Source organism: Pseudomonas sp. HOU2 (assembly GCF_040729435.1).
GTDB lineage: Bacteria > Pseudomonadota > Gammaproteobacteria > Pseudomonadales > Pseudomonadaceae > Aquipseudomonas.
Genome location: NZ_CP160398.1, coordinates 3,845,763 through 4,076,448 on the forward strand (window position 1 = coordinate 3,845,763; position 230,686 = coordinate 4,076,448).

Sequence of the window (230,686 nt, forward strand, 5' to 3'; positions counted from 1 at the left end):
GTTGAATCGAGCCAGCGTACCGGCGCCTCCCTGACCGCGATCACCGGGCAGGTCGAACGCATCAGTGACATGAACCATCAGGTTGCGACCGCGACGGAAGAACAGTCGGCGGTGACTGAAGAGATCAACCGCAACGTGCAGGGGATTTCCGATCTGGCCCGGGCCACGGCGGGGGAGGTTCGCGCCTGTCGTGAGGATTGTCAGATGTTGCAGCGGTTGGCGGATGATCTGGCAAGGCAGATGGGTGGGTTCAAGCTGAGCTAAAGGATCAAGATCAAAAGATCGCAGCCTTCGGCAGCTCCTACATGGGAATGCGTTCCCTGTAGGAGCTGCCGAAGGCTGCGATCTTTTGCTTTTAGAACCACCCATCCCGCATCGCCAGGCACGTATCATCCCGCGCCTCCAGCAACGCCAATTCATGATGACAACCCGGCACTTCCCACGTCAGGAAGTACCGCGCTGCCTGCAACTTGCCCTTATAGAAGTCAGCATCCACCGCATTGCCTTTGGCCAAGCCTTCCTCAGCCCGAATCGCCTGCTCCAGCCAGCGCCAGCCAATCACCGTGTGCCCGAACACTTTCAGGTACAGCGCCGAATTCGCCAGGCTGCTGTTGACCTTGCCCTGCGCCAGATCGGTCAGCAAACCAATGGTCACCGTTTGCAGGCGCGCCACCAGTTGCTCCAGTGGCTCACGCAATGCCGTTAACGATTCGTACGCGGTCGCGCGCTCGGCGGTGTTGGCGATCAGACGGATCAATTGCTTGAGACCCGCGCCGCCGTTCTGCGCCAGTTTGCGCCCAAGCAAGTCCAGCGACTGGATACCGTGGGTGCCTTCGTGGATCGGGTTCAAACGGTTGTCGCGGTAATACTGCTCCACCGGATACTCACGGGTGTAACCGTGACCGCCGAGAATCTGGATCGCCAGTTCGTTGGCCTTCAGGCAGAACTCCGACGGCCAGGATTTGACGATCGGCGTCAGCAAGTCCAGCAGCTCATGGGCCTGTTTGCGCTCGGCTTCGGTTTCCAGCGTGGTGGTGTCATCGAACAGCCGCGCCGCGTACAAACCGAGATCGAAGGCACCCTCGACGTAGGACTTTTGCGTCAGCAGCATGCGTCTGACATCGGCGTGCTGAATGATCGCTACCGGCGCCGTGCTCGGATCCTTGCTGTCCGGCACTCGGCCTTGCGGGCGTTCGCGGGCATATTCCAGCGAGTACAGGTAGCCGGCGTAACCGAGCATCACCGCGCCCATGCCGACGCCGATCCGCGCCTCATTCATCATCTGGAACATATAGCTCAAGCCATGGTGCGGCTTGCCCACCAGATAGCCGACACACTCGCCGTTATCGCCGAAGTTCAGTGCCGTGGAGGTGGTGCCGCGCCAGCCCATCTTGTGGAACAAACCGGCCAGCAGCACATCGTTGCGCTGGCCGAGGCTGCCGTCAGCGTTGACCAGAAACTTCGGCACGATGAACAGCGAAATTCCCTTCACCCCCGGCGGAGCGTCCGGCAGCTTGGCCAGAACCATGTGCACGATGTTTTCCGACAGCGGGTGATCGCCGCCGGAAATGAAGATCTTGTTGCCCTTGAGGCGATAAGTGCCGTCGGGCGCCGGCTCGGCGCGGGTACGGATATCCGACAGCGAGGAGCCGGCGTGGGGTTCGGTGAGGGCCATGGTGCCGAAGAAGCGGCCGTCGATCATCGGTTGCAGGAAGCGCTGTTTCTGCTCGGCGCTGCCAAAACTTTCGATCAGGTTGGCCGCGCCCATGGTCAGGAACGGGTAGGACGTGGTCGCCGCGTTCGCCGCTTGAAAGTGCGCGAAGCACGCTTGCGACAGCAACGTCGGCAGTTGCATGCCGCCGGCTTCGAAGCTGCGCGCGGCATTGAGGAAGCCGGCCTCGAGGAATGCGTCCACCGCCGGTTTCACTTCCGGGATCAGAACCGCCTGACTATTTTCGTAGCGCGGCTCGTTCTCGTCGCCCTTGCGGTTGTGCGGCGCGAAGTATTTCTCGGCAATGCTGCGCGCAGTGCCAATGGCCGCGTCGAAAGTCTCGCGGTTGTGTTCGGCAAAGCGCTCACGCCGGGTCAGGCCCTCGGCATCGAGGACTTCGTACAGCTCGAAAGCCAGATTACGGGAACTGAGCAACGTCTCGGACATGGCGGCCTACCTGAAATTTGGGGTTGGGCCGAGTCTAGGCTGCCTGATAAAGGCTGAATACGATGATTGATGACGGTGATGTTGGGGCCCATCAAGAACTTTGCAAACACCAAAACCACTGTGGGAGCTGGCTTGCCAGCGATGGCGGCAGATCAGTTAGCATTAATGCTGGCTGACACATCGCTATCGCTGGCAAGCCAGCTCCCACAGGGTCTGGCGTACCGGGCAGCCATTGCGGCTGCCCGGGTATCGGTATTAACCGATAGTCATCAGGCTGGCATTACCACCCGCCGCCGCCGTGTTGACGCTCAACGCCCGCTCGATCACCAGACGCTCCAGCGCAATGTTGGTCTCGCCCTGGGACAGGCCCTGAACCCCGACAATCGCACCGGCACGCTTGGCAATCTGCTGGCACACGCCACGCAACTGGTCGGAATGGCCGTGATGCAGCACCGCATCAAACACCACTTCATCCTTGTGCCAGTCGGCAACCCGTTTGATCCGCGCCTGAACGTCCTTCGGCAGGCGTGCGAACAATGCCTTGCTGATGTCGGACTCCGGCCATACCGCCGAACCACCGACCGCCAATACCGCCGCCAGTTGGGTCAGCAGATCGCCTTCTACTTCCGCCAGGCACAGCACGTGTTCACGCGGCAGGATCGCGTAGCTGTTCTTCTCGCCGGTCGGGCCGGCCAGCACACGGGTGATGCCGCTTTGCGACTGGGCGGCGTACTGCACGCACAGGGCGCTCAGTTCGGCGTACTGGTTGCTCTCGGCCCAGGCCTTGAAAGCGTTCAGCGGTTTGCTCATGGCCTCACGCAGACGCACGTCCGGGGCGACGAGCGCATCACCGCGAGCGAAGGATTGTTCGATGGCGTCAGTAGGACGCGTCGACAGCAAACGGTACAGGTACAGCGGACCACCGGCCTTCGGACCAGTACCCGACAGGCCTTCGCCGCCGAATGGCTGCACGCCGACCACGGCACCGACGATGTTGCGGTTGACGTAGACGTTACCGGCGTTGACGTTGTCGATCACCTTGGCGATGGTCTCGTCGATACGGGTGTGCACGCCGAGGGTCAGGCCATAACCGGACGCATTGATCTGGCCGATCAACTGGTCGATGTCCTTGCGCTTGTAGCGCACCACGTGCAACACCGGGCCGAAGATCTCGCGTTGCAGCTCGTCGAAGCTTTCCAGCTCGATCAGGGTCGGCATGACGAAGGTGCCGCGTTTGACTTCTTCGCTGTCAGCGATAGCCACCTGATAGACGCTGCGACCTTTATCGCGCATGCCCTGGATGTGCTTGTCGATGCCGGCCTTGGCTTCGGCGTCGATCACCGGGCCAATGTCCACGGACAGGCGCTCAGGGTTGCCGAGGCGGCTTTCAGCCATCGCGCCTTTGAGCATTTCGATGACACGGTCTGCGGAATCTTCCTGCAGGCACAGTACGCGCAGGGCCGAGCAACGCTGACCGGCGCTGTCGAAGGCCGAGGACACCACGTCGATTACCACTTGTTCGGTCAGCGCCGAAGAATCGACGATCATCGCGTTCTGCCCGCCGGTTTCGGCGATCAGCGGAATCGGACGGCCCTGGCTGTCGAGACGGCCAGCGATGTTGCGTTGCAGCAGGCGCGCGACTTCGGTGGAACCGGTGAACATCACGCCTTTGACGCGCTCATCACCGACCAGACCGGCACCGACGGTTTCACCGCGACCCGGCAGCAGTTGCAGCACGCCTTCGGGAATCCCGGCTTCCAGCAGCAAGCGCACGGCTTGCGCGGCGACTAGCGGAGTCTGCTCAGCCGGTTTGGCCAGTACCGGGTTACCGGCGGCCAGTGCGGCAGCGACCTGACCACTGAAGATGGCCAGCGGGAAGTTCCACGGGCTGATGCACACCACCGGGCCCAGTGGGCGGTGGGCGTCATTGCTGAAATCATTGCGCGCCTGCACCGCGTAGTAACGCAGGAAATCGACCGCTTCACGCACTTCGGCGATGGCGTTGGCGAAGGTCTTGCCGGCTTCACGGGCCAGCAGGCCCATCAGCGGCTGGATCTCGCCTTCCATCAGGTCGGCGGCACGCTCCAGAATCGCCGCGCGCTCGGCTGGCGGGGTGGCCTGCCAGATTGGCGCAGCATTGAGTGCGCACTGGATCGCGTTGTCGACGTCTTCGACGGTAGCTTCCTGCACATGGCCGACCACGTCGCGGTGATCCGCCGGGTTCAGCACTGGCGCCGGGGCTTCGTTGCTGGAATCGCAACCGAGCATCGGCGCGGCTTTCCAGTTGTTGTGCGCAGTGGCGAGCAGGGCGCAGGACAGCGAGGCCAGACGATGTTCGTTGGCCATGTCGATACCGGCGGAGTTGGCGCGCTCGGCGCCGTACAGGTCACGCGGCAGCGGAATGCGTGGGTGCGGCAGGCCGAAACCACCTTCTACGGTCGCCATCTGCTCGATCTGCGCCACCGGATCGGCCACCAGCTCCTGAATCGAAATCGACTGGTCGGCGATGCGGTTGACGAACGAGGTGTTCGCGCCGTTTTCCAGCAGACGACGTACCAGGTACGCCAGCAGGGTTTCGTGGGTGCCGACCGGTGCGTACACGCGGCACGGACGGTTCAGCTTGCCTTCGGAAACTTTACCTACAACCTGCTCGTAGAGCGGTTCGCCCATGCCGTGCAGGCACTGGAATTCGTACTGGCCCGGGTAATAGTTCTGACCGGCAATGTGATAAATCGCCGACAGGGTGTGGGCGTTGTGCGTGGCGAATTGCGGGTAGATGACTTCCGGCACCGACAGCAGTTTGCGCGCGCAGGCGATGTAGGAAACGTCGGTGTACACCTTGCGGGTGTAGACCGGATAGCCCTCCAGGCCTTCGACCTGGGCGCGTTTGATTTCGCTGTCCCAGTATGCACCTTTCACCAGACGGATCATCAGGCGATGACGGCTGCGGCGGGCCAGATCGATCACGTAGTCGATCACGTACGGGCAGCGCTTCTGGTAAGCCTGAATCACGAAGCCGATGCCGTTCCAGCCGGTCAGTTGCGGTTCGAAGCACAGGCGCTCGAGCAGGTCCAGCGACAGCTCCAGACGGTCGGCTTCTTCGGCGTCGATGTTCAGGCCGATGTCGTATTGCTTGGCCAGCAGGGTCAGCGACAGCAGACGCGGGTACAGCTCGTCCATCACGCGCTCGTACTGCGCACGGCTGTAACGCGGGTGCAGGGCCGAGAGCTTGATGGAAATGCCCGGGCCTTCATAAATCCCACGGCCGTGGGAGGCTTTGCCGATCGAGTGGATGGCTTGTTCGTACGACGCCAGGTACTTCTGCGCGTCGTGTTCGGTGAGTGCCGCTTCACCGAGCATGTCGTAGGAATAGCGGAAGCCCTTGGCTTCGAACTTGCTCGCGTTGGCCAGTGCTTCGGCGATGGTTTCGCCGGTGACGAACTGCTCGCCCATCAGACGCATGGCCATGTCGACGCCCTTGCGGATCATCGGCTCGCCGCTCTTGCCGATGATTCGGCTCAGCGACGAAGTCAGGCCGGCTTCGTTGTGGGTCGACACCAGTTTGCCTGTCAGCAGCAGACCCCAAGTGGCGGCGTTGACGAACAGCGACGGGCTGTTGCCCAGGTGTGGCTGCCAGTTGCCGGTGCTGATCTTGTCGCGGATCAGTGCATCGCGAGTGCCTTTGTCCGGGATACGCAGCAGTGCTTCGGCCAGGCACATCAGTGCCACGCCTTCCTGGGACGACAGCGAAAATTCCTGCAGGAGACCCTGAACAATGCCTGCACGACCGCCGGCACTTTTCTGGTTACGCAGTTTTTCCGCGATGGTCGCAGCGAGTTTGTTGGTGGCGTCGGCCATCGGTGACGGCAGGCGCGCCTGCTCGATCAGCATTGGCACCACTTCCGGCTCAGGGCGACGGTAGGCAGCGGTGATCGAGGCGCGCAGTACCGATTGCGGCAGGATGCTTTCAGCGAATTCAAGGAAGCACTGGTGGGCGTGATCGGTATGGACTTCACCGGCATCGTCGGTGTCTTTGGCGGTCAAGCCGTTCAGCTCGGTCAGGGTTGCACCACCCTCGAGTTTTTCCAGGTAATTGAAAATTGCCTGCTTGATCAGCCAGTGCGGTGTGCGATCAATCGAGGTCGCGGCAGCCTTCAGGCGCTCGCGGGTCGGGTCATCGAGTTTGACCCCAAGGGTGGTGGTAGCCATATTTTTATCCTCATGGTTGCCACAGTTGCGTGGCATCAGCTGGCGGCAAGATTAGCCGTGCGCCGGAAGAGGTGCAACCGGGTGCAACCCTTTTTTTGTCGGAAAAATAAACGCTTCGTCAGGAATTATTTTCTGGTACTGAAGTGCCGCTCCTGCTTGGTGCTTTTACTTCTAGCAGAGCAACGCAACTGCGCTAAAAGGGAGCAAAAACGGCGTATTTATCGGTATATCCGACTAGGTGCAACTTAATCGCCAGAAACTGGTTGCACCTTTTTTACTTTGTTGCATAGCATTCGCGCCCAAGGTGCAACCGGGAATAACCGGTGCATCGGCTGGTGGCTTTCCTGGGGAAACATCAGTCCTAAATGCGCGGGATCCCGTTTCGTCTGCCAAACGTCGTCGTTTGTGGACGATCAATCACCGCTGCAACATAAAAACAAAGCCAGGGCGTAACTTAATGAGCGTAAGCAATCCAACACTGATCACGTTCGTGATCTACATCGCAGCAATGGTGCTGATCGGCTTCATGGCCTATCGCTCCACCAACAACCTTTCCGACTACATTCTTGGCGGCCGCAGCCTCGGCAGCGTCGTCACGGCTCTGTCTGCCGGTGCTTCCGACATGAGTGGCTGGTTGTTGATGGGCCTGCCGGGTGCCATCTACATGTCCGGTCTGTCCGAAAGCTGGATCGCCATCGGCCTGATCGTCGGCGCCTACCTGAACTGGCTGTTCGTCGCCGGCCGTCTGCGCGTGCAGACCGAGCACAACGGTGATGCGCTGACCCTGCCGGACTATTTCTCCAGCCGTTTCGAAGACAAGAGCGGCCTGCTGCGCATCATCTCGGCGGTGGTGATTCTGGTGTTCTTCACCATTTACTGCGCTTCCGGCATCGTGGCCGGCGCCCGTCTGTTCGAAAGCACCTTCGGCATGTCCTACGAGACGGCGCTGTGGGCCGGTGCTGCGGCGACGATTGCCTACACCTTCGTCGGCGGTTTCCTCGCGGTGAGCTGGACTGACACCGTACAAGCCACGCTGATGATCTTCGCCCTGCTGCTGACGCCGATCATCGTGCTACTGGCCACCGGTGGCGTCGATACCACGTTCCTGGCCATCGAAGCTCAGGACCCGAGCAACTTCGACATGCTCAAGGGCACCACCTTCATCGGCATCATCTCGCTGATGGGCTGGGGTCTGGGTTACTTCGGTCAACCGCACATCCTTGCGCGCTTCATGGCTGCTGACTCGGTGAAGTCGATTGCCAACGCCCGTCGCATCTCCATGACCTGGATGATCCTGTGCCTGGGCGGCACCGTCGCCGTGGGCTTCTTCGGTATCGCCTACTTCTCGGCGCACCCGGAAGTGGCCGGTCCGGTGACCGAGAACCACGAGCGGGTATTCATCGAGCTGGCGAAAATCCTCTTCAACCCATGGGTGGCCGGTGTCCTGCTGTCGGCGATTCTCGCCGCTGTGATGAGCACCCTGAGCTGCCAGTTGCTGGTGTGCTCGAGCGCCCTGACCGAAGACTTCTACAAAACCTTCCTGCGCAAATCCGCTTCCCAGGTGGAACTGGTGTGGGTCGGTCGCGCGATGGTATTGCTGGTGGCGCTGATCGCTATCGCCATGGCCGCCAACCCGGAAAACCGCGTACTGGGCCTGGTGTCCTACGCCTGGGCCGGTTTCGGTGCCGCGTTCGGCCCAGTGGTGCTGATCTCGGTGATCTGGAAAGACATGACCCGCAACGGCGCACTGGCCGGCATCCTGGTCGGCGCGATCACCGTGGTGGTGTGGAAGCATTTCGAGGTGATGGGTCTGTACGAAATCATCCCGGGCTTCATCTTCGCCAGCCTGGCGATCTACATCGTCAGCAAAATGGGCGAGCCAACCAAAGGCATGGTGCAGCGCTTCGAAGCGGCGGAAAAAGATTTCCACCTGAACAAGTGATGCACTGAGCTGCGGCTCACAGAAAAACGGCCCGTTTCCTACAAGGAGGCGGGCCGTTTTTTATGTCTGTGATTTCTCAAGAACATGGAGAACCCTGTGGGAGCTGGCTTGCCAGCGATGGCGGTGTGTCAGTGAGCGAATAAGTTGAATGTGCCGGCCTCATCGCTGGCAAGCCAGCTCCCACAGGTTCAGCAATGAGTTTCAGAGATGTGTCTGTAGTCGAAAACGTCGATTTCTGAAGGGGCTTTCGACAGCAAAAGTAGGGCAAATCTGATTTTTCTGTCACCCACCCAACATCCCTTGCCCCTCATGCAGAATCGCCCGCCCTCAATCTGCAGAGACACACCGGATGTTCGCGCCTGCCAATCAACCGCGTTTCACGTTGACCCTCGAAGGCGCCCAAACTGACCTCAAGGTCCTTGAGTTCACGGGCAAGGAAGCCATCAGCCAACCCTTTCGTTTCGAGCTGGAACTGGTCAGTGAACGGCCCGATCTGGATCTCGAAAGCCTGTTGCACCGTCAGGCGTTTCTGAGTTTTGATGCCGATGGTTCCGGCGTCCATGGTCAGATTTATCGGGTCGGGCAGGGCGATTCCGGGAAACGTCTGACGCGCTATCACCTGAGTCTGGTGCCGCGTCTGACCTACCTCGGGCATCGCATCAATCAGCGGATTTTTCAGCATCAGACGGTTCCGCAGATCGTTGCAAGGATCCTCAAGGACCACGCGATCCTGCGTGATGCCTTCGAGTTTCGCCTCGGCAGTGATTACCCGGTGCGTGAATATTGCGTGCAGTACGCCGAGAGTGATCTGGCGTTCATTCAGCGCCTGTGTGCCGAGGTCGGCATTCATTACCACTTTCAGCACAGTCCCGCCGGGCATGTGCTGGTGTTCGGCGACGATCAGACGGTGTTCCCGCGCCTGGCCGAACCGACGCTGTACTTGCCGGGCAGCGGCATGGCGTCTGCGGCGCCGGCCATCCAGCGCTTCAATGTCCGGGTGGAAACCCGCACCAGCGTGGTCACCCGGTGTGACTACAACTTTGAAAAGCCGCGCCTGCAACTGCAAAACCGCAGCGAAAGCGAGCAACGTCCGGTGCTCGAGGATTATCACTTTCCCGGCCAGTTCAACGACCGGGAGACCGGCAAGCACCTGGCGCAGCGCGCGCTTGAGCGACATGTTGCCGACTACCGTCAGGCTGAGGGCATCAGCGACGTATCCGCACTGGTTTGCGGACATTTCCTGCAACTGACCGAGCATCCGCGCAAGGACTGGAATGACCTGTGGCTGCTCACCGCCATCGAACACCGTGGGCGACAGCCGCAAGTGCTGGAGGAATCGGTCACCAGTGATGGTGAAGGCTTCCAGGGTTACCGTAATACCTTTCTCGCCACGCCGTGGGACATATTCTTCCGCCCGGCCCTCGGCCCGGAAAAACCACGGATGCTCGGCTATCAACCTGCCGTCGTCACCGGGCCGCAAGACACGGAAATCCACTGCGACGAATATGGCCGGGTCAAGGTGCAACTGGCCTGGGACCGTGACGGCGAACTCAACGAGCATTCCAGCTGCTGGCTGCGTGTCGCCACCGGTTGGGCGCATGACCATTACGGCAGTGTGTTGATCCCGCGGGTCGGCATGGAGGTGCTGGTCGGTTTCATCGACGCCGATGCCGACAAACCGCTGGTGATGGGCTGCCTGCCCAATGCATCGACCCCGGTGCCGCTGGACCTGCCGGCGGACAAGACCCGCAGCATCTGGCGCAGCCAGAGCAGCCCCGGTGGCGGCGGTTACAACGAACTGCGCATCGAGGACAAGAAAGGCGCCGAGGAAATCTACCTGCGTGCCCAACGCAACTGGACCCAGCATGTGCTGCACGACCAACAACTGCAGGTCGACAACCAGCGCAGCGTCGTCGTCACGGGCCTGGCGAGACATGAGTTGAAGGCTGACGAACAGCGCATCACCCACGGCCAGCGCCAGACCGAAGTGAAGCAGGACGATCACCTGACGGTTGCAGGTGACCGGCATATTCGGGTGAGCAGTCAGGCGACCAGCGCCAGCGCGCAAATTCACCTCAGTGCCGGCCAGCAAGTGGTGATCGACGGCGGCGCGAGCGCGACCATTCAGGCCGGCGGGCAGTGGATCAACATCGGCCCCGGCGGGATCTTCAGCAGCGTACCGATTCAGCTCGGTGGTGCGCCGATGGCCGCGATGAGCGCGGCACCGAGTGTGCCGGGATTGCCGGCGAAACTTGCAGCGGCACCGGCGGCCATGCTCACCGCAGCACAAATCATGAGCTTCAAAGGTGATGCGCCATTCTGCGAAGAGTGTGAGCGTTGCAAGGACGGTGTCTGTGCGGCCTGAGTGCCTGACGCCTTCAGCGTGGCTGGCGCGTGAGCCGCTGAAACCTGCGGAGCAACTGTTCGCGATTTTCAGTAATGCCAGCGACGCCAGGCCTCCGTTGGTTGCACCGAGCCCGATCTGGGCGGACACGATCTACGCCGAGTGGGACGCGGTGATGCCCTTCGTGGGAATTGTCGCGGCGGGCAGTGAGCTTCTCGATTGGGTGGCCTCTACCGAGTCTCGCGACTGGGGTTGGCTGGCAGTGTCTTCCGCGAGCCTTGAAGTGCTGGTCGAGCACTTTCGCAGCCTGACTCAAGTGCTGATGCCGGACGGCACAGCGGTGTTTTTCCGGTTTTGGGATGGACGGTTTTTGTTGCCGATCCTGCAGTCCGACGAAGTGCAATCTGCGCAGTTGATACCGGTGATCTCGCGCGGCTTGATCAATGGACAGGCCGTGGATATCGGGGGCAGGGCGCAGGTTTCGGGGCGGGTGTTTCCCTGGTGGAAGGTGCCTGAGTCGGTACTGGCTTCAGCAGGGAATGCAGTCCGGATCGGCAATGCGCTGCAGTGGCTGAGCGAGGAGCATCCGGCGCTGAACGAGGCGTTTCCCGAGGCTGTGTTGCGCTGCAAGGTTCGGCAGTTTTTTCAGGTTTCAGCGTCGGAAGAATCGTCGCAATCGGCGTTATTGGCGTATTTGCAGGACGAAGCGGAGTGAAATTTCCGGGCGAAGGCTTCGGAAATTTCCCGCGAGTTGCGGCGGATTTCATGAACTGGTGGGCGGTGGATTGCGGGGATAGTCTTTTCGTTGTCACTGCGAGAGTGGTGGCAGGGTGTAGGAACCCGAACTTCAAATGTGCATCAGTACCGTTGATTGGTTGCGACACTTGACTAGTGTCCACAACGCCTTTCATGGCGGCTGTGTGCGGGACACGTTTCGACGTGGCTGATTTGAAGTTCCTCAGTTCCTACTCCCGCGCATGGCTGCCACCCAAACCCGTAGGAAGGTCGATGGCAGTCTCAATTTAGAACTTCGAGAATGCTCAAATATGACGATGCTTAAACCCGACCCACCCTACGAGAAAATCATCCCCCATCCCGACAACCGCTTCATGGCCCTGACCGGCAATTGCAGCGACATGCCCACCCTGTTCATCGACACCCAAGTCCCCCTCGACATCCTCATGGACGCCGCCAACCACCGCATCCGCGCCGTGATTCAGGTGCTGGAAAACATGTGCATGCGCGGCTCGGTCGAATGCGACTCGATCATCCTCAGCGACTTCGCCATGCTCTGCGCCATTCCGCTGCGTGACGGCTGCGATGTGCTGGATGTCATCGGCAAGCGCCTCGGCAACCTGTCCCTTTAAGCCTGAGAGCGTTTTTGTGGCGAGGGAGCTTGCTCCCGCTCGGCTGCGTAGCAGCCGCAACCCGGTTGTCGCGGTGTCAGATGAAATGGCGGATTGAGGTGCTGGGGCCGCTTCGCAGCCCATCGGGGATGAATCCCATCGCCACAAGGCAAGGGCAAAAGATCGCAGCCTTCGGCAGCTCCTACAGGGTGTACGCCAATCCCGTGTAGGAGCTGCCGAAGGCTGCGATCTTTGCTGCTGAGGCCCGCTCGGCCGCCAACCCCTGACTTGCCGCCCGGTAAAAGGTAAACTTTGCGCCCTTCGCAGGAGCAGCCATGAATTATCGTCACGCCTTCCATGCCGGCAATCACGCCGATGTGTTCAAACACCTGACCTTGACCCGCCTCATCGCCCTGATGTCGCGCAAGGAGCAGCCGTTTGCCTATCTCGACACGCACGCCGGTATCGGTCTGTATGACCTGCAGGGCGATCAGGCCAACCGTACCGGCGAGTACCTGGAGGGCATCGCGCGGTTGTGGGATCAGCCGGATCTGCCGGCGCTGACTGCCGACTACATGAAGGTGCTGCACGAGATGAACCCGGATGGCCAGTTGCGCTACTACCCGGGTTCGCCGGAGTTGGCGCGGCGTCTGACCCGGCCGCAGGACCGGGTGATGCTCAACGAGAAGCACCCGCAAGACGGCGTGCTGCTCAAGGACAACATGGCCGGCGACCGTCGGGTCAAGGTGCATCTGGGCGAGGGCTGGCATGTGGCGCGGGCGATGTTGCCGGTGCAGGAGAAACGCGCGGTGATGCTGATTGATCCGCCGTTCGAGCAGCTTGATGAGATGCAAAAGTGTGCGGCGTCGCTGAAAGAAGCGATTGGCCGCATGCGTCAAACCGTGGCGGCGATCTGGTACCCGGTGAAGGATCAGCGTGCGTTGCGCCGGTTCTATCAGGATCTGGCCGGTACCGGCGCGCCGAAGTTGTTGCGCGTGGAGCTGCTGGTGCATCCGCTGGATACGCCGAACAGCTTGAACGGCTCCGGGATGGCGATTGCCAATCCGCCGTGGGGGCTGGAGGAAGAATTGCGTGAACTGCTGCCGTGGTTGTCGAAGAAGCTTGGGCAGACTCAGGGTGGGTGGCAGATGGATTGGTTGATTGCCGAGAGCTGAGTCGCAGAACTTGTGGCGAGGGAGCTTGCTCCCGCTCGGCTGCGCAGCAGTCGTAAAATCGGAGAGCCGGTTCTTCCTGAAGAACGCGTTCACCAGTTTTGGGGGCGCTTCGCACCCCAGCGGGAGCAAGCTCCCTCGCCACAGTTTTAAGTCAGTTACCCGCCAGACTCGCTGGCATGCACACACCGGTGCCGCCAATCCCGCAATAACCCTCAGGGTTCTTCGCCAGATACTGCTGGTGATACGCCTCAGCGAAGTACACGGTCGGCGCCTGCTCGATCTCGGTGCTGATGTCGCCCAGACCCGCCTTCGACAGTTCAGCCTGATACACCGCCTTGCTCTTGAGCGCCGCGTCCAGTTGCTCTGGCGAGGTGGCGTAGATCACCGAACGGTACTGGGTGCCGATGTCATTGCCCTGGCGCATGCCCTGTGTCGGGTTGTGCAGTTCCCAGAACATCGCCAGCAGCTCTTCATAGCTGACCTTGGCCTTGTCGTACACCACCAAAACCACTTCAGCGTGGCCGGTCAGGCCCGAGCAGACTTCTTCGTAGGTCGGGTTCGGCGTGTAGCCGCCGGCGTAGCCGACCACCGTGCTGACCACGCCTTCGCGCTGCCAGAAGCGGCGTTCAGCGCCCCAGAAGCAACCCAGACCGAAAATGGCGAAGTCGACGTCCTGGAAGAACGGGCCGAGCAATGGGGTTTCTTCGAAGACGAAGTGCTTCTCAGGCAGGGTCATCGCGGTTTCGCGGCCGGGCAGAGCTTGATCTTTGGTCGGTAGCACGTTTTTGTTCACCAGAATTTCCGAGCGCAGAACCATGATCGTTCCTCTCAGTCAGGATGGGATGTAAAAAGTCAGACCGCCAGTGTGCCCAATGATGCCCGTTTAATCACTACCCAAAATGTGCGGGTACTCGCCCCCACTGTAGGAGTGAGCCTGCTCGCGATAGCGGTAGGTCAATCAACTTATTTGTTACTGAAATACCGCTATCGCGAGCAGGCTCACTCCTACAAGGAATCAGCGGTGTTTTAAAGGCAGAGCGGCCCGCGCGGGTAGCGCTTGAGCGCCTGGATCAGCTCGGCGCCGGGGATCGGCCGGTCGAACAGGTAGCCCTGGCCGACGTCGCAGCGGTGGCGACGCAGGAACGCCAGTTGCTCGGCGGTCTCGATGCCTTCGGCCACGACTTTGAGTTTCAGGTTGTGGGCCATGGCGATCACCGCGGAGGTGATTTCCATGTCGTCCTGGTTGTCGGGGATTTCGTGGATGAAGCTTCGATCGATCTTGATGATGTCGATCGGGAATTTCTTCAGGTAGCTGAGCGACGAATAACCGGTACCGAAATCGTCCATGGCCAGGGTCAGGCCCAGGCGCTTGAGCTGGTCGAGCTGCAAGTGGGTGTCTTCGGTGGCTTCCAGCAGCAGTCCTTCGGTCAGCTCCAGTTCGAGCAGATTGGCCGGCAGCGCTTCTTCCTTGAGGATGTTGGCGATGGACGCGACCAGATCCGGGTCGGAGAACTGCTTCGGCGAAAGATTGATCGCCACCTGCAGATTGCCCAGACCGGCGGCGGTCAGCGCCTTGCTCATGCGGCAGGCCTGGCGCGCAATCCACTTGCCGATCGGGATGATCAGGCCGGTTTCTTCGGCGACGCTGATGAACTGGTCCGGGCGGATCATGCCGCGCTCCGGGTGGTTCCAGCGCAGCAGCGCTTCCATGCCCAGCAGGCGCCCGCTGCGCAGGCACAGCTTGGGCTGGTAGAACACGTCCAGCTCGTTCTGGGTCAGGGCGCGGCGCAGGTTGTTCTCGACGAACAGCTTGTAGCTGGCCTCGGCGTTGAGTGCTTCGGTGAAGACTTGCACCTGATGTTTGCCGTTGGCCTTGGCCTTGTGCAGGGCCAGCCCGGCGTTGCGCATCAGAGTCTGCGGATCGCGGCCGTGCAGCGGCGCGCAAGCCAGGCCTACGGAGCCGGTGACGCTGATCAGTTGGTTGTCGACGAACATCGGTTTGTCGAGGGTTGCCAGCAGTTGGTTGGCGATCTGCTGGCCGGTGGCGAGGTCGGTGTCGTCGAGCAGCACCGCAAATTCATTACTGGCGAAGCGCGCGAGGCTGCCGCTCGGGCTCAGACTGTTGCGCAGACGCCGGGCCAGGCTGATCAGCAGTTTGTCGCCGGTCTGGTGACCGAGGCTGTCGTTGATCCGCTTGAAGTTGTCGATGTCCACCAGCAGCAGGCTGATCGGCGTATCGCTGTCGCGGGCGAAGCGTTCGTCCAGATTGCGGATAAACGCCGGGCGGTTGCCGAGGTTGGTCAGGTTATCGGTGTACGCCAGACGTTCGATGCGCTGCTGCGCCAGTTTGGTCTGGGTGATGTCTTCGTAGATGCCGATGTAGTGCGTCAGCTCGCGGTTGTCGCCATACACCTTGGAGATCGACAACTGGCCCCAGTACGGTTCGAGGTTTTTCCGACGGCTCTTGAATTCGCCCTGCCAGCTGTTGCTCTTGGCCAGCGCCGAGGGCGCGTCGAACAGCAGCTCGCTGAGGTTCTCCAGGGCCGGCAGTTCCGACAGACGCTGGCCGTGGACTTCCTCGGTGGAGTACTGGGTGATCGCGGTGAAACTCGGGTTGACGTACTCGACCACGCCGTCGCAATTGACCAGCAGAAAGGCGTTGGCACTTTGCTCCACCGCACGCTGGAACAGGTGCAGGGCGCTGGTGGCGGTGCGCCGGTTGTGGTTGTTGATGACCTGGGCGAACTGGTCGGCTAGCTCACCGGCAAAGGCGATTTCGTCGGACTGCCAGGCGCGGGTGACGCCGGTCTGCTCCAGGCAGAGCACGCCGACCACCTGGCCGTCGACGCGGATACTGGCGTCGAGCATGGCGTTGACGTCGCGCGGGCGCAGGGCTTCGGCCATCTCGCGGGTTCGCGGGTCGCGCATCGCATTATGCGCGTCGATGGCGCGGCTGCCGTGCAGCGCTTCCATGTAGTCGGGGAAGCCGCTGATGTCGATCACCTCGGGCAGGATGTATTCCTGGGTCGCGCGGTGATACGCCGAAATCGGTACCAGCAGATTGCCTTCGAGGTTCCACAGGCTGGCGCAGTCGATTTCATAGATATCGCAGGCGCAGCGGGTGATCAGTTCGGCAGCTTCTTGCAACGAGTTGTGGCTGCTGTAGCGCTGGCGGGCCAGCAGCAGAATCAGATCCTGCTGGGCGCGCACCCGATCGAGGTGCTGCAGTTGTTCCTGCTGGGCGCGCTGGTTCAGTTCGAGGGCGATCTGCAGGCGCGAATTCTGGGTTTCGAGGTCGACGGACGGCAGCGCGGGGGCTTCGTCGAACACGTCATCGACTGCCAGCAGGTAGCCGCGCAACAGGTGCCGATTGTGCTGTTTGTAGGCTTCGCCGAGTTCGAGGATGCTCAGCACGCCGGCGGCGGTGTGCAGGGTGTAGCGCACCAGATAATGCGGGCTGTCGCGCAGTTGTTGCTGGATGGTGTCGTGCAACTGATAGCGCGCTTCAGGTTCCATCAGACTGGCGTAGGGCGAGCCGACCAGCGCACAGAGCTCGACGGCCGGCTGGCCGAACTGGCGTTCGCAGTTGGGGTCAAGAAACAGCATCGCCCAGCTGGCTTCATTCAAGCGCTCGAAACGCAGCATGCCGAGCCGCGAGGGCACAGGCAACTGCGTCACTACCTCGGCCGCCATACGGCTGGCGGCATCGGGTTGGCTCTTCATGAAGGAACTCGCTTGGAAATATGCTGAACGCGCCGGGCTCTCGCCCTCTTTACTGTTGCCTGCGGCAAGGTTGCATCATTGCGGCACCGACTGACAAGAGTGATGAAGGCCAAGTGCTATAAGAATATGTCGGCTGCTCGGGGCATTTCTCCAGTGGGTGATTGAAAAGAGCAAAAGATCGCAGCCTACGGCAGCTCCTACAGGGGATGCATACCGATGTAGGAGCTGCCGCAGGCTGCGATCTTTTAAGATTTCAACGTAATTTCAGGCTGATCGATTGCAGCTGCTTGCCATCCCGATCATGGTAATTGACCAAAATCTGATCAGTCTCAACCACCACATGCGCGAAGTTGTCCTCGCTGACCACCGCACTGGTCAACTCATGTTGATAATCGCCCGCGGCCGTGCGCGCGAGCGGTTGATCGAGGATGAACGTCGACGCCTTGGCATAGGGCAACAGCTTGCTGTTGCACAGCGGCGAGGAAACGATGGTGTGGACTTCGAAATCCGGGTCTTCGCTGTGGGTCAGGCGCGAGGTCAGCGAGCCATGCACATCGCCCGAGACAAACACCACATTCCTGATCCGCTGGGTGCGGATGGTTTCCAGCAGGCGCAGGCGCTGCTCCGGGAAGGCTTTCCACGCATCGTCGCCGTGCAGTTTGCGATCCGGGTAAAACATCACGCTGGTGACCACGAATTTGACCCGTGCTTTGCTGGTGCTCAGCCAGGCGACCAAGGCCTGTTCCTGCTCGCTGTCCAGGATGCGTCGATCATCAGCAGCCAGGTTGCGCCGAGTACGGCTATCAGTGACAAACCATTCAATATCGCCATCGCTGAACTGATACCAGTAATGCGCCAGTTTCGAATGATTAATCTCGCCATCAACGGCTAGTTCATGCGCCGGACTATGACTGGCTTGATATACCTCATACGCCGCCATTGCATTGCGATATAACTCATGATCGGACTTGCTGGCGTTAGCCGGCCAGTTGTCTTCAATTTCGTGATCGTCGAGGATCATGTAAGTCGAAGTGCCGGACATCAGTCGCTGAATATTCGGTTGCGAGAACGCCGCGCGATATTTATCGAGGATGTCCTGGTATTCGCGATCCGGGGCAATCAGGTTGAGGTCGTCGACATAGATCTGGTCTCCGGTCATCAGGGTAGCGCTGATCGGCGGCTCGGCGCCTTCGATCAACTGATTGATCGAGGCGAATATGCGGTCGCCAAATTGGGGCAGGGAAGCAATGCCGGCGGTCATGCGCAGGTAGCGACAGGAGCCGATGATGTAAGCGCGTGGCTGCACGGCGTCGCTGGCACGGGTGCGAAAGCGGTAGATCTCGCGCGGCCATTGCAAAGGCAATTCGGCGATGCTTTCGACGGTATGCACCGGGCTCATGGGACTGAACCAGCCCGTCTGGTATTCGTACTCACAATGACTGTCCAGGTCATTCAAAGAAAAGACGTGGCAGAGATCGCGTAATGCACTCAAACGGGCAAAACGGCCCCTTGACCATTGTGTGCTGCCCGGTTTTCGATAACGCAGGCCGGCAAATACCGTGGCATTGTTTTGCGAGTCGCCGCGCATGAAGATGCGTGCATGATTAGTTGTTACATGGCCAATAATCGGGCCGACAGTTGGTTTTAACATGTTCGAATCCATTCGAATTGATTACTTGAATGACGGTTGGTTTTAAACAAGTTGTTCGTTTAACTTGTGGCGCCAAGGTTAGTTGTCGGTGGATAAAAAATATCGGCACAAAGTGGACTGGACTCGTGGCTTAAGTAGACCGACGTTGTAGGAATAAAAGTGTTGTAACTTTTCTGCGGGCAAAAAAAAGCCCCGTCAAACTGACGGGGTTGAGGTACGAGCGTGTGGCGCTCGAAAACGTGGAACGCAATCGGCCCTCCGTTGCCGGAGGGCCGAACGCTTTACAGCAGGATGGTGCGGATGTCGCCCAGCAGGCTGCCCAGACGCTGGGTGAAGCGTGCAGCAGCAGCGCCGTTGATCACGCGGTGATCGTAGGACAGCGACAGTGGCAGCATCAGTTTCGGCTGGAAGGCTTTGCCGTCCCAGACTGGCTGGATGGTTGCCTTGGAAACACCGAGGATCGCCACTTCCGGCGCGTTGACGATCGGCGTGAAGCCGGTGCCGCCAATGTGGCCGAGGCTGGAAATGGTGAAGCAGGCGCCTTGCATCTCGTCCGAAGAGAGCTTCTTGGTGCGGGCTTTTTCAGCCAGCGAAGCCGCTTCTGCAGCCAGTTGCAGCAGGCTCTTCTGGTCGACGTTCTTGATCACCGGGACCAGCAGGCCATCCGGAGTGTCGACCGCGAAACCGATGTTGACGTACTTCTTGCGAATGATCGCCTTGCCGCTTGGCGCCAGCGAACTGTTGAAGTCCGGCAGTTCCTTGAGCAGGTGCGCGCAGGTCTTGAGCAGCAGTGGCAGGATGGTCAGCTTGACGCCGGCCTTCTCGGCGACGGCCTTCTGCGCAACACGGAAGGCTTCCAGCTCGGTGATGTCCGCCGAGTCGAATTGCGTCACGTGCGGCACGTTCAGCCAGCTGCGGTGCAGGTTGGCAGCGCCGACCTGCATCAGACGGGTCATCGGCACTTCTTCGATTTCACCGAAGCGGCTGAAGTCCACGACCGGGATCGGCGGGATGCCCGCGCCACCGGTTGCGCCGCCAGCAGCCGGCGCTTCCTTGGCCTTCTGCATCATCGCCTTGACGTAAACCTGCACGTCTTCCTTGAGGATGCGACCGTGCGGACCGCTGGCGCCAACAGCGCTCAGCTCGACGCCGAATTCGCGGGCCAGTTGACGCACGGCAGGGCCGGCGTGAACTTTCGCGCCAGGCTTGGCCGGAGCAGCAACTGGAGCGGTAGCAGCAGGTGCAGCGGCAGCCGGAGCAGCAGCGGCCGGTGCCGGAGCGCTTGGTGCAGCAGCAGCGGCTGGAGCCGGGGCAGCAGCGGGGGCCGCGCCTTTGACTTTCAGCTTGAGGATCAGGTCGCCGGTACCGACTTCGTCGTCCAGCTTGATGGAAATGCTTTCCACCACGCCAGCGGCAGGCGATGGAATTTCCATGCTCGCCTTGTCGGATTCCAAGGTGATCAGCGACTGGTCGGCTTCAACGCTGTCACCAGCCTTGACCAGGACTTCGATGATCTTGGCCTTGCCGGCCGAACCGATGTCCGGAACGTGGATGTCCTGAACGCTGTCAGCCACTGGAGCAGCCGGGGCTGCCGCAGGAGCAGGCGCAGCGGCAGCGGCTGGCGCAGCAGCCTGAGCCGGAGCGGCCGCAGCAGGGGCCGCAGCACCCGCCACTTCCAGGTCCAGAATCAGGTCGCCAGTGCCGACTTCGTCGTTGAGCTTGACGCTGATGGCCTTGACCACGCCCGCGGCAGGCGACGGGATTTCCATGCTGGCCTTGTCGGATTCGAGGGTGATCAAAGATTGATCAGCCTCGACGGTGTCGCCGACCTTGACCTGGATCTCGATGATCTGCGCCTTGCCCGAGGAACCGATGTCCGGCACGTGCACTTGCTGCACCGAAGCGGCAGCAGGGGCAGCGGCTGGCGCAGGAGCAGCGGCAGCAGGCGCGGCAGCCGGTTTGGCTTCAGCTTTTGCCGCCGGTGCAGCGGCAGGCGCAGGAGCCGCTTGCGCGGCGCCCTCGACTTCCAGCTCGAGCAGTTCGTCGCCTTCTTTCAGGCGGTCGCCCAGCTTGACTTTCAGGCTCTTGATGACGCCGGCTTTCGGGGCCGGCACTTCCATGCTGGCCTTGTCCGATTCCAGGGTCAGGATGCTCTGGTCGGCTTCGATACGGTCGCCGACCTTCACAAACAGTTCAATTACTTCACCTTCACCGCTGCCGATGTCAGGTACGCGAATGAGTTCGCTCACAAAATGTCTCCTCAGCAGTCCAGTGGGTTGCGTTTTTCCGGGTCGATGCCGAACTTGACGATGGCCTCGGCCACCACTTTAGGTTCGATATCACCACGGTCAGCCAGTGCTTCCAGGGCTGCCAACACCACGAAATGACGGTCGACTTCGAAGAAATGACGCAGTTTCTTGCGGCTGTCGCTGCGGCCGAAACCGTCGGTGCCCAGGACTTTGAATTCCTTGGACGGTACCCACTGACGGATCTGCTCGGCGAACAGCTTCATGTAGTCGGTAGAGGCAATGACCGGCCCCTTACGGCCGCTCAGGCACTCTTCAACATAGCTCTGCTTGGGCTTCTGGCCAGGCTTGAGACGGTTGCTGCGCTCTACGGCCAGGCCGTCGCGACGCAGTTCGTTGAAGCTGGTGACGCTCCATACGTCAGCGCCGATGTTGAACTCTTCACGCAGGATCTTCGCCGCTTCACGCACTTCACGCAGGATGGTGCCGGAGCCCATCAGCTGTACATGGTGCGCTGCATCGCGGGTGTCTTCTTCGAGCAGGTACATGCCTTTCTTGATGCCTTCTTCGGCACCGGCCGGCATGGCTGGCTGCTGGTACGACTCGTTCATCACGGTGATGTAGTAGAAGATGTCCTGTTGTTCTTCGGTCATCTTCTTCATGCCGTCCTGAATGATCACCGCCAGCTCGTAGCCGTAGGTCGGATCGTAGGTGCGGCAGTTCGGGATGGTCGCGGCCAGCAGGTGGCTGTGACCGTCTTCGTGCTGCAGGCCTTCGCCGTTCAGGGTGGTACGGCCGGCGGTGCCGCCGATCAGGAAGCCACGGGTACGGCTGTCGCCAGCGGCCCAGGCCAGGTCACCGATACGCTGGAAGCCGAACATCGAGTAGAAGATGTAGAACGGCAGCATCGGCTGGTTGTGGCTGGAATACGAAGTACCGGCAGCGATGAAGGAGCTCATGGCGCCTGCTTCGTTGATGCCTTCTTCAAGGATCTGACCTTTCTGGTCTTCCTTGTAGAACATCACCTGGTCTTTATCGACTGGCTCGTAGAGCTGGCCGACGGAGGAGTAGATGCCCAGCTGACGGAACATGCCTTCCATACCGAAGGTACGGGCTTCGTCCGGGATGATCGGCACGATGCGCGGGCCGATTTCCTTGTCCTTGACCAGTTGCGCGAGGATCCGCACGAAGGCCATGGTGGTGGAAATTTCACGGTCGCCCGAACCATCGAGGATGGCCTTGAGGGTGTCCAGGTCCGGGGTCGGTACGCTGAAGCTCTGCGCGCGGCGCTGCGGTACGAAACCGCCCAGGGCTGCACGACGCTCGCTCAGGTAGCGGGCTTCGGCGCTGTTTGGCTCTGGCTTGAAGAACGGCAGGTTCTCCAGCTCTTCGTCCTTGACCGGGATGTCGAAACGATCGCGGAACAACTTCAGGCTGTCGACGTCGACTTTCTTGGTGTTGTGCGCCGTGTTTTTCGCTTCGCCGGCACCGGTGCCATAACCCTTGATGGTCTTGGCCAGGATGACGGTTGGTTGTTCTTTGTGGTTGACCGCTTCGTGGTACGCCGCATAGACCTTGTACGGGTCGTGGCCGCCACGGTTGAGTTTCCAGATCTCGTCGTCGGACAGATCGGCAACCATCGCCTTGAGTTCAGGCGTGTTGAAGAAGTGCTCACGAACGAACGCGCCGTCTTTGGCTTTGTAGTTCTGATACTCGCCGTCGATGACTTCGTCCATGCGACGTTGCAGGATGCCGTCGACGTCTTTGGCCAGCAGTGGGTCCCAGAAACGGCCCCAGATGACTTTGGTCACGTTCCACTGTGCACCGCGGAACACGCCTTCGAGTTCCTGGATGATCTTGCCGTTGCCGCGAACCGGGCCGTCGAGGCGCTGCAGGTTGCAGTTGATGACGAAGATCAGGTTGTCCAGCTTCTCGCGGCCGGCCAGGGAGATCGCGCCCAGGGATTCCGGCTCGTCGCACTCGCCGTCGCCCAGGAAGCACCAGACTTTCTGTTTGCCCGGCTGGATGAAACCGCGGTGTTCCAGGTACTTCATGAAACGTGCTTGGTAGATCGCCTGGATCGGACCCAGACCCATGGATACAGTCGGGAACTGCCAGAAGTCAGGCATCAGCCAAGGGTGCGGGTAGGACGACAGGCCCTGACCGTCGACTTCCTGGCGGAAGTTGTTCATCTGGTCTTCGGTGATGCGGCCTTCCATGAACGCGCGGGCGTAAACGCCTGGCGAGGTGTGGCCCTGGAAGTAGATCAGGTCGCCGCCGTGTTCGTCGGTCGGGGCCTGGAAGAAGTAGTTGAAGCCGATGTCATACAGGGTCGCGCTGGAAGCGAAGCTGGAGATGTGACCACCCAGGTCAGAATCTTTCAGGTTCGTACGCATTACCATGGCCATCGCGTTCCAGCGCACCAGCGAGCGAATGCGGCGTTCCATGAACAGGTCGCCAGGCATGCGTGCTTCGTGGGTTACCGGGATGGTGTTGCGGTAAGGCGTGGTGATGGCGTAAGGGAGCTGCGAACCGCTGCGGGTCGCCAGTTCACCCATACGGGTCATCAGATAGTGAGCACGGTCTTCGCCTTCTTTGTCGAGAACCGATTCCAGGGCGTCCAGCCATTCCTGGGTTTCGACGGGATCGAGGTCTTGCATGGCTTGCTCCAGGGCGGAAAGGCTTCCAGAATCGGTTGCCTGAGTTTGCGACTGGCCTTGTGGGCAGACGATTTAAAATTCTTGGATTGCCGACAGGTTGTTCCGGCGGCGTGTAGTTTTACTACAAATCTTTGAGCATTTCAGCCTTTCGCCTGTATAGACGAGTAGTAAAACTACAGAGGAAAGGCTTGTGGCCTCCGACTGCGTTGTGAGAATAATCGTTAAGGTTGGTCGATTACCATCCGAAAAAGGTGAAAGTTTGATGCTGGATGCCAAAGAAGAAGAAATTTCAGCTATTTCTAACTTTTGTTCGACAGTCCTTCGCGTAGCGGGTTTTCATCAAACACTACAAGCGGCCATTTACACGCCGATCAAGGATAGACCATGACCCTGCCCGTGCTTGCCGAACTCCCCGCCATTCTCTTGCCGTTGGTCACTCGATCCGAGCAGTCGTTCCGTACGGCCGTCGCCGCGCTGGAAGACGATCTCGGCTTCTCCAACTGGACGCCGGAACGCTGGGCGCAATTCGCCCGCGTCAGTGCCGCCAGCGATTTCGTCATTGAACAGAGCGTTCGTGACCCTTTGATGTTGCTGTCTCTGGTGCAGTCCGGTGAGCTCGACCGGCCGTTCGCACCGGGTGAATTGTGCGCGCAGATTGCCGCCGCCGTGAACACCGCGCAAAGCGAAGACGAACTCAGTCGCGTCCTGCGCCGCCAGCGCGCCCGCCATCAAGTGCGGATCATCTGGCGTGACCTCAACCGTCAGGCCGATCTGGTGCAGACCTGCCGCGACCTTTCCGACATGGCCGACGCCACCATCGACCAGGCCTACCAATGGCTGTACAGCCGCCATTGCCAGCAATTCGGCACGCCGACCGGCCGGCGCAGCGGTTTGCCGCAGCAGATGGTCATTCTCGGCATGGGCAAGCTCGGCGCGGTCGAGCTGAACCTGTCTTCGGACATCGACCTGATCTTCGCCTACCCCGAGGGCGGCGAAACCGTCGGCGTGAAACGCGCGCTGGATAATCAGGAATTCTTCATTCGTCTCGGTCAGCGCCTGATCAAGGCCCTCGACCCGATGACCGTCGACGGCTTCGTGTTCCGCGTCGACATGCGCCTGCGCCCGTACGGTTCGTCCGGCGCGCTGGTGCTGAGCTTCAATGCACTGGAGCAGTATTACCAGGATCAGGGCCGCGACTGGGAACGCTACGCGATGATCAAGGCGCGGGTGGTGGCCGGCGATCAAGCGGCCGGCGCGCAGTTGCTCGACATGCTGCGCCCGTTCGTTTACCGGCGTTATCTGGACTTCTCGGCGATCGAAGCGCTGCGCACCATGAAGCAACTGATCCAGCAGGAAGTACGGCGCAAGGGCATGGCCGACAACATCAAACTCGGCTCCGGCGGTATCCGCGAGGTCGAGTTCATCGCCCAGGCCTTCCAGTTGATCCACGGCGGGCGCGACCTCAGCCTGCAACAGCGTCCTCTATTAAAGGTGCTGAGCACGCTGGAAGGCCAGGGCTACCTGCCACCGGCGGTGATCAGCGAGCTGCGCGAAGGTTACGAATTCCTGCGTTACACCGAGCACGCGATCCAGGCGATTGCCGATCGCCAGACCCAGATGTTGCCGGACAGCGCTCAGGATCAGGCACGGATCGCGTTCATGCTCGGTTTCGCCGATTGGGACGCCTTCCACGAAAAACTGATGTTCTGGCGCGGCCGGGTGGCCTGGCACTTCGCGCAGGTAATTGCCGATCCCGATGAAGAAGAGGGCGCCGGCTGTGAAGTGGTGGTGGGCGGTGAGTGGTTGCCGCTGTGGGAAGAGGAGCAGGACGAAGAGGCTGCTTGCCGACAGCTCGAAGAGGGTGGCTTTGCCGATGCGACCAAGGCCCTGAAAGCACTGGCGAGTTTGCGTGGCAGCCCGCAGTTGCGCGCGATGCAGCGGCTGGGTCGCGAGCGTCTCGATGCGTTTATTCCGCGCCTGCTGGCGCAGGCGGTTGAGCATGACAACCCGGATCTGGTGCTGGAGCGGGTGCTGCCGCTGGTCGAAGCCGTGGCCCGACGTTCGGCTTATTTAGTGTTGCTGACGGAAAACCCCGGCGCCCTGCGGCGCTTGCTGACGCTGTGTGCGGCCAGTCCGTGGATTGCCGAACAGATCACCCGTTTCCCGCTGCTGCTCGACGAGTTGCTCAATGAAGGCCGGCTGTTCAAGCCACCCTTGGCGCCGGAGCTGGCCGCCGAGCTGCGCGAGCGCCTTACGCGAATTCCCGAAGACGACCTCGAACAACAGATGGAAGCGCTGCGGCATTTCAAACTGGCGCACCGCTTGCGCGTTGCCGCCTCGGAAATCGCCGGCAGCCTGCCGTTGATGAAAGTCAGCGATTACCTGACCTGGCTCGCCGAAGCGATTCTCGAGCAAGTGCTGGCGCTGGCCTGGCGTCAGACGGTGGCCAAGTACGGCACGCCGCTGCGCACTGACGGCAGCTTGTGCGATCCCGGCTTCATCATTGTCGGTTATGGCAAAGTCGGCGGGCTGGAACTGGGGCATGGTTCGGACCTCGACCTGGTGTTCATCCATGACGGCGATCCGCAGGCGGAAACCGACGGGCCGAAGCCGATCGATGGCGCGCAGTTCTTCACCCGGTTGGGGCAGCGGATCATTCACTTGCTGACGGCGCAGACCAACTCCGGCCAGTTGTACGAAGTGGACATGCGCCTGCGGCCGTCTGGTGCGTCAGGGTTGTTGGTCAGCTCGCTCGGTGCTTTCGAGCGCTATCAGGAAAATGAAGCCTGGACGTGGGAGCATCAGGCCCTGGTGCGGGCGCGAGTGCTGGTCGGCAGTCAGGATGTCGGCCAGGCGTTCGAAAAAGTCCGCGCGCAGGTTTTGGGCAAGGCGCGGGATCTGGCGAAGCTGCAGCAGGAAGTCAGCGAGATGCGCGCCAAGATGCGCGATAACCTCGGCAGCAAGAGCACGGCGGCCGGTACCGCGGCAAATGCCTTCGAGGCCACGGCGCCGTTCGACCTCAAGCAGGACGCCGGAGGTATCGTCGATATTGAATTTATGGTGCAATACGCGGCCCTGGCGTGGTCGCACAGCCACCCGCCATTGCTGCGCTGGACCGATAACATCCGCATTCTGGAAGAGCTGGAACACGAAGGGCTGATGCCTGCCGAAGACGCCAGCCTGTTGCGCGAGGCCTATAAAGCCTACCGCTCCGCCGCTCACCGGCAGGCCTTGCAGAAGGACGCCGGGGTGATTGCAGGCGACCAGTTTGTCGAGGAGCGCCGGCAGGTATTGCGGATCTGGAAAGAGTTGGGGCTAAGCTGATTCATCGAGCATGGAGGCTAGCCCTTGTGGCGAGGGAGCTTGCTCCCGCTCGGCTGCGAAGCAGTCGTCAGTCAGGCGGCGCGGTGTGTCAGGTATAAAGTGATGTGACGTTTGGGGGCTGCTACGCAGCCCAGCGGGAGCAAGCTCCCTCGCCACAGAGGTTTATGCTGAATGTACGAATTGATCTGACGAGTCCTTACCGGCTCGTCCAAATGACCCTCCAGCCAGTGCTGGTGGGTGCTGGATTCTCGAGGCGGGGAGGCATTGGCCTCCCCGGTTCGTTTATGGAAACCACATGAATATTCTGATCGTTGGGCCCAGTTGGGTCGGTGACATGGTGATGGCGCAGACACTGTTTCAGTGTCTCAAACAGCGCCACCCGCAATGCGAAATCGACGTGCTGGCCCCCGAGTGGAGCCGGCCGATCCTTGAGCGCATGCCCGAAGTGCGCAAGGCCTTGAGCTTTCCGCTCGGCCATGGCGCGCTGGAGCTGGCGACACGTCGGCGAATCGGCAAGTCCCTGGCCGGCCAGTACGATCAGGCGATCCTGCTGCCGAACTCACTGAAGTCGGCGCTGGTGCCGTTTTTCGCCGGCATCAAGCAGCGCACCGGCTGGCGTGGCGAATTCCGCTACGGTCTGCTCAATGACGTGCGCACGCTGGATAAGGAACGTTATCCGCTGATGATCGAGCGCTTCATGGCGCTGGCTTACGAGCCGAACGCCGAGCTGCCGCAACCTTATCCGCGCCCGAGCCTGCAAATCGATCCGGTGACCCGCGAAGCGGCGCTGGCCAAGTTCGGCCTGACCCTCGACCGCCCGGTGTTGGCCCTGTGCCCCGGCGCCGAGTTCGGCGAATCCAAACGCTGGCCGTCCGAGCATTACGCCAAGGTCGCTGAAGCGCGGATTCGCGAAGGCTGGCAGGTGTGGCTGTTCGGCTCGAAGAACGATCACGCGGTGGGCGAAGACATTCGTGCACGGCTGATTCCCGGCCTGCGTGAAGAATCGGTCAACCTCAGCGGCGGTACCTCGCTGGCCGAGGCCATCGACCTGCTGTCCTGTGCCGATTCGGTGGTGTCTAACGACTCCGGCCTGATGCACGTCGCGGCGGCGCTGAACCGTCCGCTGGTGGCGGTCTACGGCTCGACGTCGCCGGGCTTCACCCCGCCGCTGGCCGAGCATGTGGAAATCGTTCGGCTGGGTCTGGATTGCAGCCCGTGCTTCGACCGTACCTGCCGGTTCGGCCATTACAACTGCCTGCGCCAGCTGATGCCGGACGCGGTCAACGATGCCTTGCAGAAACTGCAGGGCACTGTGGTCGAGGTTCATTAAGTTGCGGGTATTGCTGATCAAGACTTCATCGCTGGGCGACGTGATTCACGCGTTGCCGGCGCTGACCGACGCGGCCCGGGCCATTCCCGGAATCAAGTTCGACTGGGTGGTGGAAGAAGGCTTCGCCGAGATTCCGACCTGGCACCCGGCCGTCGGCAAGGTGATTCCGGTGGCGATCCGCCGCTGGCGCAAGAACCTCTGGCAGACGATCAAGAGCGGCGAGTGGAAGCGCTTCAAGCAGTCCGTTCGGGCGAACAAATATGACCTGGTGATCGACGCCCAGGGCCTGCTGAAAAGCGCCTGGCTGACACGCTACGTCAAAGCCCCGGTGGCCGGCCTCGACAAAGGCTCGGCGCGTGAGCCGATCGCCGCGCGGTTCTACGACCGCAAACTGGCGGTGGCCCGTGGGCAGCATGCGGTGGAGCGAGTGCGTCAGTTGTTCGCCATCGCCCTTGGTTATGACCTGCCCAAAGGGCTGGGCGACTACGGCCTCAACGTCGAGCGTCTGGTGGAATTGCCGCGCAAGAGTGCGTTCGTGGTGTTCCTGCACGGCACCACGTGGGACACCAAGCACTGGCCGGAAGCCTACTGGCGCGAGCTGACCGAGCGGGTCGGCTATCTGGGCGTCGGGGTCAAACTGCCGTGGGGCAACCCGCTGGAGAAGGCGCGCGCCGAGCGTATCGCTGCTGGCTTCAAGCACGCCGAAGTGCTGCCGAAGCTGAATCTGGCCGGGGTCGGCAAAGTGTTGGCCGGTGCCCAGGCTTGCGTCGCGGTGGACACCGGTCTCGGTCATCTGGCCGCCGCGCTGGATGTGCCGACGATTTCCCTGTTCGGCCCGACCAATCCGGGCCTGACCGGCGCCTACGGCAAGGTGCAGATTCACATGGCCAGTGATTTCCCCTGCGCCCCGTGCCTGCAAAAGAAATGTACGTATCAACCGACCGCGCAGGATGCCCGTCAGTTTGACCTGAAACGCGAGCAGCCTCTGTGCTTCACGCGTGTAAACCCCGAGCGTGTCGCCAGCCGTCTGAGCACGTTGTTAATGGCTGAGGAGCTGCGCTGATGCAATTGGCTTTTGTCCTGTACAAATACTTCCCGTTCGGCGGCTTGCAGCGCGACTTCATGCGTATCGCCCTCGAATGCCAGAAGCGCGGCCATCAGATTCGCGTCTACACCCTGATCTGGGAAGGCGACGTGCCGCCCGGTTTCGAAGTGCTGGTGGCGCCGGTCAAGGCGTTCTTCAACCATCGGCGCAACGAAAAACTCAGCGCGTGGATGGAAGCGGATCTGGCTAAGCGCCCGGTGGATCGCCTGATCGGCTTCAACAAGATGCCGGGGCTGGACGTCTATTACGCTGCCGACGGCTGCTTTGAAGACAAGGCGCAGAACCTGCGCCATTCGCTGTACCGCCGCTGGGGCCGCTACCGGCACTTCGCCGAATACGAGCGCGCGGTGTTCGCCAAGGACGCGAAAACCGAAGTGCTGATGATTTCCGAAGTGCAGCAGCCGCTGTTCATCAAGCACTACGGCACGCCGCTTGAGCGTTTCCACCTGCTGCCGCCGGGCATTGCTCAGGATCGTCGGCGGCCGGCGGATGCCGACCAGATTCGCGCCGGTTTCCGCGCCGAATTCAACCTCAAGGACGACGAACTGCTGCTGGTGCAGATCGGCTCCGGGTTCAAGACCAAGGGCGTCGATCGCAGCCTCAAGGCGCTGGCCGCACTGCCCGCCGAGCTGAAGAAACGCACCCGGCTGTTTGTAATCGGCCAGGATGACCCCAAATTGTTCCAGATGCAGAGTGCCACTTTGGGCCTGGGCGACAACGTGACGTTCCTCAAGGGCCGCAGCGATATCCCGCGTTTCCTGCTCGGCGCCGATCTGCTGATCCACCCGGCGTACAACGAAAACACCGGCACCGTGCTGCTCGAAGCGCTGGTCGCCGGGTTGCCGGTGCTGGTCAGCGCGGTCTGCGGTTATGCCCATTACATTGCCGAGGCGGACGCCGGGCGTGTGCTGGACGAACCGTTCGATCAGGCGCAACTGACGCAATACCTGACTGACATGTTGAATGACGACGCTGCACGCGCGGCCTGGAGCCGCAATGGTCTGGCCTTCGCCGAGACGGCCGACCTCTACAGCATGCCGCAGCACGCGGCCGATGTGATTCTGGCGGAGCACGCTTAAATGAAGTTGATGCTGGCTGAACCGTTCAAAAGCCTTTGGGCCGGGCGCGACCCGTTCGCCGAAGTCGAAGGCTTGCAGGGCGAGGTCTATCGCGAGCTGGAAGCTCGACGCACGCTGCGCACGGAAGTCGACGGCAACGGATTTTTCGTCAAGATCCACCGTGGCATCGGCTGGGGCGAGATCTTCAAGAACCTGCTGACTGCCAAGCTGCCGGTGCTCGGCGCAGGACAGGAGTGGAAGGCAATCCAGCGTCTGCAGGAAGTCGGCGTGCCGACCATGACCGCCGTGGCTTACGGCGAGAAGGGCAGCAACCCGGCGGATCAGCATTCGTTCATCGTCACCGAAGAGCTGGCGCCGACCATCAGCCTCGAAGATTTCAGCATCGATTGGGTCAAGAACCCGCCGCAGCCGAAACTCAAGCACGCGCTGATCGCTGAAGTCGCGCGCATGACCGGCATGATGCACCGCGCCGGGGTCAACCACCGCGACTGCTACATCTGCCACTTCCTGCTGCACACCGACAAGCCGATCACCCCGGGCGATTTCAAACTCTCGGTGATCGACCTGCACCGCGCCCAGACCCGTCCTCGGATCACTCAACGCTGGCGCAACAAGGACCTGGCCGCGCTGTATTTCTCGGCGCTGGACATCGGTCTGACCCGACGCGACAAGCTGCGTTTCCTCAAGGGCTACTTCCAGCAGCCGCTACGGCAGATCCTCGCCGAAGAAGCGCCGTTGCTGAGCTGGCTCGAAGGCAAGGCCAACAAGCTTTATGCGCGCAAACAGCGTTACGGGGATGCGCTCTGATGGCGGGTTGGACGCTTGAACCGCAATACAGCGAACTGGCCGAAGATTTCGGCAGCCTCGAAGCGGTGTTTGCCCTGCAGGGCGAACGTCTGACCCGTGATCCGCTGTCCGAAGTCATCCGCGTGCAGCGCCACGGCGTGAATTACTACGTCAAACGCTACGTCGGCGCCGGGAAAGGCTTGCGTCGTTACCTGGGCAAGCCCCGGGTGAAGATGGAGTGGCAGAACCTCAAACGCTTCGCCAAATGGGGCATTCCCACCGCCGAAGTGGTGGCCTGGGGTCTGGAGCGACGTGGCGCGGCCTATGCCCGTGGCGCCATGATCACCCGCGAGCTGCCGCGCACCGAAGACCTGTCGGCGCTGGCCGAACGCAACGATCCGAAACTCAAGGATCGCCTGTGGGTCGATGGCATCAGCCGGCAACTGGCCGGCTACACCCGAACCATGCACGATCACCGCTTTACCCATAACGATCTGAAGTGGCGCAACCTGCTGATCGACGATCAGGCGCAGCTGTTTCTGATCGACTGCCCGAACGGCGATTTCTGGCGCGGCTTCTGGCTCAAATACCGGATCACCAAGGATCTGGCCTGTCTCGACAAGGTGGCCAAATATCACCTGTCGAATACCCAGCGCCTGCGCTTCTACCTGCAATACCGCGGACGTGATCGGCTGAATGCCGCCGACAAGCAACGGATTCGCCACGTAGTGAGATTTTTCGAGGGACGCGAATGACTGATTTTCTGGCCGCTGAAGACCGGGCGCTGCTTGAGCGCCATGGCCTCGGCACTTTCGATGCGCTCTGGGCCAAACAGCTCGAAGCCGTGGACGAACCGAACACCGATGGCGGTGGCTGGAGCAGCGTGTTTCGCCTGGAGCTGGAAGGGCAGGCCTACTACCTCAAGCGCCAGAGCAACTACCTGACCCGCACCCTGCATGCGCCGTTTGGCGAGCCGAGTTTCGCCCGTGAGTTTCGTAACATCAGCCGCTACAACAAGCTGGGGATTCCGGCGCTACAGGCGGCTTTCTTCGGTGAGCGCAAGGTCAAGGGCGATGTGCAGGCGATCCTGCTGACCCGTGCCCTCGACGGCTGGGATGATCTCGACTCGCTGCTGCAGCGCTGGTCCGAGCTGACCGCCGCGCAGCACTCGGCCATTCTCAAGGCTTGTGGACAGCTGGCGCGCCAGCTGCACGGCGTGCGTCAGGTACACGGCTGCTTTTATCCGAAACACATCTTTTTGCAGGCTGATGGCGACGCGTATAAGGCGCAGTTGATCGACCTGGAAAAGACCCGGCCCCTGCTGTTCGGCATGCGCGACCGGGTCAAGGATCTGGAGCCGCTGCTGCGGCGCGCGCCGGAATGGAGCGAGGCGCAATTGCGTGAGTTGCTCGCGGCCTATCTCGATCAGCCAGTCGATAGTTCGCTGGTCGACAGCTGGGTGACGCGCCTGACTGCACGGCGCAGTCGCAAGGAGACCCGTTGATGCGCTTGTCGGAGCTGAAAAACGCCGGACGTACGCCGAGTCTGCCGCTGACGATCAGCCTGGCCGACGCGGCCGGTCCTGCGGATTTGCAGTTGTTGAGCTTGCTGCGGGTGCTGCCGGGGCAGCGCTATGTCGGTGCCGGGGTCTGGCGCGGGCGGCCGGTGCTGGCCAAATTGCTGGTGGGCAGCAAGGCGGCGCGGCATTTTCAGCGCGAACTGGCGGGCGTCAAGTTGCTCGCCGAACAAGGTCTGACCACGCCGCTGTTGTTGGCTGATGGCCTGAAGGATGGCGAGGGCGGCTGGCTGCTGTTCGAGTTCCTCGAAGGTGCTGAAAGCCTCGGTGATGCCTGGCAGAAAGTCGAATCACTGCCGGTGCTGGCGGACGAGCAATCGGCGGTGCTCGCCGAGGCGCTGGGTGCGATCGGTCAACTGCATGGCAAAGGCCTGTGGCAGGAAGATCTGCACCTGGACAACCTGCTGCGCCAGGGCGGTCAGCTGTACCTGATCGATGGCGCCGGGATCTGCGCCGAGACCGCTGGCCAGCCGTTGTCACGGCAGAAAGTGCTGGAAAACCTCGGGGTGTTTTTCGCCCAGTTGCCCAAGTCACTGGAGCCGTTCACCGAAGAATTGCTGGTGTATTACCTGCTGAGCAACAGCGAGCACGCGTTGCCGCTGGAAGCGTTGCAGAAGCAGATCGCCAAGGTCCGCGCCTGGCGCCTGAAGGATTACCTGATCAAGGTGGGCCGCGAGTGCACGTTGTTCAGTGTGCAGCGCGGTGCGTTTGGCTTGCGGGCGATCCGTCGCGAGGAAGAAGCGGCGATGCTCCCGGTACTGGATCAGGCCGATGCGCTGCTCGATCAGGGCCATCTGTACAAGACCGGCGGCGCGGCGAGCGTCGGCAAAGTCGAAGTGGCCGGGCGCACACTGGTGATCAAGCGCTACAACATCAAAGGCTTTGCGCACTGGCTCAAGCGCTTCTGGCGCCCGAGCCGCGCCTGGCATTCGTGGCGTGAAGGCAATCGCCTGGCGTTCCTCGGCATCGCCACGCCGAAACCGCTGGCGGTGCTGGAAAAACGCTTCCTGTGGCTGCGCAGTCGTGCCTATCTGGTGACCGAGTTCCTGCCGGGGCCGGACATCATTGAGCGCTTCGCGCCGTACGTGGAAAGCGGTGCGGCGCCGGAATCCGAGTTGCAGGCGCTGGATCAACTGTTCGCACGATTGATTGCCGAGCGCATCAGCCATGGCGACTTCAAGGGGCATAACCTGTTCTGGCAGGAAGATCGCTGGGCGTTGATCGACCTGGATTCGATGTGTCAGCACGGCTCTGTCGGAAGTTTCGCACCGGCCTATGCGCGGGATCGGGCGCGGTTCATGCGCAACTGGCCCGAGAGCAGCGCGCTGTATCAGGTGATCGATCAGCGGTTGCCCAAGGACGTCTCCAGCGCGGCCTGAGCCGCCTTCGCCAGCAGGCTGGCTCCCACATGGAAATGCATTCCCTTGTAGGAGTGAGCCTGCTCGCGATAGGGCGTTCAAGCCCCAAGAAACTCCCGTTGAGCAATAGCGGACAAACTCCACTGACTTGTCCTACAGCTTCTCCAGAAGCCATGAACTGTGCCCGCTCCAGCCCCGGTGCTAGCTTGCCCTGACCACTTTGGAGGGCAAGACTTGACCATCAAAAACGCCGTAACACTCAGCACCTGCGCCTGGCTTTTATCCGGCTGCGGCACCGCCGCTTCGGTAATGCAAATGGACGCCGATGTCGCCCGCGACATGCGCAAACAGAAAACCTACTGCCAATCGATTCCACGGATCTACAGCGGGTTGGCGTTCGATTTCTGCGTACTGAATGCCCCACCTGACCCTACCGGCGTGCTGCTGCCGTTCGTGCTGCTGGACCTGCCGTTGTCCGGGGTGCTGGATACGGTGATGTTGCCGTATACGATTTACCGCCAAGCCAGTCACGGCAATCTCGGTATCTATTGGCGCGCGGGCGGTTATTGAGGGTGAAAGCTAGGTTTCACCGGGCCGATTCACCTGGGGCAATTCGCACAGGGTCATTCCCGCCACGTTTACGCTATAATCCCGCCCTTTAGCTGTCTCTCGCCCGGTGCGAGGGCACATCAATTTTCGAGGCGCATCGCGCCTGAATGCAGACTAAAGAGGCTAGACCCTGTGGCATTGACGATTCTTGGCCTGTCCGGCGCCCTTAGCCATGACCCTTCAGCCGCCTTGTACATCGACGGCAAGCTGGTGGCGGCGGCTGAAGAAGAGCGCTTCGTCCGCGATAAGCATGCAAAGAACCGCATGCCCTACGAATCGGCGAAGTTCTGCCTGGAACAGGCCGGTATCAAGCCGTCCGACGTTGACGTGGTGGCGATTCCGTTCGCCCCGATCAGCCTGTTCGGCAAGGCCCGCTGGCACTATGCCAAGCGTTACTGGTACGCACCGGATCGCGCCCTCGATGCGATCCTGATGGGCAACCGTCGCTACAAGCGCTATCGCAACAAGATCGTCTGGTGCCTGGAGCAACTGGGTTTTGATCCGAAGAAGATCAAGATCGAGCCGGTCGAGCACCACCTCGCTCACGCCTCCAGCGCCTACCACTGCTCGGGTTTCAAAGAGAAAACCGCGATCCTCGGCATCGACGGCAAGGGCGAGTACGCCACGACTTTCTTCGGTTATGGCGAAAACGGCAAGATCCACAAGATCAAGGAATTCTTCGATCCGGACTCCCTCGGCGGCCTGTACGGCGCGATTACCGAGTTCCTCGGTTTCGAGATGCTCGACGGTGAGTTCAAGGTCATGGGCATGGCGCCGTACGGCGACGCCAGCAAATACGATTTCTCGCGTCTGGCCTCGTTCGAGAACGGCGAGCTGGTGATCAACACTGACTACGCCAACGTGATCGGCCTGCGTCGCTACAAAGAGAAGGGCAAAGGCTTCTACTTCTCGCCAAAGCTGATCGAGTGGCTGGGTCCGAAGCGCGAAGGCGACATCGCCGACGAACCGTACATCCACTACGCCGCGAGCATGCAAGCGCTGTTCGAGAAACTGGCGCTGCAGATGATCGATTACTACCTGGGCGACGTGCTCAAGGAAACCGGCAAGCTGGCCTTCGCCGGTGGCTGCGCGTTGAACGTCAAGCTGAACCAGAAAATCATCGCCCGCGATGACATCAAGGAACTGTTCGTCCAGCCTGCGTCCGGCGATGCCGGCACCGCGGTCGGCGCAGCAGCCTATGTGTCCCACGCCCGTGGCGTGCCGGTCGAGAAGATGGAACACGTCTACCTCGGCCCGTCGTACAGCAACGAAGACGTGATCGCCGCGTGCGCCCGTCACGAGAACAAGCCGACCTGGCGCAAGCTCGACAACATGCCGGAGCAGATCGCCAAAATCATGGTCGATGGCAACCCGGTGGCCTGGTTCCAGGGCCGCATGGAGTTCGGTCCGCGTGCACTGGGCGGTCGTTCGATCATCGGTTGCCCGAGCGTGGCCGGTGTGGCTGACCGCATCAACCACCAGATCAAGTTCCGCGAGCGCTGGAGGCCTTTCTGCCCGTCGATGCTCGACACCGTTGCACCGCAGATGATCAAGATCGATCACCCGGCGCCGTTCATGACCTTCACCTTCGAAGTGGCGGAAGAGTGGAAGACCCGCGTGCCGGAAGTCGTTCACGAAGACGGTACATCCCGCGCCCAGGTCCTGAAGCGCGAATACAACCCGCGCTACTACGACATGATGAAGGCGCTGGAAAACCTCACCGGCAACGGCGTGTCGCTGAACACCTCGCTGAACCGTCGTGGTGAACCGATGATCTGCTCGCCGACCGACGCCCTGAACATGTTCTTCGGCTCCGATCTGCAGTACCTGATCATGGAAGACATTCTGGTGGTCAAAGAGGGCGCAAACGCTTATGACTCGCTCGGCTGAACGCCATGTGCTGCAGTTCTGTCACGGCTATGACGGGCCGTTCCTCGACTGCGCACGGCAGTACGCCAGCCTGTTCGCGGGCACCGGTTATCGGGTGACCACGGTCTTTCTGACCGGGGCCGCCGACAGCGAGGTGGCCGCAGCGTGTGCTTCCGATGAAGTGTTGTTCATGGAATACAGCTCCAAGGCCATTCGTGGCCTGAAGCTGGGCGCCATCGGCGATCTGCGCAAGATCGCCGCTTCACGCAATTTCAGTTTCTGCATCGCCCATCGATTCAAGCCGATCTACATCGCCTTGCTCGGCACGTCACTGCCGGTGATTGGCGTGCACCACGCGTTTGACGATTACAAACGCGGCACGCGCAAGCTGTTCGCGCACATTTTCCGCAAGCGTCTGAGTCTGCTCGGCGTCTCCGATGCCGTGCGCGACGACATGCGGCGCTGTCTGCCGAAATGGCCGTCGACCCGCATCCAGACCTTGTACAACCGCATCGATGTGCCGGCCTTGCAGGCCAGTCAGGTGTCGGCCCGCGAAGCCCGCGAGACCCTCGGTCTGGCGGCGGATGCGTTCATAGTCGGCAACGTCGGACGGCTGCACCCGGACAAGGATCAGGCCACCTTGCTGCACGGTTTCGCCGCGGCGTTGCCGGGTTTGCCGGGCAGCAGCCAACTGGTGATTCTCGGCAAGGGCCGTCTGGAGCAGGACCTCAAGGAGCTGGCCCGGGAACTGGGTATCGGTGACCGGGTGCTGTTTCTCGGTCAGGTACCGGACGCGCGCAACTACTTCCGCGCCTTCGATGTGTTTGCCCTGAGCTCTGATCACGAACCGTTCGGCATGGTATTGCTGGAGGCCATGGCCGCCGGCGTGCCGTTGCTCGCCACGGCCTGTGGCGGGGCCAAGGAAGTGGTCGAAGGCGTGGGCATTCTGTTCCCGCTGGGCGATGCCGAACACCTTGCACAAGGCCTGCAACATTTGGCCGGTATGGATGATCAGCAACGCCGGCAGTGCGCCGAGCTGATGCTCGATCGCCTGCGTGAGCGTTTCTCCGACCGTGCGGTGCGCGACACCTTCTGGCGTCTGCCGCAAGTTACCGAACTGGCACCGAGGGGCTGATGCTCAACCGATTTCAAGGCTGGCGCGAACGTGGCTGGTCGCCCGTTGACGCCTCCACCTATGCCACCGCCTGGCAGCGTTTTGGCGGCAGCGTCGCGACGCATCCGATGGTGGTCGAACGTCTGGCGGATCTGGCCGGCATCCCGGTGCGTTATCTGGCATGGGAACAGGACGGCGAAGTCAAAGCGGCGATCCCGACCTGGGGCCGCGATCTGGCATTGTCCAAAGACGTGCTCAAGCGCAATGGCAAGAAAGGCCTGTTCGACCTCGGCAATGCCGAGCTGATCCTGCCGGCCGCCGCCGATGCCCAGGCCCCGCTGCGTCATCGCGCACGCTATCTGTCGGCGCTCAACGAAAACCGCTTCAGCGGCCTCAAGTTGCAGACCGAACAACTGGCCATGGCCCGCACCCCCGAAGAGCTGTCGAAGAAGTTTCGCTATAACCAGCGCCGCGAATTGCGCCTGCTGGAAGAGGCGGGTGGCGTGGTGCGTGCAGTCGGCGAGTTCTCCAGCGCCGAACTGGCGGCGATCTACTGTGATCTGTTCCAGCGCCGCTGGGGCTTCCCGGCCACCGGCGCGGCGCGCATGGCCGAAGTCATCGAGCTGCTGCGCGAACTGCTGATCGGCTCGGTGATCTTCCTCAACGACGCGCCGATCGCCATCCAGTTGGTGTACCGCGTCGAAGCGCCGGAGTGGATCAGCGTCGAGTACATCAACGGCGGCGTCGATCCCGAAACCCGCGAATTCAGCCCCGGTAGCGTGTTGAGCTTTCTCAATACGCAAAGCGCCTGGGAGCATGCGCGGGCGCTGAACAAGCCGCTGCGGTTTTCCTTCGGTCGCGCCGACCGTGAATACAAGGATCGCTGGTGCAATCCTGTGCCGGTGTTCACCGTATGAGTCAGCCCATGAGCCGCAAACAGCAACTGCTCAAGCGTCATCGTCGCAATAAACGCATCACCTTGCTGATCGCCCTGATCGTGTTGATCGCGCTTGGGGTGCTGGTGGCGTGGTGGTTACCGCTGGTGCTCGCGCTGGTCGGCTGGGTCGCCCACGAGGCGTGGTTTGCCGATCATTTGTTCTATTCGCCGAAAGACGATTACCAGTACAGTTTTCCACCGTTTACACCGCAGCCGAAGGTGCATTTGAGCGGCGAGCAATTGCGTCTGGATGACGGCGTGATGCTGGTCGACGAAGCGACGTTGATCCTCGCGGTAAAAGTCAAAAGCACTTGGCTGGGACGCTTTTTCGATCCGCGCGTCGAACTGCTCGGCGGGGCGCATCCGGATGCGCAAACCTTCGAGCGCGGGGTCAGTGGCCTGCGTTACCTGAACCTCAGCGGTCAGGCGCAAGCTCTGTCGCAAGGCCAGTTGCGCTTGCGCGGACGCTTCTGCCGAGTCTCCGGCGAGCCGCTGCTGTGGGCACTCGAGCAACCGGACTACCGCCGTCAGCGGGTGCTGGTGATTGCACCGCACGCCGACGATGCCGAACTGGCGGCGTATGGCTTGTACAGTCAGGCCGATGACGCCTGGATCGTCACCCTGACTGCGGGTGAGATTGAAGCCGAACACTATCAGCAGATGGGCATGAACAAGGTCGAGGCGGCGCGGCTCAAAGGCCGTCTGCGTGCCTGGGACAGCCTCGCCGTGCCGCGTTGGGCCGGTGTGCCGCAGGAACACTGCGTGCAACTCGGTTACTTCTGCCTGCAACTGGCGGCGATGCAGGCCGCGCCGAATCAGGCGGTGGGCTCGCGCGAAGCCGACCTGAACGACACGCGCCTGTTTCGTCAGTTGAATCCGTTCACTCTGCCGGGCGATGCCGATGGTGCGCCGACCTGGAACAACCTGCTGGCCGACCTGCGTGAGGTGCTGTTGCGCGCCCGTCCTGACGTGATCGTGCTGCCGCATCCGACCCTCGATCCGCACCCTGACCATATCTGCGCCCAGCAAGCGGTTTTGCAGGCGCTCCAGGGTCTCGACTGGCAGCCGACGCTGCTCGGTTATGCCAACCATTTGCATGACAACGACCGCTGGCCGATGGGTAACACCGGGCAGGGCATTGCCTTGCCACCGGCCTTCGATGCGGCGGTGCCGATGCAGCCGTTGTGCCTGCCGCTGTCCATCGAGTTGCAACGGGACAAGGCCATGGCGCTGGGCATGATGCATGACCTGCAGCCGCCGGCTCCGTTCAAGCGTCGACTGCGTCGGGTTATTCAGCGTGTGCTCGCCGGGCGGGCCGCGTCGGTGTACGGCGAAAACGAATTTTTTCGAAAAGCGGTCAGGCGCCAGGAGTTGTTCTGGCTACTGAAGCACGGTGAGACAGGCGTCCAGCGGGGAGAGTCATGAGTCAACGGTCCAAGGTGTTGCAGCTGCAACCCGACTACAACGTCAAAGCCCATGACTTTGCCGACCTCGCCGAGCAGATCGTCAAGGCGCTGCCGAGCGATCGCTATGAGATCACCGCGGCTTTCCTGCGCGGCAAACCGGGGCCGGGCGAGCCGGTAAGCCGGGCCGACCATTCGGTGTACTTCGAGTTTTCCGACAAGTCGCTCAAGGGTATGCGCCTGCGGGCGATGTGGCAGCTGTACAAGTTCTGCCGCCGGGAAAAGTTCGACGTGGTGATCTGCAACCGCTTCAAACCGGTGAACATGATGCTGGCGCTCAACCGCTGGTTGAAGGTGCCGCTGTGCATTGGCATCTCCCACGGTTTCGGTGAGTACGATCGCTTCTACCGCCGTCGTCAGACCCAGCGTCTGATCGATCGGCACTGGCGCTTCGTCGGTGTGTCGCCAGCGGTCAAACAATACTTGCTCGATTGCAATTGCGGCTTCACCGACCAGAACACCTATGCCATTACCAATGCCATCGATATCGAGCAGGCGGAAGGCTTGCAGCACAGTCGTGAGAAAGCGCGTGAGCTGCTGGGCATCGATCCGCATGTGCGCTTGATTGGTGCGCTGGGGCGATTGGTGTCGGTCAAGGGCCACACCTACCTGTTGCAGGCTTTCGCCCAACTCAAGGACAAGTACCCGAATACGCAGTTGGCGATCATTGGCGCCGGGCGTTTACAGGCGCCGCTGGCAGCCGAGATCGAGCAACTGGGTTTGAGCGGCCGTGCGCACCTGCTGGGTTTCAAGGAAAACGCGCTGCAGTACGTGCGTGCGTTCGACATCTGGACCATGCCATCGCTGGCCGAAGGCCTGGGCCTGGCCTTGCTCGAAGGCATGAGCGGACACCTGCCGGTGATCGCTTCGAACGTGCCGGCGATGTTGCCGCTGATCGAAGGTGCCGGTGGTTTGGCGATCACGCCCAAGGACGTGCCGAGTCTGGTCGCCGCGCTGGATAACTATCTCGCGCTGTCGGACGACGAACTCAAGGCCAAGGGCGAGCAGGCGTATCGCTATCTGCAGGAACAGCACGACATCGAGGTGTTCCGTCAGGAATACCTGGACCTGATCGACTCTGGCCTGGAGCAGGCCCGCAAGGAGCAGCCGTGAGCGAAGAGAAAGCCGTGAGCGAAGCCAACGCCCTCGTCACCGTCATCATCGCCTCGTACAACCACGGCCCGTACATTGAGGAAAGCATCCTCAGCGTCCTCAACCAGAGCTACAAGAACATCGAGTTGCTGGTGGTCGATGACGGTTCGAAGGACGACAGCGTCGAGCGCATCAACGCGCTGCAGGCGCAGTACGGCTTCGATTTCCGTGTGCAGCAGAATCAGGGCCTGACCAATACCCTCAACGGCGCTATCGCCCGTTCGAAGGGCAGCCTGATTGTGCCGTTCGGCTCCGACGACATCATGTATCCCGAACGTATTGCCACCCAGGTGGCGTATATGGACGGCAAGCCTGAAGTCGGGATCTGTGCCGGCAATATCGAGCTGATGCACGCCGACGGCAGTCTTTACCCGGAGAAACGTCAGCGCCGCGACGTGCCGTTCCGTCGTCTGGATTTCGACGACATGTTCCTCGAGCGCAAGCCGTATCCGCCGGCGCCGACGCTGATGATTCGTCGCGAGGCGCTGGAGAAGGTGGGAGGGTTCGATCCGACGATTCGTCTTGAAGACCTGTACATCGAGCTCAAGGTGACCCGTGCTGGCTACTTCATCGACGGTTTGAACATGGTGATGGCGCGCTACCGCAAGCACGCCACCAACTCGTACAAGAATCACCGCTTCATGATCGAGAACATCCTGCGCACCTATGCGCTGTTCAGCGATCATCCGCTGTACGACGAAGTGCGCTTCAAGGCGCTGAACTCAATGTTCCTCAAGACCGCCAACCGCAATCGCAAGCTGGCAAGGGAGCTGCTGGCGCAGATCCCGTTCAAGGCCTGGAACAAGAAGACCTGGCGCGGACTGGGGCGTTTGCTCTTTTCCCCACTGGAAAAGGACTGAGCCGACAGTCGCTCGCGCTCAGCGAGCGACCTTCTCCGGCAGGCGCTTTTCGCCCTTCTGACGCTGGCGCAGCCAATGCACAACCTTCTTGCCGGCAGCCATGCCCGGCTGCTCGATATAGAGAAACGTCGCGCTGCTGATCAGAATCAGCAAGCACGTGCAGACGGCCACCAAGGGCAGGTACACCGCCGTTTCCCGCGCATCGATATCCAGCAGCAGCGGCAGCCGTTGCACCATCAGCCACAGCACGAAACCGTGCAGTAGGTAGGTGCTGTAGCTGATCTCGCCGAGCCAGCGAATACTGCGTGGTTTCAGCGCGCCGAACAGATTATTGCCGGACGCCACGATCACGAAAAACAGTCCCAGCAGAAACAGCGGTGCAGTCTTGAATGCCCGACTGAACGCGGTGAATGCAATCACTAGCGCGAGCACGGCGATGATGCTCGCCAGACGCGACTGGCTCCACGCCACGAGCGCCGGTCGGCGAATCCAGTAGGCGGCAGCGATGCCACCGAGGAAACTCGCCAGAAAGTGTTTTTTCAGTGAATGCTCCCAGCCGATGACCTGGTACAGCGCGTAGATGCCGATCAGGCACAGCACCACCTGCAACCAGCTGCCGCGGTAGATGAACACCAGTCCGGCGAGTGGCAGCGCCAGATAGAAAAACACCTCATAGGCCAGCGTCCACGTGACGTTGGATATCAGCATGCCGGAGTGACGGTACTGGTTGATGTCCGGCCGGTCGAACGTCAGCCAGGCGAGAACCTGCTTGAACAGTTCCAGACCGGGTTCTTTCAGTTGCCAGTCCTGCAAGTGGAAGACCGACACGAACACCAGCACCATCAACGGCAGGTACAGCGGATACAGGCGGAAAACCCGTGATACGCCGAACGCCAGCCAGTCGTGGTTGCGGCCTTGCGCGAGCAAGCGGCTCCAGAACAGAAATCCGGTGATCATGAAGAACAGCGCCACGCTGCCCTGACCGAGCATCGAATAGAAATTGCTCGGGGGGAAATCGATCACACCGGTGCGCAGGAAAATCCAGGTGATGATCGAGTGGTGCACGAATACGCCAAACGCCAGATAGCCGCGCAGGCCGTCGATGCTGGCATAGCGGCTTTCACCGGAATGCTGCAGATACCGGGCTATTTTCGGTACCGCGCGCAACAGCAGGGCCGAAGTCACGATGGCCAGCAGATAGGCGGCCAGTGCAAATAGAGGATTGGTTTCGTTCATCATTGAACCCGGGCCGGGGCGTTGCCGGCCAGCACTTGCCTGTGCAGATTTTCAACCGCGGATTTGGACGCCGTCACGGCGTATCCCTGAAGCAACGCATCGAGGTGATCCTCGAACAGCCAGCGTTTGTCGACAGTGTAACGTTGCATATGACGCAAATTGCGTTGGCGCAGGGAAAGACTGAGCGGGGTAGGGTAGATACGCAGGTCGGCGAGATCGATCAAACCGAACTCGCCGTCTTCCAGTACCAGTACGTTACCCAGGTGCAGCGAGCGGAAATAAACGCCTTTCTCGTGCAGTTGCGCCATGAATTTGCCGAAACGCTCCACCAGCGCCTGGCGCACTGCCGGGGCAGTAATGCTTTGCAGCACCTGACGCAGCGTGTGCCCCGGTAGCGGTGCGTAATGCACGGCGCTGCTGCCATCGTCGAGACGGTAAAGATTCAATATTTGCGGGGTCGGAATGCCCATCTGGCGCAGCTGTTCGCTGTTGACCGCGAAACGTTCGGAGTAGGGATTGAAGCTGCCGGAGGTGTACCAGCGGCGACGGCGGAACAGCTTGAGGAAGCTGCCGTCGGTCAGGCGCAAGACTTTCGGGCCGAGGCCGTCTTCTTCAATGATCTGGGCCGCGCTGCTCATGTGCTCCAGGTCAGCGGTCGCCAGCTTTTGCACCGGCTGGGTCAACAGGCGCCGCGCGCGTTGATTGATGCTCAACGCTGCGATCAGTGCCAGCGGGATCCACAACAGGAACCAGTGCTCCTTGGGCCGCGAGATGATTCCGCCGCCTTCGGTCAGCCCGGCCCCGATACCGAATACCAGCCAGGTCGAGGCAATGATCAGCAGTGGCTGCACACGCTGACGCCAACTGCTCAGCAGGCCCCACAGCAGGAAGAACAACCAGGGCAGCAAGCCGATGATGCCGACGTAATACAGCACGCCCAGGATAAAGCTGTGCGGTTCCTGAAAGCTGACGCCATTACCGGGGTCCACGGCAAGGGTGGCGCTGTAGCCATGACCGATCCATGGATGATCGGCAATCATGTGCAGTACCTTCTGCCAGATTTCCAGGCGATAGGAGTCGCCACGTTCGGTGATCATCTGCGAAAACAGGGCAATGACTGTTACGCCGCTCAGGGACAGCGCGATCAGTAACCCCACCGAGCGCCGGTTCCAGCAAATGAAGCACAGCCATATCGCAGCCATGGTCAGTGCCACCAGCGGTGTCCGGGAACCGGTGCCGATCACGGCCATGAACATGATTGCCATCGCCGGCACGCTGAGCCACATCATCTGGCGACGCTTGCAGGTCATGGTCACGCTCAGCCAGTAGGCACTGAAGAACCCGAACAGGTGCGAGCTGAGCAGCGGATTGTCGAAGGCGCCGCCGCCGATCAGGCGCATCCCCGGCTCATAAACCCGGGCGAACATGAACAGGAAAACGCCGGTAGCAATCAGAGCGACCAATGCGGCGCCGAACAGCAAAGGTTGCAGGATGTCGCTGCGGTAGCGCACCAGCAGGTAGCAGCCGGCAAACAGCAGCAAGGTATGCAGTGGTGGCTTGAACATTCCACCGAGCGGCTCACCGCCCGGCCCCCAGGCGAGGCTGAGCAACGCCCAGGCGGCGAACAGCAGGGCCGCGATGAAAATCGGCTCGCGCAGCAGCTCCTTGAGTTCGCGTGGGCGCAGGCACAGGGCGATCAGTGTCGGAATGCTGAACAGGCCATAGAACAACTTGTGATGCAGACTTCGACCCGGCAAGAAGAACAGCGCGCACAGGAGCAGGAAATAACCGGTGGGAAGAATCCACAGGCTAATGAAATCGAAAATCCGATTGGACGTACTGCTGAAGCCGCGAAGTTGCATGCTGTGAGATTCATTCCTGAGGTTGATCGACCATTCGAGTGATGGCTATTTGATGCAGAAGAGGTGCATAACAATAACAGCCTTTCGCCGATTGCCAGAACCCTGAAGAAGCTGTGCTAAAGTCAGCGTCCTTTTTATCGACTTTCGCGTGATATGACCGATTCCAGTCCCGCCGCAAGCCCATCGAGCTTGAAAATCTACTTCCGCCTGCTCGGCTATGTCCGGCCGTACATCAGTCTGTTCCTGATCAGCATCGTCGGCTTTCTGATTTTTGCCTCGACTCAGCCAATGCTCGGCTACATCCTCAAGTACTTTGTCGATGGCCTGTCCAACCCTGAAGCGGTGCTGTTTCCCTCCGTGCCGTACCTGCGCGACCTGCAACTGCTGCAGGCCGTACCGTTGCTGATCATTCTGATCGCCGCGTGGCAGGGGCTGGGCTCGTATCTGGGCAACTACTTCCTGGCCAAGGTTTCCCTCGGGCTGGTGCATGACTTGCGCGTGCAGCTGTTCAACAACCTGCTGGTACTGCCTAACCGCTATTTCGACAAGCATAACTCCGGTCATCTGATTTCGCGTATCACCTTCAACGTGACCATGGTCACGGGGGCGGCAACAGATGCGATCAAGGTCGTAATCCGTGAAGGCATGACGGTGATCTTCCTGTTTGCCTCGTTGCTGTTCATGAACTGGAAGCTGACCCTGGTGATGGTGGCGATCCTGCCGCTGATCGCCGTAATGGTGCGCACCGCCAGCAAGAAATTCCGCAAGCAGAGCAAGAAGATCCAGCTGGCGATGGGCGATGTCACGCATGTCGCCTCGGAAACCATCCAGGGTTATCGCGTGGTGCGCAGCTTCGGTGGCGAGGCCTATGAAGAGAAGCGCTTCCTTGATGCCAGCCAGGGCAACACCGACAAGCAACTGCGCATGACCCGTACCGGCGCGATCTACACGCCGATGCTGCAACTGGTGATCTACACCGCCATGGCCGTGCTGATGTTCCTGGTGCTGTACCTGCGCGGTGACGCCTCGGCCGGTGACATGGTCGCCTACATCACCCTGGCGGGCCTGCTGCCCAAGCCGATCCGTCAATTGTCCGAAGTCAGCTCGACCATTCAGAAAGGCGTGGCCGGTGCCGAGAGCATTTTCGAGCAACTGGATGTCGAGCCGGAAGTCGATACCGGCACCGTCGAGCGCGATGCGGTGAGCGGTCGTCTGGATGTGCGCAACCTCAGCTTCACCTACCCGGGCACCGAACGTCAGGTACTTGATGACATCAGCTTCTCGGTCCAGCCGGGGCAGATGGTCGCACTGGTAGGGCGTTCGGGCAGCGGCAAGTCGACGCTGGCCAACCTGATTCCGCGTTTCTATCACCACGACAAGGGCGAAATTCTCATCGACGACGTGGAAGTCGAGCAGTACAAGCTGCTCAACCTGCGTCGTCACATCGCCCAGGTGACCCAACACGTCACGTTGTTCAGCGATACCGTGGCCAACAACATCGCTTATGGCGATCTGGCCGGTGCGCCGCGTGAAGACATTGAAAAAGCCGCGCGTGATGCCTACGCGATGGACTTCATTTCGCAACTGCCGCAAGGCCTGGACACTCAGGTCGGCGAGAACGGCGTATTGCTTTCCGGTGGCCAGCGCCAGCGTCTGGCGATTGCCCGTGCGCTGCTGAAGAATGCGCCGCTGCTGATTCTCGACGAGGCCACCTCGGCACTCGACACCGAATCCGAACGGCACATTCAGGCGGCACTGGATCAGGTGATGAAGGGGCGTACCACGCTGGTGATCGCTCACCGTCTGTCGACCATCGAGAAGGCCGATCTGATTCTGGTCATGGATCAGGGGCGTATCGTCGAGCGCGGCACCCACGACCAGTTGCTGGCGCAAAATGGTTACTACGCGCGCCTCAACGCCATGGGCCTGGATGCCCCGGCCGAAAATATCGCCTGATTCCAGGCCCTGCCCTGTGGGAGCGAGCCTGCTCGCGAAAGCGCTGCAACAGACGACGTCCGTGTCGAATGTTCACCCGCTATCGCGAGCAGGCTCGCTCCCACAGTCGTTTGTATCCAGACCTTTACCCTTCTTGACCAAACCGGAATAAATCCGGGCATCGCGCTTGTTAAGGTTCCTCAACGAACTCTGACTTTCATCGAGGGGGCCATCCCCGTCGCGCGGGTGCTTTCATGCTGCAACGCTATCTCTGGAAACTGCTGCCCAAGCCACAGCGGGCCTTTCTGCTCGGGCGCCTGTCAGTAGTCGATCGGCAGGTGGTGAACAAGTCGATGTCAGCCAACCTGACGTTTCCCCAGCCCTTCCAGCAGCGCTCCTGCCTGTTTATCCATGTCCCGAAATGCGCCGGCAGCAGCGTTTGCACGGCACTGTTCGACGGCTGGCGTCCCGGGCACTTGCCGTTGTACTGGTATGAAGAGCAGTTCCCCGAGCAGTTCGCCAACGCTTTCAAGTTCGCTTTTGTCCGCAACCCGCTGGAACGCGCCTATTCGGCCTACGCCTTTTTGCGTGGCAACGAGTTGAGCGCCCGTGACCATCCGGCGCAACGGCTGGTGCGGCAGTACCGCGATTTCGACGATTTTGTCGCGCGCTGGCTGCATCCGGAAACGATTGCCCGGCAATTGCACTTTGCCGCGCAGACCGACTTTCTGACGGACTCGCTGGGGCATCTGGCGCTGGACTTCATCGGTTATCAGGAGCACCTGACGCGGGATTTTCGTCTGGTTTGCGAACAGTTGGGGCTGACTGGCGAGTTACCTCACGTCAACGGCTCGCGGGAACGGCAATCGATGCCGGCGCGCGAGTTCTGTTCGGTGCGCACCCGGCGTCTGGTGCGTCGGGTTTATCAGCGTGATTACGAGTTGCTCGGTTATGAATGAGTCCCTGTCACTGCCGCTACAGACGCTCGCCATTCGGCCTTACGGTCTGGCGCTTTCGCACCAGGCCCGGGCCGCGCTCAAGGCGCAACGCCCGCGTTGCCTGTGGTTGACCGGGTTTTCCGGCGCCGGCAAGTCAACCCTGGCCAATGCCCTCGAACTGCACCTGCATGCGTCGGGTCTGCACACCTTTCTGCTCGATGGCGACAATGTGCGCAATGGCCTGTGTCGCGACCTGGGCATGAGCGACATCTGCCGCCGGGAAAACATCCGGCGCATGGCCGAGGTCGCACGGTTGATGGTCGACGCCGGGCTGATTGTGATCGTTGCGGCCATTTCGCCGTTCCGCGCCGAACGCGACGCTGCGCGCAGGCTGTTTACCCAGGGTGATTTCATTGAAGTGCACGTCAGTACTTCGCTGGAAGTCTGCGCCCGGCGTGATCCGAAAGGCTTGTATCAGGCCGTAAGGGAAGGTCGGATCAAGCACTTTACCGGCGTGGACAGCCCCTACGAAGCACCATTGGCAGCCGAGTGGCGGATCGACACCGAGGCGCTGCAATTGTCCGAATGCTGTGGACAACTGGCGGCACTGGTGCTCAAAAAATGATCAAAGATACGGACTGTTTCATCCTGTTGCAGGCTGCACTCAAGCCTGCGCCAACCCTGTGTTAATATCGCGCCCCTGTTCATTTTGTATGTGGGTTGCTCCATGAAGTTGTCCATGCCGCGATTCGATCAAGCCCCAGTCTTGGTGGTCGGCGATGTCATGCTCGACCGTTACTGGCATGGTGGAACCTCACGGATTTCCCCTGAGGCACCGGTTCCGGTCGTAAAAGTCGAGCAAATCGAAGACCGCCCGGGCGGTGCTGCCAACGTTGCCTTGAACATTGCCGCGCTGGGTGCGCCGGCGTCGCTGGTCGGTGTGACCGGTGATGACGAAGCCGCCGACAGCCTGAGCAACAGTCTCAAGGGCGCGGGCGTGCGTGCCCTGTTCCAGCGCATTGCGCATCAGCCGACCATCGTCAAGCTGCGGGTCATGAGCCGGCACCAGCAATTGCTGCGTATCGATTTCGAAGAACCGTTTGCCACCGATGCGCTGGCTCTGGCCTCGCAGGTCGATGATCTGCTCGAAGGGATCAAGGTGCTGGTGCTGTCCGACTACGGCAAAGGCGCGCTGAAAAACCATCAGGCGCTGATTCAGGCGGCCCGGGCCAAAGGCATTCCGGTGCTGGCCGATCCCAAGGGCAAGGATTTTTCGATCTACCGTGGCGCCAGTCTGATCACGCCGAACCTCAGCGAATTCGAAGCCATCGTCGGCGGCTGCGCCGATGAGCACGAACTGGTGAGCAAGGGCGCGGCCCTGATGCACGATCTCGAACTCGGCGCGTTGCTGGTCACCCGTGGTGAACACGGCATGACCCTGCTGCGTCCGGAGCATCCGGCGCTGCATTTGCCGGCCCGTGCCCGTGAAGTGTTCGACGTGACCGGTGCCGGCGACACGGTGATTTCCACCCTGGCGGCGGCGATCGCTGCCGGTGAAGAACTGCCGCACGCGGTGGCGCTGGCCAATCTGGCGGCAGGCATCGTGGTCGGCAAGCTCGGTACTGCAGCGATCAGCGCTCCGGAACTGCGCCGTGCGATCCAGCGCGAAGAGGGTTCAGAGCGTGGTGTCCTGGGTCTGGAGCAACTGGTACTGGCGGTCGCCGATGCTCGCGCGCACAACGAGCGCATCGTCTTCACCAACGGCTGCTTCGACATTCTGCATGCCGGGCACGTGACCTACCTTGAGCAGGCACGCGCCCAGGGCGACCGTCTGATCGTGGCGATCAATGATGACGCCTCGGTCAGCCGCCTGAAGGGGCCGGGACGTCCGATCAACAGTGTCGACCGACGCATGGCGGTTCTCGCCGGCCTCGGTGCGGTGGACTGGGTGATCAGTTTCCCGGAAGGCACCCCGGAAAACCTGCTGCGCGAGGTCAAGCCGGACGTACTGGTCAAGGGCGGTGATTACGGTATCGACCAGGTTGTTGGTGCCGATATCGTCAAGGCTTACGGCGGTACGGTGAAGGTGCTGGGTCTGGTGGAAAACAGCTCGACCACTGCGATCGTGGAAAAAATCCGCGGTCAATAAAGCCAAATGATCGCCGCCTGCGGCAGCTCCTACATTGGAATGCATTCCAGTGCAGGAGCTGCCGCAGGCGGCGATCTTTTGCGTTTCAGGAACTGACTTTCTTGCGCGGTACGATCTTCTTCAGCAGTTGCTTCGCCTTGCCGCGCAACCGCGCCAGTCCAGTAGGTTTCTCCGGCGGGTTCAGACCCTGCTGGCGTAACCAGTCCTTCCAGCGAATCCGCTCCTCGCGCACCAGCCAGCCGTCCTGTCTGGCAAAACTTTCGGCCAGATACAGGCCGCGCGTGCCTGCCGGAGACAGCTGACCTTTCTTCAAGGTATACAGCTCGGCCAGCGGTTCGCCGTCCTGCAATGGCATCAGGTATAGATCGGGGCGTTTGCGGTCCAGTCGCGCCACCAGTTGATCACCTTCCAGACGTTCATCGACGTGAAACAGACTCAGGGATTTGGCTTCCTTGGGCACTTCCAGGCGCAAGTCGTAGATCAATTGCAGCGATGCGGTGGGCAGATGCACATAGGCCCGTGGCCGTTCGAGCAATTGCAGATTGGCGCAGCGCACCGGCCGCGCGGAACCGGACTGCGGCGTCAGGCGAAACGGCAGGGCCTCGCGATAATGCAGGGCGGCGGAGTAGGGCGCGGGTAGCCAGGTGTCGTTGAAGCGTCCGCCGAGCCAGCCTTCCGGGGTTTCCAGCAGACACTCTTCGGCAATTTCCTGAATCGCGGTGTGCAGCGGGATGTTCAGTTCTTGAGCAGGTACGTAACCGGAAATCAGCTTGAGCACGACGTCCCCACGATCCTGCCGACGCTGGCGCACCAGCACCCAGTAATCGCGATTCTGCCACTGCAGGGTCAGGCGCACCGAGACCCCAAGGTTGGCCAGCTCCACCGCAAAGCGCTCGGCATCCGCCACACTTACAGGTTTGCGCCGCTGCAGGGTCTGGGCGAAATTCAGCGGCATGCCGACGCTCTGGTAGGTCAGGCCTTCGGGCGTGGCTTCGACGAACAGCGGCAGCGTCTTGAAGTTGCTCGGGTTCTTTCTGATGAGCGTGCGCGGCATGTCGGCTCCTGCTTAAGGCCGCGAGGCGGCGTCAGTGACCACGAAGGACCTGGGCAACGGTCGCAACGTTATGGGCGAGGTGCAGCGGATTGATCGTCCCGACAATAGCACTGGCCACGCCGGGCTGCTGGAACAACAACTCGAAGCTGGCGCGCACCGGATCCACGCCCGGACTCAGGCATACATGGCCGCTGGCCAGGGCTTTTTTCACCAGAATGGCTTTGCCGTGGGCGGCAGCATAGTCAATGACTGCCTTCTCGTTCTGTTCGTTCAGATTGTAGGTGACCATCGCGCAGTCCCCTTGCTCCAGCGCCTTGAGTCCGCCCTCGACCGTTTTGCCGGAGAAACCGAAACCGCGAATCTTGCCCTCGGTCTTCAGCGCCGCGAGGGTTGCATAGACTTCGCTGTCATTGAGAATCGCCAGGTCGTTACCGTCGGAGTGCACCAGCACCAGGTCGATAAAATCGGTTTCAAGACGTTGCAGGCTGCGCTCCACCGACATCCGCGTATGCGCCGCACTGAAGTCATGGCGCGACAGGCCGTCGGTAAACTCTTCACCGACCTTGCTGACGATCACCCAGTCCTGTCGCTGGCCACGCAACAACGGGCCGAGGCGTTCTTCGCTGCGACCGTAGGCCGGGGCGGTGTCGATCAGGTTGATGCCCAGCCCTTTGGCCTGATTAAGCAGCAGGCGTGCCGCGTCATCGTCGGGGATCTGGAAACCGTTGGGGTATTTCACGCCTTGGTCGCGGCCAAGTTTGACCGTGCCCAGGCCCAGCGGTGAAACCATCAGCCCGGTGCTGCCCAGTGGGCGATGCAGTTCGTGCAGGGTCGCTACGCTCATGGCAACAGTTGCTCCCAGGCCGGTACGCCCATCGGTGGTTTGGGCAATGCCGGCAGTGGTTCGGTCGGTTGTGGCTGGATGCCGTCGCGTTCCAGCGAGGCGATGACCCGGTCGGCGAAGTCCGGCGCCAGTGCCAGTTTGGTCGGCCAACCCACCAGCAGGCGACCCTCCTCGGCGAGGAAGGCGTTGTCCGGGCGGGTAAGGCCGGTTTGCAGCGGCTCGGCGCGGTCGACGCGCAAGGTCGCAAATTGCACCTGGCTCAGGTCGATCCATGGCAGCAATTGACCGAGTTCTTTCTGCGCGGTGGCGATCTGCTCGGCTGGCTCGCGGGCCACGCCGTCGCTTTCGGCAATGTCACCGCCCAGATACCAGACCCAGTTGCCGTCGGCGGCCGGGTGAGTGGTGACGGTAATGCGCGGCTTGGTGCCGCCGCCCAGGCAGTGGGCGTACAGCGGCTTCAGGCTGGGGCCTTTGGCGATGATCATGTGCAGGGGCCGACGTTGCATTTGCGGATGAGTCAGGCCCAGGTCTTCCAGCAACCGGGCAGTGCCGGCACCGGCACTGAGAACGATGCGCTGGGCGCGAATCTCGCGGCCGTCGACTTTCAGGCCGACCAGCACACCCGCTTCCAGCAGCGGCTCGATGGTTTGCCCGGCGAGCAGACCGTCACCGGCCAGATCGGCCAGGCGCTGGATCAGGCTCGGCACGTCGACCACCAGTTCGGCGAGGCGGTAGACCTTGCCCTTGAAGCGCTTGTCTTGCAGGGCCGGCGGCAGTTGATCGCCCTTGACCTGATCGACGCGGCCACGCACGGCCTTGCTGGCGAAGAAACTGGTGAGGTTGCCGGCGAGGGTGCCGGGCGACCACAGGTAATGCGCTTCGGACAACAGGCGTACGCCGGACAGGTCCAGTTCGCCGTTGCCGGCCAATGCTTCACGCCAGCGTCGCGGCATGTCGGCAATGGCTTCCGAGGCGCCGGTCAGCGCGCCGTGCAAGGCATACTTGGCGCCGCCATGGATGATGCCCTGGGACTTCACACTCTGCCCGCCGCCGAGGCTGGCGTTTTCCACCAGCACGGTCGAAAAACCCTGGCGGCGCAGACGCGCGTTCAGCCAGAGGCCGGCGACACCAGCGCCGACAATCAGAACGTCGGTGGAAATAACGGATGGCATGCAACGACCTCAGTGTTCAAGACGAGGGCGCAGTATACAGACTCGGGGAAAAAGGGATTTGAGGGTGATCAATGTAGGAGTGAGCCTGCTCGCGATGGCGATTGTGGATTCGACGTTGTGTCGTCTGATCCACCGTTATCGCGAGCGGGCTCACTCTTACAGGAAACCGCGATGTCAGTTAATGCCCTGCGGTCTTGGAGAACAGCTGGATGACCACCACGCCGAGCACGATCAACGCCATCCCGAGCATTGCCGGCACGTCCAGCTTCTGCCCATAAATGAACAGCGCCGCGACACTGACCATCACGATGCCCATGCCCGCCCACACGGCATACGCCACGCCGACCGGCACGGTGCGTACCACCAGAGTCAGCATCCAGAACGCGATACCGTAGCCGATGATGACCAGAATCAGCGGCAGCGGTGTACTCAAGCCTTTGACCGCTTTCATCGAAACCGTGGCGATCACTTCGGCGCAGATGGCGATAGCCAGAAAGGCGTAGGCGTTCATGTGTAGATCCTCATGTAAAACGTTGCTTGCTGAGGCGGCATTCTAGTCGCTCGTCAGATGCGGTAAAGTCATCACCTATCTGTTATGAAGATGGGTTACAGCATGAACACCCAGTGGAATCTGGAACAACTGCGCGCTTTCGTCAGCGTCGCCGAACAGCGTTCGTTTTCTGCTGTGGCGCGCCAGCAACGCAAGGCGCAGTCGGCGATCAGTAGCGCCATTGCCATGCTGGAGGATGATCTGGGCGTCAGCCTGTTCGAGCGTAGCAGTGGTCGCCAGCCCCGGCTCACCGAAGCCGGTGAAGCGCTGCTCGAAGAGGCGCGTGAGGTGTTGCGCCAATGCGAGCGCCTCAATGGTCGGGCAATGGCGATGATGCGTGGTCAGGAAGCGCAGCTTCGAGTTGCTCAGGACGAGGCGATGCCCTATCAGGCACTGGTGGAAAGCTTCGACGCGCTGGCCGAGCAATTTCCCAGCCTCGAAGTGCAGCTGACCAGCGCCGCCCAGGGTGAAGTCGCCCGCAAACTGGTCGAGCGTCGCGCCGATCTCGGCCTGCTGTTCTATCACGATGAAATTCCCGAGGCACTGGAGCGCCGGGTATTGGGACGGGTGGAAATGGTCACCGTCTGCGGGATCAATCATCCACTGGCGACGCAGTCCTACGTCACTTGCCAGCAACTGGCGCAGCATCGGCAGCTGCTGATGTCGACGCAGACCAGTGTCTACCCCGGCAACGAACCGGCCAGCCCGCAAGTCTGGCGCGCTGACAGTTTCTACGTGATGGCCGAATGGCTGGTGCGGGATCTGGGCTGGGCCTGGCTGCCCCGGCATGTGGTGCAGTATTCGGCCTATCAGGGGTTGATGGTCGAACTGGACAGCGAATGGACCCCGCCGGCGCTGGTGGTGGAACTGGTCTGGCGCCGAGATGAGCCTCTGGGGCCGGCGGCGCGCTGGCTGGCGGAACGTTTTGCCGTGCACTTGCGGGCGATTGGCGACAAAAGTCGATAAACTCCGCCGCCATGAATAGAACTCTCTACACCGCGCTGTTTTACCTGGGGCTGCCATTGGTGGCGATTCGGCTGTGGCTGCGCTCGCGCAAGGCCCCGGCATATGCCAAACGGATTGGCGAGCGCTTTTCCTGCGGGATGCCGTCACTGCAGCCCGGCGGGATCTGGGTGCACGCGGTGTCGGTTGGCGAAAGCATTGCTGCTGCGCCGATGATTCGCGCCTTGCTGCAATGTTATCCACAGTTGCCGATCACCGTGACTTGCATGACCCCGACCGGTTCGGAACGGATTCAGGCACTGTTCGCCAATGAGCCGCGCATCCAGCATTGTTATCTGCCCTATGACTTGCCGTGCGCAGCGGCGCGTTTTCTGGATCACGCCAAACCGAAACTCGCCGTGATCATGGAAACCGAACTGTGGCCCAACCACATTCACCAGTGCGCCATGCGCGGTATTCCTGTTGCGCTGGCAAACGGCCGACTGTCCGAGCGTTCCGCCAGAGGTTATGGCCGCTTCAGCAAACTGACTGCGCCGATGCTCGCCGAGATGAGTTTTTTTGCGGTGCAGACCGAGGCTGAAGCTCAGCGCTTCCGTGATCTCGGCGCGCGTCCGCAGACGGTCGAGGTCACCGGCTCAATCAAGTTCGACCTGACCATCGACCCGCAGCTGCTGCAGCGCGCCCATGAACTGCGCGGCCAGTGGCAGGCGCTGGAGCGCCCGGTGTGGATCGCCGCCAGCACTCACGAAGGCGAAGACGAAGTGGTGCTCGACGCCCATCGCCGGCTGCTGGCGAACTACCCGAATGCGCTGCTGATTCTGGTGCCGCGCCATCCCGAGCGCTTCAACTCGGTGTTCGAGTTGTGTCAGCGCGAAGGCTTTGCCACGGTGCGCCGATCCACCGGTGCCAATGTCGAGGCAAACACCTCGGTGCTGCTCGGCGACACCATGGGCGAGTTGCTGTTTCTCTATGCACTGGCCGACAGCGCCTTTGTCGGTGGCAGCCTGGTGCCCAACGGCGGGCACAATCTGCTGGAACCGGCGGCACTGGCCAAACCGGTGATCAGCGGCCCGCACCTGTTCAACTTCCTCGACATCGCCGCGCAAATGCGCGAAGCCGGGGCGTTGGCCGAAGTGGATGATGCCGAAGGGCTGGCGGTGGAAGTGCAGCGCCTGTTCGAATTACCCCGCGATGCGCAACGCATGGCCGAGGCCGGGCTGGCGGTGATGCGGCGTAATCAGGGGGCGTTGCAGCGGTTGCTGGATGGGCTGGGCAAGTTGATTCGCTGATTTGCACTCAACCCCTGTGGCGAGGGAGCTTGCTCCCGTTGGGCAGCGCAGCTGCCCCAAGCCCCGATACATCGAGTTGCCAGGTTTACGACTGCTGCGCAGCCGAGCGGGAGCAAGCTCCCTCGCCACAGGTATCTTGTTTGCTGTTTACGGGCGTGCCTTGAGCTGCGCCTCGGCTGCCTTGGCCAGATCCGGTGGCAGGAAGTCCTTGTCCGGGTTGTAGTCGGCTTTCAGATAGCGCCGCAGATCTTCCAGGTCACCCGGATTCAATGTCCCCGCCGCCTGCTTCAGGCGCAGGTTGTCGAGGATGTAGTCGTAGCGGGTGTTGTTGTAGTTGCGCACCGAGGTGTACAGCTGACGCTGGGCATCGAGCACGTCGACGATGTTGCGCGTCCCCACCTGATAACCGATTTCCGTGGCTTCCACCGCGCTCTGGTTGGAGATGATCGACTGACGTCGTGCCTGCACCTGCTCGACATCGGTGTTCACCGCGCGGTGCAGGTTGCGGGTGTTTTCCACCACTTGCCGGCGCAGGGACTCGCGCTGTTGCTCGCTCTGATCCAGTTGCGCATAGGACTGGCGCACTTGCGAACTGGTCAGCCCGCCGCTGTAGATCGGAATATTCAGTTGCAGCGCCAGGGTACGTTGATCGACGTTGCCACTGTACGGCGTACCGAAGGCGTTCGGGTTGGCAAAGCCGAGGGCGTCGTTGTCACCCTTTTCGTATTTGGCCACGGCATCGAGGGTCGGCAAGTGGCCGGCCTTGCGCTGCTTGAGGGTCTGTTCGGCGGAACTGACCGCAAAGTTGCTCGCCAGCAGATTGAGGTTCTGTTTGCCCGCGGTGTCGACCCAGGCCTTGGCGTCGTTCGGTACCGGCGGCAGGATCGGCAGCGTGTGGACGATGCCCTGAATCGAGTTGTACTGACGGTTGGTCAGGGTGATCAGCGCTTCGAACGCATCGTCGACCTGACGCTGCGCAACGATGCGGTTGGCGCGCGCGGTGTCGTAACTGGCTTGTGATTGCAGGACGTCGGTCTTGTCCGACAGGCCGACATCGAAGCGCTCGTTGGACTGGTCGAGCTGACGCTTGAACGCGGCTTCTTCAGCCTTGGTCGAGGCCAGGTTGTCCTGACTGCGCAGCACGTTGAAGTAGCTTTCGGCCGATTGCAGAATCAGATTCTGCTCGGTGGCCGAGAGTTGCAGCGCGGCTTGTTCGTTGACGTCCTTGGCAGCCTGGTACTGGAACCAGCGGTCAGCGCGGAACAAGGGCTGGGCGAGGGTCGCCTGATAGGAATGCGCGCTGCGATTGGCAATGGCCGAAGGCTGGTCGATCGAGGTGCGCACATCCGCCACTTCGGCGCCGCCAGACAAGTTCGGCAGCAAGCCGGCACGGGCCTGCGGCACCACTTCTTTCTGGGCGCCGTACTGGGCGCGGGCGGCGGCCAGATCGGCGTTGTTGTCGACGGCTTCCTGATAGACGCTGACCAGATCGGTCTTGGTCGACAAGGGCGCTTCTGCTGCCCAGGCCATTGCGTTGGACGCACAAGACACGGCAAGAGCCAGTGAAAGTTTGCGCAGCATGAGGCGATCCCTAGCAAAAATATTACGGAAATAATGTGCGCGCCAAGGCTACGGCGCGGCCCCGGCAGCGTCAAGGCGCGCAGGGCACAGCGAGTGTAGTTGCGCAATCGTGCGGCAACAATCCTGCAAGTCCCGCTAATTGCGCCATTCATCATGGTGTTTGCCGCGGTGTTGGCGTTCTTTGCCGGTTGTGTCTAGACTGGCCGGGTTCTTGTCGGGGTGCCTTGCTATGAGGCTGAGATCGAATAATTTCGGATCCCGTTGAACCTGATCAGGTTAGCGCCTGCGTAGGGAACAAGATTTCTCGTCACCCGGCGAGTCCTCTTGTGCTTCGTCCGGGAAATTGTTCGACAATCGAACGCTCGACGACGATGCACAGCACCAGTCCTGGTGCGTCCGTGCCTTTCAGGTTCTGCTCCGACAATCCACTGCCTGGATGCTGTCTGGAGAGCCCGTGATGACGACAAAAGCAAAAAACGCGATCAACCTGAGTGACTCGGCCAAGGTCGACGAGCAATCGGTCAAGCCGTTCACCCGTTCGCAAAAAGTCTACGTTCAGGGCTCGCGCCCGGACATCCGCGTGCCGATGCGCGAAATCACCCTTGATGTGACCCCGACCGACTTCGGCGGCGAAATCAACGCGCCGGTCACCGTCTACGACACCTCCGGCCCGTACACCGATCCGAACGTGGTGATCGACGTGCGCAAAGGTCTGGGCGACGTGCGTTCGGCGTGGATCGACGACCGTGGCGACACCGAGCGTTTGCCAGGCCTGAGTTCCAACTTCGGTCAGGAGCGCCTCGCCGACCCTGAACTGACCAAACTGCGTTTCGCTCACGTCAACAACCCGCGCCGGGCCAAGGCCGGGGCCAACGTCAGCCAGATGCACTACGCGCGCAAAGGCATCATCACCGCCGAGATGGAATACGTCGCCATCCGCGAAAACATGAAGCTGCAAGAAGCCCGCGCCGCTGGCCTGTTGACTCAGCAACACGCCGGCCACAGCTTCGGCGCGAGCATCCCGAAAGAAATCACCGCTGAATTCGTCCGCGAAGAAATCGCCCGTGGTCGCGCGATCATTCCGGCCAACATCAACCACGTCGAACTGGAACCGATGATCATCGGCCGTAACTTCCTGGTGAAGATCAACGGCAACATCGGCAACAGCGCCCTGGGTTCGTCCATCGAAGAAGAAGTGGCGAAACTGACCTGGGGCATTCGCTGGGGTTCGGACACCGTGATGGACCTGTCCACCGGCAAACACATTCACGAAACCCGCGAGTGGATCATCCGCAACTCGCCGGTGCCGATCGGTACCGTGCCGATCTACCAGGCACTGGAGAAGGTCAACGGCGTCGCTGAAGACCTGACCTGGGAGCTGTTCCGCGACACGCTGATCGAGCAGGCCGAGCAGGGCGTCGACTACTTCACCATCCACGCCGGCGTGCTGTTGCGCTACGTGCCGCTGACCGCCAAGCGCGTGACCGGCATCGTTTCCCGTGGCGGTTCGATCATGGCCAAGTGGTGCCTGGCGCACCACAAAGAGAACTTCCTCTACACCCACTTCGACGAAATCTGCGAAATCATGAAGGCCTACGACGTCAGCTTCTCGCTGGGCGACGGCCTGCGTCCGGGCTCGATTGCCGACGCCAACGACGAAGCGCAATTCGGCGAACTGGAAACCCTCGGCGAGCTGACCAAGATCGCCTGGAAACACGACGTGCAGTGCATGATCGAAGGCCCGGGCCATGTGCCGATGCAGTTGATCAAGGAGAACATGGACAAGCAGCTGGAGTGCTGCGACGAGGCGCCGTTCTACACCCTCGGCCCGCTGACCACCGATATTGCGCCGGGTTACGACCACATCACCTCGGGTATCGGTGCGGCGATGATCGGCTGGTTCGGTTGCGCGATGCTCTGCTACGTGACGCCGAAGGAACACCTCGGCTTGCCGAACAAGGATGACGTGAAGACCGGGATCATCACCTACAAGATTGCCGCCCACGCAGCGGACTTGGCCAAAGGGCATCCGGGCGCGCAGATTCGCGACAACGCCTTGAGCAAGGCGCGTTTCGAATTCCGTTGGGAAGACCAGTTCAACCTCGGTCTCGATCCGGACACCGCGCGTTCGTATCACGACGAAACCCTGCCGAAGGACTCGGCCAAGGTCGCGCATTTCTGTTCGATGTGCGGGCCGAAATTCTGCTCGATGAAGATCACCCAGGAAGTCCGCGAGTATGCGGCCAACCAGCGGATCGACGCGGTCGACGTGGATGTCGCCCAAGGCCTGGCGGAACAGGCCGAGCGGTTCAAGAAGGAAGGCAGTCAGCTGTACAAGAAGGTTTGATCTGACCTGAAAGGCTCTGGGATGACCGGAGCCTCTGTGGCGAGGGAGCTTGCTCCCGCCCGGCTGCGAAGCAGTCGTAAATCCGGCCAACGCGTTCTGATTGAAAGAACGCGTTGGCCGGTTTTGGGTCTGCTGCGCAGACCAGCGGGAGCAAGCTCCCTCGCCACAGGCATGGTGTGCGATCACACACAACAACAAATGTCCCTCTGAGATAACACCCTTGAGCATTCAACCCGGCACTTATTCCCCCGACCTCGCCGTACCCGCCGACAAGCGAGTATTCGGCGGTCGCGATCTGTTTTCCCTGTGGTTCTCCCTCGGTATCGGCCTGATGGTCTTGCAGACCGGTGCCTTGCTCGCGCCCGGTCTGGGCCTCTCCGGTTCGCTGCTGGCGATTTTCCTCGGCACGCTGGTTGGCGTGCTGCTGTTGGCCGCCGTTGGCGTGATCGGCAGCGACACCGGTCTGTCGTCGATGGCCGCGCTGAAACTGAGTCTCGGCAGCAAAGGCGCGAGCCTGCCGGCGCTGCTCAACCTGCTGCAACTGATCGGTTGGGGCTCGTTCGAAATTATCGTCATGCGCGACGCCGCCAGCCTGCTCGGCAGCCGTGCGTTCAGCGAAGGTTCGCTGTGGGCCAACCCGATGCTCTGGACCTTGTGCTTCGGCGCACTGGCGACTTTGCTCGCGGTCAGCGGGCCGCTGACGTTCGTGCGCAAGATCCTGCGTAAATGGGGTATCTGGCTGATCCTCGCCGCGTGCATCTGGCTGACCTGGAATCTGTTCGCCAAGGCTGATCTGGCGGCACTCTGGGCCCGTGCCGGGGACGGTTCGATGCCGTTTGCCGTGGGCTTCGACATTGCCATCGCGATGCCGCTGTCGTGGCTGCCGCTGATCGCCGATTACTCGCGTTTCGGCAAGCGGGCGAAGAACGTCTTCGGCGGCACCGCCATCGGTTTCTTCATCGGCAATTTCTGGTTGATGAGTCTCGGCGTGGCCTACACCCTGGCGTTTGCGCCGAGCGGTGAAGTCAATGCGTTGCTGCTGGCACTGGCCGGGGCCGGTCTGGGCATTCCGCTGTTGCTGATTCTGCTGGATGAGTCGGAAAACGCTTTCGCCGACATTCATTCGGCAGCGGTGTCGAGCGGGATTCTGTTGCGCCTGAAAGTCGAGCATCTGGCCTTGGCCATCGGCGTGATCTGCACCCTGATTGCACTGCTGGCGCCATTGGCGCAGTACCAGAACTTCCTGTTGCTGATCGGCTCGGTGTTTGCGCCGCTGTTCGGCGTGGTGCTGGTGGATCACTTCATCCTGCGCAAGCGCAGCGCTCAGGTGGCGTCAGGCGCATTGCGCTGGCCGGCGCTGTTGGCGTGGCTGGGCGGGATCAGCACCTACCACTTGCTGGCGAATCTGTATCCGGATGTCGGCGCGACCCTGCCGGCACTGGTGCTGGCAGGGCTGTTGCAGCTGGTGCTCGGGCGAGCCTTCAGTTACGGCCCGGAAACAGCTCGGGTTTGAGAATGCCGTTCAGGCGCGGGTAAGGGATCTTCAGTTCGACGTGGCCCAGCGCGTAAGGCGCGATGGTGCTCACGTCGTACTTGAGGATCACGCCACCGTAGGTCAGCGCCACGTTCGGGGTTTTCACGAACGGCCAGCTCTTCACGAAATCCGCTTCCTGATCGAGCTTGGTGCTGATCAGCCAGCTGTTGTGCGCCACTTGCGCCGCTTTCCAGAACGCGTCTTCCTGACCCGGCAGCAACATGTCCGACAGGTTCAGCACTTTATGCTGCTGGCGCGAATAGTTGATGAAACCGCGCCCCGGGGTGCCATGGGCGCCGCCGGTGTCGAGGTAGCTCGACAGCTCGATGATCACCAAGCCGTCATGCTGCTCGCGTACCTTGGCCTGCAGATAGCTGCTGTTGCGCGGGCCGGCGGTACGCAGGAACTGCTCACGATAGGCGGCCAGGGTCGGCGCAACCGGGGCGTTGGTCTCGGTGCGGGTCATTTGCAGCAGGCGTTTTTCGATGATGCCGTCCAGCGCAGGTTCGGCGGCGAAGTGCACGGTATCGATATTCACCAGCGGGCAGTCCGGGTTGGAACAGCCGGGTTTCAGGGTTTCCGACGCGTCGCGGGTGGTGTCCAGCGGCGTGCGGTAGTTGGGCTGGAACAGGTTGGCGCAGGCGCCCAGGGTCAGGGCGATGGCGGCCACGGAGGCAATTTTGAAAAGCGACATGGGCGTCCTTTCTGAAACAGGGGAAGGCGAAAAGTTATCCGCTTCGACTCTCGCCGAAGCAGTCAGTTCGCCACTAAGCTAATTAGAGTGGGTTTCGCCGCCACCGTCCATCCCGCTGACGGTAAAGGGGCTGCATCAATCATGGCGGGCGCGTTAGGATGGCGCGAAGTAGAGGTCGCCAGTCACAACAAGCAACCTCGTATTGGATTTGCAGCAAGAGAGGATGCTCATGACAGATTTTGCCAACGCCACTCCGGCCACCGTCGACGTCGTAAAGCGCGAGCGCTGCTACGAGGGCTTCTACAAGCTCGACCGTTTGCACCTGCGCCATGAACTGTTCGCCGGCGGCATGAGCCGCGAGATCAACCGCGAAGTCTTCGTGCGTCACGATGCCGTGTGCCTGCTGCCTTACGATCCAAAGCGCGATGAAGTGGTGCTGCTCGAGCAGTTTCGCGTCGGTGCCATGGGCAAGACCGACAACCCGTGGCTGGTTGAACTGGTCGCCGGTCTGATCGACAAGGCCGAAGTGCCGGAAGAAGTTGCTCACCGCGAGGCGCAGGAGGAAGCTGGGCTGGATATCAAGGCCCTGTGGCCGATGACCCAATATTTCCCGTCGCCGGGCGGCAGCAACGAATTCGTGCATTTGTTCCTGGGGCACTGCAGCACCGAAGGCGTAGGCGGCCTGCATGGGCTGGAGGAAGAAGCAGAAGACATCCGCGTCACGGTCTGGGCCTTTGAAGATGCCTTGCAGGCCGTCCGTGACGGACGCATTGCCAACGCGGCGAGCATCATCGCCTTGCAATGGCTGGCGCTCAACCGCGCCGAAGTGAGGGGGTTATGGTCGTAAACAAGTTGCGCGATCGCTATCGAGTCGACCTCGCCGGGCTGCAAGCTGCCTGCGAGGCCAACTACGCGCGCCTGATGCGACTGGTGCCGGACATGCGCAACGACCCCGAGGCGCGGCGGATCGCCGTGACCCAGGGTGAGCAGATGCTCGGCGTGCTGGCCCTCGAAGTGCTGCAGACCTGCCCGTACACCACCACGTTGCAGGTGCGTCAGGAACACAGTCTGCCGTGGCTGCCGGTACCGCAACTGGAAGTGCAGGTTTATCACGACGCGCGCATGGCCGAGGTCATCAGTGCCGAGCATGCACGACGCTTTCGCGGCATCTATCCTTACCCGAACGCCGCGATGCATCAGCCGGATGAAAAGGCCCAGCTCAATCTGTTCCTGGGGGAATGGCTGAGCCATTGTCTGGCCCTGGGGCACGAGTACGAAGTCGTACGCTAGTTGTGAACTGCGTCCGGTTCGCCGGTTTCCCCTTTGCGTCATCCCCCAGCATAATTGCGGCACTCAACCGATTCCGTGCTTTTGCCCTGGGAGAACGCCTTGCCGAGCGTATCCGCATTGACCACCGCCGATCCGGCGTTGCTGGTGCAGCTATCCGACAGTCACCTGTTCGCCGAGGCGGACGGCACGCTGCTGGGCATGAACACCCGCGAGAGCCTGCAAAAGGTCATTGAGCTGGTGTTGGGGCAGCAGCCGCAGATCGATCTGATCCTCGCCACCGGTGATATATCCCAGGACGGCACGCTGGAGTCGTACCAGCAGTTTCGCCAGATGAGTGCGCAGATCGATGCGCCGGCGCGCTGGATTCCCGGCAATCACGATGAGCCGCTGATCATGGCTGAGGCCGCGGTGCAAAGCGCACTGCTGGAGTCGGTGGTTGATATCGGCAACTGGCGCGTGACCCTGCTCGACTCGGCGGTGCCGGGTTCTGTGCCGGGTTATCTGCAGGACGATCAACTGCAACTGCTGGCGCGTTCGTTGAGTGAAGCTCCGGAGCGCCATCATCTGGTGTGCTTCCACCATCATCCGGTGTCGATCGGATGCTCGTGGATGGAGCCGATCGGTTTGCGCAACCCCGAAGCTTTTTTCGATGTGCTGGACCGTTTTCCCCAGGCCCGCGCAGTGCTGTGGGGGCATGTGCATCAGGAAATCGACCGCGAACGCAACGGCGTACGGCTGATGGCTTCGCCTTCGACCTGCATTCAGTTCGAGCCGGGCAGTGACGACTTCAAGGTCGGCGAGCAGGCACCGGGCTATCGCTGGTTGCGGCTGCTGCCGGACGGGCGGCTGGAAACCGGTGTCGAGCGCGTGACCGACTTCGAATTCACCGTCGATTACGGCTCCGAAGGCTACTGATTTCGATCAAGAGCCCCTCACCCCCAGCCCTCTCCCGGAGGGAGAGGGAGCTGACCGATGTGTCTGGCGTTATCCATCGACCTGAAAGAATGTGTCGATTATGGATTCGCTGAAGCTCGCTCAAGTCGGTGTAGCACTTGAATATCCCCCATTCAGTCCCCTCTCCCTCCGGGAGAGGGCTAGGGTGAGGGGCTTTCTCCCTGTAAACTCCGCTATCTTTCGCCGACACCCAGGGAGCTCAAATGTCCGGTTCGATCCTCTATATCCACGGTTTCAACAGCGCGCCGGCCTCGAAAAAGGCCTGTCAGCTGGTCGCGGTGATGGAGCGGTTGGGGTTGAGCGAGCAATTGCGTGTCCCGGCGCTGCACCACCATCCGCGTGAAGCCATCGGTCAGTTGCAGCAGGCGATTGCCGAGCTGGGCCGGCCGTTGCTGGTGGGAAGCTCCCTCGGCGGCTACTATGCGACTCACCTGGCTGAGCGCCACGGCTTGAAAGCCCTGCTGGTCAACCCGGCGGTCAGCCCGCACCGGATGTTCGACGGCTACCTGGGCACGCAGAAAAACCTGTATACCGATGAAACCTGGGAATTGACCCACGACCATGTGACGGCCCTGGCCGAGCTGGAAGTGCCGGCGCCCGTGGATGCACAGCGTTATCAGGTGTGGTTGCAGACCGGCGATGAAACACTGGATTATCGCCTCGCCCAGCAGTATTACCGGGCCTGCGCCTTGCGCATTCAGGCCGGCGGCGACCATGGTTACCAGGGTTTTGCCGAACAATTACCGGCGTTGTTGAGTTTTGCCGGCATTGGCGCCGATTTGTATCAGGCAATCGATTTCACCGCACTGTGAAGTCTTGCCCCTTTTCATTGAATCACTGACGACGAGACCCTATGGCCACTCCCAGCGCTAGCTCTTATAACGCCGACGCCATCGAAGTCCTCTCGGGCCTCGACCCGGTGCGCAAACGCCCCGGCATGTACACCGACACCAGTCGGCCGAACCACCTCGCCCAGGAAGTCATCGACAACAGTGTCGACGAAGCCCTGGCCGGCCACGCCAAATCGGTGCAGGTCATTCTGCACGCCGATCACTCGCTGGAAGTCAGCGACGATGGTCGCGGCATGCCGGTCGACATTCACCCGGAAGAGGGCGTGTCGGGTGTCGAGCTGATCCTCACCAAACTGCATGCGGGCGGCAAGTTTTCCAACAAGAACTACCAGTTCTCCGGCGGTCTGCACGGGGTGGGTATTTCCGTGGTCAACGCCTTGTCGACCGAAGTCCGGGTACGCGTGAAGCGTGACGGCAACGAATACCAGATGACCTTCAAGGATGGCTTCAAGGCCACCGAGCTGGAAGTCGTCGGCACCGTCGGCAAGCGCAACACCGGCACCAGCGTGTACTTCGCGCCGGATCCGAAATATTTCGATTCACCGAAATTCTCCATCAGCCGCCTCAAGCACGTGCTCAAGGCCAAGGCTGTGTTGTGCCCGGGCCTGCTGGTCAGCTTCGAAGACAAAGGCACCGGCGAAAAGGTCGAGTGGCATTACGAAGACGGTCTGCGCTCCTATCTGGTAGACGCGGTCAGCGAATTCGAACGCCTGCCGGACGAGCCATTCTGCGGCAGCCTCGCCGGTAATAAAGAAGCGGTCGACTGGGCGCTGCTGTGGTTGCCGGAAGGTGGCGACGCGGTGCAGGAAAGCTACGTCAACCTGATCCCGACGGCGCAGGGCGGTACCCACGTCAACGGTTTGCGTCAGGGCCTGCTCGATGCGATGCGCGAATTCTGCGAATTCCGCAGCCTGCTGCCACGCGGCGTGAAGCTGGCGCCGGAAGACGTCTGGGAGCGCATCGCTTTCGTGCTGTCGATGAAGATGCAGGAGCCGCAATTCTCCGGCCAGACCAAAGAGCGTCTGTCGTCCCGTGAAGCGGCGGCGTTCGTTTCCGGCGTCGTGAAAGATGCATTCAGCCTGTGGCTCAACGCCAACCCGGAAACCGGTCTGGCGCTGGCCGAACTGGCGATCAACAACGCCGGGCGTCGCCTCAAGGCGAGTAAAAAGGTCGAACGCAAGCGCGTCACCCAGGGGCCGGCGCTGCCGGGCAAACTGGCTGACTGCGCCGGGCAGGACCCGATGCGTTCCGAGCTGTTCCTGGTCGAAGGTGATTCCGCCGGTGGTTCCGCCAAGCAAGCGCGGGACAAGGAATTTCAGGCGATCCTGCCGTTGCGCGGCAAGATCCTCAACACCTGGGAAGTCGACGGCAGCGAAGTGCTGGCCAGCCAGGAAGTGCACAACATTGCCGTGGCCATCGGGGTTGATCCGGGTGCGGCAGACATGAGCCAGCTGCGTTACGGCAAAATCTGCATCCTCGCCGACGCCGACTCAGACGGTCTGCACATCGCGACCTTGCTTTGCGCGTTGTTCGTCCAGCATTTCCGCCCGTTGGTGGATGCCGGTCACGTCTACGTGGCGATGCCGCCGCTGTACCGCATCGACCTCGGCAAGGAGATCTACTACGCCCTCGACGAAGCCGAGCGCGACGGGATTCTCGACCGTCTGGTGGCCGAGAAGAAACGCGGCAAACCGCAGGTCACCCGATTCAAAGGTCTGGGTGAAATGAACCCGCCGCAATTGCGTGAAACCACCATGGACCCGAACACGCGGCGTCTGGTGCAACTGACGCTGGGCGACGATTTCGCTGAGACCTCGGAAATGATGGACATGCTGCTGGCGAAGAAACGCGCCGGTGACCGCAAGAGCTGGCTCGAATCCAAGGGCAACCTCGCCGAGGTGACGGCCTGATGCGGTTTGGCTGGGCCTTGGCGGGTGCGTTGCTGCTGAGTGCGATGAGTGTGTCGGCCGAGCCGCTGCAGGAGCTGCGTGTGCTCTCCGAACACCCGGTCGAAGGCATGCGTGGCGGCAACCTGTCGGGACTGGCCCTGTGTGGCAGCGAGTTGTGGACGGTGTCGGACCGCGATGACGATCAGATCTATCGGCTCAATACCGCCGATCGGGTCTGGCAGGCCGAAGCCTTGCACATCGACGTGCCCCCGGTGCCGGAGACCGGTCTGCCGTGGGGATTGCGCTCGCGCAATTGGGCCGCGTCGTTCGTGCGCGGTGGCGACCTGGATTTCGAAGGTATCAGCTGCGACAGCGCCGGCAATCGCTACATTGTCAGCGAGGGCCACGCGGCGGTCTTGCAGGTGCCCGTCAGCGGCCCGGTCAACTGGCTGAAGATTTCGCCGATGATGGTTCGCGAAGCACGTGCCAGTGGCATGCTCCTGCATTTCAACGCGATCTTCGAAGGTCTGGCGATCAATCCGGCGGGCGATCAGATGTGGCTGGCCGGCGAACGGCAAAACCGCGGCTTGCTGCTGATCAAGCGTCAGCAGACAGTGTGGGATTGCGACGGTCGTTGCGTGCTGCTCAGCGAGGGCGGCAAGGAGGTGCAGCCGCCGCAGTTCCCGCATGCCAAAGCGGTCGACCGCGACTTTTCCGACCTTTCGTTGTTCAACGGCAAATTGTTTACCCTTGAACGCAACGCCTTCCAGATTTGTCGGCGCGATGCGCAGACCGCCAAGGTCGAGCGTTGCTGGTCGTACGCCGCTGAACTGTTGCAGGCCAACCGCCGTTACGCGCAGAACTTCGGGCTGGAAGAGGCACTGATCGTTGACGCTGATGGTGCGTGGGTCGGCGTCGACAATAATTTCGGCCCCCGCGCCGACGGTGAGGTTCGCCCGATCGTCTGGCGTTTCGCCGCGCCGGAAGGTGGCTGGAGCGCCAAGCCGTGAATCAGCAACCGCCGGGTAAACGCGCCGGCCGGGTGCTGATGATTCTGGCCTGGTGCGCGGGGCTGTTTCTGGCCACGCGGTTTTTCGGCCAGTGGGAACAGCGTCAGCAGAATCCGAATGTCGTGGTCAGCTCCGAGCAGCATGACGGCGTGATCGAAGTAAAACTGGCCGGCAATGCTCAAGGGCATTTTGTCGCCAGCGGTCAGATCAACGGTGAGCCGGTGGAGTTCATGCTCGACACCGGCGCCACCGATGTGGCGATCCCGGCGGATCTGGCCAAACGCTTGAAACTGGAAGAAGGTTTCGGCGTGACCCTGAGCACGGCCAACGGCCTGACCCAGGGCTACCGGACAAAGATCGACCGCCTGCAACTGGGCGACATCGTGCTGCGGGACGTCCGCGCACTGGTGGCGCCGGGGCTGCATGGCGATCAGGTGCTGCTCGGCATGAGCGCCCTGAACAAACTTGAATTTACCCAGCGCGGTGGCACCATGCTGCTGCGCCAGACAACGAACCGATGAGGCCCGCATGAGCGACTCCCTTGATCTCAGCCTGGACGGTGTAGAACGCCGCTCGCTGGCTGACTTCACCGAAAATGCCTACCTCAACTACTCCATGTACGTGATCATGGACCGTGCCCTGCCGCATATCGGCGACGGCCTGAAACCGGTACAGCGGCGTATCGTCTACGCCATGAGCGAGCTGGGGCTGGACGCCGATTCCAAGCACAAGAAATCGGCGCGTACCGTCGGTGACGTGCTCGGCAAGTTCCACCCGCACGGCGACTCAGCGTGCTACGAAGCGATGGTGCTGATGGCCCAGCCGTTCAGCTATCGCTACACACTGGTCGATGGCCAGGGCAACTGGGGTGCGCCGGACGATCCGAAGTCCTTCGCCGCCATGCGTTACACCGAAGCCCGTCTGTCGCGTTATTCCGAAGTGCTGCTCAGCGAACTGGGCCAGGGCACCGCCGACTGGGGGCCGAACTTCGACGGTACCTTGCAGGAACCTTTGGTTCTGCCGGCGCGTTTGCCGAACATCCTGCTCAACGGCACCACCGGCATCGCTGTCGGTATGGCCACCGACGTGCCACCGCACAACCTGCGCGAAGTCGCCACCGCCTGCGTGCGTCTGCTCGATGAGCCGAAAGCCACGGTCGAGCAGCTCTGCGAGCACATTCAAGGCCCGGATTACCCGACCGAAGCGGAAATCATCACGCCGCGCGCCGATCTGCTGAAAATGTACGAAACCGGCAAGGGCTCGGTGCGCATGCGCGCCGTGTACCACGTCGAGGACGGCGACATCATCGTCACCGCGCTGCCGCACCAGGTCTCCGGGGCCAAGGTGCTGGAGCAGATCGCCGCGCTGATGCAGGCCAAACCGTCGAAAGCGCCGCAGATCGCAGACCTGCGTGACGAGTCCGACCACGAAAACCCGTGCCGCATCGTGATCATTCCGGTCAACAGCCGCGTCGATCACGAAGCGCTGATGCAGCACCTGTTCGCCAGCACCGAGCTGGAGTCGACCTACCGGGTCAACGTCAACATTATCGGTCTGGACGGCAAGCCGCAGCTGAAGAACCTGCGTGCATTGCTGGTCGAATGGCTGGAATTCCGCGTGCTGACCGTGCGCCGCCGTCTGCAATTCCGCCTCGACAAGGTCGAGCGTCGTCTGCACCTGTTGGACGGTTTGTTGATCGCCTACCTCAACCTGGATGAAGTGATCCACATCATCCGTACCGAGGAGCACCCGAAAGCCAAGCTGATCGAGCGTTTCGCCCTCAGCGAGATTCAGGCCGACTACATCCTCGACACCCGTCTGCGGCAGTTGGCGCGTCTGGAAGAGATGAAGCTGCGCGACGAGCAGGACGAACTGCTCAAGGAACAAGCCAAGCTGCAAGCCCTGCTGGGCAGCGAAGCCAAGCTGAAGAAACTGGTGCGCACCGAGCTGCTGAAAGACGCTGAAACCTACGGCGATGACCGTCGTTCGCCGATCGTCGAGCGCGCTGAAGCGAAAGCGCTGACCGAACACGATCTGCTGCCGAACGAGAAAGTTACCGTCGTGCTGTCGGAAAAAGGCTGGATTCGTTCGGCCAAGGGCCATGACATCGATGCCACCGGCCTGTCGTACAAGGCGGGTGACGGCTTCAAGACCTCGGCGGCGGGGCGTTCCAACCAGTCTGCCGTGGTGATTGACTCCACTGGCCGCAGCTATTCGGTTGCCGCCCATACCTTGCCGTCGGCGCGCGGCCAGGGCGAACCGTTGACCGGGCGTCTGACCCCGCCACCGGGCGCGACTTTCGAATGCGTGCTGATGCCGGAAGACGATGCTCTGTACGTGATCGCCTCCGACGCCGGTTACGGTTTCGTGGTCAAAGGCGAAGACCTGCAAGCCAAGAACAAGGCCGGTAAAGCCCTGTTGAGCTTGCCGAACAACGCCAAGGTGATCGCGCCGCGTCCGGTGACTGATCGCGAGAATGACTTGCTTGCCGCCGTGACCAGCGAGGGGCGGATGCTGGTCTTCAATATCAGCGATTTGCCGCAGTTGGCGAAGGGCAAAGGCAACAAGATCATCGGTGTGCCGGGTGACCGTGTCGCCAGCCGTGAAGAGTTTGTCACGGACATTGCGGTTATCCCCGCGGGGGCTACGTTGATCCTGCAAGCAGGCAAACGTCCCTATAAACTGAAAGCTGAAGACCTCGAGCACTACAAAGGTGAGCGCGGACGGCGTGGCAACAAGCTTCCACGTGGCTTCCAGCGGGTCGATGCGCTGCTCGTCGAAAACCTCAATTAGGCGAAAACGCCCATCTAGAGGCGTCGATCTACGATTTAACGCGTAGATCGACGCTTTGGCGCTGGAGTCGGAACGCATATTCACGGATGATATGGCCTTTCCAAGCGCCGGCGTGGCCGAGCGTTCTTCATATTTATTGAGTATTTTCACTGTGGTCAGCCTTGTGGCGGCCACCTGGACGGGATGATGACTGCTCTGCGCCCCCTTATTTTTCTGCTCGCTGGCGTTTTGGGCCTGGCGGGCTGCAGCGTTCACCAGCCGGTGTCGCTGTATCAGCTGGACAGCGGAAGTCCGGCTCAGCCTGCGCAAAGCGCAGGCATGGCGGTTTTGTTGGGTCCGGTAGTCATTGCTGATTACCTGCAACGTGAAACTTTGCTGCAACGTCAACCGGACGGCAGCCTGCAAGCCTCGACCGACGGTCGCTGGGCGGGCAGCCTTTCGTCGGATATCGATCAATTGCTGATGCGTCAGGTAGCCGGCCATCTGGACAGCCAGCGTGTGGTATTGGCACCCGCCACTCTGGGGTTTGCCCCGGATGTGCAGGTATTGCTGACCATCACGCGTCTGGACTCCGGTGAGAAGCAACCGGCGATCCTCGATGCGCAATGGCGTCTGATCGACCGTCGTGGTCAGGTGCGCGACAACCGCATCGTTCATCTGCAGGAGCTGCACGCCGGCACCACGGCTTCGCAGGTGCAGGCGCAGGGGATTCTGCTGCAGCGTCTGGCCGAGCAATTGTCGGTGGCGCTCAAACCGTTGGCCAACCAGCCTCCGGTGGCCGAAGCACCGCGTAAGGCAGCGCCTAAACCGGCAGCGCCGGCGGCGGATGCAGAGAAGCAGCCAAAGATTCCGATGGCTTCGCCGATTCGCACGGATATGGAAGTGTTCCGCTTCTAAGTCTGAATCAGCGTCAAACCAGAGCCCGCCTTGTGCGGGCTTTGTTGTGTCTGGGGTTTGGCAAGATCAAAAGCCCCTCACCCTAGCCCTCTCCCGGAGGGAGAGGGGACTGACCGAGGTGTCTGGCGTCATACGTCGACCTGAAAGGTCTTGGCGATTATGGCTTCGGTAGAGCAGAGGCGACCGAGGCGTCTGGTGTCATCCGTCGACCTGAAAGAGTTTGGCGATTATGGATTCAAAGCAGGACGTGCAGGTCGGTGTAACTCTGGAATATCCCCCAATGAGTCCCCTCTCCCTCTGGGAGAGGGCTAGGGTGAGGGGCTTTTCAATCGCCCACGAAAAAGCCCGCAGACAATCACTCGTCTGCGGGCTTCTGTGCATCTGGCCTAAGGCTTACGCCCGACGCTCATGCATCCGCGCCAGTTGTCGCTCGAGCATCGACGGATAAGGCTCCATCAACCGCTCGACACAGCAAGCCCCCTCGGGGCTGGCGATCGGGCGGATCCGCGCACGCTGGCGAATCAGGTTGTCGTCACCGATCTTGCGCTCGACCAGCAGCAGGTTGCGGCTGTGTTGCGACAGGGCCAGCGCATCCTGGGCCGAATCGGTCAGCAGCAGGTCGATCTGGCTCAGGCCGAACAGCTCGTCGCCCAGGGTCAGGCCCAGTTGCAATTGCAGGGTGATCCCGCTGTCGGCGACTTCGATCTGCAACTGATGGCCCAGCGCCCGCAGCAACTCGCCGCAACAGATGGCGTTGGTCAGGTAGTCGTCACCGCTGTCTTCGGTGTGGAACAGCATCAGCGTGCTGCCGTCATTCAGGGTTTCGATCTCGCCCTGATACAGCGAAGCAGCCTGATCGAGGCAGTCGCGGTAGCGCTCCAGCAACTCTTCCAGACGGGCACGCGGCAGGCGCCGCAGTTGTTCTTGCGAACCCAGCTGGATCGCCAGCACCGCGCTGTGCTGCGGTACGCTTGGTGTGGCCTTGCGCGCGACCGGTTGCGGCGCTGCATCCAGCGACTCGTCGCGCAGATCGGCAAACGCGTCGTCGTCTTCATCGTCTTCGACGGTGCTGACCACGTGGCGCGGCGCAGGTTTTTGCGCAGCCATCGGGCGGGTTTCGTCAAAGCTCGGGTCACGCAGATTGCGCACTTCGAACTCTGGCTCATCCTCTTCCTCGAACTCGGGTTCCGGCTCGGGCTCAGGTTTAGGTGCAGGTTCCGGCGCGAAGTTGGCGTGCAGCTGACGCGCAAGGTCGCCGATCTCGTCCTGCCGGTCGGTGCCCGGGGTGTATTCGTCGATGTTGCGCAGCCACACGCGCAGTTGCAGCAACGGCGTCGACAGGTAGCGCCCCATGCGCAGGCTCAGGGCCAGCGACAGCGCCAACAGAATCGCACTGAGAATGCCCATGCTTTGCAGGCTGATGGTCATCGGCTGCTGGAACTGATCCATGTCCAGGCTGATGCGCAGTTGCCCGGCGGTCACGTCCTGGAAAGTGATCTTGCTCTCATACATGCCCTCGGCTTCGCCCAGCAGGCTGTGCTTGGGGCGCTGACCGGATTCGGCGAGGATACGGTTGTCCACGCTATAGATAGCCGCGTGGGCCACCAGTTTGTTCTTGGTCAGGTTGTTGAGCAGCACGTTGAGGCTGAGGATGTCGTTGGACACCAGCAGTTCAGTGGCGGAGGTGGCGGTCTGCGTGGTCAGGCTTTCGCCCAGCGCATCGGCCTGCTCGTGCATGGCCTGCTTGAACTGCAAGCCCATCACCCCGGCATAGATCACCAGGGCCAGAGCGACCAGGATCACGTTATGGCTGGCAATGCGCAATGCAATCGGTACACGGCGATGACGCAGTGCACGGAAGATCAGCAGGAAGAAGTTATCGGTTTTAACTGGCGTGGGCCGGTTCACTGAGCTCGGCTCTTTTGTCCGTGAAGTTGACGCGCAGTATAGCGACAGGCCCTAGACCGGCAAAGCGCTCGCGGTGCCCGATGGTCACTGAAAGTGGGTAGAATGCGGTTTTTTTCCAGTTGCGGGGGTGCGCGTTGCGCGAAATCGTCCTGATTAACATCACGGGAGTCGACCGTCCGGGTCTGACTGCGGCCATTACCGGCGTTCTGGCACAAGGTGGTGTGAACATTCTCGACATCGGTCAGGCGGTGATCCACGACACCCTGTCGTTCGGCATCCTGGTTGAAATTCCCGACTCCGAGCAGGGCAAAGCCGTGCTCAAGGACATTCTGTTCAAGGGCTACGAGCTAGAGCAGCAGGTGCGCTTCACTCCGGTATCCGAAGAGGATTACCAGCAATGGGTGGGCAATCAGGGCAAGAAACGCCACATCGTCACCCTGTTGACCCGCAAAGTGACCGCCGGCCAATTGCAGGCGGTCAGCTCGATCACTGCCAAATATGGCCTGAACATCGACCATATCGACCGTTTGTCGGGTCGCATGCCGCTGGACACGCCAGCCGACAAGGGCAAGGGCTGCATCGAGTTCTCCGTGCGTGGCGAAGCGGCAGATCCGCAGGCGCTGCGCGCCGAATTCCTCAGCGTCGCGCAGGAGCTGAACGTCGACATCGCCTTCCAGGAAGATTCGCTGTTCCGTCGCAACCGGCGTCTGGCGGTGTTCGACATGGACTCCACGCTGATCGAAGCCGAAGTCATCGACGAACTGGCCAAGGCCGCCGGTGTCGGCGAGCAAGTCTCGGCCATCACCGAGCGCGCGATGGCCGGCGAACTGGATTTTCGCGCCAGCTTCAAGGAGCGTCTGGCGCTGCTCAAGGGCCTGGACGTCAGCGTGCTGGACTCCATCGGCGCTTCGCTGCGCCTGACCGAAGGCGCGGAAACCCTGTTCGCCGAACTCAAGCGTCTGGGCTACAAGACCGCGATCCTGTCCGGCGGCTTCACTTACTTCGCCAAGCAGTTGCAGGCCAAACTCGGCATTGACTACGTGTTCGCCAACGAACTGGAAGTGGTCGACGGAAAGTGCACCGGCGTGGCGATCGAGCCGATTGTCGACGCGCAGCGCAAGGCTGACCTGCTGAAGGAACTGGCACACAAGGAAGGCTTGCGTCTGGAGCAGACCATCGCCGTGGGTGATGGCGCGAACGATCTGCCGATGCTGGCGATTGCCGGTCTGGGCGTGGCGTTCCGCGCCAAGCCGCTGGTCAAGCAGTCGGCGAAGCAGGCGATCTCTACGCTGGGGCTGGATGGTGTGCTGTATTTGCTGGGCTTTCGCGATCGCGACGGGCAGCTCTGAGCCTGAGGCGGCCTCTGTGGCGAGGGAGCTTGCTCCCGCTGGGGCGCGAAGCGGCCCCACTCTTTAATTCAAGAGAATGGGACTGCTGCGCAGTCCAGCGGGAGCAAGCTCCCTCGCCACAGTATCTTTAAGGATTCAAAGCGATTTCCACAACGAATCGAAATTCTCCTCGCTCCCGCCATTCTGCGCGGCCTCCAGCGAGCGATAGGCAAACTGATTGAAACTGTGCGTACTCGCCACCCGTCGATCCAGCCCGGCGCGGTGTTCTTCGCCGTGGGTGTTGATCAGCACCTTGTTGCCCTCCTGAAACGGCAGGCGTGGGGCGAGCAAGGTCGCCGGCAAGTCGATGGCACTGATCTCCGGCAATAGCAGCCCGCGTAAATAGTGGCTGTGATCATCCCGCGAGCGCACCAGTTGCAAACCACAAGGTTCGGCGTGTGGCGCCACCAGTTCTATGCCCATTTGCGGCCCGCTGCCGCGTACCTGGCGAATCCAGCGCACCACCGCGATGCTCCAGCCCTGATTCGAACTGTCCTGAATCCCGACCATTTCTCCGGCCTGTAACTCGGCCGGCACCTCACTTGGCCAGCCCAGGCAATAACCACCGGGGCTGTGGTTGATCACCGGCAACGTGTAGGTCGGGTAGTTCGGCGTGCTGTCGGGATCGCTTTCGTCCTCGCCCAGATGGTCGTACTGGATTTCCTCGTAGGGCAGCAACTCGTCTGCCGCAGACTGCGGTGCGGCGTCGAAGGCCTTGCTCCAGCTGTCCTTTTCACCCTTGACCACCGCGCGGCTGAAGTTGGCCGCGCGGGCGCCGGGATGTTTCAGCAGTTCGCTGAAGCTGCGTTCGCCGCCCAGATAGAAGTGCAGGGCGCTCATGCCGACGCACACGGTCAGGCTGCCCTGGCCGGCAGTGCGCTGAAAACTGCGTTCGGCAGCCTGCCCCCAACTGGCGTGCAGATGCTGCAGGGTGTCGAGGCTCAGTCCTGCCGGGATCGGCAACGGCGTCGACGTCTCCTGCTGCAGTAAATGCGCTTCGATCACGTTCACCAGCGGTTGTGGATCGAAACCGAGCAATGCGCCCTGTTGTTCTTTGCGAAACATGCTGCGGTAGCGCGGGCCGGCGTCCAGTTCGGCGCTGATGGCGAACAGTCCATCCTGCGGACTGCCGGGATGCAATTTGAGCAGGGCACTCCACGGCTCCAGCACTTCGGCCAGCCGGGCGATCTGGTTCTGCCGCAGTTGATTGCAACGGGCGCTGCCCAGCAGCAGGGCGGCGATGTAGGTCTGTTCCAGGCTCAGTTCGCTGCTCAGGCTCGCCAGATCGTCATGTACCCGGCGCTGTTGCAGCTGCAAGGCGCAGGCCACGCGATACAGCTGATGCAGCTCGAACCACAGATGTTCGGGCGCAGGGCTGTAAAGCTGCGTCGCCCGCAGCAGTTGCCCCTTGAGTGCATGCGCGGCCCGCTGCAGTGCCTGGCTGACCAGCGCCGCTCGGTCCTTGTGATACTTGGGGGCAATGCGCAGAACGATCTGCTTGTAACCGATGGCCAACTGACTTTGCAGCGCCTGGCACAGGTTGCTGATCTTGCGCGAACGATCGTCGAGCAGGATCGCCTGATGCAGGAAGTGTCGCTCCAGATGCTGGCAGACGAAGTACACCTCGGGGCGCAGCAACTCCAGCAGTTGCAGGCGATTGTCGCTGGGGGTGAGCAACTGGTTGAGTTCGCCCAGGCCTTGGTACAACTGGCGGGCGGTTTCGCCGATGTTGGCCTTGGGCAGGCCGGCGATCCAGCGTTTGAGGTCGCGCGGGGTGGCTTCGCAGAACGACAGGCGCGTTTGCGTTGGAGTCGGGGCGCTCAGCAGCGGTGGGGAGATGGTCTGGCTCATGCCAAAAACCATAGCAGCAAATGAACCGGTCGGCCTTCAACTGTAGGAGCTGCCGCAGGCTGCGATCTTTTGACTTTGTTTTTAAACAATCAGGATCAAAAGATCGCAGCCTGCGGCAGCTCCTACAGGGGCGCCTTGTATCAGGCGTTTGGCAATGCCAGGGCCTGGCCCATTTGCACTGGCGAACCGGCGACCAGTGTTTCAGCCCATTTCACCTGATCCGGACCAAACAGCACGATCGCGGTCGAACCCAGTTTGAAGCGCCCCAGTTCAGCACCTTTTTCCAGATGGATCGGCGCACGGGCGGCTTCGTCGTAGCGGAAGGTTTTCAGCTCGCGCTTCGGTGGGGTGACCAGACCAGCCCACACGGTTTCAATCGACGCGACGATCATTGCGCCGACCAGCACCACGGCCATTGGCCCGCGCTCGGTGTCGAAAATGCACGCTACGCGCTCGTTGCGGGCGAACAGCTCCGGAACGTTCTCAGCGGTGGTCTGGTTGACCGAGAAGATCCGGCCCGGGATATAGACCATTTCGCGCAGGGTGCCGGCCAGCGGCATGTGCACGCGGTGGTAATCCTTCGGCGACAGGTAAATGGTGGCGAAGTCGCCGCCCATGAACGGCGCGGCATTCGCCGTGTCACCGCCCAGCAGTTCCAGCACGCTGAAGCTGTGGCCCTTGGCCTGGAACACGCGACCGTGTTCGATCGGGCCGAGCTGGCTGACTGCACCGTCGGCCGGGCTGAGAATCGCGCCCGGGGTCTGGTCCAGCGGACGCGCGCCGTCTTTCAGGGCACGGGTGAAGAACGCGTTGAAGTGCTCGTAAGCGGTCAGGTCTTCGACCAGCGCTTGCGACATGTCCACCTGATAACGCTTGGCGAACCACTGGGTGAAGGCATTCTTGAACCAGCGCACGCGGCACTCGGCGACGCAGCCGGCCAGACGCGACAGCAGGTGATGAGGCAGCAGGTACTGGCTGAGGATAAACAGACGCTCTTTCATTAGTTGTCCTTAGAACCTTGAATCTCGACAGGCGTATCAGGGTGGTTGCCCCATTCGCCCCAGGAACCGGCGTAGCCCTTGACCCGCGGATAACCGAGGGACTTGGCCACCAGATAAGTGAAGCCCGACCGGTGATGGGTCTGGCAGTGGGTAATGATTTCTTTGTCCTTGGTGATCCCGAGGTCTTCGAGGATCTGCGGCATGTCCGTGCGAATCCGCAATTGACGCGCCTTGTCCATGCCGGCGGTCCATTCGAAGTTCACCGCGCCGGGAATGTGCCCGCCCTTGGCGGCCAGCACTTTCTCACCGGAATATTCCAGCGGCCCGCGTGCGTCCCAGATCGCCAGATCGGCGGCGCCGAGACGGCTTTGCAGGTATTCGCGAGTGGCGGTCGGTTCCTCGTGCAGGGTCAGCGCCACCGGGCCACCCACCGCTGGAGGAATCTGGATCGACATCGGCGAACCTTCCGCCAGCCACGCCGGCAGACCGCCGTCGAGGTAGTGATAATTGTCGTGACCGATCACGTCGAGCAGCCAGATGAAGCGCCCGGCCCAGCCGCCGCCCTCGTCGTCGTAGACCACGTAGATCGCGTCCGGGCGATGGCCCAGCTCACCGAACAACTCTTCGAGCTTGTCTTTGGGCGGCATCAGCCCCGGCGCCGGCGGCTGACCGAGCTGGGTGCGTTTCGGGTCGACAAAGCGTGCGCCGGGAAGGTGACCTTCGGCATAACGGGCAGCGCTGGTCAGATCCACCAGAATCAGTTCAGGGGAATCGAGGCGCGGGAGCAGGTCGCTCGGCTCGATGACGAGCGGCAAGCCAGAGAAGTCAGACATGTGAGGTCTCCAGAGCACAAAGGGGGGGGATTGTAGCGCAGCCTCATCGGCCACGGCTGCTAAAGCTGTGCAGGGCCTTTTCGATGCACTGCGCGGTTTTGCCGAACGCCTGCACGGTGATGTCGGCGAACGGCCCGCCGCCCTGGTCGGCCACGACGATCATGATCACCCGACCGTTATTGACCAGCGAGCGCAGGAACAGATGCTCGCCCCGGAACAGCGAACGCAGGCCCGGCGGCAACAATGCGGAAAATTGTGCGTTGTTCTCGGGGTTGATCCGCACCTGTGCCTGTTGTGCGAGCAGGCGCTGCAAGACTTTGCTCTGACTGACGACGAAGTTCAGCGCGGCGGCTTCCTTCGGCAGGCCGAAGGTCTGGTGCACGCGCAGATTCGATTGCGTGCGGTCGGCCATCAGAAGCATCACCCGACGCATGCCGCTGGCGATCAGCGCATCACGGGCCGCGACGGTCAGGCTCATGGCATTGGTGAAGCGGCTCGGTTCGGCCAGCAGTTCGGCGCATTGCCGGCGCCATTGAGTCAGGTCCTCGGCATTCGGCGCCGCCGCCGGCAGCATCCCGGCCGGCAAGCGATGGGTGCCCCACGGCCATAATAATGAAACGGCCGGGTGCCACAGATCGGGCATGGCATGCTGGCGCGCACTGTTGGCGGCTTGCTGGTGCAACTGCTGCTGCACTTCGTCCATCGAGATTTGCAGATAAAGGCTGGTCAGGTACTGCCAGCGCTCGCTGTGCGGACTGTCCCAGGCCTGTTGTGCTGACAGTGCCAGGCCGTTGGCCAGCAACACGGTGTTGGCTGGCTGGTTGAGCCAGCGGCGCAGGGTCGGATCGTCGTCGAGGCGATTCTGCTGGCGCAGCGGATGTTCACTGTCGCGGGCGATGCGCAGTACTTTCACCAGTTCGCGCTGTTCGCTGAGCAGCAGCTTATAGCCTTGCTGCACCCAGATCGGCAGGTGCCAGACCTGCACCAGCGCCTCGGCGATCCTCAGCAGGCGTACGCCAAACAGTTGCTTCTCGACCGTGCGCGCCGATTCGCCCTTGTGGATAACCCGCAGCTCCCACTCTTCGAGCAATTCGGGAAACGTCAGCGCCAGCGGCCACAGCGGCGAGAGAAACAGCAGGCTGCCCCAGTGAATGTCCTGCCACAGCCGCGCCAGGCGACTGGCGAAAAAACCGTTGGCCTGTTGCGTCGCGTGCTGGCTGATCATTTGCAGTTGGCGCAGCGCCTTGGGGATCTGCATCTGCGGTTCGACGGGCAGACGCGCGAGCAATTCTTCAGTCCGTGCCAGGCCCAGACGGTTGATCGCGACTTCAAGGTTTTCTGCCGGCGCGGTCATCGTGCCGAGGGTGTGACGATTGGCCTCACGGATGATGCTCAAGGCCAGCGCCGGGCTGTCCTGCATCAGGTCGGCGATGTCGCGCAGCGAGCTGCGGTTGTCACGGATGGCCCGGCACACCTTGTCGTGCGCCTCTTGCGGCACGGGCAGGCGCACGCCATCGAGCAGTTTGACCCAGCCCTCGAGCGTAGTCGGTTTTGCGTGTGGGACGTTCGTTTCATTAGCCATGTCTGGACGAGATCTTCACTGACTGTAGACGCGCCCGGCATGGGCTAAATTGGCTTTTCGCCTGAACTGGCTATAGTCTGGCGCAGTTTTGCCGATAAGTAGAAGAAGAGATTTTTTAACTTCCGAATATGACCTTGAACCCGACTTAAATAAGTACTTTCTACCTATGGCTAAAATTATCGGCATCATCGTCGTATTCGCGAGCGTGCTCGGCGGATACGTGCTCTCCCACGGCAAAATTGCCGCCCTGATCCAGCCCTTCGAGGTGATGATCATCGGTGGTGCGGCCCTCGGTGCATTCCTGCAGGCCAACCCCGGTTACATGACGATGCACGTGCTCAAGAAATCCCTGAGCATGTTCAGTTCGCGCTTCAGCCACACGTTCTATCTGGAAGTGCTCGGCCTGATCTACGAGATCCTTAACAAGAGCCGCCGCGAAGGCATGATGGCCATCGAAGGCGACATCGAAGACGCTGCCGCGAGCCCGATTTTCGCCAAGTATCCGGCGGTACTCAAAGACGAGCGCATGACCGCGTTCATCTGCGATTACCTGCGCATCATGTCCTCCGGCAACATGGCTCCGCATGAGCTGGAAGGCCTGTTCGACATGGAACTCTACAGCCTCAAGGAAGACCTCGAGCACCCGTCCCATGCGGTGAACGGCATCGCCGACGCCATGCCCGGTTTCGGTATCGTCGCGGCGGTACTGGGTATCGTGGTGACCATGGCATCGCTGGGTGAAGGCGATCAGAAATCCATCGGTCTGCACGTGGGTGCGGCACTGGTCGGTACCTTCTTCGGTATTCTCGCGGCCTACGGTTTCTTCGGGCCGCTGGCACATTCCCTGGCCCACGATGCCAAGGAAGAACTGAACGTCTACGAAGCCATCAAGGCCTCGCTGGTGGCTTCGGCTTCCGGCATGCCTCCATCGCTGGCGGTGGAATTCGGGCGCAAGGTGCTGTACCCGGCGCACCGTCCAAGCTTTGCCGAGCTGGAACAAGCCGTTCGCGGTCGCTAAGCCATGGAAAATAATCAGCCGATAATCATCAAGCGCGTCAAGCGCATAGCCGGTGGGCATCACGGCGGGGCGTGGAAAATCGCCTTCGCCGACTTCGCCACGGCGATGATGGCGTTCTTCCTGGTGTTGTGGCTGCTGTCCACTGCAACGCCTGAGCAGAAGATCGCTATCGCCGGTTACTTCAAGGATCCGGTCGGCTTCTCCGAAAGCGGTACGCCGTACATCATCGATCTGGGCGGCACACCGACCCTGGCACCGGAAAATACCCTCAACCCTGAGGTGAAATCCCAGCCGCAACCGGACAAGGTCACGGTCGACACCGAACAGGTCGAAGGCATGGCCGAGCAGGTCGAGAAAGAACGCCTGGAGCTGTTGCTGCAAGAACTGCAGAACAAGGTCGACGAGAACCCGCAGCTGCAGAAGTTCAAGGATCAGATCCTGTTCGAGATCACCCCGAACGGCTTGCGCATCCAGATCATGGACGCCGAAAACCGGCCGATGTTCGACTCCGGTTCCGCACGTCTGAAACCGTACTTCGAAGACATCCTGCTGGCCATGGCCGACACCATCAAAGCGGTGCCGAACAAGATCAGCATCAGCGGCCATACCGACGCCAAGCCGTACACCGGCACCGGCGATTTCGGCAACTGGGAGCTCTCGGCCAACCGTGCCAACGCCGCGCGGCGTGCGCTGGTGGCGGGCAGCTATCCCGATGGGCAAGTGGCGCGGGTGGTGGGTTATGCCTCGTCGGCACTGTTCGACAAGGAAAACCCTTTCAACCCGGTCAACCGCCGCATCGACATCGTGGTCCTGACCAAAAAGGCCCAGGCCGCCATCGAAGGCTCGCAAGGTGCCGATGCGGCCAAGCCTGCCGCCGAAGGTCAGAACGGCGCCGCTCCGGCGACGCCGGTCGATCCGAACGCGCTGCCGGCGGATCAGCAACCGGTGCCGGCCCATGAGTTGCGCGAACGTTTGAACCTGTTCGACGACGCCGCACCGAAACCGGCCGCGCCGGGGGCTGCGGCGCCAGCGCCAACAGCTCCGCCCGCCGCTGCACCGGCCCCCGCGCCGAAGCAGTGACCAACAAAAAAGCCGACGGTGATGTCGGCTTTTTTGTGGCTGTCGATTGGCCTCAGAAACCGCGCCGAATCCGGTTTTTCAGTTGTTCGTGGAAAAGATCGGCGTTGCGCTTATAGGTACCGCTGAAGGATTCGTTACTCGAATCCAGCGCTATCGAGCGCTTGCTCGAGACCTCTTCGCGATAGGCATCGATGAAGAAATTCAGATCACTGGCCGTGCTCAATTTCGGCCACTTGTCCAGATACTCCGGCAGCTTTGCCGGCCCGGTGCGGAACGAGCAGATCCGTCGGTTGCTGATGGTCGCTTCGCCGATTTCGAACGGCACCCACCACGACAACGCGGTTTTCTCCGAAACCACCGCGAGCAGGTGCGTGCATTCGGTGATGTTGCGGGTGATCACCCCGGTGATGTCGTCGGTGGTCTGCGATTCCGGGTCGAGCACATCGAGGTAAGTCTTGATGTTGGCCTGCATCAATTGGGCATTGATCGCCATGGCTTGCGGGCGATCTATATGGCGGTAGCTGATGAATACGGGCATCAGAAGTGTCCTTTGAGGGCGAGTTCACGGTAATAGGCGCCGAGCGCCGTAAGGCGGCAGCCAGTGGAATGAATGGCTGCGTAATACATGTGTTCGGCATCGACCGGTTCGATCAGGCTGTGGCGATTGCACTTTTGCAGCTGGGCGAAGACCTCGCCGTGTTCCGGGTCGAACGTCGCTTCGGTGGGTTCGTAGCTGGGGGCGAGGCGGAACGTCGATTCGGCTTCGGCGAACCATTCCGGCAGTTTGCGCAGGATCTCCTTGGGGATCAGCGGCGAAACTTCGCGCAGGGAGATGAACTGCGAGACGTTGGTCTTGAACACCGGGCGCTGCTCCCAGGCGTCGAGCGCATTGTCGACGAAGGAATACAGGCTGCCCGGAGTGATCTTGCCGAGAATGTTCGCCGCACCGCCGTGCAGGGCCTGCAACAGCAAACCGGTGAACACGCCGTGGTGCGCACCTTCCAGGGCCGGCTCTTCCTTTTTGCAAGCGGTCAGGATGGTCATGCCTTCGCCGACCACGCTGCTTTCGCTGCGCAAGGCGCGCACTTCGCCGGCCGCGCCGCTCTGGCAGCAGTCGAGGATGATCACTTTGTTTTTGATTTTCGTGGCTTTGGCGGCCCAGTTGAGGATGTCGCTGATGCGGATGCCGTCCTTGGCGCTGCGATAGTCCTGCGGCAGGAGCATGCCTTCATCGTTGTCGCTGTCGAAGCCGCCGTGCCCGGCGAAGTACAGCAGCGCGACGTTGCAGTCGCCGGAGAACAGCTCGCGGATCTGGTCTTCGAGCTTGCCTCGGCCGAGGTCCTCCTCAGCCGAGGTCAGCACCAAGTTCTTGAAGTTGGGATCACCGTTGGCGTCGGTCTTCAACACGGACGCCATGGCCATGGCGTCGTTGCAGCAACCGCTCAAGGGCGAAACGTGCGCGTAGTGGTTGATGCCGATAAACAGTCCCTTGCGCATGGTTAAACCGCCGTGTGCTGACGGATCGCACCGATGATGCTGTTGGTGTTCCACGCGCATTCGGCGTGCGCCGCTTCACGTACTACCGTGGAAATACGCTCGGCACCGAACGGTTTGATCGCGATGATCACTTTGCCCATGCGCTTGGCGATCTCGATTTCCTTGTTGATCCACTTGCTGTAAGTCGAATACATCCCGGCCATGATCAGCACCGCCGAGCACGGACGGATCTTGTTTTCGATGGCTTCCTCGAGCTGCTTGTCGGTCTGCGCGCCCATAATCGGGTTGTGCGGCGGCACGGAAAAATTCTTGAAGCTGAAATCTGCCTTGGCGCCGAGCAGGCGCACCAGATTGTCGTGAGCGTGGGAGTAGTTCCACGAATGGCTGATGAACAAATGGTAGGTCTGCATGGGGTTCCTCGAAGGTCGCGAAGGTGCGAAGGAACAACCCAATCTAGGCATCTGGAAGGCACCCGCAAGGTCTGCGCGCGGAAAGAGAAATGCCCTGCAAGCAGGCGCGAGCAGGCCTGTCAGAAAGGTCTGACGTTTAAACGGTCGGGGGATGTGTCAGGCGTGGTCCGACATCCGGCAGCCCTCGGACGAGTGGCTGCCGGTGCAGATGTTTAGTAGCCGTTTTCCGGCAGGCTTGCGATGATCGAGCGGTAGCTGTTCATCCGTTGCTGCTGCACGCGGCCATCTTCCAGGGCCTTGAGCAGTGCGCAACCCGGTTCGCGATCGTGCTTGCAGTCGCGGAAGCGGCAGGTGCCGAGCAGGTCGTTGAACTCGATGAAACCGGCTTCGACGTCGGCGCGGCTGACGTGGCCCAGGCCGAACTCACGGATACCCGGGGAGTCGATCAGCTCACCGCCGCCAGGGAAGTGGAACAGTCGCGCGGTGGTCGTGGTGTGCGTGCCCTGACCGGACAACTCCGACAACGGGCCGACACGGGTTTCGACTTCCGGCAGCAGGCTGTTGACCAACGACGACTTGCCGACGCCGGACTGGCCGACGAATACGCTGATGCGCCCGTCGAGCTGTTTCTGCAACTGCTCCATACCGTTGCCGTGATGCGCCGAGACTTCCAGCACCGGATAACCCAGCGTGCGGTACACCGCCAGCAGCGCGTTGAGCGCCGGGGCGTTCTGCTCGTCGATCAGGTCGAATTTGTTCAGCAGCAGCAACGGGCGGATGCCGGCGTGTTCGGCGGCGACCAGATAGCGGTCGATCAGGTTGGCGTGCGGCTCGGGCAGTGGCGCGAAGACGATGACAATCATGTCGACGTTGGCCGCCACCGGTTTGAGCTGGCCGCGGCTGTCCGGGCGGCACAGTTCGGTGGTGCGCGGCAGTTGCGCGACGATCACCCCGATGCCTTGGTTGCCGGCACGCCAGACCACCTGATCACCGGTCACCAGCGCCGGCAGGTTGGCGCGCAGGTGGCAACGGAATACCTGTCCGGCCAGTTCGCCGTCCACGGCCTCGACCTCGACCTGCACACCGAAGTGGGCGATCACCAGGCCGTGTTGCTCAGGGCCCAGATCGCCGCCCTCGAGGGCTTCGACCGCCGAGGACTCGCGTTTGGCGGCGCGCGCGGCGCGCTCGCCCTGAATCTTTTCGATGCGCCAGTTTTGACGACGATTGAGTTGGCGTTTGGCCATGGGTGTTCCGTCTGAAGAATGCAGCGATTAGGTAAAACGGCCGCGAGTTTAGCACGCCCGGGCACCGGCCTAGGCTAAACTGCGCAGCATTGCCTAGGAGCCCGAATATGCAAAACCCGCAGAACCTGATCTGGATCGACCTGGAAATGACCGGTCTGGATCCGGAAAACGACGTCATCATCGAAATGGCCACCATCGTCACCGACAGTGACCTGAACACCCTGGCCGAAGGCCCGGTGATCGCCATTCACCACAGTGACGAAGTGCTCGCCCGCATGGACGAGTGGAACACCCGCACCCACGGTAACTCGGGCCTGACCCAGCGCGTGCGTGACAGCCGCATCAGCATGGCCGAGGCCGAGGCCGAAACCATCGCTTTCCTGGAAAAATGGGTACCGAAAGGCAAGTCGCCGATCTGCGGCAACAGCATCTGCCAGGATCGCCGCTTCCTTTATACCCACATGAAAGCGCTGGAAAGCTACTTCCACTACCGTAACCTCGACGTGTCGACGCTCAAAGAGCTGGCCGCACGCTGGGCACCGGACGTGCGCGACAGCTTCAAGAAGGGCAGCACCCACCTGGCGCTGGACGACATCCGCGAGTCGATCGCCGAGCTGCAGCACTACCGCAAGCATTTCATCAAGTTCTGATGTTTCACCGGGCCATTTGGTGAAACTGTAGCGGGGAGCGCTTCGCGCTCCATCGGGGATGAATCCCCTCGCCACAGGTTTGAGGGGGGCGCTTACCGCCCTCTTCTGGTGCGGCGCTGAAATGGCTAGACTGCGCGCCTTCCTGCCAGGACCGCCGCCATGTTGCTGATGCTCTATCTGATCGCCATTACCGCTGAAGCCATGACCGGCGCGCTGTCTGCCGGACGGCGGGGCATGGACTGGTTCGGCGTGGTGCTGATCGCCTGCGTTACGGCATTGGGCGGCGGTTCGGTACGCGATGTGCTGCTCGGGCATTACCCGCTGACCTGGGTCAAGCACCCGGAATATCTGGTGCTGACTTCGGCCGCCGCAATGCTCACTGTGTTCACTGCCCGCTGGATGCGCCACCTGCGATCGCTGTTTCTGGTGCTCGATGCGGTCGGCCTGGTGGCCTTCACCCTGATCGGCTGCATGACCGCTCTGGAAATGGGCCACGGCATGCTGGTGGCCTCGGTCAGCGGTGTAATCACCGGAGTGTTCGGCGGCATCCTGCGCGACATCTTCTGCAACGACATCCCACTGATCTTCCGCCGCGAACTGTACGCCAGCGTCTCGTTCGCCGCCGCGTGGTGCTACATGCTCTGCCTGTACCTGAATGTGCCGAGCGAGCAGGCGATTCTGATCACCTTGTTCGGCGGTTTTCTGTTGCGGTTGCTGGCCATCCGTTTCCACTGGGAAATGCCCAAGTTCGTCTACAACGACGAGCATTAATGCATTCCCCTGTAGGAGCTGCCGCAGGCTGCGATCCTTTGATCTAGTCTTTTAAATATCAAAGTCAAAAGATCGTCCGATCGCGGCCCGAGCCTGCGGCAGCTCCTACAATTGACCGTGTTGTTTCAGCGCCCACTCGACGTGTTCGCGGACTAGATCGGACGGGTAATCACGGCGCGCCTTCAAGGCCTCCAGCACCGGAATGCTCGACGGCGCGTTGCCCAGCCCGACCGCCAGATTGCGCAGCCAGCGTTCGTAACCGGCGCGGCGCAGCGGCGAGCCTTCGGTGCTGCTGAGAAATTTGTCCTCGTCCCACAGGAACAGCTCGGCCAGTTCGGCGTTGTCCAGATTGTGCCGTGGCTTGAAATCGCTTTCCCCGGAGGGTCGGGCGAAACGGTTCCACGGGCAGACGATCTGACAGTCGTCGCAGCCGAACACGCGGTTGCCGATCAGCGGGCGCAGGTCTTCGGGAATGGCGTTTTTCAGCTCGATGGTCAGGTACGAGATGCAGCGTCGGGCGTCCAGCACATACGGGCCTACGAAGGCGTTGGTCGGGCAGATATCCAGACATGCCGTGCAGCGCCCGCAATGTTCGCTGCTGTGCGGTTCGTCCACCGGCAGCGGCAGATCGACAAACAGTTCGCTCAGGAAGAAATAACTGCCGGCCTTGCGGTTCAGTACCAGCGTGTTTTTGCCGATCCAGCCCAGCCCGGCCTGCTCGGCGATGGCTTTTTCCAGCACCGGGGCGCTGTCGACGAAGGCACGGAAACCGAACGGGCCGATCTCCGATTGAATCTTGTCGGCCAATTGCTGCACACGTTTACGGATCAATTTGTGGTAATCGCGGCCCAAGGCATAACGCGACACGTAGGCTTTCTCCGGTTGCGCCAGCATTTGCGCCATTTGCGTGTCGCCGGGCAGGTAGTCCATGCGCAGCGAAACCACGCGCAACGTACCCGGGACCAGTTCCTCCGGATGCGAGCGTTTGCTGCCGTGAGCGCCCATGTAATCCATTTCGCCGTGGTAGCCGGCGGCGAGCCAGCGCTCCAGGTGCTGCTCATGCTCGGCCAGGTCCAGACCGCTGATGCCGACTTGCTGGAAGCCCAGCTCGCGGCCCCAATCCTTGATCGATTGGGCGAGGGCGGGCAGATCTGTGGTGATGGCGGACATGAGGCGAGAGAAACCGGAGCTGAGGTGCGTATAATTCTGCCAGACATCGGAGCCCGAAGACGCATGCCGCACACGAAAGATCAATTACCCGACGCGCTGTATGGCGCTGCGCAGGTGCGAGCACTCGATGCGCGGCTGATCGCTGCGGGCACGCCGGGCTCCGAATTGATGCAGCGCGCCGCGCACGCGACCTGGCGCGCCTTGGTGCGGCAGTGGCCATCGGCGAACGAAATGACTGTACTTGCCGGGCATGGCAACAACGCCGGTGATGGTTTTCTGATCGCCGCACTGGCGCACCGGGCCGGTTGGGCGGTGCGGGTGCTGGCCGTCGGTGATCCGCAACGCTTGCAGGGCGACGCGGCGCAGGCTTATGCGCAGGCCATCAGCGATGGCGTCGCCGTGCAGGGCTGGGCCGTGCAAAGCGAGCTGCGCGGGGTGATTGTCGATGCCTTGCTCGGCACCGGGCTGGCCGGCGATGTCCGTGAGCCGTATGCCGCTGCGATCAAGGCGATCAAGGCGATCAATGCCAGTGGCCAGCCGGTGGTGGCGGTGGATATTCCTTCCGGACTGTCTGCCGATACCGGGCATGTCCTCGGCGTTGCGGTTCATGCCGACCTTACCGTGACCTTTATCGGCTTGAAGCTCGGCCTGTTCACCGGGGCGGCAGCGGATCAGGTCGGGGCGTTGGTGTTTAACGATCTGCAAGCCGCCGCCGACATCTACCGTGACATTCCTGTCAGCGCTCTGCGTCTCACGGCGGCTAATCTTCCACGATTGGCCCCGCGTGCGCCCGCTGCACACAAAGGACGCTTCGGGCATTTGCTGTTGATCGGCGGCGATCAGGGGTTTGGCGGGGCGATTCTGCTCAGTAGTGAAAGTGCGCTGCGTAGCGGCGCGGGCATGGTTTCGCTGGCGACCCGGCCTGAACATGTCCCGGCAGCGCTGACGCGGATGCCGGAAGTCATGGTGCTCGGCACGTCGTCGGCCAATCAGTTGATGGGGCTGCTGGAAAAGGCTTCCGTGCTGGTGGTTGGCCCGGGTCTCGGGCAGGCGAGCTGGGGCCGGGCGCTGTTGTCCGCTGCCGCCAATGCGCCGCTGCCGCAGGTATGGGACGCCGACGCGTTGAATCTGCTGGCAAGTGGTTTTGTCAGCCTGCCCAAGGATTGCGTGATCACGCCGCATCCGGGCGAAGCAGCGCGCCTGTTGGGCGTCAGTACCGCTGAGGTGCAGGCAGATCGCCCGGCCGCCGCGCGGGCATTGAGCAAAAAATACTCGGCTGTCGTCGTGCTGAAAGGCGCCGGCAGCCTGATCGCTCATCCTGATGGGCGTCTGGCGCTGTGTCATCAGGGCCATCCGGCCATGGCCACTGCTGGCCTGGGCGATGTGCTCGCGGGATTGGTCGGCGCTTTGCTGGCTCAGGGCATGGACGGCTTCGATGCCGCCTGCCTGGCAGTCTGGCTGCACGCCAATGCCGGCGCGCAACAAGGTAAATTCGGCCGTGGACTGGCGGCCAGTGATCTGATTCCAGTCATTCGTCAGTTGTTGGAGGAGCATGCACCGTGTCTGAAGTAACCCTGTACCTGGCCGATGAACAGGCCATGAGCGACTTTGGCGCACGGATCGCTCGCGTTACCCAAGGCCACGGCCTGATTTTTCTCGAAGGTAACCTGGGCATGGGCAAAACCACCCTGTCGCGGGGCATCATCCGTGGGCTGGGGCATGTCGGCGCGGTAAAAAGTCCGACCTTCACCCTGGTCGAGCCCTACGAGATCGGCGACGTGCGCGCCTTCCACTTCGACCTGTATCGCCTGGTCGATCCGGAGGAGCTGGAGTTCCTCGGCATCCGCGACTATTTCGAAGACGACGCCCTGTGCCTGATCGAGTGGCCCGATAAAGGTGCAGGCTTTTTGCCAAAGCCTGACCTGACCATTACCATTAGCCCGCAAGACAGCGGGCGTTCGCTGAAAATTTTATCCCAGGGCTCGCGTGGCGAGGCCTGGTGTGCCGCTTTGGCATTGGAATCCAATTAAATGATGGGGTTAGGTATGCGCTTTCGCGCGTTGGTGGCTGCCGTTGGACTGATGTTGATGGCAGTGACCGTCAACGCTGTGGCCGAGACAAAGGTCAACAGCGTGCGCCTGTGGCGGGCGCCGGACAACACGCGACTGGTCTTCGACCTGAGCGGCCCGGTGCAGCACAGCGTCTTCACCCTGACCGCACCGGATCGGCTGGTGATCGACATCAACGGCGCCACTCTGGGTGCGCCATTGAAGGTCTCGACCGCCAACACGCCAATCACCGCAATGCGCTCGGCCCAGCGCACGCCGACCGACCTGCGGGTGGTCATCGACCTGAAAAAAGCCGTCACCCCGAAAAGTTTCTCGCTGGCGCCGAACGCGCAATACGGCAACCGTCTGGTAGTCGATCTGTTCGACAACCCGGCCGATGCCGCGCCGCCGCCTGCCCCGACACCGTCAGTCGCCACCGTGCCAGCAGTGCCGGTAACGCCTTCGGAACCGGCGATCAAGTTGCCACCGGCCCCGGCCGGCAAGCGCGACATCATTGTGGTGATCGACGCCGGTCACGGTGGTGAAGACCCGGGTGCGTCCGGCTCGCGCGGCCAGCGTGAGAAAGACGTGGTACTGCAGATCGCCCGCGAGCTGCAGCGTCAGGTCAACGGCATGAAAGGTTTCCGCGCCGAGCTGACCCGTACCGGTGACTACTTCATCCCGTTGCGCGGCCGTACCGAAATCGCCCGCAAAAAGGGCGCCGATCTGTTCGTTTCGATCCATGCCGACGCCGCGCCGTCTGCAGCAGCTTTCGGCGCCTCGGTGTTTGCTCTGTCTGATCGCGGCGCGACATCGGAGACTGCCCGTTGGCTGGCCGACAGCGAAAACCGTTCCGACCTGATCGGTGGTGCCGGCAACGTCAGCCTCGACGACAAGGACCGCATGCTGGCCGGCGTGCTGCTCGACCTGTCGATGACCGCCTCGCTGACCTCCAGCCTCAACGTCGGCCAGAAAGTCCTGACCAACATTGGTCGCGTGACCCCGTTGCACAAACAGCGCGTGGAGCAGGCCGGGTTCATGGTGCTGAAGTCGCCGGACATCCCGTCGATCCTCGTCGAAACCGGATTTATCTCCAACGCCAACGAAGCGAACAAGCTTTCGGCATCGAGCCACCAGCAGGCGCTGGCGCGTTCGATCAGCAGCGGCGTGCGCCAGTTCTTCCAGCAGAACCCGCCACCGGGCACTTATATTGCCTGGCTGCGTGACTCCGGCAAGATTGCCCAGGGGCCGCGCGATCACCGCGTGAGTCCGGGCGAGACGCTGGCGATGATCGCCGTGCGTTATCAGGTGTCCCCCGCGACGCTGCGCAGTGCCAACAACCTCAGCAGCGATGAGCTGAAGATTGGCCAGCACCTGACCATTCCCGGCACCGAACTGGCGTCCAAAGAATGAACCAGGTGTTGAACGCCGCACGCATCGAACTGCTCAGCCCGCGGCTGGCGAACCAGATCGCCGCCGGCGAGGTGGTCGAGCGCCCGGCCTCGGTGATCAAGGAGTTGCTGGAAAACAGTCTCGACTCCGGCGCAAAACGCATCGACGTCGATGTCGAGCAGGGCGGCGTCAAGCTGCTGCGGGTACGTGACGACGGCAGCGGCATTTCCGCCGACGACCTGCCGTTGGCGCTGGCCCGTCACGCCACCAGCAAGATTCGCAATCTCGAAGACCTCGAGCAGGTGATGAGCCTGGGCTTTCGTGGTGAAGCACTGGCGTCGATCAGCTCCGTGGCACGCCTGACCCTGACCTCGCGCACCCGCGACGCCGATCAGGCCTGGCAGGTCGAAACCGAAGGTCGCGACATGGCGCCTCGGGTGCAGCCGGCGGCGCATCCGGTCGGTACGTCGGTGGAAGTGCGCGATCTGTTCTTCAACACCCCGGCGCGGCGCAAGTTTCTCAAGACCGAAAAAACCGAATTCGATCACCTGCAAGAAGTGATCAAGCGTCTGGCGCTGGCGCGTTTCGACGTAGCTTTCCATCTACGCCACAACGGCAAGACCATCCTCAGCCTGCACGAGGCTCACGATGACGCGGCCCGTGCCCGGCGTGTGGCGGCGATCTGCGGTTCGGGCTTCCTTGAACAGGCGCTGCCGATCGAGATCGAACGCAATGGTCTGCACCTGTGGGGCTGGGTCGGGTTGCCGACCTTCAACCGCAGCCAGGCGGACTTGCAGTATTTCTTCGTGAACGGCCGGGCGGTGCGCGACAAGCTGGTGGCCCACGCGGTGCGTCAGGCTTATCGCGATGTGCTGTTCAACGGTCGTCATCCGACCTTTGCGCTGTTTTTCGAGGTCGATCCGGCGGCGGTGGACGTCAACGTGCACCCTACCAAACACGAAGTGCGCTTCCGTGATGGGCGCATGGTGCATGACTTCCTTTACGGCACGTTGCACCGCGCGTTGGGCGATGTGCGTCCGGAAGATCAGCTGGCCGGTTCTGTCACCACTGCCGTCGTGCGTCCAACGGGTATTGAGGCCGGCGAGTTCGGCCCGCAGGGCGAAATGCGTCTGGCGGCCAACGCGCTGCTGGAGCAGCCGCAGGCGCAACCGGCGTTCAATACTTCGTCGGGCGCCAGCGCTGGCGGCGCTTATCAGTATCAGTACACACCGCGTCCGCAATCGGCTGTACCGGCCGCCGAGGCGCAAGCCGCTTACCGCGAGTTCTTCGCACCGTTGCCTGAAGCGAATGCCAATGCGTTGCCGGCCGGTCAGGAAGATATTCCGCCGCTCGGTTACGCGCTGGCGCAGCTCAAGGGCATCTACATTCTGTCCGAGAACGCTCAGGGGCTGGTGCTGGTGGACATGCACGCCGCGCACGAGCGGATCATGTACGAACGCCTGAAAATCGCCATGGCCAGCGAAGGTCTCAGTGGCCAGCCGTTGCTGGTGCCGGAGTCACTGGCGGTCAGTCAGCGTGAAGCCGATTGCGCCGAAGAACATGCCGCATGGTTCCAGCGTCTGGGCTTCGAGCTGCAGCGTCTGGGCCCGGAAACATTGGCAATCCGCCAGATTCCGGCCCTGCTCAAGCAGGCCGAGGCCAATCGGCTGGTGGGTGACGTGCTGTCGGACTTGATGGAATACGGCACCAGCGACCGGATTCAGGCGCACCTGAACGAGCTGCTCGGCACCATGGCCTGCCACGGCGCGATCCGCGCCAACCGGCGCCTGGCCCTGCCGGAAATGAATGGTCTGCTGCGTGACATGGAAAACACCGAGCGCAGCGGTCAATGCAACCATGGCCGACCGACCTGGACCCAATTGGGCCTGGACGATCTGGACAAACTGTTCCTGCGCGGTCGTTGATGAGCCAGCTTCCTCCAGCGATTTTTCTGATGGGCCCGACCGCTGCGGGCAAGACCGACCTGGCCATCGAGCTGACCAAGGTGCTGCCGTGCGAGTTGATCAGCGTCGACTCGGCGCTGGTCTATCGCGGCATGGACATCGGTACCGCCAAGCCATCGAAAGAACTGCTGGCCGAGTTTCCGCACCGGCTGATCGACATTCTCGATCCGGCTGAAGCCTATTCGGCAGCAGATTTCCGTCGTGATGCCCTGCAAGCCATGGCCGAGATCACCGCACGCGGGAAAATTCCGCTGCTGGTGGGCGGCACCATGCTTTATTACAAGGCGTTGGTTGAAGGCCTGGCGGACATGCCGGCGGCGGATCCCGAGGTCCGTGCGCAGATCGAAGAAGAAGCTGCACGCCTTGGCTGGCAAGCCCTGCACGATCAATTGGCGATCATCGACCCGGTGTCGGCAGCACGGATTCACCCGAACGATCCGCAGCGCCTGAGTCGGGCGCTGGAGGTTTATCGGGTCAGCGGTCAGAGCATGACTGCCCTGCGTCAGCAACAATCTGCGCAAAGTACTGAAGCAGCCGCTTCGGGACGGCAACAATTGCCCTATACTGTCGCGAACTTGGCCATTGCTCCGGCAAATCGCCAGGTACTGCACGAGCGCATTAAACAAAGATTCACAAATATGCTGGAACAGGGGTTCATCGACGAGGTCGTAGCCCTGCGTAAAAGAAGTGACCTGCATTCCGGGTTGCCGTCTATACGTGCGGTAGGCTACCGCCAAGTCTGGGACTACCTGGATGGCAAGCTGTCGTTAGCTGAAATGCAGGAACGCGGCATCATTGCCACGCGTCAATTGGCCAAGCGCCAGTTCACCTGGCTGCGCAGCTGGGAAGAACTGCACTGGCTGGACAGTCTTGATTGCGACAATCTGCCACGCGCCTTGAAATACCTTGGGACCATCTCCATATTGAGCTGAGTCCTTGCAATTGCCGTCTATCCTTGGGGGTGTGGCGGCCAAAGCCATCTGAATTACCTATTTTTATTATTGAATCCTTAAAGGAGTGCGGCACATGTCAAAAGGGCATTCGCTACAAGACCCTTACTTGAATACTTTACGTAAAGAGAAAGTTGGGGTTTCCATCTACCTGGTCAACGGTATCAAACTGCAAGGCACGATCGAGTCGTTCGACCAGTTCGTTATCCTGCTGAAAAACACCGTCAGCCAGATGGTTTACAAACACGCTATCTCGACAGTCGTGCCAGTACGTCCAATTCGTCTGCCTAGCGCAACCGAATCCGATGCAGGTGACGCTGAGCCAGGTAACGCCTGATAGGAGTCTCCTTTGTTCTTTGAGCGCCACGGTGGTGGTGAGCGAGTCATCCTCGTTCACTTGGAAGGTCAGGACCCTGAGGCGCGCGAAGATCCGCAGGAGTTTCAGGAATTGGCTAATTCGGCGGGCGCCGAGACCGTTGCGTTTTTTAACGTACCGCGTCATCGGCCAACCGCCAAATTCCTGATTGGCAGCGGCAAGGTCGAGGAATTACGCGACCTGGTCCATGCCGAAAAGGCCGATCTGGTGATTTTCAATCACATTCTCACGCCCAGTCAGGAACGTAACCTCGAACGTGTTTTCGAGTGTCGCGTGATCGACCGTACCGGCCTGATTCTCGATATCTTCGCCCAGCGCGCCCGTACCCATGAAGGCAAGCTCCAGGTAGAACTGGCCCAGCTTGATCACATGAGCACCCGCCTGGTTCGCGGCTGGACTCACCTTGAGCGTCAGGGTGGCGGTATCGGCATGCGTGGCCCGGGTGAAACCCAGCTCGAAACCGACCGGCGTCTGCTGCGGGTTCGTCTGCGTCAGATCAAGGGCCGTCTGGAAAAAGTGCGCAGCCAGCGCGAGCAATCGCGACGCGGCCGTTCCCGTGCGGATATCCCTACCGTGTCTCTGGTGGGCTATACCAACGCCGGCAAATCCACGCTGTTCAATAACGTGACCAAATCCGAGGTGTACGCGGCCGACCAGTTGTTCGCCACCCTGGACCCGACCCTGCGCCGCCTGGAACTGGACGATCTGGGGCCGATCGTGCTGGCTGACACGGTAGGTTTCATTCGGCACTTGCCGCACAAGCTGGTCGAGGCATTTCGGTCTACGCTCGAAGAGTCGAGCAATTCCGACCTGCTGTTGCACGTGATCGATGCGGCCGAACCGGATCGCATGCTGCAGATCGAGCAGGTGATGGTGGTGCTGGGCGAGATCGGAGCCCAGGACTTGCCGATCCTTGAGGTATACAACAAACTCGATTTGCTTGAAGGCGTTGAGCCACAGATCCAGCGCGATGCCGACGGCAAACCGCAGCGGGTCTGGCTGTCGGCGCGTGATGGCACGGGTCTGGAACTGCTCGAACAAGCCATTGCCGAGTTGCTGGGCAGTGATTTGTTTGTGGGCACATTGCGCTTGCCGCAACGGTTCGCTCGACTGCGTGCGCAGTTCTTCGAACTCGGTGCGGTACAGAAAGAAGAGCATGACGAAGAAGGCATCTGCCTGCTGGCCGTTCGTTTGCCCCGGGTCGAGTTGAATCGACTGGTAAGCCGCGAAGGATTGCAGCCGATGGAATTCATCGAGCAACACACTTTGCAATAAAAGCCTGGCAAAGCGGTTGTGCCGTAACGGCAGGCATTCTGTAGCATTGGTCGGCGCGCCGTGGGTGCGTCTTTGCTTTATCAGATGGAGAGCGCTATGGCTTGGAATGAGCCGGGTGGCAACTCGAATAATCAGGATCCTTGGGGTGGCAAGCGCCGCAATAACGGCGACCGCAAGGGGCCACCGGATCTCGACGAGGCCTTCCGAAAGCTGCAGGAAAGCCTGAACGGGTTGTTCGGTGGTGGTAAGAAACGCGGTGGTGATGACGGCGGTGGTTCGGGCAGGAGTGGTGGCGGCTTCGGCGGTCTGCTCGGCATCGGCCTCGTGGTGCTGGCGGCTGTCTGGCTGTACAGCGCGGTCTATGTGGTCGACGAGCAGGAGCAAGCCGTGGTGCTGCGCTTCGGCAAGTACTACGAGACTGTCGGCCCCGGCCTGAACATCTACTTCCCGCCGATCGACAAGAAGTACATGGAAAACGTCACGCGTGAGCGTGCCTACACCAAGCAGGGCCAGATGCTGACCGAAGACGAGAACATCGTCGAAGTGCCGCTGACCGTGCAGTACAAGATCAGCAACCTGCAGGACTTCGTGCTGAACGTCGATCAGCCGGAAATCAGCCTGCAGCATGCGACAGACAGCGCCCTGCGCCACGTGGTGGGTTCGACCGCCATGGACCAGGTGCTGACCGAAGGTCGTGAATTGATGGCCAGCGAAATCAAGGAGCGTCTGCAACGTTTCCTCGATACCTATCGCACCGGTATCACCGTCACCCAGGTCAACGTACAGAGCGCAGCGGCACCGCGTGAAGTGCAGGAAGCCTTCGACGACGTGATCCGCGCCCGTGAAGACGAGCAGCGTTCGCGCAACCAGGCGGAAACCTACGCCAACGGCGTGGTGCCGGAAGCCCGTGGTCAGGCCCAGCGCATCCTCGAGGATGCCAACGGTTACCGCGACGAGACGGTCTCGCGCGCCAAGGGTGAGGCGGATCGCTTTACCAAACTGGTCGCGGAGTATCGCAAGGCCCCTGAAGTCACCCGCCAGCGTCTGTATCTGGACACCATGCAGGAAGTCTTCAGCAACACCAGCAAGGTACTCGTGACCGGTAACAAGAATGGCCAGAGCAACCTGCTTTACCTGCCGTTGGACAAAATGATCCAGAACAGTTCGGGCAGCAATGCACCGGTCACCGGTTCGGCTGCCGCCAGCAACAACACGGACGTCACGCCGCATGTCACTGACCTGCCGCAGACACGTACAAGGGAGACCCGCTGATGAGCAATAAATCGCTGATCGCCCTGATCGTTGGCGTTGTCGTGGTGCTGGTGGGCTGGAACTGCTTCTACATCGTCGCTCAGACCGAGCGTGCGGTGCTGCTGCAGTTCGGTCGGGTGGTTCAGGCTGATGTCCAGCCGGGCCTGCATGTGAAAGTGCCTTACGTTAACCAGGTGCGTAAATTTGACGCACGTCTGATGACGCTGGATGCACCGACACAACGCTTCCTGACCCTGGAAAAGAAAGCCGTGATGGTCGATGCCTACGCCAAGTGGCGGGTGAAAGATGCCGAGCGCTTCTACACCGCGACTTCTGGCCTCAAGCAAATCGCCGACGAGCGTCTGTCCCGTCGTCTGGAATCCGGTCTGCGTGACCAGTTCGGCAAGCGCACCCTGCACGAAGTGGTGTCGGGTGAGCGTGACGCATTGATGGCTGATATCACCGCGTCGCTGAACAAGATGGCGGAAAAAGAGCTGGGTATCGAAGTGGTCGATGTTCGGGTCAAGGCCATCGATCTGCCGAAGGAAGTGAACCGCAGCGTGTTCGAGCGTATGAGCACCGAACGTGAGCGTGAGGCTCGCGAGCACCGCGCCAAGGGTAACGAACTGGCCGAAGGCATCCGTGCCGACGCCGATCGTCAACGCCGCGTGCTGCTGGCTGAAGCCTATCGTGAATCCGAAGAGATTCGCGGTGACGGTGATGCCCAGGCCGCTGCGATCTACTCCAAGGCCTACGGTCAGGATCAGGAGTTCTACGGTTTTTACCGTAGCCTGCGTGCCTACCGTGAAAGCTTCGCGAACAAATCCGACGTCATGGTTCTCGACCCAAGCAGCGACTTCTTCCATTACCTGGAAAAGTCCAAGCCTTGATACGACGTTGACCTGAATTACTCCGCCCGGCGGCTAAAACCTCGGGCGGGGTGATCCTTTGGGAAAACGTGTGTATGATGCGGCAGCCGGGAAATTCCCGGCTTTTTTGCGTCTGCACGTTTGATTGCTGTTTTTTGTTGCAGGCATCGGGTTGAATGGCCCGAGCGTTTTTCGAGGAAAGTGATGGGCGAAGCCGGTAACAGGCCTTTCGCCGCGTCGTTCATGCGCGTGCGTTTTGAACGGATCGGTCATTTTCTGCTTCACTCAAGGCTCGCCCGCAGGCTGGCCGCCCGGATCAAAGGGGAATGGCGTAATGGCAACGGTAGACCGCTGGCTGCTGCCAGATGGCATCGAAGAAGTACTGCCACCGGAAGCGGCGCGCATTGAAGTCGCGCGTCGTCAGGTGTTGGATCTGTTCCAGAGCTGGGGTTACGAGTTTGTCGTGACTCCCCATATCGAGTACCTGGAATCCCTGCTGACCGGTGCGGGCCAGGACCTGGATCTGCGTACCTTCAAGGTCATCGACCCACAGTCGGGTCGGCAGATGGGGTTCCGTGCCGACATCACGCCGCAAGTGGCGCGCATTGATGCGCACACCCTGCGTCGCGAAGGTCCGAGCCGTCTGTGCTACGCCGGCAGCGTGCTGCATGCCCAGCCGCGTGCACTGTCGTCCTCGCGCAGCCCGATCCAGTTGGGTGCCGAGCTGTACGGCGATGCCAGCCCGAGCAGCGACGTGGAAGTCATCAGCCTGATGCTGGCCATGCTGCAACTGGCCGATGTGCCGGATGTGCATATGGACCTTGGCCATGTCGGCATCTACCGTGGTCTGGCGCGTGCCGCCGGTCTGTCCGGTGAAGTCGAGCAGCAGTTGTTCGATGCATTGCAACGCAAGGCCATCGACGAGGTCATTACCCTGACCGAAGGCCTGCCGGCCGATCTGTCCGGCATGCTGCGGGCGCTGGTCGACCTGTGTGGCGGCCGTGAAGTGCTGACCGCCGCTCGTGAGCGTCTGGCCAATGCGCCGGCGCCGGTGCTGGCGGCGCTGGAAGATTTGCTGGAGATCGCCGATCGTCTGGCGGCGCGTTTCCCGGAGCTGCCGCTGTACTTCGACCTTGGCGAGCTGCGCGGCTACCACTACCACACCGGTGTGGTGTTCGCGGTGTTTGTCCCGGGCGTGGGCCAGTCCATCGCTCAGGGCGGTCGTTACGACGACATCGGTGCCGACTTCGGTCGCGCCCGTCCGGCGACCGGCTTCTCTACCGATTTGAAAACCCTGGTGACCCTGGGGCGTGCTGAGATCGAGCTACCGTCTGGCGGTATCTGGATGCCTGACAGTACGGATGCGGCACTCTGGCAGCAGGTTTGCCAGTTGCGCAGTGAGGGTCAGCGTGTCGTTCAGGCGTTGCCTGGACAACCTTTGGCCGCCGCCCGTGATGCGGACTGCGACCGGCAATTGATTCAGCAGAACGGGCTTTGGCAAGTATCGCCACTGGCTTCTTGAGTTTTCCTGCCGGCCATCGCCGGCACCAAGTTTGCGCGAATGAGGACAAGTGTTATGGGTAAGAATGTCGTAGTCCTGGGCACCCAATGGGGTGATGAGGGCAAAGGCAAGATCGTTGATCTGCTGACCGAACATGCTGCCGCCGTAGTGCGCTACCAAGGTGGCCACAACGCTGGCCACACCCTGGTGATCGACGGCGAGAAAACCGTCTTGCACCTGATCCCGTCGGGCGTGCTGCGCGAAGGCGTGCAGTGCCTGATCGGCAACGGCGTGGTGGTTGCACCTGACGCCCTGCTGCGTGAGATCACCAAGCTGGAAGAGAAAGGCGTACCGGTGCGCGAGCGCCTGCGTATCAGCCCGTCCTGCCCGCTGATCCTGTCCTTCCACGTGGCGCTGGACCAGGCTCGTGAAAAAGCCCGCGGCGAGCTGAAGATCGGTACTACCGGTCGCGGCATCGGCCCGGCTTATGAAGACAAGGTTGCACGCCGTGGTCTGCGCGTGGGCGACCTGCTGAACATGCCGCGCTTCGAAGACAAGCTGCGTGAACTGGTGGATTACCACAACTTCATGCTGGTCGGTTACTACAAAGAGCCGGCCATCGAGTTCGAAAAGACCTTGGCCGAGTGCAAGGAATACGCCGAGCTGCTCAAGCCGCTTATGCTCGATGTGACTGCCGAGCTGCACGACCTGCGTCGCGCCGGCAAAGACATCATGTTCGAAGGCGCCCAGGGTTCGTTGCTCGACATCGACCACGGTACCTACCCGTACGTGACCAGCTCCAACACCACCGCAGGTGGCGTGGCGACCGGTTCGGGCGTTGGTCCGATGTTCCTCGACTACATCCTGGGCATCACCAAGGCTTACACCACTCGCGTCGGTTCGGGTCCATTCCCGACTGAGTTGTTCGACGACGTGGGTGCGCACCTGGCCAAGCAAGGTCACGAGTTCGGCGCTACCACCGGCCGTGCCCGTCGTTGCGGCTGGTTCGACGCCGTTATCCTGCGTCGCGCGATCGATGTGAACAGCATCTCGGGCATCTGCCTGACCAAGCTGGACGTCCTCGATGGCCTGGAAACCATCAACATCTGCACCGGCTACAAGGACGCGCAAGGCAATGCCGTGGCGCCGACCGACGCTGACAGCTACGTGGGCCTGCAGCCTGTGTACGAAGAAGTGCCGGGCTGGACCGAATCGACCGTGGGTGCCAAAACCCTGGAAGAGCTGCCAGCTAACGCTCGTGCCTACATCAAACGCGTTGAAGAGTTGATCGGCGCGCCGATCGACATTATTTCGACGGGCCCGGATCGCAACGAAACCATCGTTCTGCGCCATCCGTTCGCTGGATAAGTCGTTGATGTAAAAAACAAAGGCCCCTTAATCGGGGCCTTTGTCGTTTATGCCTGTTGGACGGCATGACCTTTGCTGTAAATCTTCCTACAAGAGTGCCATCAAATTAATGGCGTCAGAAGTAGAGGGATTCACAGTGTCGGCCGTTCTCTCACTGTTACAAAGCCGTTTGTTGCGGCCCGTGTTCGTTACCCTTGGTATCGCCCTTTTGGTGCAAGTGCTGGTGGCAGTCGCCCTGACACGAAGCACGGTCACGGCGCTGGAAGCCGATCTCGGCACTCGTCTGGGCGCTGACAGCCAAAAGCTCTCCGGCGAGCTGGAGCAGGCCGGGCGTGAAGTCACCTCAAGCCTCGATAACCTTTCCTCAAGTACCCGGCAGCGTCTGACCGCCGGCCTGTCTTCCCGCCTGAAGGAAGAGCAGGCGCAATTGCGTACGACACTGGAAAAGGACCTCAAGGACTCGGCCAATGACATGGCCCAGTTGCTCGCTTCGGTGGCGCCGCGCGCCATGTGGGACAGCGACGTACCGACCCTGTCGGAGTTCGCCCGCCGCGCCCAGCGCAATCCCAACGTGTTGTTCGTGGTTTACGACGATGCCACCGGTCAACACCTGACGCGTTACCTCAACCGCGAAAATCCGATCAACAAGGCCTTGCTGGAAAAAGGCCAGGGCGAGCGCGCGCTGGACAAGGTGCTGGACGCGGCGAAAAACGATCCGTCGGTTTACTACCTCGAAGCCTCGATCAATCCCAACGGCGTGGAAATCGGCAAGGTGTTGATGGGCGTCTCGACCGCTTCGGTGGACACCGATCTGGCCGCGCTCGACCAGCGCTTCTCGGCGCTGATCGCCAGCAGTGATCAACTGGTCGGCGACAGCCTCAAGGGTGCTGCTGCTGACAGCGCCAGCGCGATGCGTGCGCGCCTGCAGTCGGCGCAATCCACCGCTGCCGAAATGAAAGCCAACACCACCAGCACCGTGCAGGACGCCGCCGCAACCTTGCGCTGGCGCATCGGCATGGGCCTGGCGCTGGTCGGCTGCGGCGTGCTGTTGTTGCTGGCCGTGGTGCTCGGGCACCGGGTGGTCAATCGCCTGAAGATGCTCAACGCGGCGATGGACGATCTGGCGGCAGGTGAGGGCGATCTGACCAAGCGCGTGCAGATCAACAGTAAGGACGAAATCGGCGACATGGCCTCGGCGGTCAATCGCTTTGTGGATAAGTTGCAGCCGATCGTGCGCGAGGCGGGCGACGTGGCCCAGCGTACCGGCGTGGAAATCGGCGCCATGACCCTGCGCAATGCCGGTGCCGATGCGGCGGCCGGGATGCAACGCGACGAGGTTGCGGAAAGTTTGCGTGCGTTGTCGCAAATGGCTGATGAGGCACAGTCGGAAAGCCATGCCATGCAGGCGGCGTTGAAGCAGGTGGTGGATATTCGCCAGGCTACCGACGAAAACACCCGCACCTCGGCCAAGGTCGGCAGCCTGATCGAGGCGCTGGCCGGGCAGGTCGACACCGGGGCGAAAGTCATCGAGCGACTGGCGCAGCAGAGCGAACAGATTGAAGTGGTGCTGACGGTGATTCACGGCATCGCCGAGCAGACCAACCTGCTGGCCCTGAACGCGGCGATCGAAGCGGCTCGGGCTGGTGAAACCGGGCGCGGATTTGCGGTGGTCGCTGATGAGGTTCGTGCGCTGGCAAGCAAGACGCAAAGCTCGACCGGTGACATTCAGGCGCACATCGTCGCGTTGCAGCAAGGCGCACGTGAGGCGGTAGAAGCGATCGGCCAAGCTGGGCGTCAGGCCAGCGAAGGTCTGCTGGTGTTACGCGACAGCGCGCGGTTGCAGCAGTCGGTGCAGGCTTCGGTCGAGCAGGTGCACGCGGCGATCGGTCTGGCAACGCAGGCGGCGGCGCATCAGGCGCAGGGCGCGCAAGCGGTGCGTGGGCGGGTCGAGACGATTCATGCCCAGGCCGAGAAAGCGGCGCAAGCGGTGGTGGAGACCACGGCCAGTGGCAAGGTGCTGGATGGGCTGGCGGCGCAGTTGAAGGCGAGTCTGGGGCAGTTCAGGGCTTAAATCAAAAGATCGCAGCCTGCGGCAGCTCCTACATAGGGATTTGCATTTCCCTGTAGAAGCTGCCGCAGGCTGCGATCTTTTAGCGGCTCAGGTACATCCGCGTCGTCAGCAGATACACCGGCAGCCCGGAGACCACAATCAACAGCGCCGCATAAGGCGCTGCCGCCGCAAACTCGACATTCGCGGTATGCGCCCACACTTCCGTCGCCAGCGTGTTCAGCCCGGTCGGACTCAGCAACAGCGTCGCCGTCAGTTCCTTCATCGCATCCAGAAACACCAGCGCAAACGCCGCGCCCAGTGCCGGGAAGATGATCGGCAGGGTCACCCGGCAAAACGCTGTGAACGACGAAGCCCCCAGCGTGCGGGCCGCTTCTTCCAGTTGCGGCGCCGCCTTGTTCAGCGCCGTGCGAATCGGTGCCTGCGCCAACGGCAGAAACAGCAGCGCATAAGCGATCAGCAGCAACGCCGAGGTCTGGTACAGCGCCGGCACGTAGTGCAGGGCGAAATACACCAGCGTCAGCGCGATCACCAGGCCCGGCAAGGCGTGGAGCAGATACGGCAAGCGTTCGGCCCAGATCGCCAGTTGACCTTTGTAACGCACCACCAGCAGCCCGACCGGCACCGCCAGCAGCAGGCACAGCGCCGCGCCACCCAGCGACAAGGCCAGCGACGACAGCAGGGCTTCGGTGATCGCCGCGACCGGGAAGGCTGCCGAAGAGCCGACCGCCAGCCAGTACGCGAGCATGCCCAGCGGAATCCCGCTGCCGATAATCGCCAGCAACAGGCAATACAGCTGCCCGACAACCGCCCACGGCCCCAACCGTACTTGCTCGGCCTGACGTGCCGCGCCCTGGCCAGTGCGCACATGCCGACCCTTGCCGCGCACCCGCAGCTCCAGCCACAACAGCATCAGACACAGCGCGAGCAGCACCGCCGAGAGCATCGCCGCGTTGGCGTTGCTGAATTCCAGTTCGAATTGCTGATAGATCGCGGTGGTGAAGGTTTGCAGGCCGATGATCGACAGTGCGCCGAACTCGACCAGCATGTGCAGGGCAATCAGCAGCGAGCCAGCCAGCAGCGACGGCCAGAGCAGCGGCAGGGTGACGCGGAAAAACACCCCCCAGCGATTCTGTCCCAAGGTGCGAGCCGACTCTTCAAGGGACGGATCGAGGTTGCGCAGGGTCGCCGCGACCGGCAGAAAGATCAGCGGATACTTCGACAGGCTCATCACCAGAATCGCCCCGCCGAGGCCTTCGAACTGCGCGCTCAACGACACCCAGGTGAAGCTGCTAACAAACGCCGGCACCGCAAACGGCAGGCACAGAATAACGCCCCACAGGCGTCGTCCCGGCAGATTGCTGCGCTCCAGCAGCCACGCCAGCGACAGGCCGATTACGCCGCAGGTCAGCGTTACACCAACCATCAGCGCCAATGTGTTGCGCAGCAGACCGAAGACATACGGGCGCCACAGCAAGTGCAGCGCCTCCGCCCAGCCGGCCTGCCAGGCTTTCAGGCCGACATAGGCCAGTGGCAACAGGCTCATGACCACCAGCAATAACACCGGCAGCACCAGCCAGATCGACGGGCGCTTGCGTCGTGGTACGTAACCCCCGCGCGCGGCGGGGGCGGATAACGATGCGGCCATCAGTTCAGGCCAACTTCACGTTCCAGCTCCAGCGCTTCTTCGGCGTTGCCCAGATCGGCCGGGGTCACGTTCGGCGCTTGCAGTTCGCTGAACGGCTTGAGCCCGCGATCCGATTCCATGCCTTTGTGCAGTGGATACTCGGCGGTGGTCTGAGTGATCACGCGCTGACCTTCTTCGCTGGCCATGTAGGCAAGGAATTGTTGGGCTTCTTTTGGATGTTTACTGGATTTGAGGACGGCAGCACTGGACACGGTGATCAGTCCGCCGACGTCGCCGCCGGTAAAGTAATGCAGTTTCGAGTCGAGCTTGCCTTTCTCGCGCTGCAGGGCGAACCAGTAGTAGTTGTTCACCAGCACGGTGGCGACTTCGCCGTTTTCCACGGCTTTGAGGGCGACCATGTTGTTGCTGTAGGTCTTGCCGAAAGCGCGCAGGCCGGTCAGCCATTCTTCGGCGGCGTCGCGACCGTGCATTTTGATGATCGCCACGGCCTGTTCCTGGAATGCGCCGCTGGTCGGGACGAAACCGACTTTGCCTTGCCACTTTGGATCGGAGAATTCCATCACCGACTTCGGCAGGTCTTTCTCATCGACCAGTTTCGGGTTGTAGGCAACCACGCGAACCCGCGCGGTGACACCGATCCAGGTGCCGTTGCCGGCGACGTATTGCTTGGGCAGCACGGCCAGCGTGGCGTCGTCGGTCTTGGCCAGCAGGCCTTGCTCGCCGAGGTTGTTCAGCGGCGGAGATTCTTCGGTGTAGATCACGTCGGCGGGGGAGCGGTCGCCTTCTTCGATGACCTGGCTGGCGAGCTGGTTGCTGCTGCCCTTGCGTACGTTGACGTGAATGCCGGTCTTGGCCTCGAAAGCCTTGGCGATAGCGTCGCCGACTTCCTTGTGTTGACCGTTGTAGAGCGTCAGGGAAACCGCCTCGGCTGCCTGGGTGAGGGGAGTGGCGAGTGCCAGGCCGAGCAGGGTGAAGGTCAAGCCGCGGCGCAGGGTATTTCGAAACATCATTCGCAGGGTTCCTCACTGTCGCATTGCAAAAACTTGCAACAATGATAAACGATATTGTTTCTCAAGTGCGCCTTGCGGGGAGGGCGGAGGTTTGCTAGAGCATGATCTGGTGATCATTTGTGGCGAGGGAGCTTGCTCCCGCTCGGCTGCGTAGCAGTCGTTAATCCTGAGAGGGGCATGACTGAAGTCAAAGCGAGGAATGCTGCGCATCCCAGCGGGAGCAAGCTCCCTCGCCACAGAGGCTTGCAGGTTTTTAAAGGCCAGAAACGCAAAAACCCGCTTTCGCGGGTTTTCGGGAAACTCAACGTCGTAACCTTGAGTTTGAATTGGTGCCCAGAAGAAGACTCGAACTTCCACGACCGTAAGGTCACCAGCACCTGAAGCTGGCGTGTCTACCAATTTCACCATCTGGGCATTCATCGCGAGCGTTGCCGCTGTTGATGTGGCGCACTATACGGAGCGCTTTTTGATCTGTAAACCCCTGATTTAATTTTAATTAATCAGTTTTAACAAACCCGTTTCCTAGAATGCAAAAAACCCGCTTTCGCGGGTTTTGTGTGAGTCTTGAAACTGATCTAGTCTCAAACTCGAAATTGGTGCCCAGGAGAAGACTCGAACTTCCACGACCGTAAGGTCACCAGCACCTGAAGCTGGCGTGTCTACCAATTTCACCACCTGGGCATCTCGTCAACGTGTGTACGTCGTCGATGGCGCGCACTATACGGAGCGCCTTTTTAACTGTAAACCCCTGTCAGCAAAAAAAATGAATTTTTTTACCAGCGGTGTTCAAAAAAGCTTTCAGGCGTCGATACAAGGCTCCAGAAGGGCCTTATAGAGTCGGAAATTTCCCGTTTGATGGCGCCTATGCCAAACTAACCCGCATATAGACAAGGTGAAAACTCTCTAATGGCCGATTGGCAGTCCCTCGATCCCGAGGCCGCTCGTGAAGCGGAAAAATATGAAAACCCTATTCCCAGCCGCGAACTGATCCTGGCGCATCTCGCCGATCGGGGTTCGCCTGCTGCCCGCGAGCAACTGGTCGAAGAGTTTGGTCTGACCACAGAAGACCAGATCGAAGCCCTGCGCCGCCGCCTGCGCGCCATGGAGCGCGACGCTCAATTGATCTACACCCGCCGTGGCACCTATGCGCCGGTGGACAAGCTCGACCTGATCCTCGGCCGCATCAGCGGTCACCGCGACGGTTTCGGCTTCCTGGTGCCGGACGACGGTAGCGATGACCTGTTCATGAGCCCGGCGCAGATGCGTCTGGTGTTCGATGGCGACCGTGCGCTGGCCCGTGTTTCCGGTCTCGACCGTCGTGGCCGCCGTGAAGGCGTGATCGTCGAAGTGGTGTCCCGTGCCCACGAAACCATCGTCGGTCGCTACTTCGAAGAGGGCGGTATCGGTTTCGTCGTTGCCGACAACCCGAAGATCCAGCAGGAAGTGCTGGTTACGCCAGGCCGCAACGCCAACGCGCAGATCGGTCAGTTTGTCGAGGTGAAAATCACCCACTGGCCGACGCCGCGCTTCCAGCCGCAAGGCGATGTGGTCGAAGTGGTCGGCAACTACATGGCGCCGGGCATGGAAATCGATGTCGCGCTGCGCACCTACGACATTCCGCACGTCTGGCCTGAAGCTGTTCTGAAAGAAGCCGCCAAGCTCAAGCCGGAAGTCGAAGAGAAAGACAAAGAGAAGCGTGTCGACCTGCGCCATCTGCCGTTCGTCACCATCGACGGCGAAGATGCCCGCGACTTCGACGACGCGGTCTACTGCGAAGCCAAGCCCGGCAAGCTGCGCCTGTTCTCCGGCGGCTGGAAGTTGTACGTGGCGATCGCCGACGTTTCCAGCTACGTGAAGATCGGTTCGGCCCTGGACAATGAAGCCCAGGTGCGCGGCAACTCGGTGTACTTCCCCGAGCGCGTGGTGCCGATGCTGCCTGAGCAGCTGTCCAACGGCCTGTGCTCACTGAACCCGCACGTCGATCGTCTGGCCATGGTTTGCGAGATGACCATCTCCAAGTCTGGCGAAATGACCGACTACTGCTTCTATGAAGCGGTGATCCATTCCCACGCCCGTCTGACCTACAACAAGGTCAGCGCGATGCTGGAAACCCCGAAAGCCACCGAAGCACGCAAGCTTCGCGGCGAATACACCGACGTGGTGCCGCACCTCAAGCAGCTGTATGCGCTGTACAAGGTGTTGCTGGCGGCCCGTCACGTGCGTGGCGCGATCGATTTCGAAACTCAGGAAACCCGGATCATCTTCGGTTCCGAGCGCAAGATTGCCGAAATCCGTCCGACCACCCGCAACGATGCGCACAAGCTGATCGAGGAATGCATGCTGGCCGCCAACGTGGCCACTGCCGAATTCCTCAAGAAGCACGAAATCCCTGCGCTGTACCGCGTCCACGACGGCCCGCCACCGGAGCGTCTGGAAAAGCTGCGCGCGTTCCTCGGCGAACTCGGCCTGTCCCTGCACAAAGGCAAGGACGGCCCGTCGCCGAAGGACTATCAGGCTCTGCTGGCAAGCATCAAGGACCGTCCGGATTTCCATCTGATCCAGACCGTGATGCTGCGCTCCCTGAGCCAGGCGGTGTACAGCGCCCAGAACGAAGGCCACTTCGGCCTGAATTACGAAGCCTATACCCACTTCACGTCGCCGATCCGTCGTTACCCGGACCTGCTCACGCACCGCGCCATCCGCAGCGTGATCCATTCGAAACAGGACACTCCGCACGTTCGTCGTGCCGGGGCGATGACCATTCCGAAAGCGCGCATCTATCCGTACGACGAAGCGGCGCTGGAGCAGCTCGGCGAGCAGTGCTCGATGAGTGAGCGCCGTGCCGACGAAGCCACCCGCGACGTAGTGAACTGGCTCAAGTGCGAGTTCATGAAGGATCGCGTCGGCGAGTCGTTCCCGGGTGTGATCACCGCCGTGACCGGTTTTGGCCTGTTCGTCGAGCTGACCGATATCTACGTCGAAGGCCTGGTGCACGTCACCGCGCTGCCGGGCGACTACTACCACTTCGACCCTGTGCATCACCGCCTGGCGGGCGAGCGCACCGGTCGCAGCTTCCGTCTCGGCGATACCGTTGAAGTGCGCGTGATGCGCGTCGACCTCGACGAGCGCAAGATCGACTTCGAGATGGCTGAAAAAACCATCAGCGCGCCGATCGGTCGCAAGAAACGTGGCGCCGATACCGCAGCACCTGCGAGCAAGGCTGTGGAAGACAAGGCTCCGGCGAAAACCGCCAGCCGTCGTCCGGCCAAAGAGAAAGCTGTCGAGGCCTATCGCCCGAGCGATGCCGTGGCGAAAAACGCCGAGCTGCGCAAAAGCCGTGAATTGAAGAAGGCCTTGTTGGCCGAAGCCAAAAGCGGTGGTAAAGCGGCGTCTGGGGGAAAGACCGGACGGTCGGCGCCTGAGAAGGCCGTCGGCGGCAAGCCAGCCAAACCCAGCAAACACCGTAAAGGCCCGCCAAAAGCGGGTTCGGCTCCAGCCAAGAGTGGCGGGTCGCGTAAACCGAAGGCGAAGTCATGAGTCAGTTGGAAAAAATCTACGGCGTTCACGCGGTAGAAGCGTTGTTGCGTCACCACCCGAAACGCGTCAAGCAGATCTGGCTGGCTGAAAGCCGCAACGATCCGCGCGTGCAGACCCTGATCGAACTGGCCAACGAAAATCGTGTGCAGATCGGTCAGGCCGAGCGCCGCGAAATGGATGCCTGGGTTGAAGGCGTGCACCAGGGCGTGGTGGCGGACGTCAGTCCGAGCCAGGTCTGGGGCGAGGCGATGCTCGACGAGCTGCTCGACCGCACCGAAGGCGCGCCGCTGTTGCTGGTGCTCGACGGCGTGACCGACCCGCACAACCTCGGCGCCTGCCTGCGTTCGGCGGATGCTGCCGGCGCGCTGGCGGTGATCGTGCCCAAGGACAAGTCGGCCACCCTGACGCCGGTGGTGCGTAAAGTGGCTTGCGGCGCGGCGGAAGTGATTCCGCTGGTGGCGGTGACCAACCTGGCGCGCACTCTGGAAAAGCTTCAGCAGCGCGGTCTGTGGGTGGTCGGCACGGCGGGTGAGGCCGAGGTCAGCATTTATGACCAGGACCTGACCGGCCCGACCATCCTGATCATGGGCGCTGAAGGCAAAGGCATGCGTCGCCTGACCCGCGAGCACTGCGACTACCTGGTGAACCTGCCGATGGCCGGTAGCGTCAGCAGCCTCAACGTGTCCGTGGCCACCGGTGTGTGCCTGTTCGAAGCGCAGCGCCAGCGCGGTGCCAAGGCCAAGGCAGCCGCCAAGAAGTAAACCTCGCTGTGTGGCTTGTAGGAGCTGTCGAGTAAAACGAGGCTGCGATCTTTTGATCTTGTTTTTTAAAAAATCAAAGTCAAAAGATCGCAGCCTTCGGCAGCTCCTACAGGTGTCTCCCGGTGATTGTTCAAATAATCACCAATTGCCTTGCGCCTGCGCAGTCCCTTCTCTACAATTGCGCCCCTTGCTGTGACGGCAGGCACGCATGTGCCCCGCGCCAGCAAGTCCATAAGTGTCATTCACTCCTTGTCTGACCGTTTTTGAGCGGCAGGCTACAACCCGTAAGGAGCATTCATGCGTCATTACGAAATCATCTTTCTGGTCCACCCTGACCAGAGCGAGCAAGTCGGCGGCATGGTTGAGCGTTACACCAAGCTGATCGAAGAAGACGGCGGCAAAATCCACCGTCTGGAAGACTGGGGCCGTCGTCAACTGGCCTACGCAATCAACAATGTTCACAAGGCTCACTACGTGATGCTGAACGTTGAGTGCACTGGCAAGGCCCTGGCCGAGCTGGAAGACAACTTCCGCTACAACGATGCAGTGATCCGTAACCTGGTCATCCGTCGCGACGAAGCCGTTACCGGCCAGTCCGAGATGCTCAAGGCTGAAGAAAACCGCAGTGAGCGCCGTGAGCGTCGCGACCGTCCTGAGCACTCCGACGCTGATGGCGTTGAGGGTGATGACAGCGACAACAGCGATAACGCTGACGAGTAATCCACGGACCTTTTAAGGAGCCTATCAAATGGCACGTTTCTTCCGTCGTCGTAAATTCTGCCGCTTCACCGCTGAAGACGTGAAAGAGATCGATTACAAAGATCTCAACACTCTGAAAGCCTACGTATCCGAGACCGGCAAAATCGTTCCAAGCCGCATCACCGGTACCAAAGCTCGTTATCAGCGTCAGCTGGCCACCGCTATCAAGCGCGCCCGCTTCCTGGCCCTGCTGGCCTACACCGACAGCCACGGCCGCTGAGACCGGGCAGTCGACAAGTAGCAAAGGATTGAATGCATGCGCGCCTTAGCTGAGTTCATCATGCGCGGCCGCATGCAGGCCACTCTCGTAGTGGCCGGGTGTGCAACATTGCCGTTGTTGTATTGGTTGGGTGCTGCCGCCGGGAGCCTGGTGCTTCTGCGGCGCGGACTGACGGACGCCCTGGGCGTTCTGTCGCTGGGACTGCTGCCGGCATTGATCTGGTGGCTGTATGCCGATGATCCACGGGCGCTTCTGGTGCTGCTGGGGTCTTCGGGGCTTGCGTTGGTGTTGCGCGCAAGCGAGTCCTGGGTTCGCACGCTGCTGGTCAGCGTAGTGATGGGAGTGGTGTTTTCAGTGGTGCTCGGGGCAGCGTTTGCGGCCCAGATCGAGATGCTCGCGCAGGCCTTGATAAAGGTCATGCCGGCGCTTCTTGGTGAAACCTACAAGCAATTGTCGGTCGATGAGCAAGCGCGTTTCGCGTCCCTGATTGCACCAGTCCTGACCGGACTGATTGCGGCTTTGTTGCAGATCGTCAGCGTGCTGAGCCTGATTGTCGGGCGGCATTGGCAGGCGTTGTTGTACAACCCGGGTGGTTTTGGTCGCGAGTTTCGCGCCATCCGGATCCCGCTGGGACCGGCGATGTTGCTGCTGGCGTTGATGCTTCTGGGCCCGAATCTCGGTGCACAGATGGCCATGTTGACGCCGTTGTGCAGTGTACCGCTGGTGTTCGCCGGACTCGCCCTGATTCACGGGCTGGTCGGGCAGAAGCGACTGGCCGGTTTCTGGCTGGTGGGGTTGTACGTGACACTGCTGCTGTTCATGCAGCTGCTCTATCCGTTGCTCGTGGTTCTGGCCATTGTCGACAGCCTGATTGATTTTCGCGGTCGTCACGTGTCGAAAGGCACCGATAACGCGAACGGTGAAGGTTAAAAGTTAAGAGGATTTCCACATGCAACTGATCCTTCTGGAAAAAATCGCCAACCTGGGCAACCTGGGCGACAAAGTAAACGTTAAGGCCGGTTACGGCCGTAACTACCTGCTGCCTTTCGGCAAAGCTACCGCTGCGACCGCTGCCAACCTGGCTGCGTTCGAAGAGCGTCGTGCCGAGCTGGAAAAAGCTGCCGCAGACCGTAAAGCATCGGCTGAAAGCCGTGCTGCCCAACTGGCCGAGCTGGAAGTGACCATCACTGCCACCGCTGGCGACGAAGGCAAGCTGTTCGGTTCGATCGGTACTCACGACATCGCTGACGCACTGACCGCTTCCGGCGTTGAAGTGCAGAAGAGCGAAGTTCGTCTGCCGAACGGCACCATCCGCAACGTGGGTGAATTCGACGTGGCTGTGCACCTGCACGCCGAAGTTGAAGCCACCGTACGCGTTGTCGTGGTAGCAGCTTAAGCAATACTTGTCGGCTGGCACCCTCGGGTGCTTGCCGGTAACATCGGGCACGATCCTGTTTACAGGTCGTGCCCTTTGTCTTTCTGGTAATCCCGTTTTCAAACCTGACTCCAAGTGGCCATGAACGAAATCACCGCTCCCGAGCAATACGATCTGCAAACCGCCGCGCTGAAAGTGCCGCCGCATTCCATCGAGGCCGAACAGGCCGTACTCGGTGGTCTGATGCTGGACAACAACGCCTGGGAACGCGTGCTCGATCAAGTCTCCGACGGCGATTTCTACCGACATGACCACCGTCTGATCTTCCGTGCGATCGCCAAACTGGCCGATCAGAACATGCCGATCGACGTCGTGACCCTTGCCGAACAATTGGACAAGGAAGGTCAGACGTCCCAGGTCGGCGGCCTCGGTTACCTCGGCGAGCTGGCGAAAAACACGCCGTCCGTCGCCAACATCAAGGCCTATGCGCAGATCGTTCGCCAGCGGGCGACGTTGCGCCAGTTGATCGGTATCAGCACTGAAATTGCCGACAGCGCCTTCAACCCCGAAGGTCGCACCGCCGAGGAAATCCTCGACGAAGCCGAGCGGCAGATCTTCGCGATTGCCGAGGCCCGGCCAAAAACCGGCGGCCCGGTGGGCGTGAATGACCTGCTGACCAAGGCCATCGACCGCATCGACACCCTGTTCAACACTGCCGACGCGATTACCGGTCTTTCCACCGGATATACCGACCTCGATGAGAAGACCAGTGGCTTGCAGCCGTCCGACCTGATCATCGTCGCCGGCCGTCCGTCGATGGGTAAAACCACCTTCGCCATGAACCTGGTGGAAAACGCCGTACTGCGCAGCGACAAGGCGGTGCTGGTGTATTCCCTCGAGATGCCAGGCGAATCGCTGATCATGCGTATGCTTTCGTCCCTGGGCCGTATCGACCAGACCAAAGTGCGTTCCGGTCAGCTTGAAGACGACGACTGGCCGCGCCTGACCTCGGCGGTCAACCTGCTCAACGATCGCAAGCTGTTCATTGACGATACCGCCGGTATCAGCCCGTCGGAAATGCGTGCGCGGACCCGGCGGCTGGTGCGCGAGCACGGCGACATCGGCCTGATCATGATCGACTACCTGCAGTTGATGCAGATTCCGGGTTCCAGCGGTGACAACCGGACCAACGAGATTTCCGAGATCTCGCGATCCCTCAAAGCCCTGGCCAAGGAATTCAACTGCCCGGTGGTGGCGCTGTCGCAGCTCAACCGTTCCCTGGAACAACGTCCCAACAAGCGTCCGGTGAACTCCGACTTGCGGGAATCCGGAGCGATCGAGCAGGACGCCGACGTCATCATGTTCGTGTACCGGGACGAGGTGTATCACCCGGAAACCGAGCACAAGGGCATCGCCGAAATCATCATCGGCAAGCAGCGGAACGGCCCGATCGGCTTTATCCGCCTGGCTTTTATCGGTAAGTACACCCGCTTCGAAAACCTCGCGCCGGGCAGTTACAACTTCGACGACGACGAGTAACGTCGAGCACTTGTGGCGAGGGCGCTTGTTCCCGCCGGGTTGCGCAGCCGCCGCCAGAATTCGACTGCTGCGCAGCCGATCGGGAGCAAGCTCCCTCGCCACAGGTAAAGCACAATTTCCGACCACAGTCGTCGGAATTGGTCAAAATTTGTGCTATATTCCGCGCCCGCGAAATTCAATGAAAGCCAACACCGGTTATCGACATGCAAGCAGCCAAGCCGTTATTTGACTATCCAAAGTACTGGGCCGAATGTTTCGGGCCAGCGCCGTTCCTGCCGATGAGCAGGGAGGAGATGGATCAGCTCGGCTGGGATTCCTGCGACATCATTATCGTCACCGGTGATGCCTACGTCGATCACCCGTCGTTCGGCATGGCGATCATCGGCCGGCTGCTGGAGTCCCAGGGCTTCCGCGTCGGGATCATCGCCCAGCCGAACTGGCAGTCCAAAGACGACTTCATGAAGCTCGGCGAGCCGAACCTGTTCTTCGGCGTCGCGGCCGGCAACATGGACTCGATGATCAACCGCTACACCGCGGACAAGAAAATCCGCTCCGACGACGCCTACACCCCGGGTGGCATGGCGGGCAAACGTCCGGATCGCGCGAGCCTGGTCTACAGCCAGCGCTGCAAGGAAGCTTACAAACATGTGCCGATCGTCCTCGGCGGCATCGAAGCTTCGCTGCGCCGCATCGCCCACTACGACTACTGGCAGGATCGCGTGCGCAACTCGATCCTGATCGACGCCAGCGCCGATATTCTGCTGTACGGCAACGCCGAGCGCGCCATTGTCGAAGTGGCCCAGCGCCTTTCCTACGGGCACAAGATCGAAGACATCACCGACGTGCGCGGCACCGCGTTCATCCGTCGTGACACGCCGCAGGGCTGGTACGAAGTCGATTCCACGCGCATCGACCGTCCGGGCAAGGTCGACAAGATCATCAACCCGTACGTAAACACTCAGGACACCCAGGCCTGCGCCATCGAGCAAGAGAAGGGGCCGGTGGATGATCCCGAGGAAGCCAAGGTCGTACAGATCCTGGCCAGCCCGCGCATGACCCGCGACAAGACCGTGATCCGCTTGCCGTCGATGGAAAAGGTGCGTAACGATCCGGTCCTGTACGCCCACGCCAACCGCGTGCTGCACCTGGAAACCAACCCGGGCAACGCCCGCGCGCTGGTGCAGAAGCATGGCGAGATCGACGTCTGGTTCAATCCGCCGCCGATTCCGATGACCACTGAAGAAATGGACTACGTGTTCGGCATGCCTTACGCACGGGTTCCGCACCCGGCGTACGGCAAGGAAAAGATCCCGGCCTACGACATGATCCGTTTCTCGGTGAACATCATGCGTGGCTGCTTCGGCGGCTGCACCTTCTGCTCGATCACCGAGCACGAAGGCCGGATCATCCAGAACCGTTCCGAAGAATCGATCATTCGCGAAATCGAAGAGATCCGCGACAAGGTCCCGGGCTTCACCGGCGTCATCTCCGACCTCGGCGGCCCGACCGCGAACATGTACCGCATCGCCTGCAAGAGCCCGGAAATCGAGTCCGCGTGCCGCAAGCCGTCCTGCGTGTTCCCCGGCATCTGCCCGAACCTGAACACCGACCACTCGTCGCTGATTCAGCTGTACCGCAGCGCCCGTGCCTTGCCGGGTGTGAAGAAGATTCTGATCGCCTCCGGCCTGCGTTACGACCTCGCGGTCGAGTCGCCGGAGTACGTCAAAGAACTGGTGACCCACCACGTCGGCGGGTACCTGAAGATCGCCCCGGAACATACCGAGGAAGGTCCGCTCAACCAGATGATGAAACCGGGCATTGGCAGCTATGACAAGTTCAAGCGCATGTTCGAGAAGTACACCAAGGAAGCAGGCAAAGAGCAGTACCTGATCCCGTACTTCATCGCCGCGCATCCGGGCACCACCGACGAAGACATGATGAACCTGGCGCTGTGGCTCAAGGGCAACGGCTTCCGTGCCGACCAGGTGCAGGCGTTCTACCCGTCGCCGATGGCCACCGCCACCGCGATGTACCACTCGGGCAAGAACCCGCTGCGCAAGGTCACCTACAAGAGCGACGGCGTGACCATCGTCAAGAGCGAAGAGCAGCGCCGCCTGCACAAGGCGTTCCTGCGTTATCACGATCCGAAAGGCTGGCCGATGCTGCGTGAAGCGTTGATCCGCATGGGTCGTGGTGATCTGATCGGTCCGGGCAAGGATCAGTTGATTCCGCTGCATCAACCGGCCACCGACAGCTACCAGAGCGCCCGTCGCAAGAACTCGACGCCGGCCGGCAGCCACAAGGTCGCGAAAGAGAAGACCACCAAGATTCTCACCCAGCACACCGGCCTGCCACCGCGTGCCAGCGACGGTGGCAATCCTTGGGACAAGCGTGAACAAGCCAAGGCTGCGGCGTTTGCCCGCAACCAGCAGGCGGCCAAGGAGCGCAAGGAAGCAGCCAAGGGCAAGGGGCCGAAACCGGCTCGCAAGCCGGTCGTTCCGCGCTAAACCGCTTTTTGTTTCAACAGAACGCCAACCTTCGGGTTGGCGTTTTGCATTTCAGGTGTCAGGAAATTTGCTGAAGTCACTGCCCTCATCGCTGGCAAGCCAGCTCCCACAGGTTTATCTGTCGCTCACAAAACTGTGGCCACCGAGGAACCTTGTGGGAGCTGGCTTGCCAGCGATGGGGCCAGATCAATCACCTCATCAATCACTGCCCGCCACATTTAGGCGCAACTTCCTCGAACCATTTCCCCGCATCGCCCGATTTTGGTGCTGTACTGCCCTGAGCATTCCGGGAAAGCGCCCAAGCCCCTGCATGGCATAAGTCTTGCGCGCTTTCGAATACGCTTAGGCTCGCAGGAGGCACGCCGTGTCGATTCATGTCGCATTGCATCACGTCACGCATTACCGCTACGACCGCGCTGTCGAACTCGGCCCGCAGATCGTTCGCCTGCGCCCGGCCGCCCATAGCCGTACGCGGATTCTCTCCTATGCGTTGAAAGTCTCGCCCGAGCAGCATTTCATCAACTGGCAGCAAGACCCGCAGGGCAACTACCTCGCGCGTCTGGTATTCCCCGAGAAAACCGACGAGTTGCGCATCGAAGTCGACCTGCTGGCCGAGATGGCGGTGTTCAATCCGTTCGACTTCTTCCTCGAACCCTACGCCGAGAAAATCCCCTTCACCTACGCCGCCGATGAGCGCAAGGAGCTGGCGCCGTACCTCGAAACCCTGCCGCTGACCCCGGCATTCAAAGCCTATCTGGACGGGATCGACCGCACGCCACTGCCCGCCGTGGATTTCCTGGTGATGCTCAACCAGCGCCTCAGCGAAGACATCCGTTACCTGATTCGCATGGAACCGGGCGTGCAGACTCCGGAACATACCCTCGAACATGCGTCCGGCTCCTGTCGCGACTCGGCGTGGCTGCTGGTGCAACTGCTGCGTAACCTCGGGTTGGCCGCGCGGTTTGTCTCTGGCTACCTGATTCAACTGACCGCTGATGTGAAGAGTCTCGACGGCCCATCCGGTACCGAGGTGGATTTCACCGACCTGCATGCCTGGTGCGAGGTGTACTTGCCCGGTGCTGGCTGGATCGGTCTGGATGCCACGTCCGGGCTGTTCGCCGGTGAAGGGCATATCCCGCTGGCCTGCAGTCCCGATCCGTCTTCGGCCGCGCCGATCAGTGGCCAGGTCGAGCCGTGCGAATGCCAGTTCAGCCACGAAATGTCGGTGGAGCGGATCTGGGAAGCGCCACGGGTGACCAAGCCCTACACCGTTGAGCAATGGCTGGCGATTCAGGCGTTGGGCCGGCAGATCGATGCCGACCTGCTGCAAGGTGATGTGCGCCTGACCATGGGCGGCGAGCCGACCTTCGTTTCCATTGACGATCCGGACGGCGCCGAATGGAACACTGCCGCGTTGGGGCCGGACAAGCGCCGACTGTCCGCCGAACTGTTCCAGCGCATGCGCCAGCACTATGCGCCGAAAGGTCTGGTGCATTTCGGTCAGGGCAAGTGGTATCCCGGCGAGCCATTGCCGCGCTGGTCGCTCAACTGCTATTGGCGCCGCGACGGCGTGCCGATCTGGCACAACAACGCGCTGATCGCCGATGAGCAGCAGGACTACGGCGCCGATGGCGAACTGGCCGGGCGTTTTCTGGCGAGCGTCGCTGAACGCCTGAAACTGCCGGCACGCTTCGTGTTTCCGGCCTACGAAGACAATTTCTATTACCTCTGGCGTGAGGGCGCGCTGCCGAGCAACGTCAGCGCCGAAGACTCGCGTCTTGATGAACCGCTGGAGCGTGCGCGTCTGCGCAAGGTCTTCGCTCAGGGCCTGGATAAAGTGATCGGCCAGGTGCTGCCGCTGGCGCGCACCGCCAAGGGTGATCAATGGCAGAGCGGGCGCTGGTATCTGCGCGACGAGCATTGCCGGCTGGTGCCGGGGGATTCGCCGCTGGGCTATCGCCTGCCGCTCGGTTCGCAGCCGTGGGTGAAGGCCGCCGAGTATCCGTTTATTCATCCCAACGATCCGAATCAGGACTTCCCCGAGCTGCCGGACACCACCCAGCTCAACAGCCATGCCGAACCCGCCACTGCCGCCGAACGTGCGCCGACAATCGACGAGTCCGCCGACTGGCTGACTCGCACCGCCTTCTGCGCCGAAGCGCGCGATGGGCGTCTGTATCTGTTCATGCCGCCGCTGGAGCGGGTCGAAGACTATCTGGAGCTGGTGGCGGCCATTGAAGCCACCGCCGAAGAGCTGCATTGCCCGGTGCTGCTGGAAGGTTACGAGCCGCCGAGTGATCCGCGCCTGAGCAATTTCCGCATCACCCCGGATCCGGGCGTGATCGAGGTCAACGTGCAGCCGTCCGCAACTTGGGACGAACTGGTCGAGCGCACCGAGTTTCTCTATGAACAGGCGCGACAGACGCGGCTGACCACCGAGAAATTCATGATCGACGGACGCCACACCGGCACCGGCGGCGGTAATCATTTCGTCCTCGGTGGCGCGACCCCGGCGGACTCACCGTTTCTGCGCCGCCCGGACCTGCTGCGGAGTCTGATCAGCTACTGGCACAACCACCCGTCGCTGTCCTATCTGTTTTCCGGCTTGTTCATCGGCCCGACCTCGCAGGCGCCGCGGGTCGATGAAGCGCGCAACGACGCCCTGTACGAACTGGAAATCGCCTTCGCGCAGATGCCTGAACCGGGCGAAGCGTGCGCACCGTGGCTGGTGGATCGCCTGCTGCGCAATCTGCTGATTGACGTCACCGGCAACACTCACCGCGCCGAGTTCTGCATCGACAAACTGTATTCGCCGGATGGCGCCACCGGGCGTCTCGGCCTGCTGGAGCTGCGCGCCTTCGAAATGCCGCCGCATGCGCGGATGAGCCTGGCTCAGCAGTTGTTGCTGCGCGCGCTGGTCGCACGCTTCTGGCGCGAGCCCTATGCGCCGCCGAAACTGGCGCGCTGGGGCACCGAGCTGCACGATCGCTTCATGCTGCCGCACTTTATCGAGCAGGATTTCGCCGACGTCATCGTCGAACTGAACAGCGCCGGTTATCCATTGCGCGCCGAGTGGTTCGCTGCGCATCTGCAGTTCCGTTTTCCCAAGGTCGGCGATTACGCGGTCAGCGGCATCGAGATGGAGCTGCGCCAGGCGCTGGAACCTTGGCATGTGCTGGGCGAGGAGGGTACGGCGGGTGGCACGGTGCGTTATGTCGATTCGTCGCTGGAGCGTTTGCAGATAAAGCTCAGCGGCTTGCCGCCGCAGCGGTATCTGCTGACCTGCAACGGCATTCCGCTGCCGCTGCAACCGACCGGGCGCATCGGTGAGTTCGTCGCCGGCGTGCGCTTTCGGGCCTGGCAACCGGCCAACTGCCTGCAACCGACCATCCCGGTGCATGCGCCGCTGGTGTTCGACCTGCTCGACACCTGGATGCAGCGTTCGCTGGGCGGTTGCCAGTACCACGTTGCACACCCGGGCGGGCGCAATTACGAGACGCTACCGGTCAATGCCAACGAAGCTGAGAGCCGGCGCATGGCGCGGTTTTTCCGCATCGGACACACGCCGGGGAAACTTCCGATACCGAACCTGACAATCTCCGACGAGCTGCCGATGACGCTCGATTTGCGACGTTTCTAAGTCCTGCACGACATGCGGATTTTTCGTATATCCGCACGTCATGTGCCTGCGTTAGTCTGACCGTTCCCTGCTGTCTGCCGAGCTTTCCATGCCTGACCTGCTAGACCGCTACCCGCTGACGGCGGGCACTTATCACGAACTGCTGAACGACAGCGGGGAAGTGCGCCCGCACTGGCGGCGGCTGTTCGATCAATTGCAGCGCAGCACCCCGGCGCAACTGGTGCAGCGGCAGGCGTTGCTGGCCCGGCAGATTCAGGAAAACGGCGTGACCTACAACGTCTATGCCGATCCCAAGGGCGCTGACCGTCCGTGGGAACTGGACCTGCTGCCGCACGTGATTGCTGCTGATGAGTGGCAGCAAATGTCGGTGGGAATTGCCCAGCGAGCACGCCTGCTCAACGCGGTACTGGCCGATCTGTACGGGCCGCAGCGGCTGATCAGCGAAGGGCTGTTGCCGGCGGAGCTGGTGTTCGGCCACAACAATTTTCTCTGGCCTTGTCAGGGCATCGCGCCACCCGAAGACGCCTTTCTGCATCTGTACGCCGTGGATCTGGCGCGGGCGCCGGACGGGCGCTGGTGGGTCACGGCCGATCGTACCCAGGCTCCGTCGGGGGCGGGTTATGCGCTGGAAAACCGCACCATTGTTTCGCGGGCGTTTCCCGAGCTGTACCGCGATCTTAAAGTGCAGCATCTGGCCGGATTCTTCCGCACCCTGCAGGAAACCCTCGCGCGTCAGGCGCCGTGTGACGATGATGCGCCACTGGTGGTGTTGCTGACGCCGGGGCGCTTCAACGAAAGCTATTTCGAACATTTGTATCTGGCGCGCCAGCTCGGTTATCCACTGGTGGAGGGCGGGGACCTGACGGTGCGCGACGCCACGGTGTACCTGAAAACCCTCAGCGGCCTGCGCCGGGTGCACGCGATCATGCGCCGGCTCGACGATGACTTCTGCGATCCGCTGGAGTTGCGCACCGACTCGGCACTCGGTGTGCCCGGCTTGCTGGAAGCGGTGCGTCAGGGTCGGGTGCTGGTGGCCAATGCCTTGGGCAGCGGCGTGCTGGAGTCGCCGGGATTGCTCGGATTTTTGCCGAAGATCAATCAGTACCTGTTCGGCGAAGAACTGCTGCTGCCGTCCATCGCCACCTGGTGGTGCGGCGAGGCGCCGGTATTGGCGCAAGCGCTGGAAAAGCTTCCGGAGCTGCTGATCAAACCGGCGTTCCCCTCACAAAGCTTCGCCCCGGTGTTCGGCCGCGATCTGAGCGAACAACAGCGTCAGGCGCTCGCCGAGCGGATGCAGGCGCGGCCATACGCCTATGTCGCACAAGAACTGGCGCAGCTGTCCCAGGCGCCAGTCTGGCAGGCTGAAGACGGCCAACTGCAACCGCGAGCGATCGGCATGCGCGTGTACGCGGTGGCCAGTGGTGACGGTTATCGCGTATTGCCCGGTGGACTGACCCGGGTCGCCGCCGAGGCCGATGCGGAAGTGGTGTCGATGCAGCGCGGCGGGGCGAGCAAGGACACCTGGGTGTTGGGCGAGCGTGCGCCGAGTGGCGAGCAATGGAAAACCCAGCGCAATGTCGGCTTGCACGATCTGGTGCGCCGCGATCCGTACCTGCCCTCGCGGGTGGTGGAGAACCTGTTCTGGTTCGGCCGTTACTGCGAGCGTTGCGACGACAGTGCGCGACTGCTGCGGATCATGCTTGCGCGGTATGTCGATGGCGATGACCCGCAAGCCTTGCAGGCCGCCGTGGAGCTGGGCGAGCGGCTGAATTTGCTGCCGGAGGAGGGCGAGTTGCCGGAGCGGCTGCTGGCGGCGCTGCTCGGCGAGGACTGGTCGTTCAGCCTGCGCTCCAACCTGCAGCGCCTGCAGTGGGCGGCCTCGCAGGTGCGCGGCAAGCTTTCGCGGGAGAACTGGCAGGCGTTGGTCGAGTTGCAGCGCGAGGCGCTGGAACTGGACACCGAAGAGCCGGACTTCGGCGAGTTGCTGGATTTCCTCAATCGGCTGGTGATGTCGCTGGCGGCGCTCTCGGGTTTCGCGCTCGACGACATGACTCGCGACGAGGGCTGGCGCTTTCTGATGATCGGCCGGCGCATCGAGCGGTTGCAGTTTCTCAGCAGCAGTCTTGCAGCGTTTCTGCGCGGCGCCGGGGCGTTCGATCAAGCGGGGCTGGAATGGCTGCTGGAGTTGGGCAACAGCAGCATCACCTACCGTTCGCGGTATCTGGCGGTGGCGCAGTTGATTCCGGTGCTCGATCTGTTGCTGCTGGATGAGCAGAACCCGCACGCGGTGCTGTTTCAGTTGAAACTGGTGACCCGCACGCTCAAGCGATTGAATGATGATTTCGGCGTGCCTCGCGAGGCGGGGTTTCCGCAATTGGTCGAGCGTCTGGCGCGGTTTGATCTGGGCTGTCTGGAGAACCCGCTGTTCGGGGAGAACAGCGTGCGTGCTGCGCTCGATGGTCTGGCGGATCTGCTGCAAGAGATTGCCGAGGCCAGCGGGCAGGTCTCGGATCGTCTGGCGCTGCGCCACTTTGCCCATGTCGATGATGTCAGCCAGCGCACGGTGTCCGTCTGATGAGCTCGCATTACCAGATCTTTCACGACACCTGTTACCACTACGACAGCCCGGTGTCGCTGGCACAGCAATTGGCGCACCTGTGGCCCCGTGAATGCACATGGCAGCGCTGCACCGAGCAGCAATTGCTGATCAGCCCGCAGCCGACGACGCGGCGGGATGAGCTGGATGTGTTCGGCAATCCGCTGACTCGTCTGGCCTTCGAGCGCCCGCATGATGAATTGCAGGTCAACGCCAGGCTCACGGTCGAGGTGCTGGCGCGGCCACTGGCGGATTTCAGTCTGTCCCCAGCGTGGGAGCAGACGCGCAATGCGCTGACCTACAGCAGCCAGCCGTTGTCCGCCGAGACGCTTGAGGCTTGTCGCTATCGGTTTCAGTCACCCTATGTGCATTTGAAACGCAGCTTCGTCGAGTTTTCCGAGAGCTGTTTTCCGCCGGGCCGCCCGTTGCTGCTGGGCGTGCAGGCCTTGATGCAGAAGATCTTCAGCGAGTTTACCTTCGATGCCGAGGCGACGCAGGTGGCGACGCCGCTGGTCGAGGTGCTGGAGCGCCGGCGCGGCGTGTGTCAGGACTTCGCGCATTTGATGCTCGCTTGCGTGCGTTCACGGGGGCTGGCGGCGCGCTACATCAGTGGCTATCTGCTGACCCAGCCGCCACCGGGGCAGCCACGCCTGATCGGCGCCGATGCGTCGCATGCCTGGGTGTCAGTGTTTTGTCCGGTGCTGGGCTGGGTGGATTTCGATCCGACCAACAATGTGCAGCCGGCGCTGGAGCACATCACCCTGGCGTGGGGCCGGGATTTTTCCGATGTGTCGCCGTTGCGTGGGGTGATTCTGGGGGGCGGTTCGCATGATCCGGAAGTGCGGGTCACGGTGATGCCATTGGAATAAGGAAATTTCACTGGCGGGAGCCAATGTGGCGAGGGAGCTTGCTCCCGCTCGACTGCGAAGCAGTCGCAAAACAATTTGAGGTCGCTGCGCAACCCAGCGGGAGCAAGCTCCCTCACCACAGATCGCTCCCGCAGGGAGCGAATCAGCAATCAGCTCAGGCGTCAGGCGCCTGGTCTTTCGGTGCATCAACATCAACATCGTCGTCAGTCGCCACTTCCCCGTCAGGGTTCAGTGCCGCTTCTTCAGCCTGCTGTTTCTTGCGCTGAAGCTTTTCCTCTTTCTTCTTTTCCTTTTCCAGGTCTCGTTGACGTTTGGCGAAGGAGTAATTGGGTTTGGCCATGGGCGATCCTCTGGGGTCGAAGGTGAGGTTGAGCGGCGCGTATTCTGCCCTGTATCGGTGCCCGGCGGTTAGCCAGGTTTTTGGTCGACCCACTTGGGCGTGACGGTCGGCTGCCACTGGTCCAGGGCGTCGAGCAGGATTTGTGGCGATTCGCTCACTTGCAGCATGTCACGGTGTGGCGCGCGAACGAAGCCTTCGCCGACGATATGGTCGAGAAATGCAGTGAGTTTGCTGTAAAAACCGTTCACTTCCAGCAACCCCAGCGGCTTGCCGTGGTAGCCGAGCTGGCCCCAGGTCCAGACTTCGAACAGCTCTTCCAGCGTGCCAAGACCGCCGGGCAACGCAATGAACGCATCGCTCAGCTCGGCCATGCGTGCCTTGCGCGCGTGCATGCCATCGACGACTTCGAGACGGCTCAGGCTTTTGTGGCCGATCTCCTTGTCCATCAGGCTTTGCGGAATGATCCCGATCACTTCGCCGCCAGCGGCCAGTGCGGCGTCGGCGACAAGGCCCATCAATCCCACGGCACCACCGCCGTAAACCAGCGTCAGCCGGCGCTCGGCGAGAGCCCGGCCAAGGGCTAGGGCGGCTTCGGTGTAAGCCGGGTCAGTGCCGGCGTTGGCACCGCAAAATACACAAACGGATGTGAGAGACATGCCTTCCTCCTGGGTCAATCCGTCACAGGGTAATGGCTGGCACGCCTCGATCCAAGGGCTAAGCTTCGCGTTCTGGCGATTCAAAGGTACCGCTGGCGCCACAGGCATAGGCGGCGAGCAAACTGCACAACAGACCGTTAAAGAACATGACAGGCACTCCGTTCAGTAGATGCGCCGATCATAGGCCCGGCCAGGGAATCTGGCCGGTAGATTGTTTCGATGAGTGCCATAGCCTGAAAGTTGTATACAATTTTTGACTCAAGTCATAGGAACTTGCGAAGATTTCAGGCAGTCTTTCCACCATTAGTGTTTTTGTTAACCCTGCCTTGGAGATTCACCATGTTTTCCAAAGTTGTTGCGGTATCCCTGCTGGCTCTGGCCAGCAGCCAATTGATGGCTGCCGAGTGCAAAACCACCGTAGATTCCACCGATCAGATGTCCTTCAACACCAAAGCCATCGAAATCGACAAGAGCTGCAAGACCTTCACCGTCGAACTGACTCACTCCGGCAACCTGCCGAAGAACGTCATGGGCCATAACCTGGTGATCAGCAAAACCGCTGACATGCAGGCGATCGCCACCGACGGCCTGGCCGCGGGCATCGACAAGAACTACCTGAAAGACGGCGACGAGCGCGTTATCGCTCACACCAAGATCATCGGCGCTGGCGAAAAAGACACGCTGACCATCGACGTATCGAAGTTGGCCGCAGGTACCGATTACGGCTTCTTCTGCTCCTTCCCGGGCCACATCTCGATGATGAAAGGCACCATTGCTGTGAAGTAATGGCTGCAGGCATAAAAAAAGCGTCCCTCGGGACGCTTTTTTCGTTTCTGTAGGAGCTGCCGCAGGCTCGGGCCGCGATCGGACGATCTTTTGATGTTGTTTTTGAAGATCAAAAGATCGCAGCCTCGTTTCACTCGACAGCTCCTACAGGGGCTTTCAACTTACGGGGCAAACGGCATCACACGCTTGTGATGAGTCTTGTTGTACGTATTGACGATGATGTCGAACGCTTCCTGACGCACCGGCTCGCCGTGCAGGAAGGCGTCGATCTCGGCGTAGGTTACGCCATGGGAGGCTTCGTCCGGTTTGCCCGGCGACAGGTCTTCCAGATCCGCGGTCGGCACTTTTTCCACCAGCGATTCCGGTGCGCCGAAGCTGCGGGCGATCGCCCGGACCTGGTTTTTCACCAGACCGCTGAGCGGGGCCAGGTCGCAGGCGCCGTCACCGAACTTGGTGAAGAAGCCCATCACCGCTTCCGCCGCGTGGTCGGTGCCGATCACCAAACCGTGCGCCGCGCCGGCGATGGTGTACTGGGCGACCATGCGCATCCGCGCCTTGGTGTTGCCGAGCACGAAATCCACCGACACCGCATGTTTGCCTTCGAACGCCGCCACTTCACTGGCCAGCGATTTGACCGCCGGGCCGATGTTCACGGTGTGGCGTTCGTCCGGGGCGATGAAATCCACCGAAGCCTGGGCGTCGTGTTCATCGAACTGGGTTTCGTACGGCAGGCGCACGGCGATGAACTTGTAGCTGCTGTCGCCGGTGCGCTCGCGCAGTTCACGCATGGCGCGCTGGGCCAGCAGGCCGGCGGTCAGCGAATCGACGCCGCCGCTGATGCCCAGCACCAGGGTCTTGAGCCCGGAATTGACCAGGCAATCCTGGATAAAGGTGATGCGCCGGGCGACTTCCGCTTCGAGGGCCTGATGCCCGGCGAATGGCGGTTGCACCTTGAGCTGTTCAGCAATCTCACGCTGTACGGCTTGCATGAATTCACTCCTTGCTAGATAGACTGGAATCGGCAGGAACCTGGAACACGTGTCGCAAATAGGCGACGAAATTCGGGTCTTTGCAGTGGGTCTTGCCGGGCTCGTCGGAGATCTTCGCCACCGGCTGGCCGTTGCAGGCGGTCATTTTAAGCACGATGCTCATCGGTTCGACACCCGGAATGTCACAGGTCAGGTTGGTACCGATGCCAAAGCTGACGTTGATTCGTCCGTGCAGCGCGCGGAAGATCTCCAGCGACTTGGGCAGGGTCAGGCTGTCGGAGAACACCAGGGTCTTGCTCATCGGGTCGATGCCAAGCTTGTGGTAGTGGGCGATGCATTTTTCGCCCCACTGCACCGGATCCCCGGAATCGTGGCGCAGGCCATCGAAGAGCTTGGCGAAAAACAGATCGAAATCGCCGAGGAAGGCGTCGGTGGTGATGCAGTCGGTGAGAGCGATCCCGAGCAGACCACGGTACTCGCGCACCCAGCAGTCGAGGGCGGCGATCTGGCTGTCGATCAGCCGTGGGCCGAGTTGCTGGTGGGCCATGATCCATTCATGGGCCATGGTGCCCAGCGGTTTCATGTCCAGCTCCCGGGACAGGTGCACGTTGCTGGTGCCGACGAAGCGCCCGGGGAAATCGTGCTTGAGCACGTTGACCACTTCTTCCTGCACGCGATACGAAAAGCGCCGGCGGGTGCCGAAGTCGGCGACCTGCAACTGCGCCAGTTCGTCGGCCGAAGCGTTGGCGCTGAGCCAGTCGAACTTGCGATACAGCTGTTCCCGCGCCTGCACCAGTTCGATTTCCCGGTAGCGATAGCGGTTGCGCACTTCGCTGACGATCGCCAGCAGCGGCACCTCGTAGAGAATCACATGCAGCCACGGGCCGCGCAGACGGATGAACAGTTCGCCGTTCTCGATGCCAGTGTGCAAGTAACGCAAATTGAAGCGGAACAGGCCGAGAAAGCGCAGGAAATCCGGCTTGAGGAAGGTGATGCGCTCGAGAAAACTCAACTGGTCGGCACTCAGGCTCAGCTCGGCCAGGCGCTCGATCTGGTAGCGAATCTCGGCCAGATACGGCCGCAGATCCTCGCTGTTACGGCAACGGAACTCCCATTCGACTTCGACGTTGGGGTAGTTGTGCAGCACCGCCTGCATCATCGTCAGTTTGTAGAAGTCGGTGTCGAGCAGGTTCTGCACGATGCGATCGGCAAATACACTCTCGCTCATAAACGGGGTCTCCAGGTGCACCGCGCGGTTGCGCGGGATCAATCAATGACGCTAGTGGCGCATATCAATGGTGGGGATTGCCAGCAATTTTTGCGCTGAATGAAGGCAACTGTGGCGAGGGAGCTTGCTCCCGCTGGGTGGCGAAGCCGCCCCGATGTCGATATCCCCGATAATGTCAGTTACAACGCGTCTGTCGCCTTACGACGGCTGCGCCGCCGAGCGGGAGCAAGCTCCCTCGCCACAGAGATAGCAAACGTGCCTCGGTTACGCATCCGGGCTATCAATCTGCTCCAGCATCCACTTCACAAAATCCCGCACTTTCGGCACTTCCGCCGCATGTTCCGGGTAGGCCAGGTAATAGGCGTCGGAGCTGGGCATTGCATGCTGCCAGGGAATGACCAGTTTGCCGTCGGCCAATTCCTCCTCCACCAGAAACCGTGGCAGCAGCGCCACGCCGCAGCCGACCTGGGCGGCGCGGATGCACATATAAAAGGTTTCGAAACGTGGACCGTGGTAGCTGTGCTCGGTGTGATAGCCCTGACTGTCGAACCAGTCGTGCCATGCCTGCGGGCGCGAGGCATTTTGCAGCAGCACCAGATCGGTCAGTTGCGTCGGGTCGGTGAACGGCTGATCCGGCAGGCTGCCCGGCGCGCAGACCGGCACCAGTTCTTCGCCGAACAGCTTCAGGCATTCGGTGCCGGGACGTGAGCCTTGGCCGAAATAGAACGCCAGATCGCTGCGCCCCTGCAGCAGGTCATCGGCTTCCTGCTCGTTGCACAAGTCGAGATGGATCGACGGATGGCGAAGGCGCCAGCCCTTCAGACGGGGCACCAGCCAGCGCGCGCCGAAGGTCGAGGGCGTGGAAACGCGCAGGACTTCGGTCTCGCCGCCGTAGGAACGCAGGTAATGCGTGGACATTTCCACCTGCGTGAGGATTTTTCGGACTTCCACCAGGTACAAATCCCCGGCCGGGGTCATCTGCAAACGCCGACGCACCCGGCGAAACAACAAGTGCTGCAACAGTTCCTCAAGCTGCGCGACCTGTTTGCTGACCGCGCTCTGGGTCAGGTTCAGTTCTTCGGCGGCCCGGGTGAAGCTCAGGTGCCGGGTCACGGCTTCGAAGCACTGCAGCGCAGTGATCGACGGCAAGTGGCGTTTGTTCAGCATGGGTGATCCCTTTTTCTTGTCTTTCTGTGCGCAGCATGAATAAACGGAATGATATCTCGCGTAAAGGTCGTTTGTTGCCTTGCCCTCGGGAAGCTACAACTAAAGGCCTGCCCGGTCGTGAACGTTCGGCCGCACACATTCAGTTTTCCGCTTGAGGAGTGACCCATGGTTGCCGCATTGCTTGATCGTCTTGGTGTGAACCCGGCCCTGTACCAGAACGGCAAAGTGCCGGTGCATTCGCCCATCGACGGCAGCCGCATCGCCGCCGTGAACTGGGAAGGCCCGGCCGAAGTCGAGCAGCACATCAGTCGCGCAGATCATGCGTTCGAGCAGTGGCGCAAGGTGCCGGCCCCGCGTCGCGGCGAGCTGGTGCGTCAGTTCGGCGAAGTGCTGCGTGAATACAAGGCTGACCTCGGCGAGCTGGTGTCGTGGGAAGCGGGCAAGATCACTCAGGAAGGCCTCGGTGAAGTGCAGGAAATGATCGACATCTGCGACTTCGCCGTCGGCCTGTCGCGTCAACTGTACGGCTTGACCATCGCCTCCGAGCGCCCGGGCCACCACATGCGTGAAACCTGGCATCCGCTGGGCGTGGTCGGCGTGATCAGCGCGTTCAACTTCCCGGTCGCAGTGTGGGCGTGGAACACCACGCTAGCGTTGGTCTGCGGCAACCCGGTGGTGTGGAAACCGTCGGAGAAAACCCCGCTGACCGCACTGGCCTGTCAGGCGCTGTTCGATCGTGTGGTGAAGAATTTCAGCGATGCGCCGGCGCACCTGTGCCAGGTGATCATCGGTGGCCGTGACGCTGGCGAAGCGCTGGTGGATGATCCGCGTGTCGCGCTGATCAGCGCCACCGGCAGCACCCGCATGGGCCGCGAAGTGGCGCCGAAAGTCGCCGCACGTTTCGCCCGCAGTATTCTGGAGCTGGGCGGCAACAACGCGATGATCCTCGGCCCGAGCGCCGATCTGGACATGGCCGTACGCGCCATTCTGTTCAGTGCGGTCGGTACTGCCGGGCAGCGTTGCACCACCCTGCGTCGACTGATTGCTCATGAGTCGGTGAAGGAAGAAATCGTCACCCGCCTCAAAGCCGCCTATTCGAAAGTGCGCATCGGCCATCCGCTGGAAGGCAATCTGGTCGGTCCGCTGATCGACAAGCACAGCTTCGAAAACATGCAGGACGCGCTGGAGCAGGCGCTGAGCGAGGGCGGTCGGGTGTTTGGCGGCAAGCGCCAACTGGAAGATCAATTCCCGAATGCCTACTACGTGTCGCCGGCCATCGTCGAAATGCCGGAGCAGAGTGATGTGGTCTGCAGCGAAACCTTCGCCCCGATTCTCTACGTGGTGGGCTACAGCGACTTCCAGGAAGCGCTGCGCCTGAACAACGCGGTGCCGCAAGGTCTGTCGTCGTGCATCTTCACTACCGACGTGCGCGAGGCCGAGCAGTTCATGTCGGCGGTTGGCAGCGACTGCGGCATCGCCAACGTCAACATCGGCCCGAGCGGCGCGGAAATCGGCGGCGCGTTTGGTGGCGAGAAGGAGACCGGTGGCGGTCGTGAATCGGGCTCCGACGCTTGGCGCGCGTACATGCGCCGGCAGACCAATACAGTGAACTACTCGCTGGAGTTGCCGCTGTCGCAGGGCATCACCTTCGATTGAAATTGAGCAAAAGCTGAAAAGATCGCAGCCTTCGGCAGCTCCTACAGGGCTGCGGTTGGCTGCGGTTTTGTAGGAGCTGCCGAAGGCTGCGATCTTTTTAGTGCCCACAACGCAATTGGTTAGGTTTCTGTTGGAGTCTGGCAATGCCGTTACGCGAAGAATGTCTGTGGGAAAAACTCACGCCCCAGCGCCCGGATAACACCGCGCTGCGGGGCGAGGTCAAAGTCGATGTCTGCGTGATCGGCGCCGGGTTTACCGGGTTGTCGGCGGCGCTGCATCTGTTGGAAAAAGGCAAAAGCGTCTGCGTGCTCGAAGCGCATCGTGCCGGGCATGGCGGTTCCGGGCGCAACGTCGGGCTGGTCAACGCCGGCATGTGGATCCCGCCGGACGAGATCGAGGCCGGATTCGGCGAAGCCGTCGGCAGTCAGCTCAACCGCATGCTCGGGGCGGCGCCGGCGCTGGTGTTCAGCCTTGTGGATAAATACAACATCGATTGCCAGCTGCGCCGCGAAGGCACCCTGCACATGGCGCACAACGCCAAGGGCGAGGCGGATCTACGCAGTCGCGAGCAACAATGGAAGCGTCGCGGCGCGCCGGTCGAGTTGCTCACCGGCAAGGCCTGCGAGCAAGCCACCGGCACACAGAAGATCGCCGCCGCATTGCTCGACCGCCGCGCCGGCACGCTCAATCCGATGGCCTATGTCACCGGGCTGGCCAATGCGGTGAAAGGCCTGGGCGGGCAGATGTTCGATCACTCGCCAGTGACCCGACTCGAACGCGTGGGCCAGCAATGGTCGGTACAGACCGAGCACGGTTCGGTGCTCGCCGAGCAAGTGGTGATCGCCTCCAACGCTTACACCGAGGGCGACTGGACTGAACTCAAGCGCAACTTCTTCCCCGGTTACTACTATCAGGTCGCCTCGGTGCCGCTGACCGAAGACGCCGCCCATGAAATCCTCCCCGGCGGGCAGGGCTCGTGGGACACGCGGCAGGTGCTGAGCAGCATCCGTCGCGACAAGGACGGCCGCCTGTTGCTCGGCAGTCTGGGCAACGGCAACCAGAAGCCGACGTGGTTCCTCAAGGCCTGGGCCGACCGGGTGCAGCAGCATTACTTCCCCAACCTGAAACCGGTGGAATGGGAATGCACCTGGACCGGGCGCATCGCCTTCACCCCCGATCATTTGATGCGACTGTTCGAGCCGGCACCCGGACTGGTGGCGGTCACCGGTTACAACGGTCGTGGCGTGACCACCGGCACCGTGGTCGGCAAAGCCTTCGCCGACTATCTGTGTAACGGAAATCCTCAAGCCCTGCCGATCCCCTTCGCACCGATGCAGCCCCTGGCCGGTGTCGGCCTGCGCAGTTGCCTGTACGAGGCCGGGTTCTCGCTGTATCACGCGGGCCAGTGCCTGCGCATCGTCATTTGAGTGTTGAAATATGTTGCCGGAAGCGGCGCTTTTCGATGCAGCGACTAGCCTGTAATGGTGCGGGTTGTAGCAGTCCCGCACCAGCAGTGTGCAGTTCGGTGACGCGAGCTGTTACAGGCTGGTTGCACATCGTTTGGTGCCGCGGTTGCAATGATGGCGCAAGCGGGTTGCGCCTGAGGTTTAAAAAGGTTTCACCTTCCGCGGTTTAGACGGTTGCACGCCCAATGAAAATGGGAACGAAACAGTCGAAATAACAAGAAAGCAGCGACTTTTTGAAGAATAAAAAACCGATGGCACGGCGCTTGCTCAGAGCATTCAGTGAAGTGAAGTCGCAGTGCCAACTAAAAAAAACCTTGGAGCACCACCTCATGTCCCAGACGTTTTACAAGAAAGGCTTTCTGGCCCTCGCAGTAGCTACTGCGCTGGGTGTTTCTGCGTTTGCTCAAGCTGATGTGAAAATCGGTGTAGCGGGTCCAATGACTGGCGCCAACGCGGCATTTGGTGAGCAGTACATGAAGGGTGCACAGGCAGCGGCGGACGCGGTCAATGCGGCGGGCGGCGTCAATGGCGAGAAAATCGTACTGGTCAAGGGCGATGACGCCTGCGAACCGAAGCAGGCAGTGACAGTCGCCAAGGACCTGGTCAACCAGAAAGTCGCCGGCGTGGTCGGGCACTTCTGCTCCTCTTCCACCATTCCAGCCTCGGAAATCTACGACGAAGCCGGCGTTATCGCGATCACCCCGGGTTCCACCAACCCGCAGGTGACCGAGCGCGGCCTGAGCGCCATGTTTCGTATGTGCGGGCGTGATGACCAGCAAGGCATCGTCGCGGGCGATTACATCGTCGACGTGCTCAAGGGCAAGAAAGTCGCCGTGCTGCACGACAAGGACACCTACGGTCAGGGCCTGGCCGATGCGACCAAGGCTCAACTGGAAAAACGTGGCGTGAAGCCGGTGCTGTATGAAGGCCTGACCCGCGGCGAGAAAGACTTCAGCGCCGTGGTCACCAAGATTCGTGCAGCCGGTGCCGACGTGGTCTACTTCGGCGGCCTGCACCCGGAAGCCGGCCCGCTGGTCAAGCAACTGCGTACCGAAGGCCTGAAAGACGTCAAGTTCATGTCTGATGACGGCATCGTCACTGACGAACTGGTGACCACCGCCGGTGGCCCGCAATACGTTGACGGCGTGCTGATGACCTTCGGCGCGGACCCACGCCTGCTGCCAGACAGCAAGACGGTAGTGGATGCGTTCCGCAAGGCCGGCACCGAGCCTGAGGGCTACACCCTGTACGCCTACGCGTCGGTTCAGACCCTGGCGGCCGCCTTCAACGGCGCCAAGTCCAACAGTGGCGAAAAAGCCGCCGAGTGGCTCAAGGCCAACCCGGTGAAAACCGTCATGGGCGAGAAAGCCTGGGACAAGAAGGGTGACCTGAAAGTGTCCGACTACGTGGTTTACCAGTGGGACGCGAGCGGCAAATACCATCAGCTGGAAAAACAGAAGTAAGGGCTGACGCGATTCGCTTAACCCCCACCAATACCTGTGGGAGCGGGCCCGCCCGCGATGGCGTCAGGTCAGTCGACACACAGGTTGGCTGATCCACCGCTATCGCTGGCAAGCCAGCTCCCACAGGAGCTTGGGTGGGGATGGGCTGATCGCGCTCTGACATTGCTCCGACGTAAATCTGTATTTTTCCTAGAAGAACCGCCCGCTCCGGTGGGCAGGTTCTCATTGCGTGAGATTGCGTTATGGATGGTATTTTCCTGCAGCAACTGGTCAACGGCCTGACCCTCGGGTCGGTCTATGGCCTGATCGCCATCGGCTACACAATGGTCTACGGCATCATCGGCATGATCAACTTCGCCCACGGCGAGGTTTACATGATTTCCGCGTACCTCGCGGCAATCAGTCTGGCTCTGCTGGCTTATTTCGGTATCGAATCCTTCCCGCTGTTGATGCTCGGCACGCTGGTCTTCACCATCGTCGTCACTGGCGTTTATGGCTGGGTAATCGAACGCGTCGCCTACAAACCTCTGCGCAACTCCACCCGACTGGCACCGTTGATCAGTGCCATCGGTATCTCGCTGATCCTGCAAAACTATGCCCAGATCAGCCAGGGCGCCCGCCAACAGGGTGTTCCGACGCTGCTCACCGGTGCCTGGCGTATCGACGTTGGCAGCGGTTTCGTCCAACTGACCTACACCAAGATCTTCATTCTGGTCGCCGCATTTGTCGGCATGGGCCTGCTGACCTACGTGATCAAGTACACCAAGCTCGGCCGCATGTGCCGCGCCACCCAGCAAGACCGCAAGATGGCTTCGATCCTCGGGATCAACACCGACCGGGTGATTTCCTACGTGTTCATCATCGGTGCAGCGATGGCGGCGCTGGCCGGCGTGCTGATCACCATGAACTACGGCACGTTCGACTTCTACGCAGGCTTCGTCATCGGCATCAAGGCGTTCACCGCCGCCGTGCTTGGCGGGATCGGCTCACTGCCCGGCGCGATGCTCGGCGGGATCATTCTCGGGATCTCCGAGTCGCTGTTCTCGGGCCTGGTCAACTCCGACTACAAAGACGTGTTCAGCTTCTCGCTGCTCGTACTTGTTCTGGTCTTCCGGCCTCAGGGCCTGTTGGGCCGTCCTCTTGTGTCGAAGGTGTAAGCGATGTCTTCAACCACTCAAAAAAATATCGATATCAAAAAAAGCCTGGTTGAGGCGATTCTGGCCGGCCTGATTGCCCTGATCGTTTTTGGTCCGATTGTCGGTGTCGTGCTCGACGGCTACAGCTTCAACCTCGAACCAACCCGCGTGGCGTGGATCATCGGCATTGTCATGATCGGCCGCTTTGCCCTCAGCCTGTTTCTGCAGACGCCCAAGGGCCTGAAGATTCTCGACGGCTTCGAGAGCACCGGGTCCGGTGTGCATGTGCTGCCTGCCGATCACAAATCACGCCTGCGCTGGATCATTCCACTGTTGATTGTGCTCGCGGTCATTGTGCCGTTTGTTTCCAACTCGTACCTGCTGGGCGTGGTTATCCTCGGGCTGATCTACGTGCTGCTGGGGCTTGGGCTGAACATCGTGGTCGGTCTGGCCGGCCTGCTCGACCTCGGTTACGTGGCGTTCTACGCCATCGGCGCCTACGGTCTGGCGCTGGGTTATCAGTACCTCGGGCTGGGCTTCTGGACCGTACTGCCACTGGCGGCGATCACCGCGGGCCTGGCCGGTTGTATCCTCGGTTTTCCGGTGCTGCGTCTGCACGGTGACTATCTGGCAATCGTGACCCTGGGCTTCGGGGAAATCATCCGTCTGATCCTCAACAACTGGCTGTCGCTGACCGGCGGCCCGAACGGTATGCCGGCGCCATTGCCGACGTTCTTCGGCCTGGAGTTCGGCAAGCGGGCCAAGGATGGCGGGGTGCCGTTCCATGAGTTTTTCGGCATCGCCTACAACCCGGACGTGAAGTATTACTTCATCTACGCGGTGTTGTTCCTGGTGGTGCTGGCCGTGCTGTACATCAAGCATCGCCTGGTGAAAATGCCGGTGGGCCGCGCCTGGGAAGCCCTGCGCGAAGATGAAATCGCTTGCCGCTCGATGGGCCTGAACCACGTGTTGGTCAAGCTCTCGGCGTTCACCATCGGTGCGTCGACCGCGGGCCTGGCCGGGGTGTTTTTCGCCACCTACCAGGGCTTCGTCAACCCGACCTCGTTCACCTTCTTCGAATCGGCGCTGATCCTCGCCATCGTCGTGCTCGGCGGCATGGGCTCGACCATCGGCGTGGTGATCGCGGCGTTCGTGCTGACGGTAGCTCCGGAATTGCTGCGCGGCTTCGCCGAATACCGCGTGCTGCTGTTCGGCATCCTGATGGTGTTGATGATGATCTGGCGACCACGCGGGCTGATTCGCATCAGCCGTACCGGGGTCACTCCACGCAAAGGTGCCATTCACTATGAGAGGACTGCGCCATGAGTGAAGTCGTACTCTCTGTGGAAAAACTGATGATGCACTTCGGTGGCATCAAGGCTCTGAGCGATGTCAGCCTCAAGGTCAAACGCAACTCGATCTTCGCCCTGATCGGGCCGAACGGCGCCGGCAAGACCACGGTGTTCAACTGCCTGACCGGGTTCTACAAGGCATCCGGCGGCAAGATCGAACTCAACGTGCGCGGCAAGCAGACCAACGTCATCCAGCTGCTGGGCGAGTCTTTCAAACCGACCGACTTCGTCTCGCCGAAAAGCTTCCTCAGTCGCCTGTACTACAAGATGTTCGGCGGTACCCATTTGGTGAACCGCGCCGGCCTGGCCCGGACATTCCAGAACATTCGCCTGTTCAAGGAAATGTCGGTGCTGGAAAACCTGCTGGTGGCGCAGCACATGTGGGTCAACCGCAACATGCTGGCCGGCATCCTCAACACCAAGGGCTACCGCAAAGCGGAAAGCGATGCGCTGGATTGCGCGTTCTACTGGCTCGAAGTGGTGGATCTGGTGGACTGCGCCAATCGTCTGGCCGGTGAGCTGTCCTACGGTCAGCAACGTCGTCTGGAGATCGCCCGGGCCATGTGCACCCGCCCGCAGATCATCTGCCTCGACGAACCGGCCGCCGGCCTCAACCCTCAGGAAACCGAAGCGCTGAGCGCGATGATCCGGCTGCTGCGCGACGAGCACGATCTGACCGTGGTGCTGATCGAACACGACATGGGCATGGTGATGAGCATTTCCGACCACATCGTGGTGCTGGACCACGGCATTGTCATCGCCGAGGGCGGGCCTGAGGCGATCCGCAACGATCCGAAAGTGATTGCCGCCTACCTGGGCGCCGACGAAGAGGAGCTGGTATGAGCAAACCGATCCTCGAACTCAAAGATCTGGACGTGTTCTACGGCCCGATTCAGGCCCTCAAAGGCGTGTCGCTTGAGATCAACGAAGGCGAGACCGTCAGCCTGATCGGTTCCAACGGCGCGGGTAAGTCCACACTGCTGATGTCGATCTTCGGCCAGCCACGGGCGGCGGGCGGGCAGATCCTCTATCAAGGTGTCGACATCACCCACAAGTCCTCGCACTACATCGCCTCCAACGGCATCGCGCAGTCGCCGGAAGGGCGGCGGGTGTTCCCCGACATGACCGTCGAGGAAAACCTGCTGATGGGCACCATCCCGATTGGCGACAAGTACGCCAAGGAGGACATGCAGCGCATGTTCGAGCTGTTCCCGCGGCTCGAAGAGCGCCGTACCCAGCGGGCGATGACCATGTCCGGCGGCGAGCAGCAAATGCTCGCCATCGCCCGTGCGCTGATGAGCCGACCGAAATTGCTGCTGCTCGATGAGCCAAGCCTGGGGTTGGCGCCGATCGTGGTGAAACAGATCTTCGCCACCCTGCGGGAACTGGCGAAAACCGGCATGACCATTTTCCTCGTCGAGCAGAACGCCAACCATGCGCTGAAACTGTCAGACCGGGCGTACGTGATGGTCAATGGCGAGATTCGCCTGACCGGTACCGGTAAAGAGCTGCTGGTGAATGAGGAGGTGCGTAACGCTTATCTGGGCGGGCACTGATTCTTCCTGAGTTGTCCACAAAGCCCCGCGACGAAAGTACCGGGGCTTTTTCATTCCTCAAATTCACCAAGGCCCCTGTGGGAGCTGGCTTGCCAGCGAAAGCGGTTTGCCATTCAGCAATGATGTTGGCAGTGACTCCGCCATCGCTGGCAAGCCAGCTCCCACAGGTAAAATTGTGACCTTCGGCAGAATTGTGGAAAACAAATTCCCATAGCTGCCAAAGCGCGACATATAGACGCTGCAAATGGCTGTTTTTCCACAGTTTTGACTTGTCCCCGTTTGCTGTGGAGCTGGCTGTGAATAACGTGGGAGTAGCTGGCTGCAGCCCTTGTTAACCGTGGCTTGCAGGCCGGTGGTTGATTATTGATCAGGCATTTTTGCGGAGGCTGAAGACGCTGTTGTCAACCTTTTTCTAGGCTGCACTGCAGTGACAAATTGGTGTGAACAAGCCTGTGGATAAGTCTGTGATTAAACTCTGGAAAGACCGCGCTGAGGGCCGTAATTACTGGCCTCGCGCAATCACTGCTCTGACCGGTAGGTCGTGCAAAATGCCATCTCCGGCACAACAGCCGCTTCAGGGTCAAGCAAAAAACTTTCTATTTCCTGCGCAAAGCCTTGTGTGGCGCGGCTTTGCGCGTTTCCACTTGCCCCCGGAAACTGTGGAAGGGACTGTGGATAACGTGCGTGCACATGGCTACAGGCCACGCCCCACATGGCGTAGCAACGGTTGATCAATTTTTGATCTGGAGTGCGCTTATGTAGGAGCTGCCGCAGGCTGCGATCTTTTGATCTTGTCCCTAAAAGTCAAAAGATCGTCCGAACGCGGCCCGAACCTGCGGCAGCTCCTACATGGGTTGATGTTGCTCGTCCGTGCCGGGCCGGGCATGCTGGCTGCTGATTTTCTATTTCAATGGCCGCGCTCGTGGCCGACGCAAGGAGAACACGATGTCCAACACCCTGTTTATTACCGGCGCAACCTCCGGTTTTGGTGAAGCCTGTGCCCGTCGTTTCGCCGAGGCTGGCTGGAAACTGGTGTTGACCGGTCGTCGTGCAGAACGTCTCGACGCGCTGTGCGCCGAACTGTCGAAGCAGACCGAAGTGCATGGTCTGGTGCTCGACGTGCGTGACCGCAAAGCGATGGAAGAGGCGATCGCCAATCTGCCGCCGTCGTTCGCCAAGCTGCGCGGCCTGATCAACAACGCCGGGCTGGCGCTGGGCGTCGACCCTGCACCGAAATGCGACCTCGACGACTGGGACACCATGGTCGACACCAACGTCAAAGGGCTGATGTACAGCACCCGCCTGCTGTTGCCACGGTTGATCGCTCACGGCCGTGGCGCCGGTATCGTCAACCTTGGCTCCATCGCCGGCAACTACCCATATCCGGGCAGCCACGTGTATGGCGCGACCAAGGCGTTCGTTAAACAGTTTTCGCTGAACCTGCGTTGCGACCTGCAGGGCACCGGCGTGCGCGTCAGCAACATCGAGCCGGGCCTGTGCGAAAGCGAGTTCTCGCTGGTGCGCTTTGCCGGTGACCAGGAACGTTACAACGCCACCTACGCCGGTGCCGAACCAATCCAGCCGCAGGACATCGCCGAGACCATTTTCTGGGTGCTTAATGCCCCGGCGCACATCAACATCAACAGCCTGGAGCTGATGCCGGTGAGCCAGACCTGGGCCGGTTTTGCCATCGAGCGTAACAAGGCGTAAGACCCTGTGGCGAGGGAGCTTGCTCCCGCTGGACTGCGCAGCAGGCCCGTTTTTTTGCACTGAAGAGCGGGGGCGCTCCGCACCCCAGCGGGAGCAAGCTCCCTCGCCACAAAACCGGGCATAACCGGCGATAAGGTAAACTCAACTCCGACAAACTCCACCGCACCCCGCGGTTCAAAGGTTTTTAGAGGAGGCTACGTGAGTAACCGAGGTGAGCAGTCACTGCTCAAACAATCGACCATCCTGATGTTCGCCGTGTCGATTGCCGGGATCGTCACCGGTTTTGTTTCAGGTTCGCAATCCATCCTTTTCGATGGTTTTTTCTCGCTGATCGCAACGTTCATCAAAGTGCTGATGCTGATCACCGCACGGCTGATCGCCAAAGAAAGCAACCACCGCTTCCAGTTCGGTTTCTGGCATCTGGAGCCGATGGTGCTGCTGATCGAAGGCAGCTTCCTGCTGTTGATCGCGATCTATGCGTTTCTCAACGGTGTGTTCGGCATCATCAACGGTGGCCGCGAGATCGAGCTGGGACTGGTGATCATTTATGCGGCGGTGTTCACCGTCGTCGAATTCGCCTATTTCTTCTACGTGCGTCGGCGCAATCGCAAGCTCAAATCCAGCCTGATCCAGTTCGACAACATCAGTTGGCTGGTGGACGCGATGCTCTCGGTCGGCCTGTTGATCAGTTTTCTCGCCGCGTTACTGCTCAAGGCGCAGGGCTTCGGCGAGTGGGCGAAGTTTGTCGACCCGCTGATCCTGATCGTGCTGGCCCTGACCATGTTGCCGCCGGCGTTCAAGATCCTTGGCCCGGCGCTGCGTGATGTACTGGGTATTGCCCCGGACACCCTGAATGATCTGGTGCGTCAGGTCATGGAAGCGGCAAAGGTCGAGCATGGTTTCGACGACTACGTGACCTACGTGCAGAAGCACGGGCGGGCGCGTTTTATCGAGATTCATGTGGTGTTGCCGGCGGATTACCGGTTGCAGAGCGTTGGGCAACTGGATGCGTTGCGTGAGGAGATTTCGGCGCAGTTAGGCGAGCCGGATGCGGCGCGCTGGTTGACCATCAGCTTTACTGGCGACAAGAAGTGGATCGCCTGATTCAGAGCTGCTGAATCTCCTGTGGCGAGCGAGCTTGCTCGCGCTGGGCTGCGAAGCGGCCCCGGATTTTTGTGAGTGCTGCGCACTCAAGCGGGAGCAAGCTCCCTCGCCACAGGATAAGTTCAGTCAATCAGTTCAGGTATTCAGCCAATCCGCTGTAGCACGTCGCCAAGTGATAAGGCGTCGTCGAAGGCATGTCCTTGCGGCTGACCTCTCCCAGCTCATCCCGGCACTCATGCCACCCGCCCGCATGCAGAAACCGCTGCTGCAGCGCCTGCAACTGGCGCAGCACTGCGGCTTCGCTGTCCGGGCGCAAGGTCAGGGCGCGCAAGTATTCCGCTTGCGCCCAGATCCGTTGCGTCGAATCCTTCGGGCGACCGTCCAGTTGCAGATCGAGCATCGCCCGCACGGCGCCGGACGGCTGTTCAACCCCGAATTGCTCAGTGAAAGCGAACGCCCGCTCCAGCGCAGCGTGCAGTTTCGAGCCGCGCAGCAGGGCTGAAGACTCAAGCAGGAAATACCACTCGAACTGATGCCCCGGTTCGTACCAGTTATCCACAGCCCCCAGCGGTTTCTCCATCAACACCCCGTGTTGCGGATCGACGAACTGCTTGTGCATGGCTGTGCATAACTCGACCAGCGCTTGCTGCGTCGCCGCGTCTTCACGTACCGCCAAGGTGGCGAGGAACGCTTCGGCCAGGTGCATCAGCGGGTTTTGCAGCGGGCCGGTTTGCAGGGTGATCCAGTCGCGGTCCAGGCAGGCTTCGTACAGCCCGTCGCCGGTGGCGAAACGGCGGCCGATGACTTCCAGTGCGGCGTTGAGCGTGGATTCCACCAGCGGCTCGCGGGACTTGGCCCAGTAATGGGCGCAGGCGAACAGGATGAAGGCGTGGGTGTAGAGGTCTTTGCGCTGATCCAGCGGCTTGCCTTGCGCGTCGATGCTGTAGAACCAGCCACCATGCTCGGCATCGTGGAAATGCCGTTGCAGCGAGCGGAACAGCGCGGCGGCGCGTACGTCGGCGTTATCCACAACCCCGATCAGGCTGGAAAACAGGTACAGCTGCCGTGCGCAGGCCATCGCCCGATAGCGTTGCGGTGGCAAGGGTTGATGCGCCGCGTCGAGTGCCTCATAGGGCAGCGCCATGTCGGCGTTCCAGCCCGGGCCTTGCCAGAGCGGCACGATCACGTTCAGAAAGTGCTGATGCACATCGCTGAACAGGGCGGTCAATTCGGGCAGGAAGGTGGAGCGGCAAGCATGGGGCATTGGCGGACGTCGTCACGGCTGGGGCGATTGCGCGACATGGTAGCAGAGCGACGGCCTTTAGAGACGCGGTGTCTGTCAGTCCGCCTTCGCGAGCAAGCCCGCTCCCACAATTGAATCGGGTTCGCAGCATGACTCTTCCACCATTGAACTGAATTCGCGACCTGATTCTGTAGGAGCTGCCGCAGGCTGCGATCTTTTGATCTGGCTTGTAACCGCCAAAGTCAAAAGATCGCAGCCTGCGGCAGCTCCTACAGGAGGATGCATTCCAACTGTGGGAGCTGGCTTGCCAGCGATGGGGTTGGTTCAGGCGATAGAGATCAACCGGCCAGCAACCAGGCGCCAGTCACCGCCGAAGCAGCACCCGCCACTCGCACCAAGGGTGCAGCAGCCTGAGGCAGGACGCGAACCAGCGCATAACCCGCCGCGTGCAGCGCCGCAGTCGCAACCACGAAACCGGCGGCATACGCCCAAGGGCTGCTCATGTCCGGCAGTTCCAGACCATGGGCCACACCGTGGAACAGCGCAAACAGCGCCGTTGCGGCCACCGCCATCACCAGCGGCGGACGCACCGCCAGCGCCACCGCCAGGCCCAGCGCCAGTACCGACGCGGCAATCCCGCTTTCCAGCGCCGGCAGCTCCAGCCCTTCAAAACCGAGTAGGCCGCCGATCAGCATGGTGCCGACGAACGTGCACGGCAGCGCCCAACGCGCCGCGCCTTGTTGCTGCGCGGCCCACAGGCCGACCGCGACCATCGCCAGCAAGTGGTCGAGGCCGCCGATCGGGTGGCTGATGCCAGCGACCAGACCGTTGTCGCCGTGGCCCGGGTGGGCGAAGGCGAGGGCTGGGGTCAGCAGCAGCGCCACGGCGCCGAGAATGCGTTTGAGTGTCATGGATAAGCTTCCTTGTTGGTCAAAAAGTCAGGCGGCGTTCAGCAGGCCCTGGCGTTCGATGAAGGCGATGATCTCTTCCAGGCCCTGACCGGTTTTCTGGTTGCTGAAGACGAATGGCTTGCCGTTGCGCATGCGCTGGGTGTCGCTGTTCATCATTTCCAGCGAAGCACCGACCAGCGGCGCCAGGTCGATCTTGTTGATCACCAGCAGGTCGGACTTGCAGATCCCCGGCCCGCCCTTGCGTGGCAGCTTGTCGCCGGCGGAGACGTCGATCACGTAAATGGTCAGATCCGACAGCTCCGGACTGAAGGTCGCCGACAAGTTGTCGCCACCGGATTCCACCAGAATCAGATCCAGCCCCGGAAAGCGCCGGTTCAGTTGATCGACCGCTTCGAGGTTGATCGAGGCGTCTTCGCGGATTGCCGTGTGCGGGCAGCCACCGGTTTCCACGCCGATGATTCGCTCGGGTGCCAGCGCTTGGTTGCGCACCAGAAAGTCGGCGTCTTCGCGGGTGTAGATGTCGTTGGTGACGACGGCCAGGTTGTAGCGATCACGCAGCGCCAGGCACAGGGCCAGGGTCAATGCGGTCTTGCCGGAACCGACCGGGCCGCCGATGCCGACGCGCAGGGGTTGTGTGTTCATGTGCTTCTCCAAGATGACAGGCCCTAAGAGCGAAACAGACGGCTGTACTGGCGCTCATGGGCCATGCACGCCAGGGACAGGCCGAACACGGCGCTGCCGATGTGTTCGGGATGGATGCGGGTGGCGTCCTGCTGCGCCTGTTGCACCAGCGGCAGCAGTTCGCTGGTCAGGCGCTGGGCGGCTTGCTGGCCCAGCGGCAGGGTTTTCATCAATACCGCGAGCTGGTTTTCCAGCCAGCTCCACAGCCACGCGGCGAGGGCGTCCTGCGGGCTGATCTGCCAGGCGCGGGCGGCGAGTGCCCAGCCGAGGGCCAGGTGCGGTTCGGCGCATTGCTCAAGAAAGCGGCGGGCCGGCGCGTCGAGTTCCGGCAAACCGTTGAGCAATTGCTGCAGCGAGTAACCCATCTGCCGGCTCTCCAGATGCAACTCGCGAGTCTCGCGGCTGGCGCGGTGGGTTTCGCAGAGATGCAGCAACTCGGGCCAGTTTTCCTCGGCGGCCGCCTGACAATGGGCGAGCAACAACGGCGCTTCGAAGCGGGCGAGGTTGAGCAGCAACTGATCGCTGATCCAGCGCCGGGCGCTGTCCGGGTTGTTCACGCGGCCGTTATCCACCGCCATTTCCAGGCCTTGCGAATAGCTGTAGCCGCCAATCGGCAGTTGCGGACTGGCCAGGCGCAGCAGCGCCCAGGCCGGATTCACAGGCGTACGCCGAACTGATGGAGTTTGGGCGCGTAGTTGAAATCTTCGTCGCCGTGTCGCGAATGATGATGGCCGCCGCCGTAGGCCCCGTGTTCCGGCTGGAACGGCGCTTCAATCGCCTCGACCTGTGCGCCAAGCTGTTCAAGCATGGCTTTGAGCACATAGTCGTCGAGCAGGCGCAGCCAGCCATCGCCGACTTGCAAGGCGACGTGGCGGTTACCCAGATGATAGGCGGCGCGGGTCAGTTCGAAAGCATTGGCGCAGGTGACATGCAGCAGTTGCTCGGGGCGGGCGCAGACGCGAACGATGCGGCCGTCCTCGGCCTGCAGGCATTCGCCGTCATATAACGGTGCCTGACCGCGCTCCAGAAACAACCCGACGTCTTCGCCATCGGCACTGAAACAGCGCAGACGGCTTTTGCTCCGCGCTTCGAAGGTCAGGTGCAACTCGGCGGACCAGACAGGTTGAGGGTCGATTCTGCGATGAATCACCAGCATCGGAAAGCTTCCAGCAGTGGACTTATAAGGAGGGCTAGAGCAAGGGGCTTGCCAACCGGACGAGATGTAGGAAATCCCTGTCGGAGCGTAGAGGATGTTTCAAGATGTTGCAGAATTTTGGAAGGTTTTGGTGCGTGAAGATTTTTACATGCACCAATTTGTAGCCAATAAAAAAGATCGCAGCCTTCGGCAGCTCCTACAGGGAATGGGTGTAGGAGCTGCCGAAGGCTGCGATCTTTTGTTTTTTACTCGGTACTGCCCAGCCCTTGCCAGTGCTTGAGGCCGATAAAGATGAAGCGCAGTTGCTGGGTGATTTTCGCCTGTGGCGTCAGATGTTCCGGCAGGGCTTCGGCGGGCGGGTCGATGATGTCCGGCAGGGTGGCGAATACCGATTTGACAATCAGGTCGGCGATCACGCTCAGCCCGGCAGCGTCCAGATGTTGCAGCTTGGGCATCAATGTCAGGTCGGCGGCGAGGTCGGCGCTAATGTTCTCGCGCAGACGGCCAATCGCCTGACGCACCGGCTGCGAGCCGCCGTATTGCTCGCGGGCGAGAAACAGGAACTGCGAACGGTTGGCGCTGACCACGTCGAGGAAGATCCGCACCGATGCATCGATGATGCCGCCCATGACGAATTCGTTGTGGCGGACCAGGCGGATGGTCTCGCGGAAGGTCTGGCCGACTTCACTGACCAGCACCAGACCGAGTTCGTCCATGTCGGCGAAATGCCGGTAGAAACCGGTGGGCACGATGCCGGCGGTCTTGGTCACTTCGCGCAGGCTCAGGCTGCCGAATCCTCGGCCGCTTTCCATCAAATGGCGGGCAGCGTCCATCAGGGCGTTGCGGGTCTGTTGTTTCTGTTCGGCGCGGGGCAGCATCGCAAAGGCGTTTTCTTAGGCAGGACAAGCGCCGCACTCTAGCAAATCGGCTTTGCTGGCGTCGAACGGCAGGGGGAGGGAGGTGAGCGGGGAAACGGGTTTTTGCGGATTGCAGTGCTGAAAAAATCAAAAGCCCAATCCGCTGATTGGGCTTTTTTTCCAGGCCGCCATGGGCTTAGCTCAAGGCGCTGTTGCGTTCGATCACACGGTCACCACCGCCTTCGGCAACGGCCTGGCCCAGTGGGGTTTTATCGAAACCGTCTTCGGCGAGGGTCTGACCTTGTGGGGTACGGTCACCGCCACCTTCAGCGAGGGTTTGGCCCTGTGGAGTGCGGTCGCCGCCATCGGATGCCAGAGTCTGACCTTGTGGCGTCTTGTCATAGCCGTCTTGCACCAGACCTTTCTCTTCCAAGCGATCACGGCCGCCTTCTGCTACAGCCTGGCCTTGTGGAGTCTTGTCGTAGCCATCTTGTACCAGGCCTTTTTCTTCCAGACGATTGCGGCCGTTTTCAGCCAGGGTCTGACCTTGTGGAGTGCGGTCGCCACCGTCAGAAGCAACAGTCTGGCTGAACACCGAGTGGCTGGTTTTTACTTGTGGGGTAGCCTGATCGGCAGCAGGCAGGGCGAAAGCAGTGCTGGCTAGCATCGACAGGGTAAGGCTGAGCAGTAATTGGCGTTTCATGATGGGTTGCTCCTTGGGAGGGCGATAAAGTGGGTACGAAGCCAATGCTACTCTCGATAAGTCGATATAAAAGTTCATAAACGCAATGGTAATAATCAACAGAATTGATTGTTCTGCCGAGGCGCTCTAGCTCGGGCGTTTGCGGACCGTGGTTTTGCACCGCCGTGGGTATTTTCGACTCACTCGCGCCTCGCAAATGTGCGGGTGGCGGTAACGCTGTTCGACCGATCGGTCAGCATTCGGGCGATTTTTTGCCACGGAATCTATATTCCGATTAAACCTGCGCACTGTTTGCCAGTCGTAGATTTCATGAGGGCCGCTTTGGCCCGCCGTTTCAGCTGTGCGTCGCGAAGTCGGCGTGCGGTCGTCATCAGGAGTTTTGTGCATGACGCGCACCGGAAAAATCTTCAGTTGGACCTTCGCCATCCTCGTACTGCTGCTGGCGGTACTGGTTCTGATCATCGTGTTCTTCGACTGGAACCGGATCAAACCGCCACTCAACGCCAAAGTCTCGGAAGAACTGCATCGACCGTTCGCCATCAATGGCAACCTCGCGGTGATCTGGCAGCGCGAGCCGGAAGAGGGCGGTTGGCGGGCCTGGGTGCCGTGGCCGCACGTGGTGGCTGAGGACCTGACGCTGGGCAACCCGGACTGGTCGAAGCAGCCGCAGATGGTCACGCTCAAACGCGTGGAACTGCGCATCTCGCCGCTGGCCCTGCTGGCGCAACGGGTGACGATCCCGCGTATCGACCTGACCGAACCCAACGCGCAATTGCAACGCCTGGCCGATGGCCGCGCCAACTGGACCTTCAAGTTCGACCCGAAAGACCCGAATGCCGAACCCTCCAACTGGGTGGTGGACATCGGGGCGATCGGCTTCGACAAGGGCCACGTCACGCTGGATGACCAGACGCTGAGAACCAACCTCGACGTGGTGATCGATCCGCTGGGCAAGCCGATTCCGTTCAGCGATATCGTCGGTGACAAAGCCGCGAAGACTGCCCAGGACAAGGGCGCCGCGCCGCAGGACTATGCATTTGCGCTGAAGGTCAAAGGCCAGTACCACGGCCAGAATCTCACCGGCCAGGGCAAGATCGGCGGGTTGCTGGCGTTGCAGGACGCGAACAAACCGTTCCCGCTGCAGGCCCAGGCGAAGATCGGCGCCACCAGCATCGAACTGGCCGGCACCCTCACTGACCCGCTCAACCTCGGTGCCCTCGACCTGCGCCTGAAACTGGCCGGCGCCAGCCTCGGCAACCTCTATCCACTGACCGGCGTGACCCTGCCGGATACGCCGCCGTATTCCACCGACGGTCACTTGATCGCCAAATTGCATGACGCCGCCGGGGCGAAATTCACCTACGAGCAGTTCAACGGCAAGATCGGCGGCAGTGACATTCACGGCGATCTGACCTACGTCGCCAGCCAGCCACGGCCCAAGCTCAGCGGTGCGCTGCTGTCCAATCAACTGCTGTTCGCCGACCTCGCGCCGTTGATCGGCGCCGACTCCAATGACAAGCAAAAGGCCCGCGGCGGCGAGAGCAAACAACCGACGGACAAAGTGCTGCCAGTGGAAGAGTTCAAGACCGAACGCTGGCGCGCGATGGACGCCGACGTCGAGTTCACCGGCAAGCGCATCGTCCACAGCGAGAAGCTGCCGTTTACCGACCTCTATACCCACCTGAAACTCAACGATGGCGAACTCAGCCTTGAGCCGCTGCGCTTCGGTGTGGCGGGTGGCAATCTGGATGCGCAGATCCGCCTCAATGGTCGCGCCGAACCGCTGGAAGGCCGGGCGAAACTGACCGCGCGCGGCTTCAAGCTCAAGCAGTTGTTCCCGACCTTCGAGCCGATGAAAACCAGCTTCGGTGAACTCAATGGCGACGCCGACATCAGCGGTCGCGGCAACTCGGTGGCCAAGCTGCTCGGCGGCGCCAATGGCCAGTTGAAGATGCTGATCAACGACGGTGCGATCAGCCGTGAGCTGATGGAACTGGCCGGTCTCAACGTCGGCAACTATGTGGTCGGCAAGATCTTTGGCGACAAGGAAGTGAAGATCAACTGCGCGGCGGCGGACTTCGACATCAAGACTGGCCTGGCGACCACGCGGCTGTTTGTGTTCGACACCGAGAACGCCATCATCTACATCGACGGCACGGCGAACATGGCCACCGAGCAACTGGACCTGACCGTAACGCCGGAATCCAAGGGCTGGCGCCTGATTTCGCTGCGTTCACCGTTGTACGTGCGCGGCAAGTTCATCAAGCCGGATGCTGGCGTGAAGGCCGTGCCGTTGATGCTGCGTGGGGCGGGGATGGTCGCGCTGGGCGTGATTGCCGCACCCGCGGCGGGGCTGCTGGCGCTGGTGGCGCCGAGCGGTGGGGAGCCTAATCAGTGCGCGCCGCTGCTTGAGCAGATGAAGGCGGGCAAGGCGCCCGTGACCGTCAAGCCATCCAAGTAAATCTTCAGCGTCTGTAAAAGCGTCATCGCGAGCAGGCTCACTCCTACAGGTACAGCGCAAAAATTGTAGGAGTGAGCCTGCTCGCGATAGCGGTATCGAAGGTTCAGAGGTCTTTCAGAATGTCGGCCATGTCATCCGCATGCTCTTCTTCCTGGGCGAGGATGTCTTCGAAGATGCGCCGGGTAGTGGGGTCTTTTTCGCCGATGTACTGGATGATCTCGCGGTAGCTGTCGATGGCGATCCGCTCGGCCACCAGGTCTTCGTAGACCATTTCCTTCAAGGTGTTCCCGGCCACGTACTGGGCATGGGACATTTTCGACAGCAGGTCCGGATTGAACTCCGGCTCGCCGCCCAGTTGCACGATGCGCTCGGCCAGACGGTCGGCGTGTTGCGCTTCCTGGGTTGCATGTTCGAGGAATTCTTCGGCGGCCACGTGAGCTTTCACGCCGTTGGCCATGAAGTAGTGACGTTTGTAACGCAGGACGCAGACCAGTTCGGTGGCCAGCGATTCATTGAGCAGGCGCAGCACCTCGTCACGGTCGGCGCTGTAGCCCTCGGTTACCGCGCCGTTCTCGACGTGCTGTCGTGCGCGCTCGCGCAGGGTTTGTACATCAGACAAATGCAGGTCATCGCTCATTTCGATCTCCAGGAGGCTAATCCAATGGGCGCCACGCTCTACAGGCGTGATCGCATACCCTGGTTGTGAGTCCTGCGCGATGGAAAAAGTTTTATGAGATTTACGCCGTGCCCCCTGTAGGCGCTGGCGAAGGCTGCGATCTTGGCGTCAGCCCGGACAACACGGCCTCCTCCTGTAACCAGGCAAAAAACGCCCGCACCGGCGGATGCCGCTCGCGCCCTGGCACACACAACGCGCTGTACCCGGCACCATCGACCTGCACCTGCCCCTTGTACGGCACCAGCAAGCCGCTGGCGACGCTTTGCGAGACCAGAATATTGCTCGCCAGTACCAGACCTTGCCCGGCAATCGCCGCTTGCAGGGCGTAATGCTCTTCGTCGTATTCACGGATCGCCGGATGCTGATTCAGCCAGTGCTCACCCGAGCGGGCGCACCAGGCTTCCCATCCGTGGGCATACAGCTTCGAGTTGTGCCAGCGCACGCTGATCAGCGCCGGCGTGCGCCGGGCGGCCAGCGCCACCTGCTCCGGCGAGCCGTACACACCGAAGGACTCATCGAACAGGCAGAGGCCGTAGAGATTGGGGTAAGTGTCGAGGCTGTAGCGCAGCACCAGATCGACGCTGGCGTCCTGATGCAGGTCGATGACTTCGCAGTGGGTATCCAGGCGCACGTTGATGTTCGGGTGTTGCGCATAAAAACGCCCGAGGCGCGGCACCAGCCATAGCGCGGCAAACGCGGCGGTGGTCGACAGCGTCAGGCTGCTGCCACTGCGTTGCGGACGCAGGGTGTCGACGCTTTGCGCCACTTCCAGCAGCGCGCCGTGGAGGCTGCGAAACAGCCGCTCGCCGCCCTCGGTCAGGCGCACCTGACGCGGCAAGCGTTCGAACAGGGCGACGCCGAGCCAGTCCTCCAGCGTACGGATCTGATGAGAAATTGCCGTGGGCGTGACCGACAGTTCTTCCGCGGCGGCCTTGAAACTCAGCAGGCGCGAAGCGGATTCGAAGGCGCGCAGCGCGGTCAGCGGCAACGAGGCGAACATTGAAAACTCCATGGATGAAATGAATTCATTCCGACTGATTTTTGCTCATTTGAAGGAACGCGGCCGCGCGCTTCAAGCTGCAAGCCACAAGCCGTTTGATTCTAGTCCGGAGAAAATACAGATGAGCAAAATTCTTGCGATCCATGCCAGCCCACGGGGTGACCGTTCGCATTCACGGCGCCTGGCGGAAAGCTTTCTCAGCGCCTGGCAAGTGCGCCATCCCCAGGCGCAGGTCACCCGTCGAGAAGTCGGACGGGCGCTGATCCCGCCGGTCAACGAAGCCTTTGTCGCGGCTGCGTTTCATCCTGAACCCGAGGCGCGTCCACTGTCGATGCAGGCCGATCTGGCGCTCAGCGATCAGCTGGTCGGCGAGTTGTTCGCTCACGACCTGCTGCTGATTTCCACGCCGATGTACAACTTCAGCGTGCCCAGCGGCCTCAAGGCCTGGGTCGATCAGATCGTGCGCCTGGGCCTGACGTTCGACCACACTTTGGACAACGGCGTGGCCCAGTACACCCCGCTGCTGCAGGGCAAGAAAGCGCTGATCGTCACCAGTCGCGGCGGTTTCGGCTTCGGCCCCGGTGGTGAGCTGGAGGCCCTGAATCACGCCGATCCATGGCTGCGCACGGCGTTGGGGTTTGTCGGTGTCAACGACGTCACCGTGGTCGCGGCCGAGGGCGAAGAGTCGGCCGAGCGCACCTTCGCGGTGTCGGTGGCCGAGGCCGAGCAGCGTTTGCTCGACCTCGCCCGGGTGTTCTAAATGGCCTGGCTGTTCCTGCTGATCGCCGCCGGCTTCGAGGTGACTTTCGCCATGGGCATGAAGTACGCCGAGGGCTTCACCCGCCTGTGGCCGTCGCTGATCACGGTGGTGGCGGCGATTGGCGGGATCTACTTCCTGACCCTGGCGATGCGTGAATTACCGGTGAGCATCGCCTATCCGATCTGGACGGCCATCGGCTCGCTGGGCACGGTGTTTCTCGGCTTTGCCCTGTTGGGCGAGAGCCTGACCCTGATGAAACTGCTGTCGGTGGGGCTGATTGTGGCGGGGGTGGTGGGCCTGAAGTAGGCTGGTCGTGGAGTTGTCATCATCAGAGAGGATGCTTGGCGGGCGTTTTGCACGTCCGGCATCCACTCACGACCACAAGGATGTTTGCCCATGTCACAAGGTACGGCGACACGTTATCCACTGGTGCTGGTGCCGGGCATGCTCGGGTTTATCCGGCTGCTGCTGTATCCGTACTGGTACGGGATCATCAAGGCCTTGCGCCGTGGCGGGGCGACAGTGATTGCGGTGCAGGTGTCGCCGCTCAACTCCACCGAGGTGCGCGGCGAGCAACTGCTGGCGCGCATCGACGAGATTCTGCGCGAGACCCGCGCTGCCAAGGTCAATCTGTTCGGTCATAGTCAGGGTTCGCTGACCGCCCGTTATGCCGCCGCCAAACGGCCGGATCTGGTCGCTTCGGTGACGTCCGTGGCCGGACCCAATCATGGTTCGGAACTGGCCGACTATCTGCAGCAACACTACCCGGCGAACACTGCCAAGGGTCGTCTGCTCGAAGCGCTGCTGCGGATTGTCGGCTGGCTGATGGCGTTGCTGGAAACCGGTTACCACGGGCCGAAACTGCCGGTGGATATCCACGCCTCGCACCAATCGCTCACCAGCGAAGGGGTAGCGCTGTTCAATCAGCGTTATCCACAGGGCCTGCCCGAAACCTGGGGCGGACACGGGCCGGAAGAGGTCAATGGCGTGCGTTATTACTCGTGGTCGGGGACGTTGCAACCGGGCAAGACCGATCGCGGCGGCAACCTGTTTGACGGCACCAATCGCAGCTGTCGGCTGTTCGCGAAAACCTTCGTGCGCGAGCCGGGGCAATGTGACGGGATGGTCGGGCGTTACAGCTCGCACCTGGGTACGGTGATTGGTGACGACTATCCGCTGGATCACTTCGACATCGTCAACCAGTCGCTGGGGCTGGTGGGCAAGGGCGCGGATCCGGTGCGGTTGTTTGTCGAGCATGCGGCGCGGCTGAAGGCTGCCGGCGTTTAACCTGCTTTTTGTGGCGAGGGAGCTTGCTCCCGCTGGACTGCGCAGCAGGCCCCGGCTTTAAAAGGGGCCGCTTCGCGCCCCAGCGGGAGCAAGCTCCCTCGCCACAGGAATTTGTCAGGCAACGCTGATTTTACGGCCCAGCACCGTGGTCCAGCGCTCCGACAGAATCACCCCACCCAACGTCAACACCCCACCCACCAGGTGATACATCGCCAACTGCTCCTTCAACACCACCGCCGCAATCAGCGCGGTAATCACCGGCAGCAGGTTAAAGAACAACGTGGTACGGCTCGGCCCCAGACGCTGCACGGCCTGCATCCACGCCAGCGGCGCGAGCATCGAGGCCAGCAGGCACGCATACAGCACCAGTGGAATGTTTTGCGCGGTGAAACCGGTTTTCGGCGAGGCGGCGTACAGCGGAAACAGCACCACAATCGCCACCAGCACCTGCAGGTACAGCAACACCAGCGGCGGCAGGCGTAGCTGCCATTTTTTCAGCAGGGTGCTGTAGATCGCGTAGGCCAGGGTGGCGATCAGCATCATCGCGTCACCCAGGTTCACCCCGTGTTGCAGCAGCGCGCCGAGGCTGCCGGAGGACACCACCACCAGCACCCCGGCGAACGACAGCACTGCGCCGAACAGTGCACCGGCAGTCAGACGCTGGCCGAGGCTGATGATCGCCATGGCCAGCGACATCAATGGCATCAGCGACAGGATGATGCCCATGTTGGTCGCGGTGGTCAGGGTCGCCGCAAAGTAGGCCAGGCTTTGATAGACCGCCATGCCCAGCACGCCGAGGATGAAGATCCTGCCCAGGTTGGGGCGGATCTGCGGCCAGTGCGCGATCACCGCTTTGAGCATGAACGGCGTGAACAGCAGGCCGGCGAGCAGCCAGCGGTAGAAACCGATCTCGGCGGGGAAGATCGCCCCGACCGCCAGTTTGTTGATCACGGTATTGCCGGCCCAGATGAAAATCGCCAGCAGGGGAAACGCGTATTGCATGGGTCAAAACCAGAACGTTGATGAACGCTGATTATCCCCTGTCTGGATGCAGGCCTATACTGCGAACCGGACAACCTGCCTCTGCAACCGGACAGCATGAACAGTAAACACATCGATCTGCTGGATTTCAGCGAACTGCCGTCAGCGGTGTACTTCCGCTACGCCGACTTCAACGCCCATGAGTACGCCGCGCCGCACCGCCATCCGTGGGGCACGCTGGAGTACGCGGCCCACGGTGTGCTGCACATGGACGTCGACGGCAGTCGCTTCATGTCACCGCCGCACTACGCGGTGTGGGTGCCGCCGCAGGTCGAGCACAGTTTCTACAGCCATCAGCCGGTCAACTATCGTGCGGTGTGCCTCGATCCCAAGGTCTGTGTCGATCTGCCGACGCGCGCTTGCACCCTGGCGATCAGCGATATCCTCAAGGCGATTCTCAAGGACTTCGCCGCCCGCGATGTGAAAATCCCCGAACTCGACGCCGACCAGCGTCTGGCCCAGGTGCTGGTCGATCAACTGCAACAGGCGCCATTACACGAGTGTTATCTGCCGTATGCGAGCCATCCCGGGTTACTGGCGATTCTCGATGCGTTGCAGGCCGATCCGGGCAACAACCAGCCGCTGGCGCACTGGGCGGCGCAGGTGCACGTCAGCGAGCGCACGTTGGCCCGGCAGTTCGTGCGTGAGCTGGGCATGAGTTTTGGCGAATGGCGTCAGCGCCTGCGTTATCTAGCGGCCATCGAGGCGCTGGAAAGTACCCGCAGTGTGCAGGAGATTGCCTTCGATCTCGGTTACAGCAGCGGCTCGGCCTTCATCGCCATGTTCGCCCGGCAGGCCGGGTGTACGCCGGAGCAATATCGACGTAGCCATCTGGAGGGCAGGAAGGTGTAACAAGATTTGGCTACACTCCGGCAGAGGCCGCATCCATCGGTGCGGCGACAAGGAGAAAACTCCATGAAGATGTTGCGTGTGCCTTTGTTGATGATCGGTCTGCTCCTGTGTTCCCAGGGTTTCGCCGCCACGGCGCAACAGAACAAAATGACCACCTGCAATGCTGACGCTACCGCCAAGAGCCTCAAGGGCGACGAGCGCAAGACTTTCATGAGCACCTGCCGCCGCCAATGACGGCAAAGTGCTGACCCCGCAGCAGGAGAAAATGAAAACCTGCAATGCCGACGCGAAAACCAAGGCGCTGACCGGCGATGCGCGCAAGACCTTCATGAGTGATTGCCTGAAGAAAAAATAAGATCAAAAGATCGCAGCCTGCGGCAGCTCCTGCATGAGATCGCGATCCTGTAGGAGCTGCCGCAGGCTGCGATCTTTTCGGCGCGACCAGGATGCGGGGCATCTACTCGCTTCGGCGCCGGATCGCTGGCAGACTGCCAATCCTTTTACGCCGTTCGTTTTGAGGCTGTATGCCAACGTTTTCTGAGCGTCATGTTGTGTTCTGGGTCAGTTGCATCATCATTTGTGGCGGTCTGCTGCTGGCGTTGCCGCTGCGCTTGTTGCCCAGCCTGCTGGCCGGTCTGCTGGTGTTCGAACTGGTCAACATGCTTACCCCGCAACTGCAACGGCTGATCGAAGGCCGGCGTGCGCGCTGGCTGGCGGTGGCGCTGCTGGGCACTTTGGTGGTCAGTGTGCTGGCGCTGATCTTTGCCGGCGCCATCAGTTTCCTGCTGCACGAAGCGGAAAATCCGGGCGCCTCGCTCGACAAATTCATGGGCGTGGTTGACCGCGCGCGCGGGCAACTGCCGCCATTCCTCGATGCCTACCTGCCGGCCAGCGCTGCGGAATTTCGCGTGGCGATCGGCGAGTGGGGCAGCAAGCACCTGTCCGAGCTGCAACTGGTGGGCAAGGACGCCGCGCACATGTTCGTCACCCTGCTGATCGGCATGGTGCTGGGCGCGATCATCGCCTTGCAGCGCGTGCCGGACCTGACCAAGCGCAAACCGCTGGCCGCCGCTCTGTTCGACCGTCTGCACCTGGTGGTTCAAGCCTTTCGCAACATCGTCTTCGCGCAGATCAAGATTTCCCTGCTCAACACCTTCTTTACCGCGATTTTCCTGGTGGTGGTCCTGCCGCTGTTCGGCATCAAGCTGCCGCTGACCAAGACCCTGATCGTCCTGACCTTCCTGCTCGGCCTGCTGCCGGTGATCGGCAACCTGATGTCGAACACGCTGATCACCATCGTCGGCCTGTCGCTGTCAATCTGGGTGGCGGTGGCGGCGCTGGGCTATCTGATCTTTATCCACAAGCTCGAATACTTCCTCAACGCGCGCATCGTCGGCGGGCAGATCAGTGCCAAGTCGTGGGAATTGCTGCTGGCGATGCTGGTGTTCGAAGCCGCGTTCGGCCTGCCGGGGGTGGTGGCGGGGCCGATTTATTACGCGTATTTGAAGAGTGAGTTGAAGCTGGGCGGGATGGTTTGATCCGATAACTGTGTTGCCTTAACTGACGCCATCGCTGGCAAGCCAGCTCCCACAGGATTGATACCGCTTTCGAAAGCGGCGCAGAACCTGTGGGAGCTGGCTTGCCAGCGATGGGCGCAACGCGGTCTTGGATCAGTTCATGGCGCCGTAGCGCTTCATCGCCTCGATCGCCAGACCACTGCCAATGCTGCCAAAGATATTCCCTTCCACATGTCGCGCATTCGGCAGCATCGCCGAGACGCTGTTGCGCAGCGCCGGAATGCCGCTCGAACCGCCGGTGAAGAACACCGTATCGACCTGCGCGACCGACACGTTGGCATCGTTCAACAGCTGCGTGACGCTGCCGCGCACGCGTTCAAGCAAGGCGTCGATCGACGATTCGAACAGGGCGCGGCTCAGTTCCACGCTCAGGCCCGGCTCGATACGGTCCAGCGGCACGTGGCGGCTGTCGGCGTGGGTCAGCTGGATCTTGGTTTCTTCGACTTCCATCGCCAGCCAGTGCCCGGCGCGCTGCTCGATCAGCTTGAACAGACGGTCGATACCGCCGGTGTCTTCGATGTCGTAGCGCATGCTACCCAGCGCCAGGGTGGATTTCTGCGAGTACACCGAGTTGATGGTGTGCCAGGTCGCCAGGTTCATGTGGTGGCTGGTCGGCATGTAGGCGCCGCTCTTCATCCGGCTGCCGTAGCCGAACAGCGGCATCAGGCCTTGCAGGCTCAGCTGTTTGTCGAAGTCGGTCCCGCCGATGTGCACGCCGCCGGTGGCGAGGATGTCATCGTGGCGGTTGTCCATGCCGCGACGCTCGGGCGACAGGCGCACCAGCGAGAAGTCGGACGTACCACCGCCGATGTCGACGATCAGCACCAGCTCTTCTTTTTCGATGGTCGACTCGTAGTCGAATGCCGCAGCGATCGGTTCGTACTGGAACGACACGTCTTTGAAGCCGAGTTTGCGCGCCACTTCCCCCAACGTGTCTTCGGCTTCCTGGTCGGCCAGCGGGTCGTCATCGACGAAGAACACCGGGCGGCCCAGCACCACTTGTTCGAACTCCCGACCGGCGGCAGTTTCGGCGCGGCTCTTGAGCTGGCCGATGAACAGCCCCAGCAAGTCCTTGAACGGCATCGCGGTGCCGAGCACGCTGGTGTCGTGCTTGATCAGCTTGGAACCGAGCAGGCTCTTGAGCGAGCGCATCAACCGGCCTTCGTAGCCTTCCAGGTATTCGTGCAGCGCCAGACGACCGTACACCGGACGGCGCTCTTCGATGTTGAAGAACACCACCGACGGCAGGGTGATCTTGTCGTCTTCCAGCGCGATCATCGTTTCCATGCCGGGGCGCAGCCAGCCGACGGTGGAGTTGGAGGTGCCGAAGTCGATGCCGCAGGCACGGGCTGGAGAGGCGTTGTTCATGTCTTTCGGGTTCCGGTCAAAAAACGGCCGCGCAGTGTATGTCAGTGCGCGGCAGATTCGAAGGCCGGTCATCTGCTATTTCACGACTAAGCTTCTTGAAAGTCGCAGCTTCGCCCCAAACTTGCTGGCATGGGCCGGCAGACATACCGGCGGTCGCAAGAACCGTCGTCCACTGCCGATAAACTTCTGCTGCGCCACCCGGTCACAAAGTTGAGATCGGTCAACCCGGCACGCGCGAATGAGCGCATGCTGGCCTCGGCGCGAAATCGATAACGGATGGTGATTCCTTCGATGGACTTCAAAGACTATTACAAGATACTCGGCGTGGAGCCGACAGCGGACGACAAGGCGATCAAGGCTGCCTATCGCAAGCTGGCGCGCAAATACCACCCCGATGTCAGCAAGGAAAAAGACGCCGAGGCCAAGTTCAAGGACGCCTCGGAAGCCTATGAAGCGCTGAAAAGCGCCGACAAACGCGCCGAATACGACGACCTGCGCCGCTATGGCCAGCACGGTCAGCCGTTCCAGGGCCCACCGGGCTGGCAGAGCCGTGGCGGCTTTGGTGGCGGCGGTGGCGACACCGGCGATTTCTCGGACTTCTTCAGTTCGATCTTCGGCAATCGCGGCCCCGGTTTCGGTGGCGGCGAGGGTCGGCAATCACGCAGTGCAGGGCGCCGAGGGCAAGACGTGGAAATGGAACTGCCGATCTTCCTCGAGGAAACGCTCTCGAATGAATCGAAGAAGGTCACCTTTCAGGTGCCGCAATACAACGCCAACGGTCAGCACGTCAGCAATACCAGCAAGAGCCTGAACGTGAAGATCCCGGCGGGCGTGACCGACGGCGAGCGTATTCGCCTCAAAGGCCAGGGCGCACCGGGCATCGGTGGCGGGGCCAATGGTGATCTGTACCTGACCATTCGCTTTGCGCCGCACCCCAAATTCGATGTCGAAGGCGAAAACCTGATCATCACGTTGCCATTGGCACCTTGGGAGCTGGCGCTGGGCGCCGAAGTGGCCGTGCCGACCCTGACTGGCAAGATCAACCTCAAGGTTCCGGCCGGGAGTCAGAACGGCCAGCGCATGCGCGCCAAGGGCCATGGTTTGAAAAACAAGGCCGGTGAGCGCGGTTACCTGTTCGTGCAGCTCAAGGCCGTGATGCCGAAAACCTCCGACGACGAGGTCAAGGCGCTGTGGCAGGAACTGGCGAAGAAAGCCGCGTTCAACCCGCGAGAGAACTTCTGAACCCGACGACGGAGTAGCCCATCATGAGCAGCCCCCTGATCGTTCAACTGGACATGGCAGAATTCTGTGAGGCGGCCGATCTGTCGGACGTCTACGTGATCGAAATCGTCGAACACGGCATCCTCGAACCTCAGGGCGCGCAGCCCCGGGAATGGCGGTTCACCGACTACGAGCTGAGCCTGGCCAAGCGCGCCGCGAAGTTGCGGCGCGAGCTGGAGCTGGAGTGGGAGGGCGTCGCGCTGGCACTGAATCTGCTGGAGGAAGTGCATGAGCTGCGGGCGGAGAACCGCATGCTCAGGCAGCGCTTGGGGCGGCTGGTGGTCGAATAGGTTATCGGTGGTATTGGCCGGCCTCATCGCTGGCAAGCCAGCTCCCACAAGGAACCCTGTCGTACACAAAGTTTGTATTCGACGCCGGACCTGTGGGAGCTGGCTTGCCAGCGATGAATACTCCGTAGATTTCCCTGCTTAAACCTTTCTCGGCAACACCACACTGAACAGCGTGCCGTCAGCCCCGCTCGAGCTGACATCGATCGTCCCGCCATGGGCGGTCACCACTTCCTTGACAATGAACAAGCCCAATCCGAGGCTGGTCGACGGCTGCCCGAGTTCTTCGTCGGCGCTGCGTACCAACGGGTCGAAAATGGTGCCGATAGCCTCTTCGGAAATCGGTGTGCCGTAGTTGTGCACCGACAGGCACACGCAGTCGTCCTCGCCACGCAGATCGAGGGTCACGTCACGCTGGCTGGCACCGTGCTGCAAGGCATTGCCGATCAGGTTCTGCAGTAACTGGTCGATTCGCCCGGCGTCCCACACGCCGCGGGTGTCACCGTGCACCGTGAGCCTGGGATCGGACTGCGGATGGCCGGCGCAGGCTTCGGCAATCGCTGCGCGCGCGGCAACCGCCAGGTCCATCGGCGCCGGTTCGATCGGCAGGCTACGGCCCAGGCGACTGCGCACCAGTTCCAGCAGGTCGCTGACCATCGACGCCATGTGCCGCGCACCGCGCTTGATGTGCAGGGCGCAGGCCAGTGCATCGCCCTCAAGGCTGGATTTGCGCAGCAGCAGTTCGGTGGACATGCTCACCGCCTGCAGCGGCGCGCGCAGGTCATGGCCGAGGATGGCGAGGAAAATGTCCCGCGAGCGATTGACCTGCTCGGCGTAGGCCGCAGTGGATTCGGCGAGGGCTTCGTCGATGGCTTCGTTGAAGCGGATCATGTCCTGGAAATAGGTCATGTCCGGCGATTCAAGGCTGTTGACCCACAGGCGGATCACACAGGCGCGCAAATGGCGGAATTCGCTGGTCATCTGCACCAGGTCAAAACCCACGGTGTGGCGCAATTCGCCATGGCTGGCGCCGGCCTCGTCCAGGCTCGGGGTCTTTTCCGGGCCCTCGCCCTTGGCTTTGGCAGCCTGTTCGGCGGGGCTTTGCGGCTTGTTCATGTCGCGGGCGGCGGCCCGCAGAATCTCGCTGGCGTGATCGCGCAGCGCAGTGGAATCCAGATAGTCGGCGGCCGGCGTGATGGTCGCGGCGAACTGTTCCCACTCATCGACGATAGGGTCGATATTGGCCACGATGAACTCGGAAAGACGCATGGGCAGTTCCTGAAAAAAGGCGGAGCGAATCGAATATTAGTCCCTTTGGCGGGAAATACACGACCGTTTGCACGGTGCTTTTCCAGCACCATGAAAAAGGCCCCGGGATCGTGCGCAAGACACGAACCCGGGGCCTTTTACCGTGCGTCAGAACAGGAAGTAGCGCTGGGCCATCGGCAGAGTTTCGGCAGGTTCACACCACAGCAACACACCGTCGGCCTTGACCTGATAGGTCTGCGGGTCGACATCGATACTCGGCAGATAATCGTTGTGGATCAGGTCGGTTTTCTGCACGTCGCGGCAGCCTTTGACCACGCCGATTTTCTTCTTCAAACCCAGCGCTTCAGGCAACCCGGCCTCCTGCGCGGCCTGACTGATGAAGGTCAGGCTGGTGGCGTGCAGCGAGCCGCCGTAGCTGGCGAACATCGGGCGGTAGTGCACCGGTTGCGGGGTCGGAATCGACGCGTTGGCGTCGCCCATCAGACTGGCGGCGATGGCACCGCCCTTGAGGATCAGCGTCGGTTTGACGCCGAAGAACGCCGGACGCCAGAGCACCAGATCGGCCCACTTGCCAACCTCGATCGAACCCACTTCATGGCTGATGCCATGGGTGATTGCCGGGTTGATGGTGTACTTGGCGATGTAGCGCTTGGCGCGGAAATTGTCGTTGCCTTCACCGTCCTGCGGCAGCGGGCCGCGCTGCTTTTTCATCTTGTCGGCGGTCTGCCAGGTGCGCGTGATGACTTCGCCGACGCGGCCCATGGCCTGGCTGTCGGAGCTGATCATCGAAAACGCGCCGAGGTCATGGAGGATGTCTTCGGCGGCGATGGTTTCGCGGCGGATACGGCTTTCGGCGAACGCCACGTCTTCGGCGATGCTCGGGTCGAGGTGGTGGCAGACCATCAGCATGTCGAGGTGTTCGTCGATGGTGTTGCGGGTGAACGGCCGGGTCGGGTTGGTCGAGCTCGGCAGTACATTAGGGAAACCGCAGGCCTTGATGATGTCCGGCGCGTGGCCGCCGCCGGCACCTTCGGTGTGATAGGTGTGGATGGTGCGGCCCTTGAACGCGCCGAGGGTGGTTTCGACGAAACCCGATTCGTTGAGGGTGTCGGTATGGATCGCCACCTGTACATCGTACTGGTCGGCGACGCTGAGGCAGTTGTCGATGCTCGCCGGGGTGGTGCCCCAGTCTTCGTGCAGCTTGAGGCCGATAGCGCCGGCCTTGACCTGTTCGATCAACGGCTCCGGCAGGCTGGCGTTGCCCTTGCCGGTGAGGCCGATGTTCATCGGGAACGCGTCGGCGGCCTGGAGCATCCGCGCCAGATGCCACGGGCCGGAGGTGCAGGTGGTGGCGTTGGTGCCGGTGGCCGGACCGGTGCCGCCGCCGATCATGGTGGTGACGCCGCTCATCAGCGCTTCTTCGATCTGCTGCGGACAGATGAAATGGATGTGGGTGTCGATGCCGCCGGCGGTGAGGATCATGCCTTCACCAGCGATCACTTCGGTGCTGGCGCCGATGGCGATGGTGACGTTGGGCTGCACGTCCGGGTTACCGGCCTTGCCGATCGCGGCGATGCGCCCGTCCTTGAGGCCGACGTCGGCTTTGACGATACCCCAGTGGTCGATGATCAACGCGTTGGTGATCAAGGTGTCGACCACTTCGGCGGCGAGCAACTGGCTCTGGCCCTGGCCGTCGCGGATGACTTTGCCGCCGCCGAACTTCACTTCTTCGCCGTAGGTGGTGAAGTCCTTTTCGACTTCGATCCACAACTCGGTGTCCGCCAGGCGCAACTTGTCGCCGACGGTGGGGCCGAACATGTCGGCGTAGGCTTGCCGGGAAATCTTCATTTCAATTCCTTGCAAAAATTTATTGTGGCGAGGGAGCTTGCTCCCGCTGGGCTGCGCAGCAGCCCCAAAACCTGCCAATGATTTCTTACAGACACACCGCGTTCCCCGGGTTGGCGAGTGCTACGCACTCGAGCGGGAGCAAGCTCCCTCGCCACAGGGTTGTGTGCATGTCAGTCGAGATCACCCATCACCCGCCCGGCAAAGCCGAACACCCGCCGATGCCCGGCGTACTCCACCAGCTCGACCTCGCGGCTCTGCCCCGGCTCGAAGCGCACGGCAGTGCCGGCGGGGATGTTCAGGCGCATGCCACGGCTGGCCGCGCGATCAAAGGTCAGCGCATCGTTGGTTTCGAAAAAGTGATAGTGCGAACCGACCTGGATCGGCCGGTCGCCACTGTTGGCGACTTTCAGGCTGAGGGTGCGGCGGCCGACATTCAGTTCGATGTCGCCGGGCTGAATCTGGTACTGGCCGGGAATCATGGCCGGGCTCCTTGCAGAATCTTGTAGTAGAGGGCTGTCGGTCGATACGTGCCATGCGGGTCGCAGGCGTAGTCGGGAATTTCGCCGGCGCGGGTGTAACCCAGGGCCTTGTAGAAATCTTCGGCGGGCGAACCGGCCTCGGTGTCGAGGTAGAGCATGCCGCGTTTGTGCTTGGCAGCTTCAAGTTCCAGCGCATTCATCAATTGCTGGCCGAGGCCGCGTCGGCGCGCCTGTTCGCGCACCAGCAGTTTTTGCACCTCGGCACGATTGAGGCCGTTGGCCTTCTGGCACAGACCCAACTGCACGCTGGCCTGCACCTCTTCATCCTTGACCACCACCCAGAGCAACACGTTGCCCTTGTTCACTTGTTGCTGCACTTCATCGAAATAGGCGCGGGCTTGCGCGGCATCGAGGTCGGCCATGAAACCGACGCTGGCGCCATAACCCACGGCGTCGAGCAGCAGATCAATCAGGCCCTGACGATAGTGCGCAAAACTTTCCGCATTGACGCGTCGCAGTTGGGCGGGGTTCATCGCGTGTCACTCCTTGTTGGCGACCGGCGGCTGGGCGCCAGGATTGAGGGTCAGTTGCATGAAGGTCAGATCGAGCCAGCGACCGAACTTGGTGCCGACTTGCGGCATCTGCCCGGTGATGCTGAAACCGGCGCGTTCATGCAGACGAATGGAAGCGGCGTTGCCACTTTCGATGGCGGCGACCATCACGTGCTTGTCGCAGGCTTTGGCCCGCTCGATCAGCACGCTCATCAATTGCGGGCCAAGGCCATTGCCGCGCTGGTCGCTACGGACGTAGACCGAGTGCTCGACGGTATGGCGGAAGCCGTCGAACGGCCGCCAGTCGCCAAAGGAAGCGTAGCCGAGCACCACGTTGTCGGCGTCGACGATCACCAGAATCGGGTAGGCCTGGGCCTGACGGGCGCTGAACCACGCCTGGCGGTTACCGAGATCGACTGCCGATTCGTTCCAGATCGCCGTGGTGTTGAGCACCGCGTCGTTGTAGATGTCGCGGATTGCCGGCAGATCGGCGTGCAGGGCATCGCGAATGGTGTAGGTCATGGCGCGGCCTCAGACGATCGGTTGGTGGACGGTGACCAGTTTGGTGCCGTCGGGGAACGTGGCTTCAACCTGGATCTCCGGGATCATTTCCGGGATGCCTTCCATCACCTGTTCACGGCTCAGCAGGGTGGTGCCGTAGTGCATCAGTTCGGCCACGGTCTGGCCGTCACGGGCACCTTCGAGCAGGGCGGCGGAGATGTAGGCCATGGCTTCCGGGTAGTTGAGCTTCACGCCACGGGCCAGTCGGCGCTCGGCGACGAGGCCGGCGGTGAAGATCAGCAGCTTGTCTTTTTCGCGTGGGGTCAGGTCCATTTGTCTTTCAGGTCTCGGCAGAAGAAAGTTAAGTCGTACACCCTGTAGGAGCTGCCGCAGGCTGCGATCTTTTGATGTTGATTTTTTACAGCAAGATCAAAAGATCGCAGCCTGCGGCAGCTCCTACAGGGGAATGCATTTCAGGTGTTCCAGATTCGGGGTGGCTGGGCTTCGCGGCCGAGCAGGGCCGGGCGCAGCAGGCGCCACAGGTCGATCAGCCAGGCGCGGGCCAGCAGTGCCTCGCTCGCCAGGCAGCGGGCGACCAAAAGCCCCGGCAATTGGGTCAGATCACCGCGCACCTCATGGCCCAGCGAACGACACCGCTCCAGCAGCTCGGCATCAATCTCGCCGGTGACCAGCAGCGTGGCGAACACCGGTTTGCCATCCAGCCCGATCGGCGAATCGAGCAAACCATCATTGCCGCTGATGCGCTGGCGCTCGTGCCAGAGCAATCGCCCGTCGCGGCGGATATCCAGATGCGCCTGAAAGTGTCCGAGGTCGAAGCGTTCGCCACTGGCCGGTCGGCCCAGCGCCACCACGTCCCAGTAGAACAGCCGCGCATCGCCCTCAAGTTCGATCGAGGTGCTGAGTTCAGCCTGAGCGGCGCTGTAGACGATAGTTTCCTGCGGCAGCCATTCCAGCGTCGCGCCGGCCGCGACTTTCAAATCAAGTTGCTGATAGGCCGGCCCCGCTGCGCGATACCACTTGGCCGCGCCGGGGCTGGTGATCTGCGCCCAGGCGTCCTGTTCGACGCGCGCGCTGATGTTCAACCGGTCACCGCCGGCGATCCCGCCCGGCGGGTGGACGATGATGTGCTGGCAGACCTCGGGGCCTTCGGCATACAGGTGCTTTTGCACGCGTAGCGGGCCGAGATGCCGGCGCTGAACCGGCCGCGTGCAGTCGCCGAAGCGGGCGTAGGCCAGCTCCAGCTCGGCGTGCCAGCTCGGGGTAAACAGGGCAGTGGGAAGCGGTAAGTTCATGGTTTGTAATTATCGTTAGGAAGCTACAGATTAAATTGTTACCAGACCTCGTACACCCTCGGCCTCCATATTTTCACCGCGACCCTGTTGCACGATCTCGCCCCGGGACATCACCAGGTATTGATCGGCCAGCTCCGCAGCGAAATCGTAGAACTGCTCCACCAGCAAAATCGCCATGTCGCCGCGCGCCGCGAGGGTCTTGATCACCGCGCCGATCTCCTTGATCACCGAGGGCTGGATGCCTTCGGTGGGTTCGTCGAGGATCAGCAAACGCGGACGACTGGCCAATGCGCGCCCGATTGCGAGCTGCTGTTGCTGACCGCCGGACAGGTCGCCGCCGCGGCGCTGCTTCATTTGTAGCAGCACCGGGAACAATTCGTAGATGAAACCTGGGACTTCTTTCGCTTCGCTGCCGGGAAACCGCGACAAACCCATCAGCAGATTCTCTTCCACCGTGAGCCGGCCGAAGATTTCCCGGCCCTGCGGCACATAGGCGATCCCGGCGTGTACGCGCTGGTGCGGCTTGAACGTGGTGATCGGTTTGCCCTCCCAGTTCACCGCCCCTTCCCTGGCCGGCAGCAGGCCCATCAGGCACTTGAGCAGGGTGGTCTTGCCCACGCCGTTGCGCCCGAGCAGGCAGGTGACTTCGCCGACGTTTACGTCAAAGCTCAGGCCGCGCAGGATGTGGCTTCCGCCGTAATACTGATGCAATTTGTCGACTTGCAGCATTCTCAAAATCTCCTCAAATCCCTGTGTAGGAGCTGCCGCAGGCTGCGATCTTTTGATCTTGATCTTAAAAACAAGATCAAAAGATCGCAGCCTGCGGCAGCTCCTACAGGGGACAATCTTCAGCGGCCGAGGTAGACCTCGATCACCCGCTCGTTTTCCTGCACCTGCTCCAGCGATCCTTCGGCCAGCACGCTGCCCTGATGCAGCACCGTCACGTGGTCGGCAATCGAGCCGACGAAGCCCATGTCGTGCTCCACCACCATCAGCGAATGTTTGCCGGCCAGCGACTTGAACAGCTCGGCGGTGAATTCGGTTTCGGCATCGGTCATGCCCGCCACCGGTTCGTCGAGCAGCAACAATTGCGGGTCCTGCATCAGCAGCATGCCGATCTCCAGAAACTGCTTCTGCCCATGGGACAACAGGCCCGCCGGGCGATTGACCGACGTCGTCAGGCGAATGGTCTCCAGCACTTCGCTGATGCGATCACGCTGCTCACCGCTCAGGCGTGCGCGCAAACTCGCCCACACCGATTTGTCGGTTTTCTGCGCCAGTTCCAGGTTCTCGAACACGCTCAGGGCTTCGAACACCGTCGGCTTCTGGAACTTGCGACCGATGCCGGCCTGGGCAATCTGCACTTCGCTCATCTGCGTCAGGTCGAGGGTTTCGCCGAACCAGGCCTTGCCGTGGCTGGGGCGGGTCTTGCCGGTGATCACGTCCATCAGCGTGGTTTTGCCCGCGCCGTTGGGGCCGATGATGCAGCGCAGTTCGCCGACGCCGATGTACAGGTTCAGATTGTTCAGGGCGCGGAAGCCGTCGAAGCTGACGCTGATGTCTTCCAGAGTCAGGATCGTGCCGTGGCGGATGTCGAGGCCCGGGCCGGCGCGTTGGCCGAGGCCGATCGAGTCGCGGCTGGTGCCTTCGTCCTTGTTCGGTTCCACGGGGAAAAACGCCGGTTCGAGCATGAATTCAGCACTCGCAGTGACTCTCATTGTTCACCTCGTTTCTTCAGCAGGCCGATCACGCCTTTGGGCAGATACAACGTCACGACGATGAACAACGCGCCGAGAAAGAACAGCCAGTATTCGGGGAAGGCCACGGTGAACCAGCTCTTCATGCCGTTGACCACGCCGGCACCGAGCAACGGCCCGATCAGCGTGCCGCGACCGCCGAGGGCGACCCAAACTGCCGCTTCGATCGAGTTGGTCGGCGACATTTCGCTGGGGTTGATGATCCCCACCTGCGGCACGTACAACGCCCCGGCCAGACCGCACAGCACCGCGCTCAAGACCCAGACGAACAGCTTGAAGCCGCGCGGGTCGTAGCCGCAGAACATCAGGCGGTTTTCCGCATCGCGCAGCGCCGTCAGCACCCGGCCGAACTTGCTCTGCGCCAGACGCCAGCCGATGAACAGGCTCGCCACCAGCAGCAACACCGTAGCCAGAAACAGCACCGCGCGGGTGCCCGGCTCAGTGATGCCGAAACCGAGAATCGTGCGGAAATTGGTGAAGCCGTTGTTGCCGCCAAACCCGGTCTCGTTACGGAAAAACAGGAGCATGCCGGCGAAGGTCAGGGCCTGGGTCATGATCGAGAAATACACACCCTTGATCCGCGAGCGGAAGGCGAAGAAACCGAACACCAGCGCCAGCAGACCGGGAGCCAGCACCACCAGACACATCGACCAGATAAAGCTGCCGGTGCCGCTCCAGTACCACGGCAATTCCGTCCACGACAAAAAAGTCATGAACGCCGGCAAGCCATCCCCGGCGGCCTGACGCATCAAGTACATGCCCATCGCATAGCCGCCGAGAGCGAAGAACAGACCGTGACCCAGCGACAGCAGCCCGGCGTAACCCCAGACCAGATCCAGCGCCAGGGCGACGATGGCGTAGCAGAGGATTTTGCCGACCAGCGTCAGGGTGTAGGCCGAGACGTGCAGCGCGCTGTCCGGTGCCAACAGCGAGAGCAGCGGCAAGGCAATCAGCAGCGCGAGGATCACCGCGCCGATGGCGAGGGTGAGTTTCGGGCCGGCCTTTTGCGTGGCCGTGACAAGTAGAGGCTGGTTCATCAGTCGATCACCCGTCCTTTCAGTGCGAAGAGGCCTTGCGGACGTTTCTGGATGAACAGAATGATCAGCGCGAGGATCAGGATCTTGCCGAGTACCGCACCGATCTGCGGTTCGAGAATCTTGTTGGCGATGCCCAGGCCGAACGCGGCGAGCACGCTGCCGGCCAGTTGGCCGACGCCGCCGAGCACCACCACCAGGAACGAATCGATGATGTAGCTCTGACCCAGATCCGGGCCGACGTTGCCGATCTGACTCAGGGCCACGCCCCCAAGGCCGGCGATGCCCGAGCCGAGGCCGAAGGCGAGCATGTCGACGCGCCCGGTGGGCACGCCGCAGCAGGCGGCCATGTTGCGGTTCTGCGTGACTGCTCGGACGTTGAGGCCGAGGCGGGTCTTGTTCAGCAGCAGCCAGGTCAGCACCACCACGAACAAGGCGAAGGCGATGATCACGATGCGGTTGTACGGCAGCACCAGATTCGGCAGCACCTGAATCCCGCCGGACAGCCACGCCGGGTTCGCCACTTCGACGTTCTGCGCACCGAACAGCAGGCGCACCAACTGGATCAGCATCAGGCTGATGCCCCAGGTGGCGAGCAGGGTTTCCAGCGGTCGGCCGTAGAGATGACGAATCACCGTGCGTTCCAGCGCCATGCCGATCGCCGCCGTGACAAAGAACGCCACCGGCAGCGCGATCAGCGGATAGAACTCGATGGCTTGCGGTGCGTAACGCTGGAACATCAGCTGCACCACGTAGGTCGAGTAGGCACCGAGCATCAGCATCTCGCCGTGGGCCATGTTGATCACCCCGAGCAGGCCGAAAGTGATCGCCAGACCGAGGGCCGCGAGCAGCAGAATCGAACCGAGGGACATGCCGCTGAAGGCTTGACCGAGCACTTCGCCGATCAGCAGTTTGCGTTTGACTTGAGCGAGACTGGTTTCGGCGGCGGTGCGCACGCCGGCATCGCTTTCGACGCCGGGCTCGAGCAGTCCTTCCAGGCGGGTGCGGGCCAGCGGATCGCCGGTTTCGCCGAGCAGGCGCACGGCGGCCAGACGCACCGCTGGGTCGCTGTCCACCAGTTGCAGGTTGGCCAGCGCCAGGCTCAGGGCGGCGTGGACGTTCTCGTCTTTTTCGCCAGCCAGTTGCTGGTCGAGGAATTTCAGCTGCGCGGGTTTCGCGCTTTTCTGCAATTGCTGCGCAGCAGTCAGACGGGTTTTGGCGTCGGCGGCGAGCAATTGGTGGCTGGCCAGAGCGGTGTCGATCAGACCCCGCAGGCGGTTGTTCAGGCGCAGGGTTTTGGGTTGGCCGTCGACGGTCAGTTCGCCTTGCTGCAGGGCGTTGATCAGTTCGATGCGGGCAGGCTCGGGCTGCGCGGCCCAGGCTTCCAGCAGTCTGGCTTGCTGCACCGGGTTGGCGGCGACGAAGTCTTCGGCGTCGCCGGCAAAGGCAGTCATCGGCAACAGCAGTGCGATGGCGAGGATGAAGCGGTAAAGGGTAGTCGGCATAAAGAGTCGCCTTGCGCGGACTAATGGTGGGCACAGTCTTTGTGGCGAGGGGATTCATCCCCGATGGGTTGCGAAGCAGCCCCAAATCCAGCGGTCGCGGTGTATCAGATTGATCGCGTCGGCTGATTTCGCGACTGCTTCGCAGCCGGTCGGGGATGAATCCCCTCACCACAAAATATTGTTCCCACAGAGGGATTGTGTTGGGCCGAAAATGCTCATCAGCCCGACACCCAATGGCTCAGTTGCTCTTCACCGCATAATCCGGCTTCTTGTCGTTGCCATCGATAAACGGACTCCACGGCTGCGCGCGGATCGGGCCTTCGGTCTGCCACACGACGTTGAACTGACCGTCGTTCTGGATCTCGCCGATCATCACCGGTTTGTGCAGGTGGTGGTTGGTCTTGTCCATGGTCAGGGTGTAACCGGACGGCGCGGCGAAGGTCTGGCCGGCCAGCGCTTCGCGGACCTTGTCGACGTCGGTGGACTTGGCTTTTTCCGCTGCTTGCGCCCACATGTGGATGCCGACGTAAGTGGCTTCCATCGGGTCGTTGGTCACCGCTTTGTCGGCGCCCGGCAGATTGTGTTTCTTCGCGTAGGCCTTCCAGTCAGCGACGAACTTTTTGTTCACCGGGTTCTCCACGGACTCGAAGTAGTTCCACGCCGCAAGGTTGCCCACCAGCGGTTTGGTGTCGATGCCGCGCAGCTCTTCTTCACCCACCGAGAACGCCACCACCGGTACGTCGGTAGCCTTCAGGCCCTGATTGGCCAGCTCTTTGTAGAACGGCACGTTGGAGTCGCCGTTGACCGTGGAGATGACCGCAGTCTTGCCGCCGGCGGAGAATTTCTTGATGTTGGCGACGATGGTTTGATAGTCGCTATGACCGAACGGGGTGTAGACCTCTTCGATGTCCTTGTCGGCCACGCCTTTGGAGTGCAGGAACGAGCGCAGGATCTTGTTGGTGGTGCGCGGGTAGACGTAGTCGGTGCCGAGCAGGAAGAAGCGCTTGGCGCTGCCGCCTTCTTCGCTCATCAGGTATTCAACGGCGGGGATCGCTTGCTGGTTCGGCGCGGCGCCGGTGTAGAACACGTTCGGCGACATCTCTTCGCCTTCGTACTGCACCGGGTAGAACAGCAGGCCGTTGAGTTCTTCGAACACCGGCAGCACCGATTTACGTGACACCGAGGTCCAGCAACCGAACACCACCGCGACCTTGTCCTGGGTCAGCAACTGCCGGCCCTTTTCGGCAAACAGCGGCCAGTTCGACGCCGGGTCGACCACCACCGGTTCGAGCATTTTGCCGTTGACCCCGCCCTTGGCGTTGATCTCGTCGATGGTCATCAGCGCCATGTCTTTGAGCGACGTTTCGGAGATCGCCATGGTCCCGGACAACGAATGCAGAATCCCGACCTTGATGGTCTCGGCAGCCTGGACAGTCCAGGTCATGCCCATCGCGGCAATGGATGCCGTGAGAGTGAAAGCCTTGATCAAACTGCGACGCTTCATTGTGCGATCTCCACGAACGTTAAAGTTTTTTATGGTTGGCAGATGCGGATGACTGAAGGGTGTTTTGCAAGGGCTGTGCCCGGTCGGGATCGGGCAGGGAAATGTCGGTTTAGAGCGGTTGTGCGTTGGCGGGGTGCACCATGAAGGCACGCGCAGGGAGCGCTGGTGCAGGCAACCGCGCCAGATTGGGGCGCCCACAATTCCTGTAGGAGCTGCCGAAGGCTGCGATCTTTTGACTTTGTTTTTTAATGATCAAAAGCAAGATCAAGAGATCGCAGCCTTCGGCAGCTCCTACAGGGGGATTGTGTTGTGTCAGCGGCGGCGCATCAGGCCTATGAAAAAGAGGCCGCCGATGGCTGCGGTGGCGACGCCGATGGGCAGGTCTTCCGGGGCGATCATCGTGCGTGCGGCGACATCGACCCACACCAGGAACAGGCTGCCGAGCAGGACGCAGGCTGGCAGCAATCGCCGGTGTTCGGCGCCGACCAGACGCCGGGCGATGTGCGGCACCATCAGCCCGACGAAACCGATTGAGCCACTGATCGACACCAGCACTCCTGTCATCAACGAGGCGATTACAAACACCCGCAGGCGCACCGCGCGGGCATTCAGGCCGAGGGTGACGGCGGTCTGTTCGCCGGCCATCAAGGCGTTCAGCGGACGGGCCATGCCCAACAGCAAAACCAGGCCAAGCAGCACGCTCAGCGCGGGTATCGTCAGCAGCTCCCAGCGCGCCAGGCCGAGGCCACCGAGCATCCAGAACATCACCGCCGAACTGGCGCGATGGTCGCCCATGAACAGCAGCAGGTTGGCGATCGCCATCATCACGAACGACACCGCCACGCCACACAGCAGCAAGCGATCGCTGTCGAGCCGGCCCTGACGGTTGGCAATCCCCAGCACCAGAAACATGCTCAGCAGCGCACCGATGAACGCGGCAATCGGCATGGTCAGCAGGCCGACGATCTCACCGATGTGCAGCACCACGATCACCGCGCCCAACGTCGCGCCGGAGGTGACGCCAAGCAGGTGCGGATCGGCCAGTGGATTGCGCGTCACCGCTTGCAACACTGCGCCGATCAACGCCAGACCGGCGCCGACCAGTGCACCGAGCAACATGCGCGGCACGCGAATCAGCCAGACGATGTGTTCCTGGCCAGCGCTCCAATCCGGTACGCCGAGGCCGAACAACTTGTGCAGCAGAATCCGCCACATGACGTCCACCGGCACCCGCGCCGGACCAAAGCCCAGCGACACCACGCACGACACCAGCAACACGGCACCGAGGGCAATCAGCAGCAGGGTGTAGCGACGGTCGATCATTCGCCGTGAAACCCCTTGGCCAGGGTTTCCACCGCCAGCACGTTATCGATCCCCGGCGTGGCCTGCACGTAAGGGATGACGATGAAGCGCTGGTTCTTGATCGCATCGACCGCTTGCAGCGCCGTGTTCTTCAGCAGAAATTCGATCTTCTGCTCGGCAGTGATTTCGCTGTAGTCGACGATCACGATCACCTGCGGATTGCGTTCGACCACGGTCTCCCAGTTGACCCTCGTCCAGCTCGCGTCGATGTCGTCGAGAATGTTGCGCCCGCCTGCGGCATCAATCAGCGCCTGCGGCATGCCAAGACGCCCGGAGGTCATGGCGCGGTCTTCACCGCTGTCGTAGAGAAACACGCGCGGCTTGTCGGCGGGCAGGTCTTTGCGGATCTCGGCAACCTGGTTCTGCATGTCGGCGATCAGTGCGTTGGCGCGATCCTGCACGTCGAAAATTTTCCCGAGGTTGCGCAGGTCGTTATAGGTGTCGTCCAGCGTCGCCGCCGGGCGCTTCATCACGAAGGCGCAGGATTCGGTCAGCTCATACACGTTGATGCCCAGCGGTTGCAGGGTCTGCGGCGTGAGGTCGCCACCGACGCGCATGCCGTAATCCCAGCCGGCGAAAAAGAAATCGACGTTAGCGTTGAGCAGGGTTTCCACCGACGGATATTTCGCAGCCAGCTCCGGCAAACCGTCGAGCAACGACTGCATCTCGGGCGTCACCGACTTCCAGCCGCTGACGCCGCTGTAACCGGCCATGCGCGATTTGAGGCCGAGGGCGAGCATCATCTGGGTCATGTTGATGTCGTGGCTGACCGCGTGTTTCGGCGCTTCGTTGAAGGTCACTTCGCGGTTGCAGCTATGGATGGTCAACGGGTATTTCGTGGCTTCGGCGAAGGCCTGGGCACTGCACAACAGAAGAGCGACACAAAGCAGGGAACGCACAGTCATGGTCGGGTTATCCAGGTGATTCGCGGGTAGCCGTGGAGGGGGTGGGAGTCGATCAGCGCCTCGACGCCGAACACGTCGCGCAACAGCTCGGTGGTCAGTACATCTTGCGGCGTGCCGCTGGCGACGATGCGCCCGTGGTTGATCACGTACAGTCGGTCACAGAATGCGGCGGCCAGGTTCAGGTCGTGGATGCTGGCGAGGGTGCCGATCTGCAGGCGTTTGACCAGTTGCAGCAGTTCGAGCTGATAACGCGGGTCAAGGTGGTTGGTCGGCTCGTCGAGGATCAGCAGTTGCGGTTGCTGGGCCAGGGCGCGGGCGAGGATCACCCGCTGTTTTTCACCGCCGGAGAGGGTGGCGAACGCATGGTCTTCGAAGCCGTCGAGTCCGACTGATCTGAGCGCTTGCGTCGCCAGATTGCGATCTTCCAGCGTGTCGCCATCGAACAGGCCTTTGTGCGGCGTGCGGCCCATGGCGACGACCTCTTCGACGGTCAGGCCAAAGGCATCGGGGAATTCCTGCAGGACCACGGCGATGCGTTGTGCACACCAGCGCGAGGACTGTTTCCACACCTTGTGGTGATCGAGTCTGACCTCACCGCTTTCCGGTTGACTGAAGCGATAGGCGCACCGCAGCAGGCTGGTCTTGCCGCTGCCGTTCGGGCCGATCAGCCCGACAAACTCACCGGCGGCCACCTGCAACGAGGCGTCACGCAGTTGGAACTGGTGATGGCAGTGGCCGTGGCCCAGAGGTGTCCAGGCGAGATTGGCGAGGTTTAGCGAGGTCATCAAATGCTCATGATGCTTGCCCCTGTAGGAGCTGCCGAAGGCTGCGATCTTTTGCTGTTGCTTTTAAAGATCAAGATCAAAAGATCGCAGCCTGCGGCAGCTCCTACAGGGGTTGGGTTAGAAAGTGTAATCAGCGGTGACGAAGAACGATCTCGGCTCGCCGAGAATCCATTGCTGGCCCTCATTGTATTGGCTTTGCGCGTACCGGCGGTCAAACAGATTGTTCACCTGCAGACCGAGCGTGGTGTTGCGCAGGGCCTGCCACGACAGCGTCGCATCGACCACGGTGTAACTCGGAAGCTCATTACGATTAGCCATGTCGGCATAGCGCGCGTCGACATAACGCACGCCGGCGCCGGCCTTCAGGTCATCGCTGAGGTTTTTGTTCAGCCACAGGTTGGCGGTGCGCCGTGGTACATCCACCGGACGATTGCCGTTGTACGACAGGGTTTGCCCTTTGACCACCTCGGAGAAGTCATCGTACTTGGCCTTCACAATCGCCGCGTTGGCCTGCAGTTGCCAGGCGTGCGGCAGTTGCAGATCGAGGCTGGCTTCCAGACCATTGGACGATTGCTGGCCGACTTGCTGCTTGAGCGTCGGGTTGCCCGGATCGTCGGTCAGCAGCTTCTTCTTGACGATGCGATAGGCCGCCAGGGTGAACTCGCCGCGTTGATCCCAGAACAACTGTTTCATTCCGACTTCGGTCTGGCGAGCGGTCGACAGGTCATATTGCTGTTGGCTCGGGCTCAGGGAAATCAGGCCGCCGATGCCATCGGTACTGGTCGCGACTTGGCCGTAAAACGAGGTCTGCGGCGTCAGGGCAAACAGCAGTCCGGCCTTCCAGTTGTTGCCGGTCAGGGTCTTGTCGCTCTGGCTGTCGTCGATCAGATTGTTGCGATCCACATGCACGTAATCACGACGCACGCCGGTCACCAGCGACCAGCGCTCGCTCAGTTGCGTGCGGTTTTCGGCGAACACTGACATCTGTTTGGTGGTGCTGTCGAACTGGTCGCGGTACGGGTTGGCGCTTTCGAAATAGGCCGGTTGCGGGTGATACAGATCCAAGGGCTGACCGTTGGGCAGCACGTCGTTGAACGGCGAGTTGCTGTTGAGCTGGAAGCGGATGCGGTTGTAATCGACGCCGGTCACGGTCTGGCTGTCGAGGCCGAACAGCGAGTGCTTAAAGGTGAAGGTCTGGCGGTCGCCGACCTGTTCCTGCTGGTGGCCGATGCCGAAGTAGCCGCTGCGGCTGATCTGTTGCGTGGCGGTGTCGAAATTGTAGTTTTCGGCGTTCTGCCAGCGGCGCTGGGCCTTGAGGTAGTACAGCTCGTTGCTGGCACTGACCGCGTCGTTGATCCGCCAATCCGTGGTCAGGCGCGTCCACTGATCGTTGTAGTGCTGCTGGTCGTCGCGCACGTTGTAGTTCTTGTTGCGCAGGCTGTCCTGCAATCGGCCATTGATCAGCGGCGTGCCGAAGTAGTTCTGCGGGCGCTGATCGCCGTAATCGTGGGCGAGGGTGAATGCCAGGTCGTCGGTGGCCTGCCAGCGCAGGGCGGCACTGATGAAGTCGCTTGATGAATCACCGCGATCGACCCAGCCATTGCTGCGCAGACGATTGAGATTGAGCCGATAGCTCAGGGTGTCGCTCAGTGAGCCGCCGCTGTCGAACGCCTGCTGCTGGCTGTCGTAGGAACCGTAGCCGAGGCGCAAGTGGTTTTCGATGTCGCCTTCGAACGGCTTCTTCGGGATCACGTTGACCACCGCGCCGGTCGCGCCTTCGCCGTACAGCACCGAGGCCGGGCCGCGCAGCACATCGACGCGATCCACCGACCAGGTGTCGACCGGAAAGGTCACGGTGCCCATGCCGGTGTACAGGCGGTTGCCGTCATACAACTGCATCACCGAACTCTGCCCGGTAAAACCGCGTGCCTGCAACGAGGTGCCGCCATCGCCCGGGGTGCCGGTGCGGCTGATGCCGGTGCTGCGCGACACCGCGTCCTGCACGCTGCGATCACCACGGGCGCGTATTTGTTCGCCGCTGAGGCTTTCGACGCTGGCCGGGGTTTCCATGGCCGTCAGGTTCAGGCGCGAGCCGGCGGTGGTCGGCGTGCTCAGGCTGACACTTTCTTCGTCAACCGCAGGCGCGGAGATGGTGCCGGCGGGCAGCGTCAGCGGTTGGCCGTCGGCGTTGGCGTTGTTCAGAGCAAGCAGGCAGAGGCTGGACAAGAGGTACTTGTTCATTGGGGCGGTGAATCACTTCTTCAAAAGAAAGCCCGCAACGTGTGGTTGCGGGCAGAACGGCCAATTTGCGTTATACAGTAACACTAAAAAATGCCGGAGTTTAAGCCCCGGCAGTTTAAAGATCTGTCTAAAACGCGCATCTCGCCTGCTTCATGATGAAGTTGAGGCAGATTCAGCTTGGCGGCCCAGACGCGACAACAGCAGGCGATCCAGCAGCCAGACCAGCACCAGCGAAGCCCCCACCAGCGGAAAAATCAGCGCCAGCACCAGCATGATCGCCACGCCGGTTTTCCATTTCGGCAGGTCATGACGCAGCGGCGGTACGCCGAATTTGCCTTGCGGGCGGCGCTTCCACCAGATCACCACGCCGCTGACGGCACTGAGGATAATCATCAGGCAGATCAGCAGCACAACGATCTGGTTGAACGTGCCGAACATCTTGCCTTCGTGCAGCATCACACCGATTTCCGTGGCCCGTGCCACCGCGCCATACTGCTCAAAACGCACATCGGCGAGGACCTTGCCGGTGTACTGATCGACATGCAGGGTCGCGTCGTTGCGCGGGTCGTCGGCGAACACGGCGATGGTGAACACACCGGTCGCGGTGGTCGGCAGGGTGATGCTGTAGCCGGGCTCGACCTTGCGCTCGACGGCGATGTTCTGCACATCCTGCAGGCTGATGGCAGGCGCGGCGGGACCGTGCTGCATGCCGCCGTGAGCCATGTGTTCGGCGTGGTCGCCGGACATCGGCATCGGCGTGTTTTCCATCGCCCATGGCACGGTCTGGCGCGCGGCGTTGTTGAGGCTGCCGGCCTCGACGTTGGAGGTCGGCACGTTGTTCCACATCGCGGCCGGGAACACGTTCCACACCTGGGCGTACTGCTTGCCCCAGAAGCCGGTCCAGGTCATGCCGCTGAGCAGCATCACCAGCAGCAATGCCGCGCCCCAGAACCCGGTAACCGCGTGCAGGTCCCGCCACAACACGCGACCGCGACTGTTCAGCCGTGGCCACAGAATTCCGGCGGCCTGACCCCGCGGCCACCACAGGAACACCCCCGACACCACCAGCACCACGCCCCAACCCGCGGCGAGTTCGATCAAGCGGTCACCGAGCGTGCCGATCATCAATTCGCCGTGGATGGCGCGGGCGATGGCTTGCAGATTCTGCTTGGCATCCTGCTCGCCAAGGATGTCGCCGTGGTACGGATCGATGAACACATTGAGTTCATGGCCCTCATTCTTGACGACAAACTGAGCGCTGCGTTCGGCGTTGGCCGGTGGCAGGTACTGGGTGATCTGGCCCTGTGGGTAAGCGCTTTTCACCCGTTGCAGCAGGTCATCGGCCGGCACCGTGTGATGCCCGGCCGGAACCTTGAGCAGGCTGCTGTACATCAGTGAGTCGAGTTGCGGTTTGAACAGGTAGATGATGCCGGTCAGGGCCAGCATTACCATGAACGGCGCGACGAATAATCCGGCATAGAAATGCCAGCGCCAGGCCAGGTTGTAGAAATTCGGTTTGGGCTTTTGCATCACGTTTGCTCCGCTTGGCTTGGATCTTTTAGTGTTTTGCCTGACATGCACACCTGTGGCGAGGGAGCTTGCTCCCGCTGGACTGCGAAGCAGGCCCATACTCTTTCAGCTAAAGAGAAGGGCCGCTGCGCGCCCCGGCGGGACGGTGCGACGACTCGACAAGCTCCCTCGCCACAAGGGCAGTGTTCACACCGGGAAAATCGCGGTGTTCTAGAAACTCATATCGACCTTGGTCCAGAGCGTGCGCCCCGGTTCATTGATCGCTTGCGGGTCGTTGGCCGGGTAGCCGAAACCGGCGTTGCCCGCCAGGTTCAGGTGCTCGGCGTAAGCCTTGCCGAACAGATTGTCGACGCCGGTACTGACCTTCCAGTTTTTGTTGATCCGGTAGGCGCCGTTGAGCGAGAACACGCCAAAGCCGCCGCTCTTGGCGTAGTCCTTGCCGACCACGTTGCCTTTGTTCTGGTCGATGCGGTTTTGCGCCGCGACCACGCGCCACAACGCCCCGGCGCTCCAGTTGTCTTCGCTGTAGGTCAGGCCGAAGCGGGCATCCAGCGGCGGCATTTGCGGCAGGGCCTTGCCGTCGCTGCTGTTCTTGCCCCAGGCATAGGCCAGGGTCGCATCGGCTTTCCAGTTATCGGTGAGTTTGTAGGCGGCGCCGAGTTCGCCACCCATGATCCGTGCGTCGATGTTTTCCGCGCGCGAAGTGCTCATGCCCATCATCGTCGGCGTGTAGTCGAACAGGATGTAGTCGCGCACCACGCCGATGTAGCCCGAGGCCCAGGCTTCGAGTTCGGTGGTCTTGTAGTTCACGCCGAAGTCGAACTGGGTGGTCTTCTCCGGTTTGATCGAGTCGAACGCATTAAGCGAACCGGCCGGGCCGGACTTCGGTGAAAACAGCTCCCAATAATCCGGGAAGCGCTGCGCGTGACCGAGGCCGGCGTATAGCGTGACCGGGCTGTCAGCGAGGTCATGCTCGTAACGCACGAAGCCGCTTGGCAAGGTGTCGGCGCGGGTCTCGTCGGCGGTCGGATTTGGCCGGCTCATCATTCCCGAACCAATGCTCTGCCGGTAATCCTTGGCCGAAGCACGGTCGAGCCGGGCGCCGGTGATCAGGCGATCACGGTCGGCGGCGTACCAGGTCATCTCGCTGAACACGCCGTAGTTATGGAAATCGGCGTCCTTGGTGTAGGGCTGATCCTTGTAGGTGTCGATGCCCATGCCGCTGCGCTGGCGGTGTTCGTTGGTCTGCGCGTCGAGGCCGGTAATCAATTGGATGTCGGCCCAGCGCCAGGTGGCCTTGATCCGCGCGCCGAGGGTGCGGCGGTCGACGTTGGAGGCCATGGGCCCGGCCATCATCCCGGTGCCGGACGGTGTGCGCAGGGTGTAGTTGTCCATCACGTGGTCGGCGTAGTTGTAGTAGACCTGCGCTTCGAGTTTCTCCAGCACGTCGGTGATGTTGGATTTTTCGAAGCGTAGCCCGAGGCTTTCGCGCAGGAACTGCGAACCGTCCATGCCGCGTCCGGCGTAGCGCGCTTCGCCATCGCCCTTGCCGGCGGTGAGTTCGATCAGGGTATCGGCGTCCGGGGTCCAGCCGAGCGCGATGTCACCGTTCCACTTGTCGTAGCGCGAGGCAACGATGTCGTTGTTGCCGTCGCGATAGTCGTCGGAGTGCGCGGTATTGCCGATCACCCGCACGTAGCCCAATGGCCCGCCGGCAGCAGCATCGATGACCTTGTCGAAGCGGCCGTTGGAGCCGGCCAGCACGCTGGCATTCACCCGGGTGCCGAGTTCGCCGAAGCTTTCCGGTTCACGGTCGAAGAGAATCGTGCCGGCGGATGCGCCTGGCCCCCAAAGTACGGTTTGCGGGCCTTTGATCACCGTGAGTTTGTCGTAGGTTTCCGGCGAGATGTACGAGGTCGGCGCGTCCATCCGCCCCGGGCAGGCGCCGAGCAGCATGCTGCCGTTGGTGAGAATGTTCAGTCGCGAACCGAACATGCCGCGCAGCACCGGATCACCGTTGGTGCCGCCATTGCGCACCAGGGCGAAGCCGGGAATGGTCTTCAGGTAATCGCCGCCGTCACTGGCTGGCACCGGTTGGCGCGGGTCCTTTGGGTTAGTGACGATGGTCAGCGGTGAGCTGGGGGCGATGGCAGTGATCACCGTCGGGCTGAGTTCATCAACGTGACCGGCGTGGTCATCGGCCAGCACCAACGGCGACAGCAGGACGCCGCAAAGGACGGCAGTAGCGTGCGAGAAACGAATGCGCGATGCGCTCAGCGCGAAAGACGCCTGGGCAGAACCCGAGCGTGGAACAGCAGAAAACCTGGACATGACAATTTCCATCAAACAGTCGTAAACGACACGGCCGGCAGCCTGAAGCTGTCTTCTCAACCGTGTGCAATCAAAGGTGCGGTGTTTACGCGTTGACGGGCGGGGCGCGGGTGCGGGCGCCGGGGAAGAAGGTCTGCCGGGCATGGCCCAGACGCGGGGAGCGCGGGGTGAAGGTGTTGACGTGGGCGATGCTGAACGTGGCGAACGTGCCGCCACCGGTCAGCGCCGGGCAGTTGAACAGCAGGCTGCAATAACCGCACTTCTCCCACAGGGCGTGGTGCGAGGATTGCGGCGGGCAGTGTTCGGCAGCCGATGGTGCACCGTGCGCGGCATGATCCATGCCCGGCATGTCCATCGCCATGTCCATGCTCATCGGCATGGAAGTCGAGACGTGCTGATCCATCGGCATCGACTGAGAAATCAGCGGGCCGATGAAGATCATCAACATGGCGAACAGGGCGATCCAGCTACCGCGGGTCAGAGTCTGGCTCTGGCGATGCAGGCGGGACGCCCCGGCGCGTTGCGGGCGCACGGGCGTGGTCAGCCGGGTCGGTTACTGGGCGTGATCGTGTGCCTGGGTGTCTTGCGGTGGTTTCTTCTGCACGGCGACTTCGACGGTGACGTCACCGCTCTTCTCGAAGTGCAGGGTCAGCGGGAAGCGTTTGCCGTCGCTGAGCAGGCTGCGGTCTTTCGGGTGGAGCAGCATCACGTGATAGGCCATCGGCGCGAACGTCACCTTGCCGCCGGCCGGAATCACCACGTTGGGTACCTCCTGCATTTTCATCAGATCGCCCTGCATCACATGCTCATGCAGTTGCGCTTGGTCGGTGATCGGCGAATCGACGCTGAGCAGGCGGTCGTCGGTCTTGCCGGGATTGCTGATCACGAAATAAGCAGCGACGGTCGGCGCGTTGGGCGGCAGCTCCTGCGACCACGGGTGAGCGATTTCCAGCTCGCCGGCCTTGTATTCGTGGGCATGGGCGAAGCACGCCGGCAGCAACAGCGCAGCGATGACGAAGAGTTTGTTCAACATGGCAGTTCTCCAGAACGATTTGATACGCAGGTCAATTGCGAGAACAAATCAAACCAGAGGCGAGGCGCGGGGATTGAGGCTCGGCCATTGCTGGCGCGGTGTCGGTGTTTGCAACGAGGGCGGCGCCACGCTGCGATTGCTTTCGTAGCGAGCGAAATACAGCTGCGGCGTATGGCCCGGCAGCGCCACCAGCGGCGCTGAACCCGAACAACACCAGCAATGCTGCATGTTGGAATGGCTGTCGTTGGACGGGGCTTTCTGCTCCGGGGTGCCGATGTTGATCGCCACCATCTTCGTCCCGCTGCCGGTGCAGAAACTGCTCCACAGCAACTGTTCGGCCGGTGAATTGGCCGCCTGCGCCATCGCCCCGGTCATCGGCATGGCGAGCATGTTGAACAGCACTGCAAAGCAGGCGATCCAGGCAATGGCTAGCCGGTGTCGGTTCATGGGACAGATCCGTTGGGTGGGCGATCAGGCGCGGCTATTTAGCCTGATCAGGGCCGATAAGTAAAAAGGCGTCGTGCGGTTTGGTGTCGCAGCAATCTCATCAACCAATCGCTCAGCTCACTGGTACCGCGTGAACCTCCATGTCTACTCCCAGCGTAGTTCGGATTACCGAAAAAATTTTTGCCAGATTGTCCATGCTCGGGTTGCCTTTGGCGGACAACATTCGATGCAGGCTTTTGCTGGGCTTTTCAGTTTCCCTTGCAAGTTCTTCGAATCCGACAGTTGCATTGACGAGGTCGCGCAAAATTATCCTCGCAACTTCTGGCTCGCCATTCAGAAAAAGCGTTGCGGCTTCGTCCAGTAATGCCTGGGCAAATTCGGGATCACGTTTTGCACGCTCTGAAATTGAAATTTTGTAGCTTCGAGTGAGCGCCATCAAATTACCTCTGGTTCTGTTCAGCTTTTTTTCGAATTCGAAATTCGGCTATCAGTGCTTTCACCTGTTTGATGTCCTGTCTCTGTGTGGATTTATCTCCTCCACCGAACAAGATGATCAGTCGTTTTCCCTCTTGTATCAGATAAATTCTATAGCCAGGACCCCAGTTTATTTTGTATTCGCCGAGACCATCGAACCACTTGATGTTGGAGGTGTTGCCCGCTTCCAACCGTGCCAAGGCTTTCGAAACCCTCGCTGCGGCCGGCACGCTCAAAGTGGAGATCCAACGGCCAAACGGGCTTGAATCGTTTTCTTGTAGATACTCTTCGAGTGTGATCACAGTCGGCCCTGAAGGTAACAAATAGGTTACTTGTCATGCAAGCCGTGGATCTTGCCTCAGGAGGTGATCGTCTCCAATTCAACAAGTGTTTCTTGAAGCGTCCAAAACTCCCGATCAACCCCCGGCAGCATCGGCCGCTTCAACACCATCACCGGCACCCCCAACTCCCGCGCCACTTCCAGCTTCGGCTCGGTCGCGCTGCTGCCGCTGTTCTTGCTGATCAGCACATCGATCTGTCGACGCTCGAACAGCGCGCGTTCGTCGTCGAGCAAAAATGGCCCTCGAGCGCCGATCACTTCGCAGCGTTCGTTGCCGGGGTAGACGTCGAGGGCGCGCAGGGTCCAGAACTGGTTGGCAGGGATCTCGTCGAGGTGTTGCAGCGGTTCGCGGCCGAGGGTGAACAGCGGGCGGCGGAACGGTTTGAGGGCTGCGGTCAGTTCGGCCCAGTCGCTGACTTCACGCCAGTCGTCGCCCGGCTGCGGCTGCCATGCCGGGCGGCGCAAGGCCCAGCAGGGGATGCCGGCGAGTTGCGCGGCGCGGGCGGCGTTGTGGCTGATTTGCGCGGCGTAGGGGTGGGTCGCATCGAACAGCAGGTCGATGCCTTCAGCGCGAATGAATTGCGCCAGCCCTTCGGCCCCGCCGTAGCCGCCGACCTGCACCTGACAGTTCAGGTCGGTAGGCACTCGGCCCACGCCCGCCAGGCTGTAAATGTGTTGCGGCCCCAAGGTACGGGCGATGGCCAACGCCTCGGTAACGCCGCCAAGCAACAGAATGCGCTTCATGCAAAACCTCCGGCATGGCCGACAATCCCGCCCTGGCGATCAATCGCAAACACCTCGACCTGCACCTGCGCCGGCACCACGCTGCGGGCGAAATTCAGCGCATGGCGGCAGACTTCATCGCCGAGGGCGACGCCCGCCGCGCTGGCCATCGCCAAGGCCTGCTGACTGGTATTCGCTTCACGAATGCTTTGCTGCAACGCCTGATCGGCGCCAATCGCTGCTGCCCATTCAGCCAGTTGCGGCAGGTCGATACTGGAATGCCGTGAGTGCAGATCCATGTGCCCGGCCGCCAGTTTGCTGATCTTGCCGAAGCCGCCACACAGGCTGAGTTTATCCACAGGCACTTTGCGCAGGTGCTTGAGCACCGCGCCGACAAAATCGCCCATTTCGATCAAGGCGATTTCCGGCAGGTCGTAGACCCGGCGCATGGTGTCTTCGCTGGCATTGCCGGTGCACGCGGCAATGTGCAGATAACCGTTGGTTTTCGCCACGTCGATACCTTGGTGAATCGAGGCGATGTAGGCCGCGCAGGAAAACGGCCGGACGATGCCGCTGGTGCCGAGGATCGACAGCCCGCCGAGAATGCCCAGACGCGGATTCATGGTTTTAAGCGCCAGCGCCTCGCCGCCCTCGACGTTGACCGTCACCTCGAAACCGCCGGCATATCCGCTTTCGGCGGCGAGCAGGTTGAGGTGGTCGCTGATCATCTTTCGCGGCACCGGATTGATCGCCGGCTCACCGACGCCGAGCACCAGCCCCGGGCGGGTGACAGTGCCGACGCCTGCGCCTGCGATGAAGCGAATCCCCGGTTCGGCCTGCAAGCGCACGCGGGAATAGAGCAGCGCACCGTGGGTCACGTCCGGGTCGTCGCCGGCGTCCTTGATCGTCCCGGCTTCGGCACCATCCTCGGTCAAGCGGCAGAATTCCAGACGCATCTGCACCTGCTTACCCTTGGGCAGGACGATCTGCACGGCGTCCGCCGACGTGCCGCCCAGCAGCAGTCGCGCGGCGGCGAGGCTGGTGGCAGTGGCGCAGCTGCCAGTGGTCAGACCGCTGCGCAGCGGGGCGGGTTGTTCGGCGGTTTCGTCACGCATCGAGGGGTTTGACCAGATCCAGCAGGGTGATCGGCAGCGCCTGTCGCCAGGTGTCGAACTCGCCCAGTGGTTGCGCCTGAGCGACATGGATGCGCGTCAGTTCGCCGCCGTGGCGTTCGCGCCAGTGCATCAGCGTGACTTCGCTTTGCAGGGTCACGGCGTTGGCGACCATGCGGCCTCCGGGTTTGAGTTGTTCCCAGCAGGTTTCGAACACGCCTTCGCGAGTCACGCCGCCGCCGATGAAGATCGCGTCCGGGCGCTCGAGGTCGGCGAGGGCTTGTGGCGCGCGACCCCGCACCAGTTGCAGGCCGGGTACGCCCAATGCGTCGCGGTTGTGTTCGATCAACGCCTGTCGGCCCTCATCCGCCTCGATGGCGATGGCCCGACAGCTGGGGTGTGTGCGCATCCATTCGATGCCGATCGAGCCGCAACCGCCGCCGACATCCCACAGCAATTCGCCGGGGATCGGTGCGAGGCGGGCGAGGGTGATGGCGCGGACATCGCGTTTGGTCAGTTGACCGTCGTGCTGGAATGCCGAGTCGGGCAGCCCGGCAAGACGCGACAGGCGTGGTGCCTGCGCATCGCCCAGGCATTCGATGGCGATCACATTCAGATCGGCAATCGTTGGATCGCTCCAGTCATCGGCTGTACCGTCGATGCGCCGCTCGGCATCGCCCCCCAAGTGCTCCAGAACGCTCAGGCGACTGCCGCCAAAACCGCGCTCACGCAGCAGCGCCGCGACTGCCGCCGGACTTTGCCGGTCATTGCTCAACAGCAACAGGCGCACCCCGCTGAACAGCTGCGCATTGAGTGCCGCCAAAGGTCGCGCGACCAGCGACAATGTCACTACATCCTGCAACGGCCAGCCGAGGCGGGCGGCTGCCAGCGAACAGGAGGATGGCGCGGGCAGGATCAGCATCTCGGCACTCGGCACCTGCCGCGCGAGGCTGGCACCGACGCCGTAGAACATCGGATCACCACTGGCCAGCACGCACACGGCTTCGCCGCGTTGCTGCAAAACCGGCGCGAGGGAAAACGGGCTTGGCCACAAAGTGCGTTCGCCGCGAATGCACACCGGCAGCAAGTCCAGTTGCCGCTGACCGCCGATGATCCGCGAGGCGCCCATCAGGGCGCGCCGGGCATTTTTGCCCAGGCCCTTGAAGCCTTCTTCACCGATTCCCACTACCGTCAGCCAGGGTGTCATGCCGTTCCTCACATCGCTCGTGCCCGCTCAAGCGGCGCATGATAGCGCGGCTTCTGTTGTCTGGCGCTGACGCCTTGTCGCAGACGCTGGCAACGGTTGAAATGTTATGTGTTTCAAAACGGGTTGGCGAATTGAGCTCCTTTGTTATTTTGTTTTTATCAAGTTTGAAAAGTTATAGCTGAAAAAACTTGTAAGCCGTGCGTAAGTGTTCGGTAACTAATTGACGGACGCCTTGTTGGCGTCCACCTGCAATAAGGTTGGAAAACATGGATGACATAAAACATAACGCGACTTTAGTCGGCGACATATTGCTGGCCGGAACTCAGGGACAGTCTCGCGAGGATTACCAATTCGCCTTGAACTGTATTTATCTGGCACAACGCCAGGCAGATATCACTTACAAAAGTGAGACGCAACCGGGACGCTGGATCGATTACTTCGCCGATCTCCTGTGGTCACATGGCTGGAATCGCGATCATCGGCCGATAGAGCATGTGCAGCCGCAGTTCAATGGCAATGTGCGCAGGCTCTGGGAGGAAGTTGCATCGCCATTGCTCAGTCGTGATCAAGTGGACGGGGTTGACCGTGGACTGGTTGCGCTGGAAAGGGACATGGAACTTTTGAAAAAAGTCAAAGGCATCAGTGGCAAGCTATTTGATTTCAAGATCATGCCGGTCAGCTATAACGCCAACGGCGATATGGAGTTGCTCGTTACCAATATCCGCTTTATTAAATCGAGTATGAATACTGTGTATTTTTTCTGGGATGTTTCGCAAGTCATGACTCAACTAGATGTAATGGTGCGTAAGGTGGTGATCAGCCGCCGTGTCATGGATGCCCGCCGCCTCAGTGTGCAGAAAGCCCTGGAGGGGGTTAAATTCGATTTTGAAGACTACGAACTTTGAACTCCGTGCGATGAAGCACTTTTACGTTGAAAAAGTGCCATCAGCGTAGTTTCCGACCGGCAGGCATTTTCATGCGCTCGGGCAAAGCAGGCATAATGGCGACCTTTCGCCCACCACAGCGCTGCCAGCCAGCCGGTCATCCCTTGAACGAACGTCCTCTGTCCACCGCTTTGCGCCCCTCGGCTTGTCCGGGGTTGCTGCGTATTGTCCAGGCGCTGGACGGCGGCATTTGCCGGATCAAACTCAATGGTGGCTCGATCACTGCTGATCAGGCTGACGCGGTGGCTGATGCTGCCGAGCGTTTTGCCAGTGGCGCGATCGAGGCGACCAACCGCGCCAATCTGCAGATTCGAGCTATTGGCGAGCAATCCGCAGCGTTGATCGACAGTTTGCTGGCCGCCGGCCTGGGGCCGCAAACTGCAGCGGGTGACGATGTACGCAATCTGATGCTCAGCCCGAGTGCCGGGATCGATAGGCAACTGCTGTTCGATACCCGGCCACTGGCCGAACAGATTCTGGCGACCCTGCAGACGCATCCGCGCTTTCACGAGTTGAGCGCCAAGTTCGCCGTGCAACTCGACGGCGGGGAGGCGTTGGCGATGCTCGAGCATCCGCACGATCTGTGGCTGTCGGCGTTCGAACGTGACGGTGAAGTCTTGTTGGCGTTCGGTCTGGCCGGCTGCCCGACCGATCGTGCGGCCGGTGCCGTGACCGTGGAACACGGCCATGCGCTAGTGGTCGCGGTGCTGGAGTTGTTCCTTGAGCGGGCTCGACCGGAGCAGACGCGCATGCGCCATCTGCTCGATGAATGGCCGATGCTGGCCTTTCTCGAACAGTTACGCGAACGCGTGGCGATCAACGCCGCCATTGCCCGACAGCGCACGCCGCTGGCGGATGCGCTGCACATCGGTGTTCACCGGCAAAATGCTGACGACAGGGTGTATGTCGGCGCGGTTCCGGCGCTCGGCCGTCTCGATCCGGCCATGCTGCGTGGCGCGGCCCGACTGGCCCGCGAGTACGGTGACGGCACCCTGCGTTTCACCCCTTGGCAAAGTCTGCTGTTGCCGAACGTGAAGCCCACCGACGCGGCGCAAGTCCTGGAAAATCTGACGCCATTGCACTGGCTGACCGACGTCAGCGAGCCGCTGTCCCGGCTGATCGCCTGCACCGGCTCCAGTGGCTGCGGCAAAGGCCTGGCCGATACCAAACACGACGCCCGGCGGCTGGCGACGCTGTTGCCACAGGCGCAGAACGTGCACCTGTCCGGTTGCCCGCGCTCTTGCGCTGCAGCCCATCGCACCCCGGCGACATTGCTGGCGGTCAGCCCTGGTCATTACGACCTCTATTTTCGCGATGCAGCGCTGCCGGGTTTCGGCGCGCTGCACGCACGCAACCTTACTATTGAAGCGGCCGCGACCCTGCTCGACGCCCGCTCACGGAGCCCCCTTGATGCTTGATTACATCCGCGACGGTCAGGAGATCTATCGCAACTCCTTCGCGATCATTCGCAGCGAGGCCAATCTGGCACGCATCCCGGCCGATCTGGAAAAACTCGCGGTGCGGGTGATCCACGCCTGCGGCATGGTCGAGGCCATTGACGGTCTGCAATTTTCCGAAGGTGCCGGCAAGGCCGGGCGCGATGCACTGGCAGCCGGCGCGCCGATCCTGTGTGATGCGCGGATGGTTTCCGAAGGCGTGACCCGTGCCCGTCTGCCGGCGAACAATCAAGTGATCTGCACCCTGCGCGATGACAGCGTGCCGGAGCTGGCCCGTGAGTTGGGCAACACCCGTTCGGCGGCGGCGCTGGAGTTGTGGCGTCCACACCTGGAAGGCAGCGTGGTGGTGATCGGCAACGCGCCGACCGCACTGTTTTACCTGCTGGAAATGCTCGACGCCGGCGCACCGAAACCGGCGCTTATCCTCGGCTTCCCGGTGGGCTTCGTCGGCGCCGCCGAATCGAAAGCGGCGCTGGCGGCTGACAGTCGCGGCGTACCGTTCGTGATCATGCAAGGCCGGCTCGGCGGCAGCGCCATGGCTGCCGCCGCAGTCAATGCCCTCGCCACGGAGATCGAATGATGCAGGCCAAAGGACGTCTGATCGGCCTCGGTGTGGGCCCCGGTGATCCGGAACTGATCACCGTCAAAGCCCTGCGTCTGTTGCGCGAGTCGCCAGTGGTGGCGTACTTCGTTGCCAAGGGCAAGAAAGGCAACGCGTTCGGCATCATCGAAGCGCATCTGCAGGATGCGCAGAATCTGCTGCCGCTGGTGTACCCGGTGACCACCGAAGTGCTGCCGGCGCCGCTGTCCTACGAGCAAGTGATCAGCGATTTCTACGATGAAGCCGCCGAGACCGTGGCTGCGCATCTGGACGCCGGCCGTGATGTGGCGGTGATCTGCGAAGGCGACCCGTTCTTTTACGGCTCCTATATGTATCTGCACGATCGGTTGTCCACGCGCTATGAAGCCGAAGTGGTGCCGGGCGTGTGCTCGATGCTTGGCGGCGCCTCGGTGCTCGGCGCGCCGCTGGTGTATCGCAACCAGAGCCTGTCGGTGCTTTCCGGCGTGCTGCCGCACGAGGATCTGAAGCGACGCCTGGCCGACGCCGATGCAGCGGTGATCATGAAGCTGGGGCGCAACTTTCCCAAAGTTCGTGCGGTGCTCGAAGAGCTCGGTCTGGCCGAGCGTGCGCTGTACGTCGAACGCGCGACCATGGCCAATCAGAAGATCGTGCCGCTGGATCAGGTCGAGCCGATGTCCTCGCCGTACTTCTCGCTGATCATCGTCCCGGGCGAACGGTGGCAAGGTTGATGACGCCATCCACACCGGCCATTGTCATCCTCGGACAGGGCGCGCTTGCCACCGCGCGGCGGATCCAGCAGCTGTATCCGACGGCGCAGATCCACGGCCTCGCCGGACGCGTTGAAGGCGCCGACTGCACCTATCAGGAGTTCGGCGCGACGCTGCGTGAGTTGTATCAGCAGGACACGCCGATCATTGCCCTGTGCGCGGCCGGCATTGTCATCCGCACCCTGGCGCCGGTGCTGCTGGAGAAGGGTGCCGAGCCTGCGGTGCTCGCCGTGGCCGAAGACGGCAGCGCCGTGGTGCCGCTGCTCGGCGGCCTCGGCGGGGTGAACGTCATGGCCCGGGAAATCGGTGCCGCATTGCAAGTCGCGGCGGCGATCACCACCAGTGGCGAGTTGCGCTTTGGCACTTGTCTGCTCAATCCACCCAACGGCTATGCGCTGGCTGATCTGGAGCTGGGCAAGCGTTTCGTGTCCGATCTGCTGGCCGGGCACAGCGTGCGCATCGAAGGTGCCGCGCCGTGGCTGGAGCAGGCGCAGTTGCCGCAAGACCCGCAGGCGCAGCGCTCGATTCATGTCGGCAGTGCCGAGCGTGTTGCAAGCGCCAACGAGTTGCTGATCTATCCGCGCAGCGTCGCTGTGGCGGTGAGTGCGCAGTTGGACGATCTGCCGCATGCCGTGCGCGCCGCGTTGCAGCAGGCCGGGGTTGCGCAGCAGTCGCTGGCCTGTCTGCTGGCGGCTGACACTGAAATGGCGTCGGCGAAACTGCGTGAAGCCGCCCTCGAACTGGGTGTGCCGCTGCGCTTTGTCACGGCGCAAAAAGACCTCAATGAGTTGGCTCGTCACGCACTGCCGCAGGCCTCGATCAGCAGTGCCAACGGCTTGGTGATTGCGCGCGCCGAACAGCCGCTGGACGTCGCGCAGATCGGTCGTCAACGTGGGCGCCTGGCGGTGATCGGCCTCGGCCCTGGCGCTGCCGAATTGATGGTGCCTGCGGTCAAGGCGGAACTGGCGCGGGCCACCGATGTGCTCGGTTATGAAACCTATGTGCGCATGGCCGGCCCGTTTCGCGATGATCAGGTGCAGCACTGCACCGACAATCGCGAAGAAATGCAGCGTGCCCGCCACGCCTTCCGGCTGGCGGCCGAGGGCCGTTCGGTGATCGTGGTCTCGTCCGGCGACCCCGGAGTGTTCGCCATGGCCGCAGCGGTGCTCGAAGCATTGCACGAGTCGACCGATCCAGCCTGGCACAGCGTCGAGCTGGAAATCCTGCCGGGGGTGTCCGCTTCGCTCGCCACGGCCGCACAAGCAGGCGCGCCACTGGGACATGACTTCTGCGTGATGTCGCTGTCGGACAACCTCAAACCGTGGTCGATCATTGAAAAGCGTCTGGATCTGGCGGCCGAGGCCGATCTGGCGCTGGCCTTCTACAACCCGATCTCCCGCGCGCGTCCCTGGCAATTGGGGCGCGCGCTGGAAATCGTCGCGCAACATCGCACTGCGGCGACGCCCGTGGTATTGGGGCGCGACATCGGTCGTCCGGGGCAGACCCTGCGCGTGACGACACTGGGGCAACTGACCCCGGATCAGGTGGACATGCGCACCATGGTGCTGGTTGGTTCTTCAACGACGTGCACCTTTCCCAAGGCTGAAGGTGGCGAGTGGGTCTACACGCCGCGCTGGTACGGCGAAAAACCGCAGGCATGAAGGAGTGGCGAGAGAGAAACCTCTCTTGCCATGCGCATTTTTCCGCGCGATTGTTTCCGGATCTGACCGCGTCATATTGTTCAACGGGACTTGTAGGATCGGCTCCGCTTTTGCGTGGGAGTATTCTCGTTGGTTACATTCTGTTCGACTTATCTTGAATGCTGATAAACAGACCTGAATTTCCAGTTCTGATAATGTCGCGTTCTGCTCAGGTATGTTTGATTTGTACATTGATTATCGAAATAACTGGTTGCTGTTACATGCGCTATCAGTTGCTTTTTAGTGGTCGATTTTGACATGTGTTGAAAGTTTTGAAGTTTGAGCTCCGATTTGTCAGAAGTTAGTTTGCTCTCCATGCAGGTGCCAGCGGGCACTCGTTAATGGTCAGGGCAAAGGAGAAACTTTCATGCAGGATCGAAGACCTCAAGACGCCAGCGGTTTTGTCAAATTCATCAACTTGTTCAAACAGGCTGATCTGGAACAGGCCATGTCGGCGCACCGCAATAGTGATTCTTATCAGTCAGTGTTGCGTTATTACTTTGCCTGTATCGGCTTACTCGATTCACCACGACTGATCGAGCCCTTGGCACTGCTCAAACAGTCGATCGGCCAGTTGATTGGTGCCCCACGCGAACACCAGCCTGATAGCCAGCCTGCACGGTTATTGCGTATCTATGACAGCATTCAAGCCTTCGAAACCCGGTTGCAAAACAGTTTGGCTTACGCGAAGAGCACCCCGACTGCCGTGCCCAGGAATCTGCACTTTGTCTGGCTCGGTGGTGGAGTGGGCGAGATACAGCGTGACTACCTCAACCTCTGGAAACAGGTGCTGAACGGGCAAGGTTACAGTCTGCATCTCTGGTATGACAGCGACGCGTTGTTGGCCTGGCAAACCAACAAGCTGATCGTCGAGGCGGCCAAGGCTGACGCCCTGCAACAGGATGGCAGCGACAGTGTTTCCACAGACCAGCTGAGCACGCTGTACGAAGAACGGGCCATCGTCCTTAAACAACAGATGTCCATGCACATCGATGCCGCATTGGCGCAGGGACTTTCAGCCGATGAAGCACGGATCGATCTGTTGGCTCGCGCCTATGGGCAGGACGCCGCGCAACTGGAGACGTTGATCGAGCAAAACCGCCGCAGTCTGCTCGAGCTCGCAGGAGGCGACCTGCAGTTGCGCGATTTGAACGCCCTGGATACTCCGCTGCAGTTGCAGGATATCTACGAGCGCGAAATCCGGTTGCGCGGCAATCTGGCCGCTGCTTCCGATGTGGTGCGCGCCGAGGCCCTGTACGATGAGGGCGGCGGTTATGCCGATGTTGATAATCTGCCGCCACTGGTCAAGACCCTGGGCGGCGTTGATATCAGCGGGTTTGACCCCCGGGCACGCGTTGGCGTTCTGCAACTGCTGCTCGATCACAATCGGCACTGGATGCCTGCACGCGAGGCGCTGCGCCACCAGTACACTGATTATCTGGCAAGCATTCCCGAGCAACACCGCGCCGCGCTTGAGACGTTTGCCCGGCAGCAACCGGCGCTGAATGAAGTGTTCCAGGCGCCAGCCGAGCTGCTCGTGCGCCCACAGGACTTGCGAGCAGTTGCTGTGCAGGGCTCTCTGAGCAATTCCTTTCTGATGGCCCATGCCCGATCGCCGATGCTCAAAAGCGTGATCGACCGGTTTCGCTTCAACTATGACTTCATCGACCTGACGGCTCGACTGGCGGCCACGCGCGGTGTTGCGCTGAGCGATTTCCACGGCATGTCGACGCTTGCGCGCGAGGTATTCGAGGAAAACTGCGGGCCCATTTCTGCTCTGTCCTCGATCGAAGGTTCTACGGCTAACGAACTGATTCTGGCGGTCGCCGGGCATTTTGAAGACGGCATCCGTCCGCAGAGCGAATGGACGATTTTTCTGACTGGCCCGACCGCGATGCGTGCTGGCATGCGCGATTATGAGCGGCACAACTTCGTCCCGCGTGAAGATGAGACCGTGCGCCTCGAGACTGCCATAGAACCGCTCTGGATGATCAATGACAAGACCGAGGAGGAGCAGGATCACTCTTGGAAAGACAACGCCGGCGATGACGAACAATGGGTCATCGACGAGCAGCAGCGTTGGCGACAAGGACGCTTCAGTGTCCGTTACAACGGTGATGTTGCAGCCTTGCTCAAGCAGCAGACTGTGACGTTCGAAGAGGGTTGGCCGATCATCGAGGGGCGGCCGGTGCTGCTGACGGAGGTCTTGCAAGGAATGATCGACCGACTCGGTGCACCGTTCCTGGCGGCGATGAGGCAAGGTCATAACGGTCCGCTGATTTTTCCCGCAGGGCCGGGGCTGGGTTTCGATGAACGTCAGGCCATCAAGGCCCAGCCTGTCAACTTGCAAGCTCCGGCGTCGCTCAGCGATACGCGGATTCAGGGACTGGCGCTGGATGAGTTGCTAAGCGGTATTGCCGAGGGTTCGCTGCAGTTCTTCCAGGTCAGCCCTTTGCAACGGGTGGTGTTGGGACAGCTGCTCGGCGCACGTTCACTGGATAACTCAAGCTTCACGCAACTTGCCGCCGAACTCGAAAACCTCGCCAACAGCGTTGCCGAGGTAGGAGCGTCGGTGCGTTATGCGGCCATTGAACGCCATCTGTATCAGCATCGGGCGCCGCAATTCATGGCCGGTCTCGCCAGCCATGTCGACCAACCGATGGTGTCGTCGGACAGCGCGTTGACGTTGAAACGAGCCGCGCTGTCGCAGGCGCATACGCTGTTTCAATGGGGGCGTCATGTTGCCCATATCCAGACCATCGCCACCCGTGAGCATCGTGAGCAGGTGATCCTGCGGCTGGGTCAGGTACTGGGGCAAATCGAGGCCAGTGACGTCAAGCTGGTGCCGCAGGATCTGTTGCTCCAGGGGCCGGGTGATCCCGGTGGCCGCTGTTACCCGCTGGCGCTGATCATGAGCGCTGCTCTGGAGCACGGCGATGCAGCGTCGCGACGTTTGCGCGAGCGATTTTTCCTGACCACTGCCGAGCCGCAGCAACCCGATTCAATGGTATTTCTGGAAGCACTCGAGGAATTGCGCGACGTGCAATTGCACGACATCGGCAAGCCGCTGGGGCGTGTCGAACTGCAGCAGCTTGGCGCAACGCTGGAAGGGTTCGCCAGCTCGCGCACGCTGATGCTCAATTCGGACAACCACGCCATGCTGGTGGCGAAAATCTACAAGGGTGAACACGCCACCTATCACTTCTATGATCCCAATTTCGGCGTGTTCGAGTTCACCCAGGCGGACCAGTTCCAGCGGGCACTGACCGACCTGTTCCAGAAGCAGGGCATGGCGAAATACTATGCGGCCTACGGCGACGCCGCCCGCCCGACGTTTGATCTGATCGAGCTGCAGGGGCAAAAGATATCGGCTCTGAACCTGTCTGGCGGATTTCATGTCGGGCAACTGCTGGAGTCCGACAATGTCCTGTCGGAACAGACGCAACGGCCGATCCGTCGGCGCCTGAGCAGTGCCCGCGGCCATTCGCTGGTCAGCAATCCGCATCTGGGACGCAGCCTGCGCGAGCTGGACAGTCACTGGTGGGGACATCAGATTGCCCTGGCGACTGACGCTTTACAGGCCTTGCATGCTTCGGCAAAACCGCTGGTGCCGGTCTTCGAAACCCTGGAGATAACGCCCACCGGCGAGTACCGGATCAACCTGATCGATCCGTCGCAGGCCGAGCATGTGGTGCAGGTGGTCAGCACCGATCATCGTCTGCTGCGCATCAGAAATTACCTGTCGGAGCAGTTTTCGGCACTTGGCACTCGAGCCGCGCCGCAGATGGCAGAGGCGGGTGCCGTTCACACCCTCAATACCGGCTTCACGATTCAGGCACTGATGAACGTCCTGCGTGGACGAGAGGGGGATGACCGCACCTTGACCACCGCCGTGCGGTTGCACGCTTACGTCAATTACGCACAACTGGTGCACGGCAATGTCACGGACGTCGCCGGCCTGATCAATCTGATCAAAACCGCACTCAATGAAGAGAAGATCATCGCCCGTACCTGTGCGCCGGTGGTGGGCGAGGCGCTGGGACATGTTGCCAACGAAGGCGTGGGCGCGGTGCTGGGGCTGGCCAATGTCGGCTTCGACATCTATCAATTGGCGACCGCGGACAATGAGATCGAGCGCGCGCAGTTCGGTACCCAATTGGCCTTCGACTCCGCCAGTCTGGCGTTGACCGCCGGTGGCCTGGGAGCCGCCACGGCGGGCGCGGCGACTGCGGCAGCCGTGCTCGGCGGGGCCGGAGTGATTCTGGGCGGATTGGCCGTGGGGGTGGCGGCCCTGGCCCAGGGGTTTGCCAGGATCGCCGAGCAGGCGCAGGAGGTCGGGCTGTTTTTCGATGATCTGGAGCGGGCCTGTCGGGGTGTCGGTTATCGGTATGACGATGGGCTTGGGGCGTGGGTCGCTCACCCCTCGCTGGTCGTCCATGGCCTGGACTTCACTCGCGCCAGGATGGTGCTCGACAGTCCGAAGGTGTATCGGCTGCGCGATCATTTCGGAGTGCCGGATTTCAATCCGGATGATCAACAGGCGCTCGATCTGCGGCGTGAACTGGGTCTGCCCGGTTACATCCGTTTTGACCCACCGCCCACGCAACTGGTTGTCCTGCCGTGCACGCCGACCACGTACTACGGTTACGAATACAAGGCGCTGCCATTCTCGACACTGCGTCACGACACCGGCTTCGATACAGCCCGCAAGCTGGAGAAGAAAGATGCGGCTGGCCAGTGGCGGTTTCTGTTTTCGTTCTATTCCTTTCCCGTGCACTACATCGTCAACCGTCTGGCACCGTCGTATCGGCCAACCGTGATCGAGGTACGGCTGGATGCCCGAGAACGTGCGCTGGCGGTGCCAATGATGCCCCCCGTCTGGCACGACAAGGTGTCGTACCGCATCGAAGGTGCGGGCGGCGCCTGTTCACTGATCCTCAATCGCGGGGTCAATGTCCAGTTGCAGTCGCCCAGCCTGCAGCTGTGCCGCTGGAATCTGCTAGCCACCTGGGCCACCGAGAGCGATGTGCGGATCGACGTCGGCGGGGTTCTTTCTGTGGCTGGCGTGCAGGTGACGTTCGACGGCAAAGGACGGCATGAGGTCATGCTCCAGCTGAATGGGCAGCAATTGTTCAAGGTCAACCGCAGTGACAGGCGACTGGACATTGTCGGGCAGAGCGCGCCAGTCGGGGAGAACGAGCAGTCGCTGCTCACGCATTACCAGATGCTGGCGCGGGAGCATCGGCTGGTGCTGCCGTACACACCGGTTCATCACTTTCCGATTCCTTTCGAGCCCGAGGGACAGCCGCGTCAAACCACAGCCTGGTACGACGCCGCCGGGGATCGCTTTCTGTACATTCGCAGTGAAGAGGTACTGGCGGCCGATGAAATGCTGCTGGCGGCGGTGGTCGGCGATTCTGCCTTTTTCTATGAGGTGCACAACTACGATATCTGGCAGGTCGACGCTGTCAGCGGTCTGCTCAAATACCGTTACCGGTTGCTGGTGATGGAGGGGCAGTGCAGCGTTCGGCGTATCGATGTCGATGCCCAAGGCGTGCTTCATATCGAACAGCAATGGCTGGGTCCCGATCAGCAAGTCACGCAGCTCAACTACCTGATCCATGAGGGCCTGCTGCAACTGGTGGCAGTTACCCGAGAGATTGACCGTGATCTGGGCCGCCGAGTGTTCGCCCACCCGACCTTGACGGATTGGTCGGTGGTGCTTGGTCACTCTTTCACGTTAGCCCCGGTGCCCGAGCGCGCAGGCGTCAGCACCGTCGACTGGCAACCGGCCGCTTACGTGTCGGTCTGCTGGGCGTTCGATCCGGACCAGCGCGACCTGGTCTGGATTCGCAGCCGTGACCTGTTGTGCATTCATCCGTTTGCCTTCGGGCATACCCGCGGCTGGGCCGATTCGATCAAGCATCTGGGTGAACTGTTGCTGCTGCCGGTCGACGATGAGCACGAGCTGTTCTTCATCTACGACCGGCGGGCGCAAAAACTGTGCAAGGTGCAACGTCGCGGGCCCGCTGGCAGCGAGCGCTGGCCGGCGCAATGGACGCATCAATGGCTGCAGCCTGATGGGCTCAATGACGTGGTGCCGGTACAGGACGGGTATCTGGCCCTGACCGACGACGGTCTGTTCTTCAACCTGAGCGCAGAGGGTGAAGTGCTGCTGGGTGGCTTGAGTGAGCGCTGGCTCAAGGGACGTGCACATTGGTGGCAAGCACTCGAATCGCTGGCGACGAAGTACCCGGTCAACAGTTTCGCCATTCTGGGTCTGCGCAACGCCGCCGGTGATCGCAGCCTGTGCGCCTGGTTTGTGGATAACCGTCTGCTGTTGTGCGACCCCGGGCATGAACGGGAAATGCGCCTGCTCGGGGTCACACCGGACAACCAGGCGGTCTGGCTGCTCGATGTCGCCAGCGGTGAGATTTGCAGTCAGCGGTTCTTCGACAGCCGGCAACTCGAGCCAGCGTTCGGCGACGGCGCACAGTTACTGGCAAGCGACGTGCTGCCCGCACCGCAGGCCGAGTGGGACGACTGGCGGTTCAGCGCCGTGCGCAATGACGGCTCCGGTCTGTGCGGGACATCGTTCGACGGCGTGTCACTCAAGCTGCGATATCAGGAAGCTGAGCGAGTCATTGGCGTCGATCATCACTGGGCAAGCGAGCACGCGGCGCATTTGCCGCAATCTCTGCAGGCATTGGTGGAGACCGCCGAGCATGAGCCCTACATCGTCGTGGAGTCCGGCGCGGGCAACCTGCAATGGTTCGACGTGGCGAATGCACAACTGATCCGGGTAGCGGGCCAGGACCTGCCGCACGATTGCGAATTGCTCGGCACTCGCCATCGGCATGTGCTGTTGCACGAGCCTCAGGCACACCGCGTGCACGTCTATCCCGGTCAGCAAAGCATCGGTCCGTTCGAATACATGCGGCGCGACGCCGAAGTGCTGGTGGTCGAGGGCCAGAGCAAGGTCGAAGACCTGTTGCCACTGATCGCTGATGACGTGAGCTGTCTGGTGTTGCGCCTGGGGCAGGGCGGCGTGACGTATCACCTGTCGAGGGCCTGCTGGCTGCGGCTGGATTCAGTGATCGTCGATTGCCGTCACCCGCTGGGCGAGGTCCCGGCAATTCCCGGCAAGCTGGTCTGGGCGCTGGACGCACCGCAAACACTGCAACTGTCGTTCGTCGACGAGCACTTGCTGATCGTCGATCCGGATCGCCAGCACAGCCTGATCCTGCGGGATGTGTGCTCGGTGGATCCGGCGATGCGTGGCGACGTCTTCCTCGGGTTCGAGGGCGGGCGTTCCCATGCGGTATCGAGTCTGGTGCAGAGGCTGCGGGAAATCGTCGGAGCCGATGATGCCGACGGTGGTGCAACGCTTGCGCAGTTGCTGAGCGCTGTGCCGGCGTAAAACAGAAGGGCAGCTGAAAAGGCCTGCGCAGACTACTGCACAGGCCCTTTTCCTGATTCTGTCTCGTCCTGAATAAGGTTTACACCTTCTGACTTTCCCTCAGGACACCAGGTAGCCCTTGATCCCGGTAAAGATGATTTGCGCCGCCAGCGCACAGACGAACAACCCCATCAGCCGGCTGACGATCTGCAGGCCTTGATCGCCCAGAACCCGTTCGATGTGATTGGACAGATACAGCACCACGCCGACGGTGAAACTGGCCAGGGTGATGCTCATGATCGCGGTCAGTTTGTCGTCCCAGTGCGGCTGGCTGACGCCCATCACCAGCAGGGCACCGATGGTGCCGGGGCCGACGGTCAGCGGGATGGTCAGCGGAACGATCGTTACGTCCTGCTGCACGTTGTCACTCTGCACCACCGGCTTACCCTGGGCCATGCCCAGCGCCGAGATGAACAGCACGCTGCCAGCACCGATGCGGAATGCGTCCGCAGTGATCCCGAACACATCGAAAATCACCCGTCCGAACAGGTACAGCAGGACGCTGGAGACCAGCGTGGCAATCGCCACTTTCCAGGCCAGGCGCCGCTGTTCCTTGCGCGAGTAGCCCCGGGTCAGGCTGATGAAGCAGGACAACACGAAGAACGGGCTGTAGAGCACCAGCATCTTCAGGTAAACGCTGAATAACACGTGGAGCATGAGGGCGGCTCGCATCCGGAGAGGGGTGGCAGCGAGTCTATCAGTCGCTTAGTTGCTTGTGTGCGCAGAAGATGCTGCGCACGGCAGCTCATTTTTCCGGATTTTATTTTGATCGTTGTGTTGTTGTCGTTTGTTAGTTGTTTTTGTTGTTTGGATATGATGTTACAGATTCGGGTTTGTGGTTGTATGTTTGTTTGGTTATTGTTTTATCGCAAGTTCAAGAGGAACTTGTCAGATAATTAATAAGGATTTTATTGTGCATAATCAAGCTGTTCGTGAAAGTTATATTGCTTCTTGTGTTAAAGCGATTGAAGAGTGTGAGATCGACGACCGGTTGGTTATTCGTCCTCGCGCCCTGATGGCTGTAGGGGACGACGTAGAAGCACCGTCGAAGGGTTCTGTTGTGGGAGAAGGTTCGCTGGGCTTTGCGGGCGGAATCAGCGCCCAAAACCGATCCGATGCGGAAAACGCCTTCCTCTTTGCCACGCTTGCAGCCAACAAACAATACCCGGCCGAAGAGCAGGGTAAGGAGTGGTATCTGCGTTTTCGTGAGGTGATGACCCAGGCCGGCTGGACGCCAGTCACCAAGTATTACAGCAACCTGGACGTCGCGGGCACCAGCGTGCGTATGGATAAGCTGGTACTGGAAATTCTCGGCTCCGTGATTGCCGGCGCTGCACTGCCAGGCCCGGCTACGGCGTTGATGCTCAAGGTGGCGGGAGATGCGATTGCCGCCCTGCAAAAGCGTGATACTGCTGCGCTGACGGTTTATGAGCGCAATCTGCTGCAACACGGTGTGGGTGGAATTTCCGCGGGTGCGTGCGTTGAAGTCAACGGTGAGGCGATCATGGCCCTGGGCGCCGTACGTTTCCAGCGCAAGAATACGTCTACCAAAGTGCTGTTTGTCGACGTCGACGTGCGTAATGTAAACCTGTATCGAGGCGAAACGGTATTTGTCAAAAACACATTAAAAGCGGACTTGGTTCGTGAAAATATTAAAAATAAACTCATCGCTCACAGTGACAAGATTGTCGATATTGAAATTTGATTGATCAAAAAAAGGCAGCCGGTTTCGGCTGCCTTTTTTGTTATCGGGAGCGTTGGTATGAATGGCGAATATTCAGTATTGATTGTTGGCGGCGCCGTTGTGCTGATTCCGGCAACGGATGAGCTGGCGCACTATGACGATTTGATCGAGTGCCTGTTGCTGGCGCAATTGGCGGCCAATAAAAAAATCGAAAAGACGGCGGAGATCGACTGGTATGGCGCGTATGTGCAGTTGCTGGATAACTATTGGCTGCGCCACTCCAGAACTCGACGGCAATGGTCCATCGGAAAGGATAATGTCGAGTCGCTAGGTGATTGGGTCATCGCCGCGATGTTCAGCGACGCTGTGGATAACAGCGGCGCTGCATCTGTAGCGCTGCGACGTCTGGCAGGCCTGTCCGGCACCGAGTCGGCCATGGTTTTGCTGCGCAGGCACATCCAGAAGAGCATCCTGGCGTCCGAGTCCGAAGATGGGCTTGCGTCCGCCACGGCTGTGCGCCTGCTGGTGGTCGTCGCGAACACGCCGACCTCCTTGACCAGTGTCTATCTTGAGCTTGCGACTGATCGGGTGCTTGGCGGCAACCCCCTGGCCGAGCTGTTTCAGGCCGAGGATGTGCGCGGCGACGTGTGTATGCGTTACGCCGGCGCCTACTTGTCTGAGACCCTCTATGCTCCGGCACGCGCCGCCGTTGCTCTGAAAATCAGGGACAGGTTGAAGGACAACGTTGTGCGGTTGACGTTGCCCGATGAAGGGGCAGTCAGGCAGCTTTGCGCAGCCGATTGAGGCGCAACCGGGCAGGCCTTCTCAGAAGGTCGAGGCCGTGCGGTTCTGCTGATCGCGCTGGGCTACCCAATGTTCGATCAGCTCGCGCAGTTGCGACAGTTCCACCGGTTTGGCCATGTGCCCGTCCATTCCGGCCTGGCGCGCACGTTCCTTGTGTTCGGCGAGGATGTGCGCGGTCAGCGCGACGATCGGTGTGCGGATGCGCTGATTGCTGACTTCCCAGGCACGCAATTGCTGGGTCGCCGAGAAGCCGTCGAGGATCGGCATTTCGCAGTCCATCAGCACCAGATCGTAACGCTGGGCCTTCATCGCCTGCAGGGCTTCTTCGCCGTTGCTGGCGGTGTCTGGTTGCAGGTTGAGTTTGCCGAGCATGCCGCGAATCACTTTGGTCGAAATCGTGTTGTCCTCAGCGACGAGGATGCGGAAGTCGCTTGGTACCTTGGCTGCCGTGGCCGGTGTGAGCACTTGTGGCTGAAACACCACCTGACCCTTGTTGCGCTGGTTCAGCTCATCGGCGAGGGTGGTCTTGAGCGTATAGCCGGCCACCGGTTTGGCGAGGATGCGCTTGATCCCCGAATTGCGCGCGATGATCTTGCTCGGCGCGTTGCTGATGCCGGTGAGCATGATCAACAGGATGTCGTGATTGAGGCTCGGGTCTTCCTTGATCTTGGCCGCCAGTTGCATGCCGGTCATGCCGGGCATGTTCTGGTCCAGCAGCACCACATCGAAGTAGTCGCGCAGGTGCGCCTTGGTGCGCAGCAGCGCCAGCGCTTCCTTGCCCGATGGTACGGCGCTGACGTTCAGGCCCCAGGCGCTGCATTGCTGCACCAGCACCTTGCGGCAGGTGTCGTTGTCGTCCACCACCAGCACCCGCGCACCTTGCAACGGGCCGTCGAGGTCGGAGGTCGGGTGTTCGAGGCGATCCGGATCCAGCGGCAGGGTCAGCCATAAGGTGCTGCCCTGATTGGTGCCGCTCTTGATCCCGAACTCGCCGTGCATCAGGCGGATCAGTTGCCGGGCAATCACCAGCCCGAGATTGCCGCCCAGACGGTTGGCCGAGAGGAAGTGTTTGCTGTGCAGTTCGGCGTGCAGCAACGCATCGCGCTCTTCCGCCTCCATCGGCTGGCCGCTGTCCTGCACGGCGATGCGCAGGCGCGGTTTGACGCTGCGCTCGTCGAGGGCGACGACGATCAGCACTTCGCCTTCGTCGGTTTTCTTCAGGGCGTTTTCCAGCAGGCTCAGCAGGGTCTGGCGCAAGCGGGTCGGGTCGCCGCTGATGACGCGCGGCACCTGCGGCTGAATGAAGCTGATCAGCTCGACGTTCTGCTGTTCGGCCTTGGCCCGATAGATGCTCAGGCAGTCGTCGATCAGCGCGTTGAGGTCGAACTGCACATCGTCCAGTTCGATCTGCCCGGACTCGAGCTTGGAGATGTCGAGGATCTCGTTGATCAATGTCAGCAATTCGTTGCCGGCGCTGTGGATGGTTTGCACGTAATCGCGCTGCTTGACCGACAGTGGCGTACCCAGCAGCAGTTCGGTCATGCCCAGCACGCCGTTCATCGGGGTGCGGATTTCGTGGCTGATCTTGGCGAGGAATTCGGCCTTGGCGTTGATCTCGGCATTGCTCGCGGCAAGATCGCGGCTGATGCTGAACCGGCTTTCGGTGATGCTGCGCTGGCGTTCACCCAAGGCGATGCTCATCAGCAAGCCACTGATGCAGATGAAACCCATCAGGGTCATGATCAGGCCTTGCGGTGCCACCAGGGTCAGCCCCAGCAGGGCCGGCAAAATGATCAGCGTACCGATGTTGAACACCACCATCCCGGCAACGAACAGCCGCGCCGGACGGTAGCCCTTCTGCCAGTGATAGAAGCCGACCAGCAACATGCTCAGACCGGCCAGCGCCACCAGCGCGTAGGTGATGATGTTCAGCGGCAGGGTGTTGACGAACAACAGCAGCAGGCTGCAGATCACAATAAACAGAATGTCGCCCAGCAACAGTTTGTTCAGCGGGTGCGGGCCGAGCGGGGCGAAGAAGCGCAGGGCGAACATCAGCCCGGCCGGGGCGGTCAGCAGCAACGCCAGATAAGCGCCCGGGGTCTGGATCGCGTGCCAGTTCGGCAACCACGGGCCGGCGAGGTTGAGCAACAGCAATAGACTCAGGCCCAGCAGTCCTTCGCAGACCGCCAGCCATAGGCTGCTGCGCGAGCGCGAGTAGGCGTAGCGCACGATGTTGTGCAGCAGCAACATGCCGAGGCAGCCGAACAGCAGACCGAAGATCAGCGTCTGGTTCTGGTTGGCGGCACTCATCACCGCCGATTGCAGGGTGATGTGCGGGCGTAGCTGATGGTCGGAAACCATCCGCAGATAGACGTCGAGGGATTTGTCACTTTGCGGCAGTGGTAGCAGGAAATCGCTGCTTGGGAGCGGCCGTTCGACCTGCGGCTGGCGGGTGCCGGAGGTGCGTTGCTCGATCAGCTTGTCGCCGTCCAGCACGTAGAGGCTGAGGTTGGACAGGTCCGGGGCGAAGATTCGCAGCACCTGCTCGTGCTTGCCCGGGGCCAGTTTGAAGCGCAGCCAGAGTGCACCATCGGGCTCGGCCGCCGTGAGGCGATCCAGTTCGATAGGGCTGAATTGATTGGTGTAGCGCGCCGAGCGGATGTCGCTCAGTTGCAGATTGCCCTGATCGTCAAGCAATACCGACCAGCCACTGCCTTGCGCGGCCATAGCCGGAAGCATGCAGAACAAGGTCAGCAACGTGACGGTGAAACTTATGGCAATCCTGAGCCAGCGCACGGCGAAATCCCTTCGTAGGTTGATGCCAGAATATAACGATGCGCGGCGGCGGAACAGCCCGGCGAGGGACTGCATCCCGCGCCGGACGTGAAGGACAGCTTATTCCTGGGTTTCGCCACGTTCACGGGCAATGGCGCGGTAGCCAATGTCCTTGCGGTAGAAGCAGCCTGCCCAGTCGATGGCGGCGGCCAGCTTGTAGGCTTGCTGCTGGGCTTCGCTGACGCTGGCGCCCATGGCGGTGGCGCAGAGTACGCGACCACCGGCCGTCACCACCTTGCCATCCTTCAGGGCAGTACCGGCGTGGAAGACTTTGCCTTCCAGGCCTGCGGCTGCGTCCAGACCGTTGATCACCGCGCCCTTGGCGTAGTCGCCCGGGTAGCCGCCGGCGGCCAGCACGATGCCGACGCTCGGGCGTGGATCCCACTGGGCTTCCACCTTGTCCAGCGCTTGCGCCAGAGCGGCTTCGACCAGCAGCACCAGGCTCGACTGCAGACGCAGCATCACCGGTTGGGTCTCCGGGTCGCCGAAGCGGCAGTTGAATTCGATGACTTTCGGGTTGCCGGCCTTGTCGATCATCAGACCGGCGTAGAGGAAGCCGGTGTAGACGTTGCCTTCTTCGGCCATGCCGCGCACGGTCGGCCAGATCACCTGATCCATCACGCGCTGGTGCACGTCGGCGGTGACCACCGGGGCAGGGGAGTAGGCACCCATGCCGCCGGTGTTCGGGCCGCTGTCGCCGTCGCCAACACGTTTGTGGTCCTGGCTGGTGGCCATCGGCAGGACGTTCTTGCCGTCGACCATGACGATGAACGAGGCTTCTTCGCCGTCGAGGAATTCTTCGATCACCACGCGAGAACCGGCATCACCGAAGGCGTTGCCGGCGAGCATGTCGCGCACGGCGTCTTCGGCTTCGGCCAGGGTCATGGCAACGATCACGCCTTTACCGGCGGCCAGGCCATCGGCCTTGATCACAATCGGTGCGCCTTTTTCACGCAGGTAAGCCAGGGCCGGCTCGATCTCGGTGAAGTTCTGGTAGTCGGCGGTCGGGATCTTGTGACGCGCGAGGAAATCCTTGGTGAAGGCTTTCGAGCCTTCCAGCTGTGCAGCGCCGGCGGTCGGGCCGAAGCAGTCCAGGCCACGGGAGCGGAACAGATCGACCACGCCTGCCACCAGCGGCACTTCCGGGCCGACGATGGTCAGGGAAACGTTTTTCTCGGCAAAGTCGGCCAGTTGCTCAAGGGCCAGCACGTCGATGGCGACGTTCTCGCACTTGGCTTCAATCGCGGTACCGGCGTTGCCCGGTGCGACGAAAACCTTCTGTACGCGCGGATCCTGAGCCACTTTCCAGGCCAGGGCGTGTTCACGGCCACCGCTGCCAATGATCAAAACATTCATTTCAAAAACCTCGGATGACGCTAATTCTGTTGAGCGCTGCAAGGGCGCTTTTCTGTGGGAGCTGGCTTGCCAGCGATGCAGGCGACTCGGTTCATCAGTTGGACCGAGGGGATGCTATCGCTGGCAAGCCAGCTCCCACATTTGGATCGAGTGGAATCAGTGACGGAAGTGGCGCATGCCCGTAAAGACCATGGCGATGCCGGCTTCATCAGCAGCAGCAATCACCTCGGCATCACGCATCGAGCCGCCTGGCTGGATCACCGCGGTGATACCGACCTTGGCCGCGTTGTCCAGACCGTCGCGGAACGGGAAGAACGCGTCCGAGGCCATCACCGAACCGGCCACTTGCAGACCGGCGTGCTCAGCCTTGATCGCGGCGATACGCGCGGAGTTTACGCGGCTCATCTGGCCGGCGCCGACACCGATGGTCTGACGGTTCTTGGCGTAGACGATGGCGTTGGACTTGACGTACTTGGCGACTTTCCAGGCGAAGATCAGGTCGTGGATTTCCTGTTCGGTCGGTGCACGCTTGGTCACCACCTTCAGGTCATCGGCGCCGATCATGCCGATGTCGCGGCTCTGCACCAGCAGGCCACCGTTGACGCGTTTGTAGTCCCAGGCCGGAGCGCGGTCCGCCGACCACTCGCCACAGGCCAGCAGGCGCACGTTGGCTTTGGCGGCGACGATGGCGCGAGCCTTTTCGCTAACGCTTGGGGCAATGATCACTTCCACGAACTGACGCTCGACGATCGCCTTGGCGGTCTCGGCATCCAGTTCACGGTTGAAGGCGATGATGCCGCCGAAAGCCGATTCGGTGTCGGTGGCGTAGGCCAGTTCGTAGGCCTGACGTATGCCGCCCTCGGCGTCCGGGCTTACGGCCACGCCGCACGGGTTGGCGTGCTTGACGATCACGCAGGCCGGCTTGACGAAGCTTTTTACGCATTCCAGCGCGGCGTCGGTGTCGGCCACGTTGTTGTACGACAGCTCCTTGCCTTGCAGTTGGGTCGCGGTGGCGATGCCGACTTCGGCTGGTTTGGCTTCCACGTAGAACGCCGCGCTCTGGTGCGGGTTCTCGCCGTAGCGCATTTCCTGAGCCTTGATGAACTGGCTGTTGAAGGTGCGCGGGAATTCGCTGCGACCTTCGGTGCTCAGCACGTCGGCAGCCTGATTCACGGTGCCCATGTAGTTGGCGATCATGCCGTCGTAGGCGGCGGTGTGTTCGAAGGCCTTGAGCATCAGGTCGAAACGCTGAGCGTAGGTCAGGCCGCCGGCCTTGAGGTTTTGAAGAACGCTGGCGTAATCGCTGGCATTCACCACGATCGCTACGTCTTTATGGTTTTTCGCTGCCGAACGGACCATGGTCGGGCCGCCGATGTCGATGTTCTCGATCGCGGTCGGCAGGTCGCAGCCTGGCTTGCTGATGGTGGCTTCGAACGGATAGAGGTTGACCGCAACCAGGTCGATCGGCTTGATGCCGTGCTCGTTCATGATCGCGTCGTCGATACCGCGACGACCGAGGATCCCGCCGTGGATTTTCGGGTGCAGGGTTTTCACCCGACCGTCCATCATTTCCGCGAAGCCGGTGTAATCCGCGACTTCCACTGCGGCAACACCGTTGTCGCGCAGCAGCTTGAACGTCCCGCCGGTGGAGAGGATCTCGACGCCGAGGGCTTCAAGCTCCTTGGCGAATTCGAGGATCCCGGTCTTGTCGGAAACGCTGATCAAGGCGCGGCGGATCGGCAGGCGGGTAGTCTGGTCGGTCATCTCAATTTCCATCAAAAGCAAAGGAAGTCAGCAAAAAAGGCGACCGGTTTTACGCGGGCGCCTTTCTGGTTTGATTGAATGCTTACAGCAGATCGTACTGCTTGAGTTTCTTGCGCAGCGTGCCGCGGTTGAGTCCCAGCAGCTCACTGGCCTTGGTCTGGTTGCCCTTGACGTAGTTCATCACGCTTTCGAGCAGGGGAGCCTCGACTTCGGAGAGCACCAGGTTGTACACATCCGTGACGGACGCGCCCTCAAGGTGGGCGAAATAATTGTGCAGCGCCTTCTCGACACTCCCGCGAAGGGTCTGACCTTCTTCGCTCGGGGTATTGAGGTGCTGTTTCAAATTCACGTTGTCGCTCACGGGTGCTGTTCCACTCACTAAAGTCTCGGTCATCATCGTCATGCGGCCACCCCTTCTTCGTCCCCTGTCAGGCTCTTGTAACGCTCGGCGAAGAACTCCCGAACGTTGGCGCATTGTGTTTCCGTACCATCCAAACGATTGAAGTGGGCGCGAAACTCCCTGGCGCCCGGCAAGGTTGCGAGATACCAGCCCACATGCTTGCGGGCAATGCGCACGCCCATCACATCCCCATAGAAGGCGTGAAGTGCGGCCAGATGCTCCAGCAGGATGCGTTCCACTTCGCTCAGTTCCGGCGCCGGCAATTTCTCGCCGGTACGCAGGAAGTGTTCGATCTCGCGAAAAATCCATGGCCGCCCCTGGGCAGCCCGGCCTATCAGCAGGCCATCGGCACCGGTCGCGTCAAGCACGTAACGGGCCTTTTCCGGCGAATCGATATCGCCATTGGCGAACACCGGCATCGACACCGCCTGCTTGATCGCGGCAATCGTGTCGTACTCGGCTTCACCGGTGTACAGATCGGCGCGAGTGCGGCCATGCACTGCCAGCGCGGTGATCCCGGCCTGCTCGGCGATCTTCGCCACGGTCAGGCCGTTCTTGTTGTCGCGATCCCATCCGGTGCGGATCTTCAGGGTCACCGGCACATCCACTGCAGCGACGACGGCCTGCAGGATCTCGGTCACCAGTGCTTCGTCTTTCAATAACGCGGAGCCGGCGGCCTTGTTGCAGACCTTCTTTGCCGGGCAACCCATGTTGATATCAATAATCTGTGCGCCCAGTTCGACGTTGGCCCGTGCCGCGTCCGCCAGCATCTGCGCATCGCCACCGGCAATCTGCACCGAGCGTGGCTCGGGATCGCCTTCGTGGATCATGCGCATGCGCGACTTGCGGGTATTCCACAGGCTCATGTCACTGGTGACCATTTCCGAGACTACAAGCCCTGCGCCCAGACGCTTGCACAGCTGACGAAAGGGCTGGTCGGTGACGCCCGCCATCGGGGCGAGAATCAAACCGTTCTGCAATGTATATGGGCCGATGCGTACCGCCGACATAGGACTTCCCTGAAGTGGGGCCGGATCATGAGAGTTCGAAAAAGGGTTGGCATGATACCCGCTCTCGATGACTGGATAAAGGCTGAATTGAACAAAATCTGAACAGTTATTCTGTTATTGCCAGCGGTTTGGTTGCCGCGGGCGCAGTCAGAAAACTGCCGTCAAACCTGAAGCGGTGAAGCGATTCACTCGGGCGAGTGGAAACTCAGGCTGTAATTCACCGCTTTGGGGCCTGGATCGAGGATATCCAGCGCGATGTGGATCGGCGTCTGCGGCGGCATTTCCGCCATCCCCTCGAGGTCGCCGTTGAGGTATTCGCCGGGTTTGAAGCGACGACTGGCGATCAGATGACCGTTGAGGTCAGCGAAGCGCAGCTCCAGCAACGGAAACGGCTGGGAGAACGTCGCGCGGTTATAGATGATCGCATCCACCACCAGCGCCCCGCTGAATTCCGGATGGCTACGCACCACCAGATTGCTGCTTTTGATCTTGCCGATGTCGACCTTGGACGGCACCGTGCAGCCGATCTGCGGGCAGAACTGCTGGAACCACGGGCGGTACTGATCCTGCCGCGCCAGCTCATCAAAATGATAGGCGATGTACTGACCGGCCAGAGCGGCGGCGGCGAGCAGCACCAGCAAGCCCCAGAGCAGGCGCCGGCCCCAGGGCGAGCGGCGTTTCTGCCAGTCCAGTTGCAGCGGATCGTCGGTCAGATCCTGCAGTACTTCGGCGCGCACGCCTGGTTCGGCACGCTCGCGTTTTTTGCGCAGCGGTTCGACCGAGGGCAGGTCATCTTCGTCGGGTTCGACGTTGGCGGGCAGGCGTTCACGACGGGCATTCGGATCGATCGGGTCGTGCAGGCGCAGTTGCGGGATCGGCGGTTCATCGTCCAGATCCACCGGCTCCAGCGACAGCGAAGGCTCGGTGCGCACGGTTTTCAGCGGTTCAGGTTCGACGGCATCTGGCTCGACTTCATCTTCGGGCTCGGGCAGGTGCTCATCGTCGCGGGCGCTGAACAGGCTGTCGCGCCACTCCGATTCATCGGCTTCCTGGCTGTCGCGACGCGCGCTCAGAGACTCTTCGCGCTGGCGACCGAATTCGGTGGTCGGCTGGATTTCCCGTTGTTCGAGGCGGGCCAGTTCTTCGTCCAGATCAAGACTGTCCAGATCCAGCTCGCTGGCGCTCCATTGCTTCTGGCTGATGGCGCGCGGTGCGGTCGGTTCGACGCTGGCCGGTGCTTCAACCACCGGCGGTGGCTCGCTGACCACAGGTTGAGCCTGTGCTGGCTGGACGATGGCTGGGGCCACCGGCGTCACCGCTTCCTTGCCGGCATGTTGTTCCAGCAGCTGTTTGGCGGCGTTGAACACTTGCAGGCAGGAGCCACAACGAACCACCCCACGGGCCACGCTCAATTGGGCATGGCTGACGCGGAAGCTGGTTTGGCAATGCGGGCACTGGGTGACGAAGCTGTCGGTCATGCGGCGATCCGGTTTATGCAGGCGGTCATTCTAGCGCCGACGGCCGGTGATACGCACCCAGCCATCGCGATTGGCGATTGGGTCGAGATCAAAGTCCTGCGCATAGGCGGCGGCGACTTCTTCACCTTGTTCGGCGAGGATGCCTGACAGCGCCAGGCGACCGCCGGTTTTCACCAGGCCGGACAATTGCGGCGCCAGGGAAACCAGCGGGCCGGCCAGAATGTTGGCGACCAGCACGTCGGCTTTGACCTGCGGCAGATCTTCCGGCAGGTACAGCGGGAACAGCTCATCGGCAATGTTGTTGCGCCCGGCGTTGTCACGCGAGGCTTCCAGCGCCTGCACATCGATGTCGGTGCCGACCGCTTCTTTCGCGCCGAGCAGCAGGGCGGCGATCGCCAGAATCCCCGAGCCGCAGCCGAAGTCCAGGACGTTGCAGTCTTTCAGGTCCTGACCGTCGAGCCATTCCAGGCACAGGGCGGTGGTCGGGTGGGTGCCGGTGCCGAACGCCAGGCCCGGATCCAGCAACAGATTGACCGCGTCAGGCTCGGGCGCGGCGTGCCAGCTCGGCACGATCCACAGGCGCTGACCGAAACGCATTGGCTGGAAGCCGTCCATCCAGCTGCGTTCCCAGTCCTGGTCTTCGATGACTTCGCTGTGATGCTCGGGCAGCGGACTGCCGGTCAGCAGTTCCAGATGCGCGAGCACCGGCGCAGGCTCGGTGCCGCCCTCAAACAGGGCCAGCAGGTGCGTGTGCGCCCACAGTGGGGTGGTGTTGAGTTCCGGCTCGAAGATCGGCTGATCTTCGGCGTCCATGAAGGTCACCGAAACGGCGCCGACTTCAAGGAAAGCGTCTTCGTAGGTTTCGGCTTGTTCCGGGCTGATGGCGAGACGTACTTGCAGCCAAGGCATGGCGGGCACCTTTGAAAAAATATGATTGCAGCCTAGCGGCCAGCGAGAAGCGCGCAAGTTTACGCGAGCGCAGACGATTTGTGGGAGAGACTTGAAACGCCATTCCCTTGTAGGAGTGAGCCTGCTCGCGATGGCGATGGTGCTGTCGACACATATACTGGATGTGCCGGCTTTATCGCGAGCAGGCTCACTCCTACAGGGGTTTATGTAATCTGTAGAAACAACAAAGCCGCCCGAAGGCGGCCTTGTCAGGTGCGGACGTGAAGCTTAGTGCTTCTCGCCAGCCAGCTTGTGCTCGAGGTAGTGAATGTTCACGCCCCCTTTGCAGAAGCCTTCGTCGCGGGTCAGATCACGGTGCAGCGGGATGTTGGTCTTGATCCCGTCAACCACGATCTCGTCCAGGGCATTGCGCATGCGCGCCATGGCTTCGTCGCGGGTAGCGCCGTAAGTGATCAGCTTGCCGATCAGCGAGTCGTAGTTCGGCGGAACTGCATAACCGCTGTACAGGTGCGAATCGACGCGAACGCCGTTGCCGCCTGGGGCGTGGAAATGCTTGACCGTGCCCGGGCTCGGCATGAAGGTTTTCGGGTCTTCAGCGTTGATCCGGCATTCCAGCGAGTGACCGCGGATCACCACATCATCCTGCGTGAACGACAGCTTGTTGCCAGCGGCGATGCTGAGCATCTCCTTGACGATGTCGATACCGGTGACCATTTCCGAAACCGGGTGCTCCACCTGAACACGGGTGTTCATTTCGATGAAGTAGAAACGACCGTTCTCGTACAGGAACTCGAAGGTACCAGCGCCACGGTAACCGATGTCGATGCACGCCTTGACGCAGCGAGCCAGAACTTCCTGACGCGCCTGCTCGTCGATGCCCGGTGCCGGCGCTTCTTCAAGCACCTTCTGGTGACGGCGTTGCAGCGAGCAATCGCGGTCGCCCAGATGGATCGCGTGACCTTGGCCGTCGGACAGTACCTGAACTTCGACGTGACGCGGGTTGGTCAGGAATTTTTCCAGATAGACCATCGGGTTGCCGAACGCCGCACCAGCTTCGGAGCGGGTCAGTTTCGCCGAGGCGATCAGGTCTTCTTCCTTGTGCACCACGCGCATGCCGCGACCACCACCGCCGCCGGCGGCCTTGATGATCACCGGGTAGCCGACTTCACGACCGATGCGCAGCGCCGTTTCTTCGTCTTCCGGCAGCGGGCCGTCGGAACCAGGAACGGTTGGCACGCCGGCTTCGATCATCGCGTGCTTGGCCGATACCTTGTCGCCCATCAGGCGAATGGTCTCGGCTTTCGGGCCGATGAAGGCGAAGCCGGAATTCTCGACCTGCTCGGCAAAATCGGCGTTTTCCGCGAGGAAACCGTAGCCTGGGTGAATGGCGGTAGCGCCAGTCACTTCAGCAGCAGCGATGATGGCCGGGATGTGCAGGTAGGACTGAGCGGCAGAAGCCGGGCCGATGCAGACGGATTCGTCTGCCAGACCCAGGTGCATCAGCTCTTTGTCGGCCTTGGAGTAAACGGCGACGGTCTTGATGCCCATCTCTTTGCAGGCACGCAGAATCCGCAGGGCGATCTCACCGCGGTTAGCGATCAGAACTTTTTCCAACTTCGCAGTCATCAAAGGCTCTCCGCAGTTCAAACGATGGTGAACAGCGGTTGGTCGTACTCAACCGGCTGGCCGTCTTCGACGAGGATGGATTCGATCACACCGCTGGTTTCAGCTTCGATGTGGTTCATCATCTTCATGGCTTCGACGATGCACAGGGTGTCGCCTTTCTTCACGGTCTGGCCGACTTCAACGAAGGCTGGCGAAGTTGGCGAAGATTTACGGTAGAAGGTGCCTACCATTGGCGAGCGGGCCACGGTGCCGTTCAGTGCCGGAGCAGCAGCGGCAGCTGGAGCGGCAGCAGCCACTGGAGCGGCAGCGGCGGCAGGTGCAGCGGCCGGAGCCTGCATCGGCGCCGGAGCGTAATACTGCTGAGCCGGGGTCTTGCTGTGACGGCTGATGCGTACGGACTCTTCGCCTTCCTTGATCTCGAGCTCGTCGATGCCGGACTCTTCCAGCAATTCGATCAGTTTCTTAACTTTACGGATATCCATGAATCATCAACTCCCAAGGGTCGGTCAGGGGCGTTTAACGCTTGTGGTTCAAGTCGTTGCCTGTGTTTCAAGCTGTTCTAGTGCAGCCTCCAGGGCCAGTCGGTAACCGCTGGCGCCAAGGCCGCAGATCACTCCCACCGCTACATCGGAGAAGTAAGAGTGATGGCGGAAAGGTTCGCGTTTGTGCACGTTGGACAAATGCACTTCGATGAATGGGATGCTCACTCCCAGCAGCGCGTCACGTAATGCGACACTTGTGTGTGTAAATGCTGCTGGATTGATCAGAATGAAATCCACGCCCTCACCGCGAGCGGCGTGGATGCGGTCGATCAATTCGTACTCGGCGTTGCTTTGCAGGTGCAGCAGATGATGGCCGGCTTCACGGGCGCGGCGCTCCAGATCCTGATTGATCTGCGCCAGGGTCGTTGAACCGTAGGTGCCGGGTTCGCGGGTGCCGAGCAGGTTCAGGTTGGGGCCGTGCAGCACCAGTAGCGTTGCCATCTGCGTGTTCCTTGTTATGAATGAGCAGTCGTCAGAACCCGGCGACTATGCCGCAAAGACTTTGTGACTGTCCAGTTCTCTGCAATAGCCAGCACGATGACCGATGTTTGCGCGAAATTTGTGACTGAGTGATTTGATCCGGTCACTGAGGGCAAACTGTGTAGGAGTTGCCGCAGGCTGCGATCTTTTGATCCTGGTATTTAAAAGCAAGATCAAAAGATCGCAGCCTCGTTTCACTCGACAGCTCCTACAGGGGGCCTGATCAGACGCGGAAGGCCTGCACGGCGGTATGCAGTTGCCCGCCCAATAGCAGCAGGTTCTCGCCCTGTTCGCGACCTTCGCCGATGCGCAGCAGGTTATCGCCGCCCAATTGATGAATCCGCTCGCTGTGGTCACGGATCTCGCTGACCGCGCCGCTTTGCTGGGCGGTGATGTCGGCGATGCGGATCGCCGTGTCGGAAATGGTCTGGATCGCGCCGACGATCTTGTCCAGCGCGCCGTCCGCCGCTTGTGCCTGATTGGCCGTGGCTTCGGCGTGTTCGACCTGCGCGCGCATGCCTTCGACCGATTGTCGGGCGGCGCTTTGCAGGCCGGCGATCAGCGTCTGGATTTCCGCTGTCGCACCCGCCGTGCGTTGCGCCAGTGAGCGCACTTCTTCGGCCACCACGGCAAAGCCACGGCCCATTTCCCCGGCCCGCGCCGCTTCGATCGCCGCGTTCAGGGCCAGCAGGTTGGTCTGGTCGGCAATCGAGCGGATCACCGTCAGCACGCCACCAATGGTTGCCGACTCTTCGGCCAGGTGCTCGATCATCTGCGCGTTGCCTTGCACCTCGCCGACCAGAGCATGCAGGCCGGTGAGGCTCTGGCCGATCACGGTCTGTCCGTGTTCGACGGCGAGACCCGCATGACGACTGGCATCGGCGGCCTGACGTGCATCGCCGGCGACCTGCTGAATCGTCGCTTCCAGCTCGCCCAGCGAATCGCGGATCAACGCCGTGTCGCCGGCCTGATGTTCTGCACCGCTGTGCAGGTCGTTGCTCAGTTCGGCCAGGGTGCGGCTGCTGCCGGCGACCTGTTCGGCATTGCCGCGAATCGTCCCGACCAGATTCACCAGATACGCGCGCAGGCGGTTCAGAGAAACCTCGATGTCATGCAGTTCGCGGTTGGTCTTGCCCAACTGAATGTCGCGACTGAAATCACCTTCGGCCCAGGTCGACAGCGCCGGAGCAAGGTTGGTCAGGGTTCGGGCCAGGCGCCGCTGCAAGGTGTCGATCAACAGCGCGATCAGCAGAATCAGGCCGATCATCACGCCTTGCATCAAGCGCACTTCGCTCTGGATCTGCCCGTGCTGCGCGCGCACTACCGGCTCCAGTCCGGCGATCGCCTGTTGCACGGCAGCGATCTTCAGGTGGGTCGCGGTGCTCAGCTCGGTGCGTTTCTGGATCTGCTCGCGGGTACGTGCCAGCTCCGCCGGGTAGCGACCGAGCAGGCTGTTGAGTTCGCGCTTGAGGCCAACCCCGGCGTCTTCGGCGGCGGTTTTTTCTGTGCTTTCGATGCCCATCATCGCGGCGAAATCATCACTGCCGGATTCATTCGTGGCGACCACGCCGAGCAGGGGCAGGGCGTCGATGGCCTGAGCCTGGGTGCGGATGTTGTCGACTTCGCGCTCGACGTCGACCGCCAGTTCACTGCGGCCGCTGCTGACCAGTTTGTCGCGGGCCAGCGACAGCTTGCCCAGATGCTGGGAGGCGACGAGCAGCGGCGTCAGGTACGTCGCGTTGCCGTTGGCGTAGGTGCTCAGTTGATCGAGGCTGGCGCTCAGCTCGCGTTCGGCCTGCAGCAACAATGCCTGCGGATCACCGGCCAGTTTGCCGGCCGCGAGCAGGTCGGTCTTGCTGAATTCTTCCAGGCTCGACAGGCTCGGGCGCAGGGTCTCGGCCAGTGCCGGCGGCAGTTCGCCGAGCTCCTTCTGCAGGCCGTCGATGGCCTGGCTGGCGCTGCTCAGGCGCAGGGCGTCGCCGCTGGCGAGGTAGTCCTCGACATTGCGTGCCACGTCATTCTGAAATTGCTGCGACAGACCGAGGTAGCGCTCCATCAACAGATACGGGCGCTCCAGGGCTTTTTGCGACCACCACAGCGTCGCACCGAGCGCCACGCAAACGGCGACCAGCAGCAGAGTATTGAGATTGGTGAGCAACTTCAGGCGCATGACGGCTACCAACGGCAGAAATGGTAAGCGCCTGAATTTATTGCGGTTCTGTTACAGCGTTATGACCGAATCAGTGGATTCCGATGAAAAAGTGGCACTTTGCTTTGAGTCACGCGCGGTCTGCACCCGGTTGCGTCCGGCACCTTTGGCGCGGTAAAGCGCCTCGTCGGCCTGGCTGGCCATCATCAGGCTGTCGGAATCATCGTGCATTTCCACCACGCCGGCGCTGAAGGTGCACCACAAATCCTGCGGCTGCGCCGGGTAGTGGATTTCGGCGAAGCGCTGGCGAATTTCGTCGAGCACTTTGTGCGCCGCTTCTATATCAGTGTCGGGCATGACGATGGCGAATTCTTCGCCACCATAACGGCCGATGAAGTCGGTCTTGCGCAGGCGTTGCTTGAGGAACAGCGCCAGGCTTTTGATCACCCGGTCGCCCATCGGATGGCCGTGGCTGTCGTTGACCCGTTTGAAGTGGTCGATGTCGAGCATGGCAAAGCTCAGCGGCTTGTTCTCGCGACGGGCGCGGAACGAGCAGTCTTCGAGCAATTGCAGAATGTGCGTGTGGTTATACAGGCCGGTGAGGCTGTCGCGGACCATCCGCGCCTTGAGGTTGCGCGCACGGGCGGCGCGGTTGCGCACGGTCGTAATCAGATGCCGCGGCTTGATCGGTTTGGTCAGGAAATCGTCGCCACCCTCGCTCATGGCGTCGAGCTGCTTGTCCAGATCGTCCTCGGCCGAGAGATAAATGATCGGCACGCTGACGTAGCGGTCGTTGTGGCGAATCACCTTGGCCAGTTCGGTGCCGGTGCAGGCCGGCATGTACATGTCGAGGATGATCAGATCCGGCTGGAAGTCCGCCAGTTCGGCCATTGCCTGGATCGGCTCGATCAGCGTGCGGGTGACGATCCCGGCGCTATTGAGCAGGCGCTCGGTGTGCAAGGCCTGGGCGCGGGAGTCATCGATGATCAGCACTTTATAGGGTTCGTACTGGGCAACGCAGGTCAGGACTTCGATCTTCTCCAGCAGGCTCGACGCTTCGAGGGTGCCGGTGAGAAATTCCTGGCCGCCGGCGCGCACGGCGGCGAGACGGGTCGGGGTGTCGGTTTCGTGCAGGCTGAAGAACAGCAGCGGCAGCGGCTCTTCCAGACCAATCTGAGCTTCGGCGGCCAGTTGCAGACCGACGCCGGCGCCGCTGAAGTCCACGTCCATGACAATCGCAGCGGGCAAGCGCTCGACCATCGAGGAGCGAAACGCCGCGACACTGTCCAGCGCCTGCGCGGTCAGGCCAAAAAATTCCAGCTGCTTGGCCAGTCGCTCGGCGCGGTCGTGATCCTGCAACATCACGTAGATCGGCTTGCGCAGCGGCGGCAGAAAGGTCTGGTCGAGTTGATCGCCATGGCGCAGACCGGTGCGCGACAGGCGCTGCATCAAGCGATTGAGATCGGTGATTAGGCCGCTGCTCAGGCGCCCGCGATTGGCGTCCACCGCTTCCAGCGACTGGCCGATATGACGCGCGAGTTGCGTGTGTTCGGGCTGTTCGAAACGCTCGGCAAAACGCAGCAGGCGCAGGTTGGCCTCGCTGAGTTCGGCGAGGTCGGCGGTGGACCACTCACTGCGTTGCAGGCGCTGCCATATCTCAAGAATCTGACGTGCCTGATGAATTACCCGCTGGGCAAAGTGGTGCTTGAGGCGCTCACGGCTGGGGTCTTCTGGCTCGGTCATATCCTGACTACTAGTTAGGGCGCATGCTGAGATCGACTGGTGGCTCTATGCTAGCACCTCTTTTCCCTTATATGAGTGTCGTGCGTCAATAATCTGCGGCGCTGCACAATTCAGTTTCTGACCGGGTGGTCTCGGATTGGACCTGTTCGTCGCTGAGGCTCCCGAAAACCGGGCGTGTCGTGCTGCTCAATAGGTGAAAAAGCCTTTGTGTACAACGCTGTGCTGCGCACAGGCGCTGATCTGCAAATGTCTGATTCGGGGCTAAGTGGGTGACGGTGTATCAGGGAAACCCCTAGAGAATTCGCAGTTCGATGTCGGGCCTTCCGTGGATTTTCTGCTTCTCTTCAATGGCGGGTGCCGGCCTTGGCACGTTGTTGTATGGTTGTGGTCGAACCGTTGAACCCAAGTGATTGAAAGGATATCGCCATGCTGGACTGGAAGAACCGCGCGGGCAGCGCGCCTGAACGTGCCGCCGAGCCGAAGTCGGCCACCCGCAGCTATGTGGGCGGGCTGTTGTTCAGCCGTGCGCTGGCCACGCTGATCGGCATTTATCTGCTGGTGACCATCGGCCTGGGCTGGTACTGGAGCCAGGAGCCGGCGCTGTTCCCGGTGGCACAAAACGCCCAGGCGGCTGCCGAGAAAGAAGGCAAGCAAATGGTCGTCGGCTATACCACGGTCGAAACCCTCAAGACCGTTGCCGGTACGTTGCTGAACAAACCGGGCGGCTACATTTCCAACGACCGTTTCCCGCCTGGCCTGTGGATGGACAACACGCCGAGCTGGGAATACGGCGTGCTGGTGCAGGTGCGTGACCTGACTCGCGCCCTGCGTAAAGACTTCGCCCGTTCGCAGTCGCAGTCGGCCGAGGATGCTGATCTGGCCAAGGCCGAGCCGCGTTTCAACTTCGACAACAAGAGCTGGATCCTGCCGTCGAGCGAATCGGAATATCAGGAAGGCATCAACTCCCTGAGCCGTTACCAGGCGCGCCTGTCTGATCCTACGCAGAAAAACGCCTTGTTCTACGCCCGTGCCGACAACCTCAACAACTGGCTGGGCGATGTCGGCACCCGTCTCGGTTCGCTGTCGCAACGCCTGTCCGCCAGTGTCGGCCGGGTCAAGCTCAACACCGCGCTGAAAACCGAAGTGCCGGCGGTTGGCGAAGTCCCGCAGGTTGACGAGGAAGTCGTCGAAACCCCGTGGATGCAGATCGACAACGTGTTCTACGAAGCGCGCGGTCAGGCCTGGGCGCTGTCGCACCTGTTGCGCGCCATCGAAGTCGATTTCGCCGATGTGCTGGCGAAGAAGAACGCTACGGTCAGCGTGCGTCAGATCATCCGTGAGCTGGAAGCGTCGCAGGAGCCGGTCTGGAGTCCGATGATTCTCAATGGCAGCGGCTTCGGCGTGCTGGCTAACCACTCGCTGGTCATGGCCAATTACATTTCCCGGGCCAACGCCGCAGTGATCGATCTGCGTCAATTGCTCAATCAGGGCTGAGTCATGGTCGATAGCGCCAAAGAGGCGGCGCACCGCGCCGCCTCCGATGCCGAACAGATCGCCTGGGTCGACGAGCAGGACAACCTGCTCGGCGCCCTGGTGCGGGCCGATCTGCGTGAGCGCGGGCTGATCGGGCGCGGTACCTACATCATGTTGTTCAATTCCGCTGGTGAGCTCTGCGTGCATCGACGCACCTTGAGCAAGGCGATCTATCCCGGTTACTGGGATGTGGCGGCCGGCGGCATGGTGCAGGCCGATGAGACCTACGCCGAATCGGCGGCCCGCGAGCTGGAAGAGGAATTGGGGGTGAGCGGGGTGGAACTGACCGCCCACGATCATTTCTTCTTCGAGGACACCGGCAACCGGCTGTGGTGCTCGGCGTTTTCCGCGGTGTGGGACGGCCCGCTGAAACTGCAGCCGGAAGAAGTGCTGGAAGCACGCTTTATTCCGGTCGAACAGGTATTGCTGGAAATCGGGCAAAAGCCATACTGCCCGGACTCTCTGGCAGCCTTGAAGCGCTATCTGAAGGCGCAGCAAAGCGACGTCGCAAAGAACACATAAATTGGCGCCGATTGGCTCTTAGCAATTGCGCTTTTTGCCGTTACACTGCGCGACCTTTTCAAGCTGCACCGAATGGTTTGACGTGGGCCTGAACGATTAAGGGCCTGTAGGAGCTGCCGAAGGCTGCGATCTTTTGATCTTTGAAGACCAGGATCAAAAGATCGCAGCCTCGTTTCACTCGACAGCTCCTACAGGTCGAAGTCGAGCGGTTCAACGATTTCGGTGCAGTAGCGCTGCCCCTGCCTGAGTGGGGCTTCGCGGTCGATGACCTTGCCCAAGGTCGCGATCAGTCTTTGTCCTCCCAAGAGGATTGCCGGTGGCCAAAAAAGCCGCATCCTTCGCCGCCCTTGGTGGCCTGGTATTTTCCACCGACGCAGGTCGTCATTGCCCGGAATGCAGCAAGCCGGTGGACGCCTGTATCTGCAAACAAACCGTGATCCCGGCCGGGGACGGCATTGCCCGCGTGCGTCGCGAGAGCAAGGGCCGTGGCGGCAAGACGGTGACCACCATCACCGGCGTGCCACTGGCCGAAGACGCCCTCAAGGAACTGGCGACAACGTTGAAGAAACGTTGCGGCACCGGTGGGGCGTTGAAGGACGGGATCATCGAAATCCAGGGCGATCATGTCGAGCTACTCTTGGCAGAGCTGATCAAACACGGTTTCAAAGCGAAGAAGTCCGGCGGCTAGCAGCCTCTGTGAAATCCATCTGCGGCTTGATCCGGCACTGAAGCAGTTCAGATCCGGCGTCGTCTCCATGGTTTTCACAGAGCCTGTTCATGACCGGTTTCTAAACTCCACGCGGTCAGCGCGGTCTACCGCCGCGCTGACGAACCGTCATTTTCATTCTTTAGACTGCGCCGGCCTGATATCAGGCGACGCACTATGACTTCTTTATAGGGGACTTCGATGTCCGTACGACGCACACGTAAAGACGATGGCAGCCAATGGACAGTTGCGGACAGCCGCAGTGTTTACGGGATTCGCCATTGGGGGGCCGGGTATTTCGCGATCAATGACGCCGGTCGCGTCGAAGTTCGTCCGAACGGCCCGAGCAGCTCGCCCATCGACCTGTTCGAACAAGTCGACCAACTGCGCAAGAGCGGCTTGTCCTTGCCGTTGCTGGTGCGTTTCCCCGACATCCTGCAAGACCGTGTCCGTCAGCTGACCGGTGCTTTCGACTCGAACATCGAGCGCCTGGAATACCAGAGCAAGTACACCGCGCTGTACCCGATCAAGGTCAACCAGCAGGAAGCGGTGATCGAGAACATCATCGCCACCCAGAACGTTTCCATCGGTCTGGAAGCCGGCTCCAAGCCTGAGCTGCTGGCGGTGCTGGCGCTGGCGCCGAAGGGCGGCACCATCGTCTGCAACGGTTACAAGGACCGCGAGTTCATTCGTCTGGCGCTGATGGGCCAGAAGCTCGGCCACAACGTGTTCATCGTCATCGAAAAAGAATCCGAAGTCGGTCTGGTGATCGAAGAAGCCGCCTCGCTCAAGGTCAAACCGCAGGTTGGTTTGCGCGTGCGCCTGTCGTCGCTGGCCTCCTCGAAGTGGGCGGACACCGGTGGCGAGAAATCCAAATTCGGTCTGTCGGCGGCGCAACTGCTGTCGGTGGTCGAGCGCTTCCGCGCCGCCGGCCTCGATCAGGGCATTCGTCTGCTGCACTTCCATATGGGTTCGCAGATCGCCAACCTGGCTGACTATCAGCACGGTTTCAAGGAAGCCATCCGTTACTACGGCGAGTTGCGCAACCTGGGCCTGCCGGTCGATCACATCGACGTCGGCGGCGGTCTGGGTGTCGACTACGACGGTACCCACTCGCGCAATGCCAGTTCGATCAACTACGACATGGACGACTACGCCGGTGTCGTGGTCGGTATGCTCAAGGAGTTCTGCGACGCGCAGAGCCTGCCGCATCCGCACATCTTCTCCGAAAGCGGCCGCTCGCTGACCGCGCACCACGCGATGCTGGTGGTGCAGGTGACCGACGTCGAGAAACACAACGACGACGTACCGCAGATCGAAAACAAGGAAGCGCTGCCGGAAACCGTGCAGTGGCTGGTGGATCTGCTCGGCCCGACCGACATCGAAATGGTCACCGAAACCTACTGGCGTGCCACGCACTACATGAGCGACGTGGCTTCGCAGTACGCCGACGGCAAGCTGACCCTGGCGGAAAAAGCCCTGGCCGAGCAATGCTACTTCGCTGTGTGCCGCCGCCTGCACAACTCGTTGAAGGCGCGGCAGCGTTCGCACCGTCAGGTGCTCGACGAACTCAACGACAAGCTGGCCGACAAGTACATCTGCAACTTCTCGGTGTTCCAGAGCCTGCCGGACACCTGGGCGATCGATCAGGTACTGCCGATCATCCCGCTGCATCGTCTGGACGAAGAGCCGCTGCGCCGCGCCGTGCTGCAAGATCTGACCTGCGACTCCGACGGCAAGATCAACCAGTACGTCGACGAGCAGAGCATCGAGACCAGCCTGCCGGTACACGGTCTGAATGAAGGTGAAGACTATCTGCTGGGCGTGTTCCTGGTCGGCGCCTATCAGGAAATTCTCGGCGACATGCACAACCTGTTCGGTGACACCGACTCGGTGAACATCTACCAGAACGCCGATGGCAGCGTGTACCACGCCGGTATCGAAACCCACGACACCATTGAAGACATGCTGCGTTACGTGCACTTGTCGCCGGAAGAACTGATGACCCACTACCGCGACAAGTGCGCCAGTGCCCGCATCAGTGCCAGCGAACGCACGCAGTTCCTCGATGCCTTGCGTCTGGGTCTGACCCGCTCCTCCTACCTGTCTTCCTGAGTCAGGTCTGTTGCACCGGGTTGTCTGAAATTTTCCCTCAGGCTGTGGAAAATTCGGATGACCCGGTGGGACATCTCCCAAATTTCCCGAGAAATGACTGCCTGGCACAGTCCGTAGAGTCATACGGTCTGCTTTTCGCGTAGGTCATTTCCTAAGTTGTACTTCAGCTCTCTACTCGGCCCTGGCTCTCGGCGAGAATCCCCGGCCGCCCCTCCTGTAGAGATCCGCCCATGTTCGAATCAGTCAACGAGCCGTCGTTTCGTCTCGATGTAGCGGGGCTGCCCGACCCCTTCGAGGTGCTGGCCTTTACCGGAAGTGAGGGCATCAGCGAACCCTTTGTCTTTACCATCGATCTGTTGATCGATGATCCGCAATTGAATCTGGCCGGTCTGCTGTATCGCTCGGCGTTCCTGCAGTTCGGCCCCTTGCAAAATGGCTTGAGCGGACAGTTGCAGAGTGTGGTCCAGCATGAGCACGGTGAGGGTTGCCGATTGTGTCGGGTGACCCTGGAGCCGAAGCTGAGTTGTCTGGCACTGCGTTTCAGTCAGCGGATTTTCAGCAGTCAGTGTGTGCCGCAGATCCTCGCGCAGGTGCTCAAGGAGCATGGAATCACTGGCACGCAATGCCGCTTTGATTTGCACGGCGACTACCCGGTGCGGACCTTTTGCACGCAATACCGTGAATCGGACCTGCAATTTGTACAGCGGCTGTGCGCGCAGGCACGGATTCATTACTACTTCGAACATCGTCCCAACGGACACTGTCTGGTCTTCGCCGATGATCCGGTACGGTTGCCGGTTTCTGGTGTGGCCTCTGTGGACGCCGGCGCGAGCGCGCCTTCGGTAAGACGCTGGCAGATAGAGGTGCAGGCCGCGGATGCGCACGTGCAGACCGTCGGCACCCGCAAAGCTTATGGCCACAGCGATCTGCCGAGCTTGCGCAGCGCACAGTGGCTGACGCTGACCGCGCATCCCCTGGCCGAGTGCAACCGCCGCTGGTTGCTGAGCCGGATCGAACATCGTGCCGACGCCGGCAGCGAGCCGTCTTACAGCAACCGCATCGTTGCCAGCGCCCAGGCGCCTCTGCCCATGCCGGCCAGCACTTGTGCCAGACCGCGCATGCACAGCCTGCAACGTGCCTGGGTGGTGACGGTCGACGAACCGCAGCCCGACGATCAGCGGCCGGTGGCCGTGCAATTCGACTGGGTCTATCAGGGCGAAGGCGCTGCCGCCAGCCACTGTTGGCTACCGCTCGCGGCGGCGTTGAGCGACGCGTCGCTGGCATCCTTGCGTGAAGGTGTCGAGGTGGTGGTGAGTTTTCATGAGGGCGACCCGGATCAGCCAGTGATCAGTGGCGTGCTGCAGGAACCGGTGCTGATCGAGGACTGCGCAGAGGCATTGGCACTGCCGGACGTGCTGCCGAGCGCAGGTCTGGCGCAATGGCTCAAGTCCGCCGAACCGCTGTTGCTGTTGTGCCTGATGCCCGGCGGTGGCAGTTACAACCACTGCACGGCGTCGATCTGCAGTTGTCGGCTGGTCGCCTCGCTGGATCAGGGCGCCGCCACTTGAGCGGCGTCGGGTTTGCCCAGCAGGCACAGTGGCTGTTGCTCGATGGCGCCGATACACAGCAGGCGCTGGCGACACTGCGTCAGGGCTTCGCCGGTGTACATTGCACGCGGCTGTTCGAGGGCACCGAGTTTCAGGCGGTGAGCGATCAAGGGCCGCTGTTGGTCGAATTGCACGAGAGCCCGGCACTGGCTGCACTGTGTTATCGCGATCCGCAGACCTGGCGTGGTCTGCTGCTTGCCAGCGATGCCTCGCCACCGATACTGCTGCGTCACCTGCGGCGGATGCTGACGGTTTCGTTCGGGCTCAATCACCGCGCCTTGCTCGGTTACTACAACCAGCAGACAGCGAGTTATTTCTTCGATGCCTGCGATGCCGCCGACTTGAGTCGCTGGCTCGGGCCGATCCGCCTGCTGCGCTGGTTCGGCGGCACCTGGGCCGACCTCGCCATCGGCAGTCAGGGCTGGCAGCAACTGCGCAATCCGCAGTGGGCGGTCGAGCCGCTGGGGATCGACGAAAGCCTTACCCATCGTCAGCGCGAACGTTTGCAAAGTTGCCTGCTGGAACAACACATCTGGCGCTGGTGCCAATCAATGGGAACCGACTACGCGCGCATGGCCTCCCATGTGCAGGAGGGGCTGAGCCTGGGGTTCAGCGACCGCACGGTGCTGGATGGCTGGCTGTGGCTACGCTTGCAGCATCCGCGGGCGCAACTGCCCGGCGTGCCGGACGGCCTGAGCCAGCAGGAACGCCTCGATCATGTGCGACAACACTGGCAGACAGATCAACCCTGAGGTGCGGCATCCATGGCAAACCCTCTGTGGCAACGGTTCGGCGCGATGCTTGGCGGGTTCCTGATGCTGGTGCTGACCGGGTGCTCCCCGGTCAAGGTGCTCAATGCACTGACCCCCGCCGACACGTTCCACAGAACCGTCGGAATAACCTATGGCGATGATCCGCGACAGAAGCTCGACGTCTACGTGCCACGCCATTCGCTGGAGGGCGCGCCGGTGGTGGTGTTCTTCTACGGCGGCAGCTGGAACAGCGGTGATCGCGGCGATTACGCGTTTGTCGGCGAGGCGCTGGCGTCGCGGGGGATTATCGCGGTGCTGGCGGATTATCGGCTGTACCCGCAAGTGCGCTATCCGTTGTTTCTTGAAGACTCGGCGCGGGCGGTGGCCTGGACCCGGGCGCATATCCGCGAATACTCCGGCAACCCGCAACGGTTGTACCTGATGGGCCACAGTTCCGGCGCTTACAACGCGGCGATGCTGGCGCTGGATCCTGGCCTGCTGGGTGCGGTGGGCATGTCGCCAAAAGACCTCAGCGGCTGGATCGGCCTGGCCGGGCCGTATGATTTTCTGCCGATCGAGAATCCGCAGGTGCGTCCGGTGTTCTTCTGGCCCGACTCACCACCGCAATCGCAGCCGATCAACCATGTCAGGCAAGGCGAGCCTCCGGCGCTGCTGATCGCCGCGACCAGGGACAATCTGGTCAACCCGACGCGCAACACCGCAGGCCTGGCGCGCAAACTGCGCGAGGCCGGTGTGCCGGTGCAGGATCTGTACTACTCGCGCCCCAATCATGTGACGCTGGTGGCGAGTCTGTCGCGGCCACTTCGACGGCTGGCGCCGGTGCTCGATCAGGTCGTCGGGTTCGTCAAACACACACCGGCTCAGTGAGCGGCACCGCTGAACCAGCCGTCGTCGCGCCGCAGCCACAGGGCCAGTGCGCCGAGGGTCAGGCTGCGCAAGATCATGAACAGCAGGAACGTTATCCACAGCCCATGATTGCCCAGCCCTTGCAATGCCCAGGCGAACGGCAGCAGCAGGGCGACGGTCAGCAGCATGCCGTTGCGCATCTCCCGGGCGCGGGTGGCGCCGATGAACAGGCCATCGAGCAAGTAGCTCCACACCGCAATCAGCGGCAGTACCGCCAGATACGGCAGATAGATGAACGCGGTGTCGCGCACGCTCTGGATGTCGGTCTGCATCTCAATAAACAAATGCCCGCCTAACAGAAACAGCGCGGCAAAACCGAGGCTGGCCAGCAACGACCAGCCGCCGGCCACCACCAGCGAACGGCGCAGCGCGAGCCGGTCGCGGGCGCCGATGGCGTGTCCGCACAACGCTTCAACCGCATGTGCCAGACCGTCCAGTGCATGCGCGGTCAACAGCAAGCCGTTGAGCAGCAGGGCGTTGGCTGCCACCGTGGCATCGCCCAATCGCGCACCTTGCACGGTGATCAGGAAAAACACCGATTGCAGCGCCAGGCTGCGGATGAAAATATCGCGGTTGACCGCCAGCAACGGGCGCCAGCTCCGCCACAGCTTCAACGCTCCCCAGACGATGTGCCCGGGATAGGCGCGCAACGCGCCACGGGTCAGCCACAGGCCGAGCAGGGCGCCGCTCCACTCGGCGATCACCGAGGCCCGGGCCGAGCCGACCACGCCCCATTCCAGGCCAATCACGAACCACAGGTTCAGAGCGATGTTGATCAGGTTGGTGCTCAGCAGAATCGCCAGCGGCGCCCGGGCGTTCTGGGTGCCGAGAAACCAGCCGACCAGGGCGTAACTGGCCAACGCTGCCGGCAGCCCGAATAACCGGGTGTGGAAGAATTCGCGGGTCAGTTGATCGAGCTCGGCTGAGGGCTGCATGAAGTGCAGGGCCACGCCGCTCAACGGCACGCCGAGGGTGCCGAGCACGATCGCCAGTCCCAGCGCCAGCAGCAAACCCTGCAACAGAATCTGCCGCAACGCCGCGCCATCGCTGCGCCCGGCGGCCTGCGCGGCAAACCCGGTGGTGCCCATGCGCAGAAAGCCCATGGCCCAGGCGAGAAAGGTATAGAGGCTGGCGCCGACCGCCACCGCGCCCAATTGATGGGCGTGGGGCAGGTGACCGATGACGGTGCTGTCGACCAGCGCCACCAGCGGCACGGAAATATTCGAAAGAATCATCGGCGCGGCGAGCGCCCAGACCTTGCGGTGAGTCGGACGGTCGCGCCAGTCGGCAATCAGGTTGGACATGCGGGCTCCTTTGGGGAGCGGGGATTGTAGCGATTCATGCGGCCTGCGATGCAACCGATGTGGGAGCGAGCCTGCTCGCGACAGCGGTGTGACATTCAGAACAGTTTTGACTGGTCTGACGCCTTCGCGAGCAGGCTCGCCCCCACAAGGGGGGGCTAATGGATGATCCAGCTCAACAACCACAACCCCAACAGCAGCCAGATGATCCCGGCAATGATCGACGCATTCATGAACGCGCGAATCGCCGACCACAACAGCATCAAACCGACGATCAGCGCGAGGATGCTGATGATCGAGGTGTCCATGCCCAGCGTCTTCGCCAGGCCATCGACAAAGTTGCCACCAGCGTTGCTGAGAATGTTGAACAGGCCGCTGAGCCCATCGACGATGAAACGGATGATCGAACCGAGTGCCTGGCCGAGCCATTCGAAAAAGCTTTCTACCTGCATGTGTTCATCCTGATGAAAGAGCTGAGCCTTGGGCCACAACGCAGGTGGCCGAGTTCCCTGTCAGGAGTATGGCCCAATGCTGCGCCGAACGGAAAATCTGTAGGAGCTGCCGCAGGCTGCGATCTTTTGCTGTTGATTTTCAAGGGCAAGATCAAAAGATCGCAGCCTGCGGCAGCTCCAACATGGGCCTTGCCTTCAACGCGCAACCCCCCGAAGCTATACGCCTTCAGGAGAACCCGATGAACCTTGTTGAACTGACCGAACGCCTGCACGCCATTCGCGACCGCAATGACTGGCGGCAATTTCACAGCCCGAAAAACCTCGCCATGGCCGCCAGCGTGGAAATGTCCGAGCTGGTGGAGATCTTCCAATGGCTGACTGAAGACCAGTCGCGCCAGTTGCCGGCGGACAAACTGGCGCATGCCGGGCAGGAAGTCGGCGACATCGTCCTGTACCTGTTGCTGCTGTGCAGCGAGTTGGGGCTGGACATGAATGAAGTGGTGCGCAGCAAGCTCGCCGACAGCGAACGGCGGTTCAGCTGATGAGCGACCGGCATTTCGATCAGTTGGCGACCCGGTTCGCCGAAAAAATCTACGGCGGCGCCAAAGGTGCGATTCGCCTTGCGGTGCTGCAGGCCGACCTAGCCGAAGCGCTGCCGGATCGGCCATTGCGCGTTCTGGACATTGGCGGTGGTCTGGGCCACATGTCGCTGTGGCTGGCCGAACGCGGCCATGAAGTGACCTTCACCGAACCGGCCGAACCGATGCTCGAAGGTGCCCGCCAGCGCTTCGCCGAAGCCGGGCAGAGCGCGACGTTCATTCAGGCGCCGTGGCAGGAGCTGCTCGGTCAGCTCACTGAACCGTACGATCTGGTGATCTGCCACGCCGTGCTCGAGTGGCTGGCCGAACCCCATGCGATCCTGCCGGTGTTGCATCAGTTGACCAAACCCGGTGGCTGGCTGTCGCTGGCGTTCTACAACCGTGATGCACTGATCTATCGCAACCTGCTCAAAGGCCATTTCAAGAAAATGCGCAAGAACAGCATGGCCGGTGAAAAGCAGAGCCTGACCCCGCAGCAACCGCTCGATCCGCGGGAATTGGCAACGCAACTCGCAGGCTTGTGGCAGGTCGAAACCCAGAGCGGGATCCGGGTTTTCCACGACTACATGCCGGTGGAATTTCAGGCCCGCGCCGAACTGGCGGATTTGCTGGAGATGGAGCTCGCTCACCGTCGCCACCCAAGCTTCGCCGGGCTTGGGCGTTACTTGCACTGGATCTGCCGGCCGATCTGATCGGAGCACCCCATGAAAGCTCAATCCGGTTTATTGCTGATCTGCCTGGGACTGGCCGCCTGCCAGGGCAGCAACCCCTACGTCGCGCAGTCGCGGCCGTTGCCGCCGGCGCCGCCGCAAGCGGCCAATACGTTTGATCGCAGCGCCTACCCGGCGCCGCCACGCGATTACGGGCGCTATCGCAGCTGGGCCTGGTTCAACGGCCAATTGCCGCCGGGCACGGCCTGGGCCGATTCGGCGCAAGTGGCCGAAGCGGTGAGCAATGCGCTGGATCAGCGTGGGCTGCGCCCGTTGCACGACAATCGTCCGGCCGATTTGCTGGTCAGCGCCAATCTGCGTCTGGAGACCCGTTTGCGTCAGGTGCAGGACGACTACGGCTACTACGGCGGATACGGTGGCTATGATCGTTATGGTCGCGGTTACGGCATGTACAACACCGTGCCGATTGTTCGTACCTATCAGGAGCAGGTCGTGGTGGTGCAGGTCAATCTGTTCGACGCCGGCACCGGGCAACCGGTGTGGAGCGCCAGTGCCGAAACCGCCAATCAGGGTAGCCAACTGGTGCGCACCGACGCCATTCGCGAGGCTCTGGAAAAAGCCCTATCGGCCTATCCGCCGAGCTAGACTTCATGTGAGAACGCTTCGCAGGTTCAGGCCTTCAACCGGAGAACAACCATGTTCCGTCGTCTTGCTTTACTGGCCATGGCCGCGCTGCTCAGTGCCTGCGCTGCCAACCAGGTCAACCATGATTTCGACGCCAGCCGCGACTTCGCCGCCTATCGCAGCTGGAGCTGGAAAGAACCCGCGCTGCAATACCGCCCGGATGATCCACGGATCAAGAGCGACCTGACCGAGCAACGCATCCGCCAGGCCGTCAGCGATCAACTTGACCAGCGTGGTTTGCGTCCCGCCGCCGCCGGGGCCAAGGGCGACCTTAGCGTGCAGACCTATCTGATCGTCGAGGATCGCCAGCAGCAAGTGACCACCAACTACGGCGGCGGCTGGGGTGGCCCGTGGAACGGTTACTGGGGCGCGCCGATGTACAACGAAACCCGCAACATCACCTACAAGGTGGCAACGATCCAGATCGACCTGCTTGATGGCAAGGACGGCAAACTGGTGTGGCGCGGCAGCGATGAGCAGATGCTCAGCAGCACGCCCAATCCCGAAGATCGCAGCAATGCGGTGCGCGAAACCGTCAGCCGGATATTGGCCAACTATCCACCACGCTAGTCCGCTGTAAAAAAAGGGAGCCCAAGAGGCTCCCATTTTTTGCCCACCACAAATCCCCCTGTGGGAGCGAGCTTGCTCGCGAAGACGGCGTGCCAGCCACATCCATGTTAAATGGCACAGCGCATTCGCGAGCAAACGAGGTCTGCAGGGTTTTGTGCGGCATCAAATGGCGCGTTGCCACTAGCGCCGTCTACACTCAAATCCACCATCGGAGGTAGCGCTCGGCAACGCGCCGGCAAAGGAGTGCGCCATGTCGCCTCGTACGCAGTTCAACGGTCCGGCCCGGCAACGCGGGGCGATCGGGTTGATGGCGGCTGCCACCCTCAGTCTGGCGCTGGTGTTGATGCTGTTGGTGGTCGACACCGGTCGGCTGTACATGGAGCAGCGCAAGTTGCAGCGGGTGGTCGACAGCGCGGCGCTGGAAGCGGTCAGTCGCGGCGGCAATTGTCAGTCCGGCCTGAGCGCGGCCACGTATGCCGGGCAAAGCGCGGTGCGCAATGGCTACATCGTCGATAGCAACAACACCCTCGCGACGACCTGCGGCAGCGTGCAGACCGCCGCTAGCGGCCTGCGTGCGTTTACCGTCGATGCAACCCAGTCGAGCGCGATCAAGGTGGTCGCCAGCCGCACGGTCATCACCAGTTTTGCCGGCGGCGTGCAGGCCTTGTTCAGCGGCTCGGCGGTCAGCCTCAACACCACGCTCAACGCCTCGGCCGTCGCCGCGCAACCGATACCAACGGTGGCGCAACTGAACATCCGCAGTACGCTGGCGAACATCAACACTGCCCAGTCGAATATTCTCAATCCGCTGTTCTCCGGGCTGCTTGGCGGCAACGTCAACCTCACGGCACTGGGTTGGGATGGCCTGCTCAATACCGACATCAACCTGCTCAGCTACCTCAATCAACTGGCGATCAACCTCAACGTCGCCGCCGGCAACTACACGCAACTGCTCAACACTCAGGCCACGGTCACCCAGCTGATTCAGGCGGCGGCCACGGTGGTCCAGCTCAATGGTGCGACCGCTACGGTGATCACTGCGCTGGGTCAGTTGCAGGTTGCGGCGATCAATGCTGCGCCGGTCAAACTCGGTGACATCCTGCAGTTGCAGACCGGTACCACGGCGGCCGGGCTGGATGCCAACCTGCAGTTGCTGCAACTGATTCAGGGCGTGGTGCAACTGGCCAACAGCAAAAGCGCGGTGGCCGCGACCTTGCCGATCAGCGTGCTGGGGCTGGCGAATGTCACGGTGCGGGTCAAGGTGATCGAGCCACCGCAGTTCTCGGCGATTGGCGACCCGGCGCGGGCCAAGGCCAATCCGTTGGGGGCGGACCGGATTTATGTGCGCACGGCACAGATTCGCACGATGCTTTCGGTGGATCTGCCGGTATTGAGCGGGGTGGCCGGGCTGACCAATGCGGTGCTGGGGCTGGTGGGTGGGCTGACCTCGACACTCAATGCGGTGCTCGGTCTGAATCTGGTGGCAGTGCTGAACTCGGTGGTATGTCTTGGCTGCCAGCAACTGGATCCACTGCTTTTGCCGTCGCCGAGAATCGATATCAGCCTGGATGCCGGTGGTGCCAAAAGTTATGTTACCGATTACAGCTGCCCGACCGGATCCACCGGTACCAAGAGCCTGACCGCACATACCGTTACCTCTATTGCCGACCTCAAACTCGGCAAGATCGATCCCACTAATGCGTTCTCATCCTCAGCCGAGCCGACGGTCACGCCATTGCCGCTGATCGACCTGGGCATCGCGACGTGTTACAGGGTCGCCGG

At 61.4% G+C, this 230,686-nt stretch carries 189 protein-coding genes, 2 tRNA genes, 1 pseudogene and 1 riboswitch (2 of these 193 only partly in view); of the genes and pseudogenes, 106 read left to right on the top strand and 86 right to left on the bottom strand.

The window, feature by feature from the left end; translation table 11 throughout:
* Positions 1-264: the end of a methyl-accepting chemotaxis protein gene (locus ABV589_RS17420; RefSeq protein ID WP_367082731.1), read on the top strand. The gene continues 1,674 nt to the left of window position 1, outside the view; only the last 264 of its 1,938 coding nucleotides appear in the window; the start codon falls outside the window, past its left edge; its stop codon occupies positions 262-264.
* 91 nt (positions 265-355) lie between these two features.
* Here the strand turns inward: ABV589_RS17420 and ABV589_RS17425 are convergent, their stop codons facing one another.
* Both ABV589_RS17425 and putA read right to left on the bottom strand, forming a co-directional pair.
* Positions 356-2,158: an acyl-CoA dehydrogenase gene (locus ABV589_RS17425; RefSeq protein ID WP_367082733.1), complete on the bottom strand. Its 1,803-nt coding sequence runs from the start codon at positions 2,156-2,158 to the stop codon at positions 356-358.
* 255 nt (positions 2,159-2,413) lie between these two features.
* A complete protein-coding gene (gene putA / locus ABV589_RS17430; RefSeq protein ID WP_367082734.1) occupies positions 2,414-6,367 on the bottom strand; it encodes a trifunctional transcriptional regulator/proline dehydrogenase/L-glutamate gamma-semialdehyde dehydrogenase in 3,954 nt (1,317 codons plus the stop codon).
* Positions 6,368-6,824: 457 nt separating this feature from the next.
* Here putA and putP point away from each other — a divergent pair, with 457 nt between their 5' ends.
* The 5 genes from putP to rlmJ all read left to right on the top strand — a co-directional run bounded on the left by putP (position 6,825) and on the right by rlmJ (position 13,174).
* Positions 6,825-8,309 (top strand): sodium/proline symporter PutP, encoded by a 1,485-nt coding sequence (gene putP, locus ABV589_RS17435; protein ID WP_086794202.1) that lies wholly within the window; start codon positions 6,825-6,827, stop codon positions 8,307-8,309.
* Between the two features lie 349 nt (positions 8,310-8,658).
* Positions 8,659-10,674: a type VI secretion system tip protein VgrG gene (locus tag ABV589_RS17440; protein ID WP_367082736.1), complete on the top strand. Its 2,016-nt coding sequence runs from the start codon at positions 8,659-8,661 to the stop codon at positions 10,672-10,674.
* Positions 10,664-11,368 (top strand): DUF4123 domain-containing protein, encoded by a 705-nt coding sequence (locus ABV589_RS17445; RefSeq protein ID WP_367082738.1) that lies wholly within the window; start codon positions 10,664-10,666, stop codon positions 11,366-11,368. Before ABV589_RS17440 ends, ABV589_RS17445 begins: the two co-directional genes overlap by 11 nt.
* A 331-nt stretch (positions 11,369-11,699) precedes the next feature.
* On the top strand, positions 11,700-12,020 hold the full coding sequence (locus ABV589_RS17450; RefSeq protein ID WP_097087106.1) for a hypothetical protein: 321 nt from the start codon (positions 11,700-11,702) through the stop codon (positions 12,018-12,020).
* A 314-nt stretch (positions 12,021-12,334) separates the two neighbouring features.
* Entirely contained in the window at positions 12,335-13,174 is an 840-nt protein-coding gene (gene rlmJ / locus ABV589_RS17455; protein WP_204894362.1) for a 23S rRNA (adenine(2030)-N(6))-methyltransferase RlmJ, read from the top strand.
* A gap of 151 nt (positions 13,175-13,325) precedes the next feature.
* Here rlmJ and msrA read toward each other — a convergent pair whose 3' ends face one another.
* The 5 genes from msrA to aceE all read right to left on the bottom strand — a co-directional run bounded on the left by msrA (position 13,326) and on the right by aceE (position 23,454).
* Positions 13,326-13,991 (bottom strand): peptide-methionine (S)-S-oxide reductase MsrA, encoded by a 666-nt coding sequence (gene msrA / locus ABV589_RS17460; RefSeq protein ID WP_108592094.1) that lies wholly within the window; start codon positions 13,989-13,991, stop codon positions 13,326-13,328.
* Positions 13,992-14,200: 209 nt separating this feature from the next.
* Complete coding sequence (locus ABV589_RS17465) at positions 14,201-16,897, bottom strand: EAL domain-containing protein (RefSeq protein WP_367082739.1); 2,697 nt, start codon at positions 16,895-16,897, stop codon at positions 14,201-14,203.
* Positions 16,898-17,150: 253 nt separating this feature from the next.
* The gene (locus tag ABV589_RS17470; RefSeq protein WP_367082740.1) at positions 17,151-18,548 is read right to left on the bottom strand and encodes an alkaline phosphatase D family protein; all 1,398 of its coding nucleotides are present in this window, start codon (positions 18,546-18,548) and stop codon (positions 17,151-17,153) included.
* A 281-nt stretch (positions 18,549-18,829) separates the two neighbouring features.
* The gene (aceF, locus tag ABV589_RS17475; RefSeq protein ID WP_367082742.1) at positions 18,830-20,797 is read right to left on the bottom strand and encodes a dihydrolipoyllysine-residue acetyltransferase; all 1,968 of its coding nucleotides are present in this window, start codon (positions 20,795-20,797) and stop codon (positions 18,830-18,832) included.
* Between the two features lie 11 nt (positions 20,798-20,808).
* Positions 20,809-23,454 (bottom strand): pyruvate dehydrogenase (acetyl-transferring), homodimeric type, encoded by a 2,646-nt coding sequence (aceE, locus tag ABV589_RS17480; protein ID WP_003220999.1) that lies wholly within the window; start codon positions 23,452-23,454, stop codon positions 20,809-20,811.
* Positions 23,455-23,716: 262 nt separating this feature from the next.
* On the opposite strand from aceE, the gene ABV589_RS17485 reads away from it, so the two are divergent.
* From ABV589_RS17485 to ABV589_RS17560, 16 genes are all read left to right on the top strand, one after another.
* A complete protein-coding gene (locus ABV589_RS17485; RefSeq protein ID WP_256198919.1) occupies positions 23,717-23,842 on the top strand; it encodes a hypothetical protein in 126 nt (41 codons plus the stop codon).
* A complete protein-coding gene (glnE, locus tag ABV589_RS17490) occupies positions 23,839-26,778 on the top strand; it encodes a bifunctional [glutamate--ammonia ligase]-adenylyl-L-tyrosine phosphorylase/[glutamate--ammonia-ligase] adenylyltransferase (protein ID WP_367082745.1) in 2,940 nt (979 codons plus the stop codon). Before ABV589_RS17485 ends, glnE begins: the two co-directional genes overlap by 4 nt.
* A gap of 295 nt (positions 26,779-27,073) precedes the next feature.
* Entirely contained in the window at positions 27,074-28,108 is a 1,035-nt protein-coding gene (gene waaF / locus ABV589_RS17495; protein WP_367082747.1) for a lipopolysaccharide heptosyltransferase II, read from the top strand.
* 1 nt (position 28,109) lies between these two features.
* Positions 28,110-29,171 carry a lipopolysaccharide heptosyltransferase I gene (gene waaC / locus ABV589_RS17500; protein ID WP_329698901.1) on the top strand — a complete coding sequence of 354 codons (1,062 nt, stop codon included), beginning with the start codon at positions 28,110-28,112 and terminating at the stop codon, positions 29,169-29,171.
* Positions 29,171-30,292 (top strand): glycosyltransferase family 4 protein, encoded by a 1,122-nt coding sequence (locus ABV589_RS17505; RefSeq protein WP_367082749.1) that lies wholly within the window; start codon positions 29,171-29,173, stop codon positions 30,290-30,292. Before waaC ends, ABV589_RS17505 begins: the two co-directional genes overlap by 1 nt.
* Positions 30,293-31,099, top strand: a complete 807-nt coding sequence (rfaP, locus tag ABV589_RS17510) for a lipopolysaccharide core heptose(I) kinase RfaP (RefSeq protein WP_007967346.1) — start codon at positions 30,293-30,295, stop codon at positions 31,097-31,099.
* Positions 31,099-31,833 carry a lipopolysaccharide kinase InaA family protein gene (locus ABV589_RS17515; RefSeq protein ID WP_367082750.1) on the top strand — a complete coding sequence of 245 codons (735 nt, stop codon included), beginning with the start codon at positions 31,099-31,101 and terminating at the stop codon, positions 31,831-31,833. The genes rfaP and ABV589_RS17515 overlap by 1 nt, the downstream gene beginning before the upstream one ends.
* Positions 31,830-32,582, top strand: a complete 753-nt coding sequence (locus tag ABV589_RS17520) for a lipopolysaccharide kinase InaA family protein (RefSeq protein ID WP_367082752.1) — start codon at positions 31,830-31,832, stop codon at positions 32,580-32,582. Before ABV589_RS17515 ends, ABV589_RS17520 begins: the two co-directional genes overlap by 4 nt.
* Positions 32,582-34,033, top strand: a complete 1,452-nt coding sequence (locus ABV589_RS17525; RefSeq protein ID WP_367082754.1) for a lipopolysaccharide kinase InaA family protein — start codon at positions 32,582-32,584, stop codon at positions 34,031-34,033. Before ABV589_RS17520 ends, ABV589_RS17525 begins: the two co-directional genes overlap by 1 nt.
* A 213-nt stretch (positions 34,034-34,246) precedes the next feature.
* The gene (locus ABV589_RS17530; protein ID WP_367082755.1) at positions 34,247-34,582 is read left to right on the top strand and encodes a YceK/YidQ family lipoprotein; all 336 of its coding nucleotides are present in this window, start codon (positions 34,247-34,249) and stop codon (positions 34,580-34,582) included.
* Positions 34,583-34,753: 171 nt separating this feature from the next.
* Positions 34,754-36,511: a carbamoyltransferase gene (locus tag ABV589_RS17535; RefSeq protein ID WP_007967355.1), complete on the top strand. Its 1,758-nt coding sequence runs from the start codon at positions 34,754-34,756 to the stop codon at positions 36,509-36,511.
* On the top strand, positions 36,495-37,625 hold the full coding sequence (locus ABV589_RS17540; protein ID WP_367082756.1) for a glycosyltransferase: 1,131 nt from the start codon (positions 36,495-36,497) through the stop codon (positions 37,623-37,625). Before ABV589_RS17535 ends, ABV589_RS17540 begins: the two co-directional genes overlap by 17 nt.
* Positions 37,625-38,521 (top strand): antimicrobial resistance protein Mig-14, encoded by an 897-nt coding sequence (locus tag ABV589_RS17545; RefSeq protein WP_367082758.1) that lies wholly within the window; start codon positions 37,625-37,627, stop codon positions 38,519-38,521. Before ABV589_RS17540 ends, ABV589_RS17545 begins: the two co-directional genes overlap by 1 nt.
* Positions 38,522-38,529: 8 nt before the next feature.
* Positions 38,530-39,966, top strand: a complete 1,437-nt coding sequence (locus tag ABV589_RS17550; protein WP_367082759.1) for a PIG-L family deacetylase — start codon at positions 38,530-38,532, stop codon at positions 39,964-39,966.
* Complete coding sequence (locus ABV589_RS17555; RefSeq protein ID WP_367082761.1) at positions 39,963-41,117, top strand: glycosyltransferase family 4 protein; 1,155 nt, start codon at positions 39,963-39,965, stop codon at positions 41,115-41,117. The genes ABV589_RS17550 and ABV589_RS17555 overlap by 4 nt, the downstream gene beginning before the upstream one ends.
* Before the next feature lie 14 nt (positions 41,118-41,131).
* Positions 41,132-42,016, top strand: coding sequence for a glycosyltransferase (locus ABV589_RS17560; protein ID WP_367086213.1), 885 nt, complete (start codon positions 41,132-41,134; stop codon positions 42,014-42,016).
* A gap of 18 nt (positions 42,017-42,034) precedes the next feature.
* Here the strand turns inward: ABV589_RS17560 and ABV589_RS17565 are convergent, their stop codons facing one another.
* Both ABV589_RS17565 and ABV589_RS17570 read right to left on the bottom strand, forming a co-directional pair.
* On the bottom strand, positions 42,035-43,252 hold the full coding sequence (locus ABV589_RS17565; protein ID WP_367082762.1) for an acyltransferase: 1,218 nt from the start codon (positions 43,250-43,252) through the stop codon (positions 42,035-42,037).
* A complete protein-coding gene (locus tag ABV589_RS17570; RefSeq protein ID WP_367082764.1) occupies positions 43,252-45,114 on the bottom strand; it encodes a bifunctional O-antigen ligase/aminoglycoside phosphotransferase family protein in 1,863 nt (620 codons plus the stop codon). Before ABV589_RS17570 ends, ABV589_RS17565 begins: the two co-directional genes overlap by 1 nt.
* 153 nt (positions 45,115-45,267) lie before the next feature.
* Here ABV589_RS17570 and msbA point away from each other — a divergent pair, with 153 nt between their 5' ends.
* The 4 genes from msbA to hldE all read left to right on the top strand — a co-directional run bounded on the left by msbA (position 45,268) and on the right by hldE (position 50,136).
* The gene (gene msbA, locus ABV589_RS17575; protein WP_007967369.1) at positions 45,268-47,070 is read left to right on the top strand and encodes a lipid A export permease/ATP-binding protein MsbA; all 1,803 of its coding nucleotides are present in this window, start codon (positions 45,268-45,270) and stop codon (positions 47,068-47,070) included.
* A gap of 233 nt (positions 47,071-47,303) precedes the next feature.
* Positions 47,304-48,008 (top strand): sulfotransferase family 2 domain-containing protein, encoded by a 705-nt coding sequence (locus ABV589_RS17580; RefSeq protein ID WP_367082766.1) that lies wholly within the window; start codon positions 47,304-47,306, stop codon positions 48,006-48,008.
* Positions 48,001-48,612, top strand: a complete 612-nt coding sequence (cysC, locus tag ABV589_RS17585) for an adenylyl-sulfate kinase (protein ID WP_367082767.1) — start codon at positions 48,001-48,003, stop codon at positions 48,610-48,612. Before ABV589_RS17580 ends, cysC begins: the two co-directional genes overlap by 8 nt.
* A 102-nt stretch (positions 48,613-48,714) precedes the next feature.
* Positions 48,715-50,136: a bifunctional D-glycero-beta-D-manno-heptose-7-phosphate kinase/D-glycero-beta-D-manno-heptose 1-phosphate adenylyltransferase HldE gene (gene hldE / locus ABV589_RS17590; protein WP_367082768.1), complete on the top strand. Its 1,422-nt coding sequence runs from the start codon at positions 48,715-48,717 to the stop codon at positions 50,134-50,136.
* A gap of 85 nt (positions 50,137-50,221) precedes the next feature.
* On the opposite strand, the gene ABV589_RS17595 is transcribed toward hldE, so the two are convergent.
* From ABV589_RS17595 to ABV589_RS17610, 4 genes are all read right to left on the bottom strand, one after another.
* Entirely contained in the window at positions 50,222-51,190 is a 969-nt protein-coding gene (locus ABV589_RS17595; protein WP_007967378.1) for a hypothetical protein, read from the bottom strand.
* Positions 51,191-51,221: 31 nt separating this feature from the next.
* On the bottom strand, positions 51,222-52,034 hold the full coding sequence (locus tag ABV589_RS17600) for an aldo/keto reductase (RefSeq protein WP_367082770.1): 813 nt from the start codon (positions 52,032-52,034) through the stop codon (positions 51,222-51,224).
* Complete coding sequence (locus ABV589_RS17605; protein ID WP_367082771.1) at positions 52,031-53,206, bottom strand: FAD-dependent oxidoreductase; 1,176 nt, start codon at positions 53,204-53,206, stop codon at positions 52,031-52,033. Before ABV589_RS17605 ends, ABV589_RS17600 begins: the two co-directional genes overlap by 4 nt.
* A gap of 178 nt (positions 53,207-53,384) precedes the next feature.
* Positions 53,385-53,717, bottom strand: coding sequence for a multidrug efflux SMR transporter (locus ABV589_RS17610; RefSeq protein WP_367082772.1), 333 nt, complete (start codon positions 53,715-53,717; stop codon positions 53,385-53,387).
* 102 nt (positions 53,718-53,819) lie between these two features.
* Between ABV589_RS17610 and ABV589_RS17615 the strand changes: the two genes are divergently transcribed.
* Complete coding sequence (locus tag ABV589_RS17615) at positions 53,820-54,722, top strand: LysR family transcriptional regulator (RefSeq protein WP_367082773.1); 903 nt, start codon at positions 53,820-53,822, stop codon at positions 54,720-54,722.
* A gap of 11 nt (positions 54,723-54,733) precedes the next feature.
* Positions 54,734-56,008 (top strand): lipid IV(A) 3-deoxy-D-manno-octulosonic acid transferase, encoded by a 1,275-nt coding sequence (gene waaA / locus ABV589_RS17620; protein ID WP_367082774.1) that lies wholly within the window; start codon positions 54,734-54,736, stop codon positions 56,006-56,008.
* Between the two features lie 147 nt (positions 56,009-56,155).
* Here waaA and ABV589_RS17625 read toward each other — a convergent pair whose 3' ends face one another.
* Positions 56,156-57,589, bottom strand: coding sequence for a TolC family outer membrane protein (locus ABV589_RS17625; RefSeq protein ID WP_007967388.1), 1,434 nt, complete (start codon positions 57,587-57,589; stop codon positions 56,156-56,158).
* A gap of 205 nt (positions 57,590-57,794) precedes the next feature.
* Positions 57,795-57,900: riboswitch (TPP riboswitch) on the top strand.
* 146 nt (positions 57,901-58,046) lie between these two features.
* On the opposite strand from ABV589_RS17625, the gene thiC reads away from it, so the two are divergent.
* Positions 58,047-59,936: a phosphomethylpyrimidine synthase ThiC gene (gene thiC / locus ABV589_RS17630; RefSeq protein WP_007967390.1), complete on the top strand. Its 1,890-nt coding sequence runs from the start codon at positions 58,047-58,049 to the stop codon at positions 59,934-59,936.
* Between the two features lie 220 nt (positions 59,937-60,156).
* On the top strand, positions 60,157-61,449 hold the full coding sequence (cytX, locus tag ABV589_RS17635; RefSeq protein WP_367082777.1) for a putative hydroxymethylpyrimidine transporter CytX: 1,293 nt from the start codon (positions 60,157-60,159) through the stop codon (positions 61,447-61,449).
* Here the strand turns inward: cytX and ABV589_RS17640 are convergent.
* The gene (locus ABV589_RS17640; protein WP_329698879.1) at positions 61,418-62,164 is read right to left on the bottom strand and encodes an RsiV family protein; all 747 of its coding nucleotides are present in this window, start codon (positions 62,162-62,164) and stop codon (positions 61,418-61,420) included. The two genes, cytX and ABV589_RS17640, sit on opposite strands and share 32 nt — an antisense overlap.
* 229 nt (positions 62,165-62,393) lie before the next feature.
* On the opposite strand from ABV589_RS17640, the gene ABV589_RS17645 reads away from it, so the two are divergent.
* The 9 genes from ABV589_RS17645 (at position 62,394) to ABV589_RS17685 (ending at position 71,848) form a co-directional block, all read left to right on the top strand.
* Positions 62,394-63,011, top strand: coding sequence for an NUDIX domain-containing protein (locus ABV589_RS17645; protein WP_367082778.1), 618 nt, complete (start codon positions 62,394-62,396; stop codon positions 63,009-63,011).
* A complete protein-coding gene (locus tag ABV589_RS17650) occupies positions 63,002-63,454 on the top strand; it encodes a DUF1249 domain-containing protein (RefSeq protein WP_007967395.1) in 453 nt (150 codons plus the stop codon). The genes ABV589_RS17645 and ABV589_RS17650 overlap by 10 nt, the downstream gene beginning before the upstream one ends.
* Positions 63,455-63,553: 99 nt before the next feature.
* Entirely contained in the window at positions 63,554-64,369 is an 816-nt protein-coding gene (gene cpdA, locus ABV589_RS17655) for a 3',5'-cyclic-AMP phosphodiesterase (protein WP_367082780.1), read from the top strand.
* A 242-nt stretch (positions 64,370-64,611) separates the two neighbouring features.
* Positions 64,612-65,220, top strand: coding sequence for a YqiA/YcfP family alpha/beta fold hydrolase (locus tag ABV589_RS17660; RefSeq protein WP_367082781.1), 609 nt, complete (start codon positions 64,612-64,614; stop codon positions 65,218-65,220).
* Positions 65,221-65,261: 41 nt separating this feature from the next.
* Entirely contained in the window at positions 65,262-67,169 is a 1,908-nt protein-coding gene (gene parE / locus ABV589_RS17665; protein ID WP_367082782.1) for a DNA topoisomerase IV subunit B, read from the top strand.
* Positions 67,169-68,158 (top strand): esterase-like activity of phytase family protein, encoded by a 990-nt coding sequence (locus ABV589_RS17670; protein ID WP_367082783.1) that lies wholly within the window; start codon positions 67,169-67,171, stop codon positions 68,156-68,158. The genes parE and ABV589_RS17670 overlap by 1 nt, the downstream gene beginning before the upstream one ends.
* Positions 68,155-68,679, top strand: a complete 525-nt coding sequence (locus ABV589_RS17675) for a TIGR02281 family clan AA aspartic protease (RefSeq protein ID WP_367082784.1) — start codon at positions 68,155-68,157, stop codon at positions 68,677-68,679. The genes ABV589_RS17670 and ABV589_RS17675 overlap by 4 nt, the downstream gene beginning before the upstream one ends.
* Positions 68,680-68,686: 7 nt before the next feature.
* Positions 68,687-70,951 carry a DNA topoisomerase IV subunit A gene (gene parC / locus ABV589_RS17680; protein ID WP_096794754.1) on the top strand — a complete coding sequence of 755 codons (2,265 nt, stop codon included), beginning with the start codon at positions 68,687-68,689 and terminating at the stop codon, positions 70,949-70,951.
* Between the two features lie 186 nt (positions 70,952-71,137).
* Positions 71,138-71,848, top strand: coding sequence for an ABC-type transport auxiliary lipoprotein family protein (locus ABV589_RS17685; protein ID WP_123585498.1), 711 nt, complete (start codon positions 71,138-71,140; stop codon positions 71,846-71,848).
* A 393-nt stretch (positions 71,849-72,241) separates the two neighbouring features.
* Here the strand turns inward: ABV589_RS17685 and ABV589_RS17690 are convergent, their stop codons facing one another.
* The gene (locus ABV589_RS17690; protein WP_007967406.1) at positions 72,242-73,756 is read right to left on the bottom strand and encodes an AhpA/YtjB family protein; all 1,515 of its coding nucleotides are present in this window, start codon (positions 73,754-73,756) and stop codon (positions 72,242-72,244) included.
* A gap of 134 nt (positions 73,757-73,890) precedes the next feature.
* Between ABV589_RS17690 and serB the strand changes: the two genes are divergently transcribed.
* The gene (gene serB, locus ABV589_RS17695; RefSeq protein WP_367082786.1) at positions 73,891-75,105 is read left to right on the top strand and encodes a phosphoserine phosphatase SerB; all 1,215 of its coding nucleotides are present in this window, start codon (positions 73,891-73,893) and stop codon (positions 75,103-75,105) included.
* A 135-nt stretch (positions 75,106-75,240) separates the two neighbouring features.
* Here the strand turns inward: serB and ABV589_RS17700 are convergent, their stop codons facing one another.
* The 4 genes from ABV589_RS17700 to ABV589_RS17715 form a co-directional block, all read right to left on the bottom strand.
* Positions 75,241-76,995, bottom strand: a complete 1,755-nt coding sequence (locus ABV589_RS17700) for a molecular chaperone (RefSeq protein WP_367082788.1) — start codon at positions 76,993-76,995, stop codon at positions 75,241-75,243.
* Positions 76,996-77,135: 140 nt separating this feature from the next.
* The gene (gene asd, locus ABV589_RS17705; RefSeq protein WP_007967409.1) at positions 77,136-77,996 is read right to left on the bottom strand and encodes an archaetidylserine decarboxylase; all 861 of its coding nucleotides are present in this window, start codon (positions 77,994-77,996) and stop codon (positions 77,136-77,138) included.
* Positions 77,996-78,829 (bottom strand): thiosulfate sulfurtransferase, encoded by an 834-nt coding sequence (rhdA, locus tag ABV589_RS17710; RefSeq protein WP_367082789.1) that lies wholly within the window; start codon positions 78,827-78,829, stop codon positions 77,996-77,998. Before rhdA ends, asd begins: the two co-directional genes overlap by 1 nt.
* A 43-nt stretch (positions 78,830-78,872) precedes the next feature.
* Positions 78,873-80,411: an HDOD domain-containing protein gene (locus tag ABV589_RS17715; protein WP_367082790.1), complete on the bottom strand. Its 1,539-nt coding sequence runs from the start codon at positions 80,409-80,411 to the stop codon at positions 78,873-78,875.
* Between the two features lie 166 nt (positions 80,412-80,577).
* On the opposite strand from ABV589_RS17715, the gene motA reads away from it, so the two are divergent.
* Positions 80,578-81,429: a flagellar motor stator protein MotA gene (gene motA, locus ABV589_RS17720; protein ID WP_007952169.1), complete on the top strand. Its 852-nt coding sequence runs from the start codon at positions 80,578-80,580 to the stop codon at positions 81,427-81,429.
* A gap of 3 nt (positions 81,430-81,432) precedes the next feature.
* The gene (gene motB / locus ABV589_RS17725) at positions 81,433-82,509 is read left to right on the top strand and encodes a flagellar motor protein MotB (RefSeq protein ID WP_367082792.1); all 1,077 of its coding nucleotides are present in this window, start codon (positions 81,433-81,435) and stop codon (positions 82,507-82,509) included.
* A gap of 52 nt (positions 82,510-82,561) precedes the next feature.
* On the opposite strand, the gene ABV589_RS17730 is transcribed toward motB, so the two are convergent.
* From ABV589_RS17730 to rsgA, 4 genes are all read right to left on the bottom strand, one after another.
* Positions 82,562-83,047, bottom strand: coding sequence for a toll/interleukin-1 receptor domain-containing protein (locus tag ABV589_RS17730; protein ID WP_367082794.1), 486 nt, complete (start codon positions 83,045-83,047; stop codon positions 82,562-82,564).
* A complete protein-coding gene (locus tag ABV589_RS17735; RefSeq protein ID WP_367082795.1) occupies positions 83,047-84,006 on the bottom strand; it encodes a caspase family protein in 960 nt (319 codons plus the stop codon). Before ABV589_RS17735 ends, ABV589_RS17730 begins: the two co-directional genes overlap by 1 nt.
* A 2-nt stretch (positions 84,007-84,008) precedes the next feature.
* Positions 84,009-84,416: a TIR domain-containing protein gene (locus ABV589_RS17740; RefSeq protein ID WP_367082797.1), complete on the bottom strand. Its 408-nt coding sequence runs from the start codon at positions 84,414-84,416 to the stop codon at positions 84,009-84,011.
* Between the two features lie 212 nt (positions 84,417-84,628).
* A complete protein-coding gene (gene rsgA / locus ABV589_RS17745) occupies positions 84,629-85,660 on the bottom strand; it encodes a small ribosomal subunit biogenesis GTPase RsgA (RefSeq protein ID WP_007950741.1) in 1,032 nt (343 codons plus the stop codon).
* A gap of 107 nt (positions 85,661-85,767) precedes the next feature.
* On the opposite strand from rsgA, the gene orn reads away from it, so the two are divergent.
* Both orn and ABV589_RS17755 read left to right on the top strand, forming a co-directional pair.
* The gene (orn, locus tag ABV589_RS17750; RefSeq protein WP_003221098.1) at positions 85,768-86,310 is read left to right on the top strand and encodes an oligoribonuclease; all 543 of its coding nucleotides are present in this window, start codon (positions 85,768-85,770) and stop codon (positions 86,308-86,310) included.
* 159 nt (positions 86,311-86,469) lie between these two features.
* Positions 86,470-87,081: a trimeric intracellular cation channel family protein gene (locus tag ABV589_RS17755; RefSeq protein WP_047290974.1), complete on the top strand. Its 612-nt coding sequence runs from the start codon at positions 86,470-86,472 to the stop codon at positions 87,079-87,081.
* Between the two features lie 105 nt (positions 87,082-87,186).
* Here the strand turns inward: ABV589_RS17755 and queG are convergent, their stop codons facing one another.
* Positions 87,187-88,251 carry a tRNA epoxyqueuosine(34) reductase QueG gene (gene queG, locus ABV589_RS17760; protein ID WP_367082799.1) on the bottom strand — a complete coding sequence of 355 codons (1,065 nt, stop codon included), beginning with the start codon at positions 88,249-88,251 and terminating at the stop codon, positions 87,187-87,189.
* Positions 88,252-88,314: 63 nt separating this feature from the next.
* On the opposite strand from queG, the gene ABV589_RS17765 reads away from it, so the two are divergent.
* From ABV589_RS17765 to ABV589_RS17820, 12 genes are all read left to right on the top strand, one after another.
* On the top strand, positions 88,315-89,823 hold the full coding sequence (locus ABV589_RS17765; protein WP_367082801.1) for an NAD(P)H-hydrate dehydratase: 1,509 nt from the start codon (positions 88,315-88,317) through the stop codon (positions 89,821-89,823).
* Complete coding sequence (tsaE, locus tag ABV589_RS17770; RefSeq protein WP_007967425.1) at positions 89,811-90,281, top strand: tRNA (adenosine(37)-N6)-threonylcarbamoyltransferase complex ATPase subunit type 1 TsaE; 471 nt, start codon at positions 89,811-89,813, stop codon at positions 90,279-90,281. Before ABV589_RS17765 ends, tsaE begins: the two co-directional genes overlap by 13 nt.
* Before the next feature lie 3 nt (positions 90,282-90,284).
* A complete protein-coding gene (locus ABV589_RS17775; protein ID WP_202370087.1) occupies positions 90,285-91,712 on the top strand; it encodes an N-acetylmuramoyl-L-alanine amidase in 1,428 nt (475 codons plus the stop codon).
* A gap of 5 nt (positions 91,713-91,717) precedes the next feature.
* Complete coding sequence (gene mutL / locus ABV589_RS17780; protein WP_225138893.1) at positions 91,718-93,616, top strand: DNA mismatch repair endonuclease MutL; 1,899 nt, start codon at positions 91,718-91,720, stop codon at positions 93,614-93,616.
* On the top strand, positions 93,616-94,587 hold the full coding sequence (miaA, locus tag ABV589_RS17785) for a tRNA (adenosine(37)-N6)-dimethylallyltransferase MiaA (RefSeq protein WP_367082803.1): 972 nt from the start codon (positions 93,616-93,618) through the stop codon (positions 94,585-94,587). Before mutL ends, miaA begins: the two co-directional genes overlap by 1 nt.
* 94 nt (positions 94,588-94,681) lie before the next feature.
* Positions 94,682-94,942 carry an RNA chaperone Hfq gene (hfq, locus tag ABV589_RS17790; protein ID WP_003221112.1) on the top strand — a complete coding sequence of 87 codons (261 nt, stop codon included), beginning with the start codon at positions 94,682-94,684 and terminating at the stop codon, positions 94,940-94,942.
* Between the two features lie 12 nt (positions 94,943-94,954).
* The gene (hflX, locus tag ABV589_RS17795) at positions 94,955-96,256 is read left to right on the top strand and encodes a ribosome rescue GTPase HflX (protein ID WP_003221114.1); all 1,302 of its coding nucleotides are present in this window, start codon (positions 94,955-94,957) and stop codon (positions 96,254-96,256) included.
* 96 nt (positions 96,257-96,352) lie between these two features.
* The gene (gene hflK / locus ABV589_RS17800; protein ID WP_108592146.1) at positions 96,353-97,528 is read left to right on the top strand and encodes an FtsH protease activity modulator HflK; all 1,176 of its coding nucleotides are present in this window, start codon (positions 96,353-96,355) and stop codon (positions 97,526-97,528) included.
* Positions 97,528-98,397: a protease modulator HflC gene (gene hflC, locus ABV589_RS17805; protein ID WP_007967437.1), complete on the top strand. Its 870-nt coding sequence runs from the start codon at positions 97,528-97,530 to the stop codon at positions 98,395-98,397. Before hflK ends, hflC begins: the two co-directional genes overlap by 1 nt.
* Positions 98,398-98,710: 313 nt before the next feature.
* Entirely contained in the window at positions 98,711-99,898 is a 1,188-nt protein-coding gene (locus ABV589_RS17810; RefSeq protein WP_103522565.1) for an ATP phosphoribosyltransferase regulatory subunit, read from the top strand.
* Between the two features lie 54 nt (positions 99,899-99,952).
* On the top strand, positions 99,953-101,245 hold the full coding sequence (locus ABV589_RS17815; protein ID WP_367082805.1) for an adenylosuccinate synthase: 1,293 nt from the start codon (positions 99,953-99,955) through the stop codon (positions 101,243-101,245).
* Positions 101,246-101,381: 136 nt separating this feature from the next.
* A complete protein-coding gene (locus ABV589_RS17820) occupies positions 101,382-103,316 on the top strand; it encodes a methyl-accepting chemotaxis protein (protein ID WP_007967441.1) in 1,935 nt (644 codons plus the stop codon).
* 79 nt (positions 103,317-103,395) lie between these two features.
* Here the strand turns inward: ABV589_RS17820 and ABV589_RS17825 are convergent, their stop codons facing one another.
* The 4 genes from ABV589_RS17825 to ABV589_RS17840 form a co-directional block, all read right to left on the bottom strand.
* Positions 103,396-104,961, bottom strand: a complete 1,566-nt coding sequence (locus ABV589_RS17825; RefSeq protein WP_367082808.1) for an iron ABC transporter permease — start codon at positions 104,959-104,961, stop codon at positions 103,396-103,398.
* The gene (locus ABV589_RS17830; protein ID WP_367082810.1) at positions 104,961-105,971 is read right to left on the bottom strand and encodes an extracellular solute-binding protein; all 1,011 of its coding nucleotides are present in this window, start codon (positions 105,969-105,971) and stop codon (positions 104,961-104,963) included. The genes ABV589_RS17825 and ABV589_RS17830 overlap by 1 nt, the downstream gene beginning before the upstream one ends.
* 327 nt (positions 105,972-106,298) lie before the next feature.
* Positions 106,299-106,385 (bottom strand) — tRNA-Leu (locus ABV589_RS17835).
* A gap of 180 nt (positions 106,386-106,565) precedes the next feature.
* Positions 106,566-106,652 (bottom strand) — tRNA-Leu (locus ABV589_RS17840).
* A gap of 225 nt (positions 106,653-106,877) precedes the next feature.
* On the opposite strand from ABV589_RS17840, the gene rnr reads away from it, so the two are divergent.
* From rnr to ABV589_RS17895, 11 genes are all read left to right on the top strand, one after another.
* The gene (gene rnr, locus ABV589_RS17845; RefSeq protein ID WP_027611420.1) at positions 106,878-109,508 is read left to right on the top strand and encodes a ribonuclease R; all 2,631 of its coding nucleotides are present in this window, start codon (positions 106,878-106,880) and stop codon (positions 109,506-109,508) included.
* Positions 109,505-110,269: a 23S rRNA (guanosine(2251)-2'-O)-methyltransferase RlmB gene (gene rlmB / locus ABV589_RS17850; RefSeq protein WP_003221131.1), complete on the top strand. Its 765-nt coding sequence runs from the start codon at positions 109,505-109,507 to the stop codon at positions 110,267-110,269. Before rnr ends, rlmB begins: the two co-directional genes overlap by 4 nt.
* Before the next feature lie 297 nt (positions 110,270-110,566).
* Positions 110,567-110,989, top strand: a complete 423-nt coding sequence (rpsF, locus tag ABV589_RS17855) for a 30S ribosomal protein S6 (RefSeq protein WP_003221133.1) — start codon at positions 110,567-110,569, stop codon at positions 110,987-110,989.
* Between the two features lie 28 nt (positions 110,990-111,017).
* Positions 111,018-111,248 carry a 30S ribosomal protein S18 gene (gene rpsR / locus ABV589_RS17860; RefSeq protein ID WP_002551829.1) on the top strand — a complete coding sequence of 77 codons (231 nt, stop codon included), beginning with the start codon at positions 111,018-111,020 and terminating at the stop codon, positions 111,246-111,248.
* Between the two features lie 36 nt (positions 111,249-111,284).
* Positions 111,285-112,178 carry a hypothetical protein gene (locus tag ABV589_RS17865; RefSeq protein ID WP_367082813.1) on the top strand — a complete coding sequence of 298 codons (894 nt, stop codon included), beginning with the start codon at positions 111,285-111,287 and terminating at the stop codon, positions 112,176-112,178.
* Between the two features lie 19 nt (positions 112,179-112,197).
* Complete coding sequence (gene rplI, locus ABV589_RS17870) at positions 112,198-112,644, top strand: 50S ribosomal protein L9 (RefSeq protein ID WP_003221136.1); 447 nt, start codon at positions 112,198-112,200, stop codon at positions 112,642-112,644.
* Positions 112,645-112,764: 120 nt separating this feature from the next.
* Positions 112,765-114,162 carry a replicative DNA helicase gene (gene dnaB / locus ABV589_RS17875; RefSeq protein ID WP_007967455.1) on the top strand — a complete coding sequence of 466 codons (1,398 nt, stop codon included), beginning with the start codon at positions 112,765-112,767 and terminating at the stop codon, positions 114,160-114,162.
* A gap of 203 nt (positions 114,163-114,365) precedes the next feature.
* The gene (locus ABV589_RS17880) at positions 114,366-116,669 is read left to right on the top strand and encodes a YgiQ family radical SAM protein (RefSeq protein WP_115985407.1); all 2,304 of its coding nucleotides are present in this window, start codon (positions 114,366-114,368) and stop codon (positions 116,667-116,669) included.
* A gap of 364 nt (positions 116,670-117,033) precedes the next feature.
* Positions 117,034-120,309: a transglutaminase family protein gene (locus ABV589_RS17885; protein WP_367082814.1), complete on the top strand. Its 3,276-nt coding sequence runs from the start codon at positions 117,034-117,036 to the stop codon at positions 120,307-120,309.
* 88 nt (positions 120,310-120,397) lie between these two features.
* A complete protein-coding gene (locus ABV589_RS17890) occupies positions 120,398-122,884 on the top strand; it encodes a circularly permuted type 2 ATP-grasp protein (protein WP_367082816.1) in 2,487 nt (828 codons plus the stop codon).
* Positions 122,884-123,774 carry a transglutaminase family protein gene (locus ABV589_RS17895; RefSeq protein ID WP_367082817.1) on the top strand — a complete coding sequence of 297 codons (891 nt, stop codon included), beginning with the start codon at positions 122,884-122,886 and terminating at the stop codon, positions 123,772-123,774. Before ABV589_RS17890 ends, ABV589_RS17895 begins: the two co-directional genes overlap by 1 nt.
* Before the next feature lie 154 nt (positions 123,775-123,928).
* On the opposite strand, the gene ABV589_RS17900 is transcribed toward ABV589_RS17895, so the two are convergent.
* Both ABV589_RS17900 and ABV589_RS17905 read right to left on the bottom strand, forming a co-directional pair.
* Positions 123,929-124,114: a hypothetical protein gene (locus ABV589_RS17900; RefSeq protein WP_007967464.1), complete on the bottom strand. Its 186-nt coding sequence runs from the start codon at positions 124,112-124,114 to the stop codon at positions 123,929-123,931.
* A 68-nt stretch (positions 124,115-124,182) separates the two neighbouring features.
* On the bottom strand, positions 124,183-124,770 hold the full coding sequence (locus ABV589_RS17905) for a TIGR00730 family Rossman fold protein (protein WP_367082819.1): 588 nt from the start codon (positions 124,768-124,770) through the stop codon (positions 124,183-124,185).
* A 339-nt stretch (positions 124,771-125,109) separates the two neighbouring features.
* Here ABV589_RS17905 and azu point away from each other — a divergent pair, with 339 nt between their 5' ends.
* On the top strand, positions 125,110-125,556 hold the full coding sequence (gene azu / locus ABV589_RS17910) for an azurin (RefSeq protein ID WP_367082820.1): 447 nt from the start codon (positions 125,110-125,112) through the stop codon (positions 125,554-125,556).
* Between the two features lie 161 nt (positions 125,557-125,717).
* On the opposite strand, the gene nadE is transcribed toward azu, so the two are convergent.
* The 3 genes from nadE to ABV589_RS17925 all read right to left on the bottom strand — a co-directional run bounded on the left by nadE (position 125,718) and on the right by ABV589_RS17925 (position 128,940).
* Positions 125,718-126,545, bottom strand: a complete 828-nt coding sequence (gene nadE / locus ABV589_RS17915; RefSeq protein WP_367082822.1) for an ammonia-dependent NAD(+) synthetase — start codon at positions 126,543-126,545, stop codon at positions 125,718-125,720.
* 4 nt (positions 126,546-126,549) lie between these two features.
* On the bottom strand, positions 126,550-127,773 hold the full coding sequence (gene pncB / locus ABV589_RS17920) for a nicotinate phosphoribosyltransferase (protein ID WP_003221154.1): 1,224 nt from the start codon (positions 127,771-127,773) through the stop codon (positions 126,550-126,552).
* 264 nt (positions 127,774-128,037) lie between these two features.
* Positions 128,038-128,940 (bottom strand): LysR family transcriptional regulator, encoded by a 903-nt coding sequence (locus ABV589_RS17925; protein WP_169842525.1) that lies wholly within the window; start codon positions 128,938-128,940, stop codon positions 128,038-128,040.
* 165 nt (positions 128,941-129,105) lie between these two features.
* Here ABV589_RS17925 and ABV589_RS17930 point away from each other — a divergent pair, with 165 nt between their 5' ends.
* The 9 genes from ABV589_RS17930 to ABV589_RS17970 all read left to right on the top strand — a co-directional run bounded on the left by ABV589_RS17930 (position 129,106) and on the right by ABV589_RS17970 (position 140,383).
* Positions 129,106-130,596, top strand: a complete 1,491-nt coding sequence (locus tag ABV589_RS17930) for an aldehyde dehydrogenase family protein (protein ID WP_367082824.1) — start codon at positions 129,106-129,108, stop codon at positions 130,594-130,596.
* Between the two features lie 143 nt (positions 130,597-130,739).
* Positions 130,740-132,023, top strand: coding sequence for an FAD-binding oxidoreductase (locus ABV589_RS17935; RefSeq protein WP_367082826.1), 1,284 nt, complete (start codon positions 130,740-130,742; stop codon positions 132,021-132,023).
* Between the two features lie 368 nt (positions 132,024-132,391).
* Positions 132,392-133,525, top strand: a complete 1,134-nt coding sequence (locus tag ABV589_RS17940) for an ABC transporter substrate-binding protein (protein WP_041065631.1) — start codon at positions 132,392-132,394, stop codon at positions 133,523-133,525.
* A 242-nt stretch (positions 133,526-133,767) separates the two neighbouring features.
* Positions 133,768-134,682, top strand: a complete 915-nt coding sequence (locus tag ABV589_RS17945; protein ID WP_027613532.1) for a branched-chain amino acid ABC transporter permease — start codon at positions 133,768-133,770, stop codon at positions 134,680-134,682.
* 3 nt (positions 134,683-134,685) lie between these two features.
* A complete protein-coding gene (livM, locus tag ABV589_RS17950) occupies positions 134,686-135,987 on the top strand; it encodes a high-affinity branched-chain amino acid ABC transporter permease LivM (RefSeq protein WP_367082829.1) in 1,302 nt (433 codons plus the stop codon).
* Positions 135,984-136,856, top strand: a complete 873-nt coding sequence (locus tag ABV589_RS17955) for an ABC transporter ATP-binding protein (RefSeq protein WP_166218085.1) — start codon at positions 135,984-135,986, stop codon at positions 136,854-136,856. Before livM ends, ABV589_RS17955 begins: the two co-directional genes overlap by 4 nt.
* Entirely contained in the window at positions 136,853-137,569 is a 717-nt protein-coding gene (locus ABV589_RS17960) for an ABC transporter ATP-binding protein (RefSeq protein WP_007967489.1), read from the top strand. The genes ABV589_RS17955 and ABV589_RS17960 overlap by 4 nt, the downstream gene beginning before the upstream one ends.
* A gap of 945 nt (positions 137,570-138,514) precedes the next feature.
* A complete protein-coding gene (locus ABV589_RS17965) occupies positions 138,515-139,279 on the top strand; it encodes an SDR family oxidoreductase (RefSeq protein ID WP_027613536.1) in 765 nt (254 codons plus the stop codon).
* A gap of 198 nt (positions 139,280-139,477) precedes the next feature.
* Complete coding sequence (locus tag ABV589_RS17970) at positions 139,478-140,383, top strand: cation diffusion facilitator family transporter (RefSeq protein WP_367082832.1); 906 nt, start codon at positions 139,478-139,480, stop codon at positions 140,381-140,383.
* A gap of 130 nt (positions 140,384-140,513) precedes the next feature.
* Here ABV589_RS17970 and ABV589_RS17975 read toward each other — a convergent pair whose 3' ends face one another.
* The 7 genes from ABV589_RS17975 to ABV589_RS18005 form a co-directional block, all read right to left on the bottom strand.
* Positions 140,514-141,647, bottom strand: a complete 1,134-nt coding sequence (locus ABV589_RS17975; protein ID WP_367082834.1) for an AGE family epimerase/isomerase — start codon at positions 141,645-141,647, stop codon at positions 140,514-140,516.
* 317 nt (positions 141,648-141,964) lie between these two features.
* Positions 141,965-142,537 (bottom strand): HupE/UreJ family protein, encoded by a 573-nt coding sequence (locus ABV589_RS17980; RefSeq protein WP_367082836.1) that lies wholly within the window; start codon positions 142,535-142,537, stop codon positions 141,965-141,967.
* Positions 142,538-142,564: 27 nt separating this feature from the next.
* Positions 142,565-143,179, bottom strand: a complete 615-nt coding sequence (gene ureG, locus ABV589_RS17985; RefSeq protein WP_329698829.1) for an urease accessory protein UreG — start codon at positions 143,177-143,179, stop codon at positions 142,565-142,567.
* A gap of 23 nt (positions 143,180-143,202) precedes the next feature.
* A complete protein-coding gene (locus tag ABV589_RS17990) occupies positions 143,203-143,877 on the bottom strand; it encodes an urease accessory protein UreF (protein WP_367082838.1) in 675 nt (224 codons plus the stop codon).
* Positions 143,874-144,374 (bottom strand): urease accessory protein UreE, encoded by a 501-nt coding sequence (ureE, locus tag ABV589_RS17995; protein WP_003221180.1) that lies wholly within the window; start codon positions 144,372-144,374, stop codon positions 143,874-143,876. Before ureE ends, ABV589_RS17990 begins: the two co-directional genes overlap by 4 nt.
* 245 nt (positions 144,375-144,619) lie before the next feature.
* Positions 144,620-145,252: a TetR family transcriptional regulator gene (locus tag ABV589_RS18000; protein ID WP_027613541.1), complete on the bottom strand. Its 633-nt coding sequence runs from the start codon at positions 145,250-145,252 to the stop codon at positions 144,620-144,622.
* Positions 145,253-145,427: 175 nt separating this feature from the next.
* Positions 145,428-145,934 (bottom strand): hypothetical protein, encoded by a 507-nt coding sequence (locus tag ABV589_RS18005; RefSeq protein WP_367082840.1) that lies wholly within the window; start codon positions 145,932-145,934, stop codon positions 145,428-145,430.
* 385 nt (positions 145,935-146,319) lie between these two features.
* On the opposite strand from ABV589_RS18005, the gene ABV589_RS18010 reads away from it, so the two are divergent.
* On the top strand, positions 146,320-148,395 hold the full coding sequence (locus ABV589_RS18010) for an AsmA family protein (protein WP_367082842.1): 2,076 nt from the start codon (positions 146,320-146,322) through the stop codon (positions 148,393-148,395).
* Between the two features lie 103 nt (positions 148,396-148,498).
* Here ABV589_RS18010 and ABV589_RS18015 read toward each other — a convergent pair whose 3' ends face one another.
* Together ABV589_RS18015 and ABV589_RS18020 are read right to left on the bottom strand one after the other, a co-directional pair.
* Positions 148,499-149,032, bottom strand: a complete 534-nt coding sequence (locus ABV589_RS18015) for a ferritin-like domain-containing protein (protein WP_108592651.1) — start codon at positions 149,030-149,032, stop codon at positions 148,499-148,501.
* 100 nt (positions 149,033-149,132) lie between these two features.
* Positions 149,133-150,083: a LysR substrate-binding domain-containing protein gene (locus tag ABV589_RS18020; RefSeq protein ID WP_367082844.1), complete on the bottom strand. Its 951-nt coding sequence runs from the start codon at positions 150,081-150,083 to the stop codon at positions 149,133-149,135.
* A 109-nt stretch (positions 150,084-150,192) separates the two neighbouring features.
* On the opposite strand from ABV589_RS18020, the gene ABV589_RS18025 reads away from it, so the two are divergent.
* The 3 genes from ABV589_RS18025 to ABV589_RS18035 all read left to right on the top strand — a co-directional run bounded on the left by ABV589_RS18025 (position 150,193) and on the right by ABV589_RS18035 (position 152,118).
* Positions 150,193-150,831 carry an NAD(P)H-dependent oxidoreductase gene (locus ABV589_RS18025; protein WP_367082846.1) on the top strand — a complete coding sequence of 213 codons (639 nt, stop codon included), beginning with the start codon at positions 150,193-150,195 and terminating at the stop codon, positions 150,829-150,831.
* Positions 150,832-151,137 (top strand): multidrug efflux SMR transporter, encoded by a 306-nt coding sequence (locus ABV589_RS18030; protein WP_329698823.1) that lies wholly within the window; start codon positions 150,832-150,834, stop codon positions 151,135-151,137.
* A 90-nt stretch (positions 151,138-151,227) separates the two neighbouring features.
* On the top strand, positions 151,228-152,118 hold the full coding sequence (locus ABV589_RS18035; protein WP_367082848.1) for a triacylglycerol lipase: 891 nt from the start codon (positions 151,228-151,230) through the stop codon (positions 152,116-152,118).
* Positions 152,119-152,232: 114 nt separating this feature from the next.
* Here the strand turns inward: ABV589_RS18035 and ABV589_RS18040 are convergent, their stop codons facing one another.
* On the bottom strand, positions 152,233-153,120 hold the full coding sequence (locus ABV589_RS18040; RefSeq protein ID WP_367082850.1) for a DMT family transporter: 888 nt from the start codon (positions 153,118-153,120) through the stop codon (positions 152,233-152,235).
* 96 nt (positions 153,121-153,216) lie between these two features.
* On the opposite strand from ABV589_RS18040, the gene ABV589_RS18045 reads away from it, so the two are divergent.
* From ABV589_RS18045 to ABV589_RS18055, 3 genes and pseudogenes are all read left to right on the top strand, one after another.
* Positions 153,217-154,011 (top strand): helix-turn-helix transcriptional regulator, encoded by a 795-nt coding sequence (locus ABV589_RS18045; protein ID WP_367082851.1) that lies wholly within the window; start codon positions 153,217-153,219, stop codon positions 154,009-154,011.
* 63 nt (positions 154,012-154,074) lie between these two features.
* A pseudogene (locus tag ABV589_RS18050) lies at positions 154,075-154,366 on the top strand (PsiF family protein).
* Between the two features lie 169 nt (positions 154,367-154,535).
* A complete protein-coding gene (locus ABV589_RS18055) occupies positions 154,536-155,549 on the top strand; it encodes a hypothetical protein (RefSeq protein WP_367082853.1) in 1,014 nt (337 codons plus the stop codon).
* 132 nt (positions 155,550-155,681) lie between these two features.
* Here ABV589_RS18055 and ABV589_RS18060 read toward each other — a convergent pair whose 3' ends face one another.
* The gene (locus ABV589_RS18060; RefSeq protein ID WP_367082854.1) at positions 155,682-156,956 is read right to left on the bottom strand and encodes an Hsp70 family protein; all 1,275 of its coding nucleotides are present in this window, start codon (positions 156,954-156,956) and stop codon (positions 155,682-155,684) included.
* A 291-nt stretch (positions 156,957-157,247) separates the two neighbouring features.
* Here ABV589_RS18060 and ABV589_RS18065 point away from each other — a divergent pair, with 291 nt between their 5' ends.
* Together ABV589_RS18065 and ABV589_RS18070 are read left to right on the top strand one after the other, a co-directional pair.
* Positions 157,248-158,198 (top strand): DnaJ C-terminal domain-containing protein, encoded by a 951-nt coding sequence (locus tag ABV589_RS18065; RefSeq protein ID WP_367082855.1) that lies wholly within the window; start codon positions 157,248-157,250, stop codon positions 158,196-158,198.
* Between the two features lie 23 nt (positions 158,199-158,221).
* A complete protein-coding gene (locus ABV589_RS18070; protein ID WP_003221201.1) occupies positions 158,222-158,527 on the top strand; it encodes a chaperone modulator CbpM in 306 nt (101 codons plus the stop codon).
* A gap of 138 nt (positions 158,528-158,665) precedes the next feature.
* Here the strand turns inward: ABV589_RS18070 and ABV589_RS18075 are convergent, their stop codons facing one another.
* From ABV589_RS18075 to cbiE, 26 genes are all read right to left on the bottom strand, one after another.
* The gene (locus ABV589_RS18075) at positions 158,666-159,793 is read right to left on the bottom strand and encodes a sensor histidine kinase (RefSeq protein WP_367082857.1); all 1,128 of its coding nucleotides are present in this window, start codon (positions 159,791-159,793) and stop codon (positions 158,666-158,668) included.
* Positions 159,794-159,940: 147 nt separating this feature from the next.
* Positions 159,941-161,641 (bottom strand): urease subunit alpha, encoded by a 1,701-nt coding sequence (gene ureC / locus ABV589_RS18080; RefSeq protein WP_367082859.1) that lies wholly within the window; start codon positions 161,639-161,641, stop codon positions 159,941-159,943.
* A gap of 170 nt (positions 161,642-161,811) precedes the next feature.
* Positions 161,812-162,120: an urease subunit beta gene (locus tag ABV589_RS18085; protein ID WP_007966984.1), complete on the bottom strand. Its 309-nt coding sequence runs from the start codon at positions 162,118-162,120 to the stop codon at positions 161,812-161,814.
* Positions 162,117-162,653 (bottom strand): GNAT family N-acetyltransferase, encoded by a 537-nt coding sequence (locus tag ABV589_RS18090; RefSeq protein ID WP_367082861.1) that lies wholly within the window; start codon positions 162,651-162,653, stop codon positions 162,117-162,119. Before ABV589_RS18090 ends, ABV589_RS18085 begins: the two co-directional genes overlap by 4 nt.
* A 6-nt stretch (positions 162,654-162,659) precedes the next feature.
* A complete protein-coding gene (locus ABV589_RS18095) occupies positions 162,660-163,193 on the bottom strand; it encodes a GNAT family N-acetyltransferase (protein ID WP_047600616.1) in 534 nt (177 codons plus the stop codon).
* 9 nt (positions 163,194-163,202) lie between these two features.
* Positions 163,203-163,505, bottom strand: coding sequence for an urease subunit gamma (gene ureA / locus ABV589_RS18100; RefSeq protein ID WP_003221215.1), 303 nt, complete (start codon positions 163,503-163,505; stop codon positions 163,203-163,205).
* A 140-nt stretch (positions 163,506-163,645) separates the two neighbouring features.
* Positions 163,646-164,485: an urease accessory protein UreD gene (locus tag ABV589_RS18105; RefSeq protein WP_367082863.1), complete on the bottom strand. Its 840-nt coding sequence runs from the start codon at positions 164,483-164,485 to the stop codon at positions 163,646-163,648.
* Between the two features lie 30 nt (positions 164,486-164,515).
* On the bottom strand, positions 164,516-165,214 hold the full coding sequence (urtE, locus tag ABV589_RS18110; protein ID WP_367082864.1) for an urea ABC transporter ATP-binding subunit UrtE: 699 nt from the start codon (positions 165,212-165,214) through the stop codon (positions 164,516-164,518).
* 119 nt (positions 165,215-165,333) lie between these two features.
* Positions 165,334-166,176, bottom strand: coding sequence for an urea ABC transporter ATP-binding protein UrtD (urtD, locus tag ABV589_RS18115; protein ID WP_367086214.1), 843 nt, complete (start codon positions 166,174-166,176; stop codon positions 165,334-165,336).
* Positions 166,177-166,199: 23 nt separating this feature from the next.
* Complete coding sequence (gene urtC, locus ABV589_RS18120) at positions 166,200-167,279, bottom strand: urea ABC transporter permease subunit UrtC (RefSeq protein WP_367082866.1); 1,080 nt, start codon at positions 167,277-167,279, stop codon at positions 166,200-166,202.
* A complete protein-coding gene (gene urtB, locus ABV589_RS18125; protein ID WP_367082867.1) occupies positions 167,279-168,781 on the bottom strand; it encodes an urea ABC transporter permease subunit UrtB in 1,503 nt (500 codons plus the stop codon). Before urtB ends, urtC begins: the two co-directional genes overlap by 1 nt.
* A 238-nt stretch (positions 168,782-169,019) precedes the next feature.
* Positions 169,020-170,285, bottom strand: a complete 1,266-nt coding sequence (gene urtA / locus ABV589_RS18130; protein WP_027613564.1) for an urea ABC transporter substrate-binding protein — start codon at positions 170,283-170,285, stop codon at positions 169,020-169,022.
* A gap of 312 nt (positions 170,286-170,597) precedes the next feature.
* Positions 170,598-171,608 (bottom strand): iron ABC transporter permease, encoded by a 1,011-nt coding sequence (locus tag ABV589_RS18135; RefSeq protein WP_367082869.1) that lies wholly within the window; start codon positions 171,606-171,608, stop codon positions 170,598-170,600.
* Positions 171,605-172,552 (bottom strand): ABC transporter substrate-binding protein, encoded by a 948-nt coding sequence (locus ABV589_RS18140; RefSeq protein WP_367082871.1) that lies wholly within the window; start codon positions 172,550-172,552, stop codon positions 171,605-171,607. The genes ABV589_RS18135 and ABV589_RS18140 overlap by 4 nt, the downstream gene beginning before the upstream one ends.
* Positions 172,549-173,337: an ABC transporter ATP-binding protein gene (locus ABV589_RS18145; RefSeq protein WP_367082872.1), complete on the bottom strand. Its 789-nt coding sequence runs from the start codon at positions 173,335-173,337 to the stop codon at positions 172,549-172,551. The genes ABV589_RS18140 and ABV589_RS18145 overlap by 4 nt, the downstream gene beginning before the upstream one ends.
* A 117-nt stretch (positions 173,338-173,454) precedes the next feature.
* Positions 173,455-175,578 (bottom strand): TonB-dependent receptor, encoded by a 2,124-nt coding sequence (locus ABV589_RS18150; RefSeq protein ID WP_367082873.1) that lies wholly within the window; start codon positions 175,576-175,578, stop codon positions 173,455-173,457.
* Between the two features lie 150 nt (positions 175,579-175,728).
* Positions 175,729-177,108 carry a PepSY domain-containing protein gene (locus ABV589_RS18155; RefSeq protein WP_367082874.1) on the bottom strand — a complete coding sequence of 460 codons (1,380 nt, stop codon included), beginning with the start codon at positions 177,106-177,108 and terminating at the stop codon, positions 175,729-175,731.
* Between the two features lie 210 nt (positions 177,109-177,318).
* On the bottom strand, positions 177,319-179,439 hold the full coding sequence (locus ABV589_RS18160) for a TonB-dependent copper receptor (protein ID WP_367082875.1): 2,121 nt from the start codon (positions 179,437-179,439) through the stop codon (positions 177,319-177,321).
* 85 nt (positions 179,440-179,524) lie between these two features.
* Complete coding sequence (locus ABV589_RS18165; protein WP_367082876.1) at positions 179,525-179,971, bottom strand: DUF2946 domain-containing protein; 447 nt, start codon at positions 179,969-179,971, stop codon at positions 179,525-179,527.
* 21 nt (positions 179,972-179,992) lie between these two features.
* Positions 179,993-180,472, bottom strand: a complete 480-nt coding sequence (locus ABV589_RS18170) for a copper chaperone PCu(A)C (RefSeq protein ID WP_367082877.1) — start codon at positions 180,470-180,472, stop codon at positions 179,993-179,995.
* A gap of 48 nt (positions 180,473-180,520) precedes the next feature.
* Positions 180,521-180,919 carry a DUF2946 domain-containing protein gene (locus tag ABV589_RS18175; protein WP_367082878.1) on the bottom strand — a complete coding sequence of 133 codons (399 nt, stop codon included), beginning with the start codon at positions 180,917-180,919 and terminating at the stop codon, positions 180,521-180,523.
* Between the two features lie 112 nt (positions 180,920-181,031).
* Positions 181,032-181,355 carry a transcriptional regulator gene (locus ABV589_RS18180; RefSeq protein WP_367082879.1) on the bottom strand — a complete coding sequence of 108 codons (324 nt, stop codon included), beginning with the start codon at positions 181,353-181,355 and terminating at the stop codon, positions 181,032-181,034.
* Between the two features lie 4 nt (positions 181,356-181,359).
* Positions 181,360-181,695 (bottom strand): type II toxin-antitoxin system RelE/ParE family toxin, encoded by a 336-nt coding sequence (locus ABV589_RS18185; protein ID WP_085648101.1) that lies wholly within the window; start codon positions 181,693-181,695, stop codon positions 181,360-181,362.
* Between the two features lie 56 nt (positions 181,696-181,751).
* A complete protein-coding gene (locus ABV589_RS18190) occupies positions 181,752-182,477 on the bottom strand; it encodes a cobalt-precorrin-6A reductase (protein WP_367082880.1) in 726 nt (241 codons plus the stop codon).
* Positions 182,474-183,571, bottom strand: a complete 1,098-nt coding sequence (locus ABV589_RS18195) for a cobalt-precorrin-5B (C(1))-methyltransferase (RefSeq protein WP_367082882.1) — start codon at positions 183,569-183,571, stop codon at positions 182,474-182,476. Before ABV589_RS18195 ends, ABV589_RS18190 begins: the two co-directional genes overlap by 4 nt.
* Positions 183,564-184,775 (bottom strand): precorrin-6y C5,15-methyltransferase (decarboxylating) subunit CbiE, encoded by a 1,212-nt coding sequence (cbiE, locus tag ABV589_RS18200; RefSeq protein ID WP_367082883.1) that lies wholly within the window; start codon positions 184,773-184,775, stop codon positions 183,564-183,566. Before cbiE ends, ABV589_RS18195 begins: the two co-directional genes overlap by 8 nt.
* A 266-nt stretch (positions 184,776-185,041) precedes the next feature.
* On the opposite strand from cbiE, the gene ABV589_RS18205 reads away from it, so the two are divergent.
* From ABV589_RS18205 to ABV589_RS18230, 6 genes are all read left to right on the top strand, one after another.
* On the top strand, positions 185,042-185,680 hold the full coding sequence (locus tag ABV589_RS18205) for a hypothetical protein (RefSeq protein ID WP_367082885.1): 639 nt from the start codon (positions 185,042-185,044) through the stop codon (positions 185,678-185,680).
* A 158-nt stretch (positions 185,681-185,838) separates the two neighbouring features.
* Entirely contained in the window at positions 185,839-187,137 is a 1,299-nt protein-coding gene (cobG, locus tag ABV589_RS18210) for a precorrin-3B synthase (RefSeq protein WP_367086215.1), read from the top strand.
* Positions 187,130-187,756 (top strand): precorrin-8X methylmutase, encoded by a 627-nt coding sequence (locus ABV589_RS18215; RefSeq protein ID WP_102899398.1) that lies wholly within the window; start codon positions 187,130-187,132, stop codon positions 187,754-187,756. The genes cobG and ABV589_RS18215 overlap by 8 nt, the downstream gene beginning before the upstream one ends.
* Positions 187,756-188,487 carry a precorrin-2 C(20)-methyltransferase gene (locus tag ABV589_RS18220; protein WP_027613582.1) on the top strand — a complete coding sequence of 244 codons (732 nt, stop codon included), beginning with the start codon at positions 187,756-187,758 and terminating at the stop codon, positions 188,485-188,487. The genes ABV589_RS18215 and ABV589_RS18220 overlap by 1 nt, the downstream gene beginning before the upstream one ends.
* Positions 188,487-190,187, top strand: a complete 1,701-nt coding sequence (cobJ, locus tag ABV589_RS18225; protein WP_367082886.1) for a precorrin-3B C(17)-methyltransferase — start codon at positions 188,487-188,489, stop codon at positions 190,185-190,187. Before ABV589_RS18220 ends, cobJ begins: the two co-directional genes overlap by 1 nt.
* 406 nt (positions 190,188-190,593) lie before the next feature.
* Positions 190,594-197,646 carry a TcdA/TcdB pore-forming domain-containing protein gene (locus tag ABV589_RS18230; RefSeq protein ID WP_367082887.1) on the top strand — a complete coding sequence of 2,351 codons (7,053 nt, stop codon included), beginning with the start codon at positions 190,594-190,596 and terminating at the stop codon, positions 197,644-197,646.
* 99 nt (positions 197,647-197,745) lie between these two features.
* Here the strand turns inward: ABV589_RS18230 and ABV589_RS18235 are convergent, their stop codons facing one another.
* Entirely contained in the window at positions 197,746-198,342 is a 597-nt protein-coding gene (locus ABV589_RS18235) for a MarC family protein (RefSeq protein WP_007961956.1), read from the bottom strand.
* Positions 198,343-198,598: 256 nt separating this feature from the next.
* On the opposite strand from ABV589_RS18235, the gene ABV589_RS18240 reads away from it, so the two are divergent.
* Together ABV589_RS18240 and ABV589_RS18245 are read left to right on the top strand one after the other, a co-directional pair.
* Positions 198,599-199,390, top strand: coding sequence for a hypothetical protein (locus ABV589_RS18240; RefSeq protein ID WP_367082888.1), 792 nt, complete (start codon positions 198,599-198,601; stop codon positions 199,388-199,390).
* A gap of 57 nt (positions 199,391-199,447) precedes the next feature.
* Positions 199,448-200,173: a hypothetical protein gene (locus tag ABV589_RS18245; protein ID WP_367082889.1), complete on the top strand. Its 726-nt coding sequence runs from the start codon at positions 199,448-199,450 to the stop codon at positions 200,171-200,173.
* A gap of 21 nt (positions 200,174-200,194) precedes the next feature.
* Here the strand turns inward: ABV589_RS18245 and ABV589_RS18250 are convergent, their stop codons facing one another.
* The 12 genes from ABV589_RS18250 to gcbA all read right to left on the bottom strand — a co-directional run bounded on the left by ABV589_RS18250 (position 200,195) and on the right by gcbA (position 216,465).
* Entirely contained in the window at positions 200,195-202,969 is a 2,775-nt protein-coding gene (locus tag ABV589_RS18250; protein ID WP_367082891.1) for a response regulator, read from the bottom strand.
* A 99-nt stretch (positions 202,970-203,068) separates the two neighbouring features.
* Positions 203,069-204,364 carry a phosphoribosylamine--glycine ligase gene (gene purD, locus ABV589_RS18255; protein WP_007961947.1) on the bottom strand — a complete coding sequence of 432 codons (1,296 nt, stop codon included), beginning with the start codon at positions 204,362-204,364 and terminating at the stop codon, positions 203,069-203,071.
* A 156-nt stretch (positions 204,365-204,520) separates the two neighbouring features.
* Positions 204,521-206,128, bottom strand: a complete 1,608-nt coding sequence (purH, locus tag ABV589_RS18260; RefSeq protein WP_367082893.1) for a bifunctional phosphoribosylaminoimidazolecarboxamide formyltransferase/IMP cyclohydrolase — start codon at positions 206,126-206,128, stop codon at positions 204,521-204,523.
* Between the two features lie 82 nt (positions 206,129-206,210).
* Positions 206,211-206,531, bottom strand: a complete 321-nt coding sequence (gene fis, locus ABV589_RS18265; RefSeq protein WP_003221275.1) for a DNA-binding transcriptional regulator Fis — start codon at positions 206,529-206,531, stop codon at positions 206,211-206,213.
* Positions 206,528-207,538 carry a tRNA dihydrouridine synthase DusB gene (gene dusB / locus ABV589_RS18270; RefSeq protein WP_003221277.1) on the bottom strand — a complete coding sequence of 337 codons (1,011 nt, stop codon included), beginning with the start codon at positions 207,536-207,538 and terminating at the stop codon, positions 206,528-206,530. The genes fis and dusB overlap by 4 nt, the downstream gene beginning before the upstream one ends.
* A gap of 185 nt (positions 207,539-207,723) precedes the next feature.
* Positions 207,724-209,016: a DUF3426 domain-containing protein gene (locus ABV589_RS18275; protein WP_367082895.1), complete on the bottom strand. Its 1,293-nt coding sequence runs from the start codon at positions 209,014-209,016 to the stop codon at positions 207,724-207,726.
* 30 nt (positions 209,017-209,046) lie between these two features.
* Positions 209,047-209,925 (bottom strand): 50S ribosomal protein L11 methyltransferase, encoded by an 879-nt coding sequence (gene prmA / locus ABV589_RS18280; RefSeq protein WP_027613592.1) that lies wholly within the window; start codon positions 209,923-209,925, stop codon positions 209,047-209,049.
* Positions 209,926-210,192: 267 nt separating this feature from the next.
* Positions 210,193-211,551, bottom strand: a complete 1,359-nt coding sequence (gene accC / locus ABV589_RS18285) for an acetyl-CoA carboxylase biotin carboxylase subunit (protein WP_007961940.1) — start codon at positions 211,549-211,551, stop codon at positions 210,193-210,195.
* 17 nt (positions 211,552-211,568) lie between these two features.
* Complete coding sequence (gene accB / locus ABV589_RS18290; RefSeq protein WP_024164417.1) at positions 211,569-212,033, bottom strand: acetyl-CoA carboxylase biotin carboxyl carrier protein; 465 nt, start codon at positions 212,031-212,033, stop codon at positions 211,569-211,571.
* 48 nt (positions 212,034-212,081) lie between these two features.
* On the bottom strand, positions 212,082-212,534 hold the full coding sequence (aroQ, locus tag ABV589_RS18295; RefSeq protein ID WP_025111759.1) for a type II 3-dehydroquinate dehydratase: 453 nt from the start codon (positions 212,532-212,534) through the stop codon (positions 212,082-212,084).
* A 262-nt stretch (positions 212,535-212,796) separates the two neighbouring features.
* Positions 212,797-214,743, bottom strand: a complete 1,947-nt coding sequence (locus ABV589_RS18300; protein ID WP_367082897.1) for a methyl-accepting chemotaxis protein — start codon at positions 214,741-214,743, stop codon at positions 212,797-212,799.
* A gap of 51 nt (positions 214,744-214,794) precedes the next feature.
* Positions 214,795-216,465: a diguanylate cyclase GcbA gene (gene gcbA, locus ABV589_RS18305; RefSeq protein WP_367082899.1), complete on the bottom strand. Its 1,671-nt coding sequence runs from the start codon at positions 216,463-216,465 to the stop codon at positions 214,795-214,797.
* A gap of 426 nt (positions 216,466-216,891) precedes the next feature.
* Here gcbA and ABV589_RS18310 point away from each other — a divergent pair, with 426 nt between their 5' ends.
* The 7 genes from ABV589_RS18310 (at position 216,892) to ABV589_RS18340 (ending at position 224,588) form a co-directional block, all read left to right on the top strand.
* A complete protein-coding gene (locus ABV589_RS18310; protein ID WP_007963034.1) occupies positions 216,892-217,959 on the top strand; it encodes a DUF2333 family protein in 1,068 nt (355 codons plus the stop codon).
* A gap of 3 nt (positions 217,960-217,962) precedes the next feature.
* Positions 217,963-218,520: an NUDIX hydrolase gene (locus ABV589_RS18315; RefSeq protein ID WP_367082901.1), complete on the top strand. Its 558-nt coding sequence runs from the start codon at positions 217,963-217,965 to the stop codon at positions 218,518-218,520.
* A gap of 316 nt (positions 218,521-218,836) precedes the next feature.
* Positions 218,837-219,208: a translation initiation factor Sui1 gene (locus ABV589_RS18320; protein WP_007914613.1), complete on the top strand. Its 372-nt coding sequence runs from the start codon at positions 218,837-218,839 to the stop codon at positions 219,206-219,208.
* 219 nt (positions 219,209-219,427) lie between these two features.
* Positions 219,428-221,341 (top strand): arginine decarboxylase, encoded by a 1,914-nt coding sequence (speA, locus tag ABV589_RS18325; protein WP_007963030.1) that lies wholly within the window; start codon positions 219,428-219,430, stop codon positions 221,339-221,341.
* 230 nt (positions 221,342-221,571) lie between these two features.
* On the top strand, positions 221,572-222,909 hold the full coding sequence (locus ABV589_RS18330) for a contractile injection system protein, VgrG/Pvc8 family (RefSeq protein ID WP_367082903.1): 1,338 nt from the start codon (positions 221,572-221,574) through the stop codon (positions 222,907-222,909).
* The gene (locus ABV589_RS18335) at positions 222,906-223,700 is read left to right on the top strand and encodes a DUF4123 domain-containing protein (RefSeq protein WP_367082905.1); all 795 of its coding nucleotides are present in this window, start codon (positions 222,906-222,908) and stop codon (positions 223,698-223,700) included. The genes ABV589_RS18330 and ABV589_RS18335 overlap by 4 nt, the downstream gene beginning before the upstream one ends.
* A gap of 12 nt (positions 223,701-223,712) precedes the next feature.
* Positions 223,713-224,588 carry an alpha/beta hydrolase gene (locus ABV589_RS18340; protein ID WP_367082907.1) on the top strand — a complete coding sequence of 292 codons (876 nt, stop codon included), beginning with the start codon at positions 223,713-223,715 and terminating at the stop codon, positions 224,586-224,588.
* On the opposite strand, the gene ABV589_RS18345 is transcribed toward ABV589_RS18340, so the two are convergent.
* Positions 224,582-225,931 (bottom strand): MATE family efflux transporter, encoded by a 1,350-nt coding sequence (locus ABV589_RS18345; protein ID WP_367082909.1) that lies wholly within the window; start codon positions 225,929-225,931, stop codon positions 224,582-224,584. The genes ABV589_RS18340 and ABV589_RS18345 overlap by 7 nt on opposite strands.
* 155 nt (positions 225,932-226,086) lie before the next feature.
* A complete protein-coding gene (locus ABV589_RS18350; protein ID WP_007963021.1) occupies positions 226,087-226,380 on the bottom strand; it encodes a hypothetical protein in 294 nt (97 codons plus the stop codon).
* A 239-nt stretch (positions 226,381-226,619) separates the two neighbouring features.
* Here ABV589_RS18350 and ABV589_RS18355 point away from each other — a divergent pair, with 239 nt between their 5' ends.
* The 5 genes from ABV589_RS18355 to ABV589_RS18375 all read left to right on the top strand — a co-directional run.
* On the top strand, positions 226,620-226,922 hold the full coding sequence (locus tag ABV589_RS18355; RefSeq protein ID WP_007951009.1) for a MazG-like family protein: 303 nt from the start codon (positions 226,620-226,622) through the stop codon (positions 226,920-226,922).
* Positions 226,922-227,671 (top strand): methyltransferase, encoded by a 750-nt coding sequence (locus ABV589_RS18360; RefSeq protein ID WP_367082912.1) that lies wholly within the window; start codon positions 226,922-226,924, stop codon positions 227,669-227,671. The genes ABV589_RS18355 and ABV589_RS18360 overlap by 1 nt, the downstream gene beginning before the upstream one ends.
* A gap of 12 nt (positions 227,672-227,683) precedes the next feature.
* Positions 227,684-228,295, top strand: coding sequence for a DUF4136 domain-containing protein (locus tag ABV589_RS18365; protein WP_367082914.1), 612 nt, complete (start codon positions 227,684-227,686; stop codon positions 228,293-228,295).
* Positions 228,296-228,346: 51 nt separating this feature from the next.
* Complete coding sequence (locus tag ABV589_RS18370) at positions 228,347-228,904, top strand: DUF4136 domain-containing protein (protein ID WP_367082916.1); 558 nt, start codon at positions 228,347-228,349, stop codon at positions 228,902-228,904.
* A 250-nt stretch (positions 228,905-229,154) separates the two neighbouring features.
* Positions 229,155-230,686, top strand: partial view of a pilus assembly protein TadG-related protein gene (locus ABV589_RS18375; protein WP_367082918.1) — the 5' portion only. Its footprint extends 457 nt past the window's final position; only the first 1,532 of its 1,989 coding nucleotides appear in the window; its start codon is at positions 229,155-229,157; its stop codon lies beyond the right edge, outside the window.

Excerpts from the sequence above, each read along its gene's own strand:
- ABV589_RS18310 (WP_007963034.1), top strand. The coding sequence starts at position 216,892 with ATGCTGGACTGGAAGAACCGCGCGGGCAGCGCGCCTGAACGTGCCGCC.
- parC (WP_096794754.1), top strand. The coding sequence starts at position 68,687 with ATGAGCGACTCCCTTGATCTCAGCCTGGACGGTGTAGAACGCCGCTCG.
- ABV589_RS17650 (WP_007967395.1), top strand. The coding sequence starts at position 63,002 with ATGGTCGTAAACAAGTTGCGCGATCGCTATCGAGTCGACCTCGCCGGG.
- ABV589_RS18275 (WP_367082895.1), bottom strand. The coding sequence starts at position 209,016 with ATGACCGACAGCTTCGTCACCCAGTGCCCGCATTGCCAAACCAGCTTC.
- ABV589_RS17940 (WP_041065631.1), top strand. The coding sequence starts at position 132,392 with ATGTCCCAGACGTTTTACAAGAAAGGCTTTCTGGCCCTCGCAGTAGCT.
- ABV589_RS18045 (WP_367082851.1), top strand. The coding sequence starts at position 153,217 with ATGAACAGTAAACACATCGATCTGCTGGATTTCAGCGAACTGCCGTCA.
- ABV589_RS17625 (WP_007967388.1), bottom strand. The coding sequence starts at position 57,589 with ATGCTGCGCAAACTTTCACTGGCTCTTGCCGTGTCTTGTGCGTCCAAC.
- motB (WP_367082792.1), top strand. The coding sequence starts at position 81,433 with ATGGAAAATAATCAGCCGATAATCATCAAGCGCGTCAAGCGCATAGCC.
- hflK (WP_108592146.1), top strand. The coding sequence starts at position 96,353 with ATGGCTTGGAATGAGCCGGGTGGCAACTCGAATAATCAGGATCCTTGG.
- ABV589_RS17615 (WP_367082773.1), top strand. The coding sequence starts at position 53,820 with ATGAACACCCAGTGGAATCTGGAACAACTGCGCGCTTTCGTCAGCGTC.
- ABV589_RS18245 (WP_367082889.1), top strand. The coding sequence starts at position 199,448 with ATGAATGGCGAATATTCAGTATTGATTGTTGGCGGCGCCGTTGTGCTG.
- miaA (WP_367082803.1), top strand. The coding sequence starts at position 93,616 with ATGAGCCAGCTTCCTCCAGCGATTTTTCTGATGGGCCCGACCGCTGCG.
- ABV589_RS18005 (WP_367082840.1), bottom strand. The coding sequence starts at position 145,934 with ATGAAACGCCAATTACTGCTCAGCCTTACCCTGTCGATGCTAGCCAGC.
- ABV589_RS17565 (WP_367082762.1), bottom strand. The coding sequence starts at position 43,252 with ATGAACGAAACCAATCCTCTATTTGCACTGGCCGCCTATCTGCTGGCC.
- urtA (WP_027613564.1), bottom strand. The coding sequence starts at position 170,285 with ATGAAGCGTCGCAGTTTGATCAAGGCTTTCACTCTCACGGCATCCATT.
- rsgA (WP_007950741.1), bottom strand. The coding sequence starts at position 85,660 with ATGGCCAAACGCCAACTCAATCGTCGTCAAAACTGGCGCATCGAAAAG.
- ABV589_RS18190 (WP_367082880.1), bottom strand. The coding sequence starts at position 182,477 with ATGAAGCGCATTCTGTTGCTTGGCGGCGTTACCGAGGCGTTGGCCATC.
- ABV589_RS17925 (WP_169842525.1), bottom strand. The coding sequence starts at position 128,940 with ATGCTGAACAAACGCCACTTGCCGTCGATCACTGCGCTGCAGTGCTTC.
- ABV589_RS17775 (WP_202370087.1), top strand. The coding sequence starts at position 90,285 with ATGGGGTTAGGTATGCGCTTTCGCGCGTTGGTGGCTGCCGTTGGACTG.
- ABV589_RS18000 (WP_027613541.1), bottom strand. The coding sequence starts at position 145,252 with ATGCTGCCCCGCGCCGAACAGAAACAACAGACCCGCAACGCCCTGATG.
- ureA (WP_003221215.1), bottom strand. The coding sequence starts at position 163,505 with ATGGACCTGACCCCACGCGAAAAAGACAAGCTGCTGATCTTCACCGCC.
- ABV589_RS17550 (WP_367082759.1), top strand. The coding sequence starts at position 38,530 with ATGAGCCGCAAACAGCAACTGCTCAAGCGTCATCGTCGCAATAAACGC.
- ABV589_RS17440 (WP_367082736.1), top strand. The coding sequence starts at position 8,659 with ATGTTCGCGCCTGCCAATCAACCGCGTTTCACGTTGACCCTCGAAGGC.
- ABV589_RS17595 (WP_007967378.1), bottom strand. The coding sequence starts at position 51,190 with ATGCCGCGCACGCTCATCAGAAAGAACCCGAGCAACTTCAAGACGCTG.
- ABV589_RS17545 (WP_367082758.1), top strand. The coding sequence starts at position 37,625 with ATGCTCAACCGATTTCAAGGCTGGCGCGAACGTGGCTGGTCGCCCGTT.
- ABV589_RS17600 (WP_367082770.1), bottom strand. The coding sequence starts at position 52,034 with ATGAGCGTAGCGACCCTGCACGAACTGCATCGCCCACTGGGCAGCACC.
- ABV589_RS18220 (WP_027613582.1), top strand. The coding sequence starts at position 187,756 with ATGCAGGCCAAAGGACGTCTGATCGGCCTCGGTGTGGGCCCCGGTGAT.
- ABV589_RS18155 (WP_367082874.1), bottom strand. The coding sequence starts at position 177,108 with ATGCAAAAGCCCAAACCGAATTTCTACAACCTGGCCTGGCGCTGGCAT.
- rlmB (WP_003221131.1), top strand. The coding sequence starts at position 109,505 with ATGAGTCAGTTGGAAAAAATCTACGGCGTTCACGCGGTAGAAGCGTTG.
- ABV589_RS18195 (WP_367082882.1), bottom strand. The coding sequence starts at position 183,571 with ATGCGTGACGAAACCGCCGAACAACCCGCCCCGCTGCGCAGCGGTCTG.
- ABV589_RS17450 (WP_097087106.1), top strand. The coding sequence starts at position 11,700 with ATGACGATGCTTAAACCCGACCCACCCTACGAGAAAATCATCCCCCAT.
- ABV589_RS17955 (WP_166218085.1), top strand. The coding sequence starts at position 135,984 with ATGAGTGAAGTCGTACTCTCTGTGGAAAAACTGATGATGCACTTCGGT.
- ABV589_RS17425 (WP_367082733.1), bottom strand. The coding sequence starts at position 2,158 with ATGTCCGAGACGTTGCTCAGTTCCCGTAATCTGGCTTTCGAGCTGTAC.
- ABV589_RS18365 (WP_367082914.1), top strand. The coding sequence starts at position 227,684 with ATGAAAGCTCAATCCGGTTTATTGCTGATCTGCCTGGGACTGGCCGCC.
- ABV589_RS17865 (WP_367082813.1), top strand. The coding sequence starts at position 111,285 with ATGCGCGCCTTAGCTGAGTTCATCATGCGCGGCCGCATGCAGGCCACT.
- urtD (WP_367086214.1), bottom strand. The coding sequence starts at position 166,176 with ATGCTCGAACCGGCGTTTTTCCCCGTGGAACCGAACAAGGACGAAGGC.
- aroQ (WP_025111759.1), bottom strand. The coding sequence starts at position 212,534 with ATGGCAACGCTACTGGTGCTGCACGGCCCCAACCTGAACCTGCTCGGC.
- ABV589_RS18350 (WP_007963021.1), bottom strand. The coding sequence starts at position 226,380 with ATGCAGGTAGAAAGCTTTTTCGAATGGCTCGGCCAGGCACTCGGTTCG.
- ABV589_RS18170 (WP_367082877.1), bottom strand. The coding sequence starts at position 180,472 with ATGTTGAACAAACTCTTCGTCATCGCTGCGCTGTTGCTGCCGGCGTGC.
- ABV589_RS17810 (WP_103522565.1), top strand. The coding sequence starts at position 98,711 with ATGGCAACGGTAGACCGCTGGCTGCTGCCAGATGGCATCGAAGAAGTA.
- ABV589_RS18145 (WP_367082872.1), bottom strand. The coding sequence starts at position 173,337 with ATGACCTCGCTAAACCTCGCCAATCTCGCCTGGACACCTCTGGGCCAC.
- ABV589_RS18020 (WP_367082844.1), bottom strand. The coding sequence starts at position 150,083 with ATGGAGTTTTCAATGTTCGCCTCGTTGCCGCTGACCGCGCTGCGCGCC.
- ABV589_RS18075 (WP_367082857.1), bottom strand. The coding sequence starts at position 159,793 with ATGCGTCTTTCCGAGTTCATCGTGGCCAATATCGACCCTATCGTCGAT.
- ABV589_RS17685 (WP_123585498.1), top strand. The coding sequence starts at position 71,138 with ATGACTGCTCTGCGCCCCCTTATTTTTCTGCTCGCTGGCGTTTTGGGC.
- ABV589_RS17465 (WP_367082739.1), bottom strand. The coding sequence starts at position 16,897 with ATGAAGAGCCAACCCGATGCCGCCAGCCGTATGGCGGCCGAGGTAGTG.
- ABV589_RS18030 (WP_329698823.1), top strand. The coding sequence starts at position 150,832 with ATGGCCTGGCTGTTCCTGCTGATCGCCGCCGGCTTCGAGGTGACTTTC.
- hflC (WP_007967437.1), top strand. The coding sequence starts at position 97,528 with ATGAGCAATAAATCGCTGATCGCCCTGATCGTTGGCGTTGTCGTGGTG.
- accB (WP_024164417.1), bottom strand. The coding sequence starts at position 212,033 with ATGGATATCCGTAAAGTTAAGAAACTGATCGAATTGCTGGAAGAGTCC.
- purD (WP_007961947.1), bottom strand. The coding sequence starts at position 204,364 with ATGAATGTTTTGATCATTGGCAGCGGTGGCCGTGAACACGCCCTGGCC.
- ABV589_RS18175 (WP_367082878.1), bottom strand. The coding sequence starts at position 180,919 with ATGAACCGACACCGGCTAGCCATTGCCTGGATCGCCTGCTTTGCAGTG.
- ABV589_RS18340 (WP_367082907.1), top strand. The coding sequence starts at position 223,713 with ATGGCAAACCCTCTGTGGCAACGGTTCGGCGCGATGCTTGGCGGGTTC.
- dusB (WP_003221277.1), bottom strand. The coding sequence starts at position 207,538 with ATGTCGGCGGTACGCATCGGCCCATATACATTGCAGAACGGTTTGATT.
- ABV589_RS17960 (WP_007967489.1), top strand. The coding sequence starts at position 136,853 with ATGAGCAAACCGATCCTCGAACTCAAAGATCTGGACGTGTTCTACGGC.
- ABV589_RS17900 (WP_007967464.1), bottom strand. The coding sequence starts at position 124,114 with ATGGCCAAACCCAATTACTCCTTCGCCAAACGTCAACGAGACCTGGAA.
- ABV589_RS18085 (WP_007966984.1), bottom strand. The coding sequence starts at position 162,120 with ATGATTCCCGGCCAGTACCAGATTCAGCCCGGCGACATCGAACTGAAT.
- waaF (WP_367082747.1), top strand. The coding sequence starts at position 27,074 with ATGAATATTCTGATCGTTGGGCCCAGTTGGGTCGGTGACATGGTGATG.
- livM (WP_367082829.1), top strand. The coding sequence starts at position 134,686 with ATGTCTTCAACCACTCAAAAAAATATCGATATCAAAAAAAGCCTGGTT.
- ABV589_RS17895 (WP_367082817.1), top strand. The coding sequence starts at position 122,884 with ATGAGCTCGCATTACCAGATCTTTCACGACACCTGTTACCACTACGAC.
- purH (WP_367082893.1), bottom strand. The coding sequence starts at position 206,128 with ATGACCGACCAGACTACCCGCCTGCCGATCCGCCGCGCCTTGATCAGC.
- urtB (WP_367082867.1), bottom strand. The coding sequence starts at position 168,781 with ATGCCGACTACCCTTTACCGCTTCATCCTCGCCATCGCACTGCTGTTG.
- ABV589_RS17670 (WP_367082783.1), top strand. The coding sequence starts at position 67,169 with ATGCGGTTTGGCTGGGCCTTGGCGGGTGCGTTGCTGCTGAGTGCGATG.
- ABV589_RS17605 (WP_367082771.1), bottom strand. The coding sequence starts at position 53,206 with ATGCCATCCGTTATTTCCACCGACGTTCTGATTGTCGGCGCTGGTGTC.
- ABV589_RS18300 (WP_367082897.1), bottom strand. The coding sequence starts at position 214,743 with ATGCGCCTGAAGTTGCTCACCAATCTCAATACTCTGCTGCTGGTCGCC.
- ABV589_RS18355 (WP_007951009.1), top strand. The coding sequence starts at position 226,620 with ATGAACCTTGTTGAACTGACCGAACGCCTGCACGCCATTCGCGACCGC.
- ABV589_RS17700 (WP_367082788.1), bottom strand. The coding sequence starts at position 76,995 with ATGAGCCAGACCATCTCCCCACCGCTGCTGAGCGCCCCGACTCCAACG.
- urtE (WP_367082864.1), bottom strand. The coding sequence starts at position 165,214 with ATGCTGCAAGTCGACAAATTGCATCAGTATTACGGCGGAAGCCACATC.
- msrA (WP_108592094.1), bottom strand. The coding sequence starts at position 13,991 with ATGGTTCTGCGCTCGGAAATTCTGGTGAACAAAAACGTGCTACCGACC.
- nadE (WP_367082822.1), bottom strand. The coding sequence starts at position 126,545 with ATGCAAGCCGTACAGCGTGAGATTGCTGAACAGCTCAAGGTGCAACCG.
- thiC (WP_007967390.1), top strand. The coding sequence starts at position 58,047 with ATGACGACAAAAGCAAAAAACGCGATCAACCTGAGTGACTCGGCCAAG.
- ureC (WP_367082859.1), bottom strand. The coding sequence starts at position 161,641 with ATGAAGATTTCCCGGCAAGCCTACGCCGACATGTTCGGCCCCACCGTC.
- prmA (WP_027613592.1), bottom strand. The coding sequence starts at position 209,925 with ATGCCTTGGCTGCAAGTACGTCTCGCCATCAGCCCGGAACAAGCCGAA.
- orn (WP_003221098.1), top strand. The coding sequence starts at position 85,768 with ATGCAAAACCCGCAGAACCTGATCTGGATCGACCTGGAAATGACCGGT.
- ABV589_RS18150 (WP_367082873.1), bottom strand. The coding sequence starts at position 175,578 with ATGAACAAGTACCTCTTGTCCAGCCTCTGCCTGCTTGCTCTGAACAAC.
- ABV589_RS18140 (WP_367082871.1), bottom strand. The coding sequence starts at position 172,552 with ATGACTGTGCGTTCCCTGCTTTGTGTCGCTCTTCTGTTGTGCAGTGCC.
- ABV589_RS18180 (WP_367082879.1), bottom strand. The coding sequence starts at position 181,355 with ATGGCGCTCACTCGAAGCTACAAAATTTCAATTTCAGAGCGTGCAAAA.
- ABV589_RS18330 (WP_367082903.1), top strand. The coding sequence starts at position 221,572 with ATGTTCGAATCAGTCAACGAGCCGTCGTTTCGTCTCGATGTAGCGGGG.
- glnE (WP_367082745.1), top strand. The coding sequence starts at position 23,839 with ATGACCCTGCCCGTGCTTGCCGAACTCCCCGCCATTCTCTTGCCGTTG.
- ABV589_RS17505 (WP_367082749.1), top strand. The coding sequence starts at position 29,171 with ATGCAATTGGCTTTTGTCCTGTACAAATACTTCCCGTTCGGCGGCTTG.
- rpsF (WP_003221133.1), top strand. The coding sequence starts at position 110,567 with ATGCGTCATTACGAAATCATCTTTCTGGTCCACCCTGACCAGAGCGAG.
- ABV589_RS17570 (WP_367082764.1), bottom strand. The coding sequence starts at position 45,114 with ATGCAACTTCGCGGCTTCAGCAGTACGTCCAATCGGATTTTCGATTTC.
- ABV589_RS18095 (WP_047600616.1), bottom strand. The coding sequence starts at position 163,193 with ATGACCTACACCATTCGCGATGCCCTGCACGCCGATCTGCCGGCAATC.
- ABV589_RS18055 (WP_367082853.1), top strand. The coding sequence starts at position 154,536 with ATGCCAACGTTTTCTGAGCGTCATGTTGTGTTCTGGGTCAGTTGCATC.
- ABV589_RS18360 (WP_367082912.1), top strand. The coding sequence starts at position 226,922 with ATGAGCGACCGGCATTTCGATCAGTTGGCGACCCGGTTCGCCGAAAAA.
- rhdA (WP_367082789.1), bottom strand. The coding sequence starts at position 78,829 with ATGTCTGACTTCTCTGGCTTGCCGCTCGTCATCGAGCCGAGCGACCTG.
- ABV589_RS18235 (WP_007961956.1), bottom strand. The coding sequence starts at position 198,342 with ATGCTCCACGTGTTATTCAGCGTTTACCTGAAGATGCTGGTGCTCTAC.
- ABV589_RS17610 (WP_367082772.1), bottom strand. The coding sequence starts at position 53,717 with ATGAACGCCTACGCCTTTCTGGCTATCGCCATCTGCGCCGAAGTGATC.
- rplI (WP_003221136.1), top strand. The coding sequence starts at position 112,198 with ATGCAACTGATCCTTCTGGAAAAAATCGCCAACCTGGGCAACCTGGGC.
- ABV589_RS17540 (WP_367082756.1), top strand. The coding sequence starts at position 36,495 with ATGACTCGCTCGGCTGAACGCCATGTGCTGCAGTTCTGTCACGGCTAT.
- ABV589_RS17580 (WP_367082766.1), top strand. The coding sequence starts at position 47,304 with ATGCTGCAACGCTATCTCTGGAAACTGCTGCCCAAGCCACAGCGGGCC.
- ABV589_RS17765 (WP_367082801.1), top strand. The coding sequence starts at position 88,315 with ATGCCGCACACGAAAGATCAATTACCCGACGCGCTGTATGGCGCTGCG.
- asd (WP_007967409.1), bottom strand. The coding sequence starts at position 77,996 with ATGAAAGAGCGTCTGTTTATCCTCAGCCAGTACCTGCTGCCTCATCAC.
- dnaB (WP_007967455.1), top strand. The coding sequence starts at position 112,765 with ATGAACGAAATCACCGCTCCCGAGCAATACGATCTGCAAACCGCCGCG.
- motA (WP_007952169.1), top strand. The coding sequence starts at position 80,578 with ATGGCTAAAATTATCGGCATCATCGTCGTATTCGCGAGCGTGCTCGGC.
- ABV589_RS18205 (WP_367082885.1), top strand. The coding sequence starts at position 185,042 with ATGGATGACATAAAACATAACGCGACTTTAGTCGGCGACATATTGCTG.
- ABV589_RS18070 (WP_003221201.1), top strand. The coding sequence starts at position 158,222 with ATGAGCAGCCCCCTGATCGTTCAACTGGACATGGCAGAATTCTGTGAG.
- hfq (WP_003221112.1), top strand. The coding sequence starts at position 94,682 with ATGTCAAAAGGGCATTCGCTACAAGACCCTTACTTGAATACTTTACGT.
- ABV589_RS18135 (WP_367082869.1), bottom strand. The coding sequence starts at position 171,608 with ATGATCGACCGTCGCTACACCCTGCTGCTGATTGCCCTCGGTGCCGTG.
- gcbA (WP_367082899.1), bottom strand. The coding sequence starts at position 216,465 with ATGACCGAGCCAGAAGACCCCAGCCGTGAGCGCCTCAAGCACCACTTT.
- ABV589_RS17520 (WP_367082752.1), top strand. The coding sequence starts at position 31,830 with ATGACTGATTTTCTGGCCGCTGAAGACCGGGCGCTGCTTGAGCGCCAT.
- pncB (WP_003221154.1), bottom strand. The coding sequence starts at position 127,773 with ATGAGCGAGAGTGTATTTGCCGATCGCATCGTGCAGAACCTGCTCGAC.
- ABV589_RS17935 (WP_367082826.1), top strand. The coding sequence starts at position 130,740 with ATGCCGTTACGCGAAGAATGTCTGTGGGAAAAACTCACGCCCCAGCGC.
- ABV589_RS17555 (WP_367082761.1), top strand. The coding sequence starts at position 39,963 with ATGAGTCAACGGTCCAAGGTGTTGCAGCTGCAACCCGACTACAACGTC.
- msbA (WP_007967369.1), top strand. The coding sequence starts at position 45,268 with ATGACCGATTCCAGTCCCGCCGCAAGCCCATCGAGCTTGAAAATCTAC.
- ABV589_RS17740 (WP_367082797.1), bottom strand. The coding sequence starts at position 84,416 with ATGCAGACCTACCATTTGTTCATCAGCCATTCGTGGAACTACTCCCAC.
- ABV589_RS18010 (WP_367082842.1), top strand. The coding sequence starts at position 146,320 with ATGACGCGCACCGGAAAAATCTTCAGTTGGACCTTCGCCATCCTCGTA.
- queG (WP_367082799.1), bottom strand. The coding sequence starts at position 88,251 with ATGTCCGCCATCACCACAGATCTGCCCGCCCTCGCCCAATCGATCAAG.
- ABV589_RS17715 (WP_367082790.1), bottom strand. The coding sequence starts at position 80,411 with ATGGCTAATGAAACGAACGTCCCACACGCAAAACCGACTACGCTCGAG.
- ABV589_RS18105 (WP_367082863.1), bottom strand. The coding sequence starts at position 164,485 with ATGAACTTACCGCTTCCCACTGCCCTGTTTACCCCGAGCTGGCACGCC.
- ABV589_RS17980 (WP_367082836.1), bottom strand. The coding sequence starts at position 142,537 with ATGACACTCAAACGCATTCTCGGCGCCGTGGCGCTGCTGCTGACCCCA.
- ABV589_RS17905 (WP_367082819.1), bottom strand. The coding sequence starts at position 124,770 with ATGTCTCTCACATCCGTTTGTGTATTTTGCGGTGCCAACGCCGGCACT.
- azu (WP_367082820.1), top strand. The coding sequence starts at position 125,110 with ATGTTTTCCAAAGTTGTTGCGGTATCCCTGCTGGCTCTGGCCAGCAGC.
- ABV589_RS18060 (WP_367082854.1), bottom strand. The coding sequence starts at position 156,956 with ATGAACAACGCCTCTCCAGCCCGTGCCTGCGGCATCGACTTCGGCACC.
- ABV589_RS17755 (WP_047290974.1), top strand. The coding sequence starts at position 86,470 with ATGTTGCTGATGCTCTATCTGATCGCCATTACCGCTGAAGCCATGACC.
- waaA (WP_367082774.1), top strand. The coding sequence starts at position 54,734 with ATGAATAGAACTCTCTACACCGCGCTGTTTTACCTGGGGCTGCCATTG.
- parE (WP_367082782.1), top strand. The coding sequence starts at position 65,262 with ATGGCCACTCCCAGCGCTAGCTCTTATAACGCCGACGCCATCGAAGTC.
- ABV589_RS18230 (WP_367082887.1), top strand. The coding sequence starts at position 190,594 with ATGCAGGATCGAAGACCTCAAGACGCCAGCGGTTTTGTCAAATTCATC.
- ABV589_RS18040 (WP_367082850.1), bottom strand. The coding sequence starts at position 153,120 with ATGCAATACGCGTTTCCCCTGCTGGCGATTTTCATCTGGGCCGGCAAT.
- ABV589_RS18015 (WP_108592651.1), bottom strand. The coding sequence starts at position 149,032 with ATGAGCGATGACCTGCATTTGTCTGATGTACAAACCCTGCGCGAGCGC.
- ABV589_RS18035 (WP_367082848.1), top strand. The coding sequence starts at position 151,228 with ATGTCACAAGGTACGGCGACACGTTATCCACTGGTGCTGGTGCCGGGC.
- ABV589_RS17880 (WP_115985407.1), top strand. The coding sequence starts at position 114,366 with ATGCAAGCAGCCAAGCCGTTATTTGACTATCCAAAGTACTGGGCCGAA.
- rfaP (WP_007967346.1), top strand. The coding sequence starts at position 30,293 with ATGAAGTTGATGCTGGCTGAACCGTTCAAAAGCCTTTGGGCCGGGCGC.
- cysC (WP_367082767.1), top strand. The coding sequence starts at position 48,001 with ATGAATGAGTCCCTGTCACTGCCGCTACAGACGCTCGCCATTCGGCCT.
- ABV589_RS17825 (WP_367082808.1), bottom strand. The coding sequence starts at position 104,961 with ATGGCCGCATCGTTATCCGCCCCCGCCGCGCGCGGGGGTTACGTACCA.
- ABV589_RS17730 (WP_367082794.1), bottom strand. The coding sequence starts at position 83,047 with ATGCCCGTATTCATCAGCTACCGCCATATAGATCGCCCGCAAGCCATG.
- ABV589_RS18345 (WP_367082909.1), bottom strand. The coding sequence starts at position 225,931 with ATGTCCAACCTGATTGCCGACTGGCGCGACCGTCCGACTCACCGCAAG.
- ABV589_RS17890 (WP_367082816.1), top strand. The coding sequence starts at position 120,398 with ATGCCTGACCTGCTAGACCGCTACCCGCTGACGGCGGGCACTTATCAC.
- putA (WP_367082734.1), bottom strand. The coding sequence starts at position 6,367 with ATGGCTACCACCACCCTTGGGGTCAAACTCGATGACCCGACCCGCGAG.
- ABV589_RS17515 (WP_367082750.1), top strand. The coding sequence starts at position 31,099 with ATGGCGGGTTGGACGCTTGAACCGCAATACAGCGAACTGGCCGAAGAT.
- ABV589_RS17660 (WP_367082781.1), top strand. The coding sequence starts at position 64,612 with ATGTCCGGTTCGATCCTCTATATCCACGGTTTCAACAGCGCGCCGGCC.
- ABV589_RS17830 (WP_367082810.1), bottom strand. The coding sequence starts at position 105,971 with ATGATGTTTCGAAATACCCTGCGCCGCGGCTTGACCTTCACCCTGCTC.
- rnr (WP_027611420.1), top strand. The coding sequence starts at position 106,878 with ATGGCCGATTGGCAGTCCCTCGATCCCGAGGCCGCTCGTGAAGCGGAA.
- hldE (WP_367082768.1), top strand. The coding sequence starts at position 48,715 with ATGAAGTTGTCCATGCCGCGATTCGATCAAGCCCCAGTCTTGGTGGTC.
- ABV589_RS18370 (WP_367082916.1), top strand. The coding sequence starts at position 228,347 with ATGTTCCGTCGTCTTGCTTTACTGGCCATGGCCGCGCTGCTCAGTGCC.
- accC (WP_007961940.1), bottom strand. The coding sequence starts at position 211,551 with ATGACTGCGAAGTTGGAAAAAGTTCTGATCGCTAACCGCGGTGAGATC.
- ureG (WP_329698829.1), bottom strand. The coding sequence starts at position 143,179 with ATGAACACACAACCCCTGCGCGTCGGCATCGGCGGCCCGGTCGGTTCC.
- rpsR (WP_002551829.1), top strand. The coding sequence starts at position 111,018 with ATGGCACGTTTCTTCCGTCGTCGTAAATTCTGCCGCTTCACCGCTGAA.
- ABV589_RS17975 (WP_367082834.1), bottom strand. The coding sequence starts at position 141,647 with ATGCCCCATGCTTGCCGCTCCACCTTCCTGCCCGAATTGACCGCCCTG.
- speA (WP_007963030.1), top strand. The coding sequence starts at position 219,428 with ATGTCCGTACGACGCACACGTAAAGACGATGGCAGCCAATGGACAGTT.
- ABV589_RS18090 (WP_367082861.1), bottom strand. The coding sequence starts at position 162,653 with ATGAACCCCGCCCAACTGCGACGCGTCAATGCGGAAAGTTTTGCGCAC.
- cobJ (WP_367082886.1), top strand. The coding sequence starts at position 188,487 with ATGACGCCATCCACACCGGCCATTGTCATCCTCGGACAGGGCGCGCTT.
- putP (WP_086794202.1), top strand. The coding sequence starts at position 6,825 with ATGAGCGTAAGCAATCCAACACTGATCACGTTCGTGATCTACATCGCA.
- ABV589_RS17485 (WP_256198919.1), top strand. The coding sequence starts at position 23,717 with ATGCTGGATGCCAAAGAAGAAGAAATTTCAGCTATTTCTAACTTTTGT.
- ABV589_RS17525 (WP_367082754.1), top strand. The coding sequence starts at position 32,582 with ATGCGCTTGTCGGAGCTGAAAAACGCCGGACGTACGCCGAGTCTGCCG.
- fis (WP_003221275.1), bottom strand. The coding sequence starts at position 206,531 with ATGACGATGATGACCGAGACTTTAGTGAGTGGAACAGCACCCGTGAGC.
- ABV589_RS17815 (WP_367082805.1), top strand. The coding sequence starts at position 99,953 with ATGGGTAAGAATGTCGTAGTCCTGGGCACCCAATGGGGTGATGAGGGC.
- ABV589_RS17945 (WP_027613532.1), top strand. The coding sequence starts at position 133,768 with ATGGATGGTATTTTCCTGCAGCAACTGGTCAACGGCCTGACCCTCGGG.
- ABV589_RS18065 (WP_367082855.1), top strand. The coding sequence starts at position 157,248 with ATGGACTTCAAAGACTATTACAAGATACTCGGCGTGGAGCCGACAGCG.
- ABV589_RS17735 (WP_367082795.1), bottom strand. The coding sequence starts at position 84,006 with ATGCGCAAGGGACTGTTTATCGGCATCAACCACTACGCGCACGTTTCG.
- ABV589_RS17470 (WP_367082740.1), bottom strand. The coding sequence starts at position 18,548 with ATGTTAAAACCAACTGTCGGCCCGATTATTGGCCATGTAACAACTAAT.
- ABV589_RS18315 (WP_367082901.1), top strand. The coding sequence starts at position 217,963 with ATGGTCGATAGCGCCAAAGAGGCGGCGCACCGCGCCGCCTCCGATGCC.
- ABV589_RS17930 (WP_367082824.1), top strand. The coding sequence starts at position 129,106 with ATGGTTGCCGCATTGCTTGATCGTCTTGGTGTGAACCCGGCCCTGTAC.
- rlmJ (WP_204894362.1), top strand. The coding sequence starts at position 12,335 with ATGAATTATCGTCACGCCTTCCATGCCGGCAATCACGCCGATGTGTTC.
- urtC (WP_367082866.1), bottom strand. The coding sequence starts at position 167,279 with ATGAACCAGCCTCTACTTGTCACGGCCACGCAAAAGGCCGGCCCGAAA.
- ABV589_RS17645 (WP_367082778.1), top strand. The coding sequence starts at position 62,394 with ATGACAGATTTTGCCAACGCCACTCCGGCCACCGTCGACGTCGTAAAG.
- ABV589_RS17965 (WP_027613536.1), top strand. The coding sequence starts at position 138,515 with ATGTCCAACACCCTGTTTATTACCGGCGCAACCTCCGGTTTTGGTGAA.
- ABV589_RS18215 (WP_102899398.1), top strand. The coding sequence starts at position 187,130 with ATGCTTGATTACATCCGCGACGGTCAGGAGATCTATCGCAACTCCTTC.
- ABV589_RS18025 (WP_367082846.1), top strand. The coding sequence starts at position 150,193 with ATGAGCAAAATTCTTGCGATCCATGCCAGCCCACGGGGTGACCGTTCG.
- cbiE (WP_367082883.1), bottom strand. The coding sequence starts at position 184,775 with ATGACACCCTGGCTGACGGTAGTGGGAATCGGTGAAGAAGGCTTCAAG.
- ureE (WP_003221180.1), bottom strand. The coding sequence starts at position 144,374 with ATGCTGGTGATTCATCGCAGAATCGACCCTCAACCTGTCTGGTCCGCC.
- aceE (WP_003220999.1), bottom strand. The coding sequence starts at position 23,454 with ATGCAAGACCTCGATCCCGTCGAAACCCAGGAATGGCTGGACGCCCTG.
- ABV589_RS18160 (WP_367082875.1), bottom strand. The coding sequence starts at position 179,439 with ATGTCCAGGTTTTCTGCTGTTCCACGCTCGGGTTCTGCCCAGGCGTCT.
- ABV589_RS17640 (WP_329698879.1), bottom strand. The coding sequence starts at position 62,164 with ATGTCGCTTTTCAAAATTGCCTCCGTGGCCGCCATCGCCCTGACCCTG.